Annotated in this window: 203 protein-coding genes and 2 pseudogenes (1 of these 205 cut by a window edge); 78 read left to right on the forward strand and 127 right to left on the reverse strand. The window is 67.5% G+C overall.

Features of this window, described 5'->3' with window-relative positions; genetic code table 11:
• The 13 genes from AB4120_RS09265 to AB4120_RS09325 form a co-directional block, all read right to left on the reverse strand.
• Positions 1-8, reverse strand: the beginning of a protein-coding gene (locus AB4120_RS09265; RefSeq protein WP_149138151.1) for a MarR family winged helix-turn-helix transcriptional regulator. The gene continues 538 nt to the left of window position 1, outside the view; 8 of the gene's 546 nt are visible here — the first part of the coding sequence; the start codon lies at positions 6-8; its stop codon lies off the left edge, out of view.
• A gap of 2 nt (positions 9-10) precedes the next feature.
• Complete coding sequence (locus AB4120_RS09270) at positions 11-496, reverse strand: DUF3237 domain-containing protein (protein WP_149138150.1); 486 nt, start codon at positions 494-496, stop codon at positions 11-13.
• Positions 493-1,629 (reverse strand): ABC transporter substrate-binding protein, encoded by a 1,137-nt coding sequence (locus AB4120_RS09275; protein WP_441642164.1) that lies wholly within the window; start codon positions 1,627-1,629, stop codon positions 493-495. Before AB4120_RS09275 ends, AB4120_RS09270 begins: the two co-directional genes overlap by 4 nt.
• Before the next feature lie 30 nt (positions 1,630-1,659).
• Positions 1,660-2,940 carry a flavin-dependent oxidoreductase gene (locus AB4120_RS09280; RefSeq protein WP_149138148.1) on the reverse strand — a complete coding sequence of 427 codons (1,281 nt, stop codon included), beginning with the start codon at positions 2,938-2,940 and terminating at the stop codon, positions 1,660-1,662.
• Positions 2,941-3,096: 156 nt separating this feature from the next.
• Positions 3,097-4,143 carry a DUF2955 domain-containing protein gene (locus tag AB4120_RS09285; protein WP_441642165.1) on the reverse strand — a complete coding sequence of 349 codons (1,047 nt, stop codon included), beginning with the start codon at positions 4,141-4,143 and terminating at the stop codon, positions 3,097-3,099.
• Between the two features lie 16 nt (positions 4,144-4,159).
• Positions 4,160-5,305, reverse strand: coding sequence for an HlyD family secretion protein (locus tag AB4120_RS09290; RefSeq protein WP_149138146.1), 1,146 nt, complete (start codon positions 5,303-5,305; stop codon positions 4,160-4,162).
• Positions 5,302-6,831, reverse strand: a complete 1,530-nt coding sequence (locus AB4120_RS09295; RefSeq protein WP_149138145.1) for an efflux transporter outer membrane subunit — start codon at positions 6,829-6,831, stop codon at positions 5,302-5,304. The genes AB4120_RS09290 and AB4120_RS09295 overlap by 4 nt, the downstream gene beginning before the upstream one ends.
• Before the next feature lie 17 nt (positions 6,832-6,848).
• A complete protein-coding gene (locus AB4120_RS09300) occupies positions 6,849-8,018 on the reverse strand; it encodes an AI-2E family transporter (protein ID WP_149138144.1) in 1,170 nt (389 codons plus the stop codon).
• A 178-nt stretch (positions 8,019-8,196) separates the two neighbouring features.
• The gene (locus tag AB4120_RS09305; protein ID WP_149138143.1) at positions 8,197-8,556 is read right to left on the reverse strand and encodes a hypothetical protein; all 360 of its coding nucleotides are present in this window, start codon (positions 8,554-8,556) and stop codon (positions 8,197-8,199) included.
• Positions 8,557-8,750: 194 nt separating this feature from the next.
• Complete coding sequence (pip, locus tag AB4120_RS09310) at positions 8,751-9,707, reverse strand: prolyl aminopeptidase (RefSeq protein WP_149138142.1); 957 nt, start codon at positions 9,705-9,707, stop codon at positions 8,751-8,753.
• An 86-nt stretch (positions 9,708-9,793) separates the two neighbouring features.
• The gene (locus tag AB4120_RS09315) at positions 9,794-10,492 is read right to left on the reverse strand and encodes a DUF2076 family protein (RefSeq protein WP_441642166.1); all 699 of its coding nucleotides are present in this window, start codon (positions 10,490-10,492) and stop codon (positions 9,794-9,796) included.
• Between the two features lie 102 nt (positions 10,493-10,594).
• Positions 10,595-11,002, reverse strand: a complete 408-nt coding sequence (locus AB4120_RS09320; RefSeq protein ID WP_149138141.1) for a VOC family protein — start codon at positions 11,000-11,002, stop codon at positions 10,595-10,597.
• 85 nt (positions 11,003-11,087) lie between these two features.
• The gene (locus AB4120_RS09325) at positions 11,088-13,520 is read right to left on the reverse strand and encodes a DUF3772 domain-containing protein (protein WP_149138140.1); all 2,433 of its coding nucleotides are present in this window, start codon (positions 13,518-13,520) and stop codon (positions 11,088-11,090) included.
• A gap of 280 nt (positions 13,521-13,800) precedes the next feature.
• Here AB4120_RS09325 and AB4120_RS09330 point away from each other — a divergent pair, with 280 nt between their 5' ends.
• Entirely contained in the window at positions 13,801-14,868 is a 1,068-nt protein-coding gene (locus tag AB4120_RS09330; RefSeq protein WP_149138139.1) for a zinc-binding metallopeptidase family protein, read from the forward strand.
• Here the strand turns inward: AB4120_RS09330 and AB4120_RS09335 are convergent.
• From AB4120_RS09335 to AB4120_RS09350, 4 genes are all read right to left on the reverse strand, one after another.
• Complete coding sequence (locus AB4120_RS09335; RefSeq protein ID WP_441642167.1) at positions 14,852-16,099, reverse strand: MFS transporter; 1,248 nt, start codon at positions 16,097-16,099, stop codon at positions 14,852-14,854. The two genes, AB4120_RS09330 and AB4120_RS09335, sit on opposite strands and share 17 nt — an antisense overlap.
• 142 nt (positions 16,100-16,241) lie before the next feature.
• Positions 16,242-17,336 carry a tRNA 2-selenouridine(34) synthase MnmH gene (gene mnmH / locus AB4120_RS09340; protein WP_149138137.1) on the reverse strand — a complete coding sequence of 365 codons (1,095 nt, stop codon included), beginning with the start codon at positions 17,334-17,336 and terminating at the stop codon, positions 16,242-16,244.
• Positions 17,333-18,394, reverse strand: coding sequence for a selenide, water dikinase SelD (selD, locus tag AB4120_RS09345; RefSeq protein WP_441642168.1), 1,062 nt, complete (start codon positions 18,392-18,394; stop codon positions 17,333-17,335). The genes mnmH and selD overlap by 4 nt, the downstream gene beginning before the upstream one ends.
• Before the next feature lie 67 nt (positions 18,395-18,461).
• Positions 18,462-19,694: a cytochrome P450 gene (locus AB4120_RS09350; protein WP_149138136.1), complete on the reverse strand. Its 1,233-nt coding sequence runs from the start codon at positions 19,692-19,694 to the stop codon at positions 18,462-18,464.
• A gap of 317 nt (positions 19,695-20,011) precedes the next feature.
• Here AB4120_RS09350 and AB4120_RS09355 point away from each other — a divergent pair, with 317 nt between their 5' ends.
• Positions 20,012-21,286 (forward strand): epoxide hydrolase family protein, encoded by a 1,275-nt coding sequence (locus AB4120_RS09355; protein WP_441642205.1) that lies wholly within the window; start codon positions 20,012-20,014, stop codon positions 21,284-21,286.
• An 87-nt stretch (positions 21,287-21,373) separates the two neighbouring features.
• Here the strand turns inward: AB4120_RS09355 and AB4120_RS09360 are convergent, their stop codons facing one another.
• From AB4120_RS09360 to AB4120_RS09390, 7 genes are all read right to left on the reverse strand, one after another.
• Positions 21,374-22,333, reverse strand: a complete 960-nt coding sequence (locus tag AB4120_RS09360; protein WP_149138135.1) for a quinone oxidoreductase family protein — start codon at positions 22,331-22,333, stop codon at positions 21,374-21,376.
• A gap of 52 nt (positions 22,334-22,385) precedes the next feature.
• Positions 22,386-22,952: a TetR/AcrR family transcriptional regulator gene (locus AB4120_RS09365; RefSeq protein ID WP_149138134.1), complete on the reverse strand. Its 567-nt coding sequence runs from the start codon at positions 22,950-22,952 to the stop codon at positions 22,386-22,388.
• A 96-nt stretch (positions 22,953-23,048) separates the two neighbouring features.
• Entirely contained in the window at positions 23,049-24,788 is a 1,740-nt protein-coding gene (locus AB4120_RS09370; RefSeq protein WP_149138133.1) for a bifunctional protein-serine/threonine kinase/phosphatase, read from the reverse strand.
• A 30-nt stretch (positions 24,789-24,818) separates the two neighbouring features.
• A complete protein-coding gene (locus AB4120_RS09375) occupies positions 24,819-25,631 on the reverse strand; it encodes a formate/nitrite transporter family protein (RefSeq protein ID WP_149138132.1) in 813 nt (270 codons plus the stop codon).
• Positions 25,632-25,928: 297 nt separating this feature from the next.
• On the reverse strand, positions 25,929-27,266 hold the full coding sequence (locus AB4120_RS09380; protein WP_441642169.1) for a nitrate- and nitrite sensing domain-containing protein: 1,338 nt from the start codon (positions 27,264-27,266) through the stop codon (positions 25,929-25,931).
• A 114-nt stretch (positions 27,267-27,380) separates the two neighbouring features.
• The gene (locus AB4120_RS09385) at positions 27,381-28,853 is read right to left on the reverse strand and encodes a YncE family protein (RefSeq protein WP_149138131.1); all 1,473 of its coding nucleotides are present in this window, start codon (positions 28,851-28,853) and stop codon (positions 27,381-27,383) included.
• 12 nt (positions 28,854-28,865) lie between these two features.
• Positions 28,866-29,378 (reverse strand): DUF305 domain-containing protein, encoded by a 513-nt coding sequence (locus AB4120_RS09390; RefSeq protein ID WP_441642170.1) that lies wholly within the window; start codon positions 29,376-29,378, stop codon positions 28,866-28,868.
• Between the two features lie 122 nt (positions 29,379-29,500).
• On the opposite strand from AB4120_RS09390, the gene AB4120_RS09395 reads away from it, so the two are divergent.
• Entirely contained in the window at positions 29,501-30,112 is a 612-nt protein-coding gene (locus AB4120_RS09395; protein WP_149139294.1) for a DUF2239 family protein, read from the forward strand.
• A 19-nt stretch (positions 30,113-30,131) separates the two neighbouring features.
• On the opposite strand, the gene AB4120_RS09400 is transcribed toward AB4120_RS09395, so the two are convergent.
• A complete protein-coding gene (locus tag AB4120_RS09400; protein WP_149138129.1) occupies positions 30,132-30,710 on the reverse strand; it encodes a DUF1294 domain-containing protein in 579 nt (192 codons plus the stop codon).
• A gap of 126 nt (positions 30,711-30,836) precedes the next feature.
• Here AB4120_RS09400 and AB4120_RS09405 point away from each other — a divergent pair, with 126 nt between their 5' ends.
• Positions 30,837-31,313 (forward strand): RidA family protein, encoded by a 477-nt coding sequence (locus AB4120_RS09405; RefSeq protein ID WP_149138128.1) that lies wholly within the window; start codon positions 30,837-30,839, stop codon positions 31,311-31,313.
• Here AB4120_RS09405 and AB4120_RS09410 read toward each other — a convergent pair.
• Both AB4120_RS09410 and AB4120_RS09415 read right to left on the reverse strand, forming a co-directional pair.
• Positions 31,294-32,544: an MFS transporter gene (locus AB4120_RS09410; RefSeq protein WP_149138127.1), complete on the reverse strand. Its 1,251-nt coding sequence runs from the start codon at positions 32,542-32,544 to the stop codon at positions 31,294-31,296. The genes AB4120_RS09405 and AB4120_RS09410 overlap by 20 nt on opposite strands.
• 35 nt (positions 32,545-32,579) lie before the next feature.
• Positions 32,580-33,593: an aldo/keto reductase gene (locus AB4120_RS09415; protein ID WP_441642171.1), complete on the reverse strand. Its 1,014-nt coding sequence runs from the start codon at positions 33,591-33,593 to the stop codon at positions 32,580-32,582.
• A gap of 106 nt (positions 33,594-33,699) precedes the next feature.
• On the opposite strand from AB4120_RS09415, the gene AB4120_RS09420 reads away from it, so the two are divergent.
• Entirely contained in the window at positions 33,700-34,596 is an 897-nt protein-coding gene (locus AB4120_RS09420; protein WP_149138126.1) for a LysR family transcriptional regulator, read from the forward strand.
• A gap of 62 nt (positions 34,597-34,658) precedes the next feature.
• Here the strand turns inward: AB4120_RS09420 and AB4120_RS09425 are convergent, their stop codons facing one another.
• Positions 34,659-35,663, reverse strand: coding sequence for a porin family protein (locus AB4120_RS09425; protein ID WP_149138125.1), 1,005 nt, complete (start codon positions 35,661-35,663; stop codon positions 34,659-34,661).
• A gap of 122 nt (positions 35,664-35,785) precedes the next feature.
• On the opposite strand from AB4120_RS09425, the gene AB4120_RS09430 reads away from it, so the two are divergent.
• Together AB4120_RS09430 and AB4120_RS09435 are read left to right on the forward strand one after the other, a co-directional pair.
• A complete protein-coding gene (locus AB4120_RS09430) occupies positions 35,786-36,478 on the forward strand; it encodes a dihydrofolate reductase family protein (protein WP_149138124.1) in 693 nt (230 codons plus the stop codon).
• A 9-nt stretch (positions 36,479-36,487) separates the two neighbouring features.
• Positions 36,488-36,967: a GNAT family N-acetyltransferase gene (locus tag AB4120_RS09435; RefSeq protein ID WP_149138123.1), complete on the forward strand. Its 480-nt coding sequence runs from the start codon at positions 36,488-36,490 to the stop codon at positions 36,965-36,967.
• Positions 36,968-37,107: 140 nt separating this feature from the next.
• Here AB4120_RS09435 and AB4120_RS09440 read toward each other — a convergent pair whose 3' ends face one another.
• On the reverse strand, positions 37,108-38,049 hold the full coding sequence (locus tag AB4120_RS09440; RefSeq protein ID WP_144196446.1) for a LysR family transcriptional regulator: 942 nt from the start codon (positions 38,047-38,049) through the stop codon (positions 37,108-37,110).
• Between the two features lie 111 nt (positions 38,050-38,160).
• Between AB4120_RS09440 and AB4120_RS09445 the strand changes: the two genes are divergently transcribed.
• The 3 genes from AB4120_RS09445 to AB4120_RS09455 all read left to right on the forward strand — a co-directional run bounded on the left by AB4120_RS09445 (position 38,161) and on the right by AB4120_RS09455 (position 41,589).
• On the forward strand, positions 38,161-39,990 hold the full coding sequence (locus AB4120_RS09445) for a gamma-glutamyltransferase family protein (protein ID WP_144196447.1): 1,830 nt from the start codon (positions 38,161-38,163) through the stop codon (positions 39,988-39,990).
• Between the two features lie 96 nt (positions 39,991-40,086).
• On the forward strand, positions 40,087-41,070 hold the full coding sequence (locus AB4120_RS09450) for a Bug family tripartite tricarboxylate transporter substrate binding protein (RefSeq protein WP_149138122.1): 984 nt from the start codon (positions 40,087-40,089) through the stop codon (positions 41,068-41,070).
• Positions 41,071-41,085: 15 nt separating this feature from the next.
• Positions 41,086-41,589: a GAF domain-containing protein gene (locus tag AB4120_RS09455; protein WP_149139293.1), complete on the forward strand. Its 504-nt coding sequence runs from the start codon at positions 41,086-41,088 to the stop codon at positions 41,587-41,589.
• Positions 41,590-41,640: 51 nt separating this feature from the next.
• On the opposite strand, the gene AB4120_RS09460 is transcribed toward AB4120_RS09455, so the two are convergent.
• The 8 genes from AB4120_RS09460 to AB4120_RS09495 all read right to left on the reverse strand — a co-directional run bounded on the left by AB4120_RS09460 (position 41,641) and on the right by AB4120_RS09495 (position 52,249).
• A complete protein-coding gene (locus tag AB4120_RS09460; RefSeq protein ID WP_149138121.1) occupies positions 41,641-42,363 on the reverse strand; it encodes an MgtC/SapB family protein in 723 nt (240 codons plus the stop codon).
• 45 nt (positions 42,364-42,408) lie between these two features.
• Positions 42,409-43,359 carry a pyridoxamine 5'-phosphate oxidase family protein gene (locus AB4120_RS09465; protein WP_441642172.1) on the reverse strand — a complete coding sequence of 317 codons (951 nt, stop codon included), beginning with the start codon at positions 43,357-43,359 and terminating at the stop codon, positions 42,409-42,411.
• Between the two features lie 37 nt (positions 43,360-43,396).
• Positions 43,397-44,008 (reverse strand): glutathione S-transferase family protein, encoded by a 612-nt coding sequence (locus tag AB4120_RS09470; protein ID WP_441642173.1) that lies wholly within the window; start codon positions 44,006-44,008, stop codon positions 43,397-43,399.
• A gap of 111 nt (positions 44,009-44,119) precedes the next feature.
• Positions 44,120-45,019 carry a LysR family transcriptional regulator gene (locus AB4120_RS09475; RefSeq protein ID WP_149138119.1) on the reverse strand — a complete coding sequence of 300 codons (900 nt, stop codon included), beginning with the start codon at positions 45,017-45,019 and terminating at the stop codon, positions 44,120-44,122.
• A 69-nt stretch (positions 45,020-45,088) separates the two neighbouring features.
• Positions 45,089-46,081: a Bug family tripartite tricarboxylate transporter substrate binding protein gene (locus AB4120_RS09480; protein ID WP_441642174.1), complete on the reverse strand. Its 993-nt coding sequence runs from the start codon at positions 46,079-46,081 to the stop codon at positions 45,089-45,091.
• A gap of 22 nt (positions 46,082-46,103) precedes the next feature.
• Positions 46,104-47,828: an AMP-binding protein gene (locus AB4120_RS09485; protein ID WP_149138118.1), complete on the reverse strand. Its 1,725-nt coding sequence runs from the start codon at positions 47,826-47,828 to the stop codon at positions 46,104-46,106.
• A gap of 55 nt (positions 47,829-47,883) precedes the next feature.
• Positions 47,884-51,201, reverse strand: a complete 3,318-nt coding sequence (locus AB4120_RS09490) for a carboxyl transferase domain-containing protein (protein ID WP_149138117.1) — start codon at positions 51,199-51,201, stop codon at positions 47,884-47,886.
• A 151-nt stretch (positions 51,202-51,352) separates the two neighbouring features.
• Positions 51,353-52,249: a LysR family transcriptional regulator gene (locus AB4120_RS09495; protein ID WP_149138116.1), complete on the reverse strand. Its 897-nt coding sequence runs from the start codon at positions 52,247-52,249 to the stop codon at positions 51,353-51,355.
• Between the two features lie 105 nt (positions 52,250-52,354).
• Between AB4120_RS09495 and AB4120_RS09500 the strand changes: the two genes are divergently transcribed.
• From AB4120_RS09500 to AB4120_RS09520, 5 genes are read left to right on the forward strand one after another with little or no spacing between them, the layout of a single operon-like run.
• Positions 52,355-53,554, forward strand: coding sequence for a CaiB/BaiF CoA transferase family protein (locus AB4120_RS09500; protein WP_149138115.1), 1,200 nt, complete (start codon positions 52,355-52,357; stop codon positions 53,552-53,554).
• Positions 53,555-53,592: 38 nt separating this feature from the next.
• Positions 53,593-54,054 carry a MaoC family dehydratase gene (locus tag AB4120_RS09505; RefSeq protein WP_092294680.1) on the forward strand — a complete coding sequence of 154 codons (462 nt, stop codon included), beginning with the start codon at positions 53,593-53,595 and terminating at the stop codon, positions 54,052-54,054.
• Between the two features lie 41 nt (positions 54,055-54,095).
• Positions 54,096-55,097 carry a Bug family tripartite tricarboxylate transporter substrate binding protein gene (locus AB4120_RS09510; RefSeq protein WP_149138114.1) on the forward strand — a complete coding sequence of 334 codons (1,002 nt, stop codon included), beginning with the start codon at positions 54,096-54,098 and terminating at the stop codon, positions 55,095-55,097.
• 15 nt (positions 55,098-55,112) lie between these two features.
• Entirely contained in the window at positions 55,113-56,273 is a 1,161-nt protein-coding gene (locus tag AB4120_RS09515; protein WP_441642175.1) for an acyl-CoA dehydrogenase family protein, read from the forward strand.
• 12 nt (positions 56,274-56,285) lie between these two features.
• Positions 56,286-57,263: an acyl-CoA dehydrogenase family protein gene (locus AB4120_RS09520; protein ID WP_149138112.1), complete on the forward strand. Its 978-nt coding sequence runs from the start codon at positions 56,286-56,288 to the stop codon at positions 57,261-57,263.
• 5 nt (positions 57,264-57,268) lie between these two features.
• Here the strand turns inward: AB4120_RS09520 and AB4120_RS09525 are convergent, their stop codons facing one another.
• Genes AB4120_RS09525 through AB4120_RS09555 form a run of 7 tightly spaced genes read right to left on the reverse strand, consistent with a single transcriptional unit; the run spans position 57,269 to position 63,124 of the window.
• Positions 57,269-57,880, reverse strand: a complete 612-nt coding sequence (locus AB4120_RS09525) for a glutathione S-transferase family protein (protein WP_262389850.1) — start codon at positions 57,878-57,880, stop codon at positions 57,269-57,271.
• A gap of 1 nt (position 57,881) precedes the next feature.
• Positions 57,882-58,859, reverse strand: coding sequence for a Bug family tripartite tricarboxylate transporter substrate binding protein (locus tag AB4120_RS09530; protein WP_262389849.1), 978 nt, complete (start codon positions 58,857-58,859; stop codon positions 57,882-57,884).
• A gap of 42 nt (positions 58,860-58,901) precedes the next feature.
• Positions 58,902-59,852 (reverse strand): SMP-30/gluconolactonase/LRE family protein, encoded by a 951-nt coding sequence (locus AB4120_RS09535; RefSeq protein WP_149138111.1) that lies wholly within the window; start codon positions 59,850-59,852, stop codon positions 58,902-58,904.
• Between the two features lie 13 nt (positions 59,853-59,865).
• Entirely contained in the window at positions 59,866-60,693 is an 828-nt protein-coding gene (locus AB4120_RS09540) for an amidohydrolase family protein (RefSeq protein ID WP_187645275.1), read from the reverse strand.
• Positions 60,694-60,700: 7 nt separating this feature from the next.
• Positions 60,701-61,699 carry a Bug family tripartite tricarboxylate transporter substrate binding protein gene (locus AB4120_RS09545; protein ID WP_149138109.1) on the reverse strand — a complete coding sequence of 333 codons (999 nt, stop codon included), beginning with the start codon at positions 61,697-61,699 and terminating at the stop codon, positions 60,701-60,703.
• A 41-nt stretch (positions 61,700-61,740) separates the two neighbouring features.
• Positions 61,741-62,553, reverse strand: a complete 813-nt coding sequence (locus AB4120_RS09550; protein WP_149138108.1) for an SDR family NAD(P)-dependent oxidoreductase — start codon at positions 62,551-62,553, stop codon at positions 61,741-61,743.
• Positions 62,554-62,569: 16 nt separating this feature from the next.
• The gene (locus tag AB4120_RS09555) at positions 62,570-63,124 is read right to left on the reverse strand and encodes a carboxymuconolactone decarboxylase family protein (RefSeq protein WP_149138107.1); all 555 of its coding nucleotides are present in this window, start codon (positions 63,122-63,124) and stop codon (positions 62,570-62,572) included.
• 154 nt (positions 63,125-63,278) lie between these two features.
• On the opposite strand from AB4120_RS09555, the gene AB4120_RS09560 reads away from it, so the two are divergent.
• Positions 63,279-64,169, forward strand: coding sequence for a LysR substrate-binding domain-containing protein (locus AB4120_RS09560; RefSeq protein WP_441642176.1), 891 nt, complete (start codon positions 63,279-63,281; stop codon positions 64,167-64,169).
• Positions 64,170-64,182: 13 nt separating this feature from the next.
• Here AB4120_RS09560 and AB4120_RS09565 read toward each other — a convergent pair whose 3' ends face one another.
• The 4 genes from AB4120_RS09565 to AB4120_RS09580 form a co-directional block, all read right to left on the reverse strand.
• Positions 64,183-64,977 (reverse strand): SDR family NAD(P)-dependent oxidoreductase, encoded by a 795-nt coding sequence (locus AB4120_RS09565; protein ID WP_144196464.1) that lies wholly within the window; start codon positions 64,975-64,977, stop codon positions 64,183-64,185.
• 139 nt (positions 64,978-65,116) lie between these two features.
• Entirely contained in the window at positions 65,117-65,248 is a 132-nt protein-coding gene (locus AB4120_RS09570; protein WP_144196465.1) for an MFS transporter small subunit, read from the reverse strand.
• A 21-nt stretch (positions 65,249-65,269) separates the two neighbouring features.
• The gene (locus AB4120_RS09575; RefSeq protein WP_441642177.1) at positions 65,270-66,697 is read right to left on the reverse strand and encodes an L-lactate MFS transporter; all 1,428 of its coding nucleotides are present in this window, start codon (positions 66,695-66,697) and stop codon (positions 65,270-65,272) included.
• A 539-nt stretch (positions 66,698-67,236) separates the two neighbouring features.
• Positions 67,237-69,225, reverse strand: coding sequence for a PhoX family protein (locus tag AB4120_RS09580; protein WP_149138105.1), 1,989 nt, complete (start codon positions 69,223-69,225; stop codon positions 67,237-67,239).
• Positions 69,226-69,590: 365 nt separating this feature from the next.
• On the opposite strand from AB4120_RS09580, the gene AB4120_RS09585 reads away from it, so the two are divergent.
• The 3 genes from AB4120_RS09585 (at position 69,591) to AB4120_RS09595 (ending at position 73,597) form a co-directional block, all read left to right on the forward strand.
• A complete protein-coding gene (locus AB4120_RS09585; RefSeq protein WP_149138104.1) occupies positions 69,591-71,456 on the forward strand; it encodes a PhoX family protein in 1,866 nt (621 codons plus the stop codon).
• Positions 71,457-71,657: 201 nt separating this feature from the next.
• Complete coding sequence (locus tag AB4120_RS09590) at positions 71,658-72,977, forward strand: NAD(P)/FAD-dependent oxidoreductase (protein ID WP_149138103.1); 1,320 nt, start codon at positions 71,658-71,660, stop codon at positions 72,975-72,977.
• A gap of 59 nt (positions 72,978-73,036) precedes the next feature.
• A complete protein-coding gene (locus tag AB4120_RS09595; protein ID WP_149138102.1) occupies positions 73,037-73,597 on the forward strand; it encodes a J domain-containing protein in 561 nt (186 codons plus the stop codon).
• An 11-nt stretch (positions 73,598-73,608) separates the two neighbouring features.
• On the opposite strand, the gene AB4120_RS09600 is transcribed toward AB4120_RS09595, so the two are convergent.
• From AB4120_RS09600 to AB4120_RS09620, 5 genes are all read right to left on the reverse strand, one after another.
• The gene (locus AB4120_RS09600) at positions 73,609-74,598 is read right to left on the reverse strand and encodes a Bug family tripartite tricarboxylate transporter substrate binding protein (RefSeq protein ID WP_149138101.1); all 990 of its coding nucleotides are present in this window, start codon (positions 74,596-74,598) and stop codon (positions 73,609-73,611) included.
• Positions 74,599-74,711: 113 nt separating this feature from the next.
• Positions 74,712-75,506 (reverse strand): SDR family oxidoreductase, encoded by a 795-nt coding sequence (locus AB4120_RS09605; protein ID WP_149138100.1) that lies wholly within the window; start codon positions 75,504-75,506, stop codon positions 74,712-74,714.
• A 9-nt stretch (positions 75,507-75,515) separates the two neighbouring features.
• Entirely contained in the window at positions 75,516-76,481 is a 966-nt protein-coding gene (locus AB4120_RS09610) for a Bug family tripartite tricarboxylate transporter substrate binding protein (RefSeq protein ID WP_149138099.1), read from the reverse strand.
• Between the two features lie 62 nt (positions 76,482-76,543).
• Complete coding sequence (locus tag AB4120_RS09615) at positions 76,544-77,488, reverse strand: hydroxymethylglutaryl-CoA lyase (RefSeq protein WP_441642178.1); 945 nt, start codon at positions 77,486-77,488, stop codon at positions 76,544-76,546.
• Complete coding sequence (locus tag AB4120_RS09620) at positions 77,485-78,684, reverse strand: CaiB/BaiF CoA transferase family protein (protein ID WP_149138097.1); 1,200 nt, start codon at positions 78,682-78,684, stop codon at positions 77,485-77,487. Before AB4120_RS09620 ends, AB4120_RS09615 begins: the two co-directional genes overlap by 4 nt.
• A 219-nt stretch (positions 78,685-78,903) precedes the next feature.
• On the opposite strand from AB4120_RS09620, the gene prpR reads away from it, so the two are divergent.
• Positions 78,904-80,853: a propionate catabolism operon regulatory protein PrpR gene (gene prpR, locus AB4120_RS09625; protein WP_149138096.1), complete on the forward strand. Its 1,950-nt coding sequence runs from the start codon at positions 78,904-78,906 to the stop codon at positions 80,851-80,853.
• Positions 80,854-80,961: 108 nt separating this feature from the next.
• The gene (locus tag AB4120_RS09630) at positions 80,962-81,477 is read left to right on the forward strand and encodes a metal-dependent hydrolase (protein ID WP_144196476.1); all 516 of its coding nucleotides are present in this window, start codon (positions 80,962-80,964) and stop codon (positions 81,475-81,477) included.
• Between the two features lie 17 nt (positions 81,478-81,494).
• Here the strand turns inward: AB4120_RS09630 and AB4120_RS09635 are convergent, their stop codons facing one another.
• Positions 81,495-81,842 carry a hypothetical protein gene (locus AB4120_RS09635; protein WP_441642179.1) on the reverse strand — a complete coding sequence of 116 codons (348 nt, stop codon included), beginning with the start codon at positions 81,840-81,842 and terminating at the stop codon, positions 81,495-81,497.
• Positions 81,843-82,104: 262 nt separating this feature from the next.
• Here AB4120_RS09635 and AB4120_RS09640 point away from each other — a divergent pair, with 262 nt between their 5' ends.
• The 7 genes from AB4120_RS09640 (at position 82,105) to AB4120_RS09670 (ending at position 90,853) form a co-directional block, all read left to right on the forward strand.
• The gene (locus tag AB4120_RS09640; protein WP_149138094.1) at positions 82,105-82,515 is read left to right on the forward strand and encodes an auxiliary protein of the heavy metal cation-transporting efflux system HmyCBA; all 411 of its coding nucleotides are present in this window, start codon (positions 82,105-82,107) and stop codon (positions 82,513-82,515) included.
• A 249-nt stretch (positions 82,516-82,764) separates the two neighbouring features.
• A complete protein-coding gene (locus AB4120_RS09645; protein WP_149138093.1) occupies positions 82,765-84,198 on the forward strand; it encodes a TolC family protein in 1,434 nt (477 codons plus the stop codon).
• Between the two features lie 2 nt (positions 84,199-84,200).
• Complete coding sequence (locus AB4120_RS09650; RefSeq protein ID WP_149138092.1) at positions 84,201-85,373, forward strand: efflux RND transporter periplasmic adaptor subunit; 1,173 nt, start codon at positions 84,201-84,203, stop codon at positions 85,371-85,373.
• Positions 85,374-85,379: 6 nt separating this feature from the next.
• Positions 85,380-88,496 (forward strand): efflux RND transporter permease subunit, encoded by a 3,117-nt coding sequence (locus AB4120_RS09655; RefSeq protein WP_441642180.1) that lies wholly within the window; start codon positions 85,380-85,382, stop codon positions 88,494-88,496.
• 96 nt (positions 88,497-88,592) lie between these two features.
• Positions 88,593-88,994, forward strand: coding sequence for a DUF2880 domain-containing protein (locus tag AB4120_RS09660; RefSeq protein ID WP_149138091.1), 402 nt, complete (start codon positions 88,593-88,595; stop codon positions 88,992-88,994).
• Between the two features lie 168 nt (positions 88,995-89,162).
• Positions 89,163-89,660, forward strand: a complete 498-nt coding sequence (locus AB4120_RS09665) for a DUF1579 domain-containing protein (protein ID WP_149138090.1) — start codon at positions 89,163-89,165, stop codon at positions 89,658-89,660.
• Positions 89,661-89,776: 116 nt separating this feature from the next.
• The gene (locus tag AB4120_RS09670; RefSeq protein ID WP_149138089.1) at positions 89,777-90,853 is read left to right on the forward strand and encodes a hypothetical protein; all 1,077 of its coding nucleotides are present in this window, start codon (positions 89,777-89,779) and stop codon (positions 90,851-90,853) included.
• Between the two features lie 9 nt (positions 90,854-90,862).
• Here AB4120_RS09670 and AB4120_RS09675 read toward each other — a convergent pair whose 3' ends face one another.
• A complete protein-coding gene (locus tag AB4120_RS09675) occupies positions 90,863-91,186 on the reverse strand; it encodes a hypothetical protein (protein ID WP_144196484.1) in 324 nt (107 codons plus the stop codon).
• A gap of 258 nt (positions 91,187-91,444) precedes the next feature.
• Between AB4120_RS09675 and imuA the strand changes: the two genes are divergently transcribed.
• The 4 genes from imuA (at position 91,445) to AB4120_RS09695 (ending at position 97,965) form a co-directional block, all read left to right on the forward strand.
• Positions 91,445-92,347 carry a translesion DNA synthesis-associated protein ImuA gene (gene imuA / locus AB4120_RS09680; RefSeq protein WP_441642181.1) on the forward strand — a complete coding sequence of 301 codons (903 nt, stop codon included), beginning with the start codon at positions 91,445-91,447 and terminating at the stop codon, positions 92,345-92,347.
• Positions 92,274-93,866 (forward strand): Y-family DNA polymerase, encoded by a 1,593-nt coding sequence (locus AB4120_RS09685; RefSeq protein WP_441642182.1) that lies wholly within the window; start codon positions 92,274-92,276, stop codon positions 93,864-93,866. The genes imuA and AB4120_RS09685 overlap by 74 nt, the downstream gene beginning before the upstream one ends.
• Positions 93,867-93,903: 37 nt before the next feature.
• Positions 93,904-97,404 carry an error-prone DNA polymerase gene (locus AB4120_RS09690; protein ID WP_441642183.1) on the forward strand — a complete coding sequence of 1,167 codons (3,501 nt, stop codon included), beginning with the start codon at positions 93,904-93,906 and terminating at the stop codon, positions 97,402-97,404.
• A gap of 135 nt (positions 97,405-97,539) precedes the next feature.
• Positions 97,540-97,965, forward strand: a complete 426-nt coding sequence (locus tag AB4120_RS09695) for a phasin family protein (RefSeq protein WP_144196488.1) — start codon at positions 97,540-97,542, stop codon at positions 97,963-97,965.
• A 42-nt stretch (positions 97,966-98,007) separates the two neighbouring features.
• Here the strand turns inward: AB4120_RS09695 and AB4120_RS09700 are convergent, their stop codons facing one another.
• Complete coding sequence (locus tag AB4120_RS09700) at positions 98,008-98,850, reverse strand: class II glutamine amidotransferase (protein WP_149138088.1); 843 nt, start codon at positions 98,848-98,850, stop codon at positions 98,008-98,010.
• Between the two features lie 287 nt (positions 98,851-99,137).
• On the opposite strand from AB4120_RS09700, the gene AB4120_RS09705 reads away from it, so the two are divergent.
• The 8 genes from AB4120_RS09705 to AB4120_RS09740 all read left to right on the forward strand — a co-directional run bounded on the left by AB4120_RS09705 (position 99,138) and on the right by AB4120_RS09740 (position 106,432).
• Positions 99,138-100,076 carry an intradiol ring-cleavage dioxygenase gene (locus AB4120_RS09705; RefSeq protein ID WP_149138087.1) on the forward strand — a complete coding sequence of 313 codons (939 nt, stop codon included), beginning with the start codon at positions 99,138-99,140 and terminating at the stop codon, positions 100,074-100,076.
• 32 nt (positions 100,077-100,108) lie between these two features.
• Positions 100,109-100,858 (forward strand): SDR family NAD(P)-dependent oxidoreductase, encoded by a 750-nt coding sequence (locus AB4120_RS09710; protein ID WP_149138086.1) that lies wholly within the window; start codon positions 100,109-100,111, stop codon positions 100,856-100,858.
• 32 nt (positions 100,859-100,890) lie between these two features.
• Positions 100,891-101,775, forward strand: coding sequence for a 3-keto-5-aminohexanoate cleavage protein (locus AB4120_RS09715; protein ID WP_149138085.1), 885 nt, complete (start codon positions 100,891-100,893; stop codon positions 101,773-101,775).
• A 36-nt stretch (positions 101,776-101,811) separates the two neighbouring features.
• Positions 101,812-102,789: a quinone oxidoreductase family protein gene (locus AB4120_RS09720; protein WP_149138084.1), complete on the forward strand. Its 978-nt coding sequence runs from the start codon at positions 101,812-101,814 to the stop codon at positions 102,787-102,789.
• Positions 102,786-103,136, forward strand: coding sequence for a cupin domain-containing protein (locus AB4120_RS09725; RefSeq protein ID WP_149138083.1), 351 nt, complete (start codon positions 102,786-102,788; stop codon positions 103,134-103,136). The genes AB4120_RS09720 and AB4120_RS09725 overlap by 4 nt, the downstream gene beginning before the upstream one ends.
• 109 nt (positions 103,137-103,245) lie before the next feature.
• Positions 103,246-104,310, forward strand: a complete 1,065-nt coding sequence (locus AB4120_RS09730) for a porin (RefSeq protein ID WP_392388553.1) — start codon at positions 103,246-103,248, stop codon at positions 104,308-104,310.
• Positions 104,311-104,347: 37 nt separating this feature from the next.
• Positions 104,348-105,331: a tripartite tricarboxylate transporter substrate binding protein gene (locus AB4120_RS09735; RefSeq protein WP_149138081.1), complete on the forward strand. Its 984-nt coding sequence runs from the start codon at positions 104,348-104,350 to the stop codon at positions 105,329-105,331.
• Positions 105,332-105,397: 66 nt separating this feature from the next.
• Positions 105,398-106,432, forward strand: coding sequence for a LacI family DNA-binding transcriptional regulator (locus AB4120_RS09740; RefSeq protein ID WP_149138080.1), 1,035 nt, complete (start codon positions 105,398-105,400; stop codon positions 106,430-106,432).
• Between the two features lie 13 nt (positions 106,433-106,445).
• Here the strand turns inward: AB4120_RS09740 and AB4120_RS09745 are convergent, their stop codons facing one another.
• Both AB4120_RS09745 and AB4120_RS09750 read right to left on the reverse strand, forming a co-directional pair.
• A complete protein-coding gene (locus AB4120_RS09745; RefSeq protein ID WP_149138079.1) occupies positions 106,446-107,531 on the reverse strand; it encodes a maleylacetate reductase in 1,086 nt (361 codons plus the stop codon).
• Between the two features lie 11 nt (positions 107,532-107,542).
• Entirely contained in the window at positions 107,543-108,484 is a 942-nt protein-coding gene (locus AB4120_RS09750; protein ID WP_392388552.1) for a tripartite tricarboxylate transporter substrate binding protein, read from the reverse strand.
• Between the two features lie 220 nt (positions 108,485-108,704).
• Here AB4120_RS09750 and AB4120_RS09755 point away from each other — a divergent pair, with 220 nt between their 5' ends.
• Complete coding sequence (locus AB4120_RS09755) at positions 108,705-109,694, forward strand: LysR family transcriptional regulator (protein ID WP_441642184.1); 990 nt, start codon at positions 108,705-108,707, stop codon at positions 109,692-109,694.
• Between the two features lie 4 nt (positions 109,695-109,698).
• Here AB4120_RS09755 and AB4120_RS09760 read toward each other — a convergent pair whose 3' ends face one another.
• The 3 genes from AB4120_RS09760 to AB4120_RS09770 form a co-directional block, all read right to left on the reverse strand.
• A complete protein-coding gene (locus AB4120_RS09760; RefSeq protein WP_149138078.1) occupies positions 109,699-110,181 on the reverse strand; it encodes a DUF4440 domain-containing protein in 483 nt (160 codons plus the stop codon).
• Positions 110,182-110,329: 148 nt separating this feature from the next.
• Positions 110,330-112,714: a cytochrome P450/oxidoreductase gene (locus tag AB4120_RS09765; protein ID WP_441642185.1), complete on the reverse strand. Its 2,385-nt coding sequence runs from the start codon at positions 112,712-112,714 to the stop codon at positions 110,330-110,332.
• Positions 112,715-112,724: 10 nt separating this feature from the next.
• Positions 112,725-113,726, reverse strand: a complete 1,002-nt coding sequence (locus tag AB4120_RS09770; protein WP_149138076.1) for a Bug family tripartite tricarboxylate transporter substrate binding protein — start codon at positions 113,724-113,726, stop codon at positions 112,725-112,727.
• Between the two features lie 102 nt (positions 113,727-113,828).
• On the opposite strand from AB4120_RS09770, the gene AB4120_RS09775 reads away from it, so the two are divergent.
• Positions 113,829-114,662, forward strand: coding sequence for an IclR family transcriptional regulator (locus AB4120_RS09775; RefSeq protein WP_149138075.1), 834 nt, complete (start codon positions 113,829-113,831; stop codon positions 114,660-114,662).
• Positions 114,663-114,683: 21 nt separating this feature from the next.
• On the opposite strand, the gene AB4120_RS09780 is transcribed toward AB4120_RS09775, so the two are convergent.
• From AB4120_RS09780 to hppD, 4 genes are all read right to left on the reverse strand, one after another.
• Positions 114,684-115,397 carry a glutathione S-transferase N-terminal domain-containing protein gene (locus AB4120_RS09780; RefSeq protein WP_149138074.1) on the reverse strand — a complete coding sequence of 238 codons (714 nt, stop codon included), beginning with the start codon at positions 115,395-115,397 and terminating at the stop codon, positions 114,684-114,686.
• A gap of 149 nt (positions 115,398-115,546) precedes the next feature.
• Complete coding sequence (locus AB4120_RS09785; RefSeq protein WP_149138073.1) at positions 115,547-116,743, reverse strand: amino acid aminotransferase; 1,197 nt, start codon at positions 116,741-116,743, stop codon at positions 115,547-115,549.
• Positions 116,744-116,778: 35 nt separating this feature from the next.
• Positions 116,779-118,167, reverse strand: a complete 1,389-nt coding sequence (locus AB4120_RS09790) for an amino acid permease (protein WP_149138072.1) — start codon at positions 118,165-118,167, stop codon at positions 116,779-116,781.
• 186 nt (positions 118,168-118,353) lie between these two features.
• On the reverse strand, positions 118,354-119,427 hold the full coding sequence (gene hppD, locus AB4120_RS09795) for a 4-hydroxyphenylpyruvate dioxygenase (RefSeq protein ID WP_149138071.1): 1,074 nt from the start codon (positions 119,425-119,427) through the stop codon (positions 118,354-118,356).
• A 194-nt stretch (positions 119,428-119,621) separates the two neighbouring features.
• On the opposite strand from hppD, the gene AB4120_RS09800 reads away from it, so the two are divergent.
• Positions 119,622-120,095 (forward strand): Lrp/AsnC family transcriptional regulator, encoded by a 474-nt coding sequence (locus AB4120_RS09800; protein WP_092294753.1) that lies wholly within the window; start codon positions 119,622-119,624, stop codon positions 120,093-120,095.
• Positions 120,096-120,104: 9 nt separating this feature from the next.
• Here AB4120_RS09800 and AB4120_RS09805 read toward each other — a convergent pair whose 3' ends face one another.
• From AB4120_RS09805 to AB4120_RS09815, 3 genes are all read right to left on the reverse strand, one after another.
• Positions 120,105-120,446, reverse strand: a complete 342-nt coding sequence (locus AB4120_RS09805; RefSeq protein WP_144196498.1) for a thioredoxin family protein — start codon at positions 120,444-120,446, stop codon at positions 120,105-120,107.
• A 75-nt stretch (positions 120,447-120,521) separates the two neighbouring features.
• The gene (locus tag AB4120_RS09810; RefSeq protein WP_441642186.1) at positions 120,522-122,936 is read right to left on the reverse strand and encodes an ATP-dependent DNA helicase; all 2,415 of its coding nucleotides are present in this window, start codon (positions 122,934-122,936) and stop codon (positions 120,522-120,524) included.
• A gap of 258 nt (positions 122,937-123,194) precedes the next feature.
• Complete coding sequence (locus AB4120_RS09815) at positions 123,195-124,598, reverse strand: lactonase family protein (protein WP_149138070.1); 1,404 nt, start codon at positions 124,596-124,598, stop codon at positions 123,195-123,197.
• Between the two features lie 648 nt (positions 124,599-125,246).
• Between AB4120_RS09815 and xth the strand changes: the two genes are divergently transcribed.
• Positions 125,247-126,134 (forward strand): exodeoxyribonuclease III, encoded by an 888-nt coding sequence (xth, locus tag AB4120_RS09820; protein ID WP_149138069.1) that lies wholly within the window; start codon positions 125,247-125,249, stop codon positions 126,132-126,134.
• A gap of 16 nt (positions 126,135-126,150) precedes the next feature.
• On the opposite strand, the gene AB4120_RS09825 is transcribed toward xth, so the two are convergent.
• The 4 genes from AB4120_RS09825 to AB4120_RS09840 all read right to left on the reverse strand — a co-directional run bounded on the left by AB4120_RS09825 (position 126,151) and on the right by AB4120_RS09840 (position 129,032).
• Complete coding sequence (locus AB4120_RS09825; RefSeq protein WP_149138068.1) at positions 126,151-126,753, reverse strand: TetR/AcrR family transcriptional regulator; 603 nt, start codon at positions 126,751-126,753, stop codon at positions 126,151-126,153.
• Positions 126,754-126,992: 239 nt separating this feature from the next.
• Positions 126,993-127,460 (reverse strand): copper resistance protein CopQ, encoded by a 468-nt coding sequence (locus tag AB4120_RS09830; RefSeq protein ID WP_149138067.1) that lies wholly within the window; start codon positions 127,458-127,460, stop codon positions 126,993-126,995.
• Between the two features lie 415 nt (positions 127,461-127,875).
• The gene (locus AB4120_RS09835; protein WP_441642187.1) at positions 127,876-128,571 is read right to left on the reverse strand and encodes a fumarylacetoacetate hydrolase family protein; all 696 of its coding nucleotides are present in this window, start codon (positions 128,569-128,571) and stop codon (positions 127,876-127,878) included.
• Positions 128,572-128,609: 38 nt separating this feature from the next.
• Positions 128,610-129,032: a VOC family protein gene (locus tag AB4120_RS09840; RefSeq protein WP_144196505.1), complete on the reverse strand. Its 423-nt coding sequence runs from the start codon at positions 129,030-129,032 to the stop codon at positions 128,610-128,612.
• 156 nt (positions 129,033-129,188) lie between these two features.
• Between AB4120_RS09840 and AB4120_RS09845 the strand changes: the two genes are divergently transcribed.
• Complete coding sequence (locus AB4120_RS09845) at positions 129,189-130,115, forward strand: LysR family transcriptional regulator (protein WP_149138065.1); 927 nt, start codon at positions 129,189-129,191, stop codon at positions 130,113-130,115.
• Here AB4120_RS09845 and AB4120_RS09850 read toward each other — a convergent pair.
• Both AB4120_RS09850 and AB4120_RS09855 read right to left on the reverse strand, forming a co-directional pair.
• A complete protein-coding gene (locus tag AB4120_RS09850; protein ID WP_149138064.1) occupies positions 130,084-131,388 on the reverse strand; it encodes an MFS transporter in 1,305 nt (434 codons plus the stop codon). The genes AB4120_RS09845 and AB4120_RS09850 overlap by 32 nt on opposite strands.
• A 45-nt stretch (positions 131,389-131,433) precedes the next feature.
• Positions 131,434-132,063 carry a TetR/AcrR family transcriptional regulator gene (locus AB4120_RS09855; RefSeq protein WP_441642188.1) on the reverse strand — a complete coding sequence of 210 codons (630 nt, stop codon included), beginning with the start codon at positions 132,061-132,063 and terminating at the stop codon, positions 131,434-131,436.
• A gap of 150 nt (positions 132,064-132,213) precedes the next feature.
• On the opposite strand from AB4120_RS09855, the gene AB4120_RS09860 reads away from it, so the two are divergent.
• Entirely contained in the window at positions 132,214-132,978 is a 765-nt protein-coding gene (locus AB4120_RS09860; RefSeq protein ID WP_144196509.1) for an SDR family NAD(P)-dependent oxidoreductase, read from the forward strand.
• Positions 132,979-133,162: 184 nt separating this feature from the next.
• A complete protein-coding gene (locus tag AB4120_RS09865) occupies positions 133,163-135,073 on the forward strand; it encodes a methyl-accepting chemotaxis protein (RefSeq protein ID WP_149139288.1) in 1,911 nt (636 codons plus the stop codon).
• Between the two features lie 10 nt (positions 135,074-135,083).
• Here AB4120_RS09865 and AB4120_RS09870 read toward each other — a convergent pair whose 3' ends face one another.
• The 10 genes from AB4120_RS09870 to AB4120_RS09915 all read right to left on the reverse strand — a co-directional run bounded on the left by AB4120_RS09870 (position 135,084) and on the right by AB4120_RS09915 (position 144,671).
• Complete coding sequence (locus tag AB4120_RS09870) at positions 135,084-135,668, reverse strand: M23 family metallopeptidase (RefSeq protein WP_149138063.1); 585 nt, start codon at positions 135,666-135,668, stop codon at positions 135,084-135,086.
• A gap of 30 nt (positions 135,669-135,698) precedes the next feature.
• On the reverse strand, positions 135,699-136,955 hold the full coding sequence (locus tag AB4120_RS09875) for a BON domain-containing protein (RefSeq protein ID WP_149138062.1): 1,257 nt from the start codon (positions 136,953-136,955) through the stop codon (positions 135,699-135,701).
• A gap of 177 nt (positions 136,956-137,132) precedes the next feature.
• The gene (locus tag AB4120_RS09880; RefSeq protein ID WP_149138061.1) at positions 137,133-137,546 is read right to left on the reverse strand and encodes a hypothetical protein; all 414 of its coding nucleotides are present in this window, start codon (positions 137,544-137,546) and stop codon (positions 137,133-137,135) included.
• Positions 137,547-137,776: 230 nt separating this feature from the next.
• Positions 137,777-138,175: a cupin domain-containing protein gene (locus AB4120_RS09885; protein WP_441642189.1), complete on the reverse strand. Its 399-nt coding sequence runs from the start codon at positions 138,173-138,175 to the stop codon at positions 137,777-137,779.
• 75 nt (positions 138,176-138,250) lie between these two features.
• The gene (locus AB4120_RS09890; protein ID WP_149138059.1) at positions 138,251-139,078 is read right to left on the reverse strand and encodes an AraC family transcriptional regulator; all 828 of its coding nucleotides are present in this window, start codon (positions 139,076-139,078) and stop codon (positions 138,251-138,253) included.
• The gene (locus AB4120_RS09895; protein ID WP_149138058.1) at positions 139,071-140,036 is read right to left on the reverse strand and encodes a patatin-like phospholipase family protein; all 966 of its coding nucleotides are present in this window, start codon (positions 140,034-140,036) and stop codon (positions 139,071-139,073) included. Before AB4120_RS09895 ends, AB4120_RS09890 begins: the two co-directional genes overlap by 8 nt.
• 311 nt (positions 140,037-140,347) lie before the next feature.
• Positions 140,348-140,815: a carboxymuconolactone decarboxylase family protein gene (locus AB4120_RS09900; RefSeq protein WP_149138057.1), complete on the reverse strand. Its 468-nt coding sequence runs from the start codon at positions 140,813-140,815 to the stop codon at positions 140,348-140,350.
• A gap of 153 nt (positions 140,816-140,968) precedes the next feature.
• Positions 140,969-142,246, reverse strand: coding sequence for an Nramp family divalent metal transporter (locus tag AB4120_RS09905; RefSeq protein ID WP_149138056.1), 1,278 nt, complete (start codon positions 142,244-142,246; stop codon positions 140,969-140,971).
• A gap of 164 nt (positions 142,247-142,410) precedes the next feature.
• Positions 142,411-142,983, reverse strand: coding sequence for a diguanylate cyclase (locus AB4120_RS09910; protein WP_149138055.1), 573 nt, complete (start codon positions 142,981-142,983; stop codon positions 142,411-142,413).
• 146 nt (positions 142,984-143,129) lie between these two features.
• The gene (locus AB4120_RS09915; RefSeq protein WP_149138054.1) at positions 143,130-144,671 is read right to left on the reverse strand and encodes an acetyl-CoA hydrolase/transferase family protein; all 1,542 of its coding nucleotides are present in this window, start codon (positions 144,669-144,671) and stop codon (positions 143,130-143,132) included.
• A 297-nt stretch (positions 144,672-144,968) separates the two neighbouring features.
• Between AB4120_RS09915 and AB4120_RS09920 the strand changes: the two genes are divergently transcribed.
• Entirely contained in the window at positions 144,969-146,750 is a 1,782-nt protein-coding gene (locus AB4120_RS09920; RefSeq protein WP_149138053.1) for an FAD-dependent oxidoreductase, read from the forward strand.
• Positions 146,751-146,792: 42 nt separating this feature from the next.
• Here the strand turns inward: AB4120_RS09920 and AB4120_RS09925 are convergent, their stop codons facing one another.
• Positions 146,793-147,770: a hypothetical protein gene (locus AB4120_RS09925; RefSeq protein WP_149138052.1), complete on the reverse strand. Its 978-nt coding sequence runs from the start codon at positions 147,768-147,770 to the stop codon at positions 146,793-146,795.
• Between the two features lie 451 nt (positions 147,771-148,221).
• Here AB4120_RS09925 and AB4120_RS09930 point away from each other — a divergent pair, with 451 nt between their 5' ends.
• From AB4120_RS09930 to AB4120_RS09940, 3 genes are all read left to right on the forward strand, one after another.
• The gene (locus AB4120_RS09930) at positions 148,222-148,521 is read left to right on the forward strand and encodes a hypothetical protein (protein ID WP_149138051.1); all 300 of its coding nucleotides are present in this window, start codon (positions 148,222-148,224) and stop codon (positions 148,519-148,521) included.
• A 195-nt stretch (positions 148,522-148,716) separates the two neighbouring features.
• Positions 148,717-149,793 carry an alpha/beta fold hydrolase gene (locus tag AB4120_RS09935; protein ID WP_149138050.1) on the forward strand — a complete coding sequence of 359 codons (1,077 nt, stop codon included), beginning with the start codon at positions 148,717-148,719 and terminating at the stop codon, positions 149,791-149,793.
• Between the two features lie 42 nt (positions 149,794-149,835).
• Positions 149,836-150,714, forward strand: a complete 879-nt coding sequence (locus tag AB4120_RS09940) for a class I SAM-dependent methyltransferase (protein ID WP_149138049.1) — start codon at positions 149,836-149,838, stop codon at positions 150,712-150,714.
• Between the two features lie 135 nt (positions 150,715-150,849).
• Here AB4120_RS09940 and AB4120_RS09945 read toward each other — a convergent pair whose 3' ends face one another.
• The 3 genes from AB4120_RS09945 to AB4120_RS09955 all read right to left on the reverse strand — a co-directional run bounded on the left by AB4120_RS09945 (position 150,850) and on the right by AB4120_RS09955 (position 152,238).
• The gene (locus AB4120_RS09945; RefSeq protein WP_149138048.1) at positions 150,850-151,260 is read right to left on the reverse strand and encodes a hypothetical protein; all 411 of its coding nucleotides are present in this window, start codon (positions 151,258-151,260) and stop codon (positions 150,850-150,852) included.
• Positions 151,220-151,753: a M35 family metallo-endopeptidase gene (locus AB4120_RS09950; RefSeq protein WP_187645273.1), complete on the reverse strand. Its 534-nt coding sequence runs from the start codon at positions 151,751-151,753 to the stop codon at positions 151,220-151,222. Before AB4120_RS09950 ends, AB4120_RS09945 begins: the two co-directional genes overlap by 41 nt.
• 86 nt (positions 151,754-151,839) lie before the next feature.
• Positions 151,840-152,238 (reverse strand): PAAR domain-containing protein, encoded by a 399-nt coding sequence (locus AB4120_RS09955; protein WP_187645272.1) that lies wholly within the window; start codon positions 152,236-152,238, stop codon positions 151,840-151,842.
• 208 nt (positions 152,239-152,446) lie between these two features.
• Here AB4120_RS09955 and AB4120_RS09960 point away from each other — a divergent pair, with 208 nt between their 5' ends.
• Complete coding sequence (locus AB4120_RS09960; protein ID WP_149138045.1) at positions 152,447-152,926, forward strand: nuclear transport factor 2 family protein; 480 nt, start codon at positions 152,447-152,449, stop codon at positions 152,924-152,926.
• A gap of 62 nt (positions 152,927-152,988) precedes the next feature.
• Here AB4120_RS09960 and AB4120_RS09965 read toward each other — a convergent pair.
• Together AB4120_RS09965 and AB4120_RS09970 are read right to left on the reverse strand one after the other, a co-directional pair.
• Positions 152,989-154,626 (reverse strand): annotated as a pseudogene (locus AB4120_RS09965) (dipeptidase); the annotation flags it as partial.
• A 109-nt stretch (positions 154,627-154,735) separates the two neighbouring features.
• The gene (locus AB4120_RS09970; protein ID WP_149138043.1) at positions 154,736-155,881 is read right to left on the reverse strand and encodes an FAD binding domain-containing protein; all 1,146 of its coding nucleotides are present in this window, start codon (positions 155,879-155,881) and stop codon (positions 154,736-154,738) included.
• A 215-nt stretch (positions 155,882-156,096) separates the two neighbouring features.
• On the opposite strand from AB4120_RS09970, the gene AB4120_RS09975 reads away from it, so the two are divergent.
• Complete coding sequence (locus AB4120_RS09975; RefSeq protein WP_392388539.1) at positions 156,097-156,681, forward strand: HlyD family secretion protein; 585 nt, start codon at positions 156,097-156,099, stop codon at positions 156,679-156,681.
• On the opposite strand, the gene AB4120_RS09980 is transcribed toward AB4120_RS09975, so the two are convergent.
• The 10 genes from AB4120_RS09980 to AB4120_RS10025 form a co-directional block, all read right to left on the reverse strand.
• Complete coding sequence (locus tag AB4120_RS09980; protein WP_149138041.1) at positions 156,673-158,190, reverse strand: MFS transporter; 1,518 nt, start codon at positions 158,188-158,190, stop codon at positions 156,673-156,675. The two genes, AB4120_RS09975 and AB4120_RS09980, sit on opposite strands and share 9 nt — an antisense overlap.
• A 255-nt stretch (positions 158,191-158,445) precedes the next feature.
• Positions 158,446-163,989 carry a trifunctional serine/threonine-protein kinase/ATP-binding protein/sensor histidine kinase gene (locus AB4120_RS09985; RefSeq protein ID WP_149138040.1) on the reverse strand — a complete coding sequence of 1,848 codons (5,544 nt, stop codon included), beginning with the start codon at positions 163,987-163,989 and terminating at the stop codon, positions 158,446-158,448.
• 78 nt (positions 163,990-164,067) lie between these two features.
• The gene (locus AB4120_RS09990; RefSeq protein WP_187645271.1) at positions 164,068-164,457 is read right to left on the reverse strand and encodes a response regulator transcription factor; all 390 of its coding nucleotides are present in this window, start codon (positions 164,455-164,457) and stop codon (positions 164,068-164,070) included.
• Positions 164,458-164,640: 183 nt separating this feature from the next.
• On the reverse strand, positions 164,641-165,759 hold the full coding sequence (locus tag AB4120_RS09995) for a porin (RefSeq protein ID WP_149138039.1): 1,119 nt from the start codon (positions 165,757-165,759) through the stop codon (positions 164,641-164,643).
• Positions 165,760-165,763: 4 nt separating this feature from the next.
• The gene (locus tag AB4120_RS10000) at positions 165,764-166,054 is read right to left on the reverse strand and encodes a XapX domain-containing protein (RefSeq protein ID WP_149138038.1); all 291 of its coding nucleotides are present in this window, start codon (positions 166,052-166,054) and stop codon (positions 165,764-165,766) included.
• Between the two features lie 24 nt (positions 166,055-166,078).
• Complete coding sequence (locus AB4120_RS10005) at positions 166,079-167,707, reverse strand: MFS transporter (RefSeq protein ID WP_149138037.1); 1,629 nt, start codon at positions 167,705-167,707, stop codon at positions 166,079-166,081.
• A gap of 4 nt (positions 167,708-167,711) precedes the next feature.
• A complete protein-coding gene (locus tag AB4120_RS10010) occupies positions 167,712-168,137 on the reverse strand; it encodes a DoxX family protein (RefSeq protein ID WP_441642190.1) in 426 nt (141 codons plus the stop codon).
• Between the two features lie 36 nt (positions 168,138-168,173).
• Positions 168,174-170,111, reverse strand: a complete 1,938-nt coding sequence (locus AB4120_RS10015) for an amidohydrolase (protein ID WP_149138035.1) — start codon at positions 170,109-170,111, stop codon at positions 168,174-168,176.
• A gap of 13 nt (positions 170,112-170,124) precedes the next feature.
• Positions 170,125-170,946: an alpha/beta fold hydrolase gene (locus tag AB4120_RS10020; RefSeq protein ID WP_149139286.1), complete on the reverse strand. Its 822-nt coding sequence runs from the start codon at positions 170,944-170,946 to the stop codon at positions 170,125-170,127.
• Positions 170,947-171,197: 251 nt separating this feature from the next.
• The gene (locus tag AB4120_RS10025; RefSeq protein WP_144196533.1) at positions 171,198-171,884 is read right to left on the reverse strand and encodes a hydrolase; all 687 of its coding nucleotides are present in this window, start codon (positions 171,882-171,884) and stop codon (positions 171,198-171,200) included.
• A 368-nt stretch (positions 171,885-172,252) separates the two neighbouring features.
• Between AB4120_RS10025 and AB4120_RS10030 the strand changes: the two genes are divergently transcribed.
• Positions 172,253-172,912 (forward strand): response regulator transcription factor, encoded by a 660-nt coding sequence (locus AB4120_RS10030; protein WP_149138034.1) that lies wholly within the window; start codon positions 172,253-172,255, stop codon positions 172,910-172,912.
• Positions 172,913-172,936: 24 nt separating this feature from the next.
• Here the strand turns inward: AB4120_RS10030 and AB4120_RS10035 are convergent, their stop codons facing one another.
• A complete protein-coding gene (locus AB4120_RS10035) occupies positions 172,937-173,122 on the reverse strand; it encodes a hypothetical protein (protein ID WP_149138033.1) in 186 nt (61 codons plus the stop codon).
• A complete protein-coding gene (locus AB4120_RS10040) occupies positions 173,088-173,630 on the reverse strand; it encodes a hypothetical protein (protein WP_149138032.1) in 543 nt (180 codons plus the stop codon). Before AB4120_RS10040 ends, AB4120_RS10035 begins: the two co-directional genes overlap by 35 nt.
• 288 nt (positions 173,631-173,918) lie before the next feature.
• Here AB4120_RS10040 and AB4120_RS10045 point away from each other — a divergent pair, with 288 nt between their 5' ends.
• The 4 genes from AB4120_RS10045 to AB4120_RS10060 all read left to right on the forward strand — a co-directional run bounded on the left by AB4120_RS10045 (position 173,919) and on the right by AB4120_RS10060 (position 177,785).
• Positions 173,919-174,650: a glutathione peroxidase gene (locus tag AB4120_RS10045; protein WP_149138031.1), complete on the forward strand. Its 732-nt coding sequence runs from the start codon at positions 173,919-173,921 to the stop codon at positions 174,648-174,650.
• A gap of 175 nt (positions 174,651-174,825) precedes the next feature.
• A complete protein-coding gene (locus AB4120_RS10050; RefSeq protein WP_149138030.1) occupies positions 174,826-176,232 on the forward strand; it encodes a dihydrolipoyl dehydrogenase in 1,407 nt (468 codons plus the stop codon).
• Positions 176,233-176,408: 176 nt separating this feature from the next.
• Complete coding sequence (locus tag AB4120_RS10055) at positions 176,409-177,239, forward strand: DUF2092 domain-containing protein (protein WP_149138029.1); 831 nt, start codon at positions 176,409-176,411, stop codon at positions 177,237-177,239.
• A gap of 12 nt (positions 177,240-177,251) precedes the next feature.
• Positions 177,252-177,785 carry a hypothetical protein gene (locus AB4120_RS10060; RefSeq protein ID WP_149138028.1) on the forward strand — a complete coding sequence of 178 codons (534 nt, stop codon included), beginning with the start codon at positions 177,252-177,254 and terminating at the stop codon, positions 177,783-177,785.
• Positions 177,786-177,845: 60 nt separating this feature from the next.
• Here AB4120_RS10060 and AB4120_RS10065 read toward each other — a convergent pair whose 3' ends face one another.
• Positions 177,846-178,676, reverse strand: coding sequence for a MipA/OmpV family protein (locus tag AB4120_RS10065; protein ID WP_262389845.1), 831 nt, complete (start codon positions 178,674-178,676; stop codon positions 177,846-177,848).
• Positions 178,677-178,787: 111 nt separating this feature from the next.
• On the opposite strand from AB4120_RS10065, the gene AB4120_RS10070 reads away from it, so the two are divergent.
• From AB4120_RS10070 to AB4120_RS10095, 6 genes are all read left to right on the forward strand, one after another.
• Positions 178,788-179,981, forward strand: coding sequence for a BamA/TamA family outer membrane protein (locus tag AB4120_RS10070; RefSeq protein WP_441642191.1), 1,194 nt, complete (start codon positions 178,788-178,790; stop codon positions 179,979-179,981).
• A gap of 84 nt (positions 179,982-180,065) precedes the next feature.
• Complete coding sequence (locus AB4120_RS10075) at positions 180,066-181,055, forward strand: Bug family tripartite tricarboxylate transporter substrate binding protein (RefSeq protein ID WP_149138027.1); 990 nt, start codon at positions 180,066-180,068, stop codon at positions 181,053-181,055.
• Between the two features lie 205 nt (positions 181,056-181,260).
• On the forward strand, positions 181,261-181,860 hold the full coding sequence (locus AB4120_RS10080; protein WP_149138026.1) for a tetratricopeptide repeat protein: 600 nt from the start codon (positions 181,261-181,263) through the stop codon (positions 181,858-181,860).
• 48 nt (positions 181,861-181,908) lie between these two features.
• Entirely contained in the window at positions 181,909-182,739 is an 831-nt protein-coding gene (locus AB4120_RS10085) for a hypothetical protein (protein WP_149138025.1), read from the forward strand.
• 265 nt (positions 182,740-183,004) lie between these two features.
• Entirely contained in the window at positions 183,005-184,003 is a 999-nt protein-coding gene (locus AB4120_RS10090) for a Bug family tripartite tricarboxylate transporter substrate binding protein (RefSeq protein WP_149138024.1), read from the forward strand.
• On the forward strand, positions 184,000-185,367 hold the full coding sequence (locus AB4120_RS10095) for an MmgE/PrpD family protein (RefSeq protein ID WP_441642192.1): 1,368 nt from the start codon (positions 184,000-184,002) through the stop codon (positions 185,365-185,367). Before AB4120_RS10090 ends, AB4120_RS10095 begins: the two co-directional genes overlap by 4 nt.
• A gap of 78 nt (positions 185,368-185,445) precedes the next feature.
• On the opposite strand, the gene purB is transcribed toward AB4120_RS10095, so the two are convergent.
• From purB to AB4120_RS10125, 6 genes are read right to left on the reverse strand one after another with little or no spacing between them, the layout of a single operon-like run.
• Positions 185,446-186,795: an adenylosuccinate lyase gene (gene purB, locus AB4120_RS10100; RefSeq protein WP_149138022.1), complete on the reverse strand. Its 1,350-nt coding sequence runs from the start codon at positions 186,793-186,795 to the stop codon at positions 185,446-185,448.
• Between the two features lie 50 nt (positions 186,796-186,845).
• Positions 186,846-187,193: a carboxymuconolactone decarboxylase family protein gene (locus AB4120_RS10105; protein WP_092295109.1), complete on the reverse strand. Its 348-nt coding sequence runs from the start codon at positions 187,191-187,193 to the stop codon at positions 186,846-186,848.
• A gap of 44 nt (positions 187,194-187,237) precedes the next feature.
• Positions 187,238-188,227, reverse strand: a complete 990-nt coding sequence (locus AB4120_RS10110; RefSeq protein WP_149138021.1) for a tripartite tricarboxylate transporter substrate binding protein — start codon at positions 188,225-188,227, stop codon at positions 187,238-187,240.
• 21 nt (positions 188,228-188,248) lie between these two features.
• The gene (locus AB4120_RS10115) at positions 188,249-188,983 is read right to left on the reverse strand and encodes an enoyl-CoA hydratase/isomerase family protein (protein ID WP_149138020.1); all 735 of its coding nucleotides are present in this window, start codon (positions 188,981-188,983) and stop codon (positions 188,249-188,251) included.
• Positions 188,980-189,567 (reverse strand): cysteine dioxygenase, encoded by a 588-nt coding sequence (locus tag AB4120_RS10120; RefSeq protein WP_149138019.1) that lies wholly within the window; start codon positions 189,565-189,567, stop codon positions 188,980-188,982. The genes AB4120_RS10115 and AB4120_RS10120 overlap by 4 nt, the downstream gene beginning before the upstream one ends.
• 5 nt (positions 189,568-189,572) lie before the next feature.
• Complete coding sequence (locus AB4120_RS10125; RefSeq protein WP_149138018.1) at positions 189,573-190,745, reverse strand: CaiB/BaiF CoA transferase family protein; 1,173 nt, start codon at positions 190,743-190,745, stop codon at positions 189,573-189,575.
• 137 nt (positions 190,746-190,882) lie between these two features.
• Between AB4120_RS10125 and AB4120_RS10130 the strand changes: the two genes are divergently transcribed.
• Entirely contained in the window at positions 190,883-191,674 is a 792-nt protein-coding gene (locus AB4120_RS10130) for an IclR family transcriptional regulator (RefSeq protein WP_187645269.1), read from the forward strand.
• 177 nt (positions 191,675-191,851) lie between these two features.
• Here the strand turns inward: AB4120_RS10130 and AB4120_RS10135 are convergent.
• Positions 191,852-192,157, reverse strand: a pseudogene (locus AB4120_RS10135) (DUF4148 domain-containing protein); the annotation flags it as partial.
• 226 nt (positions 192,158-192,383) lie between these two features.
• Between AB4120_RS10135 and AB4120_RS10140 the strand changes: the two are divergent.
• Positions 192,384-193,196 (forward strand): class I SAM-dependent methyltransferase, encoded by an 813-nt coding sequence (locus AB4120_RS10140; protein WP_149139284.1) that lies wholly within the window; start codon positions 192,384-192,386, stop codon positions 193,194-193,196.
• A gap of 16 nt (positions 193,197-193,212) precedes the next feature.
• Here the strand turns inward: AB4120_RS10140 and AB4120_RS10145 are convergent, their stop codons facing one another.
• Both AB4120_RS10145 and AB4120_RS10150 read right to left on the reverse strand, forming a co-directional pair.
• Positions 193,213-193,854 (reverse strand): DUF1109 domain-containing protein, encoded by a 642-nt coding sequence (locus AB4120_RS10145; RefSeq protein ID WP_149138015.1) that lies wholly within the window; start codon positions 193,852-193,854, stop codon positions 193,213-193,215.
• The gene (locus AB4120_RS10150; RefSeq protein WP_149138014.1) at positions 193,851-194,423 is read right to left on the reverse strand and encodes a sigma-70 family RNA polymerase sigma factor; all 573 of its coding nucleotides are present in this window, start codon (positions 194,421-194,423) and stop codon (positions 193,851-193,853) included. The genes AB4120_RS10145 and AB4120_RS10150 overlap by 4 nt, the downstream gene beginning before the upstream one ends.
• 249 nt (positions 194,424-194,672) lie before the next feature.
• Between AB4120_RS10150 and AB4120_RS10155 the strand changes: the two genes are divergently transcribed.
• The 3 genes from AB4120_RS10155 to AB4120_RS10165 all read left to right on the forward strand — a co-directional run bounded on the left by AB4120_RS10155 (position 194,673) and on the right by AB4120_RS10165 (position 196,471).
• Positions 194,673-194,945 (forward strand): pentapeptide MXKDX repeat protein, encoded by a 273-nt coding sequence (locus tag AB4120_RS10155; protein WP_441642193.1) that lies wholly within the window; start codon positions 194,673-194,675, stop codon positions 194,943-194,945.
• A gap of 76 nt (positions 194,946-195,021) precedes the next feature.
• A complete protein-coding gene (locus tag AB4120_RS10160) occupies positions 195,022-195,648 on the forward strand; it encodes a cytochrome b/b6 domain-containing protein (protein WP_149138012.1) in 627 nt (208 codons plus the stop codon).
• A 91-nt stretch (positions 195,649-195,739) separates the two neighbouring features.
• Positions 195,740-196,471, forward strand: coding sequence for a molybdopterin-dependent oxidoreductase (locus AB4120_RS10165; protein WP_262389885.1), 732 nt, complete (start codon positions 195,740-195,742; stop codon positions 196,469-196,471).
• Here AB4120_RS10165 and AB4120_RS10170 read toward each other — a convergent pair.
• Entirely contained in the window at positions 196,447-201,981 is a 5,535-nt protein-coding gene (locus AB4120_RS10170) for a trifunctional serine/threonine-protein kinase/ATP-binding protein/sensor histidine kinase (protein WP_441642194.1), read from the reverse strand. The two genes, AB4120_RS10165 and AB4120_RS10170, sit on opposite strands and share 25 nt — an antisense overlap.
• 372 nt (positions 201,982-202,353) lie before the next feature.
• Between AB4120_RS10170 and AB4120_RS10175 the strand changes: the two genes are divergently transcribed.
• Together AB4120_RS10175 and AB4120_RS10180 are read left to right on the forward strand one after the other, a co-directional pair.
• Positions 202,354-203,190: an enoyl-CoA hydratase/isomerase family protein gene (locus AB4120_RS10175; RefSeq protein ID WP_441642195.1), complete on the forward strand. Its 837-nt coding sequence runs from the start codon at positions 202,354-202,356 to the stop codon at positions 203,188-203,190.
• 30 nt (positions 203,191-203,220) lie between these two features.
• Positions 203,221-203,898 (forward strand): type 1 glutamine amidotransferase domain-containing protein, encoded by a 678-nt coding sequence (locus AB4120_RS10180; RefSeq protein ID WP_441642206.1) that lies wholly within the window; start codon positions 203,221-203,223, stop codon positions 203,896-203,898.
• Between the two features lie 44 nt (positions 203,899-203,942).
• On the opposite strand, the gene AB4120_RS10185 is transcribed toward AB4120_RS10180, so the two are convergent.
• Complete coding sequence (locus AB4120_RS10185) at positions 203,943-204,452, reverse strand: GAF domain-containing protein (RefSeq protein ID WP_441642196.1); 510 nt, start codon at positions 204,450-204,452, stop codon at positions 203,943-203,945.
• Positions 204,453-204,523: 71 nt separating this feature from the next.
• The gene (locus tag AB4120_RS10190; protein ID WP_149138011.1) at positions 204,524-204,775 is read right to left on the reverse strand and encodes a DUF2789 domain-containing protein; all 252 of its coding nucleotides are present in this window, start codon (positions 204,773-204,775) and stop codon (positions 204,524-204,526) included.
• 388 nt (positions 204,776-205,163) lie between these two features.
• Here AB4120_RS10190 and AB4120_RS10195 point away from each other — a divergent pair, with 388 nt between their 5' ends.
• Together AB4120_RS10195 and AB4120_RS10200 are read left to right on the forward strand one after the other, a co-directional pair.
• A complete protein-coding gene (locus tag AB4120_RS10195) occupies positions 205,164-206,594 on the forward strand; it encodes an SLC13 family permease (RefSeq protein WP_441642197.1) in 1,431 nt (476 codons plus the stop codon).
• A gap of 101 nt (positions 206,595-206,695) precedes the next feature.
• Positions 206,696-207,262 carry a TetR/AcrR family transcriptional regulator gene (locus AB4120_RS10200; protein ID WP_144196561.1) on the forward strand — a complete coding sequence of 189 codons (567 nt, stop codon included), beginning with the start codon at positions 206,696-206,698 and terminating at the stop codon, positions 207,260-207,262.
• 15 nt (positions 207,263-207,277) lie between these two features.
• On the opposite strand, the gene AB4120_RS10205 is transcribed toward AB4120_RS10200, so the two are convergent.
• The 5 genes from AB4120_RS10205 to catA all read right to left on the reverse strand — a co-directional run bounded on the left by AB4120_RS10205 (position 207,278) and on the right by catA (position 211,996).
• The gene (locus AB4120_RS10205) at positions 207,278-208,063 is read right to left on the reverse strand and encodes a 1,6-dihydroxycyclohexa-2,4-diene-1-carboxylate dehydrogenase (protein WP_149139283.1); all 786 of its coding nucleotides are present in this window, start codon (positions 208,061-208,063) and stop codon (positions 207,278-207,280) included.
• The gene (benC, locus tag AB4120_RS10210) at positions 208,063-209,082 is read right to left on the reverse strand and encodes a benzoate 1,2-dioxygenase electron transfer component BenC (protein ID WP_149138009.1); all 1,020 of its coding nucleotides are present in this window, start codon (positions 209,080-209,082) and stop codon (positions 208,063-208,065) included. The genes AB4120_RS10205 and benC overlap by 1 nt, the downstream gene beginning before the upstream one ends.
• A 24-nt stretch (positions 209,083-209,106) precedes the next feature.
• On the reverse strand, positions 209,107-209,601 hold the full coding sequence (benB, locus tag AB4120_RS10215; RefSeq protein ID WP_441642198.1) for a benzoate 1,2-dioxygenase small subunit: 495 nt from the start codon (positions 209,599-209,601) through the stop codon (positions 209,107-209,109).
• The gene (gene benA, locus AB4120_RS10220) at positions 209,598-210,989 is read right to left on the reverse strand and encodes a benzoate 1,2-dioxygenase large subunit (protein WP_441642199.1); all 1,392 of its coding nucleotides are present in this window, start codon (positions 210,987-210,989) and stop codon (positions 209,598-209,600) included. The genes benB and benA overlap by 4 nt, the downstream gene beginning before the upstream one ends.
• A gap of 83 nt (positions 210,990-211,072) precedes the next feature.
• Positions 211,073-211,996, reverse strand: coding sequence for a catechol 1,2-dioxygenase (catA, locus tag AB4120_RS10225; protein ID WP_149138008.1), 924 nt, complete (start codon positions 211,994-211,996; stop codon positions 211,073-211,075).
• Positions 211,997-212,158: 162 nt separating this feature from the next.
• On the opposite strand from catA, the gene AB4120_RS10230 reads away from it, so the two are divergent.
• Positions 212,159-213,079, forward strand: coding sequence for a LysR family transcriptional regulator (locus tag AB4120_RS10230; RefSeq protein WP_149139282.1), 921 nt, complete (start codon positions 212,159-212,161; stop codon positions 213,077-213,079).
• Between the two features lie 27 nt (positions 213,080-213,106).
• On the opposite strand, the gene AB4120_RS10235 is transcribed toward AB4120_RS10230, so the two are convergent.
• The gene (locus AB4120_RS10235; RefSeq protein WP_149138007.1) at positions 213,107-213,988 is read right to left on the reverse strand and encodes a LysR family transcriptional regulator; all 882 of its coding nucleotides are present in this window, start codon (positions 213,986-213,988) and stop codon (positions 213,107-213,109) included.
• 122 nt (positions 213,989-214,110) lie between these two features.
• Here AB4120_RS10235 and AB4120_RS10240 point away from each other — a divergent pair, with 122 nt between their 5' ends.
• Both AB4120_RS10240 and AB4120_RS10245 read left to right on the forward strand, forming a co-directional pair.
• Complete coding sequence (locus AB4120_RS10240; RefSeq protein ID WP_149138006.1) at positions 214,111-215,232, forward strand: muconate/chloromuconate family cycloisomerase; 1,122 nt, start codon at positions 214,111-214,113, stop codon at positions 215,230-215,232.
• A gap of 51 nt (positions 215,233-215,283) precedes the next feature.
• Positions 215,284-216,270 (forward strand): tripartite tricarboxylate transporter substrate binding protein, encoded by a 987-nt coding sequence (locus AB4120_RS10245; RefSeq protein ID WP_149138005.1) that lies wholly within the window; start codon positions 215,284-215,286, stop codon positions 216,268-216,270.
• A gap of 19 nt (positions 216,271-216,289) precedes the next feature.
• Here AB4120_RS10245 and AB4120_RS10250 read toward each other — a convergent pair whose 3' ends face one another.
• The 5 genes from AB4120_RS10250 to AB4120_RS10270 all read right to left on the reverse strand — a co-directional run bounded on the left by AB4120_RS10250 (position 216,290) and on the right by AB4120_RS10270 (position 219,556).
• A complete protein-coding gene (locus AB4120_RS10250; RefSeq protein ID WP_149138004.1) occupies positions 216,290-217,369 on the reverse strand; it encodes a calcium:proton antiporter in 1,080 nt (359 codons plus the stop codon).
• 117 nt (positions 217,370-217,486) lie between these two features.
• Entirely contained in the window at positions 217,487-217,648 is a 162-nt protein-coding gene (locus AB4120_RS10255; RefSeq protein WP_187645268.1) for a hypothetical protein, read from the reverse strand.
• Between the two features lie 135 nt (positions 217,649-217,783).
• On the reverse strand, positions 217,784-218,518 hold the full coding sequence (locus AB4120_RS10260) for an SOS response-associated peptidase family protein (protein ID WP_441642200.1): 735 nt from the start codon (positions 218,516-218,518) through the stop codon (positions 217,784-217,786).
• Between the two features lie 56 nt (positions 218,519-218,574).
• Positions 218,575-219,039, reverse strand: coding sequence for a MarR family winged helix-turn-helix transcriptional regulator (locus AB4120_RS10265; RefSeq protein ID WP_149138002.1), 465 nt, complete (start codon positions 219,037-219,039; stop codon positions 218,575-218,577).
• A 40-nt stretch (positions 219,040-219,079) separates the two neighbouring features.
• Positions 219,080-219,556, reverse strand: coding sequence for a DUF6130 family protein (locus AB4120_RS10270; protein ID WP_149138001.1), 477 nt, complete (start codon positions 219,554-219,556; stop codon positions 219,080-219,082).
• Between the two features lie 218 nt (positions 219,557-219,774).
• Between AB4120_RS10270 and AB4120_RS10275 the strand changes: the two genes are divergently transcribed.
• Entirely contained in the window at positions 219,775-220,746 is a 972-nt protein-coding gene (locus AB4120_RS10275) for an alpha/beta fold hydrolase (RefSeq protein ID WP_441642201.1), read from the forward strand.
• 83 nt (positions 220,747-220,829) lie between these two features.
• Here AB4120_RS10275 and AB4120_RS10280 read toward each other — a convergent pair whose 3' ends face one another.
• On the reverse strand, positions 220,830-221,273 hold the full coding sequence (locus AB4120_RS10280) for a carboxymuconolactone decarboxylase family protein (RefSeq protein WP_441642202.1): 444 nt from the start codon (positions 221,271-221,273) through the stop codon (positions 220,830-220,832).
• A 294-nt stretch (positions 221,274-221,567) separates the two neighbouring features.
• Between AB4120_RS10280 and AB4120_RS10285 the strand changes: the two genes are divergently transcribed.
• Positions 221,568-222,779, forward strand: a complete 1,212-nt coding sequence (locus AB4120_RS10285) for an NAD(P)/FAD-dependent oxidoreductase (protein WP_441642203.1) — start codon at positions 221,568-221,570, stop codon at positions 222,777-222,779.
• Positions 222,780-222,965: the final 186 nt, after the last annotated feature.

The following is a 222,965-nucleotide window of genomic DNA, read 5'->3' on the forward strand; positions in this document are numbered from 1 at the left end:
GCCGCCATCGTCAGCGCACGACGAAATAGCGCAGCACCACCCGGTCCGGGTAGCGCGCACCGGTGGCCACGAAGGTGTGGCGCATCAGCCAGAGGTAGGCGGGCGCGGCGGTCTCGAAGCGCGGTGCGGTGCGGAAATAGAGGCGGGACGGGTCCACCGTGCCGCCCGCGTTGAGCTGGGCGATATCGGCGTCCGTGCCGCTGCGCACGCCGGCGTTGACGGTGTAGATGCGCGCGCCGTCGTCGGTTTCCAGCACATAGCGCGCCTCGATGTCGGCGGTGGTCCAGCCGTTGCCGCCGCCGGGGCGGATCAGCTGGAAGTCCGCGCCGCCGGGCAGGATGCGGCCATTGAGCAACGGCCCGGACGCCGTGCCGGACAGGATCGGGATCACCCGGCGCTGGCCGAGCGGCCCCGCGCCGAGGTCCGTGGCCGGGGCCACGGCGATCTCGAAGTCCGCCACCAGTTCCAGCGCCGGCGTGGGCAGCGCAGCCATCATTTCAGCAGCTTCCAGTTGCCATTGTCGATGGTCAGCATCACCCGGCCGCGATTGTCGAAGCCGAAATGGTCCTGCGCCGTGTAGTTCAGCACGCCATGCGAGACCACGATGTCGCGCTCGCTCTCCAGGGCGTCGCGCAGGGCCTTGCGGAACTCGGGCGCGCCCGGCTTGGCGCGCTTGAGCGCCACCGGCACGATGCGCTGCAGCACCAGCCCCGCGTCATACGGATGGGCGCCGAACTGCGTGCGCGTCTCCGGGCCATATTGCTTCTCGTAGCGCGTGACGTAGTCGAGGCCCGGTTTGCGCGGTGCGCTGTCAGCCGGCAACTGCTCGGCCACGATCACCGGCCCCGCCGGCAGGATCGCCCCGTTCACCGCCTTGCCGCCGATGCGGATCAGGTCGCGCGTGGCCGCGCCGTGCGTGTGGTAGACCGGGCCGGTGTAGCCGCGCTCGCGCAGTGTGGTGTGTGGCAGCGCGGCGCCGGTGCCGGCGCCGGCAATCAGCATCGCATCGGGCTTGGCGGCCATCATCTTGAGCACCTGGGCGGTCACGCTGGTGTCGGAGCGCGCGTAGCGCTCGGTGGCCAGAATGCGGATGCCCTTCGCCGTTGCGGCGCTGGTGAACTCCTTGAGCCACGTTTCGCCGTAGGCGTCGGCAAAGCCGATGAAGGCGATGCTCTTGACGCCATTGGCCTGCGCCCGGGTGGCCACAGCGTCGGCCATCAGCTTCACCGGCTGGGCCAGCCGGTAGGTCCACGCGCCGCGCCCGGGCTTCAGTTCGATGGGCGAGAACGCGAGCTGCACGGTCTGGCTCTCGTCCGCGACTTCCGAGATGGCGATGGACGGCGCCACCGAGGAAGAGCCGAGGATGATGTCGACCTTGTCCTCAGTCACAAAGCGCCGCGCCACCTTGGTGCCTTGCGTGGGGTCCGAGGCATCGTCCATGAGGATGTAGCGGATCTTCTCGCCGCCGATGGTCTCGGGCAGGAACGGCATGGTGTTCTTCTGCGGAATGCCGAGCGAGGCGGACGGGCCGGTGGAGGAAATGCTGACGCCGACGGTGACCTCGGCATGGGCGAGCCCGGCGGCCAGCAGCAGGGCCGGCAGGGTGAGTCGAATGGATTGCGGCTTCATGTTGTCTCCCTATGGTCTTGTTATGAGATGTCAGGCGCGCGGGGCGTCGGCCTGGAGTTGCTGCTGGCCGAAGCCGGCCAGGTTTTTGTACCGCTGGGCAATGGCCTCCAGATCGGCGCGCGGAATCACCGCGTCGATCTGGGCAAAACCCTGCGGCGCGCGCTCCTCGGCCATCTGCATGACCTGCTCGGGGCCGTTCATCCGGTTGCGCAGCACGATGCCGGCGGTGCGCGGCAGCCGTTCCGCCTCGTACTCGCGCAGCGCGTAGTCCAGGTCGGCGTGGCCGAGCAGGCAGTCGGTCAGGTAGCGGGCATCGACAATCGCCTGCGCGCTGCCATTAGAGCCGATCGGGTACATCGGGTGCGCCGCATCGCCCAGCAGTGTCACGCGGCCGAAGGTCCAGCGCGGCAGGCAGTCCTTGTCCACCATCGGGAACTCGTAGATGGCCGGCGCGCCGTCGATCAGCGCGGGAATGTCGATCCAGTCCCAGCGCCAGTCGGCAAAGGCGTCGCGGAACACAGACTTGTCCACCTCGCGGTTCCAGTCGCTGCGCGGCGGCTCGTCGGGGTAGCTGTCCGGCACGCGCAGCTCGGCAATCCAGTTGATCAGCGAGCGGCCCTGGCGGTGCAGCGGTGCGGAGATCGGATAAGCCACGAACTTCTGGTCCTGATGGCCGGCCATGAACATCGAACGGCCGTCGAGGTAGGGCGCGGCCTCGGTGGTGGCGCGCCAGAGCAGGCGGCGGGAGAAGCGCGGCGCGTCGCCGGTGGGGTAGAAATGCCGGCGCACGGCCGAGTGGATGCCGTCTGCGCCTACCAGCACGTCAGCTTCGGCCTCGACGGTGGCGCCGTCGCTGCGGCGCCGCAGCACGAAGCGCGCAGGCTCGCCCGCCTTGCCGCCGCCCACCGAGGCGATGGATTCGATCGCATGGCCGGTATGAACGCGGTCCGCGCCCAGGCGCTGCACTGCCGTCTCGTACAGCAGCATCTGGAATTGCCCGCGATGCACCGAGAACTGCGGCCAGGCGTAGCCGGCGGCGATGCCGCGCGGCTCGTGCCAGATCTGCTGGCCAAACTTGTTGTAGTAGGAGAGGGTGGATGTCTCGATGGCGATCTCGGCCAGCGCGTCCTGGAGCCCCAGCGCGGCGAGTTCCCGCACCGCATGGGGCAGCAGGTTGATGCCGACCCCAAGCGGGCGGATCTGCTCGCTGGCTTCCCAGACTTCCACATCCATGCCGTGCCGATGGCAGAGCAGGGCGAGCGTCAGCCCACCAATGCCGCCGCCGGCGATGGCGATCTTCGGTGTATTCATGGTCTCCTCCGCGGCCTTCTGTCCGGCCTTCTGTCCGGCCTTGTGTCCGGCCTTGTGTCCAGGCGTGTTGCGCCGGCTGCCGTTATCTGCGATGCCGAAATTGTTATGGAGTATAACTAAATGGCTCGCGGGTCCGGGGGGCCAGATCGCCCGTGTTTACCCGGGTGGGGGCGGGGCGTTGGGGGGCGCCTCGGCCTGCGCCCAGCGGCTGCGTTTCAGCCAGTAGACCATCAGCCAGGCATAGAGCGTGATGCCGATGAACAGCGCCATCCGCACGGCGAAGGCCGCGTAGACATCCTTGCCGGCGGCGCTGTCCTGGATCGACTGGCCCAGCAGGATGATCAGCGTCACGAGGGTGTTCAGCCAGAACCCCGGCGCCAGCCGCGTGGGGCTGAGCCGGTAGAGCTTGCGCGCCAGCAGCAGCGCGAACAGCAACATCCACAGGAACAGCATCCACAGGTGCACGAACAGGCTCAGCGCGCACCAGAACAGGATGGCCAGCACGCCGCCGAGCAGCGTGGAGCCGAGCAGTTCGCGCCCCGCGTCGCGGGCGGTGGTGGTGCAGGTCTGCCGGCCCAGGCTGACCGCCTTCATCAGCACCGGGGTATAGCCGGCCGGGTCGGTCAGCGCCAGCAGGAACGCGGGCATCACCACCAGCGCGGCGCGCAGGGCGATCCAAGTGGCCTGCAGGTCCGGCAGCGCGGCCGGCGCCGGCGCCGGGGCGCCGGCGCTCTCCGGAAACAGCCAGTGGCAGAGCGCCAGCACCGCCACCGCCATCAGCATGCCCTTGGCCAGGGCGCTGACCACGTCCAGGGCCAGATTGAACTCGAACACGCCGGCGGCGGGAATCATGGTCAGGCCAACGGCGAGGAAGGTCGCCACGAGGTTGCTCCCGCCGCGCAGGCCATAGCGGAAGGTGACGAACAGCCCCAGCCCGACCAGCAGCACGCCGCTGAACGGCGCGTACTGCAACACGGGAATCAGCAGCAGGCCCACGCCGGTGGTCAGCATGACCAGCACGGTCAGCGCCGCGCCGGCCTGCCACGACAAGGGTTGGTTGACCACCGCCAGCAGGAAGGCGCACAGCACGGGCGCGAGCATCGGCACGGGCAGCGCCAGTCCGAAGCTGACCGCCATGCACAGGGCCGTGCCCACCGCCAGCCGGAGTGGCCGTTGCTGGCGGGGTGGGCGGGAGATGGGCATGGCGGCGCGTGGGCGATCAATAGACGTAGGACAGCCAGCTCATCACATACAGGAACGCACGGCCCAATGGATTGAGCGGATTGGCCTCCCTGGGGAACGCCATCACTTCGGCCTGGCCGCCGACGCGGATGCCGGTCAGCCCGCGCAGCTCGGCGGTGTCCAGTTCGATGACCACCGGGAAGCGCTGCGCCGGGCGCAGCCAGTCGCGGCTGTTCTGCACCGTGGGCAGGGCGCCGGGCGGGGCGGGCTGCCCGACGCTGATGCCATACCCGACGCTGCGCACGCGGCCATCGAAGATGCGCCCCGGCAGCGCGTCGAGCACCACCGCCACCGGCGTGCCGGGCTGCACGTGGCCGAGGTTGTTCTCGGTCATCTCGGCCGTGACCCAGATGTCGTGGATCGTGATCAGCGTCATCACCGGGTTGCCGGCCGCCGCGAACTGGCCGGTGTCGGTGCGCAGGTCCGTCACCAGCCCGGCGGACCGCGCGCGCACCTGGGTGTTGGACAGGTCGAGTTCGGCCTTTTCCACGGCGCCCGCCGCGCTGCGCAGCTTGGCGTTGTCTTCGGCGCTGCCGCCTTCCTGCTCGATTGCGCGTTGCACCTCGGCGCGGGACGCCGCCACCTTGCTGGTCGCCTGTTCCAGGTCGGCACGGGCGATTTCGAGCCGGCGCAGCGAGATGGTGCCGGCATCCTCCCGATACAGCCGCTCGAGCCGGTCGCTGTCCTGCCGCGCCTTGACCTCCAGCGCCTGCGCGGCGCGCAGCGAGGCGCGTGCCGATTCGATGCCGGCGGTGCTCGCGCCGATCTGCCGGCGCGTGGCCTCCAGATCCGCGCGGGCGCGGTCCACGGCAATCCGATATTGCCCCGGGTCCACCTCGAACAGCATGGCGCCGGCCTGCACGTCCTGGTTGTTGCGCACATGCACGCGCGTGACCCGGCCGGATACCTCGGAAGCCACCGGCACGACGAACGCCTGAATCCGCGCCTGCTGGGTATAGGGGGTGAGCCGGTCGGCAAGCAGGTACCAGACCAGGCTGATCACGATCAGCACCACGACCCAGCGGATGCCCTTGCGCGCCGGATCGGCGGGCGGCGGGGGCGGCGGCGTGGAAGAGGGGGGCGACTCCGGCTTGGCGGCGGCAGGCTGCATCGTGTCTGTCATGGGGCGGCACCGGAGGGTATACGGCGCGGTTCGTCGAGCAGCACGCCCCAGTCGGTGCGCTGCTGCATCTGGGTGCGCGTGGCGGCGTCCACGAGCATCTGGTCGGTGTGCCAGCCGCCGCCGAGCGCCTTGTACAGCGCGATCAGATTCGACACGGCGCTGCCGCGGTTGACCAGATAGGTGTCCTGCTGCGCCGACAGCGCGCGCTGCGCGTCCAGCACGCGCTGGAAGTCGGAATACCCCTCGCGGTACAGCGCATTGGCCAGCGTCAGCGAGCGCCGCGCCGAGATGGCTGCATCCCGCAGGATGACATCCCGCTCGAACGCCTTGATCAGCCCGCTCGCCGCGTCGTCGGCCTCGCGCGCGGCCTGTCGCACGCTCTCCTGATAGGCGACGATCAACTGCTGGAGCCGCGCGTCCTGCATGCGCACGTTGTTGCGGATGCGCCCGTAGTCGAACACGTTCCAGCGCAGGCTCGGGCCGCCGAGCAGCGTGAAGTTGTTGGGCGTGCCGCCGAGCGTGCTGGCGGACCAGCCGATGCTGCCGATCAGCGTCAGCGACGGATAGAGGTCCGCCAGCGCCACGCCGATCAGCGCGGACTGCGCGGCGATCTGCCATTCGGCGGCGCGCACGTCGGGCCGGCGCAGCAGCAGGTTGGCGGGCACGTCCTGCAGCACGGCGCGGTCGATCAGCGGCAGCTCGCCTTCGTGCGCGGCCAGCTCCGGCAGGTTCGGCAGTGTGCCCGGCGGGCGGCCGATCAGCACGGCCAGCGCGTTGCGCGTGCGCAGGATCTGGCCTTCGAACTCGGGGATGGTGCTCAGGGTGCCGAGGTACTGGGTGCGCGCCTGCTGCAGGTCCAGTTCGTCGGTCTGGCCGCTGCGGAACAGCCGCTCGGTGATCTCGAAGCTGCGATGCTGCAGCGCCGCGTTGTCGCGCGCGATGCGCAGGCGCGCTTCGGCCGTGCGCAGCGCGTAGTAGGTCTCGGCCATCTGCGCGTGCAGCAGGACCAGCACATCGTCACGATTGGCCTGCGCGGCGAAATAGGCGGCATCGGCGGACTCGATGGCCCGCGCGAAGCGCCCCCAGAAGTCGAGTTCCCAGCCGATATCGAAGTTGGCGCTGTACTGCCAGAAACGGCTGTTGGCGGGATTGCGGCCCCCAGACTGGCGCCGGTCCGTATAGAGCACGTCGGCGCCCACCTGCTGCACCTGCGGAAAGCGGCCGCTCTGGGCGATGCCGAGCTGGGCGCGCGCCTCCAGCACGCGCAGGCCGGCGATCTGGAGCCCGGCGTTGTGGGCGTCGGCCTCGGCCATCAGCCGCTCGAGCGCCGGGTCGGCAAAGACCTGCCACCACTCGCGGAGGTCAGGCTGCGCGCGCGCCTCCGTCACCGCGTCGATGGCCTCGCTGCGCCAGCTTGCGGTCCAGTCCTCGCGCTGCGGCGCCATATCGGGGCCCAGCCGGGCGCAGCCGTGCAGGCAGCAGAGGGCAAGCCACAACAGATGCCTGGTGCGGAGCGGGATGGGCATGGACGCGCATGTCCGCGTCAGGCCCGCGGGATCTCTACGGGGGCCACCGCGGTTGCGCCGGGTGCGCCGGGCAGGGGCTCGCCGGACACCACCTCGATGGCCACGGGCTCGCTGGCCAGGGGCGGTTCTTCCACCCACAGCCAGAACAGCCGATAGCCCACGGACAGCATCACGGGGCCGATGAACAGGCCGATGACGCCTCCGGTGACCATGCCACCCAGGGCGCCGATCAGCACCACGGGCATCGGCACATCCACGCCGCGCCCGAGCATCAGCGGCTTGAGCACGTTGTCGGCCAGCCCGGCAATGAACTCGTAGATCGCGAACGTAATGGTCGCCACGTTCGGCCCCTCCGTGTAGAGCACGTAGGCGATCACGGGCAGGGTGATCAGCGTGGCCGGCAGCTGCATGATGCCCAGGAGCAGTACCACCAGCGCCAGCACGCCGGCGCCCGGCACGCCCTTGAGCACGAAGCCGAGGCCGATCAGCAGCATCTGGATGAAGGCGATGCCCACCACGCCCTGCGCCACGGCGCGGATGGTGGCGGTGCACAGCGCGGCGATGCGCGGCCCGCGGTCAAGCCCGAAGATGCGCGAGGCGATCTGCTCCGAGCTGCGGTGGCCTTTCTCGCCATAGGCCATGATCACGCCGGCAATGATCAGCGCGAAGATGAACACCAGCATGGCCACACCCAGTCCGGCCAGCTTGCCCAGCAGCAGCAGGCTCATGTCGCGCAACTGGGGCAGGAACTTCTGTACCAGGCTGGACATGTCGGTGGCGGCCTGCATCCACACATCGTGCAGGCGCTGGCCGATCAGCGGCCAGCTGGCCACGAAGTCCGGCGGCTGCGGAATGCGCATGTCGCCGCCGCGCACGGCGTTCATGGCCTCCTCCGCCGACTGGAGCAGCGCGATCCCGAGCAGGTAGGCCGGCACCATGATCAACGCCAGCGAGAGCAGGACGATGAGCGTGGCCGCGCGGCCGCTGCGGTTGCCCATGCGGGCGCACAGCCGGACGTGCAAGGGGTAGATCGTGATGGCGAGGATGACCGACCACAGGACGAGGTCGAGGAAGGGGTAGAAGATCCGGAAGCAGAACACCGAGAGCACGGCGATCAGGCCGGCCCGGATCAGCACGTCTAGCATGCCGCGGGAGAGCATCCGTTCCGAGAGGGGCGTAGGCAGCATCGTTGGTCTCCTGACAGGCCGCCAAGTGCAGTCTAGACCAGCGATCTGGCAGGTACAACCAGCGCGTTCCCCGCCGCGAAAACAGTCATATCGATGCGCCAAAGTATTCATTGGCTTTTTTCGGCACTTTGGCGGGGCGCCGCGTGCCGGCCCCCTCCCGGAGGGCGGCGGCGCCGCGCTAGCAGACCGATCCCGGCACGGGTTTGCCCGAGCTGGTCAGGCCCTGGCAGGCCTCGCCGGCCGCGAGGCCGTTGTCGGTGCCGGGGGCCAGCTTGAGCTTGCCGGCCACGGTGCAGCACAGGCGCGGGGCCGTGGCGGCGGTGGGGGTGGGCATGGGAGTGGGTATGGGAGTGGCACGGGCGGCGGGCGGTTTGGGTGCGGGCTCGGCGGCCTCCTCGGCATCGGGGGAGACGCACTGCCCCATCTGGCAGATCCGCTCCCCTTTGCACTGCATGTCGTACTGGCATCCGGCGGCCGGGGCGGGCGATGCCCAGGCGAGTCCGATGGAGGCGATGAACAACAGGCTACGCAGCGTCATGACCGCTCCCGCATTCGATGAATCCGGGCTGCCGCTGCATGGTGCAGGGTGGTGCCAGCTAGCGCCCGTGAGTTCAGGATAGGTCGCTGCCGTGGGGGGCGAAAGCCTGCGCCGGGCGCGCGCGCGGGGCGTTTGTGAGCTAGCCAACACGGGCGTGCGGACACGCCCTTGCAGTCAGCGGAATCCGGCAGTCGTCACGGTTGCGCGGCGAACCGGTCGGTCGCGGCGATCAGCTGGTGCATGATGCCGGGCTCGGTCCAGGCATGCCCGGCACCCTCGACCAGATGGAACTCCGCCTCGGGCCACGCCGCGTGCAGCGCGAACGCGTAGCGCACCGGGCACGGCATGTCGTAGCGGCCATGCACGATCACCCCGGGGATGCCGGCCAGCCGATGCGCATCGCGCAGCAGCTGGCCGTCCTCGAACCAGCAGCGGTGCGTGAAGTAATGATTCTCGAGCCGGGCGAAGGCCAGCGCGAAATGCGCGTCGGCGTGCTTGGCGCTGTTGTCCGGGCTGGGCAGCAGCGTGATGGTTTCCCCTTCCCAGACGCTCCACGCCTGCGCGGCCTCCAGCTGCTTGGCCTCGTCGGCGCCGGTCAGCAGCTTGCGGTAGGCGGCCATCATGTTGCCGCGCTCGGCTTCCGGCACGGGCGCCTGGAAGCGCGCCCACTTGTCCGGGAACATCTCGGAAACCCCGTACTGGTAGTACCAGTCCAGCTCCGCCTGCGAGACCGTGTACACGCCGCGCAGCACCAGCGCGCTGGTCCGTTCGGGATGCGTCTCGGCATAGGCCAGCGCCAGCGAGGAACCCCACGAGCCGCCGAATACCAGCCAGCGCTCCACGCCGGCCAGCGCGCGCAGCCGTTCGATGTCGGCCACGAGGTGCCAGGTGGTATTGGCGTCCAGCCCGGCATGCGGGGTGGAGCGCCCGCAGCCGCGCTGGTCGAACAGCAGCACGTCGTAGCGCGCCGGGTCGAACAGGCGGCGATGGTCGGGCGAGATCCCGCCGCCGGGGCCGCCATGGAGGAACACGGCCGGCTTGGCGCCGGGCGTGCCCACACGTTCGTAGTACACCACGTGCCCGTCGCCCACATCGAGCATGCCGGTGGCGTAGGGTTCGATCGGGGGATAGAGCAGGCGCTGTTCGGACATGGGAGGGCTCGCGGAGGTGGGCGGTGGCGCCAGTGTAGCGCTGGTTGTCTCCCCTCGCCCTCTGGGAGAGGGGAGAGCGCCCCCGCTCAGACCTGCGACGAGTCGTCGTCCAGGAAGTCGTCCAGCCCGGCATCGAGGTAGCCGCTGTCCGCCGAGCCGCTGCTGGGGGCTTGCCCATCGTCGAAGTAGTTATTGACGATGGTTTCCGATGGCTGGCCCCCGAGGAAGCCGTTGCCGCTGTTGCCGCCGCTGTTGCCGCCAATGTTGCCGCCGCCACCGCCGCCGTTGAACAGGTGTTCGATTCCCTGGAACAGGAACGCGCCGCCGGCCACGCCGGCCGCCGTGGTGGCGATGCTGCCCAGCGCGCTGCCGAACCCGCCACTGAGGAAGCCGCCGCGCGCGGGCGGGGCCGGCTGCATCGGGGCTGCGGGGGCCGCGGGTGCTGCGGAGACCGGCTGGACCGGCGCCACGCCGCGCCCGACGCTGTTGCCCCACGCCACGTCGCCATCGGCAAAGCCGCGCGTGCCGTAGCCCTGGGCCGCCTGCGCCTGCTGGAGTTGCTGGAGTTGCTGGAGTTGTTGTTGCAGCCCGGCGATCTGCGCGCGGGCGTCGGCCAGCGCGTGGTCGAGCAGCATGGCGCGCTGTACCAGCAGGTAGGCGGCGTCGGGCTGCCGCGCCACGGCGTCGGCGATCATCGCGGCGGCCTGCGGGTCCTTGCCCTGCGCGCGGGCCTGCGTCAGCTGGGTCAGGAAGTTGTCGAGTGCCTGGGTATCTTGAGGGGTCATCGCGTCACCTTTGTTGTGGTGGGAGGGATGGCCCCACTGTAGGTACGGAAGCTTAAGACAGACTTAAAGGCCGATCAGGCCGCCCAGCTTAGGTCGCCGCCATCAGTCGGCCGGATAGCTGGCCACTTCCACCAGATTGCCGTCCGGGTCGCGGCAGTAGACCGAGGTGATCGGCCCGAGCGCGCCGGTGCGCTGCGCCGGCCCCGCCTCCACCGGCACCCTGTGGGCCAGGAAGTGGGCCATGACCTCGGCCGGCGGCATACGGGTGATGAAGCAGAGGTCGTCGCTGCCGGCGGTGGGGTGCACGCCGGTGAACCACGCCACGGTGTCTTCGCCCACCGGGCGCAGGTTGATCTTCTGTTGGCCGAACTTCACCGATACCCGCGTGCCCGTGCGCGACGCGAAATCCTCGCGCTGCATGCCGAGCACCTGCTCGTACCAGGCGGCGCTGGCTTCCACGTCTTTCACGTTGAGGACGAGATGGTCGAGGCGGTCGATGTGCAGCGTCATGTCGGTTCCTTGTCGAAGGGGTGAGGGGGAGGCGGCCCGATGGCGGCCTCCCGCACTCTACACCGTGTCCGACCCGGACCGGGGGCTAGGTGCCCAGCGCGGCGGAGGTGTTTTCCAGCCGCAGCGTCTGCGGCACCGACAGGGCGATATCGGCTGCGCGCAGCCGCTTGAGGATCTCGAACAGCAGGTCGCTCTTGGTGTTGGCGGCGATGCGCGGGCTGTTCACGTAGCCCGTCACGCTCAGCGTGATGCCGTTCGGCGCCAGCTGGCTGAACGTGACCGAGGGGGCGGGAATGTCGAGGATGGCCTCGTTCTCGCGGTAGGCCTCCAGCAGCAGGTCGCGCACCTCCTCCGGGTCGATGTTCAGCGGGAAGGTCAGCTGGAGCGTGGCCACCCCCTGCGTGCTGTTGCTCATGGTCACGTTGCGCAGGTTCTGGGAGATCAGCTGCGAGTTGGGCACGATCACCGTCGAGCGGTCGCCCAGCTGGATCTCGGTGGCGCGCACGTTGATGCGGCGGATGTCGCCCTCCACGCCGGCCAGGCTGACCATGTCGCCCACCTTCACCGGCCGCTCCGTCAGCAGGATCAGGCCCGAGACGAAGTTCTTCACGATCTCCTGCAGGCCGAAACCGATACCCACCGACAGCGCGCTGACGATCCAGGCCAGGTTCTCCCATTTCACGCCCAGCAGCGACAGCGTAAGCAGCACCAGCAGCACATAGCCGACGTTGCTGAACAGCGTGATCAACGACGCGCGCAGGCCTGGCTCGCCGCACACCTTGGGCAGCAGTTCCTGGTCCAGCCAGCGGCGCACGGCGCGCATCAGCCAGATCCCCACCGCGAGCGCGATCACCGCGTTCAGGATGCGGTCCGGCATGATGTTCAGGCTGCGCAGCTTCTCGCCGCCGAGCACGGTCAGCAGCGTATTGAGCAGGTCCGCCGGTGTGGTGCCAAAGCCACCTGTGAGCAGCGCCAGCACGGCCATCAGCAACAGCAGGCTGGCGCCAATGCCGGAGAGCACCGTCGATACCTGGTCCAGATGGCTGTCGTCCACCCCGAACAGCTGCTTGATCACGCGCCCGCTGCGGTGCGCTGACGAGAACATCGTCTCGCAGACATCGCGCGTGAGCTGGGTGAGCAGGTAGAGCGTGCACAGGACGATGTCGAACCAGACCAGCTCGTAGGTCAGGAAGCGGGCCACGCTGATATAGCCGATCAGCAGCGCCACCATCGACACGATGACCACCACCGTCACGGCGGCATGGATCAGCCCGGCCAGCGTGGCGCGCGCCTCGGGGCGCTCGCCGGCGGCGGCCAGCTCCGTGCGCACGCGGTTGGCGCGCAGCAGTGCGGCGCCGATGGTCAGCACCACCACCAGCGAGACCAGCCCCCGGCCCAGCAGCGTGACCTGCACGCTGGTATCGGCCAGGCGGCTCAGCAGTTCCAGCGTGCCCGCCAGCAGCAACAGGCCAGCCAGCACGGTCGGGAAGGGCTTCATGGCCAGCGCGACGGGGTCGGCCAGCGCCGGCAGGCGCCAGGACGGATGCTTTGTACAGAGCAGCGCCCGGCCCAGGCCGGCGATCAGCGCGCTGGTCATCATCAGCTTGCCCAGCTGGGCGATCAGTTCCTGGAATTCCGGCGTCAGTTCATAGCCGCGCGTGAAGGTGGAGAAGACGATCTGCGCCGCGAGGGCCGTCGTCAGCACCGTGGTCAGTGCCATGGCCAGCGCCAGCGCGCTGCGCCGCAGCCGGGTCTCGGGCAGTTGGGTCAGGCAGAACCACGCCGCGCCGCGCTCGAGCAGCCGGCGGCCCAGCGACCACACGGCCAGCGCGAACACCAGCCACAGCACCGTGCTTACGCGCTGCGCAGGCTGCCACGCCAGCGCCAGCAGCGGCACCACCTCGTCCCGCAGCGCACCCAACCGCTCGCGGTCTTCGGCGGTGCGCTGGATCAGCGGCGCCCAGAACTGCGGATTGAGGATGCTGTCCGAGCGCAGCGCAAGCTGGTCGCGCAACTGGCTGCGGTGCAGCTTGGCCACCTGATCCTTCAGGTTGGCGATATTTTCCTGGCTGTCGGCGGTCTGCTTGCGTTCCTCGTCCAGCTGCGCCTTGCGCGCGTTCAGTTCGGCGCGCTGCCGCGCCACGGCGGGGGCTTCCTTGGCGGTGCCCGCGTCAGGTGGCGGACCCAGCACATCGAGCTGGGCCTGCAGGGCGGCGCGCTGGGCGGTCAGCGTGGCGGTCAGCTTGTCCACATCGGCGGCCAACTGGCGCAGGGCGTCGTCCAGGCCGTCGAGCTTGGGGTTGTTCGAGCTGCCGGAGGCCTGCTGCTTGATCTCGTCCTGCGCAATCTGCAGGCGCTTCAGTTCGGCCATCGCCTCGACGTGGGTCAGGGTGACGGCTTCGGGCGCATCGGCGGCCGAAGCCGCTTCGGCGGCAAAGGCTGACGAGTACGAAAACGGGAGTAGCTGGATCAGAGCAACCAGCACAAGGCTGAGGGCGAGCCTGGGAAGTTTGCGCATGTCGGGGGCACGAAGGGGAGCAACAAGGGGAACAACAAGAAGTGACGGCCGCCCGGGGGGGGGGCGATGCACTTCCGCGAAGGTGGCGGCGCGGCGCGCCGACCGGTATGGAATGGCCCGTGGCCAGTCCGCGGCGCGTTGGCCACGGAAGCCCGGATTATACGCAAGCGGATGGATCACACGGCTTTTTCGGTCATCTTGCGCTGATCATGCCGCTCCGGCATGGCTCTTGCGATATGCTGACCCGAGGCCGGTCCGGACTGGCCAACACCCTCTGACCATGAAGACATTCCACTGCAATCGCTGCGGCAACCTCGTCTTTTTTGAAAACGTTACCTGCGAGCGCTGCAACGCCACGCTCGGCTTCCTGCCGGATATTTCCCAGATCGCCGCGTTCGAGGGCGATGACGACGCCGGCTGGCGCAGCCTGCAACCCGATACCGCCGGCACGCTCTACCGGCGCTGCCATAACTATCGCGTGGAGGCCGTCTGCAACTGGATGGTGCCGGCGGACAGCGAGGACACGCTGTGCCAGTCCTGCGTGCTGACCGATACCATCCCCAACCTGGACGTTCCGGACAACCGGCTCTACTGGTACCGGCTGGAGGTGGCCAAGCGGCGCCTGCTCTATACCCTGCTGGCCCTGAACCTGCCGATCGACTCGCGCGACGACGACCCCGACGGCGGCCTGCAGTTCGACTTCCTCCAGGACGCCGACGACCACAGCAGGGTGCTCACCGGCCACGACAACGGCCGCATCACGATCAACATCGCCGAGGCCGACGACGCCCACCGCGAGCTGACCCGCACCGCCATGCACGAGCCCTACCGCACGCTGCTGGGCCACTTCCGGCACGAGGTGGGGCACTACTACTTCACGCGGCTGGTGGATGGCACGCGCTGGGTGGAGCCGTTCCGCGCGCGCTTTGGCGACGAGCGGGTGGACTACAACACCGCCCTGCAGCAGTACTACGAGGGCAACCTGCCGCCAGACTGGCAGGACGCGTTCATCAGCGCCTACGCCACCATGCACCCGTGGGAGGACTGGGCCGAAACCTGGGCCCACTACCTCCATATCGTCGATACGCTCGATACCGCCGTGTCCTGCGGGCTGGTGCTGCGACCCGAGGGGGCGCAGGAGCCGACGCTGACCGATCAGACGCCGGTGGAGGATTCGTCCTTCCGCAGCCTGATGAACCGCTGGTTCCCGCTCACCTACGCGCTGAACAGCCTGAACCGGAGCCTGGGCGTGCCGGACAGCTACCCGTTCACGCTCTCCCCGCAGGTGGTGGCCAAGCTGGAGTTCGTCCACCGCGTGGTGGAAGACGCCGCTATGCAGCGGCCGTAACCTCGCGGCGCGGCGCGCTGCGCAGTGACCACCCGAAGACCAGCAGCCCGCCCAGCGCCAGCAGCAGGCCCACCCAGCCGGTGGAAGTCCAGCCGAGCCCGGCGGCAATTGTCACGCCCCCGAGCCAGGCGCCCAGCGCATTGGCCAGGTTGAAGGCGGAGTGGTTGAGCGCGGCGGCCAGGGTTTGTGCATCCCCCGCCACATCCATCAGCCGAATCTGCAAGGCTGGGCCCAGCGCGACGCCCGTGCCGATCAGCAGCACGTTGAGCGACGCGAGCCACGGATGCGGCGCGGTGAAGACAAAGGCCGCCAGCACCAGCGCGGACCAGACCAGCACGCCGCCGATGGTCGGCATCAGCGCCTTGTCCGCCAGCTTGGCACCGGCGAGGTTGCCGGCGACCATGCCCACGCCGAACAGCGCCAGCACCACCGGGATGCCGCTGGCCGGCAGATGGGCCACTTCGAGCATGGTCGGCTTGATATAGCTGAACACGGCGAACAGGCCGCCGAAGCCGATGGCGCCGATGCCGAGCGTCAGCCAGACCTGCTTGCGCGCCAGCGCGCCCAGCTCCCGCAACGGGCTGGCGTGGCGGTCCGCCGGCACGAAGGGCACCCAGGCCAGCACCAGCAGCACTGTCAGCACGCCAATGGCGCCCACGATCACGAAGGCCGCGCGCCAGCCGAGCCATGTACCGATGGCGGCGGCGATCGGCACCCCGACCAGCGTGGCGATGGTCAGCCCGAGCATGACCAGCCCCACGGCCTGGGCCCGTTTCTCGCGCGGGACCAGACCGGCGGCCACCAGCGCGGCCACGCCGAAGTAGGTGCCATGCGGGAAACCGGTCACCAGCCGCGCGACGATCATCGACGCATAGGACGGCGCCAGCGCGCTGGCAAAGTTGCCGGCGGCGAAGAACGTCATCAGCGCGATCAGCAGGTTGCGGCGCGGCCAGCGCGCGCCGAGCACGGCCAGCAGCGGCGCGCCGACCACCACGCCCAGCGCGTAGGCGCTGATCAGGTGGCCGGCTTCGGGAATCGAGATGGCCAGGTCGCGGGCGGCGTCGGGCAGCAGGCCCATGATGACGAATTCGCCGGTGCCGATGCCGAAGCTGCCCACGCCCAATGCCAGCAGCGCGCGGCGGTCGGCCGAGCGGTTGCGGGGGGTGGAGGCGTCGGAGGAGTCGGTGGGGAGGTCGGGTAGGGTGTCGAAGTTTCCGGAGGGCGCGGACATAAGGAGAGAGATCGCAAGCATTTATGGATCACCACGCACTGGCGGGCGGGATCTGTGTCCTGCCTCGGGGGCTGCCAGCGTGCTCCGGTGTGGCGTCAGGGCGCTATTGTGAAGGAAGTTCGCCCGGCTTGCTGGCGGTGGCTTATCCGCCCTGTCTTGTTCGCTTTGCCGCTTCTGTTGCCCATTCTGTTCCCCCTTCCGTCGCTGCGATCTCCCGTGCCAGGGCTGTAATCCCTTCCGGGGACAGGTCGTCCGCCGGGATCACGGAGCGCTGGTCCCAGGCAAAAAAATGCTTGCGCTGGGAGCGCGCGTAGGCGGGGTCGTAGTGCCGCGTCGCCAGTTCGGCGAAGAGCTGGGGCAGGTTGCCGGCGTGGGCCATGGCCTGCCAGGCGGTGATGGTGTCCTTGCCGTGCAGCGGCTTGAGGTGCGCGAGCTGGTCGGCCAGCCACTGCGGCCGCTCGCCGAGGTAGGCGTAGTCCCGCAGCAGGAAGTCCAGCCGCGCCGGCAGCGCCGCCTGGATCTCCACGCAGGGCGCGGCGCGCATGCGGGCGACCAGCGCCACCGGCAGGTTCAGCTGGCCGATCCGCGGGCCTTCGCCCTCTATATATAGAGGGCGGGAAAAATCCAGCCCTTCGACCCCCGCCGCGAGGGCGGTTTCGAAGGCGGTCTGCGAGGGCTGGGGGTGATCCGGCACGGCGCCGAGCAGCGATCCCTTGTGCCGCGCCAGCCCCTCCAGGTCCAGGGTTTGCTCGCCCTGCGCGGCCAGTGCGTGCAGCAGCCGCGTCTTGGCGCTGCCCGTGGCGCCGCACACCACCACCAGCGGCAGCAGCGGGGCCTGCACGGCGAGAGTGTCGATCACATGCCGGCGCCAGGACTTGTAGCCGCCGGCCAGTTGCTGGGCGTCCCAGCCGACCATGCGCAGCCAGGTGGTCATCGATCCGCTGCGCAGCCCGCCGCGCCAGCAATAGACCAGCGGCTTCCAGCCCGCCGGGCGGTCTGCGAAGGATTCGCGCAGATGGCGGGCGAGGTTGGCCGCCACCATCGCACCGCCCACCCGCCGCGCCTCGAAGGCGCCAGCCTGCTTGTAGAGCGTGCCGACGATGCGGCGCTCCTCGTTGTCCAGCACCGGGCAGTTCACGGCCCCTGGAATGTGATCGATGGCGAACTCTGCGGGCGAGCGGGCATCGATCAGCGTATCGAAGGCGTGCCGATCCTCCACGCGGACGACTGGCTTCATGCGCGCACCGCCAGGCCGGGTGTGCCGGCTTCCATGTGGCCGACTACAGCGGCCTCGCCGAAGCCCTGTTCCCGGAAGATGCGCAGGACGGCATCCACCGCCTGCGGCGCGCAACTGACCAGCAGTCCGCCGCTGGTCTGCGGGTCGGTCAGCAGGGACTGGGCGATGGCGGGCAGGCCGGCATCGAGCTGCACCTCGGCGCCATAGCCCTCCCAGTTCCGGCGCGAGGCCCCGGTGACATGGCCCTGCCCGGCCAGCGCGGCCACGCCGGGCAGCAGGGGCAGGGCGGACCAGTCCAGCACCGCGCGCAGGCCGGCGCCGCGCGCCAGCTCCAGCGTGTGGCCGGCGATGCCGAAGCCGGTCACGTCGGTCAGCGCATGCACGCCGTCCAGCGCCGCGAGGGCCATGCCGGGGGTGTTCAGGCGCGTGGTGGTGTCGATCAGCCGCGCGTAGCCGTCATCGGCAAGCTGGCCCTTCTTCAGCGCGGCGGACAGCACGCCCACGCCGAGCGGCTTGCCGAGCACGAGCACATCGCCGGCGCGGGCATCGCGGTTGCGGCGGATCTTCGACGGATGCGCCAGACCCATCACCACCAGCCCGTAGATCGGCTCGACCGAGTCGATGGTGTGCCCGCCCGCAATCGGGATACCGGCCGCGCGGCACACCGCCTGACCGCCTGCCATCACCTGGCCGATCACCTCGATCGGCAACTGGTTGACCGGCATCGCCACCAGCGCCAGCGCCATGATCGGCCGTCCGCCCATGGCGTAGACGTCGCTGATGGCATTGGTGGCGGCAATGCGGCCGAAGTCGAACGGGTTGTCGACAATCGGCATGAAGAAATCCGTGGTCGCGATCAGCGCTTGATCGTCGTTCAGCTGGTAGACCGCCGCGTCATCGGCGGTCTCGATGCCGACCAGCAACTCCGGCGGCATGGGCAGCCCGCCACTGCCGCGCAGGATTTCGGACAGCACCCCCGGCGCGATCTTGCAGCCGCATCCGCCCCCGTGGGAAAAGCTGGTCAGGCGGATGTCGGGGGGAGTATTTGGCGTGGTCATGATGGCTGGGGATAGGTGCGCAGGGAACACGCAAGGATACCCCAGCCCTGTGGGACCGCTCCCTCGCTTACCGCGCGCGAACCTTCAGCGTCTCCACGCCGCGCAGGTTGTTGCGGCGGTGCCAGGAGAGTTGATCCAGGTCAACCGGCTGCAAGGCCGGGAAGCGGCTGAGCACGCCCGTTATTGCCGATTCGAGTTCGAGCGTGGCCAGCCGGGTGCCGAGGCAGTAGTGAATCCCGCCGCCGAAGGCGAGCGACGGCACGGCGTCGCGGGAGAGGTCGAGGCGGTCTGGGTCGTTGTACACGGCTGGATCGCGGTTGGCGGCGCCAATCAGCATGAAGACGATGCTGCCGCGCGGGACAGTCACGTCTGCCACGGAGACCTCCTCGAACGCCGTGCGCACCACCATCTGCACCGCGCCGTCATAGCGCAGGCATTCGGCCACGGCTTGCGAGACCGCTGCGGTGTCGGACAACTGCGCCTTCATGCGCGCCAGCTCGGCGGGCGCCCGGAACAGCGCAATCATGCTGTTGCCGATCATGTTCGAGGTGGTTTCATGGCCGGCCACGAACAGCAGGATCACGTTCGAGATGATCTCGGCCTCGCTGAGGGTGGCGCCGTTGTCCTCCGCGCCGAGCAGGCTGGAGATCAGATCCTCGCCGGGATGCGCGCGCCGCTGCGCCACCACGCTCTGGAAATACGCCTCCAGCTGAAGCGCCGCCTCGTTCGCCGCCGCGAGCTGGGTGGCGTTGAGCGGTGCGAGATCGAGCGCGGAGGCCAGCCGGCTGGCGGCCGTGCCGAGTGCGACGCCGTCAGCGGCCGGGATATTCAGGAGCCGGCAGATGATCTCCACCGGCAGCGGCAAGGCGAAATCGGCGATCAGGTCGAATTCGGGGTTGTCGCCGAATTTGTCGCCGAGTTTGTCGCCGATGCGGTCGAGCAGCCCTTGCGTGGTGGCCTCGACGATCTCGCGCAGCCCCTCCACCTGCTTGCGGTTGAACGCCTGCATGAGCAGCGCGCGCAGCCGGGTATGCGCCGGCGGATTCATCATCAGGAAGGTGCGGCTCAGCGCCTGGAACACCGGGTCCTGCGTGGCGGCTTCGCCGTAGCGCGCCTGCACGCTCTGGAGGTAGGTCTTGCCCATGCGGCGGTCGCGCAGCAGGGCATCGATCACCGTGAACTGGCCGGTGACAAAGATGTTTGGCCCGAGCGGCAGCAGGGCGCCCGCGTTGCGGATCTGGTCGTACAGCGGGTATGGATTCTCGAAAAAGGCGGGGGAGGCGAATGATTCGAAGTTCATCACTTTTTTCTTGATCTTGAGGAGGAGGGACGAAGGAAAAACGGTGCCGATTTTCGGGTCTGTTATATCAGCCGGCCGGCTCGCCATCCATCTGACTCTGTATCGCAATGTATCTGGCCGCGTGAGGATACATGGCGAGCCAAAACCGTGCATTGGCGACACGTTGAGCCGCTACTTGGCCGCCACACTGCGTGGGTTCGTGCAAGCCCATGTCTTTGCATTGGGCGAATCAACCAGGAGATATCTTTATGACCCGTGCAGTGACCCCATCCGTTCGGCAATTCGCATTGGCCCGCCGGGCCATTTCTGGCGCGGCAATGCTCGCGGCCATTGGTTTTGCCGGCGCCATGCAACCCGTATTTGCCGCCGACCCGGCGCCGAAGGCGGCTGCCGCGCAGCGCGCGAGCACCGACGAGAGTATTCGACCGTTCAAGGTGCATGTGCCCCAGCGCCAGCTCGACGATTTGCGCAAGCGGATTGCCGCCACACGCTGGCCCGACAAGGAAACCGTCAGCGATGAATCCCAGGGCATCCAGACGGCACGGGTTCAGGAACTCGTCAAATATTGGGGATCCCAATATGACTGGCGCAAGGCCGAGAAAGAACTGAATGCGCTGCCCCAATTTGTCACGACGATCGACGGGGTGGATATTCATTTCATCCACGTCCGCTCGCGCCACCCCAATGCGTTGCCGGTCATCCTGACGCACGGCTGGCCGGGCTCGATTTTCGAGTTCACCAAGACCATTGGCCCGCTGACCGACCCGACGGACTATGGCGGCTCGCCGGATGACGCGTTCGATGTCGTGATTCCGTCGATTCCCGGCTATGGCTTTTCCGGCAAGCCCACCGAACTGGGCTGGGGGCCGGACCGCACCGCGCGCGCTTGGGATGTCTTGATGAGGCGGCTGGGTTATACGCACTATGTGTCACAGGGTGGCGACCATGGCTCGGTGATTTCCGACGCCCTTGCGCGGCAGGCACCGAAAGGCTTGCTGGCCATCCATCTGAATATGCCCGCCACCGTGCCGGGTCCGCTGATGAAGTCGATTCTCAGCGGCGATCCGGCGCCCTCGGAACTGACCGCCCCGGAGCGCGATGCCTACCAGTCGCTGAGCACATTCTTCGGCCGCAACGCCGCCTACGGCGCAATGATGGTGACGCGGCCGCAGACCATTGGCTACGCGCTCTCGGATTCTCCGCTGGGCCTGGCCGCCTGGACCTACGAGAAAATCGCGCAATGGAGCGACAGCGGCGGCGTGCCCGAGCGCGTGGTGTCCCGCGACGCCATCCTGAACGACATCACCCTGTATTGGCTGACCAATACGGGCGCGTCTTCCTCGCGTTTCTATTGGGAAAACAATAACAACAACTTCAGCGCCGATGCGCAGAAGACGCGCGAGATCAAGGTGCCGGTGGCGATCAGCGTATTTCCGCACGAGATTTACCGCGCGCCGGAAAGCTGGAGCAAGCAGGCCTACCCGTCGCTGATGTACTACCACCAGACCGCCAAGGGCGGGCATTTCGCCGCCTGGGAGCAGCCGCAACTGTTTGCCGAGGAACTCCGCGCGGCATTCAAATCCGTGCGCTAGCTCGTGGGCTAACCCGTGCGCTAACGCTTTCGCCGTCCTTCCCGTGGAAGCGATTTCCCGCCCGGCCGCAAGGCTGGGCGGGTTTTTTTACGGAATCAGCAGCAATTTTCCCGCCGAAGCCCGGCTCTCCATCTGGGCGAGGGCCGTTGCCGCCTCCGCCAGCGGATAAACCTGCCCGATACTCGGGTGCAATTTCCCCTCGATCATCCACTGGAACAGCCGGGCTGCCCGCGCGCGCAGCAATTCGGGCGTGCGCACGTGATGGGCGAATACCGCGTAGCCCAGCTTGATGCTCTTCGGCAGGCTCATGATGTCGAGCGTGCCGGGGCCGCCGAGCACCGGCCCGTACCAGCAGAACGTGCCGGCAACGCGGAGCGCATCGAGCGAACCCTGGAAGGTGGCCGGGCCGGAGCCGTCATAGACCACGTGCACGCCTTCGCCACCCGACAGCCGCACGGCCGCTTCGGCAAACGCCCCGGCGGTGTCCACGATGACATGGTCGGCGCCGGTCCGCCGGGCGATCTCCGCCTTGCTCTCCGACGAGACGCGGCCAATGACCATGCCGCCCCGCAGCTTGATGATCTGCGTCAACAGCAGGCCAACCCCGCCGGCGGCCGCGTGCACGAGCGCGATGTCGCCCGGTTGCACCGGATAGAACTCGGTGGCGAAGTGGCTGGCGGTGAGTCCCGCCATCATCACGGAGGCGGCTGCGCGATCGTCGATGGCGTCGGGCAGCGGCACCAGCGAGGTGGCCGGCATGACCACCATCTCGGCATAGCTGCCGGGGCCATAGGCCCAGGCCACGCGCTGGCCGGGCCGGAAGTCCGTGACGCCTTCGCCAACGGCCACGACCCGGCCGGCCCCTTCCACGCCCATCCCCTTCGGATAGGGCATCTCCAGCCAGAACTGGCCGCGCCGGACGCCAAGGTCCATGAAGTTCACGCCGGCGACGGCAACCTCGACCAGTACCTCGCCCTTGGCCGGATTGGGGGTGGGTACGTCGCCATAGGCGAGCCCATCGGGGTGATGCAGCAGTACAGCTTTCATGTCGTTACCTTCTTTATTGAACGATCGTTCCAAAATGGAGAAAAAAAACGGCTCACGCCAGCACCCGCAGCGCGAGGTTGCCCAGCGCCTGCAAATCGCCTGCGCTGGCCCCGCTACGGGCAGCGATCCGGATACCGGCAATGTTCGCGCTCACGAACCCGGCCACGTGTTTCGGATCGAGATCCGGGGCGATGTCGCCGTCGGCCTGGGCTTCCTGGATCCGGGCGGTCAGGGCATCCTCCAGCACGCGTGCGGACGCATGATGAATCTGCGTCAGGTCCGCGCGCCCGTGCCCGAACTCGCAGATCGAGCCAACGCCCAGGCACGGCGTGTGCGCGTCAGCCACCACGCGGGCGATCAGGCGCTGGATGCCATCGCGTGCCCTGGCCTGGCTGCGCAGCGTGGCGAGATGCGCCTGGACCTCCGTCTCGGCATAGCGCTGCACCGCCGCGCGGTAGAGGTCCCACTTGTCGTGGAAGGTGTCGTAGAGGCTCTGCCGGCCGATTTTCATCGCCTCCGTCAGCATGCCGGCCGATGTTCCCGCAAAGCCGTGTTCGCGGAACACGCCTATCGCGGCATCGAGCGCTTCGTCCTTGTTGAATGCTTTGGGTCGGGCCATGGAGGGAATGTAGTGATTCTGGAACGATTAGTCAAGAATCACGATGCTCGGTTACACCCCGGTTACAGCCCCCACTACACCCCCACTACACCCCCACTACATCCCCATCACCCGCAGCCCCAGCAGGACCACTACCGCCACCCCCAGAACCGCCGCCAGCGCTTGCCAGAACCGTAGCGGGTTGCGCTCCAGCAGCGGCGGCGTGGCGCGTTGCCAGAACGGGTCGCTGGGCGCCTGCAATGCCTGGACGAACTCGGAAAGGGCTTCGTGCCGCTTCAGGGCGTTCGGGTGCAGGGCGCGCCGCAGGGCGTGGTCGACCCAGGCCGGCAGCTCGGGGCGCTGCTCGCGCAGGCTGGTGTAGCGCAGGCGCCGGACGTCGGTGCGGTCGCGGATGCGGGTGACCTGCAGGCCGTAGGGCAGCTTGCCGGTCAGCATCTGGTAGGCCAGGGTGGCCAGCGAGAACAGGTCGGACGCCGCCGTGCCGTCATCCCCGACGAAGTACTCCGGCGCGGTGTATTGCAGCGTGCCGACCGGCATGGCCGAGTGGGGCGGGCGCGTGGCCTCGGCCAGCCCCGCCACGTGGACCGAGCCGAAATCGATGATCTTGACGGTGCCCGAGCGGTCGATCATGACGTTCTCGGGGCGGAGATCCTGGTGCAGCATCTCGCGCCGGTGGAACGCCTGCAGCCCCGTGGCCAGTTGGGCGATGATGCCGCGCACGGCGTCCAGGTCGGGCAGGGGATGATCGATCATCCATTGCGCGAGCGTCTGGCCTTCCAGGTACTCCATCGCCACGAAGAGGTGCTTGCGGGGCCGGTCCGCCGCGTGGGGCCGCAGCACGTGCTGGTTGTCGATGCGCCGCGCGACCCATTCCTCGAGCAGGAAGCCCTCCAGATGGGCCGGGTCGTCGCGTTGATCCACGGCGGGCGTTTTCAGCGCCACGGGTTGCCCGCTGTGGTCGTCCACCGCCAGATGTACGTGGCTGCGGGCGCTGCCGTGCAGGGCCCGGACGATGGTGTAGCCCTCGAACTGCATGCGGGGCGCCAGCGGCGGCGGCAGGGTCAGGTGCCCGGTCTGCGCCATCGCGTTGCGGGCGCCGGGTTCCGGCAGGGCGTCGACACGGGCCAGCAGCAGCGTCACGTTGTCCTGGCTGCCGCGCGCCAGGGCCAGCGCCGTGAGCGCCTGCGCGGCGCGGTCCAGATCGTCGCCACTGGCGGTCAGGGCCTGGTGGATATCGGCGGCTTCCAGGTATTCGTAGGCGCCGTCGGTGGCCAGCAGGTAGATCTCGCCGGGCTCCACGCCCCACGTGCGGTAGTCGATCTCGACAGACGGGCTCGCGCCCAGCGCCCGGCCCAGATAGGCCTCGGAGGCCGACACGCAGACCCGGTGATCGACGGTGAGCTGCTCCAGCGTATGCCGATGCAGCCGATAGACGCGCGCATCGCCCACATGCAGCAGGTGGGCCTCCCGCGCCTTGAAGATCAGCGCGCTGAACGTGCAGACGTAGCCACGATCGCGGTCGAAGCGGGCCTCGCTGTGCCGGCTCTGTGCATGGAGCCAGGAATTGACGGCGGCCAGCACGCACTGCGCCGCCCGCCGCACGGTCCAGGCTTCGGAGGTGCAGTAGTAGTCTTCGAGGAAGGTGCGGACGGCGGCAGCGCTGGCGATCTGACTGACCGCGCTGGTGCTGATGCCGTCCGCCAGCGCCAGCGCGACGCCCTTGGTCACGCGGTGGTGGCCGGCGGGGTGGGTCACGCCATGAAAGTCCTGGTTGACCGCCATCCGGCCCGCGTCGGAATGTTGGCCGACGCTGACCTGGAGCCCGCTTCCGGACATGGCGCAGTCGCCTCGATGCCGGGGTGGCGATCAGCCCAGCGCGCGCTTGCTGGCCGTCTTGTAGTGCGTGCTGTAGAGCGTGGCGCCCACGAAGGTCAGGCCGCCTACCAGGTTGCCCAGCACGGTGGGGATTTCATTCCAGATCAGGTAGTCCATGATGGTGAAGTTGCCGCCCAGCATCAGGCCCGACGGGAACAGGAACATGTTCACGATGGAGTGCTCGAAGCCCATGTAGAAGAACACGAGGATGGGCATCCACATGCCGATGACCTTGCCGGATACCGAGGTCGACATCATGGCGGCCACCACGCCCGTGGAGACCATCCAGTTGCACATCACGGCGCGGATGAACAGGGTCAGCATGCCGGCGGCGCCGTGCGCGGCGTAGCCCACGGTGCGGCCTTCGCCGATGTGGCCGATCTTCTGGCCAATGGCGTTGGGGGCTTCGGAGAAGCCGAAGGTGAAGATGATGGCCATGAACAGCGCCACGGTGATGGCGCCGGCGAAGTTGCCGCAGAACACCAGGCCCCAGTTGCGCATGACGCCGCCCCAGGTGGCGCCCGGGCGGCGGTCCAGCACGGCCAGCGGCGCGAGCGTGAAGACGCCGGTCAGCAGGTCGAAGCCCATCAGGTACAGCATGCAGAAGCCGACCGGGAACAGCAGTGCGCCCACCAGCGCGTTGCCGGTGTTGACGGTGACGGTCACCGCGAAGGCCGCCGCCAGCGCCAGGATGGCGCCGGCCATATAGGACCGGATCAGCGTGTCCCGCGTGGACATCAGCAGCTTGGACTCTCCGGCATCGACCATCTTGGTGACGAACTCGGTGGGGGCGAGATAGGCCATTGTGTATTTCCTCTCCGTTTGCTTCGTTTTACTTCGTTTGCTTCGTTTGGCTCGGGAAAGACAAACGGCGTCCGTCCGCCCGGCCTACGGCCGGCGCGTGACAGGACGCCGTTATCCTTGATGCGTTACAGGGGGGTGTACTTCCAGGCCGCCATCAGCCCGATGTCAGTGCTGACGCAGGTTCCATGCCCGCCGAGGGGTGGGGGCCGGGAACGGGCCGGGCAGGGCCAAGTGACGATCCTGGGGGCGTTGGTAGTGCATGGCCCGCCCGCTTTTGGTGCGCGTGGGTGGCCGGGTTCAATCCTGGTGCCGATCGTCGTCCTGCGGGGGCAGGGCGAGCCCGGTGAGGGACAGGGTGGCTTCGGCGATGTCCGCCAGCCGGCGATTGTTGTCCATCGACGCCTTCTGCAGGGCCCGGAAGGCGGCGTCCTCGCTGAGCCCCATACGGGCCATCAGCGCGTTCTTGGCGCGCTCGATCACCTTGCGCTCCTTGAGCGCGCGCCGGGCCGCATCGAGTTCCACTTCGGTCTGCGCCAGCCGTGCCGACTGCTGGCGCAGCAGGCGCTCCAGCGACGTGACCGTGGTGGCATGCACGTCGGAGGGGCCATTCGCGGCATCGGGCATGCCCGGCAGCACCGGCGCGGCGGCGGGCTGCTCGGCCACATCGAAAAAGCGCTCGACGGCATGGGTATGGGGCGGCGGGTTGTCCAGCAGCTGGCGCAGCAGCCCGGCGGAATCCTGGAGATCGGCCTGGGAGCGCTGGATCTGCGTCTCGCAGGCCTTGCGCAGGTCCTGCACCACCTGCATCTCCAGCGTCCACATGCCGGTGATGACCTCGCTGCACACTTCGAACCATTTCTCGCTGTCATCGTGAACCAGCGCCGCGCCCGGCGGCGTGGTCAGCAGCGTGCGGCGCATGCCGTCCTGCGCGGCAACCGCGGCGCTGGCCTGCCGTTGCCGCCATGCCGCGAGCAGCGTCGGATCGGCGAAGCGCTCGAACATCTGGAAGCTGCGCTGCTGGGCTTCCACCAACTGCTGCACGCGCTGCTGCGCAGTGCCGGCGCAGGTGCCGGAGGCGAACATCTGCGCCCCGACGGCCCGCTCCTGCCCGGCGGCTTCCTTGCCCTGCACGAGGTAGACGAAGGCCACCAGCGGCCGGGCGATGCCCGGATACATGGCCACATCGGCCAGATGGAAGATCAACTCCAGCAGCGCGGCAATCAGGCGGCTGAATGCCGCCACGGCGTCGTGCGCGGTGGTCTGGCATTGATCGATGGAGTGGCGCAGCGCCGGCAGCGTGGCCAGGTCGAGCTGCACCCAGGCCATCAACGACACCATCGACGCCGTGCCCGTCTGCCCTGTCTGCCCCGTCTGGCCCGCTTCCAGCTGGCTGGCAAAGCGCTCGTCCAGCCGGGACGCGATGTGGACCGCTTCGCCCATCGCCGTCTGGCGCTCCTGCGCCAGCCGTTGCCCACCCGAGGCCAGGAAGATGCTGCTGGCCCCCCGTTCACGCTGCAAGGCGTGGATCAGCTGGCCGATCAGGTCGGCCAGCTCCACGCGGCTTGCCATCAGGCGAACGGCCTCGATCTCGAGCTGCTTGGCCCGAAGGACGAGGGTTGAGGCGGAAAGGGGCATTGTGCTGGGAATGTGGGGCGCGGCCGGGATGGGTACTACGCATTTGCTGGGTAATACGCAAATGTCGTGCCATTTGTATCATCCGTGCCACGCGTTCCCTGCCCCTCTGCCCGCCTACAGTGCCTGCACCTGCACAGGCGCCCCGGGTTTGCCATTTTCCGACGGGGCGATCACGAGATAGCGGCGCGCGCCGGCCCCGGCATCGTCCCGCACCACCTGCCGGATCGGGCCAATCGCGTTGACGATGGCCGAGCCGGCCGGATTTGTCATGAAGGCGGCGAGCGGCTCCAGCGGGCCGCCGCCGTCCGCGCGGCTGGCGAGCGCCAGCACATAGGCATGCTTCGGTTGCAGCCCGGTGGCCGATGCCTGCAGGACCTGGAGCAGCCCCTGGTCGAACAGCGTGACGCTGGTCGGCGCATGGTCGGTGGCCACCGGCTTGCCGTTCACGACGCCATGCAGCTTCAGCTGCGTGGTCTGCCCGGCTACCCCCAGGGGCTGGAGCCCCTGCGTGCCGTCGCCTTCGGGCACGGCGTTCGGCACATAGGCGATGGCCTGCGGCGCCTGCCCGACCGGCACGTTGGCCACCACCTGGTTGGTGGCGGTGTCGATGGCGGTCAGCTGGTCGGCGTTCTCCAGCCCCACGTAGATCCGGGTGCCATCGCCCGAGGGCCAGATGCCGTGCGGCAGGCTCCCCACCGGAATCGTGGCCACCTGGGAGAAGTCGTCGGTCCGGAACACCTTGACCTGATTCAGCCCGCCCACCGTGATGTAGGCGAACTCGCCCGCCGCCGTGTGGGCGAAGTTGACGTGGTTGGTGATCGGGCCAGTCTCCAGCGTCTTGATCAGGCGGAAGGGCGGGCGGGCCTCGAACACCTGGGCCTTGCCGATGTCCTTGAGCGTGAACCAGACCTGCTTGCCGTCAGGCGTGGCGGCGATGTTCGGGCAGAACGGGCTCTCCTGCTTCACGCGTCCCACGATCTGGTGGTCGGCCACGCTGACCACTGCCGTCTCCGGGTTGAACGACGAGCAGATGTAGCCGTACTTGCCATCGGGCGAGAAGATCTGCATGCCCGGGCCGTCGGCCACGGTGATGCGGGTCTTTTCCTGGAACGTGGCGGCGTCGATCACGGCGATGTAGTTCTCACCGCGCACGGTGACCCAGACCTCCTTGCCGTCCGGCGTGTAGAACGCCTCGTGCGGAGACCGTCCCACATAGGTGACGTGCTTGACGGCATTGGTGGCGGTGTCGATGAACGACACCGAGTTCGACCCGATCGACACAATGGCCAGCGTGCGGTGATCCGGCGAGAAGCCCATCCCGTGCACCAGCACCTGGCCGCGATACAGCGGGCTGAAGTTGCCGGGCGCGGGGTCGCCCAGGCGGATGACGCCCAGCAGCCGGTTGTCCGCCGGGTCCGTCACGGAAACCGTATTCGAGAACTGCTCTGCGGCGTAGAGGCGGTCCCGGTGGCTGATGGGCACGTCTGGCGCCGCCGAAGACCCTGGCGCCTGACCGGCCAGGGCCGCGCCGGCCGCGCCGAGCAGCAGCATGAGGGAGAGGGTGTTCCTGAGGGCGTGTCTTGTCATGGTCGGGGCGATTTAGTGCGCGTGAGCGGAATGGCTGGGGGGAGTCGGTTGGGTCGCCGGTTGGGTCGCCGGTTGGGTCGTTGGTTGGACCGGATCGGGGCGGGTAGGCGCCGGCGTGGAAGGCGGGAGGGGCTGCCCCAGCGCCAGCCGCATCGCGGCAATCTCCTGCAACTGGTCGACGATGATTTCCTGTGCAATGCGCCGGAGCTGCTCGTTCTTGCCGTGGCGCAGTTCGGCCATGGCCATGTCGATGGCGCCCTGATGGTGGGGAATCATCATCGCGACGAAATCCTCGTCGACGTTGCCGCTGGGCTTGACCGCCATGTCGTCCATCATCTTCGTCATGGCGGCATCGCTCTCCGCCAGGAATGCGGCGCTGTCAGGGCCGGCGGGCGGCGCCGCGACGGCGGGCAGCGCAAGGGCGGCCAATAGCGGCAGGAGAAACCGGAGGGTGGGTCTTGGTGATCGTGGATGACTGGGCACGGGGCTCCTCGCGAAGGGCGGCGGCCTCACGCGAGGCCACATGCCCGGTAAACGCAGGACACCCGGCGGTTATTCCATGGCGGGGTGCAGCAAATTTATACCCGGGTAATATTGACTTTAATTTTATCCGGGTATAAATTGTGGCCATCACCAAGGGGCAAACCATGAACCCAACTGAAATCCTCCCATCCCATATCGCCTTCGAGGGCCATCGACGCCTCGCCTCCGGCCCGCTCGGCGTGGTCGCACTGGCGGTCAGGCGCGCAATGGAAGGGAAAGCCAGCGGCCCGGTGCTGGTCTTCGACAACGCCACCGGGGGCACCATCGACATCGACACACGCGGCAGCGATGCGGAGATCGTCGCCCGGTTCCAGCCGGAGGGCGGGGATGCCGCCGCCGATCAGGACGACACCCCGGACACGCCGCGCGGCAGGGGCCGCCCGAAACTCGGCGTCGTGGCGCGCGAGGTCACGCTGTTGCCGCGCCACTGGGACTGGCTCGCCCAGCAGCCAGGCGGGGCATCCGTGGCGCTGCGAAAGCTCGTGGAAGAGGCACGCCGCGCGAATGCGCATGGCGACAATCGCCGCGCGGCACGGGAGCGGGCGTATCACTTCATGTCGGCAATGGCCGGCGATCTTCCGGGTTTTGAGGAGGCGGCACGGGCGCTGTTTGCGGATGAGCGGGGGCGTTTGGGGGAATTGATCGCCGGATGGCCCGAGGACGTGCGCGGGCATGTGGTTTGGTTGGGGTTTGGGGAGGGTGCGGAGGGTAGATAGGCTGCCGCGGAGCTGTCACTCAATTGGCAATAATCGTCTTCCACAGCACCAGCGCGCCAATGTTCAGGGCGACGGTGCCCCAGAAGACAACCTGAAACGCCTGCTTCCGGTTTTTGTGCCGAAGGAGGTGCTGGGCGGCGAGCGCGCCGGGCCATCCGCCGCAGAGTGCAATCAGATGCAAATTGGCCTCAGGAATGCGCCACGCCTTTCGATTTGCCCGTGCCTTGTCGTCAGCGTACGCGAGGAAGGCGATGACGCTGGCCAGAACACTGACGATGCCGGCCTGCCGAGGGAGATCACCACGGAGCGCACCAACGACAATAATTGCCAGCGCCGCCAGACCGATGAGCGCCGGCAACCAGTTCGCCCCGCCGCCGCCGGACTTCGGTGCGCCGGCTATCGCGACGTTGAGCGCCTGCATCCGGCCATCCTTTCCCCTGGCGAGCTCGAAGCTCACGCGGTCACCGGGCTTCGGTTGTCCTGAGCGAGTCTGCAATGCGCTGACATGGAAGAACACGTCCTTGAGGTCCGCGTGAATGTCGATAAATCCATAGCCTTTATCGGCATGCCAGGATTTGATTCTTCCCGCTTTTTTCATGATCTTTGCGTTGGTTGTGCCGGAGGCGCCAAGTGTAAGCGCTGAGGGGGGACCAAGCGTCGTCTCAGACAAACGCAGCGCAATCGATTACGCTTTACCCTTTCGACAGCGTCGGTGAAGGTGCCTATGACAAGAGATGACAAGCTGCGGCAGATCGCGGCGGAATTCGGATTTGATCCGGACGAGGAAATCAAGATCGGTGGAAAGTACACGCCTGTTTTGGTTGATGGCAACGTAGCCTACATTGCTGGCCAAATCCCGCGAGTTGGAGAAACGGTGCGCTTCGTTGGCGTCGTGGGCGAATCCATTTCGCTCGACGAGGCGCGCCGTGCGGCAGGGACTTCGACGCTGCGTGCCCTGTCCCTCATCAAAAAAAGCTGCGGAACGCTCGACGCCATACAGGCGGTGCCGCGCATCACCGTATTTGTGCGAAGCGCGCCAGACTTCACGATGCAAAGCGAAGTGGCCGACGGCGCATCCGACGTCCTGTATTCGGTGCTTGGCGACGTCGGCATACACACTCGCTCGTCTGTTGGTGTACTGCAATTGCCAAAAGGCGCGTCGATAGAAGTGGATTTTATTTTTACGATACGGCCTGCGTAGTGGCGTCAATCGTGTGGTGAGATTGCTTGCGGGAAATCCGCAGGAACAACATCAGACCGGCCAGCGTCAGCGCAAAGCCGGCCCACACGGCTGACAGCAGCCCGTGGCCCTGCGCGATGGCCTGCCCGCCCGTCCACGCGCCAATGGCGTTGGCCACGTTGAGGGCCGCCAGGTTCATTGCGCCCATCAGCGTCGGCGCATCCGGAGCGGCCTGGGTGAGCCGGACCTGGATGGTCGGGATCGCCACCATCATCGTCGCGCCCACCGCAAACAGGCCCGCCATCAGGACACCGGCGTTCTGGCCGCCCATCGCCAGCAGCGCCATGGCGACCAGCGCGCTGCCGAAGCCGGCTGCCACGCCCTGCGTGGGATGACGGTCGGCCAGCCAGCCGCCGAGGACGTTGCCCGCCGTCATGCCGACGCCGAAGAGGGCCAGCGCAATCGGAATCCAGTGCTCGCCGAGCCGGGCGCCGTCGGTGACGAGAGGGCCAATAAAGGTGTAGACGGCGAAGATGCTGGCGACGCCCAGGGCGGCCACGGCCACCATCGCCCAGACGGCCGGGCGGTTCAGGGCCCGAAGCTCCTGCAGCACCGGCCCGCCGCGCAGCGCGCTGGAGCGCGGCACCCAGGCCCATAGCGCCGCCAGGGACAACAGGCCCAGTGCCGACACGGCCAGATAGGCATTGCGCCAGCCAAGGGTCTGGCCCATCAGCGTGGCCAGCGGCGACCCTACGATGGTGGCGACGGTCAGGCCCGTCATCACCAGCGCAAAGGCCCGCCCACCGTGACCCGGCCCGACGATGTAGGAGGCCACCACGGCGCCGGCGCCGAAGTAGGCCCCTTGCGGAATGCCGCTCAGGAAGCGCGCCAGCGTGAAGCTGACCAGACCGGTTGCCACCGACGACAGCACATTGCCCAGCACGAAGACCCCCATCAAGGCCAGCAACAGGTGCTTGCGGTTCAGCTTGGCGGCCAGGATCGTGACGGCGGGCCCGCCCAGCACCACGCCCAGGGCATAGGCCTCGATGGCGTGCGTGGCGGTGGTCAGGTCGAGTTCCAGGCCCGCGGCAAACTGCTGGAGCAGGCCCATGCTGGCGAATTCGGACGTACCGATCGAGAAGGTGCCGAGTGCCAGTGCCAGCAGCGTCAAGGTCCTGCGGCTGATCTGGCGGGCGTCGGTGCAGTGCGTCTTCGTCGAGTTGCACTGGGGTTCGTAGGCTTGGTTGTGCATGACGGTTCTCCTGGGCGGTGGTTCAAGACAGGGTTTCAGGCGCCATGCGGCAGCGGTGCATCCGGATGCACCAGTCCGGCCTGGCGCAGTTCGCGCCAGAAGTCGGCCGGCACCTGCGCCGCCAAAGCGGCGCGGTCTTCGCCGATGCGTTCCGGCCGGCTGGCGCCGGGGATCACGGCTGCCACGGCCGGATGAGCCAGCGAAAACTGCAGGCCCGCGGCCTTCATGGTCACGCCGTGGCGATCGGCGATTGCCTTGATCGCCTGCACCCGGTCCAGGATCGCCGGCGTCGCCGGGGCGTACTCGAAATTGGGGCCGCCGACCAGCGCGCCGGAGCTGTAGGGTCCGCCGACCACGATACCCAGCCCGCGGGCGGCCACCTGCGGCATCACCCGCTGCAGGGCCCGTGAATGGTCCAGCAGCGTGTAACGGCCGGCGAGCAGGAAGCCATCCGGCCGGGGGCCCTGCAGGTCGAGCAGCAGTTCGATGGGCTCGACCCGGTTCACGCCCAGTCCCCAGGCGCGGATCACGCCTTCGTCACGCAGCCGGTCCAGCGCCTTGAAGGCCCCCTTGCGTGCGGTCTCGAACACGCCGAGCCACTCGTCACCGTAGAAGTCCTGCGCAACGTCGTGCACCCACACGATGTCGAGCCGGTCGGTCTTCAGGCGCTGCAGGCTGTCCTCGATCGAGCGCAGCGTTGCGGACTCGGAGTAGTCGTTGACGATCCGATTGGCGCGGCCGTGCCGGAACACGTCGCCCTTCTCGCCCAGGTCACGGGCGGTGACGTCCTCCACCTCGTCCAGGACCAGGCGCCCGACCTTGGTGGCCAGCACGACGCTGTCGCGGTCTCGGCCGGCCAGCGCATCGCCCAGGCGCGCTTCCGCCAGGCCGGCGCCGTAGAACGGCGCGGTGTCGAAGAAGCGGATGCCGTCCTGCCAGGCGGCATCGACGGTCGCCTGCGCCTCGGCTTCGGGAATGGCGCGGAACATGTTGCCCAGCGGTGCGGTGCCGAAGCCCAGGTGGCCGGGGATGAGGTTCTTGAGGGACATGGTGATCTCCGTTCGGTGGTTTGATGAGCGAATAATGGGCGGCGGATAATCATTCATCCAATTTATTTTCTATAATCCAGTTTTATTGACGACGATATATGTACGGATGCGGTACGACCTGAACCTGTTGCCGATCTTCGTGGCGCTGATGGAGGAGCGCAGCGTGACCCGCGCCGCCGACCGCCTGGGCATGACGCAAGCGGCGCTTTCCAACGCGCTGTCGCGCCTGCGCATCGTGCTGCAGGACCCGCTGTTCATCCGTGAGCGCTATGGCATGCGGCCCACCGCGAAGGCCGAGCAACTCGCACCCGCGCTGACCCAGGCGCTGGCTGCGATGGACACGGTGGTGCTGGGGCAGCGGGACTTCGACCCGTCGCGCGCCGATGAGGTCGTCACGATTGCGCCGAACAGCTACGTGGAGTTTGTGCTGGTGCCCGCGCTGGTCGCCCGGCTGAGCGCGCTCGCGCCAGGCATCCGGCTGCGCACGCTGCCCTTCGGCACCGACCTCGCCGAGACTGGCGTGACCTCAGGCACCACCGCGCTGGTGCTGGGCCGGATCAGCGACGCGCCAGACAACCTCATCGTGCAACACATTGCGGACGATGGCCTGGCCTGCGTGGTGCGCGTCGATCATCCGACGATCGACAGCCGGATCACGAAGACACAATACGAGCGATTGAAGCACGTCAATGTGCTGCCCCCGGGCCGCCTGCGCGCCGGCCTCTTCCAGGCCCTGGACCGTCAGGGGCTCAAGCGTGAAGTGGTGGTGTCGGTCACGCACTTCGCGACCATCTCCGAGATTGTCGCGGCCACCGACTACTGCGCTACGCTCCCCCAACTAATTTGCCGACGCCTGGCCCACGACCCGCGCCTGAAAGTAGTGCCCGCGCCGGTCGACCTCGGAACCTTTCCGCTGCACATGGCATGGCACGTGCGCTATCGGCAGGACCCGGCGCACATCTGGCTGCGGACCCTGGTCGCCGAGGTGGCAAGTTCAATATGATGGTTGGGCTGGTCAGCCGCCGTCAGAAGCCGTCAGGAACAGTCAGAAACCATAAGAAGCCGTCAGAAGCGGTAGCCGAGCCCGGCGAGGAGCATGTCCGTATCGCGGTTGTATCCGGTCAGGGTGCGGTTCCATGACAGGCGTGCCAGCCAGTGATCGCCGAGCCGGTAGCTCGTGGACAGCGTCAACAGGCCGGCCCAACGGGACGGCGAGGGGTCCGCGCCGGGGCCGCTGACATGCAGGCTGGTCGCGTAGTAAGGCCCGGCACCGAAACCCAGCGTCAGCCGGTCTCCCAGGAAGGCCCCGGATACCCAGGCCTGCGATGCCACGCCCCGGCGCCGGACTGAGTTGGCGCTGCCTTCGTCGAGGTAGCTGACCGTCCCTTCCACGTAGCGCCAAAGCTGGCGCCGATATTCGAGCGCACCGCCAAAGACCATGTCCGAATCGAAGTCGTTGACGACGACGCCACCCAGCAGGACGTTCAGTTCGTTGGGCGTGGCGTCTTTGCCGCGGGAAGCCGATCCCACGACGGGCCCTGGCAGGTGGTCGCGGCCGAGCTGATAGCCCACGCCAAGGAGGAGCGTGTTGGACTGGAAGCCCGAGGTCTGCCACGTCCGGTTAAAGCGTACCTGCAACATCCAGGGGCCGCCGACGTACCAGGTGGCCGCCGCGCTGGCCAACACCCCGACGCCATGCTGGTTTTCGTAGCTGCCATCGGGCTGGTGGCTGGTGGTGTCGAAATAGAGATAAGGGCCGGCGCCCAGCGAGAGCGCCAGCCGCCTGTCCAGCGCGAGGTAGCGCCACCAGAGCTGGGCACTGTGGCCGTCGCGGTGATGGCCGGTGATATGGCCCTCGTTCAGGTAGGTATAGCTGGCGTACCAGTGCTCCGTCAGGTTTTGCTGATAGACGTAGGCATAGGCGTAGCTACGGTCGTCGTCGGCCTGGATTGGCGGGTTGGTGTAGAAGCCGCCGAGCAGCAGCACCTCCTGGCCATGTGCGGCAAGGGGTGCCAGCCACAGGAGTCCTGCGGCGAAGGGCGTCAACCAATGACAACGGGCGCTGGACATCGGTCTCTGCCTTGACGTGGTGCGAACTCGAATTATCCTAGCAGCGGAAAATGGGGAACCCTAAGAAAGTGGCGTATGCTACACCCTTGATTGCCTGTCAGGCGTTTACACGGAGGAAAACAATGGCACGCGTTCGCGTTGAGGGCTTCACTATCTCGCTCGACGGATTCGGAGCAGGTCCGGATCAGGACATCAACAATCCGCTCGGCGTTGGCGGGACGGATCTGCACCACTGGCTATTTCCAACACGCACCTTCCAGCAGACCTTGTTCGGCAAGGACGGCGGTACGGCCGGGGTGGACGACGATTTCGCTGCCCGTGGCTTTCAGAATGTCGGGGCGTGGATTCTTGGCCGGAACATGTTCGGACCCATTCGCGGGGACTGGCCGGACGCAAACTGGAAAGGCTGGTGGGGAGATAATCCGCCGTATCACGTGCCAGCCTTCGTCTTGACCCATCATCCTCGTCCTTCCATCGAGATGGAGGGCGGCACGACGTTCCACTTCGTAACCGGAGGCATTCACGAGGCGCTCCGCCGTGCCCGCGAGGCCGCTGGCGGATTGGACGTGCGGATCGGCGGTGGGGCGGACACAATCCGGCAGTATCTTCGCGAGGGCCTCATTGACGAACTGCACATTGCGATCGCGCCGGTCTTGCTCGGGCGGGGAGAATCGCTGTTCGGAGGGATCGACTTGCGGGCGCTGGGATACGCATGCGTTCAATCCGTAGCGTCGGAGAAGGCCACGCATGTCGTGCTACGGCGCCAAGGGCCCAAGGACGCCGCAACGGACGCGGGCTTGCCGCTGTCTTCCTGAGAGGATTCCGTGAACATTCGTCGGTTCGCACCAGGCGACGAAGCGGCATTGTTCCGCGTCTATTTCACCGCCATCCACCAGATCGCCGCCAGGGATTACTCCCCCGAGCAAATCGCGGCATGGGCGCCGGCGGACTTTGACATGGATTTATGGGCGGCGCGGGTTCAAAAAATCCGGCCCTTCGTCGTCGAGATCGACAATGAGATCGCCGGTTATGCCGACATTCAGCCCGACGGATATATCGATCATTTCTATGTATCGGGTTTCCATGCGCGGCGGGGAATAGGAAACCTGCTGATGGCGCGTATTCACGAGGAGGCCATGAGTCTAGGGGTGACGGCACTCACGTCAAACGTCAGCAAAACTGCCGAGCCTTTTTTCGCTCGTCACGGCTTTCATGTGGTCGAGCGAAACTTTCCAGTCTGTCGGGGTGTGACGCTGGAAAACGCCTTGATGCGGAAGATGCTTGGGTCTGCAGATTGGCGATAACCCAAAAAAAATCCCGCGACGAAGCCGTCGCGGGTGCGGGTACAAATGTCGAGGGGTCAATCACGACAGGCACATTGTCCATGAATGTATGAGACATTGTCGTCCCCACGCACGGAGGGCACGCACTCCAAGTTAAGTGATTATTTGGCCGCTTCTCTCAGTGCCTCCACCAGCGACGTCATCAGTTCGTTGTCTTCCAGCCCCCGCCGCCACATGATGCCGACGGGCGGCAAGTCCCAGCTCAGCGCAAAGGGCAGGGTGGCGGCGCCGCCCAGTTCCACCAGTTCGGCCGCCACCGAGCGCGGCACGATGGTGATGGCGTCCGGCTGGCGGCGCAGCAGGGTGGCCATCGGCTTGATCGAGTAGGTCTCCACCGTGGGCAGCGGCGGGGCCACGCCGGCCACCGCGAACATCGTATTAATCGTGCGGCGCACCGGCGTATGCGGGGGCGGCAGGATCCAGTCCCGTTCCGCCAGCCGCTTCCAGTCCAGTCCGGCACGGGAGAGCCGGGCGGCGGCGTCCGCCGGCACTACCAGAACCGGCTCCTCCCGGTACAGCGGCTGCTGGGCGATGTCCTCGCCGGCCAGGTAGAACGAGCGCGCGATCACGCAATCGAGTTCGTGCTGGCGCAGCGCGTTGACCAGTTCATCGGTGGTCCCTTCCCGCACCAGCATCGAGATACGCGGCGTGTGGCGCAGGCCGAAGTCCAGCGCGGCATCGAGCACGCCGCGCGCCACGTAGGGAATCACGCCGATCCGCAGCCGCCCGCGCAGGCCGGCTTCGATCACCGTCAGCTCGCGCCCCAGCGCCTCTGCATCGGCCAGCGCCGTGCGTGCATGGGCCAGCACGGCCACGCCGGTGGGTGTCGGCTCCAGGCCCTGGCGCGTGCGGGTGAACAGCGGGGTCAGGAAAATGTCCTCGATCTCGCGCAGCGCCTTGGTCACGGCCGGCTGGGAGAGATTGAGTTCGGCGGCCACGCGCGAGACGGAACGTTGGCGCTCGAGCGCCAGCAGCAGCGGCAGATGCCGCAGGCGCAGGCGCGAGACCACGTTATGAAGCAGCTTGTCGGACGAAATCGGCATGGTGGGTGAAGGAGCGATATAACCAAATGGTAATGCAACAATAATTTTTTCGCCGTTTGCAGTTATTCCGGACTCCTATACTCAAATGCATTCGATACCAGTCATTACGCCATGTTCACCACCCGTCCGGAAATCGTTGGCACCTTCGGCGTTGCCGCTTCCACCCACTGGCTTGCCACGCAGACCGCGATGGGCGTGCTCGAGCGCGGCGGCAATGCCTACGACGCAGCCGTCGCCGGCGGCTTCGTGCTCCAGGTGGTGGAACCGCACCTGAACGGCCCGGGCGGCGAAGTGCCGATCCTCTATTGGGATGAAAAGACACGCGCGATGCGGTCAGTCTGCGGCCAGGGCCCGGCGCCCGCGCTGGCGGACCCGGAGGCGCTGCGCGCCCAGGGCATGGAACTGATGCCCGGCATCGGCCTGATGCCCGCCACCGTGCCCGGCGCGTTCGGCGCGTGGCTGACCATGCTGCGCGACCACGGCACGTGGTCGCTGGCGGACGTGCTCGCGCCTGCCATCGGCTATGCGCGCGATGGCTTCCCGCTGGTGCCGCGCATCTCGCAGGCCATCCTGGCCGTGCAGGCGCTGTTCCGCGACGAATGGCACAGCTCTGCCGACACCTGGCTGCCCGACGGCAAGGTGCCGCGCCCCGGCGCGCTCCATCGGTTGCCGGTACTGGCCGATACCTATACGCGTATCGTCGAGACCGCCCAGTCCAGGAGCGACTCCCGCACGGGCCAGATCGACGCCGCCATGGATTGCTGGTACCGCGGCTTCGTGGCCGAGGCGATCGACGCCTACTGCCGCGACACCCCGGTGCGCGACACCACCGGCGAGAAGCACACCGGCCTGCTGCGTTACGACGACCTCGCCCAGTGGGCGCCCACGGTGGAGGCCCCGGTGACGCTGGACTTCGGCCGCTACACCGTGGCCAAGTGCGATATCTGGAGCCAGGGGCCGATGTTCCTGCAGCAGCTCGGCATGCTGCGCCACGCCGGGCTGGAGGCCCACGCGCCCACGTCCCCCGAATTCGTCCACAAGATTGCCGAGGCCGCCAAGCTGGCGATGGCCGACCGCACCGCCTGGTACGGCGACCCGCGCTTTACGGAAAGCCAGCTCTGCGCGCTGCTCGATCCGCACTACCTGGCCGCGCGCGCGGCGGGCATCGGCGAGCAGGCCGCGCTGACCATGACGGCGGGCACGCTGAACGGCCAGGCGCCGCGCATGCCGGACCTCGACGTGGCCACGCGCACGCTGGCCACCGCCGATGTGCGCTTCGGCGTGGGCGAGCCCACCTTCGCCGCGCTGCCGCCCGTGACCGAATGGGCCGAGCGCGAGCTGTTCGTGGGCGATACCTGCCATATCGACGTGATCGACCGCCACGGCAACATGGTGGCGGCCACGCCGTCCGGCGGCTGGCTGTCGTCGAGCCCGACGATTCCGTCGCTCGGCTTCGCGCTGAACACCCGCCTGCAGATGACCTGGCTCGAGCCGGGCCTGCCGAACACGCTGGCACCGGGCAAGCGCCCGTGCACCACGCTGTCGCCGTCGATGGCGCTGCGCGACGGCGAGCCGTACATGGTCTTCGGCACGCCCGGCGGCGACCAGCAGGACCAGTGGTCCCTGGCATTCTTCCTGCGTCATGCCGTGCATGGCATGAACCTCCAGGAGGCCATCGACGCGCCGGCCTGGCATATCGATCATTTCCCGGGTTCGTTCTGGCCGCGCCAGACCGTGCTCAACCGCATCAGCATCGAGTCGCGCTTTCCGGCGGCCACGCTGGAGGCGCTGCGCGCGCGCGGGCACGAGGTGCGCGTGGGCGACGACTGGTCCGAGGGCCGCATGTCGGCCTGCTCGCGCGAGCGCGATGCCCAGGGCCGGCTGGTGCTGCGCGCGGGCGCCAATGCGCGTGGGATGCAAGGCTATGCCGTGGGCCGCTGACGGGGCGGCAGGCATGGGGGGTATCGCGGTAGCGGTATCGCACAAACAGTCGGCCCGCACGGGGCGGTCCGCACGAAGACAGAGGGAGTTGCAGTCATGAGGTCCGTAGTCAAGAACCTGCTGCGCGGTGCCGCCGCGCTGGCATTGTCGTTCGCCGCCATCTCGGGGGCTGGCGCCGCCGATGCCTATCCGACCAAACCGATCACGCTGATCGTGCCCTGGGCCGCCGGCGGCTCCACGGACATCCTGGCGCGCGTGCTGTCCGAACACCTGACCAAGTCGCTCGGCCAGCCGGTCATCGTCGACAACCGCCCCGGCGCCTCGGGCAATATCGGCTCGGCCACGGTGGCGCGCGCCCAGCCGGACGGCTACACGCTGCTGATCGGTTCCATGAGCACCCACGCGATGAACCCCGCGCTGATGCCCAACATGCCGTTCAAGGGCGTGGAGGACTTCACCCCGCTGGGGCTGCTGGCCTACGTGACGAACACCATGGTGGTGCATCCGTCGGTGCCGGCGAAGAACGTCAAGGAGCTGATTGCCTACGCCAAGGCCAATCCGGGCAAGCTGGCCTATGCCAGCGCCGGCTCCGGCTCCACCAACCACCTGAGCGCGGTGCTGTTCGCCAAGATGGCCGGCGTGGACATGCTCCACGTACCGTACAAGGGCGGCGCCCCGGCCGTGGTGGACCTGGTGGCGGGCCAGACGCAACTGCTGTTCTCCGCCGGCACCCAGACGCTGCCGCACGTGAAGGCCGGCAAGCTGCGCCTGCTGGCGGTGACCGAAGCCAAGCGCTCGCCGCTGCTGCCGGACGTACCCACGGTGGGCGAGACCCTGCCCGGCTATGAGCTGTCCGTGTGGTACGGCGCCTTCGGCCCGAAGAACATGCCGGCCGAGCTGGTGACGCGCCTGAACAGCGAGATCAACCGGATCATGACGCTGCCCGAAGTGAAGGCCAAGATGGACAGCATCGGCGTGGAAACCACCACGTCCACGCCGCAGGCGTTCGGCAAGATCCTGCGCCGCGACGCTGACCGCTACGGCAAGCTGATCCGCGAGCTCGGCATCAAGGCGGAGTAAGGGTCGATGGTTGCGATGGTCAATCTAGCCAATCTGGCGCGGCTCAACACGCTGTGCGACCAGTTGCGCCACGCGGCGACACCGGTGGCCGTGCTGGATGCGGTGGGGCAGGCCACGCTGGACCTGCTCGGCCCCGGCCTGCTGACGATCAACACGTGGCAGGCCGAGACCGGCGAGATCGGGCGGCTGTGGTCGTCCGACCCGGCCGCCTACCCGGTGGGCGGCAAGAAGGTCAAGGGCGACACCGCGTGGACGCGCCAGTTGCTGGTGCGCGGCGAGGTCTTCGTCGGCGAGGGCGACGCGGCGCTGGCCGCCGTCTTCGACGACATCGCCGTGATCCGTGGGCTGGGCCTGAATGGCGTGGTCAACGTGCCGCTCTGCGAGGGTGGGCGGGTGATCGGCACCTTCAACTACCTGACCGCCGTGGAAAGCTGGACCGGCGACCAGATCACCGTGCTGCGGGTGCTCGGCCAGATGGTCCTGCCTGCGGTGGCGGCACTGGCCCCGGCCAGCCGCTGAGCCAGCCGCTGAGCCAGCCGCTGAGCCAGCCGAACCCCGGGGCCGGCACCGCTACTCGGTGGTGCTGGCGCTCCAGAAGGCCTGGCTGACCACGCTCGTCGCGCCCAGCCTGGCGACCATCGCGTCGAGCGCGTCGCCATCCACCGACGCAGCCGCCAGCACCGCTTCGATCTCCACATCCTGTTCGCCGAACGCCCGCACCTCCAGGTCGCGGGTGGGGTAGGCGGCCGCTTCCAGCGCTTCCTCCAGCAGCCGCATGGCGAGCTTCTGGTGCTCGCGCGCGGTAATCACGTGCACGGTGTGGGTGACTTCCACGGCGGGCGTGTCGATGGGTTGGCGGTTGATGCGGTCCACCACGGGCCGCAGCAGCGTGTTGGCGGCCAGCACGAACAGCGCGCCGATAGCCGCCTCCATGATCAGGTCCGCCCCGGCGCACGCGCCGACCGCCGCCGACCCCCACAGCGTGGCCGCCGTGTTCAGGCCACGCACATTGCCTTCCTCGCGCATGATCACGCCGGCGCCCAGGAAACCGATGCCGGACACCACGTAGGCCACCACGCGCACCGCCCCATCGTGGCCGGCAAGGTGGTTGGCCATATCCACGAAGATCGCCGCGCCCACGGCCACCAGCACGTTGGTGCGCAGCCCGGCCGTACGCTGGCGGTACTGCCGCTCGTAGCCGATCATGCCGCCGAGCACGAACGCGGCGGCGAGGCTGATCGCGGTATCGAGCAGCGATTGCGGATTGATGTTTTGCAGCGCTTCCAGGGACATGATCGCGGACTCCGGGGCCAGGCGTCGCGCGATTGTGTCACAGCGCTATGACCGGGGCAAAGCGTCCGGGGCGTGCCAGACCAGCGGCAGCGCCGCCTCGCGCCAGATCACGCGGTCCGGTATCACGCGCCAGAGGCGCTCGGCGCCCTCCCAACCCGGGTGTAGGGCGATCTCCGGGGTGTCGGTCAGCACCTCGGCCCGGCCCGAGAGCTGGAGCAGGTTGCCCGTGGCGTAGTCCACGAAGGCCAGCCCGGCGATCGGGTTGGCGGCCAGGTTCCCGAGCGTATTGAAGAAGCGGTTGCCCGAGAAGTCAGGAATCGTCAGCCCGCCGTCCGCATCGAGCCGCACGAAGCCGCGCGGCCCGCCCCGGTGCGACACATCCACCTGCCGGCTGCCATCGGCCAGATCCACGTAGGACGCCACGAAGAAGGTATCTGCGCCGGCGATCAGCGCGCGCGCCCGCTCGTCCAGGGCGGGCAGGACCTGCGGCGGCTGGTCGGCCGCGACGCCCGGCTCGCGCGTGAAATCGAAGGCGCGCTGCTGGATGTACTGCGGGCAGTTGCCGAAGCTCTGGCCCACGGCCAGCCGGAAGCCGTCCGGCCCGGTGCGCTCCACCCGGCCGTTCATGCGGTTGCGGCGCCGCGTCATGGGGTCGATGCCGAGCAGGCCGAGGGCGTTGCCGTCATCCATGCCGGCGTCGGCCGGGTCGGCGGGCTCGCGCGCCACCGCCACGTCCAGCACGCGGGGGGTCGGCGAGTGCAGGAAGCCGGGCGCCCCGGCGCGCAGCGTGGCCCAGACCCGCCCATCCGGCGCCACCGCGCCGAGCACGACCAGCGGCAGCTGGGCGAAGAAGTCGCGGTGCTGGTCATGCATGTAGTCCCGCACCACGCGCGGGCCGATCTCGGCCATGCGCGCCTGCACGCCGGCGCGCGCCTGGAGCAGGCGTTCGCCGGTGTGCCAGGGCAGATCGGGGAGGAGGGCGGCGTGGGGGGCCATGTTGGGCTCCGGTAGGGTGGATGGCAGGGGGCGGCAATCAGGCGGCGAGCCCGACGGGGGTCTTCTGGAACGGCACGAATCCGGGCAGCGCTTCCACGCGCGCCAGCCATTGCCGCACGTGGGCGTAGTCGGCCAAGTCCACAAAGCCTTCCGGCGCGCTGGCGGTGTAGCTGTACAGCGCCACGTCGGCAATCGTCGGCTGATCGGCGGCAATCCACTGGCGGCCGGCCAGCGCGCGGTCCATGCGGCCCAGCACCAGATGCGCCCGGGCAATGACCTGCTCGCTGTTCAGCGACGCGCCGAACACCGTAATCAGCCGTGCCGAGGCCGGCCCGGCCGCGAGGTCGCCCGCCGCCACGGACAGCCAGCGCTGCACGGCGGCGGCGCCGGCGGGGGCGTCGGGGAGCCAGTCAGTGCGGTCCAGCGTCTTGGCCAGATAGACCATGATCGCGTTGGAGTCCGGCAGCACGGTGTCGCCGTCCACCAGTACCGGCACCTGGCCGAACGGGTTCAGGGCCAGGAATTCGGGCGTCTTGTGCGCACCGGCGCGCAGGTCCACGTCGATGAGATCGACCGGCTGGCCGATCAGGCCGAGGAACAGCCGAACGCGGTGGGAGTGGCCGGAGAGGGGGTAGGCGTACAGTTTCATGTCGGATCCTGGTTGGGGATGCTTCCGACTATAGGTGCCTTCCAGCGCACGAAAAACCGCCGCCGCCAGAAGGCACTCTTGCGCCAACGCGAAGAATGCCGGGGACTACCCTTAGCGCAGGGACGGCGCGGCCCGCAGGGTGTCGATGGCGAGGTCCAGGAAGGCGCGCACCTTGTGCATCGCGTGGCGGCCCTCGCGATGGATCACGTTGATCGGCAGCGGCGCCGGCTCGAAGTCCGCCATCACGACCTGCAGGCGGCCGTCGCGCAGTTCATCGGCAATCTGGTATGACAGCACGCGCGCCAGCCCGAAGCCGTCCACGGCCGCCGCGATGGCGGAATCGTTGGTGGTGGTGGCCATGCGCGGGGAGAGCCGCGTGGGCGTGATCTCGCCGCCGGCCAGGAAGCGCCATTCCGGCAGGGTGGAGATGCCGGTGGTCTGGATCACGGTGTGCGCCGCCAGGTCCGCCGGCTTTGCCGGCACGCCTTGCCGCGCCAGGTAGGCGGGCGACGCGCAGACCACGCGCCGCACATGGCCGACCGCCACCGCCTGGAGCGAGGAGGCGGGCAGGTCGCCAATGCGGATGCCGACGTCGATGCCCTCGTCCACGAAATTGACGATGCGGTCGATAAACAGGCAGTTGACGTCCACCTCCGGGTAGCGCCGCAGGTACTCGACCACGATGGGCGTGACGAAGCGGCGCCCGAACAGCACCGACGCCGTGATCGACAACTGCCCGCGCGGCGCCAGGTGCGCGCCCGTGGTGGCCAGTTCGGCCTCGTCGATTTCGGCCAGGATGCGCCGGCAGTTCTCGTAGTAGGTGGCGCCGGTGTCCGTGGGACGCACCAGCCGCGTGGTGCGCGTGAGCAGCCGCACGCCCAGGTGGGCTTCGAGGTCGGTGACGATGCGGCTGACCACCGACAGCGAAATATCGAGCTTGCGCGCGGCCGCGGTGAAGCCACCGCTTTCCACCACGGTGACAAAGGTCTTCATGGCCTGCAATCGATCCACGCGTGCTCTCCCCGAAACGATCCGGGGAGTATATCGGGCGCCGCGCTACGACTCCACCTGGGTCGCCACCTACGACGCCACCTTGATCCCCGACTGGCTGACCAGCGCCTGCCACACCTGCTGGTCGCGCTTGAGCAGGGCGCCGAACTCCGGCGCCGTGGTGCCACGCGGCAGCATGCCGCTGTCGGCCAGCATCCTGGCGCCGGCCGGGGACTTGACGATGGTCGCGATCTCGGCGGACAGCCGCTGCACCAGCGGGGCGGGCGTTTTAGCCGGGGCGAGCATGCCGATCCAGCCGATCGACTCGAAGCCCGTGAAGCCGGCTTCGGTAAAGGTCGGCACGTTCGGCATGGACGGCACGCGCGCCGGCCCCAGCGTGGCGAGCACCTTGATCCGGCCGGCGTCGCCATAGGTCTTGGCCATTACCGTGGAGACAAAGCCGGCGGGCAGCTGCTTGGCGAGCAGGTCGGCGATGGCGGCGGTGTCGCCCTTGTACGCCGCGTGCACGATGTTGAGGTTGGCCTTGCGTTTGAGCAGCTCGCCGTACAGATGGCCGGTGGAGCCCACGCCGAGGCTGCCGTAGGCCGAGCCGGGATTCTGGCGCGCGTACTCGACGTACTCCGCCAGCGTCTTGGCCGGCGTGGCATCGCTGGCGACGAAGACCTGCGCGGCATCGGCCACCAGCGTCAGCGGCTCGAAATCGGTCATCGGGTTGTAGAGCGGCTGCGGCTGGATCAGCGGGCTCTGGATCAGCGCGGTGTTGGTGAACAGCAGCGTGCGCCCGTCCGGCGCCGCCGAGGCCACGGCGGCCGCGCCGATCATGCCGGCTGCGCCGGGGCGGTTGTCCACGATCACGCTGGTCTTCAGCGAGGCGCCGAGCTTGTCCGCGATAAAGCGCGTGATGGCGTCCGTGGAGCCGCCGGGCGGGTAGGGCAGCACGATCCGGATCGGGCCGGCAGGGGTGGCGGGGCCGGGCTGCTGCGCCCAGGCGGGGCGGCCGAGGGCCAGGCCGCCGAGCGTGGCGGCGGACAGTTTGAGCAGGGTGCGTCGCGGCGTGTTCATCGGGTGTCTCCTCTTGATCTTGTTAGTTCTGTTCGAGCTGCGCCTGCAATTCCACCTTGCGGACCTTGCCGGTGGCCGTCATCGGCAGCTCCGCCACCACGCGGATCTCCGGCACCTTGTAGCTCGCCATATGCTCCCGGCACCAGCTAAGGAGGTCGTCGCCGGAGACGGCGGCATGCTCGGGGCGCAGCCGGATGAAGGCCACCGGCACCTGTCCGCGCTCCGGGTCGGGGCGCGGCACCACGGCGGAGCCGAGCACGGCCGGATGCCGGCCCAGCAGCACTTCCAGCTCGGACGGAAACACGCTCATGCCGCGCACCTTGATCATCTCCTTGCGGCGGCCGAGGAAGTGGAGATAGCCGGCCTCGTCATAGGCGCCGATGTCGCCGGTATGGAACCAGCCGTTGCGGAACACCTCGGCGTTGGCCTCCGGGCGGCCCCAGTAGCCCTTGAACAGCGAGGGCGTGCTGACCACGATCTCGCCTTCCCCGCCCACCGGCAACACCGCGCCGGTCTCGAAATCGCAGATCTTGATGCGCGTGCCGGGCACGGGCAGGCCCACGAAGATCGGGCGGCCGTGCAGGTCCATGTCGTCGGTCTGCATGCCGGTGGTGAAGGTGTCGCTGGTGTGGGTCTCGGTCATGCCCCAGGCGCCTTCGGCCAGGATGCCGCCGGTCAGCGCCAGCCACTGGCGGCGCAGGTCTGGCGTGAGCTTGCGGATGAACGACGCCACGCGCGTGTGTTGCAGCGTGCGCAGGTCGTGCCGGGGGAGGTCCGGGTGCTGGAGCAATTCGACGATGCTGTCCACCACCATGAAGGTCCGGTTCACGTGGTAGCGCTCCACGGCGGCCATCACCGCCGCGGGGTCCCAGCGCGCCAGCAGCACCAGCGTGGCGCCGCTGAAGATCGGGTAGATCAGGCCGAGGTTCTCGCCGGCGATCCAGAACATCGGCAGGAAGTTCAGCATCACGTCCGGCGAGGGCTGGGCCGGGTCGCGGCCCGCCTGCCCGCTGGCCACCGCCAGCGAGGCGGCGGCGGTGTACAGCATGTCCCGCTGTGTATGCATGCAGCCTTTGGGCATGCCGGTGGTGCCGCCGGTGTAGTTGAGCGCCGCCAGGGCGTCCAGGTCCACCTGCGCGTCGCGCACGTTGCCCGTGCACAGGCGCACGGCGGTCATCAGGTCGATGGTGCCGGCGTGCTCGACGGGCGGCGCGCCCAGTCCGGCCGGCACGGGCAGCGTGGGTTGGGCCGGCAGGAACTCGCCCGGCGAGGTGCGGAACACCGTGGCCACGGGCGTCTGCGCCTTCACGGCCATCAGCATCGGCACCAGCGAATCGAGTGCGATGACGGTGGTGGCGCCGGCATCGTTCAGTTCGTAGGCCAGCTCGTGTTCCTTGAACAGCGGGTTGACCGGCACGTACACCGCGCCGATCTTGAGGATCGCGTAGAACACGATATGGAACTGCGGGCAGTTGCCGAGCAGCACGGCCACGCGCTCGCCCGGCCCGGCGCCGTGACCGCGCAGCAGCTCGGCGCAGCGTTCGCTGAGGTCGTCGAGTTCGGCATAGGTGAGCGTGGTGCCGTAGTAGACCAGCGCCGGGCGGTCTGGCTGCACGCGCGCCCAGGCGCGCAGGGTGTCACCCAGGCCGATCTCGCCGTGCGGGTAGTGCGGCGCGGTGGGCAGGCCCGCCGGCCAGATGCGGGCGTGGCGGGCGTCCAGGTCGGCAAAGAAGGCGGTCTCTTCCATCGTGTCTCCGGGGCGTTGGACGAACAAGCGCAGGGGAAAGGGGCTTCCCCGGGGGTTACCAGGCGTCTACGTAGCGGCGCGGCGGGGTGTCGCGCGGGGCGGGCTCCAGTCCCGCCAGCAGCCAGCGGCGTGTCTCGGCGGGATCGATCACGGCATCGATCTCCAGCCCGGCGGCGGCGTTGATCGCGTGGCCGCGCTCGTACATCTGCGCCACCAGTTGTTGGTAGAGCGCATCGCGTTCCGGTCCTACGGGCAGCGCTTCAAGCTCCTTGCGGAAGCCGAGCCGCACGGCGCCCTCCAGCCCCATGCCGCCAAACTCGCCCGTGGGCCACGAGATCGTGAAGGCCGGCGCGCGGAAGCCGCCAGCCGCCATCGCCATCGCGCCGAGTCCGTAGCCCTTGCGCAGCACCACGGCCATAAACGGCACGCGCAGCTTGGCGCCCAGCACGAACAGGCGCGACACGTGCCGCACCTGCGCGCGCGCCTCGATCTCGGGGCCGACCATGAAGCCGGGGGTATCGATCAGCGAGACAATCGGCAGCCCGTGGGTGTCGCACAGTTGCATGAAGCGCGCGGCCTTGTCGGCGGCGTCCACGTCGATGGCGCCGCCGAGGTGGCGCGGGTTGTTGGCGACAATGCCGACCGGGCGCCCCTCGATGCGCGCAAGCGCCGTATGCACGCCCGTGCCGTAGCCGGCGCGCAGCTCGAGCAGGCTGTCCACGTCCGCAATACCCTGCATGGCGGCCCGCGTGTCGTACACGCGCAGGCGGTTCTCCGGTACCACGCCGCGCAGCAGCAGCGGGTCCGGGGCCTGCCAGCCGTGCGTGCGGCCCTGGAACATCGACAGATAGTGTTTGGCGGCCTGCACGGCAGCGGCCTCGTCGTCGACGAGCAGGTCCACCACGCCGTTCTGGTACTGCACGGCAGCGGGGCCGATGTCCTCGGGGCGATACACGCCCAGCCCGCCGCCCTCGATCATCGCCGGACCCGCCATGCCGATGTTCGCATCGCGCGTGGCGACGATCACGTCGCAGCAGCCCAGCAGCGCGGCATTGCCGGCAAAGCAGCGGCCCGCCGCGATGCCGATGACCGGCACCTCGCCGCTCAGGCTGGCGAACGCCGCGAACGAGGGCTGGTAGAGCCCGGCCACGGTCGGGAAATCGACATCGCCGGGCCGGCCGCCGCCGCCTTCGGCAAAGATCACCGTGGGCAGCTTCTGATCGGCGGCGACTTGCAGGATCCGGTCGGTCTTGATGTGGTTGCGCTTGCCCTGCGTGCCGGCCAGCACGGTGGCGTCGTAGGCCAGCACCGCGCAGCGGGCCGCCTCGGGCGCGAAGCGGGCGCCGTTGACACGCCCCGTGCCGGTGATCAGGCCATCGGCCGGGGTGTTGGCGATCAGGTCCTCGGCGCTGCGCCGGCTGGCCTGCGCCGCCACCGCATAGGCGCCGTACTCGACGAAGCTGTCGGCATCGCACAGGTCCGCCACGTTCTCGCGCGCGGTGCGCTGGCCACGGGCGTGGCGCTTGGCCACGGCGTCAGGGCGGGCGGCGTCGGCGAGGAAGCCGTCGCGGTCGAACACGCGTTGCAGGTCTGGCCGCACCGCGCGCGGGTCGGCGCCTGCCGTGCGGTGCAGCGGCGCCCCGGTGGTTTCCATCGGCTCCAGCACCAGCAGGATCTGGTTCTCTGTGGTCTGCGCGCCGGCCCCAAGGCGCACGTCGATCACGCGGCCAGCGGCTTCGGCGACGATGGTGTGCTCCATTTTCATGGCGTCGAGGATGGCCACGGTCTGGCCGGGCTGGACGATGGCGTCCTCGTTGACGCGCATCTCGACCACGCGGCCGTTCATCGGCGCGCGGATGGCGATCAGCCCTTCGCCCGGCGCGGCTTCGCTGCCTGCGGCCAGTGTGCTGGCTGGTATGGCGGCTGGCTGGCCGCTGTTGGTATCGCGGGTGGCATCGCGGGTGGCTGCCGTGGCGGCAATGCGTTGGGCCTGTTCAAGCAGATCCGGCAGGATCGCCTCGAAATGACGCGTATGCACGTGCTGCGTGGCGAAGTCCTCGCGCGCGACCAGCGCCCGCAACAAGTCGATATTGGTCGGCACGCCATCGATGCGGAACTCGGCCAGCGCGCGGCGCAGACGCCGTACCGCGTCGTCGAAGCGCGGCGCGGCGGCGCTGACGATGAGCTTGGCCAGCAGCGAGTCATAGCCCGGCGGCGGGGCATAGCCGGCGTAGCCGTGGGTATCCACGCGCACGTCCGGGCCGCTGGGCGGATCGAAACGTTCGAGCCTGCCCTGCGCGGGCCGTGCGAGACCCTGGGCGTCGGTGGCCTCGGCGTTGATGCGCAGCTGGATGGCAAAGCCGCGCGGTGCCGGCGGCGCCTGTGGATCGAGCCCTGCCTCGCGCAGCGAGCGCCCCTGGGCAAGGGCAAGCTGCATCGCCACCAGATCCACGCCGGTGACCTGCTCGGTGATCGTGTGTTCCACCTGGAGGCGCGGGTTGGCTTCGATAAAGACGAAGCCGCGCGGCTCGCCGGCCTCCGTGGTCTCCACGAGGAACTCGAACGTCCCAAGGCTGCGGTAGCCCACCTCGCGCGCCATCACCGTGGCGGCATGGAGGATACGCTCGCGCAGGCCCGCCGTGAGCACCGGGCTCGGCGCGATCTCGACCAGCTTCTGGAAGCGCCGCTGCAGCGTGCAGTCGCGCTCGCCCAGCGCCACCACGTCGCGCCCATCGCCAACGATCTGTACTTCGATATGGCGCGCGCGTTCCACCAGCCGTTCCGCGTAGATCTGGTCCACGCCGAAGGCGCTGCGCGCCTCGGAGCGGCAGCGCGCGTAGGCTTCCGCGAGCCCCTGCGCCTCCCGCACGATGCGCATGCCGCGCCCGCCGCCGCCGCCCACGGCCTTCAGCACGATCCCGTTGCCGTGCTGGGCGTGGAAGAACGCGGTGATGGCATCGAGTGTGGCCCCGCCCGGCGTGGCCGGCATGACCGGCACGTCGCACTGCGCCGCCAGCGCCAGCGCGCGTCCCTTGTCGCCGAACAGCCCGAGCTGCTCGGGCGTCGGGCCGACGAAGAGGATGCCCGCATCCGCGCACGCCTGCGCAAAGTCGGCGCGCTCGCTCAGGAAGCCGTAGCCGGGGTGGATCGCGTCGGCGCCGGTGGCGCGCGCAGCGCCGAGCATCGCGTCGATATCGAGGTAGGCCGCCGGGCCGCTGCCTGGCAGCGCCACCGATTCGTCGGCCAGCATGTGGTGGCGGCACTGGGCGTCGTCGGCGGCATGGACGGCCACCGTGGCGATGCCACCATCCTGGGCCGCGCGCTGGACACGCAGCGCAATCTCGCCGCGATTTGCAATCAGAAGCTTCTTCACTGGCTGGATTCCCGAGGTTGACGACGTGGGATGCAAGCCAGACTGTAAGGGGCGGCGGCCACGGTCCACAACGTGAACCGGACACGCATGGCGCAAGTTTCATTACGGCCATGCACGGCCTGTATGACCGGTGCTGCGCTGCGGAACGGCCTCAGCCGTCCTGCATCATGCCGCGCGCCACGGTGGTGAAGTGCTGCACGTGGCGGTCATCGGCACCCTCGCGCGTGGCCAGCGCAATGCCGATGCGCGCGGTGGGCCGGGGGCTCGACAGCCGCAGGAAGCGCACGCGCCGATTGGTGTAGCGCGCCGTCACGCCGGGCACCAGCGCCACGCCAAGTCCGCTTTCCACCAGACTGACCATGGTCTGCACCTGCACCGCCTCCTGCGTCACGCGCGGCACAAAGCCGGCCTGCTGGCACAGCAGCATCGCCACGGCCTGCTGGTTGGGCACCTCGGCGCTGGGATGCATGATGAAGGGCTCGTCGGCCAGCGCCTTGAGCGCGATGGACTCCTGCGCGGCGAAGCGGCTGTCGGCCGGCACGGCGGCCACGAAGGTGTCTTCCTCCAGCGGCGTCAGCGTGAAGGGGCCGGCGCTCAGGATCGGGAAGCGTACGAGGCCAGCATCTACCTGGCCGCGTTCGAGCCGGTCCAGGATCGAGGCCGAGGTGGATTCATGCAGGATCAGCTCGATGCCGGGATGCGCTGCGCGGAAGGCCGGAATCAGGCGGGGCAGCAGTGCGTAGGTGGCGGAGCCGATGAAGCCGACGCGCAGCGCGCCGCGCTCGCCATGTGCGGCGGAGAGCGCAGCCGCGCGGGCCTGTTCGGCGTGGAACAGCGCGCGCCGGGCGTCCGCCAGCGCCGCCTCGCCGGCCTGGGTGAGGCGCACCCCGCGCGTGGTGCGCACGAACAGCGGCGTGCCCAGATCCGCCTCCAGCTTGCGGATGGAGATCGAGAGCGGCGGCTGCGCCATATGCAGGCGCTCGGCCGCCCGGTGGAAGTTGCCGGTCTCGGCGAGCACGACGAATTGCTGGAGTTGACGCAGGTCCATGGTGATATCCAATCGATATCGGTTCCTAAAAAACTAATATTAGACGGAAAGGTGCCGCCGGCGGTAACCTCGTTGCTCAAAGCCAAAAGATATAAGGAGACGCCCATGCTGCCGCTGTCTGGCATTCGCGTGGTAGACCTGTCCACGGTCGTGATGGGCCCGTACGCCAGCCAGTGGCTGGCCGACCTGGGCGCCGAGGTCATCAAGGTGGAGCCGCCCGAGGGGGATTCCACGCGTCGCACCGGCCCCGCTACCGAAGACGGCATGTCGGCCATCTTCCTGGGCGTGAACCGCAGCAAGAAGAGCGTGGTGCTGAACCTGAAGCTGCCGGCCGCGCAGGCCGCGCTGCACCGTTTGCTGGCCACGGCTGACGTGTTCATGCACAGCATGCGGCCGCAGAAGCTGGCCAAGCTCGACCTGGACCCCGCCAGCGTGATGGCGCGGCATCCGCAACTGATCTATGTGAGTTTGCTGGGCTTTGCGGAGGAGGGCCCCTATGGCGGGCGCCCCGCGTACGACGACATCATCCAGGGCCTGTCCGGCAATGCCGCGCTGATGGCCGCGCAGACCGGCACGGTGCGCTACTTCCCGACCATCGCGGCGGACAAGACCAGCGGACTGGTGGCGGCGCTGTCGATCTCGGCGGCGCTTACCGGGCGCGCGCGGCAGGGTGGCAAGGGGTCGATGGTGGAAGTGCCGATGTTCGAGTCGATGGTGGCCTTCAATATGGTTGAACATCTCTACGGCCAGCATTTCGAGCCGCCGCGCGGCACCGCCGGCTATCCGCGCGTGCTGGCGCCGCTGCGCCGGCCCTACCAGACCGCCGACGGTTACGTCTGCATGATGCCGTACACCGATGCACACTGGCGCGACTTCTTCCGCAGCGCGGGGCGTGACGACCTGGCCGCCGACGCGCGCTTCACTGACATCGCGGCGCGCACGCGCCATATCGAAACGCTCTACGAAATCACCGGCGAACTCGTGCGGGAGCGCTCCACGGACGACTGGCTCGAGATCTGCGAGGGCCTGCAGATTCCCGTGGCGCGCGTGAACGACCTCGACGAGCTGATCGATGATCCGCACCTGCAGGCCACCGGCTTCTTCGAGCAGGTCAGCGATCCGTCGATGGGCACGCTGCGCTTTCCAGGCGCGCCGGTGCGCTTCGACGGTGAACGCGCCCGTGCGGCGCTGCCGCCCCGGCTCGGCGAACACACGCGCGCCGTGCTCGGCGACGCGGGGCTGGACCCCAAGGACATCGACGCCCTGACGCGCGACGGCGCGGCGTTCGCGGCCAAGCCCCGCTGACACACCCCATACCAGACAAGATCCACAAGGAGACAAACATGACCCAAGCACAGCCCAAACGCCTCGGGCAGGGCTACTACTGGCAGGACATCGAGGTCGGGCAGGTTTTCGAGACCTTCCGCCGCACGGTGACGGAGACCGACCTGGTCAACTTCATCTCCACCACCGGCATGCTGGAGGCCATCTTTATCGAGGCCGGCTACGAGGGTGGTGCGATCCAGGGCCGCCCGGTGCCGGCCGCGCTGACCTACGCGCTGATCGAAGGCTTCATCCTGCAGACCATGATCCAGGGCACCGGGCTGGCGATGCTGGAGCTGACGCAGAAGATCCACGGCCCGGTGGTGGTGGGCGACACGATCCGCGCCACCGTGACTGTGACCGGCATCCGCCCGACGTCGAAGAGCGGCCGCGCGGTGGTGGATTCGAGCATCGAGGTCTTCAACCAGCGCAACGAGCTGGTGATGACCTATACCGCGCGCCGCCTGCTGGCAGGCAGGTAGCCCGCCGGCGGCGGCCCCATGCATTTACAGGAGGAGACAACATGCCAGTTCAGAGCAAAAATGCCAGGCATCACCGTACGCTGCGACGCCTCTGCGCCGTAGCCGCGCTGGTCTGCGCGCCGGCCATCATGCCGGCGCACGCGGCGGAATTTCCCGATCATCCGATCAAGCTCGTGGTGCCGTTCCCGCCGGGGGGGCCGACCGACCTCGTCTCGCGCGTGATTGCCAAGAAGATGTCGGAGGACCTCGGCCAGCAGGTGGTGGTGGACAACCGTCCCGGCGCCAACGGCAATATCGGCGGCGAGATGGTGGCCAAGGCGCCCGCCGACGGCTACACGGTGCTGTACAACACCTCGTCCATCGCGCTGAGCCCCGCGCTGTACAAGAAGCTGCCCTACGACGTGAAGCGTGACTTCGCGCCGGTGGCGATGACCGCCATGGTGCCGCTGGTGCTGGAGGTGAACGCGAAGGTGCCCGCGAACACCGTGGCCGAGTTCGTCAGCTGGCTCAAGGCCAACCCCGGCAAGATGACCTACGGGTCGGCCGGCAACGGCAACGTCACGCATCTGGCCGCCTTCCTGTTCCTGCAGGCCAACGGGCTGGACGCGGTACACGCACCCTACAAGGGCAGCGCGCCGGCCCTGACCGACCTCGCCGGCGGGCAGGTGCAGTTCATGACGGACACCATCAACTCGTCGCTGCCGTTCATCCGCGACAAGCGCATGAAGGCGCTGGCGGTGACCAGCCTCACGCGCAGCTCGCAGCTGCCTGACGTGCCGACCGTGGCCGAGACCGTGATGCCCGGCTTCGAAGTGGGCGCCTGGCAGGGGATGATGGTGCCGGCCAAGACGCCGCCCGAGATCGTCAAGAAGCTCAATGCCGCCACGCTGAAGGCGCTGGCCGCGCCCGAGGTACGCGCCAGCCTGGCCGCGCAGGGCGCCGAGCCGCGCGGGACCAGCCCGGAGGCCTACGGCAAGTACGTGGCCCAGGAGCTGGAACGCTGGCGCAAGGTCGTCAAGGATTCCGGCGTCACGCTGGATTGAAACAGGAGTCTCGATGTGAGTGCGCTGTTCACAACGTTTCAGCTCACGGCGCTGCCGCCACAGGCGGCGGCCTTCCGTGCCGAGGTCAAGGCCTTCCTCGCCGAACACCTGCCGGCGCTGCCGCCCGATGTGCGCGCGCGCTCCTGGATGGGGTTCGACGCCAGTTTCAGCCGGGCGCTGGCGCGGCGCGGCTGGGTGGGCATCACACTGCCTGCGGCCTACGGCGGCGCCGGGCTCGACGCCTTCTCGCGCTTCGTGCTCGTGGAGGAGTTGCTGGCCTGCGGCGCGCCGGTCTCCGCGCACTGGATCGCGGACCGGCAGAGCGGGCCGCTGATCCTGCGCTACGGCAACGACGCCCAGCGCGCCTTCTACCTGCCACGCATCCGCCGGGGCGAGGCGTTCTTCTGCATCGGCATGAGCGAGCCGAACGCCGGCTCCGACCTGGCCAGCGTCAGCACGCGCGCCGTGCCGCTGCCCGAAGGCGGCTGGCGGCTGAATGGCCGCAAGATCTGGACGACCAACGCCGACCGCTGCCAGTACATGCTGGCGCTGGTGCGCACCTCCGGCGAGGCGGGTGACCGCCAGAAGGGCCTGTCGCAGGTCATCGTCGATCTTGCCGCGCCGGGCGTGACGATCCGGCCGATCCACGACCTGGCTGGCGACGCGCATTTCTCGGAGGTGAGCTTCGACGACGTGACCCTGCCGCCCGATGCGCTGGTGGGGCAGGAGGGCGCGGGCTGGGAGCAGGTCAACGCGGAACTGGCGTTCGAGCGCAGCGGCCCGGAGCGGCTTTATTCGAGCGTGGTGCTGCTCGACGCATGGATGGCCGCGCTGCGCCGCCTGCCGTCGATGCGGCGCGACACGGTCACCGTTGGCAGGCTGGTCGGGCGCCTCGCCACGCTGCGCGCGATGTCGCTGGCGGTAACGGCGCGGCTCGCCGCCGGGGAAAGCCCGCTGGTGGAGGCCGCGCTGGTCAAGGATCTCGGCACCGAGCTGGAGCAGTCCGTGGGCGCGCTGGCAGAAGCGGCGCTCGGGGATGATCCGGAACTGGCCGCCGACACGGCGCTGTATCGCACGGCGGCCTACGTCAGCCAGATTTCTCCGACCTATTCGCTGCGGGGCGGTACCCGCGAGATCCTGCGCGGCATGATTGCGCGCGGCCTTGGCCTGCGCTGAAGGAGTTTCGAGATGGATAACGCTTATTCCGACGCGCTGACCGCCCTGCTGCGCGACCACTGCACGCCGGCGCATGTGCGCGCCGTGGAAGCCGGGCAGGGCGCGGCGCCGCTGTGGAGCGTGCTGCGCGACAGCGGCTTTGCGGACTGCCTGCTGCCCGAGGATGCCGGTGGCGCGGGGCTCTCGCTGGCGGAGGTCGCCCCGCTGTTCTTTACGATGGGTTGGCACGCGATGCCGCTGCCGCTGGCCCAGACGATGTTCGCGCGGGCGGTGCTGCATCAGGCCGGCATCGACATACCGGAGGGGCCGATTGCGCTGGCGACCTTTGACGCCGCGCCGCGCACCCATGCGCCGTGCGGGGCCGCCGCGGCGTGGTTCCTCGTGCAGGACGGCGGCCAGGGGGCGCTGGTTGCCCGCGCAGCCGCGGATCTGGCAGATACCGGCGTGCACGGCGACCTGACGGTCTCCATCGGCCGGTCCCCGTCCGCCACCTTTCCGCTGGCGCCGGGGCTGCTCCGTACGCTGGGCGCCTGCCTGCACGCCGCGCAGATGGCCGGCGCGATGGCCCGCGTGTTCGACATGACCTTGCAGTACGCCAACGACCGCGCGCAGTTTGGCCGGCCCATCGGCAAGTTCCAGGCGATCCAGCATCAAGTCAGTGTGATGGCCGAGCAGGTGGCGGCGGCGCGCGTGGCGGCGCAGATCGCGTGCGCGTCAGACAACGCCTGGCCGGACCGCATGCGCGCGGCGGTGGGCAAGCTCAATGCCTGCGAGGCGGTGACCCCGGTCACTGGCAGCGCCCATGCCGTGCACGGGGCGATGGGCGTCACCGAGGAATACGACCTGCAACTGTTCACGCGGCGCCTGCATGCGTGGCGGCTGGCCGATGGCTCGGAGCGCTACTGGGGCCGGGAGATTGGCGAAGCGGCCTGCGCAGCGGATGCCGGCACGGTCGATCTGATCCGGTCTTGGAGTACCGACGCGGCTTGACGTAGCTACGCCGACGGCATGGTCTCCCGCATCGACGGGCGCTGGTCGAACGTCGCGAACCACTGCGCCAGCGCCGGCGCCTGCGCGCGCCAGTCAAGCGCCTTAAAGCGGAAGTCGAGATAGCCCAGCGCGCAGCCGATGGCGACATGGCCGAGCGACACGGCTGATTCGCGCAAGATTGCCGCTTCGGCATCGAGCACCGATAACGTGGCCGCCAGCTTGGCGGCCCAGGCGTCGAGGATGGGCGCCGACTGCTGCGCCGCCGGCCGCAGCCGCTCGTTGCGCCACAGCACCAGCAGATCGGTCAGGCCATGGCCGATCCCGTGCCAGCGCAGCGCGCGCAAGCGGGCGGCGCGCTCGCCCGGCACCAGCGCGGAGCCAGCGGCGAGGTACTCGCAGATCAGTGTCGATTCCGACAGCACGCTGCCGTCCTCAAGCACCAGCGTCGGGATCTTGTTGAGCGGGTTCATGCGCATCACGTCCGCGTTGCAGCCTGTCATGGCCACCACCGCGTCCGTGCAGCGGATGCGGTCGGCGATGCCCAGTTCGTGCGCGGTCACCATCACGCGCCGCACGAACGGCGAGCGGGGCGACCAGTACAGCGTCATTGTGCCCATGTCATTCTCCGTGGATGTTGTGTTCCTTGACCACGCGGCCCCACTTGGCGGTGTCGTTGCGGATCAGCGTGGTGAACTCGGCGGCGCTGCCCGGGGCGGGCACCAGGCCGAGTTGTTCGAGGTTGGTGCGCACGCCGGGGTGGTCGAGCGTGCGGCGCAGGGCCTCGTTCACGCGCTTCACCACGTCAGGCGGCGTGCCGGCCGGCCCCATCATTCCGTACCAGTTGCTGGCCTCGACGTTGGGAATGCCCTGCTCGCCCAGCGTTGGCACATCGGGCAGGAAGCCGAGCCGCTTGGGCGCCGCCACGCCAATCGGCCGCAGCCGCTTGCTGGTGATGAACGGCATCAACCCGGACGCATCGCCAAAGAACGCATCCACCTGGCCGCCGAGCGTGTCCGTGATGGCCGGCGCGGCGCCCTTGTAGGCTACGTGAAGGAAGTTCACGCGCGTGGCCGCCTTGAACAGCTCGATGGTCATATGCGGCATGCTGCCGACGCCGGTGGAAGCCAGGCTCGGCGGCTTGGCCGCCTGCTGCGCCTGCTTGACGAACGCTGCGGCATTGGTGGCGGGCGCGTCGGGCTTGACGACCAGCACCTCGGGCGTGTTCACCACCAGCGAGATCGGCGTCAGGTCCTTCTGCGGGTTGTAGGGCAGGCTGGCGTACAGCGACGGGTTGATGACGATGGCCCCCGCGCTGGTCAGGAACAGCACCGAGCCGTCGGTGGGCGCCTTCGCCACGAAGCTCGCCGCAATGGCACCGTTGGCGCCGGGGCGGTTGTCGATGACAACGGTCTGCTTGAGTTCAAGCTCAAGCTGGCGCGAGATGGCGCGTGCCAGCGAATCGGCGGGGCCACCGGCCGGGAACGCGACAACCAGCCGCGTGATGGGCGCAGCGTGGGCGAGGGGTGTAATGGCAAGGGTGGCCAGCGTGGCCAGGGCCGCGAGCGCGAACGCCGGGGCAAGCATGCGGGTGCGCATGGGGGTCTCCTCCAGATTGACGGGGTATGGCGGCGCGGGGGTCTAGCCGCCCACGGCGCCTTGCGTGTTGACGTACAGCGAATAGATCGACGTGCAGGACGCCATGAACAGCCGGTTGCGATGCCGCCCGCCGAAGCAGAGGTTGGCGCAGCGCTCGGGCAGCGAGATATGGCCGATGGCCTCGCCTTGCGGCGAGAACACGCGCACGCCGTCCAGTTCAGGCGTGCCCATGCCCCAGCCGCACCAGAGGTTGCCGTCCACGTCCACGCGGAAGCCGTCCGGCGTGCCCGGCCCGGCATCGACCAGCACGCGCGACTCGCCGAGGCGGGAGCCGTCACTGCTCACCTGGAAGGCGCGGATGCGGCGCGGGCGGGCGCGCGATTCGATCACGTACAGCGTGGATTCGTCGGGCGAGAAGGCCAGGCCGTTCGGCCCGCTGATGTCGTCGGCCATCACGGCGGCGGTGCCGGTGGCGGGGTCGAAGCGGTAGACGCGCTCGGGCTGCTCGGCTGGGGCGCGCTCGCCCTGGTAGTAGCCGGCGATGCCAAAGGGCGGATCGGTGAACCAGATCGAGCCGTCGGACTTCACCACCACATCGTTGGGTGAATTGAGCGGCTTGCCGTCGAAGCTGTCCATCAGCACCGTGATGCGCCCGTCGTACTCGGTACGCGTGATGCGGCGGCCGCCGTGCTCGCAGGTGATCAGGCGGCCCTGGCGGTCACGCGTATTGCCGTTCGCATGGCCGGAGGGCGCGCGGAATACGCTCACCGCGCCGGTTTCCTCCTCCCACTTCATGATGCGGTTGTTCGGGATGTCGCTCCAGAGCAGGTAGCGGCCATCGCCGAACCAGACCGGGCCTTCGTTCCAGCGCCCGCCGGTGGCAATGCGCTCCACGGCGGCCAGCGCCAGGCGGTAATGCTCGAAGGCGGGCTGCAGGACCTGGACGGCGGGGTCCGGATAGCGGCCAATGGGCATGTGGTCGTTGTCGTGCATGGAGGTTCCTGTTTCAGGCATAGAGCCGGGCGGGGTTGTGGCGCAGCACGGCGTCGGCGGTGGCGGCGTCGCCGCACAGCGCGCGAATCCAGGCCAGCAACTGCGCCTCGTCGGGCCGGGGGTATTTGATGTTCGGGTGCGGCCAGTCGGTGCCCCAGATCGCGCGGTCCGGTGCGGTGTCCAGCAGCGCGCGCGCCACGCGCACGGCATCGAGATAGGGCGCGATGCCATCGGTGATGCGGTCCGGCCCCGAGAGCTTGATCCACAGGTGGGGCAGGGCGAGGTACTCCTGAAGCTGGGCGAAGCTGGCATAGGCCACGCCGTCGCGCGCCTGCACGCGCGCCATGTGGTCGATCACGAGCGGCACGTCCAGCGGGGCCAGCGCCGCGAGCGCGCCCAGCACATCGTCGATCTGGCCGTGCAGCAGCGCGTGCCAGCCATAGGGGCGAATTCGTTCGAGCACGGCACGCATCTGGCCCATGTCCGGCGCACCGCCGAGGTGGGACATCAGGCCTAGGCGGATGCCCCGCACGCCGCGCGCCGCCATGTCGGCAAGCTGCGCTTCGTCGATATCGGGATCGATGGTGGCGATGCCGCGATAGGCGCCGTCGGCTGTATCCAGCGCCGCGAGCAGCGCGCCGTGATCGTTGCCATAGCAGGCGCCTTGCACGATCACGCCATGGGCGATGCCCAGCGTGGCGTGGATCGCCCGGATCTCTGCGAACGGCGCTGGCGGCGGGGTGTAGATGGGGTTGGGCGGCAGCGGATGGGCATCGTAGGGGCCGAAGATATGGAAATGGCAGTCCCAGATGCCCGAGGTGCTGGCGGCAGTCGTTGGCATGGTGGTGTCAGTCGGAGCGTGCGCCGGTTTCCTTGACCACGCGGGTCCAGCGCGCATATTCGTTGCGGATCAGCGCGCCGTACTGCTCTGGCGTGCCGCCGGTGGCCTCGGCGCCTTGCGCATGCAGTGCGGCGAGGGTGTCGGGGTCTTTCAGTACGGCCGCCACTTCGCGGTTGATCCGGGTGACCACGGCTGCGGGCAGGCCGCGCGGCGCCACGATGCCCTGCCAGGTGCCGGAGTCGAAGCCCGGCGCGATGGTTTCGGACAGCGTGGGCACATCCGGCAGCACCGAGACGCGCCGCGCCGTGGTGGCCGCTATCGCGCGCAGCTTGCCGTCCTGGATGAACGGCAGCGCAGCATTGAGACTGCCGGACATCATGAAGTCCAGGCGGCCGGACAACAGGTCCGGCAGCGCGGCGGCATTGCCCTTGTAGGGGATATGGTTGAACTGCGTGCCCGTGCGCGCGGCAAACAGCACGCTGGTCAGGTGGTCGATGGTGCCGTTGCCCGACGAACCGAAGCTCATCTGCCCGGGCCGCGCCTTCAGTTGCGCGAGGAAGTCCTTGGGCGTGCGGATCGGCGAGGCGGCGTTGACGATCACCACCAGCGGCACCGTGGCCACGTACGCCACCGGCGTGAAGATCTCGCTCGGATTCAGCGCGGGCTTCTGGAACAGCGCCGGGGAGATGTCGATCGACGAGCTGTTGTAGAGCAGCGTGTAGCCGTCCGCGGCGGACTTGGCGACCTGCTCCGCCGCGATATTGCCGCCGGCGCCCGGCCGGTTCTCGACCACCACCTGCTGGCCCAGCCGTTCGCCGAGCTTGCGGGCGATCACGCGGGCGATGATGTCGGTGGGGCCGCCCGGCGAGAACGCCACGACCATGCGGATGGGCTTGTCGGGGTAGGTGTCGGCCTGGGCGGCGGCGGGAAGGCCGAGGCTGGCCACCAGAAAGGCGGCCAGCAGGATGCGTCGCCGGGAAGCGGCGGCACGCGGTGTCGATGCCATGAGCGGAGGTCTCCTCTGTTTTTTTATAGGTGGTGTTGCCGTCAGTCGCAGCGCACGCTCATCCCGCCATCGACAATGATCTCGGTGCCGGTGACGAAGCGCGCTTCGTCGGAGGCGAGGAACAGGGCCGCGTTGGCGGTGTCGCGCCCGTCGCCCATGAAGCCGAGCGGGATGCGGGCCTGGCGCTGGGCCAGCAGCGCGTCCACGTTGCCACCGGCGCGCTGGCCGGCCAGGCGGGCTTCGACCATCGGCGTATGCATCTGGCCCGGAATCACGGTATTCACGCGTACGCGCTTCGGGGCGTACTGCACCGCCACCACGCGCGAGAACTGGATCACGGCAGCCTTGGCCGAGGCGTAGGCCACCTGCGCGGCGCCAGTCCAGCGAATGCCGGAGGTGGATGCCGTGTTGACGATGGCGCCACCGCCCTGTGCCTCCATGTGCGGCAGCACGGCCTTGCAGGTCAGGAACACGCTCTTGAGGTTGAAGTCCATCTGGATGTCCCAGGTCTCCTCGCTCAGCTCCACGGGGCCACCCTTGGCCGAGCCGCCCACGTTGTTGACCAGCACGTCCACCCGGCCGAAGCGGGCGATGCAGGCATCGACCATGGCGGTGACTGCGGCGGCGTCGGTCACATCGCAGCAATGGGCTTCCACCTCGCCGTCGATGGCGCGCACGCGCTCGAGGGTTTCGGCCATGGCGTCGGCGCTCTTGTCCACGGCGAAGATGCGCGCACCTTCCTCGGCAAACCGCACGGCGACGGCGCGGCCATTGCCCCAGCCCGGGCCGACGCAGCCCGCGCCGGTCACGATGACGACTTTTCCTTCGAGCCTCTTGGGCGAATTGGATGACATGTTGCGGATTTCCTGTTCAGAGCGGATCGAGTTCGTTGGGCGTGCCTGCCGGCGGCACTACCTCGAACGCGTTGATGGTCATCGAGATCAGCGTGTAGTAGCCGGCGAGGCCGACGAGGTCCACCACCGCGTCCTGGCCGAGCACGTCGATGGCGTGCTTGTAGAGCGTGTCGGGAATGCGGCGGGTCTGGTCGAGGCTCTGCATCACGGCGTGGATCACGGCCTCGTCCTCGTTGGCGAAGGCCGGGGTGCGGCCGGTGCGGATGGCCTCGACCACCTCGGGCTGCACGCCGGCCTTCAGCGCCAGCGGCTTGTGGGCGTACCACTCGTACTCGGCGCGCCAGGCGCGGGCCATGCAGAGGATGGCCAGCTCGGACAGGCGCGGCGGCAGGGAGGAATCGTAGCGGCAGTACTGGCCCAGCGCCTGGGCGGTGGCGGCCAGCTGGGGGCGTTGCAGCCAGACCGCCAGAGGCCCGCGCACGCCGCCGCGCGGGCCGCCGGCAATGGTGTCGTGCACGGCGCGCTGGGCAGGGGTCATGGCGTCCAGCGCCGGGGTGGAAATGCGTGGCATGCGCCTGTCTCCGGAATCTTGGGGTTGTTGTCTTGGAATCCGGCCATTGTGCGAATGGCGTTTGGATGCGTCCAATATATTTTTGGGAACAGACTGATTCCAAAATAGAATGACTGGCGCTGCCGTCTGGCGGCGTACGCAAGGGGGCGGAAGCATGAAAGCGACGATGGAGATTCGGGACCTGCGCATGTTCATGGCGCTGGCGGAGGAACTGCATTTCGGCCGCGCGGCGGAACGGCTGCGCATCTCGCAGCCGCCGCTGACCAAGCACATCCAGCAGCTCGAGGAACAACTCGGCGTGATGCTGTTCGACCGCAACAAGCGCAGCGTGCGGCTGACGCCGGCCGGCGCGGCGCTGGTGCAGGAGGCGCGGCGCATCCTGAACCAGGCCGAGGTGGTCTTGCAGGTGGTGCGGCGCGCACAGCAGGGCGAGACCGGCACGCTGCGCATCGGCTTTGTGGCGGCGGTGGTCTACATCGGGATGGAGACGCTGTTCGCCCGGCTGCATCGCGAGCTGGCGGGCGTGGAGACGGTGTGGGAGGAGATGGGCTCGTCAGAGCAGGTGGAGGCGCTGCGCAAGGACCGCATCGACCTGGGTTTCGCGCAGGTGCCGATGGGGGTGGGCGAGATGGCGGCGCACCTTGTGGCCAGCGTGCCGCTGGCGGCGGCGCTGCCCGCCACCCACCGGCTGGCGGGCCGCGCGAAGATCGATGTGGCGGCGCTGGCCGACGAGCCGTTCATCGTGATTCCCCGGGAGAGCGCGCCGGGCTATTTCGACCTGACGGCGGCCACCTGCCTGGCCGGCGGCTTCAGCCCGAACTTCCGCCACTACGCCAAGCACCTGCTGTCCGTCATCAGCCTGGTGGCGCTGGGCCGGGGCGTGGCACTGGTGCCGCGCACGCTGGGCACGGCGGCGGTGCCCGGTGTGGTGCTCAAGCCGCTCACCGGGGCGCCGGCGCACGCGCAGTACTCGGCAATCTGGCATCCGGAGAACCCGTCGCCGGTGCTGGCGCGTGCGGTGGCGTTGCTGGGCGCGGGCGGCTGAGCCGGCTGGCTGTTCAGATGATCGTATCGACCACGCCGCCATCCACCCGCAGCGCCGCGCCGGTGGTGGCCGATGCCTGCTTCGAGCACGCATAGACGACCATATTGGCCACTTCCTCCACAGTGGCCGCGCGCTGGATCAGCGACGAACTGCGGTGCGCCTTGACGAAGTCAGCCGCCACTTCCTCGGCGCTCTTGCCGCTCTTGGCAATCTCGTCCTTGAGCATTGCCTCCACCCCTTCGGACAGCGTCGGTCCCGGCAGCACCGCATTGACCGTCACGCCGGTCCCCGCCAGCTGCTTGGCCAGCCCGCGCGAGACGGCCAGCTGGGCGGTCTTGGTGACCCCGTAGTGGATCATTTCCACCGGGATATTGATGCCGGATTCCGACGCGATGAACACGATCCGGCCCCATTTCCGGGCGGCCATGCCCTTGGCGTAGGCGCGCGAGAGCCGTACGCCGGTCAGCACGTTGACCTCGAAGAAGCGCGTCCACTCGCTGTCGGGGATGTCGAAGAAGTCCTGCGGCTGGAAGATGCCGAGGTTGTTCACGAGGATGTCGATGTCGGGATGGGTGCCGACCAGCTTGTCGCACACCGCCGCATCGACCAGGTCGCCGGCAAAGCCTACCGCCTGGGCGTCTGGCACGGCGGCTTTCAGCTTGGCCAGCGCCTGCTCCACGCTGGCGCTGCTGCGGCCGTTGACGATGACGCGTGCGCCGGCCTCGGCGAGCCCCTTGGCCGTGGCAAAGCCGATGCCGGCCGTGGAACCCGTGACGAGGGCGGTCTTGCCCGATAGATCGATCTTCATGGCGACTCCATTCAACTGGGTGGGGAGGGGGGAAAGGGGGGAAGGGGCCCCGCGCGGGGCAACCCGACAAGTGTAGGAGGAAATGAAAAGGGCCGCGTTGCCGCGGCCCTTCCGTCACTGCCTCACTGGCTGTCCGGTGTTACTGGAACAGCTTCAGCGCCTGGGTGATGGTGTTGGACACCCCCCAGACCAGCGGCACCAGCACGTAGAGCCAGAACACCGCCAGCAGACCGGTGTTGGTCGGTTGCGCGTCAAGAGATTGGTTTTCCATGGATGACTCCGTTCTAGATGCTTAGTGCGCGCCGCCCGCCACACCGGCCATGCCGGCCACTTCGGCGTCGCTCATGTGGTGCTTCTCGCTGACGCGCGAGACCAGCAGGTTGGCCAGGAAGCCGATGACCAGCAGGCCAGCCATGATGTGCAGCGTCATGGTGTACGCCGCGCCACCGGTTACGCCGTGCGCCACCTGGTATTCGCGGATGTAGTTCACCAGCACCGGGCCGGCGATGCCGGCGGCGGCCCAGGCGGTCAGCAGACGGCCATGGATGCCGCCCACGTAGGCCGTGCCGAACATGTCGGCCAGGTAGGCCGGGATGGTGGCGAAGCCGCCGCCGTACATCGACATGATCACGCAGTAGGCCAGCACGAACAGCGCGATGCTGCCGGCGCCACCCAGTTGCGGCACCAGCCAGTACAGCACGGCGCCCAGCGCGAAGAACACGAAGTAGGTGTTCTTGCGGCCGATCCAGTCCGACGACGAGGCCCAGAAGAAGCGGCCGCCCATGTTGAACAGCGACAGCAGGCCCACGAAGCCCGCGGCAGCGGCCGGGGTGACCGAGCCCTTGAAGCTTTCCTGGATCATCAGCGAGGCCTGGCCGAGCACGCCGATGCCGGCGGTCACGTTCAGGAACAGCACCAGCCACAGCAGGTAGAACTGGGGCGTCTTCAGTGCCTGGTCGATGTGCACGTGGTTACGCGTGATCATCTTGTTGGTGGTGACCGGCGGGGTCCAGCCGGCGGGCTTCCAGCCGGGCGGCGGGACGCGGATCGCCAGCGAGCCGATGGTCATCGAGATGAAGTAGCCCACGCCCATGACCAGGAAGGTCTGGGTCACGCCGACCGAGGTGGCGCTCTTGAAGGTATTCATCAGCGCCACGGACAGCGGCGCGGCGATCATCGCGCCGCCGCCGAAGCCCATGATGGCCATGCCGGTGGCCATGCCGCGGCGGTCCGGGAACCAGCGGATCAGCGTGGAGACCGGCGAGACATAGCCGAGGCCCAGCCCAATCCCCCCGAGCACGCCATAGCCGAGGTAGAGCAGCACGATCTGGTGCGTATAGACCCCGAGCGCCGAAATCAGGAAACCGCCGCCAAAGCAGCAGGCCGCCGTGAACATGGTCTTGCGCGGGCCCACGCGTTCCAGCCATTTGCCGGCGAAGGCGGCCGAAATGCCGAGGAAGAAAATGGCCAGCGAGAAAATCCAGCCCAGCGTGGTCAGTTTCCAGTCGTCAGGCGCGGATTCGGTAATACCGATTACCTTGGACAGGGGGGCATTGAATACCGAGAAAGCATAGGCCTGGCCAATGCAGAGGTGCACCGCCAGCGCGGCGGGCGGGACCATCCAACGGGAAAATCCCGGTTTGGCGTAGGTCGCTTCCTTGGAAAAGAACGGCGCTCGCCCGTAGGACGGGCTGCCACCATCGTTGATCACGCTGCTCATGTTGAACATTCTCCGGGACATGGGAATACCGGGTAGTTCGTCCCCACTGGCCTGGCGCGCCCGGCTGCTCTGGCGGCAGCGCGGTTGACCCCGTCACGCCCTGGACGAATTACCCCCAGACATATCGGCACCCCCGGGCTTTGAGAGGGTTTGTGGCCCCGGGGCGATCCGACAAGTTACTACGCGGTGGAAACGGGGGCGGCACACACCGGACGTGCGCGCGCCACGGACCTGGGTGGTCTGGCACCGAGGGCAAATGAAGACGTGCTGCGTCCCGTTTCGAAATGAATCATTTGGATTTCCAGATTGGGGCGTGCAATATATGTCGCGAATAACATATATCACCGTGGAAAATATTATTCGCCGAACCTTATCCGCCCTTATTCAGGACTTCAATAGGCTAAAGATGACATATTCCCGTTCCGCGTGAATTGCGGGCGTTGATCGGTAATGAGACTGGGTGGTGCCCGTTGGGCGTGGGATTTTTGCCACATGACCGGGCCACCCGGCAGTGCGGATGGCCCGGGTACTTCAGGACATCAACCCAGCTTGACGCTGGTGGCATCGGCGGTCAGGTAACCGACGGCGGAGCCGAACTTGTCCTTGTAGTTGGCGCGTACCAGCGGATCGAGCGTGGTCTTCACGCCGGCGGGCATGGTGCCGATGAATTCGCCCGCGTGCTGGAAGTTGCTCATGATGTAGGTCCAGCCATTGAGCTCGTCCACGGCATGCAGGCCCGTCGATTCGCCGCCAGCCGGTACCGACATCAGGCGGCTCAGCTTCTTCGTATCGATGTTGTACGCCCACAGGAAGTTGTTGGCGTGCTGGCCGCTGTCTTCGCCGATGAACAGCGTGCGCAGCTTTTCCGAGAACTTCAGGTTGTCCGGGTTGCCAATCGTTTCCGGATCCGCCGTGTTGCCCAGCGCGTCAGCGGCGATGTCCTTCCCGGCGATCAGCGCCTTGGTGTGCACCGGCACCCATTCGCTGGCGATGGCAGCACCGCTGGTGTCGGTCTGGCCGCCGGTCAGGTTGTGCTGCATCACCACGCCGGCCTTCAGCGCGGCCGGCACGCTGATGTTGCTGGCGGCGTTCCAGCCCTTGGCGTTGTTCAGCACCATCGAGTCCTGAACGTTCTGAAGGGCGGAATAGGCGATCTTGTCCTTGATGTTGACGGTGGTGCCTTCCATCTTGGTGAAGCCCATGCTGCCGCCGGCCAGGTAGGCGTAGCGGTGGGTTTCCAGGAACGCGGCCACGCGCTCCTTGCCCGGTACGACCTTGACCCACTGGGCGATGCCGTTCGCGAAGATCTTGGTGTAGCTGGTGTCCACCGGGTCTGCCCACTTCACGTCCATGATGTCCTGCGGACGGTGGGACTTGGCCATCGCTTCCACTTCGGCGCTGGTGGCGTGGCCAAGCTTGATCCAGGTCAGCGCGGCGCCGGCGGCGGCCGGATCGACCGAGAAGCCCGAACCCACCTTCGCCACGTACAGCGTACCGGCGGACAGATCCTTCTCCTTGTCCGCGATGAACATGAACATGGCGCTGTTGGTGGCGTCATCGCCCATCAGCACGGTGCGGTTGTCCGGCATCACCTGCACGAGTTCGTGCGAGATGCGGCCCAGGCAGTAGTGCTTCTTGATCGAGCCCGTGCCGTCCGCGTTCACCGTGACTTCCGGCAGGTGGCCGTACAGGTAGTGGTTCAGCGGAATGCTGGCGTTGCCGTACAGGCTGGTGGCGTACTTGGTGTACTGCGTGAGCAGGGCGGCGTCTGCGGTCCACGGATCCGGTTCGTACTCTTCGCTCGACAGGTGCGTGTTCCACGGCGACAGGCTCGCGCCGCAGGTGATCCACAGGCCGTTGGCGCTGGAGGTATCGACGTTGTGGTACTTGACCAGCGACAGCTTGCCGGTGGTCGGGTTCTGGTCGAGCGTGAGGACGGCGATCGGCGACGGCAGGCAGCCGTAGGTGGAGACGCCAGCCTGGTCGGCCGTGTTGTATTCGAACTGGACCACGGCGAACACGGTGTTGCCGGTCACGCCGGCCACCTTGGCACTGTCGATCTTCAGCAGCGAGGTGCCGTCCGGCGAATCGGAGAAGAACTGGCGTTCCTTGCCGGCCACCGAGCGGTCGATGATCGGCTGGTTGTTGATGTCGACGTAGCCGCCGGCCAGGATCTTGCCGCCGTTGCCGTCGGACACTTCGTCGCCGGTGATGAAGAACGGCTGGTAGGCCAGCTTGTAGGTCTGGCTGGTGCCGTCGCTCATGGTCACCTTGAGCGACGAGCCCACCGTGGTGGTGGCCATCGCGGCCGGGTTGGCCAGCGTCGGCGCGGCCATGCCCGTGAATTCGGCGGAGGCGAACGTCGCGGGGGTGGCGCCCGGCGTGGCGGGCGTGCCCGGCGTGGCAGCGTCGCTGTCACCGCCGCAACCGGCCAGCAGGGAAACGGAACCCATGCCCAGCGGCAGCATCGGCGCGCCGGCGAGGAGTTTCAGGGCCTTGCGGCGCGATGCATTGAGTTTGTCCAGCATTTTCTCGTCCTTTTTGTGTGGGTCGGCAACCGGATGGCAGGGCTCGCCATGTCGCCGCAGTGGGAACGACCTCTAATCGTTCAGGCCGGACGCCATCCTATGAACGGACTGTGACAAGGTGTTGAAAGCGCAACAACCATCACTTGGACCGCCGCTGGGCGCCGGCCGGGGCGTCGCAAAAATGCAAAAAAGGGCTGCGATCATCGCCGCTGAAATGTCTCTCAGCCTCATCTGTCGGACATGCATTGCCAAGCAGACATGATGTAACGAAACCGTCATTTGTGATCGCTAGTATCTGGGCCGGCAAGTCGCCTCCGGGACATCAGAAGCCCGGTGGTTTCCCATACAACTGGAGGTCTCTACTCATGTCGTACATCACAGATAAGTTCCGCGCCCCGCGCCGTGAAGCCCAGGGCTCGGTCACCGTTCCGGGCCAGACGCTGGAGGAAATCGTCGCCGCCAACCCCGAGCGCCGCAAGGTACTGCGTGGCGGTCTGGGCCTGTCGCTGCTGTCGGCCTTCGGCGGCGGCAGCCTGCTGGCGGCCTGTGGTGGCGATGATGATCCCGCTCCGACGCCGGCACCGGCCCCGGGACCCGGCGCGGCCCCCACGCCGACCCCGGTGCAGCCGCTGGACTACAGCATCAATTTCACGCCGGTGGCCGACAAGGTGACCGCCGACACCGTGACGCTGCCGACCAACTATTCGTATACCGTGCTGTTCTCGGCAGGCGACCCGGTGGAAGCGGGCTCGGTGGGCTACACGGGCGCGTTCCAGTCGTCGGCGGAAACCGAGCGCCAGGCCGGCGGCAACCACGACGGCATGCACTACTTCGAGATCCCGGGCACGGACCCGCTGAAGGGCGGCCTGCTGGTGATGAACCACGAGGCCATGGACAGCGCCATCCTGTTCTCGGGCTCGTACAACGCCGGCACCGCCACGCCTGAGCAGAAGCGGCTGGCGCTGTCGTCGGTTGGCGTGTCGGTGATCGAGGTCGAATTCGTCGCCAATACCTGGCAGGTCAAGAAGAACTCGACGTACAACAAGCGCTACACCGGCAACACGCTGTATCGCGTCTCGGGCCCGGCCGCCAGCGTGGTGGGCGGCACCGTGGTTGGCACGCTGAACAACTGCTCCAGCGGCCATACGCCGTGGGGCACCTACCTGACCTGCGAGGAAACCACCGACAACTACCTGGACCCGACGCAAGCTGACGAAGGCTACGGCTGGGTGGTGGAGATCGACCCCCTCCAGCAGATCTCTGGCATGCCCGTCAAGCGTACCGCCATGGGCCGCTTCGACCATGAGAACACCGCGTTCATGACCGATTCGAGCAATCGCGTGGCGTTCTACATGGGCGACGATGGCACGCCGGGCTGCATCTACAAGTTCATCCCCAGCGCCGCCTTCGACGCGACCAATCGCCTGAACAACGCCAGCCTGCTCGACAACGGCACGCTGTACGTGGCCAAGTTCAATGCCGACGGATCGGGCGACTGGATCGAGCTGACCCAGGGCAAGAACGGCCTCGTGGCGGGTGCCTCGGACCCGGGCAATTTCACGCAGTCGGTCGTGCCGCCGGCGCCGGTGGCCATCGACTTCAACACCCAGGCCGACGTGCTGATCAACACCAAGGCCGCCGCCCGCGTGGCCGGTGGCACGCTGATGGACCGTCCGGAGTGGATCACGGTGGGCCTGGACAAGACCGTCTACTGCACGCTGACCAACAACGGCGGCCGTCAGGTGACGGACGCGGCCAACCCGCGCGTGACCAACTCGCACGGCCACATCATCCGCTGGAAGGAAACCGGCGATTCGCCGCTGGCGGTCAAGTTCACGTGGGAAATCCTGCTGCTGGCCGGCGACCCGTCCATCGCGGCGGCGAACCTGAAGGGCAACATGGTGGGCGACACGTTCTCCAGCCCGGACGGCATCCGCGTGGACCCGAAGGGCCGCCTGTGGGTGCAGACCGATGCGGGCACGGGCACCAGCACCACCGACATCTTCGGCGCCAATTCGATGCACTACGTGGACCAGGTCACGCGCGAGGTGAAGCGCTTCCTGGTCGGCCCGCACGGCTGCGAAATCACCGGTCTCGCATACACGCCGGATCTGACGACGTTCTTCGTGAACATCCAGCATCCGAACGACAAATGGCCGAGCGCCAGCCTCCCGGCACGCTCATCCACGGTCGTCATCCGGCACAACCAAGGCAAGCCGATCGGCGCCTGATACAGGCGCGAAGGGCGGCATAGTGGGTGCCGCCTGATCGGCACATTGACACGCCGCGGTCCGCAGGGATCGCGGCGTTTTTTTTATCTTCCCTCGACTTTGGCGGAGACCAGCTGCGCAGCGCCGCCAACTCAGGGTCTGGGCCCCTTGCCGCGCCAACGCCTTACAATGCCGCTCGCGCCTCACGCGCAGATCGACGCCATGCCCCAGATTCGCAAACTTCCCGCCATCGACGGCCAGCTCGGCTGGTTCGAAACATCGCCTTCCCGTCACGCGGCCATCGGCCAGCGGCTGCACGGCCATCATCATTTCCATTACGCCGTGGTGGGCGCCGGCTTTACCGGCGTGGCGCTGGCACGGCGCCTGGCCGAGCTGCATCCGCAAGCGCGCATTGCGCTGGTGGATGCGCTCGAAGTGGGGCAGGGTGCATCGGGCCGGAACGCTGGCTTCATCATCGATGTGCCGCACAACGTGGATGGAGGCGAGGCGGACGCCGAATCGAACCGTAAGCTCCACACGCTGAACCTGTTCGCCATCGAGCGGCTGCGCAGCCTCAAGGATCGCCATGGCATCGATTGCGCATGGCAGGACGCCGGCAAGTACATGGCCGCCCATGAAGCGCGGCACATGGACGCGCTGGAACGCTTCGCGCAGGGACTGAAACGGGCCGGCTTCGACTACGAGTTGGTAGAAGGCGCCGCGCTCTCGCGGCGGCTGGGCACGGCGTACTACCAGGCCGCCATCTACACCCCCGGCAACGTGCTGGTGAATCCGGCATCGCTGGTGCGCGGTCTGGCGGCAAGCCTTCCTGAATCGGTCACGCTGTTCACCGGCAGTCCGGTGACGGCATGCCATGACGGCCCTCCGCATGTGCTGGAATTCGCCGGTGGCACCGTGCGGGCGGACAAGCTTGTGCTGACGGTGGGCAGCTTCAGCGAGACCTTCGGCAAGGTTCGCAACCGCCTGGCCACCGTCTTCACCTACGCCAGCCTGAGCGAGCCGCTGACGCCCGATGAGATGGGCCTGTTCGATGGTGTGGCGCCCTGGGGCACCACATCCGCGCATCCCGCCGGCACCACCGTCCGCTACACCCCGGATCGGCGGATCTTCGTGCGCAATACTTTTCACTACCGTCCCGCGCTGCTTGCGTCTGACGCCGACCTGCGCCAGGCCATGCACCAGCACCGGCTGTCATTTGAGGCGCGCTTCCCGGCACTGGCGACCAAGCCATTCGCACACACCTGGGGCGGCATGATCAGCGTGACGCGAAATCATCATTCGATCTTCCGGCAGGAAGCGGAGGGCGTCTACAGCGTGGTGGGCTGCAACGGTGTGGGTGTGGCCAAAGGCACTTACCTGGGCCATTACATGGCTGAGTTCATGGCCGGCATGCAAAGTCCCGCGCTCGACTTCATCCTCGCCAACAGCCAGCCCAACTGGATTCCGCCCGATCCTTTCAAGCGAATTGGGGTTGCCGTGCGGATGCGCAAGGAACTGGCGGGGGCCGGCGGCGAAATTTGATGCAGTGCGGCATGCTAGGATGGACACCTCCGTTTTTCGCCCCGCCCCGCCCCGCTCCCATGAATACGCTCTACGCGACGCTTGGCGTACAGTCCGATGCCACCCTCGACGAGATCAAGCTCGCTTATCGCCGCGCGGCGATGAAGTGGCATCCGGACCGCAACCCCGGTCGCGAAGCCGAGGCGCATGCGGCCTTCCAGCAGATTCGCGATGCCTATTCGATCCTGTCCGATGCCGAGCAGCGACAGGTCTACGACGACGTCTTCGAACGCGAAATGCGCCGCTGGGAAGCCGAGCAAGCGGCCGAGGAAGCCGAGGCGCGCGAGGCACAGGAAGCGGCCAGGCGTGCGGCGCAGGAGCACTACGAGAAGATGGTCGCCATCGCCATGCGCTTTGCCGACGATGGGCACACCCGCGATGTCCTGTTCGGCGTGCTGCTGGGCCGGGATTGCGAGGCGGACCTTGCCGGACGCATTGCCGACAGCGTCTGGGCGCTGCATGAGTCGCGCAGGGCGGGGGACAAAGCCGGGGCCGCCCCGTCACCGGGGGCCCCAGCGGAAGCGGAAAAACCCGTCAGTGCGTTCGAGACGTTCTGGCAAGGGATGTTCCGGTTCCGCTAGCCGCGCGCGTCTCACTCGACTTTGATGTTGGCGGTCTTGACGACCTCGCCGTACTTCTTCAGGTCCGCCTGGATCTGCTTGCCAAACGCCTCCGATGAATTGCCGACCGGATCGATGCCCAACGTAGCGAGCCGTTCGCGCGTCTCGGGCTGGTTGACCACGACATTCAACTCTCTCGACAGCCGGTCGACGATCTCCTTTGGCGTCTTGGCGGGGGCCAGCAATCCCACCCACGAGTCGCTGACCAGCCCTGGGGCGCCTGATTCCTCCAGCGTCGGCACATCCGGCAGCGTCGATACGCGGCTCGCACCGGAGACGGCAATCGCGGTGGCCTTGCCGGTTTTCACGTATTGCTGCGCGCCGGCCACGGCCGTGTACAGCACCGGCAGCGTGCCGCCCACCAGATCGCCCATCGCCTGGCCGCCGCCCTTGTAGGGGATGTGCGTCATCTTCAGGCCGGTGCGGGCCTTGAGCAGCTCGCCCGCCAGGTGCGGCGTGCTGCCGGTGCCGGCGCTGCCATATGACAACCCTTCGGGCCGGGTCTGCGAATACGCGACGAGTTCCTTCAGGTTCTTGGCCGGGACGGACGGGTGGGTAATCAGGATCAGCGCCGCATCGCCAATCTTTCCGACGGGCACGAAGTCCTTGACCGGGTCGAACGGCACCTTGGGAAAGACATGCGGATTGATGACGATGGTGCCGTCGAATCCGAGCAGCAGCGTGTAGCCATCGGGCGCCGACTGGGCCACCATCGCGCTGCCGATATTTCCCGAGGCACCGGGCTTGTTGTCGACCACGATCTGCTGGCCAAGGCGCTGGCCCAGCCTGTCCGCAATCACACGGGCGCTGGTATCCGAAACGCCGCCCGGCGCGAACGGCACGATCAGCCGGATCGGGCGCGACGGGTAGTCTTGCGCGAAGGCGCTGGTGCCGGAGATGGCCGGCGTGGCAACGGCGGCGGCAACGGCGCATAGCGCCTTGACGAGGGTACGGCGGTGCATAGGGTCTCCTCCTGCTGCAACTGTGAGTTCGGCGTTATTCGCCTGTTATCTGCAATCTGGTACTGCGGAACGACGGGTACGGCTTTGGTGCAATCAGACGACATCGGACGACATCAGACGACGATGGGCGTGGTGGCGCCGTCGATCGACAGGATTGCCCCCGAAATGTAGGACGCGCGTGCCGACGCGAAAAACAGCACGGCATCGGCGATCTCTTCGGGCGCGGCAAGCCGCCCGAGCCCGGTGCGTTCGTTGGCTTTGCCGAGGGCCTCGTCGACCGTTGTGCCAGCCAGCTTGGCTTCGGCTTCCAGGCCCTGTTGAAGCCGCTCGGTGCGCGTGGCTGACGGGTTGAGGGCGTTCACCCGCACCCCGAACCGGCCGTACGCGCTGGCCAGCCCCGCCGTTGCCAGCATCAGGGCGGCATTGGCGGCGCCGCCGGGCAAATGGGTCGGGCTCGCTACCTTGCCGCCCATGCCGACGACGTTGACGATGGCGCCGTGCCCGGCCTGGGCCATGCGCTTGATGACCGGGTCGATGACGTGCATGTAGCTGAAGTACTTCGCGTCCATCGCATCACGCCACGACTGGGGCGTCAGCTCCGCAGGCGGGGTGCGGCGCGCGCCACCGGCGGACGTGACCAGGATGTCGATGCCGCCCAGTGCGGTGGCTGCGGCGTCAACGGCGTGCGCGGCCTGCGCCGCGTCGCTCAGGTCGGCCGCAACCGTGAACGGATCGGCGCCCGGCGCATCGGCCACCAGTGCGGTCCGCGCGGCGGCGAGATTGGCCTCGCTACGTCCGATGATCGCCACCTTGGCACCTTCACGCAGGAACGCGCGGGCGCAGGCGAGGCCAATGCCGCGGCTGCCGCCGGTGATCAGTACGCGCTTTTCAGTCAGTTCAAGATCCATGGGGATTTCCTATTCGGGCTGGATGCCACCGCGTTTGGCCACGTCGGCCCATTTCCGCGTTTCCTTGTCGAGGAAGGCGCGAAACTCCGTCGGTGGGGTCAGGACGATGGTAGCCCCCTGGTCCTTCATCTGCTTGGCGAGCGCCGGGTCCTGCGTGACCTGCTGCAGGTCGTGATGGATCTGCTCCACGATGGCCGGCGACATGCCCGCCGGCCCGAACAGGCCATACCAGTTCAGCGATTCCACGCCATCGAGTCCGGCTTCCTTGAACGTCATCGCATCGGGGAAGAGCGACATGCGCTGATCCGCCGCCACGCCGATCACGCGCAGATTGCCGCTTTGCACGTGGGGCAATGCTGTCAGTACGCTGGTGAATCCGGCGCCCACATGGCCGCCGATGACATCGACCATGATCTGCGCGCCGCCCTTGTACGACACCGGAATGGTCTTGAGATTGCCCGCCTGGCGCAGCAGTTCGCCGGTCAGTCGCGTCTGGCCTTCCGAGTAGCCGATGCCAAGCGGCTGGCTACGGGCGGCAACGACGAGGTCGGTCAGCGACTTCGCAGGATTGGATTTGGATACGACCAGCACCATCGGCGAGATGGCGAGGCGCGTGATCGGGGAGAAGCCACGCACTGTGTCGTAAGGCAGGCTTTTCATCAGCACGGGATTGATCGCGTGCGAGCCCACCACCATCAGCAGCGTGTAGCCGTCCGGGGCGGACTTGTGAACGTGGCTGGAGCCGATCACGCCGTTGGCGCCGGGCCGGTTGTCCACCACCACCGACTGCCCCCAACGCTCGGACAGCTTCTGCGCGACCAGGCGACTGACGATATCGGTGCCGCCACCGGGCGCATAGGGCACCACCAGCGTGACGGTCTTTTCCGGCCACTTCGCAGCGGCATGGCCAGAAGCCAGTGCGGCGGTACAGGCCATGGCGCCCAGCACGCCTCGAATCCAGCGAATGTTCTTCATCGGGTGTCTCCTTCCTTTATGGGTCTTGTGTGACCGGATGCTCGGCGGCATCCGTGTCGGTCTCACGTGCAGCTTTTGCTGCGAGGGCTCTGCTGGCGCCGCAGCCATGCACTGGAGCGGCCGCCAAGGGGGCGATCCAGCAGCGATTCGGCGAATGCCACCGCATCGAGCAGTCCATCGAGCGAAATCCCGGTACGCAGGCCGCATTGCTCGGCCATCAGCACCAGGTCTTCGGTGGCCAGGTTGCCTGCGGCGCCCGGGGCAAACGGACAGCCGCCAATGCCGCCCACGCTGGCGTCGAAGCGGCGCACGCCGGCTTCCAGCGCGGCCCATGCGTTGGCGACGCCCAGGCCGCGCGTGTCATGCAGATGCACGGCCAGCGTGCCGGGGTCGAGTGCTTGGGCCAGCGCAGCCATGCGCGATTTGACGGCGGCGGGCGCTGCAGCGCCGATGGTGTCGGCGATCACGATTTCTTCCGCGCCGGCGTCCCGCATGCGGCAGGCCAGACGCAACACCGTATCGAGGTCGACCGGCCCTTCGAACGGGCAATCGAACGCAACCGCCACATAGGCACGCGTGCGCAGGCCGAGCTCGCGCGCCCGCACCAGCGTCTGTTCGCTGACATCGGTGGCGGCGTCCAGCCCCATATTGATGTTGCGCTGGTTCATCGTCTCGGTAGCGGAGAGCACCACCGCGATCTCGGTGGCCCCGGCGCCGTGCGCCCGTTCCAGCCCCTTGAGATTCGGCACCAGCGTGGAGAGCCGCAGGTCCGGGCACTGCGCCGAAGCGCGCTGGACCACGTCCGCCGCATCGGCCATCTGCGGCACGGCCTTCGGTGAGACGAAGCTGGTGGCTTCGATGCTGCGTACGCCGGCACGCGCCAGCAGGCGGATCAGTTCTACCTTGGCATCGGTGGAGATGGCGACGGCCTGGTTTTGCAGCCCGTCGCGCGGTGCAACGTCCGTGATGACGATGTCCGGCGTGGCATGGCGTGGTGCGTCGCTCATGCTACGGCCCCGGTATCGCGCAGCCGCGCAATCTGTGCGTCGTCATAGCCCAGCGTGTCACGCAGCACCGTGGCCGTGTGTTCGCCCAGCGCGGGCGGACAGGTATAGGCCGGCGTGGTCACTCCGGAAAGCTTCACCGGATTGCCGGGCATCCGCACGGTCTCGCCGGTCTTCAGTGGCACCTCGACAATCATGTCGCGCGCCTCCACCTGCGGCTCGCGCAAGGCGTGCGCGAAATCGTTGACGGGGCCGCACGGAATGCGAGCCTGCCGCAGACGGGCCAGCCAGTAGGCCGACGACTCGGCGCGCAGTTCGTTGGCGATGATGGCGTCGATCCGCGCCTTGTCGGCATAGCGGCCCGGCTGCTTCAGGTACTCGGGTGCGCGCAGTGCGGGATGATCGATCACGCTCAGGAAGCGTTCGAAGAACGCGTCGCCGATGCAGGCAATGATGATGTGGCCGTCGCGCGTCGGATAGGTGTTGTACGGCACGTGCACGAAATGGCTGTTACCGATACGTTCGGGCACCAGGCCGGACATCAGGTGCATCGTCGCCATGTAGTTCAGCAGCGAGATCTGCGCGTCCAGCATCGAGATGTCCACGTGCTGGCCCACCCCGGTCTGTTCGCGCGCCGCCAGCGCCGCGAGCACGCCGATGGCGCCGAATACACCGCCGCCCAGGTCACCCACGGGAATGCCGCTGCGTACCGGCGGGCCATCCGCCATGCCGGTGATGGACATGCCGCCACCCATGGCCTGCACCACCTGGTCGAACGCGGGCTGCTGCCGGTCCGGTCCGGTCTGGCCGAAGCCGGTGACGGAGCAGGTGATGATGCGCGGATTGACCTTGGAGAGCGATGCGTAATCGATACCCAGGCGCTCCGTCACGCCGGCGCTGAAATTGTCGAAGACAACGTCGGCATGGCGCACGAGATCCAGGAATACCGCCCGGCCGGCCTCGGATTTCAGGTCCACGCACACGCTTTCCTTGTTGCGGTTCAGCGTGAGGAAGTACGCCCCCATGCCGTCGCGGGCGTAGTCCTCGCTCTCCGCAAGCAGTTTGCGCGTGCCTTCTCCGGTGCCTGGGGGCTCCACCTTGATCGTGCGTGCGCCCAGGTCGGCCAGCAGCATGGTGCCGTACGGGCCCGAGAGCATATGGGTCAGGTCAAGTACGGTGATGTGTCCGAGCGCCTGCATTGCTTCCTCCGTGTTCGTATGAATGATTCAGTGCAATCGGTGTGCCAATGCATGCGAAAGTCGCTAAGTGACTGATTTTTAATAGAATGCGGAAAGAAGGGTGACGTGCCTCGCGTTTCATGAAACACTCTTGAGACATTTCATGAAACCGCCGTGAAACACGCGTGCAACGTACACGAGAGGCGCCGCAGCGCCTGGAGGCGGCCGACGAGGAGACCCATGCGCAGCACCTCCCCCGAGCGCGGCAGCCTGCCGCGTCTTTGCTTTATCAGCTACAAGCACCTGAGCCGCTTCGCCATGACGGTGCTGGACGAGTTCGCCGACCGCGCGACGATCGAGGTGGTCAATGGCTCGTTCGAGGCCGCACTGGACGCCGCGCACGATCGCCTGCGCGATGGGTCGGCCGACGTCTTCGTCAGCGCAGGGGCAAACGCCACGATCCTGCGCAACGCGCTCGATGCACCCGTGGCCACCATCAAGCTCAGTGGCTTCGACATCCTGGTGGCGCTCCTCCAGGCGCGGCATATCTCGAACCGGGTAGGCGTGGTGATGTACGGCGAATGCATTCCCGAGCTGGATGCCGTCCGCGAGTTGCTCAATATCGAGGTGGCGCAGTACGCGTACCGTACCCCTGACGAAGCGCGGCAGTGCTTCGAGCGGCTCGTGCGTGACGGCTATGCGGTGGTGGTGGGTTCCAGCATCGTCATGGAGCTGGCGGAGCAGTACGGCATCCAGGGGCGCCTGGCCTATTCGATCAATGCGGTGCGCCAGGGGATCGAGGATGCCATCGAACTGGCGCGCGTGGCCCGCCTGGAAGCGGGCCGGTATGACCAGCTCAACGGGGTGCTGCACAATCTGCAGGAAGCCGTGCTGGCCGTCGACCGCGACAATCGCGTGATTGCCGTCAACCCGCCGATGGAAATGCTGCTGGGCCGCGTCAAGGCGAGAATGATTGGCCAGCATCTGGAGGACATCGAGCCGGCGTTGTCGCTGCAAGCCACGCTGGCCAGCGGCATGCAGGAGCGGGGCAGCGTGTTTCGCTTCGCGCAGCGCGACTGGATCGCCAATCGCACCCCGATCCGCGAGCATGGCGATACGGTGGGTGCGGCTATTACGCTGTATGACGCGCGCAATATCCAGGATGCGGATGCCAGCCTGCGCAGCCAGCAGCGCCGGCATCCGCGCAATGCGCGCAACCGCTTCGACAACCTGATTGGCACCAGCCCGGCCTTCGAACGTGCCTGCGCAACGGCGCGGCGCTATGCCAGAACGGACCTCACGGTGCTGCTATCCGGCGAGAGCGGGGTGGGCAAGGAGCAGTTTGCACAGGCGATTCATAACGAGAGCAAGCGCGCCGCCAAGCCGTTCGTCGCCCTCAACTGTGCGGCCTTTCCGGAGGCGCTGCTGGAAAGCGAGCTGTTCGGCTACGACGAGGGCGCCTTCACCGGCTCACGCCGTGGGGGCAAGCGCGGGCTGTTCGAATCGGCCCATACCGGCACGCTGTTTCTTGACGAGATTGGCGACATGCCGGTCTCGCTGCAGACGCGGCTGCTGCGCGTGCTGCAGGAGCGCGAGATCCTGCGTCTGGGCGGTGCCATACCGATTCCGGTCGACGTGCGGATTATCGCGGCGACGCATCAGCCGCTGCCGCAGTTGATCGCATCCAGGCAGTTCCGTCAGGATCTCTACTACCGCATCAACACGCTGCAACTGGCGTTGCCACCGCTGCGCGAGCGCCGCGAGGACATCGCCTTGCTCGCCACGTTCCTGCTGCGGCGCTCGCTGGACCGGCTGGACTCGCGCCTCGACGCACCGGCCCTGGTCGCGCGCCTGCTGCCAAGGCTGCAGGCCCATGCCTGGCCGGGCAATATCCGTGAGCTGGAGAATATCTGCGAGCGGATGGCGGTGTTCTTCTCGCAATGGGAGGATCTGGCGCGCATTGCGTTCGACGAACTGCATCACGACTGCCCGGAACTGTTCGGGGCGGCCAGCATCATGGCGCCGCCACAACCGGAGCTTGCGTCGCCGCCATCGACCGCACCCCGTGCGCGCGTGCTGGAAGTGCTGGCCGAGTGTGGCGGCAATCGTCAGCAGGCGGCGCAGCGGCTGGGGGTGAGCCGCGCGACGTTGTGGCGTTGGGAGAAGGCGGCCACGGCACAGGTTTCATAGAGGCGCGCCCCGCCCCCCACGACGTGGTCGATCCAGCGCTGGTGTTTCTCGCGCACATCTGCCAAGATTGCGCCCCCTCATGGATCACCGGCGTACACGCGCAGTCACATGGCCTCAAGCAAAGCTCACCACGCCACCGGATGGGCGGCGGCCGTCATCGCTGCAGTGGTCATCGCGAAGGGCGGCGGCGAAGGGTGGGGATGGGCCAGCATTGTGGGGTTTGTGGCGGCGGTGCTGGGCAGCACCGCGCCAGACTGGATGGAAGTGGCATGGTGGTCGAGGTCGCGGCGCCTGTGGATTACCCATCGCACCTGGACGCATTGGGGCATCGCGTGGATTGGCCTGATGCTATGGGCCTACCACGCGCTGGGCACCCATCCCTGGGCTGCCCCCGCATTCGGCTTCGCCTGCGGTGGCGTCATGCACTTGCTGGCCGACTGGCCGAACCCGCTGGGCGTACCGTGGATCGCGGGGCGCCATTCGCTGAACTGGTGGAAGAGCGGGCGGTGCGACCTTCTCGTCGTTGCGGCTTCATGGCTGATTGCCCTGGCGGTATCCCATGAGTTCTGGCTGCAGGGCGGCCATCACCTCGCGCTCGTCCGGCATCTGCGGACGCACTTCTGAGCCGGTCAAGGCCAGCATCACGGCTTGCGCCCCCTGACCGCGCCGGCCTTCTGCTTCCACCCCGAAAACACCGTATCCAGGCACTCCAGGGACGTGCACGCATCGCGCTGCTTGCGGAAGGCCACAACCTCCGCGTCAGTAATCCTCTGCTCGCGCAGCAGCCGCTGCTGGTCCGCGAAGATCCGGCGGTAGCCCATGGAGAGCAGCGCGTGGTCGCAGATCAGGCGGTGGGCGGGCAGGGCGGTGGCGGCCAGGGCGGGGTCGCAGTCCAGGTCGATGCCTTCGGCATGGGCGGCCAGGGTGGCAGTGGCGAAGCTCAGGAAAACGGTCAGCCGGACCAGGGATCTACGGGAAATTCGGTGCATGTGACGATAGCGACGCGTGCGGGCGTCGGCGCGCTGCGGGTTTCAAAGCGGCGATCGTAGCACCGTCGCGGCGGATGGCCTCGCGCAGGGGGACGTCATTCCTAGGGGAACTACTACCCCACCTGACCTGTCAATTGTTGCGTTCGGTTACAATGCTGTACCGCAGCAACCCCGGCGCTGGTGCAGGTTCTGCCAGAACCCGGCGCCGTCCCGGTTTGTGCCCCAAACGTCCTAACGCCCCAACCCTCATCGCGCCCCCGTTTTGAGACGCTTCATCCTCTTTCTGCTGACTGCCCTGTGCCTGTCCGCGCTGTCCTTTACGGCAGCGGCGGGTGCACTCGCGTCCACGCCGAAGGTGGAGGCGGCCATGCCGGACTATGACGCGATGCTGGCCACCGGTGACGACCTCGCCCAGATCGTCCTGCCCGGCGATGCCGCGCTGGAGACCGAGGCGCTGTTCGACAACGCGCCGCCGCCGGGCTACTGCAATATCTGGTCGGCCGACCTGCTGGACCCGCTGGATCTGCTCGATGAAATCGAGGAATCCAGCGCGCTGTTCGATCTCCCCGACATGAAACTGGCCCAGTCGATCGACGACGTGGCGCCCATCCTGCCGGGACGCTCCGCGTCCCAACCGGACGGCCTGTTCCGGCCGCCCAATCTCCTCGCCTGATCTTCCGGGCCCCCTCGCGCGCTGTCTCTGACGCTGTCGTCTCTGTTGTCTCTGCCCCTATGGCGTTGAGCGACTACTCTTAACCAGCCGTGCGTCGTCCCGTCCATTGCCCCTGAGCGCCCCCAGGCGTCCGTGACCCGAGCCGTCACGGCGTGATGCCATGCAGGTCCTCCCGCGCCCGCCGCAGCCGAGGACGCGCCTGGCCATCGTGGTGGCGTCGGGCAGTTGTATCGCTCGATTGATTCCGACATGACTATCCATAAAACGCTGACCTGGGTCGCGTCGCTTTCGCTGGTAGCGGCGCCGGCAATGGCCGCGCAGCCTGTGCCTGGTGGCTCCGCCGCCGCGCCCAAGGTGGCGCAGCCCGCCACCACCAAGCCTGCCGCGCCGTCCGGCCCTGTGACGTTGCCGCGCGCCGCTTCACCGGCCACGATGGCCGCCGCCGACAGTTTCGACCTGCCGTACCTGCTCTCGCTGGCCCAGTCCACCAACAAGGGCGTAGAGGCCGCGCAGGCCAATGTCGATGCCGCTTCCGCCGCCATCAGCACCGCGCGGGCCTATCCGAATCCGCAGGTAGAAGTGATGTATGGACGACTTCACGGAAAGGAGGCCGGTGTCGCCAGCGGCAATGCGCCGTCCTACGCCTTCGTCCAGAAGTTCGACTATCCGCAGCAGCGCAGCCTGCGCCAGGAGATGGCCGGGCGCGGGCTGGAAGCGTCGCAGGCCGTGCGCCAGGCGTTCCGCAGCGACCTCTCCGCCCGCGTGAAAACCTCGTACTACCAGGTGCTGCGCCGCGAGACCGAGCTGGCCGCCGCGCAGGAAGACCTGGCCCTGATGCGCCAGATCCATTCCCGCGCCAAGGTGCGCGTGGACGTGGGCGAAGCGCCGCGCTACGAGTTGATCAAGGCCGAAACCGAACTGCTGGCTGCCCAGAAGACGCTCCAGACCACGGAGCTGCGCGTCGAGCAGGCCAAGACCGCGCTGCGCCAGCAGGTGGGCGGCGCGTTGCCGCCGAACTTCCGCCTGACCGGCACGCTGGGCAATGCCCCGGACGTGCCGAACCTGCCCGTGCTGCGTGACACCATGCAGGCCGGCAACGCCGAACTGGCCCAGCGCCGCATGGAACTGGAGCGCGCCCGGCTGGGCGTGGACTACCAGCGCTCGCTGCGCTGGCCGGAAGTGGCCGTGCGCGCCAGCACGGACCGCCAGCCCGACAACAACGTGTCGCAGATCGGCCTGGTAATGACGATTCCGCTGTGGGACCGCCGCAGCGGCCCGGTGGGCGAGGCGGCGGCGCAGGCCACGCAGGCCCGCACCGCGCTGGAGGCGCGCGAGTTCGAGCTCAACCAGGAGCTGGAAACCGCCTACCGCCAGTACGAGATCACCCAGGCGCAGGTCACGGCGCTGGAATCCGGCATCGTGCGCGAGGCCGAGTCCGCGCTGGGCGTGGCCGAGGCCGCCTACCGCTTCGGCGAGCGGGGCATTCTCGACTATCTGGACGCGCAGCGCGTGCTGCGCAACGCCCGCAGCGAACTGATCGCCGCGCAGTACGAACTCCAGGTTGCCGCCATCCAGATTGAAAAGCTCATGTCGACTGCCCCCGGCACCGCCGCCGGTGTCGCACCCGGTGCCTCCGGTGCGCCGTCGATGTCCGACTCCCCGAATCCGCCGACTCCGAACTGATCATGCGCTCCCATCATCCCTATCGTCCACGTGGCCTGCTTTCCCTGACCGCCGCCGCGGTCATGCTGATGGCCGTGGCCGGCTGCTCCGATAAACCCGAGCCGGCCGCCGAGGCGCCCAAGCTGCCGCCCGGCATCGTCAAGCCCGAAGAGAACCTCCAGAAAACGCTGAAGGTGGCCCCCGTGGCCACATCCCCGTTCAGCGAGATGCTGCGCGTGTCCGGCCGCATCGATTTCGACGAACAGCGCGTGTCCCGCATCGGCGCCAGCGTGACCGGCCGGGTGACCGACCTGTACGGCATCCTCGGCCAGGAGGTCAAGGCCGGCCAGGTGCTGGCCCGCCTGCACAGCAGCGAGCTGGGCGCCGCCCAGATGGCTTTCCTGAAGGCCGAGGCGCAGAGCGCGCTGCAGGCGCGCAATGCCGAGCGCGCGCGCCAGCTGTTTGCCGCCGATGTGATCGGCCGTGCCGAACTGCAACGCCGCGAGAGCGAATACGCGATTGCCGCCGCCGAAATGCGCGCCTATCGTGATCAGCTGCGCGTGCTCGGCATGTCCGTGGCCTCGATTGCCACGCTGGCCAAGAACGGCAGCATCGACTCGTACTCGCCGGTCTACTCCAGCATCCAGGGCACCGTGGTGGAGCGCAACGTGGCCCAGGGCCAGGTGGTGCAGCCCGCCGATGCGCTCTACACCGTGGCCGACCTGTCGCGGGTCTGGGTAGTCGCCGAGGTGCCCGAGCAGCAGGCCGCCCAGGTGGCCGAGGGCCAGAGCGTGGATATCGAGGTGCCGTCGGTGGCCACCGGCGCCGGCCGCATCACGGGCAAGCTGATCTACGTCGGCCGCACCGTGAACCCGCAGTCGCGCACCGTGCTGGTCCGCACGGAACTCGAGAACAAGGAAGGGCGCCTGAAGCCGGCCATGCTGGCCAGCATGCTGATTGCCGGCAAGCCGGTGGACCAGCTGGTAGTGCCGGAGTCCGCCGTGGTGCGCGATGGCAACGACGAGCAGGTCTACGTAGAGACCTCCCCGGGCCAGTACCGCATCACCAAGGTCAAGCTCGGCGCCGAGAGCGACGGCATGCGCGTGGTGCAGAGCGGCATCAAGCCGGGCGACCGCGTGGTCGTGGAGGGCGCGTTCCATCTGGACAATGAACGCAAGCGCCTGGAACAGGGGTAAGCGGCCATGATGACATCCCTGGTTGAAGCCGCTATCAAGCAGCGGCTGGTGGTGTGCGTGATTGCCGTGGTGCTGTTCTTCTTCGGCCTGCGCGCCGCCGGCAAGCTGTCGGTCGATGCGTTTCCGGACGTGACCAACGTCCAGGTGCAGATCGCCACCGAAGCCACCGGCCGCTCGCCCGAGGAAGTGGAGCGCTTTGTCACGGTGCCCATCGAAATGTCGATGACCGGCCTGCCCGGCCTCGAGGAAATGCGCTCGCTGAACAAGGCGGGCCTGTCGTTGATCACGCTGGTGTTCACGGAGAAGACCGACGTCTACTTCGCGCGCCAGCTGGTGATGGAGCGGCTGATCGAGGTGGGCGGGCGCATGCCGGCGGACGTGACGCCGGTGCTCGGCCCCGTTTCCACGGGCCTGGGCGAGGTCTACCAGTACACGCTGGACCGCGCCGACGATGGCAACCGCGAACTGACGCAGGAGGAGCTGTCCGAGCGCCGTATCGCCCAGGACTGGGTGGTGCGGCCGCTGCTACGCTCGATTCCCGGCGTGGCGGAAATCAACTCGCAGGGCGGCTACGTGCGGCAGTACCAGGCACTGGTCAACCCGGAGCGGATGCGCCACTACGGGGTCAACATCCAGCAGGTCTACCAGGCGCTGGCGCGCAACAACGCCAACTCGGGCGGCGGCGTGCTGCCGCACTATGCCGAGCAGTACCTGATTCGCGGCGTGGGCCTGGCCAAGGGCGTGGACGACATCGGCAGCATCGTGTTGAAGGAGGTCAACGGCACGCCGGTCTACCTGCGCGACGTGGCGCAGGTGACCATCGGCCACGAGGTGCGGCAGGGCGCGCTGGTCAAGAACGGCCAGACCGAGGCCGTGGGCGGCATCGTGATGATGATGCGCGGCGGCAACGCCAAGGAAGTGGTGAGCCGCGTGAAGGCCCGCGTGGCCGAGATCAACGAGCGCGGCATGCTGCCCGGCAAGCTGCAGATCGTGCCGTACTACGACCGTAGCGAACTGGTGGACGCCGCGCTGTGGACCGTGACCAAGGTGCTGCTGGAAGGCGTGGTGCTGGTGGTGATCGTGCTGTTCCTGTTCCTCGGGGACGTGCGCTCGTCGGTGATCGTGCTGGCCACGCTGGTGCTCACGCCACTGATGACCTTCATCGTGATGAACAAGGTGGGGCTGTCGGCCAACCTGATGTCGCTGGGGGGGCTGGCCATCGCCATCGGCCTGATGGTGGATGGGTCCGTGGTGGTGGTGGAGAACGCGTTCGAGCGGCTGGGCCATGCCGAGAAATCGGGGCTGACCCGGACCGAGATCCTCGTCAAGGCGGTGCAGGAGGTGGCCACGCCGGTGATTGTGGGGGTGGGCATCATCATCCTGGTGTTCCTGCCGCTGATGACGCTGTCCGGCATGGAAGGCAAGATGTTCGCGCCGCTGGCTTTCACCATCTCGATTGCGCTGGCGATCTCGCTGTTCCTGTCGCTGACGCTGTCGCCGGTGCTGTCCGCCTACCTGCTCAAGGGCGGTGCCGAGCATGACACGAAGATCATCGCGTTCATGAAGCGCAATTACCTGCGCCTGCTGCACTGGGCGCTGCAGAACAGCAAGACCACCGTGCTGTCGGCGGTGGGGCTGTTCGTTGCGACGATCCTGATCGTGCCGCTGCTGGGTACCTCGTTCATCCCCGAGATGAAGGAGGGCTCCATCGTGCCCGCCATCGACCGCGTGCCGAACATCTCGCTCGAGGAGTCGATCAAGCTCGAGAAGATGGCCAACAAGCTCGTGCTGGAGGTGCCGGGCGTGAAGTCCGTGGTGTCCGGCGTGGGCCGGGGCGAGAGCCCGGCCGACCCGCAGGGCCAGAACGAGTCCACGCCCATCGCCAGCCTGAAGCCGCGCGATGAGTGGCCGGACGGCTGGACCCAGGACGACATCGCCAACGCCATCCGCGAGAAGCTCAAGGCCATTCCAGGCGTGCAGATCGTGATGGCGCAGCCGATCTCGGACCGCGTGGACGAGATGGTCAGCGGCGTGCGTTCCGACGTGGCGGTGAAGATCTTCGGCGACGACCTCGACAAGCTGCGCGAGCTGGCCGGCGAGATCGCGCGGGTCGCGGGCGGCATCCAGGGCTCGCAGGACGTGCGCATCGAGCGGATCTCGGGCCAGCAATACCTGTCGATCGAGATCGACCGGCAGGCGATTGCGCGCTACGGGCTGAACGTGTCGGACATCCACGACATCATCGAGATTGCCATCGGCGGCAAGCGCGCCACGGACATCTTCGAGGGCGAGCGCCGCTTTGCGGCGGCGGTGCGCCTGCCCGAGGACTTCCGTGACAACGTGCAGGCCATTCGCCAGTTGCTGGTGCCGGCGCCGGACGGCGTGCAGGTGCCGCTGGAGTCCGTGGCCAAGATCGAGGTCAGCGACGGCCCCGCGCAGATCAGCCGGGAAATGGCCAAGCGCCGCGTGGTGGTGATGATCAACGTGAAGGATCGCGACCTGGGCGGCTTCGTGGCCGAACTCCAGAGCGCGGCCGAAAGCAAGGTCAAGCTGCCCGAGGGCTACTACTTCGAGTGGGGCGGCCAGTTCCAGAACATGGAGCGCGCCATGGGCCACCTGAAGATCATCGTGCCGATCACCATCGCCGCGATCTTCTTCCTGCTGTTCCTGCTGTTCAACTCGCTGCGCTTTGCCACGCTGATCATCACGGTACTGCCGTTCGCGTCGATCGGCGGGATCATCGGGCTGTTCGTCACGGGCGAGTACCTGTCCGTGCCGGCGTCCGTGGGCTTTATTGCGCTGTGGGGCATGGCGGTGCTGAACGGGGTGGTGCTGGTGTCGTACATCCGCACGCTGCGCGAGTCGGGTATGTCGCTGCGCAATGCGGTGGTGCGCGGCGCTACGCAGCGTTTCCGCCCGGTGATGATGACCGCGACCATCGCCATGCTGGGCCTGGTGCCGTTCCTGTTCTCGAGCGGGCCCGGTTCCGAGGTGCAGCGCCCGCTGGCGGTGGTGGTGATTGGCGGGCTGATCACCTCGACGCTGCTGACGCTGGTGATGGTGCCGGTGCTGTACCGCTGGTTCGACGACAGCAAGCCGGAGGCGCGCGACATGTCGGTGTGACGTTGGCCCTGACGTTGACCTGAACCGTCGCAGTACAATGACGGCCGGCCGGCGCGCCACGCGTGTCGGCCGTTTTTCGTTTTTCGGAGAGATCCCATGACTTTGCCGGTTTCACGGCAGGGGCGCCGCCTGCTGGTGGCGCTGGCTGCCGCCACGCTCCCGACGTTCGCCTTCGCTGCCGAGGCGGCCGATCCGGCTGATCGGCCTTCCGCGCAGGCGCCCGTCAATATCGAACTGGGCCAGCGCGGTGGACGCCCCGAGGCGCCCGAGGCGCCGGTGGCCTGCATGGAGGCCGTCAAGGCCAAGCTGCCGAACCCGGAGCGTTTCCGCTGGGTGCGCGGCACCACGCGGCGCGTGGCGGAGGACTTCTACAGCGTAGTCGGCAACGTCGAGTTCGTGAACCAGGCCGGCGAGGCGCGCAAGGGCGATGTCCAGTGCGATGTCATGCGCGCGCCCGGCAACCAGTTCATCGTGCCGAAGATACGGCTGCCCCAGTAGATACAAGGGTTTGCGAGCCGCCAGGATGACAATGCTGTCATCCTGGCGGCTTTTTCATTGGCGGGTCTTTACACGCACGAGACCATCTCCTAAGCTTTTGTGTACGCTGTACACAAGTGGTGCAGCGACATCATCGACAGATCCATGGATCAACAGGAGACCGTTGCAATGCAGACTGAAACGACCAACGAACACCGCTGGCTGCAGAAGCTGGTGGGCAAATGGATGGCCGAAGGCGAGGCAGTGATGGGGCCGGACACCCCGCCGCAGACGTGGAAGATTCCCGAGCAGGTAGGCGCCGTGGGCGACCTCTGGGTGCAGGGCCGCTCCGAAGGCGAGATGCCCGGCTGCGGGCACGCCGTCACCGTGATGACGCTGGGCTATGACCCCACGCGCAAGCACTTCGTGGGCACCTTCATCGGGTCGATGATGACCCACATGTGGATCTACGAGGGCGACCTCGAGGCCGATGGCCGTACGCTGACCCTGCGCGCCGATGGCCCGACCTTCACGCCGGAAGGCAAGCTGGTACCGGGCAAGACCTCGAAATTCCGCGACGTGATCGCCTTCCAGGACGACGACAACCGCACGCTGACCTCATTTATGCAGGGCGATGACGGCGAATGGATGCAGATCATGCAGGCGCGCTACCGCCGCGAGAAATAAGCACTGCCGCAATCCATGTACTCCTGAAGGGTGGCGTGGAACTATGGCCATGTCACGTGCCATGGCGCCTCCGTGACGACCCTCCCTTGGCCAATGCCAACTTCAGGAGTCCATCAATGGCTAATTCTCAGACCGACGTCTCCGACAAGGCAGGCGTGCCGGCAAGCATGGAGGCATGCAGGGCGGCGATCCATGCGGACCAGTACGTGACCCGGCAGCAATTCCTGGCGCTCAAGCAGCGTGTCGATGCCCTGACGCTGGAAGACAAGGACAAAGGCGCCAAGTACTTCCGTGCCAATAGCACCGGACCCGATAGCCAGGCCACTGGCCAGGAAGCCGTGGCGATCGGGCCGTCCGCCGTGGCCGGGGGCGCGGGCAGTGTCGTGATCGGCGAGGGTGCCTCGTATTCGGGTGCAGGCCGGGGCGTGGTGATCGGCTCCCTGGCCTATGTCGACACAGATCCGCCCGGCGACGGGTTGGTGGTGCTGGGCAGCGACGCCAACGCCTATGGCGAGAATGCGGTGGCGATTGGCGGCGGCGCCACTGCCACGTTTGCCAACAACATCGCCATCGGCGGCGGTGCCAATGCATCCTTGTCCGGCGCGTCCATTGCGGTGGGGGGCAAGTCTTACGCATCCGGCGAGGAATGCGTGGCCCTGGGGTACGGTGCGCGTGCCGAAGGGTCCTGGGGACTGGCGCTCGGTGGCGACGTGCAGGTGTCCGGCGACGGCTCGGTCGGCGTCGGGCAAAGTCTCCGCGTCACGAATCGCTTTGCAACGGCCGTCGGGGCGTCCGCCAAGGTGGAGCTCGACGGCGGCGTGGCGCTCGGCGCGTTCTCCATTTGCGATCGCGATCAGTTTGTGTCCGTCGGCAACAACGCGGCAGGCCGCTACATCGGCCACGTTCTGGCTGGCAGGCATGACGACGAGGTCGTGACGGTGGGGCAGCTGAAGGATGCGGGCCTGCTGGTGAACGGGGATGGCGGCCTGGACAACACGCTGGTGGCATTCAGCGACACAGGCAGGGGCAAGGTCGCGCTGCCGTCCACGCAGGTGACCGGGCTGCGTCAGGGTGAGATCAGTGCGCGCAGCACGGATGCCGTCACGGGTGCCCAGCTGTTCCGGGTGATCCGGCGGCTGGACGATCTCGAGGCCCGCCTCACGGCGCTGGAGCGGGCGGCGCGCCGGGCGTAGCGCTGGCCTTCAGACGCGGTCCAGCTCGTCGCTGTTCCACCAGGCGTCGAGCAGGGGCTGGAAGCGGTTGTCGGGCGCGGGCGGCACGCGCGTACTCTTGCGCGCGGGCGGCAGTTCGCGTCCCGTCAGCTGGTAATAGACTGCCGCGGGCAGGGTGCCCGGACCGTAGGGCACATGGTCGATCACGCTCATCTGCCGCGCGGCCTTCAACGCCCGGGTGGTCTCCTCGGCGGACAGGCCGCTGGCGTCAGCCAGCGCGTCGCGGCGCAGCGGACCCTCGCGCTGCAAACCGGCGATCAGCAGATGCACACATTGACGCGTATTCCGTTTCATAGGGGCGCATTTTTCCGCACCTGCACCGCGCTGCACAATCCGGATTGACATTTGTTTGCAATCCGTTGCGCGGTTTCATGGCAGTTGCCCTACTTTGGTGGGTGATGTGGGGCCCTTGGCGCCACTTTTCGGCGGAGGAGGCGGCGCGCGTTTCACTTCGGCCATGCCCCTCTTGCGCCGGCGCCGATACTGTATAAACATACAGTATCGTCAATCTTCCGATGGCGCACGCCCACCGCGTGTGCCGGATTCATCACCATGACTGCGCCCCCGCACATCCTGCCTGCCGAGGAGGATGGTGCGTCTCCACCACCTTCGCCGCCCGAGCCCGTGCCCGTGCCCGATCACCGGGCCTCGGTGGCCGAGCTCGAGCATCGCTACCCCGGCCTCTGGCGCGCCGGGCAACTGGGTCATGCCGGCCGGCTGCCCGTGTGCCCGAGCGGCTATGACGCGCTGGCGCAGGAGCTGCCCGGCGGGGGCTGGCCGGCGGGCGCGGTCACCGAGCTGCTGCTCGCCCACGATGGCGTGGGCGAACTGCGCCTGCTGATGCCGGCGCTGCGCACGCTGGCCGCGGCGGGGCGGCGCGTGGCGTTCGTCAATCCGCCTTATCTGCCGAATGCCGCCGGGCTGGCGGCGGGGCTGGCCGGCCTGCCCGCGCGCCAGCTGTACTGGGTGCGGCCGCCGGCCGCCACGCCGCCGGCCTCGCGCCGCACGGACATGCTCTGGGCGGCCGAGCAGATGCTGCGCAGCCAGGCGTTCGGCGCGGTGCTGGTGTGGCTCGGCACCGCGCGGCCCGAGGCGCTGCGCCGGCTCCAGGTGCTGGCCCAGGCCGGGGATACCGTGGTCTGGGTGCTGCGGCCGCTGCGCGTGCTCCAGGAATCGTCGCCGGCGGTGCTGCGGCTGGCGCTGTCGCCGTTGCCCGGCAACATGCTGTCGATTGCCTTCCACAAGCGCCGCGGCCCCGTGCGGGACGCGCCGCTGCAACTGTCGCTGGGCGGCATGGCGCACGTGCCTGCGCGTGTCATCCCCCCCGCCGCTCCTGTCATTCCCGTCACTCCCCCCGCGCCTTCCGTGGTGCCCCCTCATCATGCTGCCGACGTTCTGGATCGCGGTGCATCTGCCGCGCCTGCCGCTGGACGCGCTGCAACCGAGCTGGCCTGAGGCCGCCGGTGCGCCGCCCTCCGCCCCCGCCTCCGGCACGCTGCAACAGGCGCTACAGGCGCTGCCCGTGGCGGTGATGGCGCACGAGCGCGTGGTGCTGGCCAACGGGCCGGCCGTGGCCCTCGGTGTGGCGTACGGCATGCGGCGCGGCGGCGTGCAGGCGCTGTCGGCGGAGGTCGTGCAGCTGGAGCGCAATCTCCCGGCCGAAGCCGCGTTGATGACCGACGTGGCGCTGACGCTGCTCCACTTCACGCCGGCCGTGACGATCGATCCCGATGCCGAATCGGCCACCGTGATGCTCGACGTGACCGCCAGCCTGCGCCTGTTCGGCGGGCACCGGGCGCTGTGCCGCGCCATCCGCGCGCGGGTGCGGCAGCTCGGCACGTTCGCGCAACTGGGCTGCGGCACCACGGCGCAGGGCGCGGCCTGGCTCGCCCGGCAGCCGCTGCGCCGTACGCGGCGCGGCATCGTGCGGCCGGCGCGTCGCGCCATCCAGCCTGCCCGCATGACGCGTCTGCTCGATACCCTGCCCGTGGAGTGCCTGCAGACGCTGGCCGATCCGGGCTGGCTCGAGGGCGTGGGCTGTCGCACGCTGGGGCAGGTGCGGCGGCTGCCGCGCGCGGGACTATCGCGCCGCATCGGCACGGCACTGCTGGCGCGGCTCGACCAGGCTTACGATCAGGCGCCGGCCGGCTTTGCATGGTTCGAGGCGCCGCCCGCCTTCGCGCAGCGGATGGAACTGCCGGGGCGCATCGAGGCGGCCGAAGGGGTGCTGGCCGGTGCGCAGCGGCTGCTGCTGGCGCTGTCCGGCTGGCTGGCGGCGCAGCAGGCTGGCGTCACGCGCTGCGTGCTGGTGCTTGAACACGAACGCTACCGGCTGGGCGAGGACATGGACAGCACGCTGGTGCCGCTGGGGCTGGCGCAGCCCAGCCGTGATCCGGTGCATCTGTCGAAGCTGCTGCGCGAGAAGCTCGACAAGGTGCGCTTCCACGCGCCCGTGGGCGGCCTGGCGCTGCGTGTGGAGGCGATGGAAACCTGCCTGCCGCAGAGCGATTCGCTGTTCCCGGAGCCCGGCGCGGCGCCGGCCGAACTGGGCCGGCTGCTCGATACGCTGATGGCCCGCCTGGGCCGCGACAACGTATTGCAGCCGCGCCCGCTGGCCGACCATCGCCCCGAATGCGCCAACCAGTGGGGCCCGGTGGACGAGCCGCCGCCCCGCCCGCCCGCCACCGGCACGCTGCCGCCCGAGCGGCCGCTGTGGCTGCTGGAGGCGCCCCGGCCGCTGCGTGTGCAGCGGCACCGGCCGGTCTACGAAGGCCCGCTGGTCATGCTCACCCGCCCTGAGCGCATCGAAGCCGGCTGGTGGGACGGCGGGCTGGCCACGCGTGACTATTTCATCGCCGAACGGGCGGACGGGCTGCGTTGCTGGGTCTACCGCGAGCGCCCCGGCCATCCCACCCGCAGCGGGCAGGAAGAGGGCGGCGAATACCGCTGGTTCCTGCACGGGCTGTTTGCCTGAGTTCGCCTGAATTCGCCTGAATTTTCGAAGTCTCCCTATGCTGTCGTCGCTTCCCGGCCTCTCCTCGCTGCTGCCCTCGCTGCCCGATTATGCGGAGCTGCACTGCGTGTCGAACTTCACGTTCCTCACTGGCGCCTCGCATCCGCAGGAACTGATCGCGCGCGCGTTCCAGCTCGGCTACAGCGGGCTGGCGCTGACCGACGAGTGCTCGGTGGCCGGCACGGCGCGCGCGCATCACGCCATCAAGGTGCTGCGCGAGGAGATGTGGGAGGCCGTGGCGCGCAGCGCGCGCCGGCTGGCGGCGGGGCAGGCGGACGGGGAGTTCGACGAGGCCGAAGGGGTCCATGTCTTCACGCCCGACGGGATGGGCGCGATGGACGACATGGACGCCATGGACGACATGGATGGGATGGAGGGGGAAGGCGACCCCGACGCCTTGCCGCCGATCGGTGACCACCCGGACGACGACCCCGATGCCGCCGCGCACCGCCACCGCGTGCTGGAGGCGCGTGCCGCCGCCGCCGATGGGTTCAACGTGATCCTCGGCAGCCGCTTCACGCTGACCGCCTCCCCCGGGCAGCCCGCCGAGCCCGGCGGCATGCCGCCGCCGCGCCTGTTGCTGCTGGCGCAGAACCGCGAGGGCTTCGGCAATCTCTGCGAGTTCATCACGCTGGGCCGCACGCGGGCGGAGAAGGGCAGCTACCTGCTGTATCCCTCCGACCTCGCCAGCCCCGAGCCGGCGCAGGCGCACCTGCGCGGCATGCCCGATTGCCTCGCCATCCTGCTGCCCGACTACTGCGCGGACCCCGACGTGCTGCGCGCGCAGGTGCTGTGGTGCCGGGAGACCTTCGGCGCGCGCGTGTGGATCGCACTGGAACTGTTGCAGGGCCATGCCGAGGCGCTGCACCGTACCCGGCTCCAGGCCGTGTCGGCGGAAACTGGCGTGCCGCTGGTGGCGGCGGGCGCCGTGACCATGCACGTGCGCTCGCGCAAGCCGCTGGCCGATGTGTTGACCGCGATCCGGCTCGGCCAGCCGCTGCCCGCCTGCGGCATGGCGCTGGCGCCCAATGCCGAGGCGCACCTGCGCATGCGGCAGGTGGTGTCGCGGCTCTATCCGCGCGAGGCGCTGGCGCAGACGCTGAAGATCGCCGACCAGTGCCGGTTCTCGCTGGACACGCTGCGCTACGAATACCCCGAGGAACTGGTGCCCGAGGGCGAGACGCCGATCAGTTACCTGCGCGAGGAGGTGGAGCGGGGCAGGCGCGAGCGCTTTCCGCACGGCATGGAGCCCGAGTGGGAGGCGCAGCTTGAGGGCGAGCTCGAACTGATCGAGGAAAAACACTACGAGCCGTTCTTCCTGACCGTGCACGACATCGTGCGCTTCGCGCGCCAGCGCGGCATCCTGTGCCAGGGCCGGGGATCGGCCGCCAACTCGCTGGTCTGCTACTGCCTGCATATCACCGAGGTGAGCCCGGAGCAGGCCAACCTGCTGTTCGGCCGCTTCCTCTCGCGCGAGCGCGACGAGCCGCCCGACATCGACGTCGATTTCGAGCACCAGCGGCGCGAGGAAGTGATCCAGTACATCTACGAGAAGTACGGCCGGCATCGCGCCGCGCTGGCCGCGTCGCTGATCACCTACCGCTCGCGCAGCGCGCTGCGCGACGTGGGGCGCGCGCTCGGCATCGACCCGAGCGTGGTGGAGCAGGTGGTCAAGGGCCAGGCGTGGTGGGATGGCGGCACGGCGTTCCTGGAGCGCATCACGCGCTACGGCCTGGACCCCGACTCCCCGGCCGTGCGGCAATGGGCGAGCCTGACCGAGCAGCTGCGCGGCTTTCCGCGCCATCTGTCGCAGCACGTGGGCGGTTTCGTGATCGCGCGGCACAAGCTGTCGCGGCTGGTGCCGATCGAGAACGCGGCCATGGCGGACCGCAGCGTGATCCAGTGGGACAAGGACGACCTTGAATCGCTGGGGCTGCTCAAGGTGGATGTGCTCGCCCTCGGCATGCTCACCGCCATCCGGCGCGCGCTGGCGATGATCCCGAACCCCGAGCCCGAGCGGGCCGGGCTGCCGTGCCGCATGGAAGACCTGCCCGAGACCGACGACGAGACCTACGAGATGATCTGCCAGGCGGATACCGTGGGCGTGTTCCAGATCGAGTCGCGCGCGCAGCAGTCGATGCTGCCGCGCCTGCAGCCGCGCCAGTACTACGACCTCGTGGTGGAGGTGGCCATCGTGCGGCCGGGGCCTATCCAGGGCGGCATGGTGCACCCCTACCTGCAGCGGCGCGAGGCGTTGCGCCGCACCGGCAAGCTGCCGACCTACTTCAACGACGTGATCCGCCGCGTGCTGGGCCGCACGCTGGGCGTGCCGATCTTCCAGGAACAGGTGATGCAGCTGGCCATCGACGCAGCCGGCTTCACGCCGGGGCAGGCAGACCAGCTGCGCCGCTCGATGGCGGCGTGGCGGCGGCGCGGCGACCTCAAGAAGCACCAGGACGCGCTGGTGCGCGCGCTGACCTCGCGCGGCTATCCGGAATCCTTCGCGCTGGCCATCTGCAAGCAGATCGAGGGGTTTGGCGAGTACGGCTTCCCGGAGAGCCACGCGGCGAGCTTCGCGAAGCTGGTCTACGTGAGCGCGTGGCTCAAGTGCCATCACCCGGACGCCTTCCTGTGCGGCCTGCTGAACAGCCAGCCGATGGGCTTTTATTCGCCGTCGCAGCTGGTGCAGGACGCGCGCCGGCATGGCGTGGTGACGCAGCCCGTGGACGTGACCATCAGCGGCTGGGAGAGTGCGCTGGAGGCCCGGCGCCCCGGCCAGCGCTACCGCGACGTGCGGCTGGGCCTGGGCCGCGTGCGCGGCATGCGCGAGGACGCCGCGCTGCGCATCGAGGCGGCACGGGCCGAGCGGCCGTTCGACAGCGTGGAAGACCTGGCGCGGCGCGCGGGGCTGGACAAGCACGACATCGACGTCCTGGCCGCCGCCGACGCGCTGGTGTCGCTGGCCGGCCACCGGCGCCAGGCGCGCTGGCTGGCGCGCGGCGCGGCGGTGCAGTCCGTGCACCGCGACCTGCTGCACGAAGCGCCCCCGCCCGAAGCCGAACTGCTGCTGCCCGAGCCCAAGATCGGTGAAGACGTGGCCGCCGACTACGCCAGCCTGGGGCTCTCCCTGAAATGCCACCCGCTGACCCTGCTGCGCCGCCGCCTGACGGCGCTGAAGTTCCTCACCGCGCAGCAGCTATCGCGGCTGGGCAACGGCCGCCGCGTGCGCGCGTGCGGCATCGTTACGGTGCGCCAGCGCCCCTCGACGGCCAATGGCACCATCTTCACCTCCATCGAGGACGAAACCGGGCCGATCAACGTGATCATCTGGCCTGACCTGGTGGAGCGGCAGCGCAAGGAGGTGCTGGGGGCCAGGCTGCTCGGGGTGATCGGCACCTGGCAAAGACAGGGCGATGTCAGGCACCTGGTGGCGCAGGAACTGGTCGACCTGAGCCCGCTGCTGGGCAGGCTGATGGCGGAGAGCCGGGATTTTCATTGAGGGATGGAGGGCGAGCATCGTATCCGTCGCCCGTAGCACCTACACTTAGGCAACCGCGTGGCGATTGGCCGGCACGATCCGGCATGCCGCGCGGGCGGTTTTCGGCCTTCCCTACCCCCAACGAGGAGATGCGTCATGGCAACATCGCCCAATCCGTTTACCGATTTCACCAAGTTGCTCGAACAGTACAAGCTGCCCGGCGTCGACATGACGGCGGTGATCGAAGCGCGGCGCAAGGATATCGAGGCCATCACGGAGGCCAACAAGATTGCCTACGAAGGCATGCAGGCGCTCGTGCAGAAGCAGGCCGAGATCCTGAGCCAGAGCATGCAGGAGATTCAGGCTGCGGCCCAGAAGCTGGCCGCAGGCGGCGATCCCGCTGCGGCCATGGCCCGGCAGGGCGAATTCGTGCAGCAAGGCTTGCAGGCGGCGTTCAACAACATGCGCGAACTGGCGGAAATGGCGCAGAAATCGCAAGCCGAAGCGCTGGCCGTGATGACCCAGCGCGCGGAGCAGAACATCGAAGAGGCCAAGCGCCTGATGAAAATGCCCGGCAAGTAGGCGATGGGTGACGACGATCCCGGTCCGGCCGGCGGCGCCCCATCAGGCCCGCGCCGGCAGCCGGGGGGTAAACCGCTGGTGCTGGATCTCGCCACCCTTGCCCACCAGGATCGTGGCCTCGGGGATTTCCTCCCAGACGCCCTGCACGTCGATCAGGGGCTCGGATAGCACGAGAAAGGCGTCGTCGCCGGCGGCGATGATGCGCGGGTCCTCCGGATAGAGCGCCCGCAACTGCCGGAACGAGGTGCTGTGGAACAGCGAGCGCGACGCGCCTTCGCTGGAATAACGCACGGCCACGATCTGCTGGCCGTCCGTGACGCAGACGGTCATGTTCAGCGGATGTTCCACATCGTGGCGTTGCGCCACTTCCTCGATCAGGCCGGCCATCTGCTCCAGCGCGCCGCGCGGGTCGCGCTCCAGCCCGAACGTCAGCGCCAGGAAGAACATCACCTCGGAGTCGGTCGAGCCCTCGATCCAGCGGAACAGATGCGGCGCTACCGCCATCATCAGGTCGCGCCGCACCAGCGGAAAGTCGCGGATCAGCCCGTTGTGGACGAACAGCCAGCGGCCGAAGCGGAACGGGTGACAGTTGGTTTCCTGGGTGGGCGTGCCGGTGGCCGCGCGGATATGGGCGACGAACAGCGGCGCCCGCACCGCGCGGGCGGCCTCGCGCAGGTTGGTGTCGCTCCATGCCGGGTGCAGGCCGCGATAACGGAACGGCAGCTCCGAGTGCCGCCCGTACCAGCCCACACCGAAGCCGTCGCCGTTCGTCGTGGTGTGACCCAGCCGGGAGTTCAGGCTCTGGTCGATCAGGGAGTGCTCGGGCTGGAACAGCACAGCCTCGAGCGGGACGGAACGGCCGGAATAGGCCAGCCAGCGGCACATGGGGGCATCTCCTGGGTGGGGGCTCTCCCCTTCAGGATAGCAACTACACGCGTGTTGTGACGGATGCGACCGATGGTTGCCGTGCTGCCATGCAACAATCTGGGCGGCATCAGTGCCGGCATCGGCGTCCACAGGCTAGGGTTACCACGCATGGCTTGCGTATCCTATTGATTCACCTGGGTTTTTTCGGCTAAGTGATGTCGGGCTAACGCCAGCATCGCCATCTGTGGCTTGCCATCCGTCCGGAACCGCGCATAATGCAAACGTTTGCAAAAGACGGAGACAGTATGGAAACGCCACAGTCCAATCCAGCCCAGAAGCCTGTCAGCGCGCTGCGCCTGATCGATAACGAATGGTCCGTCACTGAGGTGGTCGCGCAAGCCATGGCACAGACGGAAAACCCCCGCCTGCGAACGGTGATGGCGGCGCTGGTAAAGCACCTGCATGACTTCCTGCGCGAGGTCCGCCCGACCGACGAGGAGTTCGAATTCGGGCTCGAGTTCATCGCTGCGCTTGGGCACGCCACACACGCCACGAACAACGAAGTCGTGCTCGCCGCCGATGTGCTGGGCTTGTCCACGCTGGTCACTACCATGAACAACGGGACGAAGGAAGGGCGCACGCCCGGCGCCTTGCTGGGGCCGTTCTATCGCGCCCATGCGCCGCACTACGCGTGCGGCGACTGCGTGGTACAGGATGACGCTCCGGGATTGCCGTTATTCGTCAGCGGCACGGTTCGCGCCACCGATGGCTCGCCGATAGCCGGTGCAGTCGTGGAGGTCTGGCAAGCGTCGCCGGTTGGCCTCTACGACAACCAGGACCCGAAGCAGCCCGACCGCAACCTGCGCGGGCAGTTCCACACCGACGCCGGCGGCGGCTATCACTTCCGCACGGTGCGACCCGCAGGCTATCCGGTGCCGACGGACGGCCCCGTAGGCAAGCTGCTGGCCGCGCAGAACCGGCATCCCTACCGTCCCGCGCATATTCATTTCATCGTGGCCGCACCGGGCTATCGCACGCTGGTGACGCAGGTGTTTGCCGACGATTCCGACATCCTCGAAACCGATGTCACGTTCGGCGTGCATCGGCAGCTCGTGGGCGCGTTCCGGCTGGTTGAAGCCGGCCGCAGCCCCTGGGGCGACCTGCCGGCCCCGTTCTACACGATGGCGTTCGATTTCGCGCTCGAACCGGGCGAGCAAACGTTCCCGAAGCCACCCATCGACTGACGATCCACGCCTCCCCAACTCACCACCAGACCATGACGACTTCATCTCTTTCCGGCAAGGTTGCCGTGATTATCGGCGGCACCGGCGGCATCGGCTTCGCGACGGGCAGGGCGTTGGCCGATATCGGCGCCAGTGTCGTGCTGACCGGTCGCGACACGGACCGCACGGCACACGCCGTGATGGAATTGCCCGCGGGCAACCATATGGCGGCATGCGCGGAAGTCGGCGACAGCGTCACGCTGCGTCGACTTGCCGACGACGTGCATCACCACTACGGCCGCGTAGACATCCTCGTCAATACGTCAGGCTTCACGCGGGCGATTCCGCATGGAGATCTGGACGCCCTCGACGATGCCTTGATCGACGAGATGTTCGCCATCAACTGGCGCGGCCAGTTCGCGGCGATTCGGGCGTTCGCGCCGCTGTTGCGCGCTAATGGCGACGGCCTGATCGTGAACGTGGGATCGATCGCGGGGCGCACCGGGCAAGGCAGCAACGTGGCGTACTGCGCCGTGAAGGCCGGCCTGGATGTCATGGCCATGTCGCTCGGGCGGGCGCTCGCGCCGGCCATCCGCGTGCTCAATGTCTCCCCGGGCGTCGTCGATACCGGCTTCGTGCCGGGCCGCGACAGCAGCTTCAACGACCGCGCGGCGAGCACCACGCCGCTGCGCCGTATCGGCCAGGCGCAGGACGTGGCGGACGCCATCGTCGCCTGTGCCACCGCGCTGCGTTTCGCAACGGGCACCACCATCGTCGTCGACGGCGGCCGCCAGCTCGGCTGATCTCCATTTCCCATCCCACACGCAACTGACTCATGCACGCACGCAAGACGATCATCACCTGCGCCGTGACCGGCAACATCGTCACGCCCGAACAGCATCCGGGGCTTCCCGTCACGCCCGCGCAGATTGCCGATGCCGCGCTCGAAGCGGCTGAAGCCGGCGCCGCGGCCGCCCACATCCATGTGCGAGACCCGGAAACGGGCCGGCCGTCGATGTCGCTCGACTACTATGCCGATGTCATCGACAGGATTCGGGCGAAGCATCGCAGCCTGATCATCAACCTGACCACGGGGCCCGGCGGCCGCTTCGTGCCCGATGAAAACGAGCCACGCGTGGCCGCCCCTGGCACGACGTTGCTGCATCCGCTCAAGCGGGTGGAACACATTACGGCGCTGCGTCCCGACGTCTGTTCGCTCGATCTGAACACGATGAACTCGGGCGGCGATGTTGTCATGAATACGCCGGCCAACGTGCGCAAGATGGCTGGCGTCATCCGCAGCGCCGGCGTGATGCCGGAGCTGGAGATCTTCGATTCCGGCGACCTGAACATGGCGCTCGATTTCATCCGCGAGGGCGTGCTGGACGGCCCCGGCTTGTGGACCTTCGTGCTGGGCGTGAAGTACGGTTTCGCACCGACCCCGGAAACCATCTTCTATGCCCGCAATATGCTGCCGCAGGGCGCACACTGGTCTGCATTCGGCATTGGCCGCGCCGAGTTCCCGATCGTCGCGCAGGCCTGGCTCGCGGGCGGCCATGTTCGGGTGGGACTCGAGGACAACCTCTATCTGGAGAAGGGCGTACTCGCCCCGAACAATGCCGCGCTGGTGGCCAAGGCGCGTGACATCGTCAAGTCGCTCGGCGGGGAGATTGCCTCTGCCTCGGAGGCCCGCAGCGCGCTTGGCCTGCGCGACGCCTGACATTTCCATTCACCGCACACCGCATTCGATATCACCATGAATACCATCCAGGTTCATCAGAAAGCTCCCAGCATCGACACGCTCGAACTCTCGCTGACCGGCATGCCGCGCCCCGAGGCCGGCCCGGACCAGTGCATCATCGAAGTCGCCAGCGCCGGGGTGAATCCCAGTGACGTGAAGGCAACGCTCGGCATGATGCCGCATGCCGTATGGCCGCGTACGCCGGGGCGCGACTACGCGGGCGTCGTGATCGACGGCCCCTCGCAGTGGATTGGCCGGCAGGTCTGGGGCAGCGGCGGCGAGCTTGGCATTCGTCGCGACGGCACGCATGGCAAGTACCTGCGCATCGGCGTGAATGCCGTGCGCGAGAAGCCAGCGACACTCTCCTTGCTGGAAGCCGGCGCCGTCGGCGTGCCGTTCATCACGGCGTACGAGGGCTTGCGCCGCGCCGGCATGCCGGGCACCGGCAGCACGGTACTCGTCTGCGGCGGCAATGGCAAGGTCGGTCAGGCGACGATCCAGATTGCGACGGCACTGGGTGCACGCGTGTTCGCCGTCGAGCGCGGCGCCGAGCCCTACCGCGGCCACGCCAGCGGAACGGTGCGCATGATCGATGCCAGCCGGGAAGCTGTCTCCGCCGTGGTGCGTGAGGAAACCAACGGGCATGGCGCGGACATTGTCTATAACACGGTGGGCAGCCCGTATTTCGAGCAGGCGAATCTGGCCATGGCGATTGGCGCCACGCAGATCTTCATCTCCACGATTGAAAAACCGGTGCCGTTCGACATCTTCGCGTTCTACCGTGGCCAGCACACCTATGTGGGTGTCGACACGCTGGCCCTGGACAGCGAAGCCTGCGCGAAGATCCTCGATGCGCTGGCGCCGATGTTCGCCTCCGGCGCGCTGAAGCCGTTCCCGGTGCTGCCGAACTACACATACGCGCTGTCCAACGCACGGGACGCCTATCGCGCCGTGCTCGAAGGCGCCACCGAGCGCGTGGTGCTGACGCCATGAATACGACCCGGTTTGCCCAGGCGCCGGCCTACTATCCGGCCAATCACGAAGGCATGCATTGCCTGCGTCTGCAAGGACATGAGGCGGGGCCTTCCGACGCGCTGTGGATGGGCGTGTCGATCATTCTGCCCGGCGGCCATACGTCGCTCGACGCCTCGCCGATGGAGAAGCACTACGTCGTGCTGGAGGGCGAGGTCTGCATCCGCACGCCGGAGGAGTCCGTGACGCTCGGGCCGTTCGATTCCGTTCGGCTGGCGCCCGGGGAGGCACGGCAGGTGAGCAATCCATCCAACCGGCCCGCGATGCTGCTGCTGGCAATGCCTTATCCGGCCACCGCCAACCGCTGATTTTTTGTTGCGCTATTGCAAACGTTTGCAGCCATCTAATTCATAACAACAGGAGGAGACCCAGATGCAGAGAGTTTTCAGGCGACGTCATGTGATTCCATTGGCGCTGATGTCCACCGTCATCGCCCGGGAAGCGATGGCGGAAGACAGCGTGACGATCTACGGCCGGCTTAACACGGCCATCGAGTACTCACGCGCCAGCACGGCCACGGACGGGACCAAGCTGGGCAGCACCGTGCGGCAGACCAACAATCGGTCGGTATTTGGCCTCCGGGGCGTGGAGCACCTGGGCGGCTCGCTCCAGGCCGTCTGGCAGATCGAGAGCAATGTCTCGCTGGACACCGGGCAGGGCCAGATCGCGGGGCGTAATTCGCGCGTTGGCCTGCAAGGTGACTATGGGCTGCTGTTCATGGGTCACTGGCAGACGCCCTATACCGAGTCGACAGCGGGCTACGATCCCTACTATCCGACCACGGCCGGCTACATGGCGCTGATCGGCAATGGCTCGACCTCGAGCTCCGACAACGTGCAGGACACGAGTTCGTTCGACCGGCGCCAGAAGAACATCATCCAGTACCGCTCGCCGCAGTTAGGCGGCGCCAGCCTCTGGCTCGGCTGGGGATTGCCGGAGGAGAAGACGACGGTGCCGCGCAATCCGGCGCTGTACTCCGCCGCGTTGGTCTACGAGCGCGGCCCGCTGGGCGCCACCGTTGCCTACGAGGTCCACTCCCACTACCAGGCGGCCGGACGCAATGACGATGCGCTGAAGGTCGCCCTGGCCTACCAGCTGTTCCCGGGTACGCGCCTGGCCGCGCTCTATGAACACCTGCACTACCGCACGGATACGGGCGATCTGCAGCGCAACGGGTACTACGCATCGTTGGTGCAGAAGCTGGGAACCGGCAGCGTGCGGGTGGGGGTGGCCTATGCCGCCAACGGCACGGGATCGTCCACGGACACCATCGGCTTCTTCCGTAGCGGCTCGGAGACCAATGCCATGCAGTTCACGGTGGGCTACGACTACCCGCTATCGAAGCGCACCGCGCTCTACGCCTACTACAGCCGCATCCATAACAAGAAAAACGCGATCTACGACTTCGCCATCAACGAGCTCGGTGTCAGCGCCGGTGCCGATCCGCAGACCTTTGCGCTCGGCATGCGGCACTTTTTCTGACGTCCGCGCCCGCCATTTGCACCGTGAGGAGACAACCATGAGACGACAGTTTTTCCGCCCCATCACCGCCTTTGGACTGATCGCGGCGCTTTGGCTGCCGCACGCGGCCATCGCGCAATCCCAGTATCCCGTGAAGCCGATCCGGCTGATCGTGCCGTTCTCGGCAGGCAGCGCCACCGATATCCTGGCACGCATCATCGGCGCCAAGATCGGGGAGGGCGGCCAATGGCAGGTGGTGGTGGACAACCGGCCCGGCGCCGGCGGTACCCTCGGCGCCACCACGGTTGCCAAGTCGCCGCCTGACGGCTACACGCTGATCCTGGTCTCCGTGGGCCATGCCATCAACGCCACGCTCTACCCGAAGCTGGGCTACGACACGCTCAGGGACTTCGCGCCGGTGTCGCTGGTTGCCTCCGTGCCCAACGTGCTGGTGGTCAATGCCGCCAGCCCGTACAAGACGATGCGTGACATTGTGGCCGCTGCCAAGGCCAAGCCCGGCACCCTGAACTTTGACTCCGCCGGCTCGGGCAGTTCCACGCACCTGACCGGCGAGATGTTCAAGATGCAGGCCGGCATCGACATCGTGCACATTCCCTACAAGGGCACCGGCGAAGCGCTGACCGACGTGATGGCGGGACGCGGAGACATGATGTTCGCGCCGACCGTATCGGCCATGCCGTTCGTCAAGCAAGGCAAGTTGCGCGCGCTGGCCGTGACCACCCCGGCACGCGCCAGTGCGTTGCCCGATGTGCCGACTGTGGCGGAAGCGGGGCTGCCGGGCTATGCGTTCGATTCGTGGTTCGGCGTGCTGGCGCCGGCAGGCACGCCGAAGGACGTCATTCAGGCGCTCAATACGGAGATAGGCAAGGCACTGGCGTCGCCCGATGTGCGCGAACGGCTGGCCGCGCAGGGTGCCGAGCCGCGCGGCAGCACACCGCAGGAGTTTGCCAGCTATATCCAGGCCGAAATTGGCAAGCTGGCGCCCGTGGTGAAACAGTCCGGCGTGCGGGCAGGGGAATAGCCGGCAAGGCGGCAGCAGGCGCTAGAATGGCGCATTTCCAACAGCCAAGGTGGCGTCTGCCTGCCCATGCCCGAGCGCAAACGCGTGACCATCAAGGACCTCGCCGCCGAGGTCGATGTCCACTATTCGACGGTGTCTCGCGTGATGAACCCCGCCACGCGCCATCTGGTGGCCGAAGAGGTGGCCACGCGAATCCTGAAGCTGGCCGAATTGCGCGGGTTCCGCCCGAACCGCATCGCCGCGGGGTTGCGCACGCAACGCTCGGGGCTGATCGGCGTGGTGCTGCCGGACATGGCGAATCCGGTGTTCCCGCCCATCCTGGCGGGAATCGAGGCCGTTCTCGGCCGGCACGGCTATGTGCCGATTGTCGTCAATGCCGGCGTGGAACGCGCGCGGCAACGCTTCGTGATCGACCAGCTGCTGGCCCGGCAGGTGGAAGGGCTGGTGCTAGCCACCGCCGAACGCGACGATCCCTTGCTCGACTACTGCTTCGAGCTTGGCATTCCGGTGGTCATGGTGAATCGTGGCGAGCACACCGGCCGGGCGTCCTGCGTGGTCAGCGACAGCCTGCTGGCGATGGCGCTGACCGTTGATCACCTGGTATCGCTTGGCCACCGCAGCATCGGTCACATCGCCGGTCCCGCAATTACCTCCACGGGTCAGTTGCGCCGGGAAGGCTTCATGCAGGCGGTCAAGCGCCATCGGTTGCGGCGCGACGCGTATGCAGTCGTCGAGGCCGAAAGTTATACCCGGGAGGCCGGCCGCAAGGCTTGCGCCCAGTTGTTCGAAACACTGCCGGGCCTGACCGCCATTGCCGCCGGCAATGATTTGGTGGCCATGGGTTGCTACGACTTTCTGCGCGAGCGCGGCTTGCGCTGTCCGGAGAACGTCTCCGTGGTTGGCCACAACGACATGCCCTTCGTCGATGCATTGACGCCGCCGCTGACAACCATCCGCATCCCGGTGCGTGACATGGGCGAGCAGGCGGCGGAACTGCTGCTGCGCAGGATTGACAAGCCGCAGACCGCCACCGTCGTCATCGAGTTGCGGCCGGAACTGGTGGTACGCGGCTCCACGGCTGGGCCGCCAGCGCGGGGTTAATCGTTCAGTTTCCCTAGGGAAGCGTCGGACGACGGCCCAGGAACGCATCGCGCAGCAGGGTGCGGATGCCAGACGCTTCCAATGGACGCGGATTCGGGTACTGATCCTGTCGTGCCAGTTCGCATGCCCGCTCCAGATCCTCTTCTTTCAGACCGATATCGCGCAACGCGGTAGGGGCGCCGAGCGAGGCGGCGAGGTCGAAGACCGCCGCCGGTGCATTGCCATCGGTGGCACCCAGCGCCCGGGCGATGGCTTCCATGGCGGCCGGCGCGGCAGCGGCGTTGTAGGCGAGCGCGTGCGGCAGCACAATCGTATGGACCTCCGCGTGCGGCAGATTGAAGGTGCCACCGAGTGTATGACACAGCTTGTGGTGCAACCCTGCCGTAACGCTGCCGAGCACGGCCCCGCACAGCCACGCCCCATAGAGCGCATCGCCGCGTGCGGCGAGCGTTTCGGCATCGTCCTCGCCACCCTCCCGGGCAATGACCGGCAACGCGCGACCCAGCGCGGCGATGCCTTCGCGCGACATCCAGTCGCTGACCGGGTTGCGATCGCCCGCATAGAGGCCCTCGGCCGCGTGGGCGATGGCATTGATGCCGCTGGTCACGCTGACCATGCGCGGCAGACGCAGGGACAACTCCGGATCGTAGATGACCGTGCGTGGCAGGACACGGGCATCGCGTCCGGTGCGCTTGAGGCCGGCGTCGGTGAGGCCGTAGATCGGCGTCGCTTCCGAGCCGGCGTAAGTGGTGGGCACAGCGATGACGGGCAGCGCGGACTCCAGCGCAATCGCCTTGCCGAGACCGATCGTCGACCCCCCGCCGATGGCCAGCGCGCAGTCGGCGCCGCGCTCCGCCGCCACGGTGCGCGCCTTGCGGGCCTGTTCCACGGGCACGTGCATGACGGCGCCATCGAAGATGCCCGCGCTGCGGTCGCCCAGCAACGCGCTGGCGCGCTCCGCGAGCGCACGTTGGCCGGGCGTGCAAAGCACGAGCACGCGCTTGACGCCGAGCGCATCGGCCTCATCGGCCAGTCGGGCCAGCGTGCCCGCGCCGAAGACCACGCGTTGCGGGCGGGACTGATAGACGAAAGGATTCATGACGGCGGCATCTATTCCAGGGTGATGTTACGGGCCTTGATCAGGCGGCCCCAGCGCGCGGATTCGTCCTGGACCAGCTTGTTGGTCTGGGCGGCGTTCCCTGCAACGATCTCGAAGCCGCCTGCGCTCAGCTGCTTCGCGATGGCAGGGTCGCGCAGGGTGGCGGTCACTGCCGCTGACAGCTTCTCCAGCACGGCCGGCGGGATCTTGGCCGGCGCAATCATGGCCACCCACGAGTACGCTTCGAAGCCCTTGTAGCGTTCCGCCACGGCGGGCACCTCGGGCAGACGGGCGTCGCGCTGCGGGGACGTTACCGCCAGCGCGCGCAGCTTGCCGGCCTGTACGTAGGGCAGGATTAGCGGCAGGCTGGCGATCATCGAGTCCACGTGGGCGCCCAGGAGGTCGTTGATCGCGGGTCCGCCACCCTTGTAGGGGGTGTGGATACCGCTGGTGCCAGCGGCTTCGAAAAACGCTTCCGCCACAAGCTGGTTCGAACTCCCGGCGCCTACCGATGCATACGAGACTTTCTTCGGCGTGCGCGTGGCACTGACGTAGTCCTGGAGGGTCTGGTAAGGCGAATTGGCCGGCACCACGAGCACCATCGGGGAACGAACCATGTACGACACGCCCGTCAGGTCGCGCTTCGCGACATAGGGCAGTTTGGGATAGATGTGGGATTCGGTGGCGAAGGAATCGAACACCATGCCGAGCGTGTAGCCATCGGCCGCGCTCCGGGCAATCTGGCCGGTACCGATGGTGCCGCCGGCGCCCGCGCGGTTGTCTACCACGACGGTTTGTGCCAGGCGGGTGTGCAGGCCATCCTGCACCTGCCGTGCCACCTTGTCGACGGTACCGCCCGCAGCGTAGGGCACGATGATCGTGACCGTCTTGGCCGGCCAGTCGTCGGCCATGACGTGCCCGGTCGCGCACATGAGGAGCGTGGCGGCCAGCATGCGGCGAGGGCGCCCGAGCATCGAGTGCAGGGCGGATGAGAGGTGACTTGTCTCCATTGCGGTGCCTTCCATTAGGGGTTCGACAATCCGGATGACGGAGGCAAGTCTTTGCGAGTTTCGCAAAGACTTGCCTCTCTGGTCTGGGATGTTGATACTATTCCTCACGGTCCGCCGTGGAAAGTCAATCCGGGCGCGTAATGCCTTTGCGGAGGGCGCACAGATGGAATTCATTCGTTTTGCTGAGAACCTGGCCGTCTTCGTCGATGTGGCACGCGAAGGGAGCTTCTCGGCCGTCGCGCGGCGGCGCGGGCAGGTGGCGTCGTCGGTGTCGCGCCAGATCGATGTGCTGGAGCGGGAAATGGGCGTGGCACTGTTCACGCGCTCTACGCGGGCGCTGGTCCGCACCGAGGCGGGCGATCTGCTCTACCAGCGGGCCGCGCGCATCCTCCAGGAACTCAATGAAACGCGCGACGCAGTGACGGCGCTGGAGCAGGGCGTCAGCGGCCGGCTGCGCGTGGCGTGCCTGCCGGCGTTTGCCCGGCGCCACGTGGTGCCCCATCTCGGCTCCCTCTACGCGCAGTATCCGGACCTGACCGTGGAGCTGGAGTTGACCGAGCGCGTGGTCGATCCGGTGCTCGAACGGTTCGACGTCGTGGTGCGCGTCGGGCAACAGGCTGACAGCAGCCTGATCGCCCAGCGCGTGGCAAGCCAGCGGTACGTGATCTGCGCCACGCCAGATTATCTGCGCGCGCACGGCAGACCCGTGCACGCCGACGAACTGTCGCACCACCGCCTGATCGACCGTGGCCACAGCACGAGCATGCGCGGCTGGCGCGAACTCCTGGAACCCCCCCACGCCGCGCAGGCGCTGTTCGCGGTGGAGTGCGACGATTGCGACGCGCGGCGGCTGTCGGTACTGCAGGGGCTGGGCATCGCCCTGATGCCGGACTGGTCGGTCGGCGAGGATATCGGCGCAGGGCGGCTGGAGGAATTGCTGCTGGATGGCCTCCGCCCGCAGGCCCAAGGCGGCATCTACTTGCTGCGCGCCCAGCCGCGCGCATCAGCCAAACTGCGGGCCTTCACCTCGCACCTGAACCAATGCATTGGCGACCCACCATCGTGGCAACTGGCGATGACGCGCGCCGACACCTGCGCGCCGGTTTTGGATGGGGCAGGGCGCAAGCCATTGGCATACGCCACGGTTAAATAAGCCCCTACATCTTCTCCGGCATGGCCGACGAGTGGTGGCTGGTGATCAGCCACTGGGTGCCGTCCCAGCGGTAGGTGTAGGTGTAGCGCGCCTTCACCGTGGCGCCGGTTCGGGCGAAGGTGAAGGTATAGAGCCCGGCATCCACGGCGGTGTTGCAGCCGAGTTCGATGGTGCGGAAGTCGATCTTGCCGGACGGGCCGCTCTGCAGGAACTGGGTGAAGTAGTCCTCTTTCTCGGCGGGTGTCATGCGCGGCTTGTTGGACACCGTGGCCAGCAGGATCGACCGTTCCGCGTAGTTGGCCACCACCTTGCGGGGATCGCCGGTCTGCAGGGAGCGGTTCCAGCGGTCGAACAAGGCCGAGATTTCCTGCTCGGAGGCCGCCTTGCAGCTCTCCGTGCGGGACGCCTGTGTGCTGCCGGGCGTACCCGGGCTCGTGGCGCAGCCGGCAAGCAGCAAGGCCAGCGCAGCAGTCTGATATCGCGCCATGACGATCTCCTCAGGCCGAATTCGAGACTTGAATACTAGGCGTGGGGGCGGCAGGCAAGCGTGACATGGGTAGTGCGTCTGTGCGACAGCGCACGGATGGCGGTGACGCCGGCCTTGTCCCTTGTCCCTTGTCCCTTGTCCCTTGGCGCTACAGCTCCAGCACCAGCTTCCCGCCCGCCACCGCCCGGGAGCAGCAGGCCATCATCCGGTTGTTCGCCTCGCGTTCGCCGCGCGTGAGCACCACGTCGCGGTGGTCCACCTGGCCCGCCAGCACGCGCACCTCGCAGGAGCCGCACAGGCCTTCCTCGCAATCGCTCTGCACGTCGATGTTGGCGCAGCGCAGCGCGGTGAGCAGGGTCTGGTGGGCGGGCACCTCCACGGTCAGGCCGGAATCCTTGAGTTCGACGGTGAACGGTTGTTCCCGCGACGGATCGAGCGTGCCGAGCGCCGAGACGAAGTGCTCCACGCGTAGCGCATCCTCCGGCCACGCAGCGCAGTGGTCTTCCAGCGCGGCGATCATGCGCGCCGGGCCGCAGGCGTAGATCTGCGTTTGCGGGTCGGGTGTGCCGAGCAGCGCGGCGAAGTCGGCGCGTTGGCCTTCGTCGCCCGCGTGGATGTGCAGCCGGTGGCCATGCAGCGCGGCCAGTTCCTCGCGCAGGGCCATGCTGGCGCGCGATCTGCCGCAGTAGTGGAACGTATAGTCGATGCCCAATTCGCGGGCCCGCCGCGCCATCGCGCTGACCGGCGTCACGCCAATGCCGCCGGCGATGAAGATCGCCTTGCGGCAGCCTTCGTCGAGCCGGAAATGGTTGCGCGGGCCACGAATGCGGAGCCGGTCGCCGGCGCGCAGCACGTCATGCACCCAGGCCGAGCCGCCCCGGCTGTCAGCCTCGCGCAGCACGGCGATCTCGAAGGCGCCTGCGTCGGCCGGATCGCCGCACAGCGAATACTGGCGCGAGATCCCGGTCTGGCCGCATTCCACGTCGATGTGGGCGCCCGGCGCCCAGCGCGGCAGCGCCTTGCCGTCGGGCGCCACCAGCCGCAGCCGCACCACGTTGTCCGCCTCGGGGTCGATGCGCTCCACCACCACGGTGCGGGCGATGGCGTGCCCGGTGGGCTCGCCAATCCGCACGGCGTCACGCCAGACCAGCACCGACGGATCGGTGCGCTCGGGATTGCGCGCCGGGTCCCATTCGACCCAGAGATGCTCCGGGCCCCGGAACGAGGTGTTCGGCACATAGGTGAACGACTGCTCGGCCAGCCGCAGATGGGGCAGCCGGCGCGTCAGTTCCTCCAGGAAGACCTGCATCTCCATGCGCGCGAGGTTCTTGCCCATGCACTGGTGCGAGCCGTAGCCGAAGGTCAGCTGGTCACTGGCATTGTCCCGGCGGATGTCGAACAGGTCCGCATCGGCGAAATGCCGTTCGTCATGATTGGCGGACGAGGTCACGATCAGCAGCTTGCTGCCGGCCGGCAGGGCGATGCCGCCGACCTGCGCATCCCGCGTGACCAGCCGCCGCCACGCTGCCACCGAGCCGTTGTGGCGCAGGCATTCCTCCACCGCGTTGGGGATCAGCGCGGGGTCCGCGCAGATCTCGCGCCAGGCATCGGGATGCTGGAGCAGCAGCTTGATCGCGTTGGCGGACGCATTGGCCGTGGTCTCGTGCGCCGCCACGATGCCCGCCATCATCATCGAATGGAGGTAGGAGTCGGTGACCACCTCGGGCAGCTCGCGCTGCTTGCGCAGGCCGTACTGCATCCAGCCGGGCGCGTCCGGGTTGTCGCGCATCTTGTCGAGGATCTTGCCGGCCAGCTGCCAGAAGTTGCCCACCGCGTGCGCCACGGCCACCTGTTCCTCGGGCTTGGGGCGGCCCCAGGTGTTCACCGTATGGGCGATCGAATACTGGCGCAGCCGGTCCATGTCCTCCTCGGGCACGCCGAGGAAGTGCAGCGCCACGGTCAGGGGCACTTCCCAGAGCATCTGGTCGACCAGGTCGGCGCGGCCGCTGTCGATGAATCGATCGACATATTCGCGCGTCAGCTGGCGCACCATCGGCTCATGGTGCGCCAGTTCGGCCGGCGTGAACGGCTCCATCAGCGCGCGGCGGCGCGGCATGTGGGCCGGCTCGTCCTCGTTGACCAGCGTACGGTTCATCGCATAGCCATAGGAGGCCAGCACCGCGTTGGCCTCGTCGCCCGTGGGCGTGATTTTCTCCAGGGCGATGGACGGGCTGAAGGTCAGGTTGTCGCGGAAGATCGCCTTGATGTCGTCATAGCGCGTGACCACCCAGTAGCCCAGTTTCGGGCTGTAGAACACCGGCTCCTGCTCGCGCGACCAGCGCACGTAGTCGGGCGGGTCCTGCTGGTAGCCGTCCTCGAACGGATCGAACGCGGCCGCGTGGGGGCTCACCGGGCAGCCGTTGGGCGCCCGCAGCGCGCTGTGGTCGATGGGACAACCGCCCGGACGGGCGGCGGCGGACGAGGAGGAGGACGAGGAGGACGAGGAGGAAGAAGGCGTGGCGGATGACGACATACAGCGAACCTCAGTTATCGAGCGTGATTTTCAGGTCGTGGATCAGCTTGGTCCAGCGCGCGATCTCGCTGCGCAGCAGGTCGCTGTATTGCGCGGGGGGGTTGCCAACCGGCTCCACGCCGAAATCGACCAGCTTCTTGTGGATGGCCGGCTCCTTGATGGCCGCCACCACCTGCTTGTTCAGCGTGGCGATCACCTCGGGCGGCGTGGCCGCCGGCACCACCATGCCGACCAGCGCCGCGGCTTCCACGTTCCGGTAGCCGAGTTCGGCGAAGGTCGGCACGTCCGGCAGCTGCGGCAGGCGCGTGGCGTTGGCCACGGCCAGCGGGCGCACCTTGCCGCCCTTGATGAAGCCGGCGCCGGCGGCGTAGTCGACCATCATCGCGGGAATCTGGCCCGCCGCCACGTCGGACAGCGCGGGCGCCGCGCCGCGATAGGGGGCGTGGGTCATGTTGAGTTGCGCCTCCACCTTGAGCAGTTCCATGGCCAGGTGGTGCGGGCTGCCCGCACCGGCAGACCCATAGTTCACGCCGCCCGGCGCAGCCTTCACCTGGGCGATGAACTCCTGCGCGGTCTTGGCGGTAGTGCCCGGCCCAACCACCAGGATCATCGGAAAGCGGCCCAGCAGCGTCACCGGTGCGAGATCCTTGGCCGGGTTGTACGAGAGCGTCTTGTAGAGCGCGGGGTTGAAGACCAGCGTGCCGTTGTCGGCCGAGAGCACCGTGTAGCCATCGGCCGCCGCGCGCGCCGTCTCCGATGCGCCAATCGCCGTGTTGCCGCCCGGCTTGTTGTCCACCACCACGGGCTGGCCGACCTTGGCGGAGAGCCCCTGCCCGATGGTGCGGGCGAGGAAGTCCGAGCCGCCGCCGGCCGGGTAGGGCACGATCCAGCGGATTGGCTTGCTGGGGTAGGCGTCGGCGGCGTGGGCCGAAGCGGCGGCGAAGGAAAAGGCAAGGGAAAAGACGAAGGGAAGGGATGCCGCGATGAGGCCGGCAGCGCGATGGCGGGGCATGGGTGCTTGTCTCCTTGGTATTTGGCCGGATAGTATTCGGCCTTGTTTTGCGTAAATCATATACGCAATGCGTAATCGTTGAATGGGGGTTAACCCAACGCCATGCCAGCCATACCCGACATTCCCGGCACGCCCGAGCCCGAAGCCCGCCCCGAGGAACGGCGCCAGCGCCGGCAGCGCGTACAGGCCGCCGAGACCGGCATGGCTGTGCTCAAGGGGCTGGCGCGCCTGGGCGGCCGCGCCAGCCTGACGGCCATCGCAGCGCATATCGACGAAAGCCCGGCCAAGGTGCATCGCTATCTGGCGAGCCTGATCGAGGAAGGGCTGGTGGCGCAGGAGAGCGGCACGCAGCAGTACCACCTGGGGCTGGAGGCGCTCCAGATCGGGCTGGCCGCAATGCGGCAGGCAGACCCGATCCGGCTGGCCGAGGCGTCGCTGATCCGGTTGCGCGAGCGGCTGGAGATCACCTGCTTTATCGCCGTGATGGGCAACAAGGGGCCAACCATCGTCCGCTTCGAGGAACCGGGCCTGCCGGTAACCGTGAACGTGCGCGTGGGATCGGTGATGCCGCTGCTGTGGTCGGCCACGGGCCGGGTGTTCCTGGGGTTGCTGGTCGACCAGCGCGTGCAGGCGCTGGCGGAGGCGGAATTGCAGGCGGCCACGCCGGAGCAGCGCGCGTTGCTCGACACCCTGGACCCGCTCGGCCCGCTGCGCGCGGCGGTGCGGACCGATGGCTGCGCGGCCGTGCGAGACACCAATCTGAAGGGAATCAGCGCCGTGGCGGCGCCGGTGCGGGACTACACGGGGCGGGTCTGTGCAGTGCTGACCGCGCTGGGCGCCACGGGCGGCTTCGACCCATCGATCGATGGGCCGATTGGCCGTGCGGTGCGTGAGGAAGCGGCGGCGGTGAGCACCCTGCTGGGCTTCGCCGCCTGATTCCGGCCCCCGGGGAGGGGCTTACTCGGGACGCTTGGGGATATTCACCGCGCGCTGCACGGCGGGGCGGGCCAGGAAGACGTCGAGCACGCGGCGCACTTCGGTGAAGTCATCGAACCCGACCAGGCTGCCGGCCTCATAGAAACCCACCAGATTGCGCACCCACGGGAAGGTGGTCATGTCGGCAATCGTGTAGTCATCGCCCATGATCCACTGCCGGCCCTTGAGCCGCTCGTCGAGTACGCCCAGCAGCCGGCGCGACTCCGCCACGTAGCGGTCACGCGGGCGCTTGTCCTCGTACTCCTTGCCGGCGAACTTGTGGAAGAAGCCGATCTGGCCAAACATCGGCCCGATGCCGCCCATCTGGAACATGACCCACTGAATCGTCTCGTAGCGGGCCGCCGGGTCCGTGGACATGAACTTGCCGGTCTTCTCGGCGAGATAGATCAGGATCGCGCCCGACTCGAACAGCGCCAGCGGCTTGCCGCCCGGCCCATTCGGATCAAGGATCGCCGGGATCTTGTTGTTCGGGTTCAGCGACAGGAACTCGGGCGTCATCTGGTCATCCTTGTCGAAGCGCACCAGGTGCGGCTCGTAGGGCAGGCCCAGTTCCTCCAGCATCAACGAAACCTTGATGCCGTTGGGGGTATTCAGCGAATACAACTGCAGGCGCTCGGGATGCTGCGCCGGCCATTTGCGGGTGATCGGGAAGGCGGACAAATCTGCTGCGGCCATGCAGGGGCTCCTGTGGGAATCTGGAATGATCCGCGATGGTAAACCGGATGGCGGAATGCTGCCGGGGCGACTGCCGCCCGCGCCCAGAAAACAAAACAGGCCGCAAAAGCGGCCCGTTCTGTTACGCATACATCACAAGCGAGAAGGCTTCACCCCTTCAACACTTCCCCGATCGCACTTGCCACCACGCCCACGTTGCGTTCGTTCAGCCCGGCCACGCACATGCGGCCCGAGCGGAGGATGTACACGCCGTGCTCGGCCTTCAGGCGTTCGACCTGATCGGCTGACAGCCCGGTGTACGTGAACATGCCGCGCTGGGTGATGTAGCGCGAGAGCGCCTCGCCGCTGACGTGGTCGCGCAGTTTGTCGTGGATGGCCTGGCGCATGTGGGCGATGCGCTTGCACATGGCCGCCAGTTCCTGCTCCCAGCTGGCGCGCAGGGCGGGCGTGGTCAGCACGCGGGCCACCACGCGGGCGCCGTGGGTGGGCGGGTTGCTGTAGTTGGCGCGCACGGCGCCGGTCAGCTGGCCCAGCACGCGGCTGGCTTCGTCGGCGCTCTGGCAGATCACGCTCAGGCCGCCGCAGCGCTCGCCGTACAGCGAGAAGTTCTTCGAGAACGAGTTGGCCACCAGCGCCGGCACGTTCTGGCGGGCCAGTTCGCGCACGGCGAAGGCGTCGTCGTCGAGCCCGGCGCCAAAGCCCTGGTAGGCCATATCGACGAACGGCAGCAGCTTGCGCGCCTTGAGCACCGCGATGACCTGGCGCCATTGGTCCTGGTTCAGGTCCACACCGGTCGGGTTGTGGCAGCAGGCGTGCAGCAGCACGATGCCACCTTGCGGAATGGCTTCGATGGCCGCCAGCATGGCGTCGAACTGCAGGCCGCCCGTGGCGGGGTCGTAGTACGGGTACGAATTCACCTGGAAGCCGGCGCGCTCGAAGACCACGCGGTGGTTCTCCCAGCTCGGGTCGCTGATCCACATCTGCGCGGTGGGGAAGTAGCGCTTCAGGAAGTCGGCACCCACGCGCAGCGCGCCGGAGCCGCCCAGCGTCTGCAGCGTGGCGATGCGGCCTTCGGCGCGGGCGGCGCAGTCTTCGCCAAACACCAACGCCTGCACGGCCTGGCGGTAGCCGGGAATGCCAGCCATCGGCAGGTAGGGGCGCGGGCCCATGTCCGCGAGCAGCGCGGCTTCGGCTTCGGCCACGGCCTGCATCACCGGCAGGCGGCCTTCGCCGTCGAAATAGATGCCGATGCTCAGGTTGACCTTGTTGGTACGCGGGTCCTGCTGGAAGTCCTCGTTGAGCGAGAGGATCGGGTCGCCCGGAAAGGCTTCGATATGTTCGAACATGGGAAGGCTCTGGCTGTGTTTCAGGAGGCGGTGACTCATTGCGCCTGCACGCTCGGGGCGCGCAGCGCGGCGGCGGCGTTCTTTTGCCGGAGGCGATAGCTTACGCCAAGTACGCCAAGCCATACGGGAATCAGGTACACGGAGATCCGCAGGCCGGGTGTCAGATACATCACATAGAGGATGCCTGCCAGGAACGCGAGGGTCAGGTAGTTGGTCAGCGGATAGCCCAGGCTCTGGAAGCGCGTGGTCTGGCCGGCCAGGCGCTTGTCGCGGCGGAACTTCAGGTGAATCAGGCTGATCATGGCCCAGTTGATGATCAGGGCCGACACCACCAGGCCCATCAGCAGCTCGAAGGCTTCGCCCGGCATGAAGTAGTTGATCAGCACGCAGGCGCCGGTGGCCAGCGCGGACACGCCCAGCGCGGCCAGCGGAATGCCACGGCGGTTCACCTTCATCAGCGCCTTGGGCGCGTTGCCCTGCTGCGCCAGCCCCAGCAGCATGCGGCTGTTGCAGTAGACGCCGCTGTTGTAGACGGACAGCGCCGCTGTCAGCACCACCAGGTTCAGCACATGGGCCACCGCCGCGCTATCCAGCGCGTGGAAGATCAGCACGAACGGGCTGCCGCCGGTGACCACCTTCTCCCACGGATACAGCGACAGCAGCACCGCCAGCGCGCCGACGTAGAAGATCAGGATGCGGTAGATCACCTGGTTGGTGGCCTTGGGAATGCTCTTCTCGGGGTTGTCCGCCTCGGCGGCGGTAATGCCCACCAGCTCCAGGCCGCCGAACGAGAACATGATCACGGCCATCGCCATCACCAGGCCGCCCAGACCGTTCGGGAAGAAACCGCCGTGCTGCCACAGGTTGGCCACGGAGGCCTCCGGGCCCGCGCCGCCGGACATCAGCAGGTAGCCGCCAAAGCCAATCATGCCGACGATGGCCGCCACCTTGATGATGGAGAACCAGAACTCCATCTCGCCGAACGACTTCACGCTGGACAGGTTGATCACGTTGATCAGCACGAAGAACGCCAGCGCGGAGATCCACGTGGGCAGCTCCGGCCACCAGTACTGCACGTAGATGCCCACGGCCGACAGCTCGGCCATGCTCACCAGGATGTAGAGCACCCAGTAGTTCCAGCCTGACATGAACCCGGCAAAGTGCCCGCAGTATTTATTGGCGAAGTAGCTGAAGGAGCCGGCGACGGGCTCGTCCACCACCATCTCGCCTAGCTGGCGCATGATGAAAAACGCGACGATGCCGGCCAGCGCGTAGCCGAGCAGTACGGAGGGGCCGGCCATCTTGATGGTCTGGGCGATGCCCAGGAACAGCCCGGTGCCGATGGCGCCGCCAAGCGCAATCAGCTGGATGTGACGATTCTTCAGGCCACGCTGTAGCGTGCCGTCCTGTTGGGGGGCGTGCATGGAGTTTGTGTCCTCTACCTATCTGGCCATCCTCGTGGAATGGCGATCACGTCTCTTGTGAGCGGACGCTATGAAAATGCCGCCGGCGCGGGTAGCTCCGGCGGCGGGGAGGGTCCGGCGTCCCGGGAGGACGCCGGACCCGGTGAATCGGGAAAACTGGGAAACGGGAAAACAGCGGGGGGAGGGTCAGACCTTGAGCGTGCCGCGCTCGATCTGGTCGCGTTCGAGCGATTCGAACAGCGCCTTGAAGTTGCCTTCGCCGAAGCCTTCGTCGCCGGAACGCTGGATGTATTCGAAGAACACCGGGCCCAGCGCGGCCTTCGAGAAGATCTGGAGCAGCAGGCGGGGCTTGCCGCCCTCGGTGGTGCCGTCCAGCAGGATGCCGCGCGCCTTGAGCTGGTCCACCGGCTGGCCGTGGCCCGGCAGGCGCTTGGCCAGCGCGTCGTAGTAATAGTCGTTCGGCGCCGTCATCAGCTCCACGCCGGCCAGTTGCAGGTTGTCGATGACCTCGATCAGGTTGTCCGTCAGGAAGGCGATGTGCTGGATGCCCTCGCCATTGAACGCCATCAGGAATTCCTCGATCTGGCCGCTGCCCTTGGACGACTCCTCGTTCAGCGGGATGCGGATCTTGCCGTCCGGCGCCGTCATCGCCTTCGAGGTCAGGCCGGTGTACTCGCCCTGGATGTCGAAGTAGCGGATTTCGCGGAAGTTGAACAGGCGTTCGTAGAAGTTCGCCCAGTAGGCCATGCGGCCACGGTAGACGTTGTGCGTCAGGTGATCGATCAGGCGCAGGCCGTGGCCCACCGGGCGGCGGTCCACGCCTTCCAGGAATTCGAAGTCGATGTCATAGATCGACTTGCCGTCCTCGAAGCGATCGATCAGGTACAGCGGCGCGCCACCGATGCCCTTGATGGCCGGCAGGCGCAGCTCCATCGGGCCCGTGGCGATCTCGATCGGCTGGGCGCCCAGCATCAGCGCGCGGTTGTACGCCTTGTGCGAGTCCTTCACGCGGAAGGCCATGCCGCAGGCGCTCGGGCCGTGCTCGGCGGCGAAATAGGCGGCCTCGCTGTGCGGCTCGTTGTTGATGATGAAATTGATGTCGCCCTGGCGATACAGCAGCACATCCTTGGAGCGGTGGCGGGCCACCAGCGAGAAGCCCATCTTTTCGAACAGGGGTTCCAGAACGTTCGGCGTCGGCGAGGCGAATTCGACGAACTCGAAGCCCATCAGCTGCATCGGGTTTTCAAAGAGATCGGCCATGGTGTGCTCTACAAGGAAGTGGGGGCAAGGGAGTCCAGCGAGGGGCTGGAAATCGTATTTCAGCGGCTTTCAAAGCCGTCCGAACTGGAATCGAGTGTATAACCCGCGCCAGTAAATAGGATTTCGTTCGGGACGCAGGGAAACCCTGAAATATGAGATAAGCTTTCGCGAAATAGCGCTTTGAGGAAACGGAAATGCAGAATACCGAGCTAGACCGCACGGATCGCCGCTTGCTGGGGGTGCTGCAGGAGAACGGACGGGCCAGCAATCTGGAGCTGGCGGAGGCCATCAGCCTGTCTCCGGCGCAGACGCTGCGGCGTCACCGCCGCCTGGAGGAGAACGGCATCATCAAGCGCTACGAGGCGCGGCTGGACAGCACCGCGCTGGGCTTCGGCGTCACCGCCTTTATCCATGTGACGATGGAGCGCGGCCATATCCGCGACCTGTCCAAGTTCAAGGGGCTGGTGGCGGAACTCGCCCAGATCCAGGAGTGCTTCTCCGTCACCGGCGATATCGACTACGTGCTGAAGGTGGTGGCCAAGGATCTGAAGTCGCTGTCGGACTTCCTGCTGGACACGCTGATGCGCATTCCCGGCGTGAGCGGGGTCAAGTCCAGCGTCTGCCTGGACGAGATCAAGTGCACCAGCGCGATGCCGCTGGAGGCTTGATTCGTGTGATTAGTGCGTCACTGACGCGCCGTCGATTTGCGCCATCGCCTCGGCAATCGCCTGCGCGTCGTCGGGGCGCACCAGCCGGGCCACTTCCTGGCCATCGCGCAGGAACACCAGCGTCGGCCACAGCTTCACGCGGAACGAGCGGCCAAGTGGCCGGCCGCTGCCGTCCTCCACCTTGATATGCCGGATGGCCGGATGCTTGCCGAACGCGGTCTCGATCAGCGGCTGGGCGCGCATGCAGAAGCCGCACCACGGTGCCCCGAACTCCAGCAGCGTGGCGCCCTGCAGCGCGTCGATCTCCGCGCGGGTGGGCTCGGTGGCGGCAAAGGCCTTGGTCATGCTCATTCTTGGATCTCCGTCGTGGCTTACCCCCTTCGGGGCAAGTAAGGGCAAGCGAGAACCGCGCCAGAAGCGCTGCCGTCATTCTGCCAGCGGGAGCGCCGGCGCGTGCGGCGTGCCGATACCGGTTTTTGCCATCGGCGCGACAGATTTACGTGCCGGGGTATCGATTTCCCACCACGCGGGCAGCAGCGCCTGCACCTCGGGCCGCCCGAAGCGGTCATCGATCAGCCACACCACGCCCCGGTCTTCGCGCGTGCGGATGACCCGCCCCGCCGCCTGCACCACCTTGCGCAGCCCCGGATACAGGTAGGCATAGGCGTAGCCGTCCCCAAACGCGGCTGCCATGCGCTCGCGCAACTGCTCGTTCACATCATTCACCTGCGGCAGCCCCAGCGTGGCCACGAAGGCGCCGATCAGGCGGTCGCCGGGCAGGTCTACGCCTTCCGAGAACACCCCGCCCAGCACCGCGAAGCCGATACCGCGCCCGCCCGGCGCGAACTGGCCGAGGAACGCGGCCTGCCCCGCCTCGTCCATGCCGCGCGCCTGGGCCCAGGTGGGGAGGTCCGGATGCTGCGCGGCCAGCAGATCGGCGGCCTGGCGCAGGTAGTCGTGGCTGCTGAAGAAGGCGAGGTAGTTGCCGGGCCGCTGCGCGTACTGGTCGGCCATCAACTGGACGATGGCCGGTAGCGAGCGCCGGCGCTGGGTGTAGCGCGTGGAGATATGGCGGGCGATGTGCACGTCGAGCTGGTCCGCGTGGAACGGCGAGGGCACCTCCACCCAGACCGCGCTGGCGGGCAGGCCGAGCATGTCGGTGTAGTAGTCCGCCGGCTGGAGCGTGGCCGAGAACAGCGTGGTGGCGTGCGCACCGGCAAAGCGCGGGCGCAGGAACGGCGCCGGCAGCAGGTTGCGCACGCAAAGCTGGGCCTGCACGCCGCCGCGCGGGCCGGGCGTGCGCGTGACCTCGAACAGGGAGTGCTGACCGCCATGGTCGGGCAACTGTTCGGCCAGGCGCAGGAAGTGCAGGGCGTCGAAGTAGAAACGCTCCAGCGTGGCGTCTTGCTGGCGGGGATGGGCGCTCAGGTGTTCGAGGATCGCGCCGCAGAGCTGGGTCAGCGCCTCCACCAGCGCGGCGGGCGCGGTCGCGTGGGTTTCGAAGGGCGCACGGCTTGACGACTCCCCCCGCGCCAGCGCCTGCCATGCCCGGTGGAGGCGGTTCACCGGCCGCGAGAGTACCTTGGGCGCGGTCAGCCGCACGCCCCGGAAGGCCACGGGGTCCAGCGTGGCCGTGTACATGGCGCGGCCGCGCTCCACCAGATTGTGGGCCTCGTCCACCAGCACGCTGGCGCGCCAGCCGTTCAGCACGGTCAGCGCGTACAGCATGGCACTGCGGTCGAAGTAGTAGTTGTAGTCGGCCACTACCAGATCGCTCCAGCGGATCATCTCCTGCGCAAGATAGTAGGGGCAGACGTTGTGCTGGCGGGCGATTCCGCGCATGGCGTCCCGGTCGAGCAGCGGCACGGCGGCGGCGGCTTCCCGGGCGGCGGGCAAGCGGTCGTAGAAGCCTTGCGCAAGCGGGCAGGATTCGCCGTGGCAGGCCAGTTCGGGGTGTTCGCACGCCTTGTCGCGGGCGGTCAGCTCCAGCACGCGCAGGGGCAATGGGTCGCAACCCCGGTCGCCTTCCCCCCGAAGCTGTGCCGCGGCCTGCAAGGCCACCGCGCGGCCTGTGGTGCGTGCGGAGAGGAAGAACAGCTTGTCCAGGCGCTGCCCCGGCATCGACTTCAACGCCGGAAACACCGTGCCGATCGACTTGCCGATGCCCGTGGGCGCCTGCGCCAGCAGCGTGCGCGCCGCCACATTGGCCTTGTAGACCGACTCCGCCAGCACGCGCTGGCCGGGCCGGAAATCGCCATGCGGGAAGGTCAGCGCCACCAGCCCGGCATCGCGCGCCTGACGGTGGGCGATCTCGCGCTCGGCCCATTGCAGGAAGCGCCGGCAACTGGCTTCGAAGAAGGCGCGCAGCGCGGCGGCGTCGTGGCGTTCCTGCTCCACGCGTTCGCGCTGGCTCAGGATGTCGAAATAGACCACGGCGATGTCGATCCCGGCCAGCCCGCGCGCCTGGCACAGCAGCCAGCCGTAGACCTTGGCCTGCGCCCAGTGCAGTGCCCGGTGGTTGGCGGGCACCTCTACCCCTTCGCCGCGCACCGTCTTGATTTCCTCGAGGCGGTTGGCGGCGGGGTCGTAGCCATCGGCGCGGCCCCGCACGTGCAGTCCTTCGAACATGCCGGAGAGGGATACCTCCGCTTCATAGCCCGGCCCGCGCCGGCTCGTGACCACGCCGTGGCCCGCTACGCCTTCCTGTGCGGTGGGCGACGGCGTGAAGCGCAGGTCGAGATCGCCCGCCTTGGCCGTGAACTCGCACAGCGCCCGCACGGCAACCGTGTAGCGCGGTAGCGCAGGCGATTCGGGGATTTCCGGGATGGATGTGGCGGACAAGGCGCGGCAGGCGAGGGCGACAAAATAACTGTATAAATATACAGTCTTTGCGGCGAAAGGAAAGCACGCGACGCTGTCAACGCCTAACGGAGCCATCCCCCAAAGGCTGCGCGGGCGCTCGGATGTGACGGGGTTGCACCCGCAGATACCCATTGGCCGCCGCCATGACACATGGGAAAGCACCCCAAAGGTTGTATCGGTGTCGAAGCTTTGGGGTGTATTTCAGGTATATCTGGCTATTTTCAATGGCGCACACATTCAGTGCGTGGCGGCATAAGTTGTCGCCATTGACCAAGGCGCGAAGTTGGCAGCGACGGTCCCTGTAGCCATCGCAGCGAGCGAGCCATCCACTCCGATCGTGTACTGCGAAACACTGTTGCCGCCGCTGTTCACCACATAGACGAACTTGCCGGTCGGATCGATCGACACCGAAATGGGCACGGTTCCGGATGCGACGGTCGCTGTCGCCATTGCCGTGAGCGAACCGTCCGTCCCGATTGTGTACTGGGAAACATTGTCACCGCCGCTGTTCGCCACGTAGACATACTTGCCGGTCGGATCGATCAACACTGAAATCGGCCCGAATCCAGAAGCGACGGTGGGTGTAGCCATCGGCGTGAGCGAGCCATCGGCTCCGATTGTGTACTGCGAAACGCTTGCGCTGCCGTTGTTCGCTACATAGGCATACTTGCCGGTCGGATCTACCATTACTGACTCTGGATTGGCGCCCGTGGCGACGACCGGTGTAGCCATCGGCGTGAGCGAACCATCGGCTCCGATTGTGTACTGCGACACACTGCTGCCACCGTTGTTCGTCACATAGGCATACTTCCCCGTCCGATCGATCGTCATCGAAAAGGGAGAGGATCCCGTAACGACAGTCGACATAGCCATCGGCGTAAGGGAACCATTCGCCCCGATCGTGTACTGCGAAACGTCATTGCCGCTGGAATTCACCACATAGACATACTTGCCGGTCGGATCCACGGCCCCCGCCCCGGGCCAAAGCCCCGCAGCAACAGACGCTGTGGCCATTGGCGTGAGCGAACCATCCGCTCCGATCGTGTACTGCGAAACGGTATCGTCGAGGCTGTTCGCAATATAGGCATACTTGCCCGTCGGATCAACCAGGACTGCCTGCGAACCGAAAAATCCCGTGCCGACGCTGGCCGTAGCCATCGGCGCGAGGGAGCCATTATTTTCGATTGAATACTGCGAAACGTCATTGCTGTTTCGATTCACCACATAGGCATAAGCGATGCGTTTGCATGCAACGCTAACTGTCGCAACATCGGCTGCCGACACGGTGCCGGCAGCACCGGTCACCGTGCAGTTCTGTCCCATCGGTTGTGCCCCGACAGTCACGCTGTAGGCACTGCCGGACACGAGCTTCGCAGGAAATGCAAAACTTCCTTCGGCCGTGACAGTTAGCGCGTCTCGGCCATTGGTCAATTGCAGTTGGGTGCCGCTGACCAAGCCGGAAACAGTACCGCCAACCTGATAAGTGGTAGTGCCACTGGAAGGAATGTTTGCGTCAGGGACGCTTGAGTCAGGCACGCTTGAACTGCTGCCATCACCACAGGCAGTAATGGCAGCGGCGATAAAGAAACCGCCAACCGTTATTTTTGCTGCAACCCAGAACCGATTTCTACCGTACGTCATTTTCTTGTTCCGTTAAGTAAATTCTTCAACTCATTTGAGTTCGGTCCGCATCGAAACTCTCATTGCGGCTGGACGATTCCTCGCGTAGATTAACTGCCGGAGCATTTGCGCACGTCTGTCTTGAATGCGTGCGTGCTTGCGGAGGCTTGCAGTATAACCGTCAAGACACGGATCATTTTAATGTGGTACGCGTTTCTTAATCTGCAATACAAAATACGTGACACCAAGTCGTTTCCCGTTAACGGCATGGAATTCGATTTTATTGAGTAACTCGAAGCCCCCCGGTCGGGTCGAGGCCGATAACATGAGCCAGTCGACCAACCTCGGAAGCCAAAAGAATCTCTACGCGCGTGCACGGCAACACGGGGGGCCATGGCCCCGTATGCAGTTGTTACAATCCCGGGCAAGATACCCGGCCTGGGAAACAGTGTTGCTGCCAGGGTTGACCACATAGGCATACGCACGCGTCAGCGTTGGCCACGGGCCGGGTTCCGTCATCGTGGATCCGTCTGGCAAGCCACCCTCGTAGCCGGCAGCACAGATCTCCTCGAACAGCCGGATGAAAGGAAAGCACGCGACGCTAGCGAAACTTGCCGAATCTTGCTGAAACTTGCCGATGGTGTTGCCAGCCTCGCACAGGAAGAGCCGATGTCCAGTTTCAAGATCGCCACCTTCAATATCAATGGCATCCGCACCCGCCTGCCGGCGCTGCTGGACTGGCTGGCGCGCGAGGCGCCCGACGTGGCCTGCCTCCAGGAACTCAAGACCATCGACGCGGCGTTTCCGATCGACGAGATCCGCGCCGCCGGCTACGGCGCCATCTGGCACGGGCAGAAGTCGTGGAACGGTGTGGCCATCCTCGCCAAGGGCACGGACCCGATCGAGGCGCGCCGTGGCCTGCCCGGCGACGACGCCGATACGCACAGCCGGTACCTCGAAGCCGCCGTCAACGGCGTGCTGGTGGCCTGCCTCTATCTGCCGAACGGCAACCCGCAGCCGGGGCCTAAGTTCGACTACAAGCTGGCATGGTTCGAGCGCCTGATCCGTCACGTGCAGGGTTTGGTTGATAGCGGCCACCCGGTGGTGCTGGCCGGTGACTTCAACGTGGTGCCGACCGACGAGGACATCTACAACCCGCGTTCATGGCTCAAGGACGCCCTGCTGCAACCGGAGAGCCGGGAATGCTATCGCCGGTTGCTGGCGCAGGGTTGGACCGACGCGCTGCGCACGCGCTACCCGGACGCGCGCATCTACACGTTCTGGGACTACTTCCGCCAGCACTGGCAGACCAATTCGGGGCTGCGCATCGATCATCTGCTGCTGAATGCCGAACTGGCGCCGCGCCTGGTCGATGCGGGCGTGGACAAATGGGTGCGGGGGGAGGAGCGGGCGAGCGACCACGCGCCGGCGTGGATCGAACTGGATCTGGGGCAGGGCGCGGCGAAGAAGGCCGCAGCCAAGAAGACCCCGGCCAAGAAGGCCCCCGCCAAAACGACAAAGGCGCCCGCCGCAAAGCGACGGGCGCCACGCGCCTGATTCCGGAGGGTGGACGTTACACCGTCGCCGCCTCTTCAGCCTTGGTCGGCACCCGGTCCGCCACGGCGCCCAGCAGCATGTCCGCCGCTGCATCCAGCCGGTCGCTCGACCCCGACATGCGCGCCGTGATCATCCCGTTCTGGATCGCGCCATACAGCACCTTGGCGAAGGCCGGCGGCGGCACCGGGTAGGGCTGGCCGCGCTGGACTTCGGCGCGGCGCAACAACTCGGCAATCCACGCCTCGTTCATGCGGAAGTGATCCTGCAACAGCGCGCCAATCGCCGGCGGCAGCATCATCACCTCGGCGGACAGCATGCCGACCAGACAGACCTGCCCGTTGCCCATGCCGCCACGCAGCGGCTCGATATAGCGCCGGGCCTGCTCGGCCAGCGGCAATGTGGTGTCGATGGCCCCGATCCGTGCCGTGGCGCTCTCGCGGTACAAGCGCACCACCTCCAGCACCAGGTCGTCCTTCGACGGAAAGTAGTAATGAATGCTCGACGTCTTGACGCCAACCAGCTCCGCCAGATCGCGGTAGCTGAAACCGTTGTAGCCCCGGCGCCGAATCAGCACTGACGCGTGTTCCAGCAATTGCTCGCGTACGGGTTGCGTTTTCATGGCGACTGTCTCTTTGTGAGAGACCCTCCGGTTCATGCCGCTGCAGATCAGATCAGATCAGATCAGATCGACAGCGACTGCGCGACGACAGAAAGCAGTGATCCGCTGGCAATGCAGAGCACTACCCATCCGCCCAGGATCAGGGCGCTGTCACGCAAACTCATGATCAAACTCCTTGTTCGATGAAGGCCGTGCGCCCGGTATCGTTACCGGGCGCGCGGCGCTGCACTACCGTGCGATCAGGCCAGCGCGCCGTCGGTGTACACGTCGATGGTGCGCGACGGCTCGCTCGAGACACCGGTGCGGTCCAGGCCGGCCACGATGCGGGCGCCGTCCGTGTACGGGTCGAACTTGCCGGCACGGGCGCCGTCGGTGAAGGTATCCACCGTGCGGGCCGGGCTGGCCGAAACGCCCTTGATGTCCAGGCCGGCCACGGTGCGGGCACCGTCGGTGTACGGGTCGGTCTTGCCGACGCGGGCGCCGTCGGTGAACGGGCTGCGTTGGTCATTCACGCGGGCACCGTCGACAAACGGGCTGCGGGGTTCGTTCACGGCACGGGCGCCATCGGTGAAGGGGCTGCGCTGGTCGTTGACGCGATAGCTGTAGCCGTAGACTTCGCCGGTGCTGTTGCCCGGGGCGGCCTGGGCGGCGCCAGTCACGAAAGCGGCGGCGAGGGCGGCGGCGGAGAGGATGGTCTTGGCGTTCATGGTGGTGCTCCTTGTCTTTGGTTGACCGGGCGATCTCGTTAGGTGGTGGATCGCGGGGCCGATGTCTTGCTGCGTTGTGACAGGCTTTTCTGCTTTGCTATCTACTGGTAGGTAGAGGGGCGGGGCTAAAAAAAAGACCGTCGTCCGGTACTCATTCACAACATGTACTGCGTGGACTTGAACTGCATCGCGGGGCTGGTTTCTGTTTGCCGGGTGGTGCAGCGCCGTCCATGAGCAGAATATTATCTACTACTAGATAGATAAGCAAGGACTTTTTAAAGAAATTTCGATTGCGGAATGGCCGGGCTCCCGCAGCGTCACACGTGTTTACCTAGTACATCGCTGATTTATAAAGAAAAACGGCATCGATCCCCGTGTGGATCGACGCCGTCTGGCGACCTTGCGAGCCCTCGGATCAGCGCTTGCCGACCGTAAAAGCGATCTCGCCGAGGCCGTCCACGCCACCGGTGACTACGTCGCCCGGGTTCAGCGCACCCACGCCAGCGGGCGTACCGGTGAAGATCACGTCACCTGGGGCCAGCGTCATGCTTTCCGAGATATAGGCGATCACATCGGCCACGGGCCAGATCAGTTCGTCGAGTTCGCCCTGCTGGCGGGGCTCGCCGTTGACCTTGAGCCAGATCGCGCCCTTGGCCGGATGGCCCACCGCGGACACCGGATGCAATGGGCCGCAGGGGCCAGAAGCGTCGAACGCCTTCGACCAGTCCCACGGGCGGCTCATCTTCTTGGCCACGTCCTGCAGGTCGCGGCGCGTGAGGTCGACGCCGACCGCATAGCCCCACACCAGATCCAGCGCCTGCGCAGGGGTGACGTTGGCGCCGCCCTTGCCAATGGCCACCACGAGTTCGATCTCATGGTGCAGGTTCTCGGTCAGCGGCGGATAGGCCACGGTGCCTTCAGCCGGCACCACGGCATCCGCCGGCTTGGTGAAGAAGAACGGCGGCTCGCGGTCCGGGTCCTTGCCCATCTCGCGGGCGTGCGCGGCGTAGTTGCGGCCGACGCAGAACACGCGACGGATCGGGAAGCGGGCCTGGCTGCCGGCCACGGCTACGCTGGCCTGCGGGGCCGGCTGGATAACGAATTCGGTCATGTCTCGCTCTTCTCTTATGGATCTTGGTTTGGTGGGGATTACTTGGCGAATACCTGGCTCAGGTCGCCGAAGGCCTTGAATTCCAGCGCGTTGCCCGACGGGTCCAGGAAGAACATGGTGGCCTGCTCGCCCACCTGGCCCTTGAAGCGCACGTGCGGCTCGATCACGAACTTGGTCTTGGCGGCGCGCAGCTTGTCGGCCAGCGCTTCCCACTTGTCCATCGGCAGGATGGCGCCGAAGTGGCGCACCGGCACATCGTCGCCATCCACCGCGCTGGTGGCGCGATGGCCGCATTCGTCCGGCGAGAGATGCGCCACCACCTGATGGCCGTAGAAGTCGAAATCAACCCAGGCGTCGGAGCTGCGGCCTTCCGGGCAGCCCAGCAGGTCGCCATAGAACTGGCGTGCAGCGGCAAGGTCGTGCACCGGGAAGGCAAGGTGGAACAGGGGCATGGCGCTCATGGCAATCCTTTCGTGGGCAGGGATGTTTTGACGTGTCGTTGATTGTAATCAGCAGAACTCGTAATATGAAACGAATGATTTCTGGTCTGAGTATCAGAGATTTCGATATATCCCTGCTTGCGCATCTGCTCCCGTCCCGCCTCTGCCCCTGCTCCCGTGATCCGCTACTTCCGCACCTTCCTGATGGCCGCCGAGACGGCTTCCTTTTCCGCCGCCGGGGCGCGGCTTGGCCTGACGCAGTCGGCGGTGAGCACGCAGATCCGCCGGCTGGAGGAGGATCTCGGCTACGCGCTGTTCGACCGCTCGGGCAAGTCCGTCACACTGAGCGAGGAGGGGCGGCAGCTGCTGCCAGACGCCACGCGCTTCGTGGCGCTCTATGAGTCGATGAAGGGCAGCGCCCAGGCGCGGCCGGACACGGCGCCGCTTGATCTGGGCGCCGTCTCCACGGTGCAGTCGACGCTGCTGCCCAAGGCCATGCAGCGTTTCCGCATCGCCTACCCGGACACCCACGTCAACATCGTGCCGGGCATGTCCACGCAGTTGCTGACCCAGGTGGACGCGCGCGAGCTGGACATCGCCGTGCTGGTGAAGCCTCGGCTGGGCATTCCGCCCGAACTGAAATGGGTGCCGCTGCTGCACGAACGCTTTGTGGCGATTGCGCCGGCGGGCGCCCCGGCGGACCTGAAGACGCTGCTCGCCACCGTGCCGTTCATCCGCTACAACCGGCATTCCACGGGCGGGCAACTGGTGGACCGCTACCTCAAGCGGCACCGGCTGTGGGTGCGCGAAGGCATGGAGCTGGACGAGCCGGCCGTGATCCTGCAGATGGTGGGCGAGGGGCTCGGCTGCGCGATCATCCCTGCCGATCTGGTGCCGTTGCGGCAGACGCCGAACATCGAGGAAGTGCCGATGCCCGGCCCGCCGCTGTTCCGCGAGATCGGCGTGCTGGTGCGCCAGTCGGCGCTCAAGCGCGCCCCGGCGGCGGCGCTGATCGAGGCCTTTGTGGCCGTCGCGCCGCCTACCGGGGCTGGCGAGCCTGGCGAGTCTGGCGTTACGCCTGCGCTGCCGCCTGAGGCGGCGTAGCGGCCGGCGCCTTGCGGCGCACCGCCAGCGCCATCAGCGCGGCGACCAGGCAGGCCGCGCCGGCCACGTACAGCGCCGGCGAATAGGTCAGCAGCAGCGTGCGCGAGAGCCCCGCGCCGAACGCCGCCGTGGCCGCGCCGATCTGGTGGGCGGCGAAGATCCAGCCGAACACCATCGCCGCGCGCTCGCGGCCAAACGTGGTGGCGGCCAGCTTCACCGTCGGCGGCACCGTGGCAATCCAGTCCAGGCCGTAGAACATCGCGAAGATGGACAGGCCGTAGAGCGTGAATTCCGAATGCGGCAGCCAGAACAGCGAGAGGCCGCGCAGCGCGTAGTACCAGAACAGCAGCTTGCGGCTGTCGTACCGGTCCGAAAGCCAGCCAGACAGGATCGTGCCGACGAAGTCGAACGCGCCCATCATCGCCAGCGCGGAGGCGGCCGGCACCGCCGACATGCCGAAGTCCGCGCACAGGGCGATGAAGTGGGTCTGGATCAGGCCGTTGGTGGACAGCCCGCAGATAAAGAAGGTGCCGGCCAGCAGCCAGAAGGTTTGCGTGCGCGCGGCGTCGCGCAGCACGATGAAGGGGCCGCGCAGCGTGAGCGGTGCGGGCGGGCCGGACGGCGCCGGCGCGGTGCCGGGCAGTTCGCCGAACGCGGGCAGGCCAACGTCGCCGGGCCGGTTGCGCATCAGCGCGAAGACCAGCAGCGCCAGCGCGGCGCAGGCCACCAGCACCGGTATCACCGCCGTGCGCCATCCCATGTGCTCGATCAGCCATGCGGCAACCGGCAGGAAGGCGAGCTGGCCGGTGGCCGAACTCGCCGTGAGGATACCCACCACCAGCCCGCGCCGCGCAGTGAACCAGCGATTGGCCACCACGGCGGCCAGTACCAGCGCGGTCATGCCGGAGCCGACGCCAAGCATCAGCCCCCAGGCGACGAACAACTGCCACAACTCCGTGGCCACCGTGGCCAGCGCCATGCCGCCCGCGATCAGCGCAAGCGCCGCACAGACCACATTCCTTACGCCGAAGCGTTCCATCAGGATGGCCGAGAACGGCGCCATCAGGCCAAACAGCGCGAAGCGGAAGGCGAGGATCGATGAGATCTGATCGGTGTTCCAGCCCATCTCCTGCGTCAACGGTTTCAGGAACGCGCCGGGCAGGCCGAGCGCGGCGGAAGTGGTCAGCATCACGCAGAAGGTGATGGCGGCAACGATCCACGCGTAGTGGATGCCGCGCCGGTCCAGCCGGCGGGAAAGGGCTTGCGCAAACATGGGGGCTTTGTGAGTGGGGTGTGGAGAAAAGGTGTCCGCGTCGCCTCAGCCGGCGGGGGACGGTTCGGGGGCAGACTCGACGGCGTCCGCGCCCAGCAGCCACGCACGCGTGGCATCGAGGATTGCCTCGGAGAGCGGGTCGCCAGCCGTGGCGCGGGCCAGCATCAGCGCGCCGGCCATGGCCGACACCTCCACCAGCGCCTGCCGGCGGGCTTCGGCTTCGGGCAGGCCGGCCGGGGCGGTCGAGAGCCATTTGTCGATCAGCGCCGAGAGCCCTTCGCGGTACACCGGGCGCACGGGTTTGTCGGCGTCTTCGCGCGCCACATCGGCCGCCAGCGCGGAGGCAGCGCAGCCTTCGGCGGCGTGGTCGCGGTGCGCGGGGGTGAGATAGGCCGCTACCAGCGCGCGCCGCGCGGCCTGGTGGTCGCCGCCGGCGCCAGCGATGCGCCGGTCCCAGCGCTGGTCGCCTTCCTCGAAGGCGCGCCGGCAGGCCACCGCCACGAGGTCGTCCTTCGACGCGAAATGGCCGTAGAAGCCACCGTGGGTCAGCCCGGCATTTGCCATGATTTCTGCCACACTGACTGCATGCGGCCCCCGTTCGCGGATCAGCTTTGCCGATGCGGCTTCGATGGCCGCCTTGTGTTGGCTGGCCACTGCTCGTGATGCGCGCGCCATTTGACGCCTCCCTCTGGAAACCTGACTGAAACTTGCCTTGACCGCAGTTTAGATGACGTCCATACTTTATTCAATAGATGCTGATCATCATTTAAAAAGGCCAGCATGGTTGTTGTCATGTCGTCCCATCGATCCAAGGAGATTCCTGCTATGTCCAAACTGTTCGACCTGTCCGGCCGCGTCGCGGTGATTACCGGTTCCACCAAAGGCATGGGGCTGGAGATGGCCCGCGCGCTGGGCCAGCAAGGCGCCCGCGTGGTGGTCTCGGGCCGCGATAGCGCGGTGTCCGAGCGCGTGGCGGCCACATTGAAGGCCGAAGGCATCGATGCCACCGGCATCGCCTGCGATATCGCCGACCTCGTCAGCGTGCGCGCCTTCGCCGACAAGGTGCTCGCCACCTTCGGCCGCGTGGATGCCCTCCTGCTCAACGCCGCCGCCAGCGGCGTGGTCGGCCCGATGCTGGAGCAGGGTGAGAAAGAGTTCGATGACGTGATGGCCGGCAACGTGCGCGGCAACTTTGTGCTGGTGAATGCACTCGCGCCGCAGATGATCGAGCGCCGCGATGGCTCGATCGTCTTCATGTCGAGCATTGCCGGCCGCCGCGGCTCGGCCTTCCTGCCGCTGTACAGCGTCTCCAAGGGCGCGATCGATGCCGTGATGCGCAACTTCGCGCTGACGCTGGCGCCGCACAACATCAACGTGAACAGCATCAACCCGGGCCCGGTGCGCACCGATTTTTCGCGCGACGCGCTGTGGGGCGACCCCGAACGCGAGAAGGCCCTGAGCGGCGCCATCCCGATGCGGCGCATTGCCGAAGCCAGCGACGTAGCCGGCCTGGCCGTGCTGCTCGCCTCGCCGGCGGGCCGCTACATCACGGGTCAGGTGATCGGGCTGGACGGCGGCGCCACGGCCTGATTTTTCGCCCCGCCGCCGTGCTTCGCGCACCGTGTGCGTGCGGCGGCGGCACCGTGTTTGTGCAGTGCGAAAAATAGCGGGGAAAGTGGCTTTATTCCTTCGAATCGAGACCGATACAGCGTGAAATCAGTTCTCGATAACAAGGAGCACCGTGGCCGCTTTCCTCACCCCCGCAATGCACCTGATGGCGCGTCTCACGATTACGCGCAAGCTGGCGCTGCTGACCATCCTGTTCCTGATTCCGCTCTGCGGCGCGCTGGTTGCCGTGCTGAACCAGTCGGTGCAGTCGATCCGTGCGACGCAGGATGAATTGCGCGGCCTGACGCTGGTTGGCCGCGCGCTCGACTTCATGCGCGAGACGCAAGTGCGCCGGGGCGCCGCCAACGGGCTGCTGCTTGGCAATGCCACCTTCCGGCCGACCTTCGACGCCGCCAACGGCAAGGCCGATGGGCATCTCAGCGCACTTCGCGCCGAGGTGGCAAGCGTGACGGCGTTCGACGTGAAGCCGGACGCGGCCAGGCTCGACGAAGCCTGGGCGCAGATCCGCAAGCTCGGGCTGGAAACCCCCGCCGCGCCGCTGTTCGAGCGCCACACCGCGCTGGTCAAGCAGACGCGGCTGTTTATTGGCGATGTGGCCGATCGCTCCTCGCTGGCGCTCGACCCGGACGCCGGCTCCTATTACCTGATCAACCTGATGGTCGGCCCGATGCCGAAGCTGGCCGAGCTGAGCGCGCTGGCGCGTGGCCGGGGCGCAGGCATCATCGCGCAGGGCGGCTATTCCGATGCGGCCCAGCAGGCCGACCTTGCCGCGCTGGCCGAGCAGATCCAGGACGGGCTGGAAGCCGTGCGGCGCGACATCGCCCGTGCCGAGCACGGTGCGCCGGCCTTCAAGGCCCGCATGGAAGCCGCCACCGCCAGGCTGGCCGCGATGGACAACTTCTATCGCACGCTGAAGGTGAGCATGCTGGGCTCCAGCGGCATCACGATCGATGCCAAGTCGTATTTCTCCGAAGGTACGGCGGCGATCGAGGCGGTGTCGGCCCTCAATCAGGAGTTCGCCGCGCTGACGGGCGAGATGCTCGCCCAACGCGTGGCCGCCGAGCAGCGCCAGCTGGTGCTGCTGGCCGTCATCGCGCTGGTCACCGTGGGCGGCGCGCTCTACCTGTTTGCCGGCTTCAGCCAGGGCATGCGCAGGGACGTGAACGACGTGGCGACGCTGGTGGCGCGCATCAACGCCGGCGATCTCACCGTGCGCATCGACGCCCACGGCCGGGACGAGCTGAGCAACGTAAAAAGGCACCTGATGTCGATGGTGGAAACGTGGCGCGGCATCATCGGCGAAACCAAGGACGGCGCGCAGAACGTGCTGGTGGCGGCGGGGCAGATCGCGCAGGGCAATGCCGATTTGTCCCAGCGCACGGAGGAGCAGGCGTCGTCGCTGGAGCAGACCGCCGCGAGCATGGAGGAGCTGACCGCCATCGTCCAGCAGAACGCGGGCAACGCCAACGAGGCCAGCGCGCTGGCGGCGGAGGCCTCGGCGATTGCGGTGGCGGGCGGAGAATCGGTGTCGCGCGTGCGCGAGACCATGGGCGAGATCGAGGCCGATTCGAAGCGGATTGTCGAGATCATCGCCGTGATCGACAGCATCGCCTTCCAGACCAATATCCTGGCGCTGAACGCCGCTGTCGAGGCGGCGCGTGCGGGGGAACTGGGCCGGGGCTTCGCGGTGGTGGCCAGCGAGGTGCGCACGCTGGCCCAGCGCGCCGGCCATTCGGCCAAGGAGATCCGCGCGCTGATCTCGCAGTCGACCAGCCGGGTGACGGCGGGCACGGCGCTGGCCGGGGAGGCCGCCGCGACCATGGAGAACATCGTCACGGCCGTGCAGCGCGTGACGACGATGATGGACGAGATCAGCCGCGCCTCCCACGAGCAGAGCGGCGGCATCACGCAGGTGAACCAGGCGGTGACGCAGATGGATCAGGTCACGCAGCAGAACGCCGCGCTGGTCGAGGAAGCCGCCGCAGCGGCCGAGGCCTTGCAGGAACAGGCGCTGCGCATGGAGCAGAGCGTCAGCGTGTTCCGGCTGGCGGCTTGAACTAGGAAGATTACGGGGACGTCGGCGCGCGCAGCAGGGGGTAGGGGTTGATCGCCCCGGTCCCGGTGTACACGCCGTAGTGCAGGTGCGGCGGCGTACCGCGCGCGTTGCCGGTATTGCCGACGTAGCCGAGCACCGCGCCGGGCGCCACCCGGTTGCCGATGCTTACATCGGCATAGTCGTCCAGATGGGCGTAGTAATGCATCTGGCGACCCGGCCCGAGCACCCAGACCACCTTCCCGCCCAGGCTGTTGGTGCCCACGCGCGAGATGACGCCCTCCGTGGCGGCCAGCACCGGGGTGCCGCGCGCGGCAAAGATGTCGATGCCTTCGTGCTTGCGCCCGCCGGAGCGTGCCCCGTGCCAGGTGTCCCGCAGCCCGCGCTGGGCCACCCCCTGCACCGGCATCGCCAGTGCGGTGGGCGCCGGCATCGACGCCAGCTGCACCGCGTAGAGCGCACTATCTATATAGGGTTTGACGTAGGGCCAGCCCAGCGCGCCCGCCAGCAGCAGCGCGGCCAGCCACAGCCAGCCGGCGTAGGACCGGGGCTGGGGTTGGCGTTGCTGCGGGGGCTGGTCGGCCGGGTGCGTCACCATGGGCGGCGGCTCCGGCCGGTGGCGATGGCATTACCAGCCGTTGGAGCCGGCGCTGGTCCCTTCGCCGGCACGCGCTTCGCGCTTCTCGACGCGGATATTGTTCTCGACTTCGGTAACGCCGAAAGTATTGTCGGCGATGTCCTCGATGGCATATTTCTGGCTCCGCTGGTGGACGGTGCCGGATAGCGTGACCTTGCCCTTGTCCACGTCGACGCTGACTTCGCCCACATCCACGCCGCTGGTAAAGGTCAGCCGTTCGCAGATCTGGTCGCGGATGCGCTCGTCGGTGCGGGTGTAGCCGCGCGGCACGTTGCGCTTGTCGATGTCATGGTCATCGTGGCCGAAGAAGTTGCTGACGGCCTCGCCGATCCGGTGGCCGAGATTGTAGAGCGCGCCGTGCTCCTCGCCTTGATCGCGGTCATCGTCCTCGTCTGCCCTGCGCCGTGGCGAGCGGTAGCCGAGTTCCTCGTCATAGCCGCTGGTGCCAAGGTAATTGCGCCCGTATGACTGGGCGGGCGGCTGGCGGCCGGCGTAGTCACCGGACGGGCGGGATTCCCCCCACTCGTCGCGCGGTTCGGTCCAGTAGCGCGTGTCGCTGCGCAGGTCGTTGAAATAGGCGTCATGGCCCGACCCGCCGGCCTGCCAGGGTTCGCGCTGCTGGGCGCGGCGCAGCCATTGCTGGTCGGCGCTGCCAAAGCCCTGCTCGCCGCGTTCGCCCTGATGACCTTGTTGCTGGCGTTGACCCTGACCCTGACCCTGTTCCCATCCGCGCTCGCCGCCGTAGCCGCGTGCCTCTTGATAGCCCTGATAGCCTTGATAACCCTGGTAGCCCTGCGGGCCGCCGTAGTCCTCGAAGTCCCCATAATCGCCAAACTCGCTGGCCTGGCGGCGGCTGCGGTACGCCTGTTCGCGGCGCCGGGCGTCGTCTTCGGGTGAGTCGCTGCTGGCATAGCCGCCGTTGAGCCCGTAGCGCAGGTTGCTGCCCTGCCATTGGCCGCTGTCGCGGTAGGCGCCGGCATAGCCGCTGCGGGGCGGGCTGCCGTCGCTGGTTTGTCCCGGGGTCAGGCGCTGGCGGCGGCGGGCTTCGTCCCATTCGTTACTGGCGTTGCTGGCGTTACTGGCGTTACTGGCGGATTCGGGCTGCCAGTCCTGGTCGCGCGCACGCAGCCCTCGGTTGTCGCTCCATGAATCGTCGCTCCATGGATCGTAAGCGTCGTCGTCGCGGACATTTTCAACGGCCCGCCAGGTCTGCCCCCGGCGATAACGCTCGGTGTAGTGGTCGCCCATTGCTGATCTCCTGAAGTTGCGGGTGTGCCATCACTGGCAATCCAGAAGCGCGGCAAGATTCGTACCGCGCCGGCCGGGCCTTGTCAGGGCTGGGCTGGCGGGATTTGATGTGGGCGGCGCCCATGCAAGCCTTGCGCGGGCGCGTGTAAAGACTGCTCGGCCGGCATCGCGCACGGGTTAATGGGCCGTCACACGGCGCAGCGAGCCCGGCGGATGCGCCAGCACGGCGCCCGGGCTCATTGGCGCGGAGGGCGTGGCCGGCGCGGCGGGTGCGGGGTCGGTGCGCTCGGCACGGGGTGCGCGCACCGGGGCGATGCCTTCGACGGCCCCCAGCGCCTGGCCGTTCTCGTAACCGGTGGACACCGCTTCGAGATAGCCGGGCGAGAACTTCTGCTCGGGCGTGACGGCCGTGGCCGGGGCCAACGCAGGCTGCGCGTACACCGCCGTGTGGGCGCAGAGCGCCAGCACGCGGAGCAGCAGGATGCCGCCACGCATGCGGTAAAGCACGGCGGGGGGCGTGCGGGGCGTGAGAGGGCGGGGCTGATAGAGGGGCGCGGCGTCCGCAGGGCGCAACGGTGGCGGGATCTTCATGATGGTTCTCCAAAGGAGCTTGCGCTCCGGCTGAAAGGGGACTCAGAACGAGCATCGCGGCGCCGCGCTCGTCCTTCCTTTTCGCAGAGAACATGCCACCATCATTTCGGCCCCGGGCGGGCAGGCCGGGCCACTTTCACGCGGAAAACAGGGGGGTGCTGGCCAACACGTGGTGAGGAACGGTTGGCCCCGGGCCAACATCGGGCCCACATCACGCCAGCATCCCTCGGTCAGATCCAGACGTCGTTTTGGGCAGTGCGCTCGCCCACGGCTTCGCCCGTATTGCGCACGCCGCGCGGCTCGATCAGCAGCATGCGCACCTCGCCATCGGCAAACGGCTTGTGCTCGATGCCACGCGGCACGACGTACATCTCGCCGGCGCGCAGGTCCACGTGGCCGTCGCGGAAGTCAATGCGCAGGTGGCCGTCCAGCACGATGAAGGTCTCGTCGGTCTCGGCGTGGCTGTGCCAGACGAAGTCCCCCGCAATGCGGACGATCTTGAACTGGTAGTCATTCATCTCCGCAATCACGCGCGGCTGCCAGTGGTCCGAGAACAGGGCGAGCTTCTCGGCGAAGTTGATGGCGCGGTAGGGAGTGGGGGAGGGGATGGGGATGGGAGTGGGGGACATGGGGCGCTCCGTCGAATGGGATGAAGGCCCGAGTCTGCGCCGCCGGCAGGCGGGCCGTCTTGTACGATCGTGCAGCTACGGCGTGCGCCCCAGCGTGCGCAGCCAGCGCGCCGGCGTGATGCCGAAGGTGCGCGCGAAATGCCGTGTCATGTGGGCCTGATCGGTGAAACCGGCCCACGCGGCGGCGTCGGCCAGCGTTTGGCCAGCCACGATCAGCCGGCGGGCCATGTCGAGCCGGCGCATGGTCAGGTAGCGGTATGGGCTGGTACCGAACAGCGCACGGAAATCGCGCGACAGGCGCCAGCGGTCACGGCCGGTGGCGGCTTCGAGTTCGTCCAGCGTCACGACGCGCGCCACGTTGTCGATCAGAAAGGTCCGGGCCATCTCGGCGGCGCGGTAGTCCAGCGCCTGCCGGCGCCCCGGCGCGGGTCCGCGGGCAACAGCGGCCAGCGCGTGAGCCACGTCGTAGATGGCGTCGTCTTCCTCGAGCGGGTCGATCGGGCGGTCCATCGCGCGCAGCAGCGTCTCGGTGGCGGTGAATAGCCGGGGGTCGTCCGAGCGGCCGCCCGGGATGAACGGCAACGGCTGGCCGCCCAGCGCGCGCTGCACGTGCGCGGGCTCCACGTAGATCATCCGGTACTGGAAGCCGGCCTGGGTGCCGGCCTGGCCGTCGTGCGGCTCGTCGGGGTGCAGGACGATGGTGCCGCCCGGCAGGCTGTTGCAGACGCCGCGCCGGTAGGAAAAGCGCTGCACGCCGGCCAGCGTGCGGCCAATCGCGTAGGTGTCGTGGCGATGCATGTCGTAGCCGTGGCCGCCGATAAACGCCTCGATGCGCTCCATGCGCTGGGCGGACGCATCGCGCCGCATCCAGTCACGCCGGCCCGGCAGCACGCCGTCACCCATGCGTGTGGCCGGAGTGGCTGTGCGAGTGGCCGGGAGCGGCGTGCGTGTGGATGTGGTCCGCCTCCGGTGGCGGCGAAAGGTCGGCGCTGCAGCTGGGCGACGACTCGTCGTGGCTGTGGGGCTCCAGCGCGCCCGGCACGCGGCGGCTCTTCAGGCCATCGGCACGCAGCCAGGCCACGGTGGCCTCGGCGGCGCGGTCGATCAGCTCGCCGCAGCGCGTGTAGTCATAGGGCGAGACATCGAGCGGGCACAGCGGCGGCACCACGGCAATATGCGCGTGGTCGGCCCAGCGTTCCAGGTCATGCACGAGTTGCCGCGCCACCAGCAGGGACAGCGCATTGAGCGCATGCTCCACGGCGCCACGCGGCGGGCGGCGCTCGGCGCAGGCGAAGCCGGCCGGCAGCACCACGATGCGCGTGGCGCCCAGCCGCACGGCCGTGGAGACGGGCGTGTTGTTGGCCACGCCGCCATCGATCAGCGCCCGGCCTTCCACGTGCACCGGCGGAAACACGCCCGGAATGGCCGCGCTGGCCAGCACCGCATCGACGATATTGCCCGAGGACAGCACCACTTCGTCGCCGCTATGCATGTCGGTGGCCACTACATAGAGTGGCAGGCTGGCATGTTCAAGCCGCGATTCGCCGAAGTGGCGTGAAAGTAACTTTTGGAGGCCGAACGATTCCACCAGATGCCCGCGCCGTCCGCCCAGCATGCCGAGCATGCTGCGCCAGGACCAGGGCAGCACCTCGGCCCGGCGAATGCCGCGCCAGAGGCTCTCCAGCTTGGCCGTGCCTTCCTCGTGCGGATGGCAGGCGAAATACGCGCCGTTGATGGCGCCGGCCGATGCGCCGATCACCATGTCCGGCGCCATGCCCCACTTCACCAGTTCCCGCAACATGCCGACCTCGATGGCACCGAGGCTGCCTCCACCGGCAAAGACGAATGCTGTTTTTTCCATAGCTGGGCCCGCGGGGAGCCATCCTCCCGGGATTCTCGATCTGTTCGTGGCGACAGCATAGGCCACTTCCGGGCGGGAGCGAAAGAGTCTATTTGTGTCGGGTCTGCGTGGACTTATTGTGCAATTAACCGCAAGGACTTTGGCGCGACTTCAGAGATGGGCTGGCAGGGGATGGGGTCGAAGCACGATGCGAAAAACGCACGCGGAACGCGGCGCGCGAACGCCAGATACGAAAAGGCGCCGACAGCGATATCCCGCTGTCGGCGCCCTGCGGTAGTCCAACCTGGCGCGCTAGCCCAGCAACGTCCCGATCAGAAGCCGGGAGCCGGCGTTTCCGGAATCTGGTTGCGCAGGCTCAGGTTCATCACGTTCCAGCCCCGGATGGCGGCGATGGTATAGGACAGCTCGGCGATTTCCTGCTCGCTGAACTGTTCGCGCAGGGCCGGCCAGGCGGCGTCGGTCAGGTCCTGGTGGGGCAGCGCGTTGACGGCCTCGGCCCAGCCCAGCGCGGCGCGCTCGCGGGCGTTGAAGAACGAGGCGGGCGCCTCACGCCAGCCGGCGATGGCGTTCACGTGGCGCGGGTCCAGGCCCTGCTTGATCAGGTCGCGCCAGTGCATGTCCACGCAGACGCCGCACTGGTTGATCTGCGAGACGCGCAGCTGCACGATTTCCACCAGACGCGGGCCCAGCGAGCTTTGCTTGACCGAACCCGACAGCGCGATCATGGCCTTCAGGTTGGCCGGGGCGAGCTGGAAGAAGTTAATACGCGATGCACTCATGATGGTTCCTCACGGTAGTTCAAGGGAGTTGGCGTGCGCCCTTTGCGCCTGCCTTTCCCTGTAAGACGTACCGCGACCCCGGCTTGTGACAGCTTTCCCAAAAAATTTCATAAAAATCCGATCGAACCCGATCGAACCCGATTTTCCGAACCCTCAGTTCATCCATTCCCGGAAGGTGAGGAAGAGCATGGCCGCGTTCATGGCGATGATGATGCCCACCGTCAGCGACGCCAGGATCACCACGCTGCGCGGGTTGGCGTAGGCGCCCATGCGGGCGCGGCTGCTGGTGAAGCGCACCAGCGGAATCGCCGCGAACGGCAGTTGCAGGCTCAGCACCACCTGGCTGGCGATCAGCAGTTGCGCCACGCCTTTGTCGGCATACAGCCATGCCACGATCAGCGCCGGCACAATGGCCACGCCGCGCGTGAGCAGCCGCCGCGCCCACGGCGCCAGCCGCGTGCGGATAAAGCCCTCCATGATGACCTGCCCGGCCAGGGTGGCCGTCACCGCCGAGCTTTGGCCCGAGGCCAGCAGGGCCACGGCGAAGATCACGCTGGCCCAGGCGGCGCCGGTCAGCGGTGAGAGCAGGTGGAAGGCCTGCTGGATCTCGGCCACCTCCGCGTGGCCGCTGCGGTGGAACACGCCGGCCGCCGTGACCAGGATCGCACTATTAATAAAGAAGGCGATGGCGAGGGCCACCAGCGTGTCGACGGCGGTGTAGCGCAGCGCCCGTTGCAGCGCCGGCGGGCTGTCCTCCACGGCGCGCGTCTTGACCGCCGCCGAGTGGAGGTAGAGGTTGTGCGGCATCACCGTGGCGCCGATGATGCCCGTGGCGATGACCACCGCGTTGGCATCGGTGAGCGAACGCGGCGAGGGCAGCAGCCCCCAGCCCACCTCCGACCAGGACGGCTCGGCGATGATCAGCATCGCCACGAAGCACAGCAGCACCAGCGTGATCATGCTGATGACAAAGGCTTCCAGCCGCCGGAAGCCGCGCTGTTGCAGGACCAGCACCAGCAGCACGTCCAGCACGGTTAGCGCCACGCCGGCCAGCAGCGGGATGTTGAACAGCAGGTTGAGGGCAATGGCGGTGCCGATGACTTCGGCCAGATCGGTGGCGCAGATCGCCAGTTCGGCCAGGATCCATTGCGACCAGGCCGACCAGCGCGAGGCGCCGTGCCGGCACGCCTGCGCCAGATCCATGCCGGTGACCAGCCCGAGCCGGCTGGCCAGCACCTGGAGCAGCATCGCCATGAGGCTGGACATCGCCACGACCCAGAGCAGGGTGTAGCCGTAGGCGGACCCGCCCGCGAGGTCGGTGGCCCAGTTGCCGGGGTCCATATAGCCCACGGCCACGAGGTAGGCGGGGCCAAGGAAGCGGACGAACTCCCGCCACCTGGCGGTGGGCGGGCTAGGGATGACGGCCGACACGTGCCCATCCTACGAGGTGATGACCGCGCATGGCGCTCCCGTTCAAGTTGTGTGTGGCTCGGATGTCTCGCACTACCAAGGCAGCCAATTTAGCCGAATTCGTCAATCGCTGCGCTGAGGGCACATGATCGGTACGGTCATCGGGGCGCCGGTATGGTCCGGGTCTAGGAGTGCTGCGCCACGGGCTTGGCGCGCGCCGCCTGGGCGCGCAGACACCGGAGCAGTTCCTCTGCGTAGGGCAGCACCACGAACAGGCCGAGCGCGGCGAACAGGCTGATCAGGTAGGACGGCGGCAGGGGGTCGCGTTTCGGGGCGAGGGCGAGGCGCGGCGGCTCGGTACCGGCGCCGAACAGCGCCTGGAATTGGTCCCAGTGGGCTGCGGCCAGCATGGCCACGGCCGTGACCGGCAGCATCTCCAGCAGGCTGTGCATGTGCTGCTCGTTCGGTGGCACCGTGCGCCGGCTCACCGCGTAGCGCACGTCGATCCAGGCGGTAACCGCGTGGATCACCACGCCCGCGATCATGATGGCGAACAGCAGCGCATTCACCTCAAAGAACAGCACCAGCAGAACCGGGATGCCCACCTGGACCATCATCAGGCTGTGCAGGACCGATTCCCACACGCCCGCGTTGGTTTCGATGCGCTGGCGCCGGTGAAACCACCAGTCGCCCAGGCCCGCGAGGATCCAGAGCGGGATCAGGCCGTACATCAGGATCAGGCGAACCGGTTCTTGCATGGCGTCTCCAGCGGTGGCGGGAACTCACGCCACCTTCCGAAGCACGCTGCAAGTGCCGTTCCATGCCGAAAAGAGCCCGTTTGGGGGCCGTGGGAGGCAGCCGGCAGCCGGGCGGGATGTAAAAACCGCCCGGGGGTGCAGAAACGTCAGGCCGCCAGCGGCGTGGCTTCGATTGGCGCGATGGCCGCCGCCCGGGGCGCCGGCAGCATCGTGCCGTGCTCGCGGTAGTTCAGATGCCACGCAAACGCCTCTTCCAGCAGGTGCGGGGTCTGGCCGCCGCGTGCCTGGGCCCGGCGGAAGTAGTCGAGCAGGCCGTCGCGGTAGGCCGGGTCGGCGCAGTTGCGGATCACCTGGAGCGCCCGCTCGCGCGGTGCCAGCCCGCGCAGGTCGGCCAGGCCGTGCTCGGTGACGAGGATGTCCACATCGTGCTCGCTGTTATCCACGTGGGAGACCATCGGCACGATGCTGGAAATCCGCCCGTCCTTGGCCACGGACTTGGTCACGAAGACCGACAGGTAGGCATTGCGCGCGAAGTCCCCCGAGCCGCCGATGCCGTTCATCATGTGCGTGCCGCCCACGTGGGTGGAGTTGACGTTTCCGTAAATGTCGCACTCGAGCGCGGTGTTGATGGTGATCAACCCCAGCCGGCGCAGCACTTCGGGATGGTTGCTGATTTCCTGCGGCCGCAGTACCAGACGGGATTTGTAGCGCTCGATCTCGTCCAGCACACGGCGGTAGACCGGCCCGGACAGCGTCATCGACGATGCCGAGGCGAAGCGCAGCTTGCCGGCGTCGATCAGCGAGATGGTGCTGTCCTGCAAGACCTCCGAGTACATCGTCAGGTCATGAAATGGCGAATCTACGAGCCCGTGCAGCACGGCGTTCGCAATCGTGCCAATGCCGGCCTGCAAAGGCTGGAGCGAGGGCGAGAGCCGCCCGGCGCGCACCTCGCGCTCGAACAGCGCATTGAGATGCCCGGCGATCAGGCGCGTCTCGCCGTCTGGCGGCAGCGCGTTGGACGGGCTGTCGTCGCGCGCGGTGAGCACGATGGCCGCAATACGCGACGGATCGACGGGGATATAGGGCAGGCCGATGCGCTGCTCGACGGCAATCAGCGGAATCGGCTGGCGGTAGGGGCGCTGCACTGGGAAGGCGATGTCGTGCAGCCCTTCCAGCGCGGCCGGCATATTGGTGTTGATCTCGACGATGACCTGCTTGGCCATCATCGCGAAACTCGCCGAATTACCAACCGAGGTGGTCGGCACGATGCCGCCGGTCTCGGTGATGGCAGCGGCCTCGATCACGGCGATGTCCACCGGGGCAAGCTGGCCGCTGCGCAGCTGCTCCACGGTCTCGCCCAGATGCTGGTCGATGAACATCACCTCGCCGTCGTTGATCTTGCGGCGCAGGGTGGCGTCTGACTGGAACGGCAGGCGGCGCGCCAGCACATTGCTTTCGGCCAGGATCTTGTCGATGTCGTTGCCGAGCGAGGCGCCCGTGATCAGCGTGATCTGGAGCGGGTCGGTGGCGGCGCGGCGCGCCAGGGCGAAAGGTACGGCCTTGCAGTCGCCGGCGCGGGTGAAGCCGCTCATGCCGACCGTCATGCCGTCCTGGATCAGCGCGGCGGCCGCGTCGGCCGACATGATCCGGTCCTGCAGGGCGGCCAGGCGAATGCGATCACGGTACATCTTGTCTCCTTGCTTGTAGGCTTCTGAAGCCTGTCGGGGGCTTTTTTGGGGGCGTTGTCGGAGCCAGTGTAGCGAGCGCTGAGTATTCTCACCATGATTTAAATCGCTAGAAACAAGTCGATTTTTTCATGGATGGTGCTCGTCGTGCAAAGCGCCGCGCGCCGGGCAAATCGGCAAGCAACGGTGGGCATCGCTCCCTAAAATCTTCAGGTGTGTTTCGTGGCCACGCCGGCTACTATCTCAGTCGAGTACGCAGTCGAGTCCTGTCCTACCTGGACCTAGAGAGAGGGGAGTCGCATGGAGATGAAGCAGGCCGTTTCGGAGCCCGAAGCCAGTCCGGACCCGGTTGCCGATCAAGTCGCAAACCAGGCCGCGCACGAGCCGGTGGTGGGGCTGGAGGCGCCGTTCTCGGTGCTCGAGTCCCGCAAGCACCAGATGTTTCCGACCCTGACGCCGGCCGAGATCGACCGTGTGCGGCGGTTTGGCACGGTGGCGTCGTTCAAGGCCGGCGAAACGCTGTTCTGCATCGGCGACCCCGCCCCGGGCATGCATCTGATCCTGACCGGCAGGCTCCAGATCATCCAGCGCGACGGGCTCGGCAACCGTTTCCCGATTACCGACGAGGGCCCGGGCCAGTTCCTGGCCGAGGTGGGCCAGCTCTCCGGCAAGCCGGCGCTGGTGGATGCGGTGGCGCTGGAGGATTCCACCGCGCTGGTGGTGCCGCCCGAACGGCTGCGCGCGCTGCTGGTGGCCGAGGCGGATCTGGGCGAGCGCATCATGCGCGCGCTGATCCTGCGCCGGGTGGGGCTGATCGAGCGCGGCGGCGGCCCGGTGCTGGTCGGCAAGGGCACCCAGCCGCTGCTGCTGGCGCTGCAGGCTTTCCTGCGCCGCAACGGCTATCCGCACAAGGTGGTCGATATCGATACCGACCCCGACGCCATGGCGCTGCTCGATGTCAGCAACGCGCCCGCGAGCGATTTCCCGATGGTGATCTGCCCCGACGGCGGCATACTGCGCGCGCCGGACGAGGGCCAGCTCGCCTCATGCCTCGGTTTGGTGCCTGAATTCACGCCGGACCATGTCTATGACGTGGTGGTGGTCGGCGCCGGCCCGGCGGGGCTGGCGACGGCGGTCTATGCCGCGTCCGAAGGGCTGTCCGTGGCCGTGATCGACTGCCGCTCCCCGGGCGGGCAGGCCGGCGCGAGCGCGCGGATCGAGAACTACCTGGGCTTTCCCACCGGCATCTCGGGCCAGGCGCTGGCCGGGCGCGCCTTCGTCCAGGCGCTCAAGTTCGGCGCCCACGTGGCCATTCCGCTGGAGGTGAGCGCGCTCCATTGCGGCGAGAACCCGATCCGGATCGAGCTGACCGATGGCCGGATGGTGCCCACGCGCACCGTGGTCATTGCCAGCGGCGCCCAGTACCGGCGCGCGGAGATCGAATCGCTGGACCAGTACGAGGGCCGGGGCGTCTACTACTGGGCGTCGCCGGTGGAAGCCAAGCTCTGCAAGGACGAGCACGCGATGCTGGTGGGCGGTGGCAACTCGGCGGGGCAGGCGGCGGTGTACCTGGCCTCCCACGCGGCGGAGGTGCATATGCTGGTGCGCGGCGAGGGGCTCGAGGCCACCATGTCGCGCTACCTGATCGACCGCCTGAAGGGCCTGCCGAACGTATTCCTGCACACGCACGCGCAGATCACGGCGATGGAGGGCGATGGCTGGCTTTCCACGGTGCGCTACAAGGAGCGCTCCTGTGGCCCGGACTGCATCACCCGGCCGATGCGCCACGTGTTCCTGTTCATCGGCGCCGCGCCGAACACGGAATGGCTGCGGTCCTGCAACGTCACCACGGACCCCAAGGGTTTCGTGCTGACCGGCTATGAAGCCCACCAGTCCTGCACCGAGCGCGCCGACTACACGCTGGAGACCAGCGTGCCGGGCGTGTTCGCAATCGGGGATGTGCGCTCGGGCTCGACCAAGCGCGTGGCCGCCGCGGTAGGCGAGGGCGCTGCGGTCGTGGCGCAGATCCATCGCTACCTGGCGGGCATGCAGGCCGGCCAGACCGTGCAGGCGGTGGCCTAGGCGGCGCGTGCCGCACCCCGGCCACCTGCCATCAGGCCACGATCAGGCCGCCATCGCCGGAATTGGCACGCCGGCGGCTGGCATCGCGTACATCAGCGGTGCCATGGCGGCCTCGATGCGCGCCATCTGCTCGGCATCGACCATCCCGCCCAGCAGCTTGCTGAAGCGCGGTTCCAGCATCCCGGAGACGATATAGGTCCAGCGGTACGCCTTGAGCACCACGGCTTCCACCTCGGCGGCGCGCGGGGCGTCTGGCGTGCCACGGATCACGCGCATGACGTAGTGCGCGTCGGCGGTGGCCTGGGCCTGCAGGACCTGGTCCACGGCGCCCACCAGCGCGATCAGGTCGTCGATGGCAGCGTCACGCGTGGTGGGGCACATGCGGGCGTCCTCGCGCAACCATTCCAGTTCGTCGAGGTTGGCGTGCTGGGACTCCTCGCGCCAGTGGTACAGGAACACGTCCTTGTACAGGTCGGACAGGTCCGGCGACGTGCCGATGCTGCCGCGATAGTGCGCCTGTGACAGCAGCTCGATATGGCAGGTCAGCGCCAGCACCGCCCAGGTGCACTTGGAGAGCACGAAGGCGGCCACCTCATTGGCATCCGCCGTGAAGGTGTAGCCGGCCGGCATGCCCTGCGCGGCCAGTTGCTCGATGCGGCGGAACAGCTCCTGGTGCTTCAGTTCCTCGTCGGTGAAGCGCACCAGCGCCTCCAGCGCGACCTGGTCGCCAAAGCTGTGGGTGTGCGTCAGCTCCAGCACCTTGGCCGAGACAAAGCGCTCCACCAGCCCGAACATGTTGGCATAGGTGCGGCCCTGCACCTGGCTCACGAAGCGGCGTTCGGCCGCGCTGAGGAACGGCAGCTCGTCGGCCAGGGACAGCCCGTCGGGCAGGAACTTGTGGGAGAGATCGAAGGTGCGGTCGCGGATGACGTCACGGTCGATGTCCCAGCGGATGCGCTTGGAAGCGGCGATACAGCGGGCGTAGCGTGCGGTGTCGGCGGACAGGGATACGGCTTGCATTGCAAAACTCCTCTGGAATGAACGGCGTCCATGCAGAAGATGCCTTGCAGGACGTAGCCGGATCATTCCAGCGGCGCGCGCCGCCGACATGAGGCGGTGGTCCCGGGTTTGGCGGGCTTCGAGGGTTTTGGAGTGGGGCGGCTGTCCTGCTCGGGGGCTTGCCCGCTCCCCGGCGATCTCCTCCGGCTGTTCTGCCTGAGCGTGTGCGCAAGCGCGCCAGCGCCTCCAGCGCCCCCGGTAATTACCCGTGCCCGGGACCCTTGTCCCACGGAATCCCCCCGCATAGACCCTGAAGAATCCCTCAAACCGGGACACTCGCCTCATGTTCCCCCGCACCCTGCTGCCCACAATCGGCCCCTCGAACAAGGAGCGGTGCGGCTCAGGCGATCCCCCCACCGGTCCTTCATCCTGAGCCGTGATCGCCTTCCTGTAGTTGTAGTTGGAGTTTGCGATGTACACGAATCTTGCCAAGACCCTCTTGACCGCTTCCTCGCTGGCCATCGGCCTGTGCAACCTGGCTTACGCCGGGCTGGGGGGCGATCGTTCCGATCCTTCGATTTCCACCACAGCCTCGGCGCAGGCCAGCATGTCCGCCTGCAAGGGCGGCAAGTTCGATCCGTACCAGGACGGCCTGCGCATCGGCAAGCCGGATTCCTACACCGATGGCGCCCGGATGGATCAGCGCGACCCGTACACCGATGGCGCGCGGCTGGGCGCTACCGGTGGTGGATGTCTGCTGCGCATCGCCTGACCGCGGAAAATGCGCCGGGCACGGTATGCACCACGTCTGGCTTTCCGCACTTTGCGGGGCCAGCTGGCCGTGGTTTTGCCTGCACGCTGGGGATCGTTGACTAAGATTAGTCAATCGCCCGTTCCAAGCGGACGAGGTGAGCTATCGCCCCGGCGCTCCGCACCGGCCGTACCCTGTCCCGCGCGCGATCCCACCATGCCGATGCTGAAGCAGCAGATACGCCTTTGCACCAGCCGTGACCGGGTGCGACTGGCGTATGCCATCACGGGCAGCGGACCGCCGCTCGTGAAGGCCGCAAACTGGATGAGCCACCTCGAATTCGATGTGGGGAGTCCGGTCTGGAGCCACATGCTGTGCGCGCTGTCGGAGAACCACACGCTCGTGCGCTACGACGAACGTGGCTGTGGCCTCTCTGACCGCCACGTGGAGGACCTTTCCTTCGAGGCGTGGCTGCGTGATCTCGAAACCATCGTGGACGCCACCGGCGTCGATCATTTCCCCTTGCTGGGCATCTCCCAGGGCGCGTCGATCGCCGTGGCGTACGCCGTGGCGCATCCCGAGCGGGTGAGCCACCTCGTGCTGCACGGCGGCTACGCCCGGGGGCGCCTCAAGCGCAACCTGGGGGCCGAGATGCGCGAGGAAGCCGAGCTGATGGCGCGGCTGGCGGAACTGGGCTGGGGGCAGGAGAACCCGGCCTTCCGCCAGTTCTTCACCACGCAGTTCATCCCGGGCGGCACGGCGGAGCAGCACCGCTGGTTCAACGAGCTGGAGCGCGTGTCCACGTCGCCCGGCAACGCGGCGCGCTTCATGCGCATCTTCAACGACATCGACGTGGTGGAACTGCTGCCGCTGGTGACCTGCCCCACGCTGGTGCTCCACGCCGTACGCGATGCGCGCGTGCCGTTCGACGAAGGCCGGCTGATCGCCAGCATGATCCCGAACGCGCGCTTCGTGCCATTGGAGAGCGGCAACCACCTGCTGCTGGAGACGGAGCCGGCGTGGGACCGCTGGCTCGAGGAAGTACGCGCCTTCCTGCCCGCGCCGGTGCCGGTGGACGACCCGGCGTTCCACACCCTGACCCGGCGCGAGCGCGACATCGTCGTGCTGATCGCGCAGGGGCGCGACAACGCACAGATCGCCGCCTACCTTGGGCTGTGCGAGAAAACCGTGCGCAACCACATCACGAGCATCTTCTCGAAGCTCGAGGTGGAAAACCGCTCGCAGGCCATCGTGCTCGCGCGTGAGGCCGGCTTCAACCGGTCGCGCGCCTGAGCCGGCGGACCTGCCGGGCGATCCAATCAGGAGACCCCCATCATGACGACTACCCCCGACGCTGCCGCGTCTTCGGCCAATTCGCCGGCCAATTCGCCGGCCACTTCGCCGGCCACTTCGCCCGACCTTGCCGCCCTGAAGGGCCGCCAGCAGGTGGCCTGGGCCAGTGGCGACTATGCCGTGATCGGCACCACGCTCCAGATCGTGGGCGAGCAGCTGGCCGAAGCCTGCGACCTGCGCTGCGACGAGCGCGTGCTCGACGTGGCCGCCGGCAACGGCAACGCCACGCTGGCGGCGGCGCGCCGTGGCTGCATCGTGACCTCCACCGACTACGTCGGCGCGCTGCTGGAGCGCGGCGCCGAGCGCGCCCGCGCCGAGCGGCTCGACGTGACCTTCCAGCAGGCCGATGCCGAGGCGCTGCCCTTTGAGGATGCGAGCTTCGACGCCGTGCTCTCCACCTTCGGCGTGATGTTCGCCCCGGACCAGCCCAAGTGCGCTGCCGAGATGGCGCGCGTGACCCGGCCCGGCGGCCGCATCGGGTTGGCGAACTGGACCCCGCAGGGCTTCGTCGGGCAGATGTTCAAGACGCTGGGCGCCTATGTGCCGCCGCCGGCGGGCGTGTCGCCGCCGTCGAAATGGGGCGTGGAGGAGCACCTGAAGGCGCTGTTCGCGCCGCATGGGGTGGATGTCCACGTCACGCCGCGCCAGTTCAACTTCCGCTATCGCTCGGCGGCGCACTTCATCGACGTCTTCCGCACCTGGTACGGCCCCGTGCACAAGGCGTTCGCCGCGCTGCCGGCGGACAAGGCCAGCGCGCTCGAGGCGGACCTCACCACGCTGATCAACAGCCTGAACCGTGCCGGCAAGGATTCGATGGTGGTACCGAGCGAGTACCTGGAGGTGGTGGCGACGAAGCGGTAGGTGGGGAAGCGGTCTGCCAAGGATGGCGGCGGCGCGGCCGCCGCAGCAAAAAAAGCGCCACCGGTGCGGATGCGGCGGTGGCGCTTTCTGCTGCCGGTACGCTTCGCTTGCCATATCGATTTTTTGCGTCTTCCGTCACCCTTTGCAGCATTCATGAGGGCAGGCGGGTAGAAACTCTATCGCGATGGTTGAAGACGTTGCGCTGCTATATGAACCGATATTCTCCGTGCGATAGACACTCGTGCCTCCCCACACGATACCCGCAGGATCCTCGCCCATGTTGATAAGAAAATCCTTTACCCATGCCGCGCGACGTTTGACGATATCTTCGTTGTCACCTTCTTTTTCGATATATCCAACCAGCAATAACATTGCATGATTGGGATAATCTCGCTGCAATGTCGATACCCACGCTCCAAGGCTGCCAGCCTCGGCGCCGCTTAACCGATCCATCGCCGCTGGGAAGCGTACATTGAATTGTTTGCCCGGCGAGCAAGCTATCGCGCTACCGAATAAAAGCGCCGAAGCTGTCAGGAATAGGGCCATGAACGACGATATACCCCGCAACGTTGTCCGCATTCCTGATGCAGCCCTCGTTCTTTTCTCGTGCAATGGCAATAGCGTTCCACAATTTGTAGTAATCATCTTCGGTGTCCATGGTGTCGTGAAAATGGGAGACCTCGTGAGCGATGGTCAGCAGTTGTGAATCGCTTCGGTCGGAGAATTCAGGCAGTTCGCAGAACTTCAACGCGATGGCTGTCGTATGAGTCGAGACGTCGGGCTTGCACACTGCAGCGACGACGCCGCGTGTCTCGGCATTGGGGCGGGATACACATCCGACGAAGTCAAGCGCGCTAGCGGAGTGGCGCACGAAGTTGATTGGACGCAGGTTTTTGAAGACCGCCAGCATACGCATCAAGCCGGTAGTCAGCGTTTCGCGCATTCGGTTATCGGCAACGCCAAACCAGGTTTCCACGTCACCCCGAGCGTGATTATCCCAACGGTGAAGTTCCGCCAATCGCATCTCGGTGCGCGTCACACCAGCGCAGCGCATAGCCTTAGCGTCAGTTGGCCGAAGGCTTGGTTACTCATATTTGGACAGATGAGCTTCGGATTGTCCGCCAATTATCTTCTTGTATCGGTCCCGTCAGTCTTGTAACGAACTTCATCCGCCCATTGCGAGCGCACGGGAGATGGGGCCGCTGCCGCGTCCTTTCGTCGATTCACCTGCGTCGGCATCGTGAATTGCGAAGCAAATACCCGTGGATTTTCCTTGCATTGGCAGAATACCCTCGCGCCTTCCACCAGCACGGCTTTCCCCATGTCTGTCCAATGCGGATCGCAGTCGTTATAGACCGGCCCACCGACCTTGCACGCAGGACAGGTCGCGAAATCGCCCTCTACAGCGATGCGCTTGCCCATGTTTGTGGAATTGCTGGATGCCGTGAGAATGCCTTCGGTACCGGTGCGGTCCCCTTCGCCAAGCAGGTAGCGCTCGTCCACACCGTCAACACCTGAACGCATGGTCCTTCTCCATTCGTGAAAAGAACGAAGAGGGTGGCGCAGCCGCCGCTGGCGGGTCCATAGGCGTTCCGCGAATTTGTGTACCAGACTGCCCCAGAGAACCGATATGGCTATGCAGAATCTCCTTGACATACAGATCTGTCTACTCCACGATAGTAGACAGATCTGTCTCATTCTGGTGCCAGCCACCCATCCTCAAGGAGCTTCGATGTCGACCCAACCCGAATCCCGTCCGCCGTTTCCGCCCTTTACTCGTGAGAGCGCCACCCAGAAGGTCCGTGCGGCCGAGGATGGCTGGAATAGTCGCGACCCTGCGCGTGTGGCGCTGGCCTATACCGCCGACAGCCAATGGCGCAATCGGGCGGAGTTTGTCACGGGCCGGGCCGACATCGAGGCCTTCCTGTCGCGCAAGTGGCAGAAGGAACTGGATTACCGGCTGATCAAGGAACTGTGGGCGCACGATGGCAACCGCATTGCGGTGCGCTTTGCGTACGAATGGCATGACGACTCGGGCAACTGGTACCGGTCGTATGGGAATGAAAACTGGGAATTCGACGATAACGGGCTGATGCAGCGGCGTTTTGCCTGCATCAACGACGCGCCGATCCGCGAGGCGGACCGCAAGTTCTTCTGGCCGCTGGGCCGCCGCCCGGATGACCACCCCAGCCTGAGCGACCTGGGGCTGTAAGCGTGTAAGCGTGTAAAAGCCGGCATGCGGGGCGGGGGCCCTGCAGCCCCCGCCCCGCATGCCGGCATGGCCGGGCCAAAGTTGATCGCGTTCGGCATCAGCTTGGCCGTGGTGCTGCCGGCCGTAGGCACCGGCTTGGCCTCAAGCCCCGTGGTGTCGCCGTAGATATTCAGCAGTGTGGAGAGCCATGCGCCTTTGGGATCACGCGCCATCCAGTTGCCCTGGTCGTGCTGGATCTCCACCGCAGTCTGCGTGGCGCTGGCCCAGGTGTTGATCCTGGTCGCCACCCGGGCGCGCAGTTCGTCCGGCGTGGCGCCGCGCGGCATGCGTACGTTGGCGGTGACTTCGAGCTTGCCGTTGCGCTCGCGGATCAGCGTGGGCGACATCGTCAGCGGACCCATGAAGTCGTCCCGATAGCCCACTTCCATCTTCTCGCCCAGATAGCCGGTGCCGTACAGGTCGCCCAGGTAGCGGATAGCGCGCGCGTACTGGTTATCCGCGAACGGCACGCCGGCACCCTGCAGGAACAGCGCCAGGCGCGGCACCGGGTTCACGCCTTCCTCGGGGCGGGAGCCATGGGCCGACGAGCCGGTCACCTTGACGTCCACGCCGCCGGCACCCGGCGTCACGTCGATCGAGAACTTGCCTTGCGCGGCGTGCTGGGCGATGAACGGCTCGCGCGCTTTCTCCAGCGCGGCGGCCACGGCGGCCGGATCGCCGCCCGTGATGCGTGCCGTGGCGGTCTGCGGAATCGCGTTGGCGGAGGCCGCGCCGGCCATCGCCACGATGGCGGGTGCCTTGCCGTCCGTTGGCTGGTCCGCGAAGCGCACCGTCAGCGCGCCCGAACCCTTCTCGGCCACCACCGCCGGGTACTTGCTGTCCAGCACGATGTTGTACGCCGGCAGCGTGGTGTGCGCCTGGTAGTACTTCATGCCGTCGCCGCCGGTTTCCTCGGTGGTTTCGATCATCAGCCGGATGGTGCGGGCCAGCGGTACGCCACTCTCGCGCACGGTCTTCATCGCGTACAGCGCCGCCGCGATGGAACCCTTGTCGTCGATGGTGCCGCGCCCGTACAGGTAGTCGCCCACGCGGGTCACCTTGAACGGGTCGAGCCTCGTGCCGTCGTCGAGCACCCATTCGTCGGCCACCACGGGCACCACGTCGGCATGCGTGAGGATGCCGAAGGTGTCCGTGCCGGTGCCGGGCAGGGTCACCTCGAACACGCGGTTGTCCACGTTGCGGTAGGTCAGGCCGAAGTCCCGCGCCATGCGCTCCACCACCTTGCCGAACGCGATGATGGCCGGGTTCTCGTGCTGCGGCACCTTCTCGTCGCGCACGGTGCGGATCGCCACCATCTCGGTGATGCTGTCCAGCACGGCGGTCTGGTTGTGGAGCCGGTTATAGACGCCGAGCAGCCGGCCGATATTGACGAGATCGTCGCCCTTGAGCGGCTTCTTCGCCCGGTAGGCCCGCACGGCCGGCGCCAGCTTCGGCTCGGCCTTCACGGCGGCGGCGAGGAAGGCGTTGAAGCTGGCCAGCGGCTTGGCCGACTGGCTGGCCACCAGGCGATCGAGCGCGGGTTTGGCCAGCGTCTCGGCCAGCGCCGCGCCGGGGAGGGAAATGGCGAGCAGCGGGGCGAGCAGGGCGGCCAGCAAGGCACCCCGCAGGGGGGAGGTCGGCACGGCAGGCAGGCGGTTCATCGATGTCTCTCGTAGCGGTCTTGTGATGGATGCGCATGATAGCAGCGCCTCCATCGTCACCGATGGCCTGGATCGCCCCGCATGGGCCGCGCGCCGGCCCCGCCAGGGCTCAGGCGGCGTCGTGCCGGCCCATGATGCGGGTGCCGAGTGCCATGCCCCAGCGCACCAGTTGCGCGCCGGCCGGCAGCTGGGTGCGCTCCCATTGGGACAGCGCGGCGTCGATGCCACCGCGGTTGGCGTACAGTGCGCGGCCCAGTGCCACCGCATTGCCGGCCGCCTTGCCCGCGCCAGCGCCGGTATGGGGTCGTGCGACGAAGGCCGCGTCTCCGGTCAGCACCACGCGGCCAAACACCATGCGCGGCGCCTCGTAGTCGTGAATCAGCTGCAGGAAGGGGTCGGGCGTGCCGGTGACCAGCGTGGCAAGGTCCGGCGCGAGGTCGCGCCGCGCGGCGTGACGCAGGCCATCGATCTCGCCGTCGCGCATGACGCCCGGGGGGAGCGAATGGAGGTGCTGATGCCCCACGCGATCCCGCAGCGCCGCGTCACGCGCCGGGCCGCCCGGCAATGGTCGATACCAGACCCAGTTCTGCCGGCGCTGGCCCGGCGCGGTCTCGCCGTTCTCGCCGGGAATCAGGTAGGTCAGCAACTGGTGACCGTGCCCTTCCTCGAAGGCGAAGGTGTTGTGCAGGAGCTGGCGCGTGGCGTCCGGCAGGGCGGACTCGGGCAGCACGCCGCGCCAGGCCGCGTAGCCGGCGTAGGCCGGCGCGGCGCCGGGCAGCAGTTGCGCGCGCACGGTGGAGAGCGGCCCGTCCGCCGCCACAAGCAGGTCGGCGGTTTCCGTGCGGCCGGAGGCGAAGCAGGCGGTCACGCGTGCGCCATGCTGCCGCAGCGCCAGGAAGGTCTCGCCCGCATGCACGGCGCGGGGGCCGAGCGCCTGCCGCATGTGACCGTACAGCCCGTTCCAGGCGATCTGCGTCTGCGGCATGTAGACGCGGCGCACGTCGCCACTGCGCGTGACGAAGATGCGGCCGCCCGATGGCACGCCGAAGTCCTCGGGCAACGGCGCGCCGGCAAAGGCGAGCGCGTCGGCCACATCGGGCTGCAGGACGAGGCCGCCGCCCCGGCTGTCGAGCGCCTGGGGCGAGCGTTCGAATACATCCACGTGCCAGCCGATGGCGCGCAGGCAGAGCGCCGTGAACAGGCCGCCGAGAGAGCCGCCGATGATCACGGCGCGAGGGGTGGAGGTGGGATGCATGGTCGTCAGGGAGGTGGAGGCGTCTTCGCATCGTAGGTTCGGGCCCGGGTGCCGCCAATCGGCCACAGGTTTGCTGCGCGTGACACGAAGGTATAGGCGCCCGCCCTCGCGGCGTTCCAATCGACAAAAAACCGGCGGACGCGCCATCCCTGCGGCATCGGCGTGCCAACAATTCGCTCCAAGGGATGTCCTGCCCTCGTCCTCAAGGAGTTGTCATGAGTATCCGGTCGCATGCATCATCGGGACGGCCGCTTGCCGCCGCGTGGGCCGTCGCCTGCGCGATGGCCGGCCTTGCCGCCGTTGTCGGGCACTGGTGGATCGAGGGGCGCCATTTCGAAACCACCGATGACGCCCACGTGGCCGGCAGGATTGCCGATGTCACGCCGCGCGCTGCCGGCGCGGTGGTGGCGATCGGCGCCCTCGACCCGCGGCGCGCGCCACCGGACGCAGTGTGGGTCGATGCACGGTTCATGAAGAGCCAGCTCGCGCGGCTGCGCACCGGCCAGCCGGTGACGCTGTACGCAGACGCGTATGGCGCGCGGGTGCGCTACCACGGCACGGTGGCGGGGTTCTCCGCACGCAGCGGTGCGGCGCTCTCGCCGCTGCCCGCCCGCAGTGCCATCTGCCGGTGGATCAAGCCGCCGCAGCGGTTGCCGGTGCACATCGCCCTGAACCGGGCCGAACTCGCCGCCCATCCGCTGCCTGTGGGGTTGTCGATGCACGTGACGGTAGACGTGCGCACGCGGGGCGCGCCGGACCCGATGGGGCTGATGGAACCGAGCCAGCGCCCGCTAGCGTAGCCAGCGCTGCCAGACGGCGACGGCGGCGATACCCAGGCAGACGACGGCGACCACCGCCAGCATGTTGGCCGATGCCACCAGCACCGCCTGCTGGTCGATCAGTTGCGACAGCGCGGCCAGCGCGGCGGCATCGGGCGGGGTGGCCAGCCCGTAGGGCGTGACGCGGGTGATGAGGTGCGTCCGCGCCACGGCCTCGCCCGCCTGGAGCCACTGGCCAGCCAGCCCGGTGCCGGCCATCAGCGCCACCTGCCGGAGGATGTTCTTGAACTGGTAGGCGTGCGAGAAGTCCTCGAGCGGGGTGTCCATGAAGGTGAGCTTGGCCACGAGGATCAGTGTGAACGGCAACGCCACGCTTTGCAGCAGCAGCACGGGCAGGATGGCCGACACCGGGAGTCCGTCCATCAGGCGGGTGCCCAGCAGCCATGCCGCCGCCGCCGTCATGGCGTAGCCGAGCGCGAGGTAGCGCCGCGCGCCGGGCAGGCGCGCCCCCAACAGCACGAACGCAACGCCGGCCACCAGTCCGCCGAGCGCCGACAGGGTCAGGACCATGCCGGTGGTTTCGAACGTGAAGCCGAGGCCGAGCTGCATCACGTTGGAGACCGTAAAGCTCCAGAGTCCGCTCAGGCAGGCAAAGATCGAGTAATAGGCCAGCCCGGTGAAGTAGCGGCGGCCGTTCAGGCGGCGCGGGCTGAGCCAGGCGTCCGGCGCGCGGCGCAGCCGGATGAACGCGAGCACGACGATGACCAGACCGGCCAGCGGCGCGGTCGCCACGCGCAGCGAGTCGCCGGTGGCATAGAGCCGCAGCGAGGCCAGGCCATGTACCAGCACGAGCGCGCCGGCGCCAATCAGCAAGACGGTGAGCCAGTCCATGCTGGCTACGTCGTCGAGGTCCGGTGTGCGTGGCGGACGGGCGCGGTGCGGGTAGACGCAGAACACGAACAGGGCCGTCAGCGCGGCCAGCAGCGCCTGCACGAGGAAGATCATGCGCCAGCCGGTGTCGAGCATCAGCGTGGCGGTCAGCCAGGGCGCCAGCGCCGGCAGGCCAATCGTGCCGATAACGAAGCCGATCAGCAGGCGCGGGCGCTCCGCCGGCGTGGCGATCAGCTGGATCAGCACGCGGGATGCCGAGAACAATCCGCCGGCGCCCAGCCCCTGCACCGCCAACGCCGCGGACAGCTCCGCGACATTGGACGACGCGGCGCACAGCAGGCACCCGACGAAGGCGATGGCGAGGCCGAGCAGCGTGTACCCGCGATAGCTGAGATCGTCGGCAATGCGCCGGGTCAGCAGGTTGGCGACGATGGCCGCCCCGGCATAAGCGGTGAGGCACCAGAGGAAGTCATCGGGCGTGGCGTAGATGCCGGCGCGGATGTGGAGTGTCCCGGTGGCGAGCATCGACGTGGCGACAAAGTCCACGCCCGTTGCGCAGCCCAGCGCCAGGCCCAGCCACTGCACACGCGCCCGGGACAGCTCGGGCAGCGCCTGCAGCGGTGCGGCGTCAGCCGGCATGCGGGTCGAGGCGCGTGGCCAGAGGCCTGGCGCGCAGCGTGAAGGGAAGGGCGATTCGGGACATGCATTGCTCCGGGGTCAGGCCGGCATCCGGCAGGTCTCCAGCTTAGGCGTGTCGCGCCGCCGGCACACTCGTCCCCGCGCATGGCCGCCCCCGTGCCACGGTCGCAAACAACTATCCCTGCGTATAGGGTCCAGCGTTTCGGGTCTAGCGTATAGGGGTGCGTTCGGGGGACGCCCGGGGCGCGTGCTTCCTCACCCGCCCAGCGGCCAACACAGCGGCAGCGTGAACGAGAATTCGGTGCCGTGCGGCGCGCGCGGCGTGGCCCGGAGCCGGCCCCTGTGTGACTCGACGATGGAGCGGCAGATCGCCAGCCCCATGCCCATGCCGTTCTCCTTGGTCGTGTAGAACGGCTCGAACACATGGTCGATGTCGCCGTCGCCGAGGCCCGCGCCGGTGTCCGCCACGCTGATTTCCAGCATGTCGTCACCGGCGATGCGCGTGCCCATGCTCAGCACGCGGGCGCGGTTGGTGACGTCGCCCATCGCCTCCACGGCGTTGACCACAAGGTTCAGCAGCACCTGCTGCAACTGCACGCCGTCGCCAAAGACGCGGAAGGCATCGGCATGCAGCGCCAGTTGCACGGAGACCTGCCGGCGCTCGATCTCGCTGCGCGAAATGGCGAGGATATGGCGGATGGCCTCGTGCATGTCCACCTCGCCCAGGACCGGCGCGGCGTTGCGCGTGAGCCCCTGCAGGCTGCGGATCATGTCCCCGGCGCGCTGCCCCTCGCTGGCAATGGCATGGAGGCCCTCGCGTGCGTACTCGATCTCGGGCTTGCTGCGCGCTAGCCAGCGCAGGCTGGCGCCCGCGTTCGAGACGATCGACATCAACGGCTGGTTGATCTCGTGGGCGATGGAGGCCGTGAGCTGGCCCACCGTGGTGGCACGCGCCACGCGCGCGAGGTCGGCCTGGGCGTTGCGCAGTGCGTCGTCGGCGCCGCGGCGCGTGGTCACGTCCGTGACGGTGCCGACGTACTCCAGCGTCTCTCCGTCCGTCACCAGCGGCTTGCCGATGCCTTCTACGTAACGGATCGCGCCGTCGCTGCGCACAATGCGGTACTCGAGGTGGATCGGCGCCTGGTTCGCCACCGACTGGTTGATGGTGTGCAGTGCACTCGCGCGGTCGTCGGGATGCATCCGCGCGCCGAAGTCCTCCAGCGCGAAGTGCGCGCGCGCCATATCCAGCTCGAAGATCCGGCGCATCTCGTCGGAGCACGAGATGGCCTGCTGGCGCAGGTCCCAGCGCCAGCTGCCCGTATGGCTGACGCTTTCGCCCATGGTCAGCGAGGCCTGGCTCGCGCGGAGGGCGCGTTCCACCTGCTGCCGGCGGTCATTCTCGGCCAGCAGGTCTTCGTAGAGCCGTGCGGTGCGCAGCGAAATGGCGGCCTGCGAAGCGATCAGTTCGAGCACCTCGGTCTGCTCGGGCGTGAAGCCGTTGCCCAGCAGGCGGTTCTCGAGATACAGCACGCCGATCAGCGTGTTGTGGCGCGACATCGGGATGCAGATCGCCGCACACTGCGCGTGGGCCGCAAAGTACGGGTCGAGTCCGAACGGGTTGGCGCCGATTGCCGGGCCCACCATCGCTGGCTGGCCGGTGCGGATCACGGTGTGGAACATCGACATCGGCAGGTCATCGGCGGCAGGGGCGGCCTGCGCCAACTGCACGCGGATACCGGTGGGCGAGGTCTGGGCGCGCGCCTCGATGACCGGCGCCTTGCCCTGGAGGCGGATCAGCAGCCCGCGCTGCGCGGCGGCGTATTCGAGCGTGATGGTCATCAGCGTGTCCACCAGCTTGTCGAGGCGAATCTCGTCGGTCAGCGCGCGCGAGGCGCGGATCACGCTTTCTACGTCGCGGATACGCTTGCCGTTGGCGAGCACATAGGCTGGCCCCCGCGCCGCGTCGAACAGTTCGGGGTAGGTGACGACCATGTGGCGGGCCTTGCCGGTCGCGCCCCATTGCCGATAGCGGTCATGCGCCGCGCGCAGGTGACCCCGCGCGGCAGTGGTCAGGCCGGCCGCCATGCAGTAGTGGCCGGCGCGTTCGTGGGCCAGCGCGGCGATGTGCACGAAGCCATGCGCGGTGGCGTGGGCGATGGCCTGCTCGTAGCGCCTCATCGCGCCGAGCCCGTCACCGTCGAGCCGCGCCAGTTCCGCTTCCACGAGCAGCGCCTTGTCGGTAAAGGTGAGCGGATTGGCGTCCGCCCAGCGGCGCAGTCTGCGGGCGTCCGCTTCGAGCGTGGCGCGGCCTGTCGCGTCCGGCGTGCCGGCAGCCAGGGTCAGCGCGCGATAGAGGTGGAAGTCGACCTGATGGATATGGCCCGGCGCGGACCACGCAAGCGCGCCGGCCGTCTCCAGGCTCGCGGCGGCTTCGGCGTGCCTGCCAGCCAGATACTGCAGCGCGGCGCGATAGAGCCAGTACCAGAATTCCAGCGTGGACATGCGCTCCCGCGCCGGCGTGCGGGCGAGGTCGTGGCCGTCGAGCACGGTGGGGGCGGCGGCGTCGGGTGGGAATGCCGCTTCGCGCAGCCCGTCGACAAAACGCTGTTGCAGCAGCAGGATGGCCTCCACGTCGTGGAAGCCGGTCTGCCGCACGAAGTCTAGTCCACCGGCGATTTCGGCGGAAACCTCGTCCAGGGTGTCGCCGCGTGCGAGCCGGTTGGCCACCAGATGGCAGCAGACGAAGCAGGCCGTGGTCATGTCGCCGTTGGCGACGCCGGCCGCGAAGCCCGCCCGGGCGCAGTCGGTCGAGTAGCCCAGCGGCTGCGTCCACACGCTGAGCTGGTCGAGCGGCAGCAGCGTGCGGGCTTCATAGGCGGCGTAGCCATGCCGCGTGACCAGTTCCCGCGCCATCGCGCCGTAGCGGAAGCCGTCCTCGTAGGCCGCGTAGCGATGGCAGACCAGCACACCGAGCCAGCCCAGCGCGGCGGTGGAGGGGCCGCTGATGCCGTGCGCGAGCGTCAGCCAGATCATCTCGCACAGCTCCAGGAAAACCAGGTGCTCGTCGACGAAACTGGCGGGCACCGAGAGCGCGGCCAGCAGCGCCATGGCCGCCTTGACATCGGGGTCCGACATCTGGGGAAGGTGCGCCAGCGCCTTGAGTCCATCGGCGTCCAGCCGGGCCTCGATGGCGCGGTAGGCGGCGTCGGCATCCGCGGCCGAGGGGTGCGCGGACAGCGAGATGCCGAACATGCGCAGCCCCCGGATGGCCGTTTCCACCGCCAGCGCGTTCTCCGAGCGCCGGGTGTGGAGTTCGGTCTTGAGCCGGTAGACCTCGGCAAGTTGGCGCGGGGGCGCGTCTGTCTCGAGCAGGGTTTCGGCCAGCTTCAGCGCCTCAGGCAGCCGGCCTTGCTGGAGCAGGCACGCGCAGCGCTCGCGCAGCAACGCAAAGTCCACCTCCCCGGCACCGGCATGCCCCTGCACGCGCGCGGTGCGCACGAACGCCAGGCCGGCGGTGACGGCGTCCAGCGCGGCCGGATAGGCGATGGCGCGCCGCGCGCGCGCGGCGGCGGCGAGGCACAGGCGGGCGGACTGGACGGCTTCGTCGGGGTCGGTGATCAGCTCCACCACCTGCGCCAGCAGCTCGGTGGCGCGGAACACGGTATCGTCGCGCAGGGCGCCTTCCGTGGCGTCTGGGGCGTCCCGCAGCAGCCGGCCCACGCGCAGGTGCACGCGGTCGCGCTCCTCGGGCGTCAGCAGCGCGTGCGCGGCTTCCTGCACGCGGTCGTGCGAAAACACGTAGCAGGGCTCCTGCAGGCCGATGGCGTCGGCAGCGCGCGCCGGCGCCAGCAGGGCGTGCAGTGCGCGCTCCTCCACCTCGAACGCGGCACAGACCAGCGCCACCTCCGACTGCCGGCCCAGGCACGCCATGCCGCCAAGCAGCTGGCGCGTGCGCGGCGGCAGCCGCTCCAGGCGCTGGAGCACCATATCGGCGACGTTGTCCGTGTAGGCGTGCCGTGCGATGTGCTGGAAATCGTACTGCCAGCTGCCGTCGTCGGGCGAGTAGGTGACAAGCCGGTCATCGACCATGGTCTTGATGAACTGGCCGACGAAGAATGGGTTGCCGAGGGTCTTCGCGTGGACCAGCCCCGGCAGCGGCTGCAGGTCGCGCCGGCGGGCGCGCAGCGTTTCGGCCAGCAGCGTGCCCACGGCCTCCACGTCCAGCGGCTGCAGCGCGAGGTGGCGGTCCTGGGGTCTGCCTTCCGGGCGAGCCAGCGCATCGTCCAGCGTTCGCGTGCTGCCCACGATCAGCAGCGGCAGCGGCGTGGTGCAGTCCAGCAGGCGCGCAAGCAGTTGGCGGGACGAGGGATCGAGCCACTGTAAGTCCTCGATCACCAATACCAGCGGGCGCTCGGGCAGCCCGAAGGTGCCGACGAGATTGCGCATCGCCAGATCGAAATGCACCGCGGTATCGGCGCTGCCTCCGCTTGCCGGGGCGGGCAGCGGGCCGGTCAGCGCCGCGAGCGCGGGCGCGATGCTCACGGCGGTGCGCGCATACGGGCCCAGGCCGTGGCTGACGCGCGCCTGCCAGTGGCGCACGCGGTCTTCGGGCTGGCCGAGGATATCGATGACCAGCCCGTGGAAGGCCTCCGCGATGGCGGCGTAAGGGGCCTCGTGCCGGAACTGGTCGGCCTTGCCCACGGCGCAGCAGACCTGCTGCTGGCGCAGGGGATCGACAAAGGCCCGCATCAGGGCAGATTTGCCGATGCCGGACGGCCCCCTCACCGTCACCAGTGCGTGCTGCCCTGTGAGGGCCACGCGCGCGTAGGCTTCGGCGAGTTCGCCCAGCTCGGCGTCGCGGGCAAGGAGCCGCTCCGGCAACTCGAGTTCGGCGGGCTGGTCGCGGCGGCCCAGTTCGAAGACGTCGATCCGGCCGAGTGTGCTCCACGCGGCCCGGCAGCGCCGGATATCCGCCTCCAGCCCCGCTGCGGACTGGTAGCGTCGGCTGGGGCGCTTGTCGAGCAGCTTCATGATCAGCAGCGACAGCGCTTCCGGCACGCCGGCGGCCACCCGGTGCGGCGGCACCGGTTCGCTGGCCACGTGGGCGTGGATCCACTCGTTGGCATCGGCCGGATCGCGCGCGGCGAACGGCAGCTGGCCGGTGGCCAGGCGGTACAGCACCACGCCGAGGGAATACAGGTCGCTGCGCGCGTCCAGCCCATTGCGGGTGCGGCCGGTGTGCTCGGGTGACATATAGGCCAGGCTCTCGCCACCGGCCAGCGTGTGCGGCGGCAGGGCGTCGGCGATGTCCCACTGCTGTGCGGTGGCCAGGCCGAAGCGCGTGAGACGGCACCGGCCTTCCGCGTCGGCGAAGAGGGCCGACGGCATGATCGCCTTGTGGATCAGCCCGGCCTCATGCGCGGCGCGCAGCGCCTGGCTGGCGCTTTCGGCCAGGGGGAGCAGCCGGGTGACCGGCAGGGGCGCGGGCGGCAGGCTCGCCAGCGGCGCCGCGTCTGTGTCGTCGTACACCAATGCCACGCCGCCCCGGTGCTGCACGCAGGCGCGCGGCATCATCGCCCAATCCGGGCGCAGCATGGCGGCGAGGCTGAATTCATTGTGGAGCCGGCGTGCCGCCTCGCCCTCGGTCAGCACCGACGCCGCGTGCGCCACCAGCAGGGTGCGGCCGTCCTCGACATGATGGCCGCGTGAGAGCGCGACGATGCCGTTGTGGCAGAGCGGCGTGAGGGCGAACTCGTCCAGCGATGCAAGGGTGGCCGGGCTTGTGTCGTAGGGCGTCATCGTGAGGCATCTATTGCCGGCCGCCGCACCGGTGAGCCGGTGCGGATAGTGGGGCGGGGGTGGGGGCGTTGCGCCGCGCTAGGTGCCTGGGTCTTCCGGGGCGGGCGCCAGCGCGCGCTCGATGCACGCAATGATAGCCGTGTCGAGGAAAGGCTTGTGCAGGAAGCAAGCCGCGCCGGCGGACATGGCGCGGGCCTCGTGGCCCGCCTGCGCGAAGGCGGTCATGAAGATCACGGGCATGTGCAGGCCGCGTGCGCGCAGGGCCTCGCACAGTGCGAATCCGTTCATCACGGGCATCTGTATGTCGGTTACCACGCAGGAAACCGTATCGAGGGTGGCCGATTGCAGCAATTCCTCGCCGCTGGCGTACAACGCCACGGCGAGGTCGAACGAGCGCACGAGCCGTCCCAGGGCGTGTCGGACCGACGCGTCGTCATCGACGATGGCGATCACCGGGGTGGCAGTCACACGGGGTTCCTTGAGTAGTCCAGAGCGATGACGGGGCCGCTTCGGGCCCCCACCGCTTGCTCACAGGATACTGCCAGGCGGGCGCGGCCCATATCATACGGTGGTATTGTCAGCGCCCGTCCCACACGGCGGCCGTGCCGCGCGGCGCCGGCCGCGTGATACCTAGGTATGGCTTGCGGCGGGTCAGAAGTAGTGGCGCATGCCCAGGGCAAAGGTCTGCGGGTCGGCCCCCGCGCTGACGCCAAGCTCGTTGATGGCGAAGTCGTAGACGGCGTTGGGGTGGTTGTTGATGCGGCTGTACCACGCGAACAGGGCCGTGCGCTTGGAGAGTGGATAGTCGTAGCCCACCGTCACCTGCGTGGCGCCGGTACCCGAGCCGCTGCGGAAGAAGCCGATAGTGTCCGTGGACGAGCCCGTGCCATTGGCGGCATAGGCGAAGCCGATCCGCACGCTGCCGGGACCGAGCTGCTGCACCAGCGAGGCGTAATAGCCGTTGCGCTGGAGGTCGCCGGTATCCGTGCGGTAGTGCAGGTGCTCGTAGATGGCGGAGACGCGCGTGCCGGCGAACAGCTGGTAGGCCAGGCCGACCTTGATGGCGTCGTCGTTGCGGCCGGCGGCCTGGTAGTGCTGGTGCACCTCGTAGGCCACGGTGGCGTTGAGCGGGCCGCGCTCGTAGACCGCCGCCGCCGAGTACAGCGCCGGATTGCGCGCCACGGCGGTCTTCTCCTCCGGCAGCCCCCAGCCCAGCCAGACGCTCACGCCGCCGAACTGCGGCGAGCGATATTGCACGATGTTCTTCTGGCGCCGATCGAACGAACTGGTGTCCTGCACGTTGTCCGACGAGGACGTGGAGCCGTTGCCGATCAGCGCCATGTAGCCGGCGGTGGTCGGGTAGTACGGGTCGTAGGCCGCCGTCGACTCGGTATAGGGCGTTTGCCAGTGCCCCATGAACAGCAGGCCGTAGTCGCCCTGGAGGCCGATGCGCGAGTTGCGGCTGGCGATCTGGCCCTGGCCGGTATCGAGCGACAGGTTGCTCTCGATCTGCCACAGCGCCTTGAGGCTGCCGCCAAGACCTTCCTCGCCGCGCAGGCCGAACACGGAGCGGTAGTTGGTCTGCCGCACCACGCTGCCCAGGGCAGTGCCGTCGGTGGCCGTGCTGGCGCGGCTATATTCGATGGCCGTATTGAGGCGGCCGTAGAGGGTCACGGTACTCTGCGCGGCGGCCGGTCCGCCGGCCAGGCACAGCCCGAACCCCAACCCCAGCGCGGCGACGCGCGCTGATACAAGACGTCGGTACGGCATGGGGTCAGCGCTGGCTCTCGTTCGATTTGACGGCCTCGCCGCCCTGGTTGGCGGCGGTCAGCGTGCTGGGCGGTGCCCCGGTGATCTTCGGCACACATTCGCTATGAAACCACGCGGCGGTGACCGGCTCGCCGGCCAGCATGCGCTTGATCGGCGGCACGACCTGTTCGCCGATCAGCATGCCTAGCAGGCCGATCAGCGCCACCACGGGCGGCGCGGGGGAGCGCACCTGCATCAGTGCATAGATGATGCCGACGAGGATGCCGGCGCCGAGGGAGACGAGATAGAGCTTCATGTGGGTCCCGATGTAGAGGAAAGGTCAGGCAGCCGGCTTGCCGGGAGGCAGGCCAACGCCCAGCAGGTGGCGCACGCGTGGCGGAGTGGCGCCGGTGTGGTAGCGCGTGACGTCGCGCTGGAGGTCGGCATCGGCGTGGTGCACGCGCTCGTGCTGGCGCAGGTGTTCCGCCCAGGATTCGACCAGGAACCACTCGGTCAGCAGTTCGGGGTCGGCCGGGTCTTCCATCACGCCCCAGTTGAACGCGCCGTCGCGCAGGCGCTCGTCGGACAGCTTGTGCACGGCGCGCAGGAAGGCGTCGCGGTCGGCGGCGGTGACGCAGTATTCAATCAGGATCATCACCGGGCCACGGTCCTGGGCGATCTCGCCCGCCATCTCCGGCTGGGGCCAGTGCCGCGCCGGGACGAGGTCTTCCTCACCCTGCGGCAGGCGCACGCGGTGCAGGAGCAGCGCGGCCACCACCAGCCCTGCCGCCGCAATCAGCAGCGCGCGCGGCGTGCCGGTCTCTTGCGCCACGAAGCCCCACAGCAGGCTGCCGCCGGCCATCGCACCGTTGAACACCATCTGGTAGACCGCCAGCGCACGGCCGCGCACCCAGTTCGGCAGAATCGCCTGCGCCACGCCGCCGAGCGTGGTCAGCGCCGAAATCCATGCCGCGCCGAGCAGCAACAGCAGCGGCAGGGCGATCCAGACGGGCGGCGCCACGGACAGCACTGCCATGACGCCCGCCGTGACGAGGGCGGAGAGCAGCACCATGCCATCGGCATCGAGCCGGCGTTGCAGCCGGGGCATGATCAGCGCACCGAGGATGGCGCCGGCGCCCACGCCGCCCAGCAGCACGCCGTAGAGGCTGGCGCCGCCGTGCAGCAGTTGCTTGGCGACCAGCGGCAACAGCGCCCAGATGCTGCTGCCGAACGCGAAGTGGACGGCGGCGCGGGCCAGCACCACGTGGAGCTGGCTGTGGGCGCGCGTGAAGCGCAGGCCGGCGCGGAAGGCGCCGAAGAAATGTTCGCGCAGCGGGTCGGTGGCGCGCTCGGGGCGCTTCCACCAGAGCAGCGCGGCAATCACGAACAGGTAGCTGAGCAGGTCCAGCCCGTAGGTGGTGGCTGCGCCGAACGCGGCCAGCAGCAGGCCGCCGGCGGCGGGGCCGATGGCGCGTGCGATGTTCACGCCGAGCGCGTTGAGCGCCACGGCGCGCTTCAGCTCCTGCATCGGCACCAGTTCCGGCACGATGGACTGCCATGTCGGCCCCATCATGGCCGCGCCGATGCCGCCGGCAAAGGCCATGGCGATCAGGATCTCGATGGTCAGCGCCTGGTTCCAGGCCAGCAGCATCAGCGTGCCGCTGACCGCCGCCATGCCGAACTGGATGACGATCAGGAAGCGGCGCCGGTCCAGGATGTCGGACAGCACGCCGGCCGGAATGGCCAGCAGGAACACCGGCAGCGTGGCGGCAGCCTGGATCGTGGCGACGGCAGCGGGGGATGAAGACAGGTCCGTGGCCAGCCACGCGCTGGCCACGTCGCGCATGAAGCTGCCGATGTTGCCGAGAATGGTGGCCGCCCACAGCACGGCGAACGTGCTCTGGGCGAGCGGGGCAAAGGTGCCGCCCGCTGGGCTGGCGGCGGCAGGGGAGGAGTGGGAATCGGCCATGGAATCAGTGCTTGCGGAGGTCTTCCCACGCCACGAGCACGAAGGCCCCGGCCAGGCCCAGATGCTCGAAGAAGGCGTTGGCGAGCATGAAACGGGCCTCGGGCGGCGCGCTCCAGAAGCGGTTGGCCATGAAGGTGGCGGCGACCGTGAACACCGCCAGCGCCAGCGCGCCAAGCCAGCGCCAGCGGCCGAGCAGGATCAGCGCGGCAGCGCCCAACTCCAGCACGATCGTGGCGACGGCCATTGGCACGGCCGGCGTGAGGCCGAAGTGCTCCATCTCCGCCACTGCGCCGGGAAAGTCGAACAGCTTGACGAGCCCGCCCTGGATATAGGCGCCGCAGAGCAGCAGCAGCGCCAGCCAGCGCACCCAGCGCGGCAGGACGCCCGAGCCGGCCGTGGCCGATCGCATCGAGGAAGTGGTATCAGCCATGGCCGGTCTCCGGTCAGCAATCAAGGAACAGGGGCATCAGAACGCCCAGCAGGAACAGCCCAGCGCGCCCCAGAACGAGCTTTCGTCAGCCGTCGGCACGCTCGACGTCCACGCCTTGGCGTGTGCGTGGCCGTGCACGCCGCAGGAGCTGGCGCAGCCGCAGGCGGTGGCCAGTGCGAGGGCCTTGGCCTGCGGGCGGGGCTGGTACTGGCTGCCGTGGCGGGCCGGCGACCAGTCCGGCATGGCCGGCGGAATCTCGGGCGAGAGCTTGTTGAACTCGCTGTCGCCGTAGACCACCTTGCCGCCCAGGATCGTCATCACCGAGGTGATGTCCTGGATGTCGTCGCCCGGCACGCTGAAGTAATCCTGCGACAGCACGGCCAGGTCGGCCAGCTGGCCCGCCTTGATCTGGCCCTTCTTGCCGACTTCCGACGAGAACCACGTGTTGGCCTCGGTCCAGAGGCGCAGCGCGGTTTCGCGGTCGAGCAGGTTGGCTTGCGGGTACATCGCCATGCCGCCCACGGTCTTGCCCGTGGTCAGCCAGTACAGCGACACCCATGGGTTGTAGGACGCCACGCGCGTGGCATCGGTGCCCGCGCCCACCTTGACGCCTTTCTCCAGCATCCGCTTGATCGGCGGCGTGGCCTCGGCAGCCTTGGCGCCGTAGCGCTCGACGAAGTACTCGCCCTGGTAGGCCATGCGGTGCTGCACGGCGATGCCGCCGCCCAGGGCCGCGATGCGGTCGATATTGCGGTCGGTGATGGTCTCGGCGTGGTCGAAGAACCAGTTCAGGCCATCGAACGGGATGTCCTTGGCCACCTTCTCGTAGACGTCCAGCGCGCGCGTGATGGTCTCGTTGTAGGTGGCGTGCAGGCGCCACGGCCAGCGCTTCTCGGCCAGCAGGCGGATCACGGGCTCGAGGTCGCCTTCCATCGACGGGGGCATGTCGGGCCGTTCCACGCGGAAGTCCTCGAAGTCCGCCGCGGTGTAGACCAGCATCTCGCCGGCGCCGTTGTGGCGGTAGAGGTCATCGCCCTGGCCCGGCTTGACGGTCGAGGTCCAGGTCTTGAAATCGCTCAGCTCTTCCTTGGGCTTCTGCGTGAACAGGTTGTAGGCCAGCCGCACGGTGAGCTGGCCTTCCTTGTGCAGTTCCTCGATGATGTTGTAGTCATCGGGGTAGTTCTGGTAGCCGCCGCCGGCGTCGATCACGCCGGTCACGCCGAGCCGGTTCACTTCGCGCATGAAGTGGCGCGTGGAGTTCTTCTGGTACTCGGGCGGCAGCTTCGGGCCCTTGGCCAGCGTGGCGTAGAGGATGGTGGCATTGGGCTTGGCCAGCAGCAGGCCGGTAGGATTGCCGGCCTTGTCGCGAATGATCTCGCCGCCCGGGGGATTCGGCGTGTCCTTGTTGTAGCCCACCGCGCGCAGCGCCGCGCCGTTGAGGATGGCGCGGTCGTACAGGTGGAGGATGAAGACCGGGGTGTCCGGCGCCGCGGCGTTCAGTTCCTCGATGGTGGGCAGGCGCTTTTCGACGAACTGGTGCTCGGTGAAGCCGCCCACCACGCGCACCCACTGCGGGGCCGGCGTGCGGGCCACCTGGTCCTTGAGCATGCGCATGGCGTCTGCCAGCGAGCGCACGCCGTCCCAGCGCAGTTCCATGTTGTAGTTCAGGCCGCCCCGGATGATGTGCATGTGGCTGTCGATCAGCCCGGGAATGGCCCGCCGGCCGTTCAGGTCGACGATCTTCGTCTGCGTGCCGGCCAGTTTCATGATGTCCTGGCGCGTGCCCACGCCGATGAAGCGGCCATTCTGGATGGCGACGGCATCGGCCTGGGGGTTGGCGCGGTCGAGCGTGGCGAACTTGCCGTTGACCAGGATGAGGTCTGGCGTGGCGGATGTCATGGCGAAGAGCTCCGAAGAAGCCGCCGCACCGAGTGCGGCAGCCGAGGCAATGAAATGCCGGCGGGTAACTGACATGGTGCGGCTGGGATCAGGTGTTCAGGAAGGCGAGCAGATCGGCATTGATCTGGTCGGCGTGGGTCACGCACATGCCGTGCGGCGCGCCGGGGTAGACTTTCAGCGTGGCGTTCTTCACGATCTTGGCGGACAGCTTGCCGGCGTTGTCGATCGGCACGATCTGGTCGTCGTCACCGTGCATGACGAGGGTCGGCACGTCGATCTTCTTCAGGTCGTTGGTGTAGTCGACTTCCGAGAATTCCTTGATGCACGCGTATTGGCCCAGGATGCCGCCGGCCATGCCCTGCGCCCAGAAGGCGTCGATGGTGCCTTGCGAGACCTTGGCGCCCGGACGGTTGAAGCCGAAGAACGGCACGGCCAGGTCCTTGTAGAACTGGGAGCGGTTGTCGGTCACGCCCTTGCGGATGCCATCGAAGACTTCCATCGGCAGGCCGTTGGGATTGTTGGCGGTCTTGACCATGATAGGCGGCACGGCGCCGATCAGCACGGCCTTGGCGACGCGCCTGGTGCCGTGGCGGCCGATATAGTGCGTGACTTCGCCGCCACCGGTGGAGTGGCCGACCAGCGTGGCGCCCTTGATGTCGAGTGCGTCGAGCAGCGCGGCGAGGTCGTCGGCGTAGGTGTCCATGTTGTTGCCCTGCGACGGCTGGCCCGAGCGGCCATGGCCGCGACGGTCATGGGCGATCACGCGGAAGCCCTTCTGCACCAGGAACAGCATCTGCGCGTCCCAGGCGTCCGCGTTGAGCGGCCAGCCGTGCGAGAACACGACCGGGCGACCCGAGCCCCAGTCCTTGTAGAAAATCTGCGTGCCGTCCTTGGTGGTGATGGTGCTCATGGTGTTGCCTCCTGCGGGGTGATGGGTAGCGCCGGCCTGCGGCTTGCCGGCAGCATTGGCCTGGGTGGTGGCGGACAGCGCGGCGACGGCGGCCACACCGACGGTGCCGGCGCCCGAGACCAGCAGTTTGCGACGCGAGGAATTGAGCGCTTCGATTTGTTCTTGGGGTTGCATGTTCGGTCTGGCGAGGAATGTGAAGAGTGCGGCGGGTGATCGCCCCGCTCCCGCAGGCGGCAGCGGGGCGGCAGACATCAGCGCGCGGCCACCGGCGCCACGGACTCGTGCGGCGTGGCGGTGCGCTGGGCGGCCTTGTGGACCATGGTGTAGGCGTAGTCCACACCCATGCCGTAGGCGCCCGAGTGTTCCTTGACCAGCTTCATCACCGCGTCATAGGTGTCGCGGTGGGCCCAGTCGCGCTGCCACTCCAGCAGCACCTGCTGCCAGGTCACCGGCACCACGCCGGCCTGCACCATGCGCTGCATGGCGTAGTCATGGGCTTCCTTCGAGGTGCCGCCCGAGGCATCGGCGACCATGTAGATCTCGTAGTCGCCTTCCAGCATGGCGCACAGCGCGAAGGTGGTGTTGCAGACTTCGGTCCAGAGGCCGGCCACGACCACCTTCTTGCGGCCGTTGGCGGCCAGGGCGTCGCGTACCTTCTGGTCGTCCCAGGAGTTCATCGACGTGCGCTCCAGCGTCTTCTGGTTCGGGAACACGTCCAGCACCTCCGGGTACGTGAAGCCCGAGAACGACTCGCTTTCCACCGTGGTGATGGTGGTCGGCACATTGAAGATCCTGGCGGCCTTGGCCAGGCCCACGACGTTGTTCTTCAGCGCCTGGCGGTCCATCGACTGGACGCCGAAGGCCATCTGCGGCTGGTGGTCGATGATGATGAGCTGGCTGTTTTGCGGGGTCAGGACTTCGAGCTTCGGATTGGACATGATGGTGCTCCAGGAAAACATTGGCGGGTGATGGGGGCATACTTGGGTAGCAGCCCGTCGAGAGGCTAAGCGCCCGCCCCGCCGGCGGCTACTGTTCGATCGTATTAGTTACTCGCACGATCGGGTGGCTAGCTGTCGGCGCGTGCCGGCATGGCGCCCGCCACGCGTGGCCAGTCGTGTGTCCGGATGACATGGTGGCGGCTGTGCCGCGTCTGGCCAACTAACCCGATGGTATGAATGGCGTGTGCGCACGGACTGTGTTGAAATGCGCGCTGCCGCGTCCGCTGCGGCCGCCGGGGCATTTCGTTGTCCTCGATATAATCCGCAACAGACACCCGGGAACCCTCCCGCGGACAGGGAGAGAAGACGTGACATCGAAAAGCCTGGAGCCCGCTGACGACAGCACGCGCGACGACGCACTGGTGCTGATCGTCGACGATGACGCGATGCTGCGCAGCGGTCTGGGCAACCTGTTCCGCTCGGTGGGCATGCGGGTGGCGCTGTTCGCTTCGGCCGCCGAATTGCTCGACTACGCCATGCCGGACGTGCCGAGCTGCCTGGTGCTCGATGTACGGCTGCGCGGGCCGAGCGGGCTCGACCTCCAGACCCGGCTGGCCCAGATGGGCATCAACATCCCCATCATCTTCATGACCGGCTACGGCGACATTGCGATGACCGTGGCGGCGATGAAGGCCGGCGCCGAGGACTTCATGGCCAAGCCGATCCGCGACCAGGACCTGCTCGACGCGGTGTCCGCCGCGCTCGACAAAGACCGGATTCGGCGCCTGGGGCTGCGGCAGGTGGAAACGCTGCGTGCCAACTACGAGGCGCTGACGCCGCGCGAGACGGAGGTCATGACGCTGGCCGTGTCCGGGCTGCTCAACAAGCAGATCGCGAGCGAGATCGGTATCAGCGAGGTAACGGTCAAGATTCATCGCGGTCAGGCCATGCGCAAGATGCGTGCGCGTACGTTCGCCGATCTCGTCCTGATGGCGCAGCAACTCGGCATCTGCAGGCAGCGCCTCTGAAAGACAACCTCTGAAGGGGGGCGGCTAGCCCGGCCCGTGCGCGGCCGGATGTGGCTGCATGCGCAAGGTTGCCCGGAACAGCGGGCGCGGGGTCACCGTGAACGTGGACGCCGCCGTGGCTTGGGCCACCCGGGTCAGGATGCCGGCCATCAGGCGCTTCTGCTGCGCGAGCGCCTCAGGCCGAACATGGTTCGTGACGTGCAAAGCCATAGATTCCTTCCTTCTCCCCTGTCCTGCCTGGTTCGGGCCGCGTCACGCAGCGGAATCGCGCGCTGCCGCCGGCGCGCGCGAACTGTCGGATCACGCGCTCGCACAGGAAATCCATCTTGCGGGTCTGCGACACGCACACGTACTGCTGCACCGCCGGGTGGGCGTCCACATGGTGGCGCATCGCCCACAGCAGGGCCTCCGAGAACTGCCAGACCATGTGCGGGCAGGGCAGGCGCCAGAAGTCCGGCAGGAACATCGTGCCGTGGTCGGCCTCGACGCGCACCACCGTGACGAACCGGGTCACCTCGCCCGCTGAGGGGTCGGCCATGTCCTCGGGCACCTCCGCGAAGAACATCACATAGCGCAGGTCGGCAAAGCCGATGCCGACGACCTCCAGGCCATCCTCCACGCGTATCGTTTCCGTCACGTGAATGTCGCCGCGGCCGCCTTGCGGCTGCTGCGGGGGAAACACGCGCGTGACCAGTCCGGGGCAAATGTAGTCGTACATCGGGCAACGAAAAAAGCATCACAAAAGACGGCATACCCCGCCTTTTTCAAGCCCGGATGCTAACCGCCGTGCTGCACGGCGGGCTGCTTCTTTACAACATTTCACGGCGCCCGGCAGCTTTGGAAATCCCGTGCGATAGCGAAAAGCAATCGGAAAATGTCGATTGATAATAGATTGTCTCAATCGTCGAGGTAGAAACGATGAATTGTACAAATCACATGACGGTGTTCAGAATCCATCCCATCGCTACGACATGTGGCGCCAACCCAACCCAGAGGAGTCTTACCGATGCTGCAATCCCGCGAAGGCCAACGCGTTCCCCAGGTCACCTTCCGTGTGCGTGAGAACAATGAATGGAAGAACGTGACCACGGCCGAACTCTTCGACGGCAAGACCGTCGTGGTCTTCTCGCTGCCGGGCGCCTTCACGCCGACCTGCTCGTCGACCCATCTGCCGCGCTATAACGAACTGGCGCCGGTGTTCGCCAAGCAGGGCGTGGACGCCATCCTGTGCGTGTCCGTGAACGATACCTTCGTGATGAACGAGTGGTCCAAGGACCAGGAGTCCCAGAACATCACCATGATTCCCGACGGCAACGGTGAGTTCACCGACGGCATGGGCATGCTGGTGGACAAGGCCGACCTGGGCTTCGGCAAGCGCAGCTGGCGCTATTCGATGCTGGTCAAGGACGGCGTGGTGACCAAGATGTTCATCGAGCCGGAAGAGCCGGGCGACCCGTTCAAGGTCTCGGACGCCGACACGATGCTGAACCACATCGCCCCGAACGCGAAGAGCCCCGACCAGGTCGTGGTGTTCTCGAAGATCGGCTGCTCGCACTGTGCCAAGGCCAAGCAACTGCTGTCGGACAACGGTTTCGAGTACATCGACGTGCCGCTGGAAAACAAGGTGCGTGGCAAGGTGCTGGGCGCGGTGTCCGGCAACATGACCGCCCCGCAGGTGTTCATCAACGGCAAGCTGATCGGCGGCGCCGAAGCGCTCGAGCAGTACCTGTCGCGCTAAGCGATCCCTCCCACGTCCTCCCCTGGCCCGGCTTCCCGCCGGTGTCCAGGGGGACATTTCCCGAAGCAAGACAGTCGTCGGATCCGATGACATCGGGCGCCCAGCCTGGCGCCGGTGTCATGCCGTCCGCTGATTGAGAAAAGCCAGCAACCCGCTCATTACCAGGAATCGCATCATGAAGACGACCATCCAGACCGACGTAGCCGTGATTGGCGCTGGCACCGCCGGCCTCGCTGCCTACCGGGCCGCCATCGCGGCTGGCAAGCGCGCCGTGATCATCGAGGGCGGTGCCTATGGCACCACCTGCGCCCGCGTGGGATGCATGCCGTCGAAGCTGCTGATCGCCGCCGCCGAGGCCGCCCACGAAGCGCGCCACACCAGCGCGTTCGGCGTGCATGTGGATGGCCCGGTGCGCGTCGATGGCCGCGAGGTCATGGCCCGTGTCCGTAGCGAGCGCGACCGCTTCGTCGGCTTTGTGGTGCGCGGCACGGAGACCATTCCGGCGGCGGATCGCCTGATCGGCCATGCGCGCTTCATCGACAACACGGTGCTGGAGATCGACGACCACACCACGGTGCGCGCCAGCCGCGTGGTGATTGCCACGGGTTCGCGTCCGGCCGTGCCGCCGTCGTTCCAGGTGTTTGGCGACCGGCTGATCGTCAATGACGATGTGTTCGCCTGGGACGACCTGCCCGCCAGCGTGGCGGTGTTCGGCCCCGGCGTGATCGGGCTCGAACTGGGCCAGGCGCTGTCCCGGCTGGGTGTGCGGGTGCGCGTGTTTGGCGTGGGTGGCGCGGTCGGCCCGTTCACCGATCCGGCGATCCGCGCCTATGCCGCGCAGGCGTTCAACCAGGAATTCTCGTTGCAGCCCGACGCCCGCGTGACCGACATGCGCCGTGAGGGCGACGAAGCGGTGATTACGTTCGAGGACACCGATGGCCAGCGCGTGACCGAGCGCTTCGCCTACGTGCTGGCGGCCACCGGACGTCGCCCGAATGTCGATAACCTGGCGATCGAGAACGCCGGGCTGGCGCTCGACGCACGCGGCGTGCCGGTCTTCGACCCGCTCACGCTCCAGTGCGGCTTCGCGCCGGTGTTCATTGCCGGCGACGCCAACAACGTGCTGCCGCTGCTGCACGAGGCCGCCGACGAAGGCAAGGTCGCCGGCGACAACGCCGCGCGCTGGCCCGACGTGCGCCCGCTGGCACGCCGCGCCATGCTGGCCGTGGTGTTCTCCGATCCGCAGCTGGCCATCGTCGGCAACAGCTACGCGAGCCTGGAGCCGGGCAGCTTCGTCACGGGCGAGGTCAGCTTCGAGGATCAGGGCCGCAGCCGAGTGATGCTGAAGAACAAGGGCCTGATGCACGTCTATGCGGACATCGCCACGGGCCGCTTCCTTGGCGCCGAATGGATGGGCCCGCGTGCCGAGAACATCGCCCACCTGCTGGCGTGGTCCTACCAGCAAGGCCTGACCATCGCCCAGATGCTGGCCATGCCGTTCTACCACCCGGTGGTGGAAGAGGGCTTGCGCACCGCGCTGCGCGACGTGGAAGCCAAGCTGGCAGATGTGGCGAATAAGTGATGAGTAAGTAGCAGCAGGGCTGACCAGGGGTCTGGTTGGGAGGGCCGGCAGCGGTGACGCTGTCGGCCTTTTGTCGATTATCGATTGTTGTTAATTCGATTAAAGAAAAATTGACTTCCGTAAGACCGCGAAGTGGAGAAGGATCAGGCACGAAACCAGATTTCAGGGAGCCTGCCATGAGACGCATTGCGGTATCGAGCGTGCTTGCCGTTTCGCTCTGGGGCTGTAGCCACGCGCCATCGACGCCTCCGGCGGCACCTCCGGCAACCAGCGCTTCCCAACCGAGCGCCGCGCCGCCCCCGGCCCCGGCTGCGTCTTCGTCCGCGCCGCCGGCGGCCAATGCCGTGGACCCGGCTGCGGTGCAGGCGCTGCAGAACATGGGCAAGTACCTCCAGACGCTGCGCACGTTCGAGGCGCAGGTCGACCTTTCCGGCGAACGCGTGCTCCAGGATGGCCAGAAGCTGCTCCACATGGCCACGGCCAAGGTGGACGTGCAACGCCCCAACATGCTGCGCGCCGAAATGCGCAGCGCACGGTCTGCGCGCGACCTGATCTACGACGGCAAGACGGTGGTGCTCTACCTGCCCGAGCAGAAGTACTACTCGAAGGCACCGTTCACCGACAACCTGGATGAGCTGGGGAACCGGCTGCAGGAGCGGTACGGCATCGAACTGCCGGTGGCGGACCTGTTCCTCTGGGGCACGCCCCAGGCACCGCTCGGGAATATGACCTCCGCGATGAATGCCGGCCAGGACGTCGTGGATGGCGAGGTCTGTGACCACTATGCCTTCCGCCAGGGCGATGTCGACTGGCAGATCTGGATCGCCACCGGCGCGCGGCCTCTGCCGCGCAAGCTGGTGATCACCAATCGTGCCGATGAGGCACGCCCGCAATCGGTCTCGCTGATCCGGTGGCGCGTCAATCCGGGCTTCAATGCATCCCGCTTCACGTTCACGCCGCCCAAGAATGCCACCGAGGCGAAGTTCGTTCCGCTGAAGTCTCAGTAAAGGAGCTGCATCATGCACCACGCTATTGGGAAGGGCTTCTTGCTGTCGATGGCCGTGATCTTCCTCGCCGCAGCCACGGCGTGGGCCCCTGTGGCGGACGCGCGTCCCGCAGGCGGAGGCGCGCACGCGGGCGGCAATCGTGCCGCGGCGGCGCCGGCGCGGGGCGGTGGCGGTGGCGGCGGCGCGCAACACGTCAACAACCAGAATGTGGATGCGCGCGCCAACAACGTGCGCAGCAACAGTGTCAACAGCGTCAATACCAACCGCAACGTGAACGTCAATTCGAACCGCAACGTGAACGTGAACGTGGAGGGCGGCGGCGGGTGCTGCCACAACGGCTGGGACAATGACTATCACCCCGTGGCGACGGCTGCCGCGGTAACTGCCACGGTGGCCGTGACCTCCGCTGTGATCGGCTCCATGGTTCGCACCGTGCCGCCCGGCTGTGCGCCGGTCAATTACGGCGGCATGGTGTACCAGCAGTGCGGCACCACCTGGTATCAGCCGCAGGGCTCGCAATACGTAGTGGTGAATCCACCTTACTGACGGGCATGGGACGAGGGCCAGCGAGTGGTGGCCTTCCTGTTTCCCAAGTCAGCAGGGCGCCTAGCGCCAGGCGTAGGCGATGCCAGCGCCGTAGGTCACCTGGTTGCGTGTGCCGCGCTGCGTGACGATGGGGCTGTCGGCGGCGCTGCCGGCGATGCGCTGGTAATAGACCATGGCGCCCGCATGCCAGTGCTTGTCGATCCGATAGATCGCCCCGAGCCAGCCCGTGCCCTGTTGCAGGCCGCCGCCGGGCGTGTAGACGGGCAGGCCGCTGGCGGCGCTGTCTTCGGCAGTGACGCCGAAGTAGGTCCGGTTGAAGCTGCCGCTTACCCACGTCAGGCCCATGCCGAGCCCGAGCATCATTCGGGTGTGCACGGGCACCCAGAAGGTACCCGTGGCCGACACACGGGCCCCGCCATACACGATGCCCGCGTTGGTCAGCACATTGATCCCGCCGCGCAGGCGGTACGGAATGCCCCCGCTATGGATGTACTCGTAGCTGATGAAGCCGCCGGCTTCCACGGTAGTGTCGATCTCGTGGATCCTGGCGACAACGGCATCGTCGACATTGTTCCGCCCCAGGCGGAGCGAGACGGCCGGGCCGTACTGGAAGCCGGTCAGGCTGCCGAAGTTGAACTGGGCGTAGGGGCCATACCATTCCAGCAGCCGGCCGCTTTCCGAGGTGTAGCGCAGGCCCGGCAGCACGCCGATCATGCGTTCGTTGCCGCCCGCGTACTGGGTGGTGGAGCCCACGCCAAGGCCAAACATGTTCGGGATCGTGCTGGGCAGGTCGAAGGGAGAGGCCATCGCCGTGGAGGCGGCGCCGGCCAGCAGCACGCCAAGGAACCGGCTCGGCGCAGGCTTCCGGCGGTAGGGCGGTCGCGCGCTCATCGTAAGAGTCTCCTTGCGGCGAACCCGCGCAGGCACGCGGGACTGGCCATCTGCGGATTGTGCAAGCGCCCGGCCGGCAAGAGAAGTCAGTCTTTTCGGGCGGCCCGTTAAATGAAATCGACGCTTCCCCGCCGCTGGTGTGTGTCGATGTGCGTGTCGATTGGCCTGGCAGGCGCCGCCACGCCGGGATGGGCGGACGAGCCGGTGGAAGCCGTGGAGGGCGCGGCGAGCGCGGAGGAAAAGCAGGACTGGATCGACAGGATACTCACCAAGCTCGGCGCATCGGACGCCGTGGACGTGAGCCAGGGCATCGACTGGGGCGTGCTGCCGGGGCCGTTCTACAACCCGGAGATGGGTTTTGGCATCGGCGCGGCGGCGATTGGCCTCTATAAGCCGGCCAACGCCGCGCAGGAGACGCAGCTGTCCACGCTGTCGATTCGCGGCTTCGGCACCGTCAAGGGCGCCTACGGCATCTCGATCGAGAACAACACGTTCTTTGCCGACGACAGCTACCGCTTTCTCATCGAGGCGGATCTCATCAACATGCCCACTGCCTACTGGGGCATCGGCTACGGCAGCGCCATCGACAGTGCCAACAAGGAGGCGTACACGCGCAAGGAGGTGGTGCTCCAGCCGAAGATCATGATGCGGGTGCGCCCCAACGTCTACGTGGGGGCGGGATGGAGCCTGCAGTACGACGACGCCACGAAGCTGGAGCGCGGCGCCGACAGCAAGCTGGCGACCGACCCCCACGGCCCCCGCGTGCTCAGTTCCGGGATTAGTGCGCATTTCTCGTACGACACGCGGGACTTCATCCCGAACCCCTACCGGGGTGAATCGCTGCTGGCCAACGTCACCGTCTACCGCCGCGAACTCGGCAGCGATACGGATATGGAGAACGTGGAACTCATGTTCAACAAGTACTTCCGCATGCGCGAGCGCGATGTGCTGGCCTTCGACGCCTACGCCAACATGAACTGGGGCGATGTGCAGTGGGACATGATGGCGACCCTCGGCAACAACAAGCGGATGCGCGGCTACTTCTCGGGTCAGTTCCGGGACAAGGTCATGGCCGGGGTGCAGGCCGAGTACCGCTGGCACATCGCCGGGCGGCAGGGCATGGTCTTCTGGCTCGGCACCGGGGCGGTCAGCCCCAATGTGGGGGCGCTGTTCCGGGGGCACTGGCTGCCGAACGGCGGCATCGGCTACCGCTTCGAGTTCAAGCCCCGGGTCAACGTTCGCTTCGATGCCGGGGTGGGGCGCAATACGAAGGGCGTGTATTTCCAGATCAACGAGGCGTTTTGACCTTCACAAAATTGTCACACTAACGTCACAATAGTGCTTCGGTCCGCCGCCGTGTAGAGCGGGGCCGCCTCCGGAGAGAAGACGATGACGTTGTTCGCAGCCCGCCGTGCCCGGCAAGCCCTGGCCGTACTGGCCCTTACCCCGCTGGCCCTTGCGGCCGGCGTTGCCCACGCTGCCTGGCCAGACAAGCCGATCCGGATGGTGGTGGGCTTTCCGCCTGGCGGTCCGGTGGACACGCATGCGCGCATCCTGTCCGAGAAGCTCCAGCCCTTGCTGGGCCAGTCCGTGGTGCTGGACTACAAGGCTGGCGCGGCCGGCAATATCGGTTCGGACAGCGTGGCCAAGGCGGCGCCGGACGGCTATACGCTGCTGATCGCCAATACAGGCCAGATGGCGATCAACAATTCGCTGTATCCCAAGTTGCCTTACGGCATGCCGAAGGACTTCACGCCTGTGGCGCGCACCGCGTTGATCCCGCTGGTCATGGTGATCAACAACAACGTACCGGCGCGGAACCTCAAGGAGTTCATCGCCTATGCCAAGGCGAACCCGGGCAAGCTCAACTTCGCTTCGGGCGGTAACGGCGGTATCTCGCACCTGATGCCGGAGATGTTCAAGCAGGCATCGGGCACGTTCATCGTTCACATCCCGTACAAGGGCAGTGCGCCGGCCCTGACGGATGTCATGGGTGGGCAGGCCCAGATGATGGCCGACTCGATTCCGCTCTTTACCCAGCACATCAAGGCGGGCAAGGTCCGCGCGCTGGCGGTGACCTCCGGCAAGCGCTCGCCGGCATTGCCGGACGTGCCGACGATGGAGGAGTCCGGCCTGAAGGGCTTCGAGGTGGTGGGCTTCTATGGCGTGCTGGCGCCGGCGGGCACGCCGAAGGAGATCGTCGACAAGCTCTCGGGCGCGCTGCGCACCGTGCTGGCGGACCCGGATACCAAGGCCAAGCTGGAAGCGCAGGGCGCCGAGCCGGCGTGGCAATCGCCGGAAGCGTTCGCGGCGACCATCGTCAAAGAGCAACAGCGGTGGGGCCAGACGGTGAAGGTATCGGGCGCGAAGATCGACTGATCCGGGCGGCGGGAGGCCCTGCCTCCTGTCTTTTATTGGGGTTTACCCTTGTAAGAACGTGTCCGTGGCGCAACAAAAGCAGTGATTCGCATTACGATGTGTTGCAATCCCCACATACAATGCCGTTACAATCTACACGTTTACTTACAAAGCTAAGTATTCGAGGCATTGCAAAAAAAATAAATATGTTCGGGGTGGGGTTGCCATGCGTGTTTCCGTTTCTTTGGTGTTCGTGACAGTTTTGGGCTTGGCGGGATGCGCCGGGCAGACTGCGGAAGGGCAGTTGTCCCGCTCGCCAACGGTGCGCGTGTGCAACGGCAATGCCTGCGCCGAGCAAGACCGACGCCTGACCACATTCCAGGGCGCGCCCGTCGATACCGAGGCCGAGCGCCGCATGCAGGCCCTGACCGAAGTGGCGGAGCGCAATCCCAACGCGGCTTATGACCTGGGCCTGCGCCTGCTGCGCGGCGACGGCGTGGAGCGCAACAGCTATCAAGCCCTCGAATGGATGCGCAAGGCCGGCGACAACGGTCACGTGCAGGCCCAGCTGGCGCTTGGCCGAATCTATCTGATGGGCTTTGAGGAAATGGGCTCGGACCCGGCGGAAGCCGAGGCCTGGCTGACCCGTGCTGCCTCCAAGGGCAGCAAGGAAGCCAAGGACCTGATCCCGCAAGCTCAAGCCGCCAAGAAGGACGAACAGAGTCTGTACCAGGTACGCGAGGCGTATCGCAAGTCTTGGTACGCGTGGTACAGCAGCTACCCGTATTACTGGGTCTGGGGCCCTTCCGGCTGGTATCTGCGCTAAGCCCGTCCCCTCCTCCTCTTTCCATCACTTCCAACAACAGGCGATTTCATGCCCAAGAAGACTTCTTTGCGCTTGGCCGCACTGGCCGCGTCCCTGGTTCTGACTGGCTGTGCCGTGCCGGGCGCTGGCGGTAGCATCTCCACTGGCACGGCACCGACGGCCGCCACCGGTGCCGCGGGCGGCGCAAGCAGCGTGAATGCCAATCCGTCGCTGGAGCGCTGCGACGCGCCCCTGGGCACGCTCGCCGTGGATGATGGCCGTGGCAAGGAATGGTACGCAAGCTTTGGCGCCACCACCAAGATCACGACTATCGAGCCGCTGATCCGCCTGGCCGTGCAGCAGTCGAACTGCTTCGTGATTACGTCTGTCGGCAACAATCGCACCGAGAGCAAGCTGTCGTCGATCACCGACAAGCAGCGCAATTCGGGCGAGTTCCGGGCTGGTTCGAAGCAACAGAAGGGCCAGCGCGTGGCCGCCGACTTCTACATGGAGCCGGCCATCATCATCGATAACGACGCCACGGGCCAGCTGGCTGCCGGTGTGGGTAGCCTGTTTGGCGCCGCCGGTGCACTGGTTGGCGGTGCCATGCAAAGCAAGGCATCGGTCGTGACGCTGACGATGTTCGACATCCGCTCGGGCGTGCAGCTGTCCATCTCCGAAGGCAACGCCACGGCCACCAACTTTGGTGCCGCCATGGGCGCCTTTGGCGGCGGTGCGGCCGGCGGGCTTGGCGGCTTCTCCCGCACGCCCGAAGGCAAGGCCACGGTTGCAGCGTTCATGGACGCCTACAACAACATGGTGGTCTCGCTGCGCAACTACAAGGCGCAGGAAGTGAAGGGCGGACTGGGACGCGGCGGCCGCCTCAAGGTCGGCTCGTAATCGTCTTGGCAGTGCCCCCGGCCACCGCGCAACGCGGTGGCTGATCAGGCGGGAGACGGGCACTAGCCCGTCAATCCCCGCCGCCTGTGCCGTCTTTGCCGCCTGTGCCGCCTTTGCGCAAGGCGACACGAATCCCCCCTCCCGTCCGTTCCCATGCCGTGTCGTTCCGAATCGTGGAACATCCATGCGCTTTGCAGGGGCTCGTCCAGAATCCTTGCAGGCCTGTCGTTAGCGACAGCCGGCATAACGACTGGAGGAGACGACGATGACTTTGCACATGGGGAGCGCGGCCACACGCGCATGGCGTTGCGTGCATTGGCTGCTGTGCATGATGGTATGCATCGCTGCCACGGCTGCGCATGCGGAGTATCCGGATCGCCCGATCAAGCTCGTGGTGGGATTCCCACCGGGCGGCGGGGGCGACCTGTATGGCCGGCTGATTGCGGATCAGCTCTCGCGCAAGCTTGGCCAGCCCGTGGTGGTCGAGAACAAGGGTGGCGCCGGCGGTATGATGGCCGCCGAGCAGGTGGCGCGCAGCAAGCCTGACGGCTACACGCTGCTGATGGGCATGAGCAGCAATATGTCGCTGGCGGCGGCGCTGCGGGGCAGCGAGTTGCCCTACAAGGTGCCCGAGGACTTCGTCGCCATCGGCATGCTGGTGCAGGCGCCGCATGGCCTGTTCGCCGCCGCCGATCGCTACAAGAGCGCCTCCGCCGCGTTCGCCGAGGCCAAGGCGCGCCAGCTCAGCTACGGGTCATCCGGCCCCGGCAGCGTGGGCTATGTGACCATGGAGATGGTCAAGGCAAAGGCGGGCGTCGAGATCGCGCCGATTCCCTACCGGGGCTCCGGCCCCGCCATCACGGACCTGCTGGGCGGGCATACCGATCTGTTCTTCGCCACCGCGCCGCCGATCATGGGGCAGGTCAAGTCGGGCAAGCTCAAGCTGCTGGCCTTGACGGGCGAGCAGCGCACCCCAGCCTTCCCCGATGTGCCGACGTTCCGCGAGCTGGGCATCGATGTGACCGTGACGCAGTGGTATGGCCTGGTGGCGCCGGCCGGAACGCCGGACGCGATCGTGCAGCGCCTGTCCAAGGCCGTGTCGGCAGGGCTGCGCAATGCCGATCTGCAGCGCGTGGTGCGGCAGGATGGCGCCCGGGAGGTCGACATGCCCACCGCCAGGTTCCGCCAGTACATCGTTGATGACATCGCCCGCTACCGTGCCGGCATCAGCGACAAGCTGCTGAAGACGATGGAGGTGAAATGAACGCGCCGCATTCCTTGCCCCCCGTCGGCCTGCCGCAAGGGCTGACGCGGGAACTGGTGGCGCACAGCCTGTCCATGGCTTCGGGCGGGCTGCGGACCGACGTGGCGCGCATCGCACGTCACAGCCTGCTCGACTGGTTCGCCGTGGCGCATGCCGCGTGGCAGCAGGCGCCCGTCCAGATCCTGCTGGCCGAAGTGCGCGAAGAGGGCGCCACGCCCTGCGCCACCTTGCTCGACGGCTCGCGGGCCAGCGCGGTGCAGGCCGCGTTGGTAAACGGCACGGCGTCACATGTGCTGGATTTCGACGATGCACACTTGCAGTCCCGCGTGCATCCGTCCGTGCCGCTGTGGCCGGCGATTCTCGCGCAGGCCGAAGGGGGCCGGCATCATGGCATCGCCGCGCTGGCCGCCTTTGCCGCAGGCGTCGAGTTGCAGAGCCGCATGGCGTCGTGCATGGGCGAAGACCACTACCGCCTAGGCTGGCACAACACCGCCACGCTCGGCACGCTGGGTGCCACGGTGGCCGTGGCGTCACTGCTTGGACTCGATGTTGACCGCACCGCGCATGCGCTGGGCATCGCCGCCACGCAGGCGGGCGGGATGCGCGCGCTGTTCGGTACGATGTGCAAGCCTTTGCACGCCGGGCAGGCTGCCGCGATTGGCCTGCGTGCCGCCCGGCTGGCGGCGCGCGGCTTCCAGGCGGTGCCTGACATCCTCGAGCGCGAGCGGGGCTTCGCGGCGCTGTACGCAAGCGCGTGGGAACCCGACGCAATCTGGCGCGATGCCACCACCTCACGCGTGCACGGCATCGTCTACAAGTACCACGCGTCCTGCTATGGCACGCAGGCACCGATCGAGGCCTGCCTGCAACTGCGCCAGCAGCACGGCGTTGCCGCCGCCGAGATCGCGTCGGTGGAGATCGCCATCGAGCCGCAATACCTGGACGTATGCTGCGTCGCCAATCCCACCACGCCCGCGGAGGCCAAATTCAGCATCGCACACATGGCCGCGCTGGCCCTGTCAGGCCGCAGCACCGTTGCGGCGGAAAGCTTCACCGCTGCGATCGACGACTCCGCGCTGGCCGCACTGCGCCGACGCATCCGCGTGCACGGCGACGCAGCCATGCCGCGCGCGAATGCCCGGGCGACGGTGACGCTGGAGAATGGCCTTGTGCATGACTGCCATAGCGATGCCAGCCGTCCTGAGACCGACCTGGGCCGCCAGGAAGGGCGCATCGCCAGCAAGGCCCGCACGCTGCTGGTGCCGGGGCTGGGCACCGAGCGCACGGAAGCGTTGATTGCCACGGTCCTGTCCTGCGAGACCCTTGCCGACGCCGCCGACTGCTTCATTCCGCTGCGCCAGTAGGTCTCGCCCACAAACCGTCGCAATGAAAAGCGGGTGCCGGAAAGATCCCGGCACCCGCTTCTTGTTTGCAGACGCGTGTCAGCGCTCCTGCCGTCCCACCACGCGATCCACGAAGACGCCCGCCATGCCGGTATAGCCATGCGGGTCGAGCATCCTGTCGATCGTCTGCGCGTCGATGCCCGCTGCTACCTTCGCGTTCGCCAGCAGCGCCTCGCGGAAGTCGCCGCCGCGCTCGAACACGTCCATGCACACCTCGTAGACGATCTCGTGTGCCTCCTGGCGCCCCAGGCGCTCGCTGAGGCCCATCATGACGGCCTCGGACATCAGCAGGCCGCGCTGGATGAACAGGTTCTTCTCCATGTTGGCGGGGCGCACGGTCAGGTTGGCACACACATAGCCGAGCTTCAGCGCGGCCGCATCGCTCATGCAGCACAGGCGAGAGATGAACTCGCGTTCCGTCTGCAGCACGATCTTGTCGCGCTCGTGCTCGGCCATGATCGACTCCAGCGCCATCGGCGCCGTATTGCGCACCAGGCGGGCCAGGGCCACCACGGTTTCACAGGTCGGCGGATTGCGCTTGTGCGGCATGGTGCTGCTACCCACCTTGCCCATCGCGAACGGTTCCTCCAGCTCGGCCGTCTCCGTCTTCTGCAGGCTGTACACCTCATGGGCGATCTTGCCGATGGTGCCGGTGCAGATTGCCAGCACGCAGGCCAGTTCGGCGATGTTGTCGCGCGAGACATGCCAGTGGATGCGCGGGCAGCCCAGACCCAGCTCCTCGAACAGCGCCTCCTGCACCGCGATGCCCTTGTCGCCCAGTGCCGCCAGCGTGCCGACCGCGCCGGAGAACTGCCCCACCAGCACGCGCTGCTTCATGGCGGCGAAGCGCTCCTGGTTCCGGCGCACCTCCTCGACCCATACGGCGGCCTTGAAGCCGAACGTGATCGGCAGCGCCTGCTGGCCATGGCTGCGTGCCACCATGGTCAGGTCGCGGTGCGTCTGTGCCAGCTTGACGAGATGGCCCTCCAGCTCCGCGTAGCGGGTGCCGATGACCTCCAGCGCATCGCGCACCTGAAGGATGGTGCCGGTGTCGATGATGTCCTGCGTGGTGGCGCCCCAGTGGATGTACTCGGCGGCGTCGCCGCTGCACACCTTCTTCATGGCGCGCAGCAGCGGCACGATCGGGTGGCTGGTGCGGTCCATCTCGCGCTTCAGGTCGGGCAGGTCGATCAGTTCGACCCGCGCCTTCGCGCAGATTTCGTCGGCGGCGCGCTGGGGAATGATCCCCAGGCGCGCCTGCACCTTGGCCAGCGCGGCTTCCACGTCGAGCCACCGCTGCACCGTTGCTTCATCGCTGAAGATCTCGCGCATCTGCGCGGTACTGAACTGGTCCCGGAACAGGGCGCTGTCGATGACGTATGCGGCCATGTTTGTCTCCTCCTTGTCGGTGCGCGGTGCGCGGTGCGCGGTTCGCCGGATCAGGCGGCTTCCTTGAGCTGGCTGACGGCCTCCATCGCGCGCAGCGAATACACATAGGCCGCGCCCGCATTGAGTGCGATGGCGGTGCCGAGGGCATCGCTGATCTCCGCCTCCGTGGCACCGGCCTTCACCGCCGCCGCGGCGTGGGACGAGATGCAGCCGTCGCAGCGCGTGGTCACGGCCACGGCCAGCGCGATCAGCTCGCGCGTCTTGGCGTCGAGCGCGCCATTCGACCCCTGCGCCGCGGCCAGATTCCGATAGGCTTCCAGCATCTTCGGGTTGGAATTGCCGAGGCGGTTGTAAGAACGCTTCAGCGTGTTGAGCAGATCGGGCCAGTTCATGAACATCGACATGCGGAATCTCCTTGGTGATGTGAGGGGAAATCGGGGGGTTACTGAACCTTCACGTTGCCGGCTTTCACGACCTTGTGCCAGCGGGCAATGTCATCGGCCAGGAAGCGCTTGAAATAGTCGGGCGACTCCGACATGGTCTCCGCACCCTCGCTCCGCATGCGTTCGCGGAACGCCGGATCGGATACGGCCTTGTTGATCGCCGCATTGAGCCGGTTGATGATCGGGGCCGGTGTGCCGGCCGGGGCCAGTACCCCGTACCACGCGGCCATGGTCATGTGCGGCATGCCCGCCTCGACCATGGTGGGCACGTCGGGCATCAACGGCGAGCGGCTGGCGCTGGTGATGGCCAGCACGCGCATGCGGTTATTGGATTTCACCGCCATGACGGACGGGATATTGATAAAGGTGTACTGCACCTCGCCGCTCAGGATGGCGACGATTGACGGCGCCGAACCCTTGTACGGCACGTGGCTGGCCTTGATGCCGGTCTCCTGCCGGAACAGCTCGCCGCCAAGATGCTGGGAACTGCCGGCGCCCGACGAGGAGAAGTTCACGCCATCGGCATCCTTCTTCTTCGCGTAGGCCACGAACTCGCTGACCGAACTCACGCCCAGCGAGGCGGGCACCACCATCAGGTTAGGACTCTGCCCGAAGACGGCAACCGGCGCGAAGCTCTTGATCGGATCGTAGTCGAGCTTGTTGTACAGGCTGATGTTGACCGCCAGCGCGCTGGAACTGAGGAACAGGGTGTAGCCGTCCGCCGGCTGCCGGGCCACATAGCTGGCCGCGATATTCTGGCCCGCGCCCGGCTTGTTCTCGACGACGACGGGCTGCCCCAGCGCGATACCGATCTGCTGGCCGATCAGGCGCGCCATGATGTCCGTGCCGCCACCCGGGGCGTAACCCACCACAAGATGGATCGGTTTGGACGGATAGGGCCCCTCGCCCTGCGCCTGTGCACCCGTGGCGGCCATCCCCGCCATGGCGAGGGTCACGGCCGCCGCAATACGCTGGATATTCCCGTTCATCGTTTGTCTCCTCTGTCTTTGTTATTGTGCCTGCCGGGCCTCGGCCTGTCGGTTCACATAGGCCGTGAGCCGTTGCTGCAAGCCGGCGCAAGCGGCCGAACGCACGAGTGCGGCAAGGTCGCGCGCGTCGTCGAGTTCGGCATTGCCATCGATGGCGCCGGCGAGCGGGTCATCCGCCACGTTTGCGACCGGAGCCGTGAACGTGGCCGGGGCCGCTTCCACGCGTGCCGTGGCAAGGCCGGTGGAAAGCGCTTCGGCATCGTCGATTAGGCACGCGCGCTCGATCCAGTCCCGCGCGCGATTCGTGCCGACGCGTGCAGCCAAGCGCCGGCTGCCGAGCACCAGCCCGAAGCCGCGCCAGCCTGGAAAGGCGAAGCTGGCTCCGGCTACTGCGACGCGCGTCGCGCAGGCTGCGAACAGGTCGGCGCCTGCGCCGACGGTGCGGCCATGCGCCACGGCAATCGTGGGGTACGGGGCGCGTGCCACGCGCTGAAGCAGCAGCTCTATCCGCGTGAAGCGCGCCAGCAGGCTGTCATCGGTTTCGTTCGCCAGCCCGGAGAGATCGAAGCCGGTGCAGAAATGGCGTCCCGCACCTTCGATCACAAGACAGGCCGGCGGGCGAGCGGCGCAGACGTCCAGCGCTGCATCCAGCGCATCGAGCAGTTCGCGGGACAAGGCGTTGCCCTGCTGTGGCCGGTTCAGGGTCAGCCGGCATACGTCATCGTCCCGGTGGAGCCGCAACGGCGCCTCGTTCATGCGGACGCCTTTTCCACGTTGGCGTAACCGGAGACAAAGGTCTTCATGGCGCCGGTGGCGGCATCGAACACATGCCGGGACTGCTTGCCGATATCCGTGCCGTACACATGGATGCTGATCGACACCTGGTCTTCATAGGCATTGCGCACCACGTGGATGTCGCCGATTGCAGGGGAGACGAAGGCCACGTCGCCCGGCTCCAGCCGCTCGGCCTCGCCGGTCTCGACCATGCCCGCCGCGCCCTGCGCGAAAGCCTGCCCCACTTCGGCACCGCGCAGCATGCCGATGGCGCCCCAGGTGCAGTGGTCATGGATCGGCGTCTTCTGGCCCGGCCCCCACACGAAGCTCACCACGCTGTAGCGGTCCTGCGGGTCACTGTGCAGCAGGTACTGGCGGTAGTACTCGGGATGCGGCACGGCGAACTGCGGGTCCAGCCAGTTGTCATGCGCCACCAGATCGCCCAGCGCCTGCCCGACTTGTTCGAGGGTGGCCGCTTCGGGATGGCTGGTGTCCGCGACGATGGCGTCCATCCGGGCGATGAAGCGCCGCAGGGCCTGGGTGTCTGCTGTGGATGTGTTCTGCATGGTGTTTATCCCTGTTTGTCTTGCGGGTTGCCGATCGTGCGGCGGACTTCCTCCGAATGCTCGCCCAGTGCGGGCGGTGCGCTGCGTACCGGCACCGCATGGCCGTCGATGCGAATCGGCGAGGAGAACGTGCGCGTCTGGGTGCCGCCCGGGAGCTCGATATCGCGAATCCAGCGCATGTGGTCTACCTGCGGATCTTCCAGCGCGCGGGCGTAGTCGTTGATGCGCGAGTGCGGCACGCCGGCGCTGCGGAAGACATCGATCCAGTGGTCGACGCCTTGCTGCACGAAGACCTCTTCCAGCAGTGCCTTCAGCTCCGCCTGATGGCGGGCGCGCAGCGTGGGAGACAGGAAGCGCGGGTCGTCGGCAAGCGGTTCCATCCGCACCGCACGCAGCACGTCGCGCCACAGGCCATCGTTGCCGGCGGCGATGGCGAAGTAGCCATCGGCGGCGCGATAGGCCTGGTAAGGCGCATTGCGCGGATGTGCCGAGCCGAGCTTGACCGGGCTGCGGCCCGTGCCGAAGTACTCGCTGGTTTGCAGTGCACCAATCGCCAGCGTGCAGCCGAACATCGGCACGTCCAGATGCGCACCGCGCCCGCGCGCCCGGGCCTGGAGCAGGGCGCTGGCGATCGTGAATGCGCCGTACAGGCCCGAAGCGAAATCGGACACCGGCACGCCGCATTTGACCGGGGCATCGGAGTCGCCAGTGACGCTCATCACGCCAGCGGCCGCCTGAATCGTCAGGTCGAAGCCGCCCTCGGCGGCGCGCGGGCCGGACTGACCGAAGGCGGAGATCGAGCAGTAGACGAGTTCGGGGCGCAGCGCGCTCAGCCGCGCGTAACCCAGCCCGAGCCGATCCATCACGCCGGGCCGGTTGTTTTCGATAATCACGTCGGCCTTGGCGCACAGCGCGAGCGCCACCTCGAGATCGGCGGGAAGCTTGAGGTCCAGGACCACGGAGCGCTTGTTCCGGTTCAGTGACGCGAAGTTCTCGCTGAAGCCGGCGCTAATCGGCGGCCAGGTCCGCAGCGCATCGCCGCCGGGCGGTTCAATCTTGATCACATCGGCGCCCATATCGGCCAGCAACATGGCGCAAAATGGGCCGGCGGCCACGGAGCAGAACTCCAGCACGCGGATGCCGCGCAGCGGCAGGTCTTCGGTTTGGACGTCGGTCATGGATGGGTGTCGTGGGTCGTCATGGCTGGGGTGCATGACGTCAGGACCGAGTCTAGAACCGTTCCTCATTCCGGCACGGGTGTTCTACACTTTGGAACAGTTGCCCGGGCTGCGCCGGGCGTCAGATGCTCGGTGCCATGAACAACACGCTGATTAAGGGTCTTCACCTACTCGACATCATGGCGCGCCATGGAAAGCCGATTGGCGTGAGCGAGCTCGCCCAGATGGCGAGCATGCCCAAGAGCGGCGCGCACCGGCTGCTACAGGCGCTGGTGGACGAGCACTATGTGGTGCGGGTACCGCCGTCGAGCTACACGGTATCGATCAAGCTATGGGAGTTGGGGTCGGCGGCGCTCTGGAGCTTTGACCTGCGCCGTCACGCGGACACGCTGATGGAAGCTCTCATGCAATCCACCGGAGAATCGGTCCACCTGTCCGTGCTGGACGGCCGGGAGGTCGTCTATGTGCACAAGGTGGAGTGTCCGAACCCGATTCGCGCCTACAGCCAGATTGGCGGCCGCTCGCAGGCGCATTGCGTGGCCACCGGCAAGGCTATGCTGGCTTTCAGGAATCCGCAGTGGCTGGCCGAGATCGCCAATGACCTCAGCGCCGCCACTCCCCGCACGATCACGGAGCCTGACGCCTTCCTTCACGAGATGCAGCAGGTCCGTCGCTTGGGGTACGCCATCAATCGGGGCGAATGGCGCCCGGGCGTGAACGGACTGGCCGCGCCCATTTTCGATGGATCGGGCGCGGTCATTGCGGCGGTTGGTATTTCCGGACCGGACACACGGCTGCGGCCCACGCGTTTGCGCGATTTGGCCGCAGCCGTGTGCGAGGCAGCCGAGCAACTATCGACAGGGCTCGGCGAATTCGGCCCGCATGCCTCGCTGCTGCGCGTGACCAACCACTGGGGCGGCCTGCGCTAGGGCCTGGACATGCCTGCATCGTCAAGCGCCATCGAAGAACGCATTGCGGGGCCGGTCAATGCGCGGGATTGCCGATGCGGCGGCCATCGTGACCATCGGCTTCTGTACCGGCGTGGGCGAAGCGGTGGTTGTGCCGGCTGCTACGCGTGCCTCGGCGGCCTGGAGTTTGGCGGGATACGTGCTGCCGACGCGGAACGGGTCGTATCCGGCCTTCTCCACGTGCAGAAGATCCTGCCGAACCTCGGCGCGGGTTTCCGGCTGGATGGCCGGCGTGCCTTGCTGCGCAGCCACCTTGGCTTCCGCTGCCTGGATATCGGCGGGATAGTGGTCGCTGTTGCCGAACGGGTTGTAGCCGGCCTTCTCTACACGGATGAGGTCCGCGCGCACTTCCGCGCGGGTAACCGGGCCCGGGGTGCTTTGCGCAAAGGCCAGCGCGGGCAGGGCGACAAGGGCCAGGCTGGTGAGTCGTACGAGTGTTTTCATGATGTGCTCCTTGCGAACGAACGGGTGAATCCGGATGGACCCACGACGCCTCTCAGCGTCTGATGCCAGCATGCGCGTGTACGGCCGGCAAGATTTTCGGGTTCGCATGGATTTCTTGCGCGATCACGATGCGGGAAACTGGCGGGCGGTTGCAGCGCAGCGCGATCCACTTCGGGCGCGCGGAGGCACCGGCAAGCGCACGATCAAGCGCTTTCAAGGGGGAATCATGACGGATTGCGATCAAGTGTTTGCGGGCACGATCCCGAGGTTCTACGACACGTTCATGGTTCCGTTGATCTTCGAGGTCTATGCCGCCGACCTGGCGGCGCTGGTTGCAGCCGGCTCGCCCGGCGCGGTGCTGGAGACGGCAGCCGGCAGCGGCGTGGTCACGCGGGCGCTTGCGCCCAAGCTGGGCGCCGGCGCGCGCTATGTAGTGACCGACCTCAACCAGCCCATGCTCGACTATGCCGCCAGCCGGCAAGGGCCCGACAGCCGTATCGAATGGAAGCAGGCGGACGCGCTCAACCTTCCGTTCGAGGCGGCGTCATTCGATGTTGTCTATTGCCAGTTCGGCGCGATGTTCTTTCCCGACCGGGTCGCCGGCTATGCCGAGGCGCGTCGCGTGCTGAGGCCGGGCGGGCGCTTCATCTTCAGTGTCTGGGATCGGATCGAAGAGAATCTCTTCGCCAATGACGTTACCGATGCCGCTGCCGCGGTGTTCCCGCAAGACCCGCCGAGATTCCTCGCGCGTACGCCGCATGGCTATCACGATGTTGCGCAGATCCGGGAAGAGGTGACCCGCGCCGGGTTCGCCAGCGTCCAGATCGAGACCCACGAGAAGATTAGCCGTGCGAACTCGGCGCGCGACGTCGCCATCGCCTATTGCCTCGGCACGCCGCTACGGAACGAGATAGAGGCGCGGGACGCCAGCCTGCTGCAACACGTTACGGACCGGGCGGCCGAGGCAATTGCCAGCCGCCATGGCGACGGTCCCGTGGCCGGGAAGATCCAGGCCCACGTAATCGTGGCGGCAGGCTAGCTGTCGCCCGGCAAGGTCACCACCGAAGCAGGCGGGGCCCGAGCAGCGCGCCAATTGCGGTCGGCACCAGCATGCCCAGCACGTACCACACTGCCCAGAACGCGACGCCCATCTCCGGGCAATGCAGGCAGTAGGCGAGCGTAGCCACCGCACCGGACAACAAGCCGCCAATGGCACCGGTCAGGGCCAGCCGTGTCGGGGCCAAGCCGCGCAATGCCCAGAAGACGGCGATGAAAACCGGCACCGACAGCATCGTGATGTTGAGCGGGCAGACCCGCCACGTCTGCCCCAGGATGGCCGCCGCGCGCTCTCCGATGGGTGTCTGCGCAACCGCATGGATCGCGCCCAGCCAGACGGCGCCAAACGGCGCCGCGATGCCCAGCCAGCGCAAACCAGTGGTCATCCCGGGGCGGGCCAGCCGGGCCGCCATCCACAGCGCGCCCAGCAGGAGCGAGAGCGGTAGCGCCACCTTCGCCCAGAACAGGGGCGTGGCGGCGACTTCGGCCAGGTCCGCACGGACGTGCAGCAGGGTGGCCACCAGCAAGGTCGCCAGCGCCGCTCCGACCGCCACGGCGATGCCAAAACGGCGGCTGAGCGCGTGCCGGTCCACCGGCGCGGCGCCCGTGGCAAGCATGGAAATCAGGTCGTCCGTTTTCATTTCGTTCCTCGAATCTTCGCCGCGAGCGCCTTCAGCCCGCGGTGCACGCCCACTTTGACCGCCGATTCGGATAACCCGGTCATCCGCGCGGTTTCGCTGACAGACAGTCCCTCCAGCTTGACGTGCACGATCGGCAGGCGTTGCCGGTCGGGCAGCTGGTCGAGCAGAAGGTTCAGATCCCGCCTGGCCTGGGCCGATTCCAGGTCCGGCGCCGCCAGGATGTCCTGCGCGGCATCCAGCGGCATGCTCAGTGCGTCGTGCCGCGCATGGGCGCGAAAGTGGTCGGCAAGCTTGTAGCGGGCGATGGCGTGTACCCAGGCCGTCAGCGGCTGGCCCGGCAGGTAGGTGTGCCGGGCGTTGTGCACCGCCAGCAGGACTTCCTGGGTCAGGTCCTCGACATCGCCAGCCTGCTGCGGAAGCCGGAGACGGAAATAGCCGCGCAATAGCGCCGCCAGCTCGGTCAGGAACCGCGCGTAGGCGGCCTGATCCCCCGCCAGCCCGTCGGCAAAAAGATCGCGCAGGCGCGCCTCCCGCCGCTGCAGCGCTTCCTGTCCTGTAGTTCGCTCCATCGATCGCGTTGGTTACACCGGCCACGTTAGTTTGCGCGAATTCTACGCCGCGCCGGCGGTCATGTGGTGCGCAGCGCACCGTCGCCGTACGGGAAATTTTTTCGATGGCTGTAACCGGAAGCGCCGCCGGGGCGAATTTCCCTTCAGACGCACACATGCTGTGTGGATCTACCGCCAGCCGTCCCGGCGTGGCGCGATGTTTCCTATGCCGGGTGTTCCCGGTCCATGTCCAAACTATGAGGTGTCAAGATGAAGAAGATCGCAATCGCCGTGGTTTCCGCTGCCGTCCTGATGAGCGGCACGGCAGCCTTCGCGCAGGCCAGCGGATCGATGGCCAGGGATTCGATGTCGAAAGACAGCATGGCGAAGGACGGCATGCACAAGGATGCCATGTCGAAGGACAGCATGGGCAAGGACGCGATGTCGAAGGACAGCATGTCCAAGGACAAGATGAGCAAGTCGAAGTCGGGGGACAAGATGGGCAAGGCTGGCGACGGCATGTCCGGCGGCATGAGCAAGTGACGCTGGGCGAGTGAGCGCGACCGTGCGCCGCAGGCGGGATCTCGTCCCGCGCGGCGCACGGGTTCTGGAGGCCGAAATGGAAACCACACATGTCGCGATGCCGCGCCGCGCTGCGCCGCGCGTGATCCAGCCCGTCTGGGTGCGGATATCGCACTGGCTGAATGCACTGGCCGCGGTGGTGATGATGTTGTCGGGCTGGCGCATCTACAACGCTTCGCCGGTCTTCGCCGGCTTCAGCTTTCCGGCCGACATCACCCTCGGAGGCTGGCTGGGCGGCGCGCTGCAATGGCATTTTGCGGCGATGTGGCTGCTGTTCTTCAACGGGCTGTTCTATCTGGCCATGAATGTCGGCACGGGTCGCCTCGCGAGGAAGTTCTTTCCGCTGGCGCCGCGCGCCGTGCTTCACGATCTGGCCGCCGCGCTGCGCGGCCATCTCTCGCATGCCGACCTCAGTCAGTACAACGCCGTGCAGAAACTGGCGTACCTGTTCGTGATCGCGGTCCTTGTCGTGCTGGTGCTGTCCGGCATCGCGATCTGGAAGCCCGTGCAGTTCCCACTGCTGCGCGAGCTGATGGGCGGCTATGACTTCGCGCGCGTGGTGCATTTCTGCGCCATGGCGCTGCTTGCCGCTTTCATTCTCGTGCATCTGGTGATGGTAGCGCTGGTGCCGCGCAGCCTGCTGACGATGATTCGCGGACGCTGACGCGGACGCCACTACGGCGGTGCCATCACGATACTGGAGCTGAACCGTGAACCCGAAACCTCCCCGGCGCCTGGCTGTCGATCGCTAGTCGCTGATCATCGATGTGCGCCGGGAACTCGATGCGCCCGCCCGGCGCCTGTTCGGCAAGCGCATTCTCACGCTGGGGGGGCTGGCCATGCTCACAGGGTGCAGTCTGCGCGACGAGGCCTCGGTCGAGACCTTCCTGAGCCGTGTCTCCCGCATGAATGACAAGGTGCAGGCGTGGCTGTTCGATCCGAACCGGCTCGCACCCACCTACACCGCCGCGGAGATGACGCGCCCATTTCCGTTCAACGCGTTCTATGGCATCGACGAAGTGACCGTGGTGAACGGCGACGACTTCCGGCTCAAGGTGGGCGGGCTGGTGCAGGACAAGCGGAGCTGGACGCTGGATGCCCTCTACGCCCTGCCTCACGCGGAGCAGATCACCCGGCATATCTGCGTGGAAGGCTGGAGCGCCGTCGGTCGCTGGGGCGGTACGCCGTTCGCCGGCTTTCTCCAGCGGATTGGCGCCGATACCACGGCGAAGTACGTGGGATTCAAGTGCGCCGACGACTACTACGAAAGCATCGACATGGCCACCGCGCTGCATCCGCAGACCTTGTTGACCTTTACCTACGATGGCGAGCGCCTGCCGCCCAGGTACGGCTTCCCCATGAAGCTCCGCATGCCAACCAAGCTGGGCTACAAGAACCCCAAGCACATCATGGAGCTGTTCGTGACCAACACCTACCCGGGCGGGTATTGGGTGGATCAGGGCTACAACTGGTTCGGCGGATCCTGAAGGCTGGGCGTTCGCGACGCTCCAGACTGCACGGGCACCGTGAACTGGATAAGGGCGCCGCGCGGTGCGTGCTCGCTGGCCCATAGCCGGCCGCCATGCGCGTCGATGATCGATTGGCAGATGGACAACCCCATGCCCAGGCCCGAGGGCTTGGTGGTATAGAAGGGCGCAAATATGCCGGCAGGGTCCAGGCTGCCGAAGCCCGGGCCGGAATCCCGCACGGTAACGAGGACACAGTCTTCGGCCGTATGGCTCGTGGCGATCAGCAGATGCCGTTCGGCCTCGCTGACGCCAAGCATGGCCTCGATCGCATTGACGATCAGGTTGAGCAGCACCTGTTGCAACGCCACGCGCTCGCCCTCGATGGCGGGCAGGTCGCGCGCAAGCTGCATCTCCACCCGGGCGTGGCTCTTCCTCGCTTCGCCGCCGGTGAGCGCGACCACCTCGCGGATGGCGGCGTTGATGTCTACCCGTTCCTTGCCGGGCGGCGCCTTCCTGATCATTTGCCGAATCCGGCCCAGCACATCGGCCGCGCGATTGGCATCCTTGACGATGCGCTCCAGCGCGAGCCGGACTTCGTCGAGATTGGGGCGCGGCAGGTTGAGCCAGCGCGTCGCGGCCTGGGCGTTGGTCACTGTCGCGGCAATCGGTTGATTCACTTCATGCGCGATGGAGGCTGCGAGCTGCCCCATGGTGGCCACGCGGTTGGCGTGCGCCAGTTCCGTCTGCACCTCGCGATAGCGCCGTTCGCTCTCGCGCACCCTGTCTTCGGCCTGCTTCTGCTCGGTCAGGTCCAGCACGAAGGCGACGCCATCCCGCCCGCCGGGTTCGAACGTCGCCAGGCCGACGATGACCGGTACCCGGCTGCCGTCCTTGCAGAGGTATTCCGTCTCCAGCGGCGGCACGCGCCCCGTCTGGATCAGCGTTGCTGCGGCTCGATCGATGTCCTGCTGCATGTCCGGCGGCGTCAGGTCCCGCCAGCGGACGTGGCCCGAGACCAGATCCGTCCGCTCGTATCCCACCATGCGAAGAAACGCGTCGTTGGCTTCCAGGATCTCTCCATCGGCGCGCCAGACGGCGATGCCGATGATATTGGCCTCCACCAGCCGCCGGATCCTGGCCTCGCGCTCGGCAACGTCGCGATACAGGCGCGCGTTCTCCAGCGAGATCGCGGCCTGGGAGGCCACCAGCCGCAACACCGCGATGCGCGACGGACTGAATACCCGTGCCGCCAGATTGTTCTCGAGGTAGAGCGCGCCCGTGAGCTTGGCCTGGGTCATCAGCGGCACGCAGAGGATGGAGCGGGCGCGATGCTGACGGATGTAAGGGTCGGCGGCATGGGGCGGTTCGGCCGCAGCGTCGTCCAGAAAGAGGGGCTCCCGCGTGCGCATCACGTGGTTGAGCACGGACGCCGGCAGGATCGCCGCGCTGACCGGCACATTGTGCGGATGCAGGCGGGTTGCGTCGCTGGTGGCTTCCGCGGCAATCCGCTGTGCGCTGCCGTCTGACAGGATCAACAGGCCGCGTTCCGCCCCGGCTTGTTCGATGGCGGTGCGCAGGATCATGTCGATCAGCTTTTCCAGCACGATCTCGCCCGAGGCGGCCTGCGTCACCTTGATCACGGTGGCGAGATCCAGCTGGTCGACCGGGGTGGCCATCGTGTTCGTCGCGCCGGGCGTGGCCGCCTCCGAACGCAGATGCGGATGCTGCGCCTCGAGCTGGCGGGCCTTCCCATTCGCCCCCCAGCGCAGGTAGCCGTAGTGGGCGTCCCGCAGATACGCCCGCGCGATCTTCTCAAAGCCGCGCGTCGCGTAGAAACGGGCCGCGAGTTCGTTCGCCAGGGCTTCGATGTTGAGGAAGCCGTCGTCGCGCGCGGTGCGGATGGCCTCCTCGTAGCGGTGTTCCGCATCGATGTCGCGGCCCTCGACGCGGGCGATCTCCGCGGCCACGAGCGCGGCGTGGCAGGCGAAGTTCTGGGGGCAGAGATCCGCCCAGACCCGCAGTTCACGATGATGGTCGGCCAGGATGTCCAGATGCGGCGGTCGGTCGCCGGCCGGGAGCGTGCCGCAGAGGTCAGCCCGGGCCAGCGCGCCGTAGAGGTAGTACTCGGCTTCCTCGAGGAACGCGTGCGAGCTCCAGAGCCGCGCCTTGGCATGGGCGGCGGCCTCCATCGCCGCTGCGTAGTCGCCGGCGAGATAGCGCGCCTGGAGTTTCCGGATCCAGTACCAGCAGGCGAAGACCGGAGACGCTGTCGATAAGCCCTGTTCGATGCGGCTTTCGTTGAAGTGTTCGCCATCGAGGCAGCCGAAGGTCGGGGTCATGCCGCGCAGCATGTGGATCAGCGCCAACTGGGTCTCGCTGAAGCCGATGGCAATGCCGAAGCGCACCTGCCTGGCATACGCCAGGCCGCGTTCGGCTTCGCTCTGTAGCGCGGGCAGGGGCTCACCGGCAAAAAGCAGGTCCGACAGCAGGTTGTTGCGCGTGAATGCGCCGGACGGAATATCGCCGACGCGGTTCGCCGCGTCGAACGCACGCTGAAGTTGCTCGCCGCACGTGCGCACCGGTTGCGACCAGCGTGCAACAAACACGGAGAACGACAGGTAGGTGCGTGCTTCGTAGCGCTTGAGGCCGCGTCGCTCGACGAGCTGGCAGCCGAGTTCCCCGAACCGGAATCCCGCCTGATAGTCTCCGAAAATCCGCCCGGTAACCCTGGCGAAGTTGGTATAGGCCACGCACGAGGCATCGGTGTTGCCGTGCTCAAGGCTGAGGCTGATCGCCTTGCAGATCGTCAGCCAGGCCAGGTTGCCATCCTTGCGGGCCGTATGCAGGGCGGGCGAGGAAAGCTTGGCCAGCGCCTGGATCGTGGCGAGGGCGACCGGGTCTTCCATCGGCGGAAGATCGATCAGGGTCTCGATCGGCCGGTCCCCGAGCAGCGACCAGATGCGCGCGTATTCGTGACGTACCGCGACCTCATCCGGCTGGGGCGACCATTCGATGCCCACCTGACGGAGCAGGGCGAGGCAATCCGCGACCGCGCGGTCGCCCTGGCCGAGAATCAGGTACAGATCCATCTGCCAGCAGGCGATCTCCAGACGTTCGACCAAGTTCACGGCGCGCTCGGCCAATGTCATGAAGCGCGTTTCGGCGGCGGTCAGCTGGCCGATCAGGAATTCACACTGGGCCCGGTTCGACTCCAGCGCAAACATCAGGTCATAGTGGTGTTGCCAGCCGTCGTCCTGCAGCAGGCCGGCGCCGGCGCCGAGATACGCCACTGCGGAGGCATACGCGGTGGACGCCTTGGCGCGCTGGCCTGCAAGCAGGTTGAATTCGGCCAGCTGCTCGCGTTCGGCGCACGCCGTGATCAGTGCGGCGCCGCGATTGAGGTGGCCGACGATTTCGAAGATCGCCTCGTCGCGTTGCGCCGGCGGCGTGCGGGCGGCCAGCAGCCGGCCGATCCGCAAATGTGCCTCGCTGCGCAGGGCCTCGGGTATCAGCGTGTAGGCGGCTTCATGCACGCGGTCGTGCACAAACGCATAGGTGGTTTCCTGCCGGATCACCAGTTCCTGGCGAATCGCCTCCCACAGTACTGTGTGGATCTGCACCTCGGGCATGCCGAGCACCGCCGCAAGCGTCGTTATCTCGGCAGCGTTGCCGAGGCAGGATAGCTGCTGCAGCGCCTGCTGCGTCGGCGCCGGCAGCTTGGCCAGCTTGCCGACCAACAGGGCCACGACGTTGTCGGTGTAGCCCTTGGCGTGGATGCGCGCCGGGTCCCAGCGCCATTGCTGCGTGGCGTGGTCCGGGGTGAGCAGGTCTTCGTCGACCAGCGCGTGCAGGAACCGGATCACGAAGAACGGATTGCCGGCGGTCTTTTCATGCACCAGTTGTGCCAGGGGCTCGATCCGTGCCGGCTCGCCATGCAGCGCCTCCGCGAGCAACTGACTGATATGCGCGCTGGCAAGGGGCGCCAGCTGGATGTCATCGACCCGCGCGCCCGCGTTGCGGATGGCCTGCAGCTTGCCCGTCAGCGGATGGGCGGCACTAACCTCGTTGTCGCGATACGCACCCACCAGCAGCAGGTAGCGCAGGTCCGCGTGCGTCAGCAGGTCTTCGATCAGGTCCAGTGTGGCTGCGTCCAGCCATTGCAGATCGTCCAGAAACAACGCGAGCGGGTGTTCCGGGCGGGCGAATGCGCCGATAAACGCGCGGAATACCAGCAGGAAGCGGCGTTGCGCCTGCTGCGGCTCAAGCTCGGGTACCGGAGGCGGCTCGCCGATGATGAGCTTCAGCTCGGGAATGAGATCGGTCATCAGCCCCGCATTCGGCCCGAGCGCTGCCAGCAGGGCGCTGCGCCAGCGCTCCAGCTCCGCGTCGGACTTGCCGAGCAGCATCCGCACCAGGCCCTGGAAGGCCTGCACCAGCGTGGCGTACGGAATATCGCGCTTGTACTGGTCGAACTTGCCAGACGCGAACAGCGCGCGCGGCGGCACCAGCGCCCGGTGCAACTCGTTGACGACGGAGGATTTGCCGATGCCGGAGTAGCCGGACACCAGCACCAGTTCTGGCGTGCCGGTGCCGACCACCCGGTTGAACGCGTCGATCAGGGTGCGCACTTCGTGCTCGCGCCCGTACAGCTTCTCGGGAATCAGCAGGCGGTCGTGCGTGCCGTGCGCGTCGAGCGGGAAGTCCTCGATGCGGCGCTGGCGCTCCCAGTCTTCCAGGCAGCGGCGCAGGTCGTACTCCAGCCCGACGGCGGTCTGGTAGCGCTCCTCGGCCGTCTTGGCGAGCAGCTTCATGACGATGCGAGAAATCGTCGCCGGTACGGTTTCCTGCCGCGCGCGCGGCGACACCGGCATCTTGGCGATGTGGCAGTGTATCCACTCCATCGGGTCCGTGGCGGTGAACGGCAGCGCGCCGGTCAGCATCTGGTAGAGCGTGACGCCGAACGCGTAGAGGTCGCTGCGCGAATCGATCGACCGGTTCATCCGCCCGGTCTGCTCGGGTGCCATGTAGGCCAGCGTGCCGGCGATGGTCTCGGGCGGCTTGGGCGCCTGGCGCTCGCGCGGCAGGCGCGAGGCCAGGCCGAAGCCGGTGAGCCGTGCCTGCCCGTCGGCGCAGTTCACGACGATATGGGTCGGCTTCAGGTCCTTGTGAAGCAGCCCGCGCTGGTGGAGCCCGCACAGCGCGTTGGCGATGCGCACCGCGTGGCGCAGGAATGCCCCGATCTCCATTGGCGCGCCGAGCAGGCGCGAGAGCGGCTCGCCATCCGGATCCTCGAGCACCAGCACAGTCTGGCCGGCCTCTCGCACCAGTTCCAGCGGCCGGATTGCCCAGGCGCTGTCCAGTTCGTCCTTCAGGCGATATTCGTGGCCAAGGCGGTCCAGGCTGGCCGGCGATGGTTGTTCCGCAGCGGGCCGCGCCAGCAGGAAATCGCCGCCGGTCTCGTCCGGGCGCCGTCCTCGATAGAAGACACGCTCGCCGTCGTCCCACAAGATCTGCAGTCCGTTACCCATCACCCCGAAGCATCATGTAGCGCATTCCTGCGGACGCAGGTATCGCGTGAAGATACGCCGACGCCGCTGCGGCGCCATTGGGGAATAGTATGATCAGGTGATGTATTGGGCATATTTGCGATCCGACAGCACACCCCTTCGGTCCTTCAGTCTGTGGCATACCTGCCCGACCCAGCGCACTGGCTTTGCACCTGAAGGGTGCGTTGGTGGATCCGCTGGCATACCGAAAATCGCTTCCTATAATCATCTGGCTCTTCACGCGCGAGAGCCGCCAAGGGGTGGCGCTACGACAGGTGCGAGCGCCACCCGGCATCCTGCCTGGCCCGTACCGGGAATGGCTTCGAGGATCAGGCATCGACTCAGGGTGCAACGATGACGCAGCAATTCCACATCACGCGCGTAACGCCGGCCTACTGGCGTGTCACGGTCGACCATCCGCCATTCAATATCTATGGTCCGGAATCCATGCCGCAGCTGAACCAGGTCATGACCGAGCTCGAAAGCGCTGCGGACCTGAAGGTGGTGGTGTTCGATAGTGCCGTGCCGGGCTTCTTCCTGACCCACTACGATTTCGTGCCGCCGCTCGAGGTCACCACCAGCATGGCGCCCGGGCCGACCGGCATGCCACCGTTGCCCGACATGCTGGTCCGCCTGAGCCGGGCCCCGGTGGTGTCCATCGCGTCGATCCGCGGGCGTGCCACGGGCGTGGGCAGCGAACTGGCGCTGGCCTGTGACATGCGGTTTGCCAGCCGGGAGAAGGCGGTGCTCTCGCAGTTCGAGATCGGCGCGGGTTTTGTGCCCGGAGGCGGGCCCATGGCGCGCCTGCCACGGCTGATGGGGCGGGGGCGGGCGCTGGAGGTGCTGCTCAGTGGCGCCGATATCGACGGCGCGCTGGCCGAGCAATACGGCTACGTGAATCGCGCGCTGCCAGATGCCGAACTGGATGCCTTCGTCGATGGACTGGCGCGGCGCATAGCGTCGTTCGACAAGACCTCCATCTCCGAAATCAAGCATCTGGTCGATGTGGCCAGCCTGCCGCCGGATGAGGACATCGCAGCGGAGTGGGATCGATTCATCGCCTCCGTCCAGCGGCCCGCCGCCCAGCGGAATATCGGCCGGCTCATGGAGCTGGGGCTGCAGGAAGCGCCCGATGTCGAAATTCATCTCGCCCGATACACCGGCCAGGTGAACCAGCCGGCCGACAGGTAGACCCCCACTTTCGCTAAACGGAGAAACATGATGAAGATCCTGATGGTCCTGACCTCGCATGACCAACTCGGCAATACCGGCCGCAAGACGGGTTTCTGGCTTGAAGAGCTGGCCGCACCGTATTACGCCTTCAAGGATGCGGGCGCTGAAATCGTCCTGGCCTCGCCCAAGGGTGGCCAGCCGCCACTGGACCCCAAGAGCAACGAGCCGGATTTCCAGACGGAACTCACGCATCGGTTCGAAGCCGACGCTGCCGCCAAGGCGCAGCTTGCCGCCACCGTGCGGCTGGATTCCGTCTCGCAGGCGGACTTCGATACGGTGTTCTATCCGGGCGGCCATGGCCCGATGTGGGATCTGGCCGAAGACAAGCACTCGATCGCGCTGATCGAGTCGTTCATTGCCGCCGGCAAGCCCGTGGCACTGGTCTGCCATGCGCCGGGCGTGCTGCGGCATGTGGTGACGCCGGACGGCAAGCCGCTGGTGCAGGGCAAGAAGGTCACGGGCTTCACCAACACCGAGGAAGCCGCCGTGGGGCTGACGCAGGTGGTGCCGTTCCTGGTGGAGGACGAACTGAAAGCCAAGGGCGGCCTCTATTCCAGGGGGGATGACTGGGCACCCTACGTGGTCGAGGATGGTCTGCTCATCACGGGCCAGAACCCGGCGTCCTCGGCGGCAGGGGCGGCGGCCTTGTTGAAGCGGCTGGCGTAAGGTAACGCCCGCCGCCAGGGCGCGCCGTTGATGTGATCGGGTGTTCAGCCCTCGATACGGCGCGCCCAGGCGAGCTCGACGAACAGCGCGCACAGCGCTTCCATGCCCGCCTGGTCCGCTTCGTCGAAGCGGGCTTCGCGGGGGCTGTCGACGTCCCACACGCCAATCAGCGTGCCATCGGGTGCGACCAGCGGCACCACGATTTCCGAGCGCGAGGCCGCATCGCAGGCAATATGACCGGGGAAGGCGTGGACATCGCGCACCAGCTGCGTGGCGCGCGTCTGCGCCGCCGTGCCGCAGACACCGCGCCCGATGGCGATGCGTACGCAGGCCGGCTTGCCCTGGAAGGGGCCCACCACCAGTTCGGTGCCATCGTAGAAATAGAAACCGGCCCAGTTCAGGTCGGCCAGCGAGTGGTAGACCAGTGCCGAGAAATTCGCGGCATTGGCGATCAGGTCGCGCTCATCGGCAAGAAGCCCGCGCGCCATGTCCACCAGCGTGGCGTACTGGTCGGACTTCGGGGCGGCGCAGAGATCGTCGGAAAGCTGGAACATCGTGAGGGGGCCGGAGGTGTTGCGGAAGGGCCGATGATATACCGGCCGCCGGCCGCCTTCAGGCGCTCGACTCAAGCCCCCGGGACCGGCGCCCCCCGCAATGCCAGATTCAACTGGTCCACCATCTCCGCCCAGTCCGCGTCTTCCATGTACTCGTCGCGCAGCAGCGTCGCCTGGGCGGGCGTCCAGAACGGTGCCTCCCAGAGTTCGAGGTCCTCGGCGAGCGGGGAATGCGAGGTGATGAAGGCGCGGATATCGGCCTCTTCGGCGGGCAGGCCGAGCTGTGCGAACAGGTCGGAGAAATGGTGGAAGGACAGGTCCATCGCGTGCTCCTGAAGGTTGGCCGGCAGGGGATTGGCCGATTGATTCTCTCTCGCCAGCGGGGGGGCCGCAATCCTCCCGGCGCCTACACGCGCTTTGTGATGCGGGGATCTCCCCGAGCGCTGTTCCGGTTAGCGTAAGGATTGGACCAGTACCTTAATTGATGCCTGCCGCCCGGCGCCGTATTGTGGGATCACAACCAGATCAGCGGCGCGCCGGGCGGAAGTGTTCCGGACGCGACCCCATCCACCCGGAGACAACTCGTGACCGCCAGCCCCCGCCAGCGTTTGCCTTAGCGGCGAATCCCCCCGGCAGTCCTGCCGATGCCATTTCCATGCCTTTCCCACCAAGCGGGGTGCGCCGATGCGTGCCTGCCGCGATGGAGCCGCTATGTCGCAACATTTGATTGCCATCTCAGTCCTGGGACTGATGTTCGTCGTCGCCACGGTCCTGCCGGTCAACATGGGGGCGCTCGCTTTCGTCGGCGCGTTCCTGGTGGGCACCTGGGTGGCCGCCATGCCGGCCAAGGCCATCCTCGCCGGCTTTCCGGCCGACCTGTTCCTGACGCTGGTCGGCATTACCTACCTGTTCGCCGTGGCGCAGAACAACGGCACCATCGACTGGCTGGTGCGGCTGGCGGTGCGCGCCGTGGGCGGCCGGATCGCGGCGATTCCGTGGATCATGTTCCTGATCGCGGCCTTGCTGACCTCGGTTGGCGCAGTCAGCCCGGCCGCGGTGGCGATCATCGCGCCGATTGCGCTGGGTTTTGCCGCGCGCTATGGCATCAACCCGCTGCTGATGGGGCTGATGGTGATCCATGGCGCGCAGGGTGGCGGCTTCTCGCCGATCAGCATCTATGGCGGCATCACCAACAAGATCGTGCAGAAGGCCGGGCTGCCGCTGAGCGAGATGGCGACGGCCTTCGCCAGCTTCGGCGTCAATCTTGCCGTGGCGGCGGGGCTGTTCGTGGCCTTTGGCGGCCTGCGGCTGATGCGCCAGTCGGCAACATCGACCCAGCCCGCGGCAGCACCGCAGGCGGCCGGCGGCACGCTGGCCATGCCGCATCCCTTCGGCGCCTACACGGTGGCGGCACAGGGCGCGCAGATCTATGGCGATGCCGAGGCCGAGGCGGGCACGGAGGAGCACAAGACCATGACGCGCGACCGGGGATCGATGCTGGAGGGTGGCAACGATGCCGCCGGCAGCGCGGCCAGCAGCCCCGAGACCCCGGCCGGCTTCTACCAGTACCTGACGGTGGCCGGCCTGGTGGCGCTGGCCGTGCTGACGCTCTATTTCAAGCTCGATATCGGCTTCGTCTCGCTGACCATCGCGCTGGCGCTCACGCTGATTGCCCCGGAGTTGCAGAAGCGGGCGCTGGGCCAGGTCTCCTGGCCCGAGATCATGCTGATCGTCGGCGTCAGCACCTTCGTTGGCGTGATGGACAAGATGGGCACGATCGACTTCGTCGGCTACAGCGTGGCGAACCTGACCTCGCCGCTGATGGCTGCGCTGCTGCTGTGCTTCGTGGGCGCCGTGGTATCGGCGTTCGCGTCCTCCACGGCCGTGCTGGGGTCGCTGATCCCGCTCGCGGTGCCGTTCCTGCAGCAGGGCTCCGATGTGAGCGCCATCGGCTTTATCGCCGCGATGGCCGTGTCGTCGACCATCGTCGATGTGAGCCCGTTCTCGACCAACGGCGCGCTGGTGCTCGCCAACGCCCAGGGCGTGGACCGGCAGGCCTTCTTCCGCAAGCTGATGGTCTACGGCGCGCTGGTCACGATCATTGCGCCGGTGGTGCTGTGGTTCGCCTTCGTGGTGCTGTGAGTGGCGTAAGGGGTTTGGGTAATCGGCAGGTTGTAGACAGGTCTGTCTTCTATAATGGTGGCCATCCGCACCTGACTTCCGCACCTGACCTCCGCACCGCCATGGCCACTCCCTCCGCCCGCGACCGCATTCTCGACACCGCCGCGCGGCTGTTCTACCGCGACGGCTATCGTGCCACCGGCATCGACAAGATCATTGCCGAGTCCGGCGTGGCGAAAATGTCGTTATATCGGCACTTTGCGTCGAAGAACGACCTGATCTCGGCCTTCCTGGCCCGCCGGCATGACAACTGGATGGCGTGGTTCGAGGCCGCCGTGCGGCGCCGGCTGAAGGAACGGCCGAACCTCGATGTGCTGGCCGATGCCCTGGCGGAGTGGTTCCAGTCGGACGACTACCGGGGCTGCGCCTTCATCAACGTGGTGGCCGAGGCGGGCGGTGGCGCCGGGGATGACCCCCGGCTGGCCGGGCACGCGGTGGAACACAAGAAATCGCTCGCCGAATTCGTGGCGAACGTGGCCCGCGAACTGAGGCTGCGTGACCCCGAGGCCGTGGCGGAGGAAGCCATGGTTTGCATCGAGGGGATGATCGTGCGCTACCAGATGGTGCCGGACGTGGCGTCGATCGACGCCGGCCGCCGGCTGCTGGCGCGGCTGCACGCCGCCGGGTAGGGCCGGGGCCGGCAACTACCCCAGATCCCCACCGCCCACCGGCACGACGGTGCCTGTCATATAGGACGATTCTTCCGAGGCCAGGAACAGGATCACCGCCACCTGTTCATCGATGGTGCCGTAGCGCTGCATCAGGCTCGACGTCCGGGTCTGGTCGACAATCGCCTGATACCACGCCGCTTCCTGAGCAGACTGCGGCGCCGCGTTGCGCGGGATCTTGCGCGGCGGCGCCTCGGTGCCGCCCGTTGCCACGGCGTTCACGCGGATGCCGTCCGCCGCATGCTCGAAGGCGAGGCTGGCCGTCAGCGCGTTCACGCCGCCCTTGGCCGCCGCGTAGGGCACCCGGTGGATGCTGCGCGTGGCAATCGACGAGACATTGACGATCACGCCCGCCTGCCGCGCCACCATGTCCGGCAGCACCGCGCGGCAACCCCACAGCGTGGGAAACAGTGACCGCCGGATCTCGGCCTCGATCTCGTCTTCAGCATAGTGTTCATACGGTTTCGCCCAGATGGTGCCGCCCACGTTGTTGATCAGGATATCGACCGGGCCGAACGCCGCCCGGGTGGCCGCCACCATGGCTTGCGCGCCGGCATAGCGCTCCAGGTCGGCCAGCACCGCGCGCGCGGTGCCGCCCTGGGCGGCGATCTCCGCCACCACCTCCTCCACCAGCGGGGCGCGGTCCGCCAGCATCACCCGGGCGCCCTCCGCGGCGGCGGCCAGCGCCACGCCCCGGCCGATGCCCTGCGCGGCGCCGGTGACCAGCATGGTCCTGCCTGCGAATCGTTGCGCGCGCCGCATCATGCCTCCACGCTGGCCGAGAACTTCTCGTAGTGGAAGCCCGCCGGTTCGATGCCGGCGTCCTTGAGCCAGCCGCGTACGGCGTCCACCATCGCCACGGGCCCGCACAGGTAGATGTCCACGTCGCCGCCGTTGAGCCAGGCCGGGTCCACGTGGGCGGTGACGTAGCCCTTGCGCGGGTGGTTGCTGGCGTCGTGGGCCACGCAGGTGCGGTAGGTGAAGCCGTCGATGCGCGCGGCGGCGGCGTCGAGCTGGTCGGTGGCCACGAGGTCGATGTCGTGGGTCACGCCATAGACCATGCGTACCGGCTGTGGGCTGCCAGTCCCGGCCAGTACGTCGAGCATCGACAGGAACGGTGCGATGCCGGTGCCGCCGGCCAGGAACAGCACGGGCCGCGTGACCGGGCGCAGGTAGAAGCTGCCGAACGGGCCCGAGAACGCCATGCGCTGGCCGCTGCTGGCCTCGCGGGACAGGTAGCCGCTCATGCGGCCCTCCGGCACGTTGCGCACCACGAAGGCTGCACGCGCCGCCCCGGGCGCCGAACTGAACGAGTAGGCGCGCGTGGCGCCGCTGCCGGGAATCTCGACATTGACGTACTGGCCCGGCAGGAAGCTCAGCGCCGCCGGGTCGTCCAGGTCGATGGCGAAGCCGATGGTGGAGTCGGAGAGGGGCGCCACGTTGGCAATCGCCCCCTCGAAGCGCGCCACGCCGGTCTTGCACGCCGCCGAAGATGCCGCCACGCGGATCACGCAGTCGCCGCGCGGCCGGGTCTGGCAGGCCAGCACGTAGCCCTGGGCGGCTTCCTCGGGCGTCAGGGCGTCCTCGATATAGCTGGATGCCGGCAGGTCGTAGGCGCCGGATTCGCACAGGCCCCGGCATGTGCCGCAGGCGCCGTCGCGGCAGTCGAGCGGGATGTTGATCTGCTGGCGATAGGCGGCGTCAGACAGCGTTTCCTGTTCGCCGCAGCGGATGAAGCGCGTCACGCCATCCTCGAACTGCAGGGCAATTGTGTGTTCCATGGCCTGGGCTCCCGGAATGGTGATTCAGATGTGGTAGATGTCGATGACCTGGTGGATGTAGTCGTTCTTGAGCACGACGTACTTGTCCTGCACCCGGGGGGCATCGCCTGAGAAGTCGATCACGTAGCGCGACATGCCGAAGTAGCTGAAATCGGTCTGGTAGCGGTGGGCCAGCGTGTGCCAGTTGAAGCGCACGGTGGCCTTGGCGCCGTCCACGTGTTCGATCTCGATATTGCTGAGGTTATGGCTGGTACGCGTGTCCGGAATCGTCGCGCTCGATCGCTCGGTCTTGATGCGGAACACGCGGTCCTCCAGCCCCTGCCGGTCCGGGTAGTAAATCAACGAGATTTCCCGCTGTGGATCGGTGATCAGCTGGCCGTCGTCGTCCCAGCACGGCATCCAGAAGCGCGCCTCGGGGTGGTAGCAGGCCAGCCAGTCGTCCCACTGCTCGTCGTCCAGCAGGCGGCTCTCGCGGTAAAGGAAGGCCGTCACGGCGGCAAGGTCGATGGCGGTGCTCATGCGGGGTCTCCCTGCGCCGTGGCGCGCTGCATGGTCTCCAGCCAGTAGCGGTGCTGCACCGTGTACAGGCCCTCATCCTCGGTGCGCAGGCCGCTCATCACCGGGTTCAGGCCGATGCGCCGGGCTGCCTCGTCGGGGCCGTCGATCCAGTGCGTCGCGCCCCGGCACATGTCGTTCCACGGCAGCGCCTGGCCCGCGTAGCCCTGCTGGCAGGCGCGGAACTCCTCCAGGTCGTCCGGCGTGGCCATGCCGCTTACGTTGAAGAAGTCCTCGTACTGGCGGATGCGGCGCGCGCGGGCTTCGTCGGACTCGCCCTTGGGGGCGATGCAGTAGATCGTCACCTCGGTCTTGTCCACCGAGAGCGGGCGCAGCAGCCGGATCTGGGAGCCGAACTGGTCCATCAGGTAGACGTTGGGGTACAGGCACAGGTTGCGCGAGTTGGCGATCATCCAGTCGGCCGTCTCGGGGCCGCAGCGCGCGGCGAATTCATCCCGGCGCGCGAAGTTGGGGCGGTCCTCCGGATTGGCCCAGCGCGACCACAGCAGCATGTGGCCATGGTCGAAGGCGTAGAAGCCGCCGCCCTGGCGGCCCCACTTGCCGGCATCCATCGCCCGGATGTTGTCCTCGCGTTCGGTCTGCTGCTTGCGGTGGCTGGTGGTGGCCGCGTAGTTCCAGTGCACGGCGGAAACGTGGTAGCCGTCCGCCCCGTTCTCGGCCTGGAGCTTCCAGTTGCCGGCGAAGGTGTAGGTGGACGCGCCGCGCAGCACCTCCAACCCCTCGGGAGACTGGTCGGCAATCATGTCGATGATGCGGGCGGCGTCGCCCAGGAACTCGGCCAGCGGCAGCACATCGTCATTGAGGCTGCCGAACAGGAAGCCCCGGTAGTTCTCGAAGCGCGCCACCTTCTTCAGGTCGTGGGAGCCGGCCTTGTTGAAGCACTCCGGGTAGCCGGCGTCCTCGGGGTCCTTCACCTTGAGCAGCTTGCCGCTGTTGTTGAAGGTCCAGCCATGAAACGGGCAGGTGTAGGTGGCCTTGTTGCCGCGCTTGTGCCGGCACAGCATGGCGCCGCGATGGCTGCACGCGTTGATGAACGCGTTCAGCTCGCCCTGGCGGTTGCGCGCGATCACCACGGGCTGGCGCCCGATATGCGTGGTGTAGTAGTCATTGTTGTTGGGGATCTGGCTCTCGTGGGCCAGGTAGATCCAGTTGCCCTCGAAGATGTGTTTCATCTCGAGTTCGAACAGCGCCTCGTCGGTGAACGCGCGGCGGTGCAGCCGGTAGTCGCCCGTGACCTTGTCCTCGACCAGGAATTCATCGAGGTTGGGGCGGGTGTCCGGGTGCTGGGGGCGAGCGGGGGCCGCCCCGGTATCCAGATGGATCGGGATCATGGTGTCTCCTGTGCGGCGCTGTGCGGCGTCTCGCGCCGCGATCAAGCAGGGGTCAGGCTGGGATCAGGCTGGGATCAGGCTGGTCAGGCAGCGGCGCGCTGGCGGTCCACTTCGGCGGCGGGCGCGTCGGGCAGGTCGCCCAGCAGCCGGAAGTCGAAGTCGATCGAGGCGAACGGCTGGTCCACGCCGTGCTGGTCCAGTTGCGCGGCATTGGAAATGCGCTGCACGGCGGGTACCAGGCCGTCGCGGCTGGCGAAGGCGAAGTCGTCCCAGAGGTATGCGTCGCCGTCGATGTTGATCTGCGTGGTCAGCTTGCGGTGGCCCGGCGCCGAGACGAAGAAGTGGATGTGCGCGGGCCGGCGGCCGTGGCGCGCCAGCCGGTCCAGCAGCCGCTGCGTGGTGCCCTGCGGCGGGCAGCCGTAGCCCATCGGCACGTTGCTGCGGAACTGGTAGCGGCCGTTGGCGTCGGTGACGATGGTGCGGCGCAGGTTGAAGGCGGACTGGGTGGTGTCGAAGAAGGAGTAGTTGCCCATCAGGTTGGCGTGCCAGACCTCGACGCGCGCGCCAGGCAGCGGCTTGCCGTCGGTGCCGTAGACCGTGCCCTGCATGAACAGGACCTCGCCCTTGCCGTCCTCGCTGCCGTCGTCGAGCCGCGCGAACCCCGTGGATTCCGGCGCGCCGGCCACGTAGAGCGGGCCTTCGATGGTGCGCGGCGTGCCGCCGGTGAGGCCGGCGCGGGCCTCGGCCTCGTCGGCGCGGATGTCCAGGAAGCGCTCCAGGCCCAGCCCGGCCGCGAGCAGGCCGAGTTCGTGCGTGGCGCCGGCCTCGGCGAAGTACTCGATGCCCTTCCACACTTCGCTCGGGCTCAGGTCGAGGTCCTCGATGGCCTGGAACAGGTCCGTCGTCAGGCGCACCACCACCTGCTGCACGCGCGGGTCCGGCGTGCCTTGGGTGGCGGTCTCGACCAGGAACTGCCTGACCAGTGCTGCGATCTCGGGGTGCGTCATTGTCTCGCTCCTAATGTCTCTTCCGTGGTTTCGAACGATCGGTCGGATAATGCCTTTGGGGTATCAAGGCTTGCCGCCCAACGTGGTAAGGAGCATAGTTGACGGGGATTTTGACCGTCCAAGACTGATTGAGTATCCGGACGATACCCCTGAGGTATGAATTTGGAATTGAGACATTTGCGGTACTTCGTGGCCGTGGCCGAGGAGCGCAACTTCACCCGGGCCGCAGAGCGGCTCCACATCGCCCAGCCGCCGCTCTCGCGGTCGATCCAGCAACTGGAGGAAGCGCTTGGCGTGCTTTTGTTCGAGCGCAACGCGCGGCCGCTGCGCCTGACCGACACCGGGCGCTTCTTCTACACCCACGCGCTGCAACTGCTGGCGCAGACCGCCGAGCTGGAGGCCATGACGCGCCGCGTGGGCAAGATCGAGCGGACCATGTCGATTGGCTTCGTCGGCTCGACGCTGTACGGCATGCTGCCGCGCATCATCCGCCGCTTTCGGACCGAGCACAGCGACATTGAGCTGACGCTGCACGAGATGTCGACCATGGACCAGATTCGCGCGCTCAAGGAAGGGCGGATCGACGTGGGCTTCGGCCGCATTCGCCAGGACGACCCCGGGGTGCGCCGCGTGGTGCTGCGCGAGGAGCGGATGATCGTGGCCCTGCCGCAGGGGCATCCGCTGTCACTGGGGCGCGAGGTGCTGTCGCTGCACGACCTGATCGGGCAAACGCTGATCATCTTCCCGAAGGCGCCGCGCCCCAGTTTTGCCGACCAGGTGCTCGAAGCCTTCCACGACCGCGCGCTGCGCCCGGGGCGTATTCAGGAGGTGCGCGAGTTGCAGATCGCGCTGGGGCTGGTGGCGGCGGGAGAGGGGGTGTCCGTGGTGCCGAGCAGCGTCCACGGCCTCAAGCGCGACGACGTCACCTACCTCGAACTGGATGACCCGAAGCTGGTCTCGCCCATCATCATGAGCATGCGCATCGCCGACGAATCACCCGACCTGCGCGCGATGCTGGAGATGATCTACGGGCTCTACGAGGAAGCCGGGATGGAATACCTGCCGCCGGCACAGGATGTTTAAGTGCTGCATGGGCCGCTTTAACGCGTGTCAGTCGCCGCTCTGCCGCATTACCCACTCCACCGCCCGCAGCAGGTACGGCGACACGTCGCCGGCGCGGTAGCTCATGATCACGGGCGAGACGAAGCCGGCAGCGTCCACCGGCACGTAGCGCACATCGTCCCGATGCAGCCGCTGCACGGACGACGGCACCAGCGTGATGCCGATGCCCGCCGCCACCAGCCCCAGCGCCGTCTGCAACTCGTTGGCTTCCTGCACGACGTGGGGTTGCAGCCCCTGCGCACGGAACAGCGACAGCACGTGGTCCGCGTAGCTGGGGCGGGGGCGGGCCGGGTAGAGGATCAGCGGATGGCGGGCCAGCGCGTCTGCCGTCAGCGGCGTGGTCGGCACGGCGGTGCTGGCGGGCAGCGCCGCCACAAGCGCCTCCGCCCTGACCACGCGCTGCGCGATGGCCGGATCGTTGAGCGCCAGCCGGCCGAAGCCGAGGTCGATGCGGCCGGACTTGAGCGCCTCCAGCTGCTGCACCGTAATCATCTCGGTCAGGCCCACCTCGATCTGGCTGGCGTCGTCGCGCAGCACGCGGATCAGTTCGGGCAGCACGCCGTAGAGCACCGAAGGCACGAAGCCGATGCCGAACCAGCGCTTCTCGTTACGGCCGATGCGCCGCGTACCCTCCAGTGTTTCTTCCAGCCGCTGGGTCAGCTGGAGCGACTGTTCGAGCAGGAAGCGGCCGGCCTCGGTCAGCTTGAGGCCACGGCCCACGCGATCGAACAGCGCCACGCCCACCTCTTCCTCGAACTGGCGGATCTGGCGCGACAGCGGCGGCTGGGCCATGTGCAGCAGGGATGCCGCCCGCGTCACATTAAGTTCCTGGGCAACGGTCTGGAAATAACGCAGGTGCCGGAGTTCCATGGCGCCTCCTTGGTCGGGTCGATGCATACCCATAGGGTATTGATCGAGACATCATCGGTCTTGGACGCCAGTAAAGTCAAGGCGTATGCTCGATTGCAACTGATACCAAGCATCGAGAAAGTATGACTACGACGATTACCGGCATCGAGGCCATCCTGGTCGATCTCCCGACCATTCGGGCCCACCAACTGGCCATGGCGACCATGCAGCAGCAGACGCTGGTGATCGTGCGGCTGCGCTGCAGCGACGGCGTGGAAGGCATCGGCGAGGCCACCACCATTGGCGGGCTGTCCTATGGCGACGAAAGCCCCGAAGGCATCAAGCTGACCATCGACACCTACCTCGCCCCGGCGCTGATCGGCCAGGACGCCACCAACGTCCATGCGGCGATGGCACGGCTGAACAAGGTGGCGCGCGGCAACCGCTTCGCCAAGAGCGCGCTGGAAACCGCGCTGCTCGATGGGCAGGGCAAGCGCCTGAACGTGCCGCTGGCCACGCTGCTCGGCGGTGCCGTACGTAACACGCTGCCGGTGCTCTGGACGCTGGCCAGCGGCGACACCGCGCGCGACATCGAGGAAGCCGAGCGCCTGCTGGCCGAGCGCCGCCACAACACGTTCAAGCTCAAGATCGGCCGCCGCGCCGTGCGCGACGACGTGGCGCACGTCTCCGCCATCAAGCGCGCGCTGGGCGACCGCGCCCGCGTGACCGTCGACGTGAACCAGGCGTGGAACGAGGCGGACGCGGCCACCGGCATCGCCATGCTGGAGGCGGCCGGCATCGACCTGATCGAGCAACCCACGCCGCGCGAGCACCGCACGGCGCTGGCGCGGCTGGCGGCACGCTTCGTGGTGCCGATCATGGCTGACGAGGCCGTGACCGGCCCGGAAGACGCGATGGAACTGGCACGGCTGGGCGCCGCCGACGTGTTCGCGCTCAAGATTGCCAAGTCCGGCGGCATCTTCGGCATGCTGCGCACGGCGGCCGTGGGCGACGCGGCCGGCATCGCGCTCTATGGCGGCACGATGCTGGAAGGCAGCGTCGGCACCATCGCCGCCGCGCATGGCTTCTGCACGCTGCCACAGCTCGCCTGGGGCACCGAATTGTTCGGCCCGCTGCTGCTCAAGGACGACATCGTGGCCGAGCGGCCCACCTACCGGGACTTCGCGCTGCACCTGCCCACCGGCCCCGGCCTTGGGCTGGCGCTGGACGAGGACAAGCTCGCGCACTATCGTCGGGCCGCCTGAGCGGCGGCCGAAGCCCCGCCTGATCGACATACACAAAAAGGAATGGAGACTATGAAATCTATTTACCGGTCATCGCTGTCGGCCCCGCTGTCGGCCCTCCTGGCCGCCGCCGCGCTGGTGGCGGGCACCGCCCACGCCGCCTATCCCGACCACCCCATCCGCTGGATCGTGCCGTTCCCGGCCGGCGGCGCAATGGACAACATCGCCCGCACGCTGGGCGAGGATATGTCGAAGACGCTCGGCCAGGCCGTGGTGGTGGAAAACCGCCCCGGCGCAGGCGGCAATATCGGCGCGGAACTGGTGGCGCGCGCACCGGCCGATGGCTACACGCTGTTGATCGTGGCCAACGGCATGGCGGTCAATCCGGCGCTGTACGGCAAGCTCGGCTACGACCCGATCAAGGATTTCGCGCCGGTCTCGCTGCTGGCCGTGGTGCCGAACGTGCTGGTTGCCAACAAGGCGAAGACGCCGGCCAAGACCGTGGCGGAGGTGATCGCCAGCGCCAAGGCGCGGCCGGGCAAGTACACCTACGCGTCGGCTGGCAACGGCACGTCGATCCATCTGGCTGGCGAGCTGTTCACGTCGATGGCGCAGGTGGACCTGCTCCATATCCCGTACAAGGGGTCGGGCCCGGCCATGACCGACCTGCTCGGCGGGCAGGTGGATTACATGTTCGACAGCATCACTTCGGCTAAGCCCCAGATCGACAGCGGCAAGCTGACGCCCATCGCCGTCACCACCGCCAAGCGCTCCTCGGCGCTGCCCAACGTGCCGACGCTGGCCGAGGCGGGGCTGCCGGGCTACGAGCTGTCGCCGTGGTTCGCCGCCTTCGTGCCGGCCAGGACGCCCCAGCCGGTCATCGACGCGCTGAACAAGGCCATGCTGGAGGCGCTGAAGAAGCCCGCCGTGCAGCAGCGGCTGGCGGGCATCGGCGCGGAGCCGATCGGCAGCACGCCGGCAGCGCTGCGCGACCATCTGGCGAAGGAAACCACCAAGTGGAGTGCCCTGATCAAGGAAAAGGGCATTCGCGCCGATTGAGGACTGCGGCGCGCGCCCGTCAGGGCACGATGGTGAGGAACAGGTAGGCGGCGAAGATCACAAGGTGCACCACGCCCTGCAGGATCGTGGTGCGGCCGGAGCCGAGCGTCAGCGATGCGACGATCATCGTCAGGAACAGCAGCACCATCTCCTTGGGGCCCAGCCCCAGCTCGAGCGGGCGGCCCAGGCCGATGAAGACCACCGCCACGGTGGGAATGGTCAGGCCGATACTGGCCAGCGCCGAACCCAGCGCCAGGTTCATGCTGGTCTGGAGGCGGTCCAGCCGCGCGGCGCGCAGCGCGGCGAGCCCCTCGGGCAGCAGCACCAGCGCCGCGATCACCACGCCCACCACGGCGGGCGGCAGGCCCGCGGCGGCCACCGCCGCCTCCACGGACGGCGACAGCATCTTCGCCAGCCCCACCACGGCCACCAGGCACACCACCAGCAGCACGCCACTGGCGGCGGCCACGCGCCCCGGCGGCGGTGCGGCGTGCTCGTTCTCGTCGCTGCTCTCCACCAGGAAGTAGTCGCGATGGCGCACCGTCTGCACGAACACGAAGCTGCCGTACAGCACGAGCGACATCAGCCCCGAGAACGCCAGTTGCGACGAGGTCAGCATCGGCCCCGGCGTGGAACTGGTGAAATTGGGCAGCACCATGGTCAGCACCAGCAGCGCCACCAGCACGGCCATCGCCGCCTTGGCGCCGGGCGCCTGGAATTCCTGCTCCCGGTGGTGCAGGCCGCCCACGAACAGGCACATGCCGACGATGCCGTTGCAGATGATCATCACGGCGGCGAACACGGTGTCACGGGCCAGCCCGGCCTTCTCCGGCCCGGCCGACAGCATGACCGAGACGATCAGCGCCACCTCGATCACCGTCACCGCAATCGCCAGCACCAGCGTGCCGAACGGCTCGCCCACCTTGTGGGCCACCACCTCGGCGTGGTGCACCGCGGAAAATACGGCGCCGGCCAGCGCGGCGGCCATGATCGCCACAAGCCAGCCCTGGCCCGGCAGCATCAGCCCGAGGCCGAATGCGGCCCACGCGGCCAGCGGCGACCAGATGGTCCATGCGGGCAGTTTGTTCGATGTAGCCATCCTGGTTCCTTTTTCTTCTGCTGCCGCGCGACAGGCGACTGACCGGGCATTGTGCAGCAGAAGGCCGTCCGGCGATAGGTTCCCGGCGGCGCGGGGAAGTTCCGGAGGGCGGCGGATTCAGTCCGGCATCAGCGGCCGGGTGGTGGGCTCCGCGCGCGCGAGGCGGTCGGCATCGGCATCGCGCAGGCCGGGATGATGACGCGAGATCCAGCGCGCCGCGACGATCAGGGCGATGAGGAAAGCGAGAACGTACCCGACGAAAGAGACGGCGACATACATGGTCTGACCCCTATAGGAACGGCTCTTTTGGCCGGTGCAGGTCAGTATGGGCAACAAGCGCAGCGCCCGACACCCTCTGTCGGAGGGGCGTTCCGGTCACCCAATTGGGGGCTGCGCCGCGCCTGGGCGCCTGAGTCAGAACAACGATCCGGGCTCGGGCGCGGGCGGCTCGGGTGCCGACTCGGGAGCCGATTCGGGAGCTGATTCGGGAGCCGCTTTTCCAGCCGCGGGGGGCATCGGCGCGGGCGCCCCCGCCATGCGCCCGGCCGGGTAGAGCCGCAGGAACGTCCGGGCGACTTCCGGATCGCGGCAGCGCAGCCAGTCATCCCAATCGGCCTTCGGCACGATTACCACCGAACGCTTCTCGGTGCCGGGCCGGTGCATGCGCGACAGCAGCGGGTGGGCATCGGCATTGACGGTGAGCATGGTGAAAGACAGCGTGTCGTCCGGCCACGCGCGCCAGAGGCCGGCGATGCCGAAGCCCGGTTCGTCCGGCAGCCAGAGCTTCCAGCGCACGGGTTTGCCGGGCCGCTCGGGCGTGCCGGCCTCGGGATAGGCGTATTCGTAAAACGCGCTGGCCGGAATCAGGGCCAGCTGGCCGGCCTTCCAGAATCTGGCGAAGGACTTGAGCGTGCCCACGGTCTCCGTACGCGCATTCGCGGTCGGGAAATAGCGGGTGCCGGCGGGGATCTGGCGCTTCGGCACCATGCTGAACGAGGCCAACGCGCAGGCGCGCCCGGCATCGGTGGCGGTGACGATGGGCGCGAGGGTGTCCGGCCACGCCTCGTCCGCCCACAGCCGGGCCGGCGGCTCGACGCCGAAGATGTCACGCAGGACTTGCCGCTGGATGGGGGCGTAGTTGACGCACATCGATCGCTCCTGGGAGGGGGGAGAGGCGTGCGGACGTGCTGGCGGCCGCCGCAGTCCTACGCCCCCCGCTTCGGCAGCTTCGCCGCAATGCCCATGATGGCCGCCACGCCGTCGTCTCCCATCATGGCCGTGGCGGCCGCTTGCGCCTGCGCCCACGCGGGCGCGGCCGCTTTCAGCACCGATTTGCCGGCGCGGGTCACGGAGAGCGGCCGCGATCGGCCATCGGCGGCCTCCGCCACGTCTTCCGCGATCCACCCTTCCGCGAGCAGCGGCTGCAGGTTGCGCGTCAGCGTGGAACGGTCGTGATGATTGCGCCGTCCGAGATCGGCGCGGCTGATCGGGCCGAGTTCGTGCACGAGCACCAGCAGCGTGAACTGCGTGGCGTTGATGCCGAACGGGCGCAACGCCTGATCGTAGGCAGCGGTCAGGACGCGCGAGATCTGCCGGGCGCGGGTCATCACGCAGTGCCGGAAAATCTCGGTGCCCGGGTTGCCGGGCGCAGAACGCTTTTCGGGTCGCATGTTTCACGGGAAGCGATGAAGTACTGCCAGCGTACCGTACTCAGTGCCGATGTGCTGGCGGCGCGGCCATGGCGGCCGAAGACCGCGTATCGGGGACCGTCACGGTCACCACTTCCGTCGCCAGGATCCTGTGCGTGGGATCGGCCAGTTCGAGCCGCACCCTGTGCGGCCCCGGCGGCAGCCCCACCACGATGATGGGATCCTCGCTGGTGTGCGCCCAGGTGGCCGGGCCCTCGTCAATGGTTACATGCAGATGGCCGACCCGTGGCGAAACCTGGGTGGCCGCTTTGCCGAACACCGGGATCACCCGGAAGTTCTCGGTGCGGAACTGGACGATCACGACGCCCCGCGCGAGCGGCTCCGGCAATGCCGGGTAAGCCACAACCCGGGGCGCCGGCTCCGCTTCGAGCGGCAGGACGGCCGGTGGACGGCTGGTGTCCGGAGCCGTTTGTGCGGTGGCCGTCATCTGCACTACCGCGAGCGCTGCGGCGGCGAATACGTGGGTAAGAGCTCTCATGTCTGACTCCTAAGATTTGGGAACAACCCGAGGGCGCCGATGATGCCTTGAAGGAATAGTAAGTGGGCGGCTGTTTTGTACGCGTATGTATCTGCACGGCGCAGGGATACACGGCCATACCGTTTGCCCGTCTCACGACAACAGACTGGATACATCCCATCACTCTAATGCTGCATATGCAACAGATTGCCGGCCCGGCCGGCGCAGGAGGAAACGAGATGAAAGCGAAATCAGCAACCCGTCGCTCGGCGCTGTCGGTGGCCACTGCAATCAGTGTCTCCACGGCGCTGATGGGCGGCGCAGGAACCGCAGGCGCGGCGGCCAGCGAGCCCATTGCAGAAGTGAGTCATGTGGATGTCGATGCCGGGTTGCGTTTGCGGCGGATGGTGGTCCGGCCGGCGGTACCGCGAGGTACCGTGCTGTTCCTGCATGGTTTTCCGGAAACCATGCTCGCCTGGAAAGAGATTTCCAGGACGCTCGGCCAGGAATACGAAGTCCACGCGTTTGACTGGCCGGGCTATGGCGGTTCTTCACGCCCGCCTGTCGAGCGCTTCGCCTACGCGCCGCGCGACTACGCCACGGTACTGAAGCGCTACATCGACACAGCAGGCATCGACAGCAGCCGCCTGGTGATCTACGCCACCGACATCGCGGCGTTGCCGGCGTTGCTGGCGGCCATCGACCGGCCAGGTATCGCCCGGACCATCATCGTCGGAGACTTCGCACCGTTCAACCGGCCGCAGTACATGCAGGAACGCCTGCAGGCGCTAAAGGAGCCTGCATCGGCCGAAGCTGTGCGTGGGGCCTTCAATGCCTCGCGCGACGAGATCCTGCAAAACGCGTTCACGCGCGGATTGCCGGAGGCGGCGCGCTATGCGCTGGATGCGGAGTACCAGGCCGATCTTGCACATGGCTGGCAGAATGGGGCGCTGACGTCGGCCGACGCGTTCGCTCATTACTACGCGCACTTCACGCGGGATCAGAATGCGTTCGAGGCGCTGCTGCCGGGCCTGAAGACCCCGGTGCGCGTTGTGTGGGGCGAACAGGACATCTACATCAGCAAGGAAATGGGCGTCGAGTTCGCGCGCAGGACCGGAGCGCCATTGCACCTGCTGCCCGCCACGGGCCATTACCCGCACCTGCAGCGTCCGCACGACACGGTCGACGAGGTCCGCGCGGCGTTTCGTTGAGTGACCCGGCATGGCCAGTGTCGCCACCACGGGCCGCCGCCCTCCACACGTGGCGAACACGCCTCTGAGGGGCTGTATGGCCGTTACACCACTCCCTCCGGCGCTCGCCGGAAGCTGATGGCAAGCCGGTTGAAGGTGTTCATGAGGCCGATTGCGATGGTCAGGTCGGCGAGCTCTTTCTCCTCGAAGACGGCAGCGGCGGCCTGGAAGGCGTCGTCGGGCACATGGGTGTCGGCAACGCGCGTCACCGATTCGGCCCAGGCCAGCGCGGCCTTTTCGCGGTCGGAGAACAGGTTGCCGGCCTCGTGCCAGACCTGGATCAGCGCTAGCTTCTGCACGTCCACGCCCCGGCGCGTGAGGTCGCGTGTGTGCATGTCCAGGCAGTAAGCGCAGCCGTTGATCTGGCTGATGCGCAGGTAGGTCAGTTCCACCAGCGCGGGGTCAAGCCCGGACTGGGTGATGTAGCCGTAGACACTGCCGAGCGCCTTGACGCCGGCAGGGGAGGTTTTGGTGTAGTCGATGCGCATGTTCGGTCCTTACTGCCAGGATTGGAGGTGAGTTCGGTGTCGGTGGCGTCGGCCACGAAGAGGAGCGACTCCGATCCGTACTGCGACTAGAATAGTCGTAGATAAAGATAGTCAATTCTCGGTCTCCCCGCAAGCAGCGGATGGATTGGCGTCACTCCCATCCAAGAAATTTCTTGCGCGCATTAACTGCGACTAATAGAATCGTAGTTATGCCGCGTCGGAGGATGCGGCCTGGAGATGGAAGCGGCGCCGCCGCTGGTCAGGGTAGTACAGATCAATTCAGGAGCAGTAGAGATGTCCCACCGCATTCTTGTCATTGGCGCCGGTTTTGCCGGCATGTGGAGCGCCCTTGCTGCGGCCCGTCTGCTCGACGAGGCCGCGCGCACCGATGTGGAAATCGTGCTGGTCGCGCCGGAGCCGGCGCTGCACGTGCGTCCCCGGCTCTACGAGCAGAACCCGCTGAAGATGAAGGCGCCGCTGTTGGAGATCTTCGCCGCCACCGGTGTGCGGTTCGTACAGGGCATCGTGGAGCGCATCGACGTGGCGGCCCGTGAAGTGGAGGTGAAGGGGGTGGGCGCCGATACCTCGCACCAGACGCTCGGCTATGACCGCCTGGTGCTGGCCGCCGGCAGCAGGCTGTTTCGCCCGACGATCGACGGACTCGAAGCGCATGCCTTCAACGTCGACCAGGTGGCCGATGCCGCGCGGCTGGAAGCGCATCTGCACGGGCTGGCCGGTCAACCCGACAGCGTGGCGCGCAATACCGTGGTGATTGCGGGCGCTGGCTTCACCGGCATCGAGACGGCGGCCGAGATACCGGCGCGGCTGCGCGAGGTGCTCGGTGCCGATACCGCAGTGCGCGTCGTCCTGGTGGAGCGCAATGGCGAGATCGGTCCGGACCTGGGCCAGGGGCCGCGCCCGGTGATTACCGAGGCGCTGACCGCACTCGGCGTGACGTGGAAGCTGGGCTCCGGTGTGGCGTCGGTGGATGCGGACGGCGTCACTCTGGAGAGCGGCGAGCGCATCGACGCGCAGACCGTGATCTGGACCGCAGGCGCCCGCGCGAGCGCGCTGACTGACCAGATCCCCGCGCAGCGCGACAACTTCGGCCGGCTGCATGTCGACCGCAACTTGAAGGTCGATGGTGTGGCGCATGTCTACGCCACCGGCGATGTGGCCCGTGCCGCGACCGATGACGAGGGTAACGTCACGATGATGTCGTGCCAGCACGCGATGAACCTGGGGCGGTCCGCCGGGCACAACGTGGCAGCCGACCTGCTGGGCCAGCCGCCGATCCCATACAGCCAGCCGAAGTACGTGACCTGTCTGGATCTGGGGCCGTGGGGGGCGGTCTACACCGAGGGCTGGGACCGCCAGGTGAAGCTGTCGGGTGCCGAGGCCAAGGCGCTGAAGACAAAGATCAACACGGAATGGATTTACCCGCCGAGCGCGAACCGGGCCGAGGCACTGGCGTCGGCTGACCCGCGCCGCATCGTCGTGGCCTGATCGGGGCGGGAGGAAAGAAGAAGGGCGATCCGCCGGGATGAACTGCACCCCAAAAGTTGGACACCCGTTCAACCTTTGGGGTGTTTTTCATGGCGAAGTACAACGAGGCGTTCAAGCGCCAGGTGGTTCAGGAATATTTGTCCGGGGGAGTTGGGACTGGGACACTGAGCCGGAAGCACGGAATAG

This window comes from Cupriavidus sp. 2KB_3, assembly GCF_052115685.1.
Taxonomy (GTDB): Bacteria; Pseudomonadota; Gammaproteobacteria; order Burkholderiales; family Burkholderiaceae; genus Cupriavidus; species Cupriavidus campinensis.

What these genes read in the sequence shown, in the direction of transcription:
- AB4120_RS09445 (WP_144196447.1), top strand. Translation starts at nt 38,161, where the DNA reads ATGTTCACCACCCGTCCGGAAATCGTTGGCACCTTCGGCGTTGCCGCT.
- AB4120_RS09425 (WP_149138125.1), bottom strand. Translation starts at nt 35,663, where the DNA reads ATGTCCAGCGCCCGTTGTCATTGGTTGACGCCCTTCGCCGCAGGACTC.
- AB4120_RS10250 (WP_149138004.1), bottom strand. Translation starts at nt 217,369, where the DNA reads ATGGCTACATCGAACAAACTGCCCGCATGGACCATCTGGTCGCCGCTG.
- AB4120_RS10270 (WP_149138001.1), bottom strand. Translation starts at nt 219,556, where the DNA reads ATGAGAGCTCTTACCCACGTATTCGCCGCCGCAGCGCTCGCGGTAGTG.
- AB4120_RS10085 (WP_149138025.1), top strand. Translation starts at nt 181,909, where the DNA reads ATGCCCAAGAAGACTTCTTTGCGCTTGGCCGCACTGGCCGCGTCCCTG.
- AB4120_RS09535 (WP_149138111.1), bottom strand. Translation starts at nt 59,852, where the DNA reads ATGCACGACAACGACCACATGCCCATTGGCCGCTATCCGGACCCCGCC.
- AB4120_RS09830 (WP_149138067.1), bottom strand. Translation starts at nt 127,460, where the DNA reads ATGAACGCCAAGACCATCCTCTCCGCCGCCGCCCTCGCCGCCGCTTTC.
- AB4120_RS09620 (WP_149138097.1), bottom strand. Translation starts at nt 78,684, where the DNA reads ATGCAGGCGCTCGGACACATCACCGTACTTGACCTGACCCATATGCTC.
- AB4120_RS09660 (WP_149138091.1), top strand. Translation starts at nt 88,593, where the DNA reads ATGACTTTGCCGGTTTCACGGCAGGGGCGCCGCCTGCTGGTGGCGCTG.
- AB4120_RS09790 (WP_149138072.1), bottom strand. Translation starts at nt 118,167, where the DNA reads ATGCACGCCCCCCAACAGGACGGCACGCTACAGCGTGGCCTGAAGAAT.
- AB4120_RS09565 (WP_144196464.1), bottom strand. Translation starts at nt 64,977, where the DNA reads ATGAAGATCGATCTATCGGGCAAGACCGCCCTCGTCACGGGTTCCACG.
- AB4120_RS09970 (WP_149138043.1), bottom strand. Translation starts at nt 155,881, where the DNA reads ATGCATCCCACCTCCACCCCTCGCGCCGTGATCATCGGCGGCTCTCTC.
- AB4120_RS09955 (WP_187645272.1), bottom strand. Translation starts at nt 152,238, where the DNA reads ATGCGTTCAGGTGTTGACGGTGTGGACGAGCGCTACCTGCTTGGCGAA.
- AB4120_RS09315 (WP_441642166.1), bottom strand. Translation starts at nt 10,492, where the DNA reads ATGACCCCTCAAGATACCCAGGCACTCGACAACTTCCTGACCCAGCTG.
- AB4120_RS09975 (WP_392388539.1), top strand. Translation starts at nt 156,097, where the DNA reads ATGAGTATCCGGTCGCATGCATCATCGGGACGGCCGCTTGCCGCCGCG.
- AB4120_RS09685 (WP_441642182.1), top strand. Translation starts at nt 92,274, where the DNA reads ATGCTGCCGACGTTCTGGATCGCGGTGCATCTGCCGCGCCTGCCGCTG.
- AB4120_RS09460 (WP_149138121.1), bottom strand. Translation starts at nt 42,363, where the DNA reads ATGTCCCTGGAAGCGCTGCAAAACATCAATCCGCAATCGCTGCTCGAT.
- AB4120_RS09405 (WP_149138128.1), top strand. Translation starts at nt 30,837, where the DNA reads ATGACAAGAGATGACAAGCTGCGGCAGATCGCGGCGGAATTCGGATTT.
- AB4120_RS09615 (WP_441642178.1), bottom strand. Translation starts at nt 77,488, where the DNA reads ATGAGCGACGCACCACGCCATGCCACGCCGGACATCGTCATCACGGAC.
- AB4120_RS10175 (WP_441642195.1), top strand. Translation starts at nt 202,354, where the DNA reads ATGACGCAGCAATTCCACATCACGCGCGTAACGCCGGCCTACTGGCGT.
- AB4120_RS09485 (WP_149138118.1), bottom strand. Translation starts at nt 47,828, where the DNA reads ATGGAAGAGACCGCCTTCTTTGCCGACCTGGACGCCCGCCACGCCCGC.
- AB4120_RS10010 (WP_441642190.1), bottom strand. Translation starts at nt 168,137, where the DNA reads ATGGCTGATACCACTTCCTCGATGCGATCGGCCACGGCCGGCTCGGGC.
- AB4120_RS09630 (WP_144196476.1), top strand. Translation starts at nt 80,962, where the DNA reads ATGGCCTCAAGCAAAGCTCACCACGCCACCGGATGGGCGGCGGCCGTC.
- AB4120_RS09800 (WP_092294753.1), top strand. Translation starts at nt 119,622, where the DNA reads ATGCAGAATACCGAGCTAGACCGCACGGATCGCCGCTTGCTGGGGGTG.
- AB4120_RS09400 (WP_149138129.1), bottom strand. Translation starts at nt 30,710, where the DNA reads ATGAAAAAAGCGGGAAGAATCAAATCCTGGCATGCCGATAAAGGCTAT.
- AB4120_RS09890 (WP_149138059.1), bottom strand. Translation starts at nt 139,078, where the DNA reads ATGGGTGACGGCGTGCTGCCGGGCCGGCGTGACTGGATGCGGCGCGAT.
- AB4120_RS09415 (WP_441642171.1), bottom strand. Translation starts at nt 33,593, where the DNA reads ATGTCCCTCAAGAACCTCATCCCCGGCCACCTGGGCTTCGGCACCGCA.
- AB4120_RS09925 (WP_149138052.1), bottom strand. Translation starts at nt 147,770, where the DNA reads ATGCAAGCCGTATCCCTGTCCGCCGACACCGCACGCTACGCCCGCTGT.
- AB4120_RS09780 (WP_149138074.1), bottom strand. Translation starts at nt 115,397, where the DNA reads ATGGCCGCAGCAGATTTGTCCGCCTTCCCGATCACCCGCAAATGGCCG.
- AB4120_RS09980 (WP_149138041.1), bottom strand. Translation starts at nt 158,190, where the DNA reads ATGCCGGCTGACGCCGCACCGCTGCAGGCGCTGCCCGAGCTGTCCCGG.
- AB4120_RS10280 (WP_441642202.1), bottom strand. Translation starts at nt 221,273, where the DNA reads ATGCGCATCGACTACACCAAAACCTCCCCTGCCGGCGTCAAGGCGCTC.
- AB4120_RS09370 (WP_149138133.1), bottom strand. Translation starts at nt 24,788, where the DNA reads ATGTCCGGAAGCGGGCTCCAGGTCAGCGTCGGCCAACATTCCGACGCG.
- AB4120_RS10050 (WP_149138030.1), top strand. Translation starts at nt 174,826, where the DNA reads ATGAAGACGACCATCCAGACCGACGTAGCCGTGATTGGCGCTGGCACC.
- AB4120_RS09710 (WP_149138086.1), top strand. Translation starts at nt 100,109, where the DNA reads ATGACGACTTCATCTCTTTCCGGCAAGGTTGCCGTGATTATCGGCGGC.
- benC (WP_149138009.1), bottom strand. Translation starts at nt 209,082, where the DNA reads ATGGAACACACAATTGCCCTGCAGTTCGAGGATGGCGTGACGCGCTTC.
- AB4120_RS10060 (WP_149138028.1), top strand. Translation starts at nt 177,252, where the DNA reads ATGCACCACGCTATTGGGAAGGGCTTCTTGCTGTCGATGGCCGTGATC.
- AB4120_RS09430 (WP_149138124.1), top strand. Translation starts at nt 35,786, where the DNA reads ATGGCACGCGTTCGCGTTGAGGGCTTCACTATCTCGCTCGACGGATTC.
- AB4120_RS09510 (WP_149138114.1), top strand. Translation starts at nt 54,096, where the DNA reads ATGCCAGTTCAGAGCAAAAATGCCAGGCATCACCGTACGCTGCGACGC.
- AB4120_RS09380 (WP_441642169.1), bottom strand. Translation starts at nt 27,266, where the DNA reads ATGCCCCTTTCCGCCTCAACCCTCGTCCTTCGGGCCAAGCAGCTCGAG.
- AB4120_RS10195 (WP_441642197.1), top strand. Translation starts at nt 205,164, where the DNA reads ATGTCGCAACATTTGATTGCCATCTCAGTCCTGGGACTGATGTTCGTC.
- purB (WP_149138022.1), bottom strand. Translation starts at nt 186,795, where the DNA reads ATGGCCGCATACGTCATCGACAGCGCCCTGTTCCGGGACCAGTTCAGT.
- AB4120_RS10080 (WP_149138026.1), top strand. Translation starts at nt 181,261, where the DNA reads ATGCGTGTTTCCGTTTCTTTGGTGTTCGTGACAGTTTTGGGCTTGGCG.
- AB4120_RS09920 (WP_149138053.1), top strand. Translation starts at nt 144,969, where the DNA reads ATGGAGATGAAGCAGGCCGTTTCGGAGCCCGAAGCCAGTCCGGACCCG.
- hppD (WP_149138071.1), bottom strand. Translation starts at nt 119,427, where the DNA reads ATGGCCGATCTCTTTGAAAACCCGATGCAGCTGATGGGCTTCGAGTTC.
- AB4120_RS09945 (WP_149138048.1), bottom strand. Translation starts at nt 151,260, where the DNA reads ATGGCCCTATTCCTGACAGCTTCGGCGCTTTTATTCGGTAGCGCGATA.
- AB4120_RS09480 (WP_441642174.1), bottom strand. Translation starts at nt 46,081, where the DNA reads ATGAACACGCCGCGACGCACCCTGCTCAAACTGTCCGCCGCCACGCTC.
- AB4120_RS10070 (WP_441642191.1), top strand. Translation starts at nt 178,788, where the DNA reads ATGAAATCGACGCTTCCCCGCCGCTGGTGTGTGTCGATGTGCGTGTCG.
- AB4120_RS10065 (WP_262389845.1), bottom strand. Translation starts at nt 178,676, where the DNA reads ATGAGCGCGCGACCGCCCTACCGCCGGAAGCCTGCGCCGAGCCGGTTC.
- AB4120_RS09570 (WP_144196465.1), bottom strand. Translation starts at nt 65,248, where the DNA reads ATGGAAAACCAATCTCTTGACGCGCAACCGACCAACACCGGTCTGCTG.
- AB4120_RS09850 (WP_149138064.1), bottom strand. Translation starts at nt 131,388, where the DNA reads ATGTTTGCGCAAGCCCTTTCCCGCCGGCTGGACCGGCGCGGCATCCAC.
- AB4120_RS09275 (WP_441642164.1), bottom strand. Translation starts at nt 1,629, where the DNA reads ATGAAGCCGCAATCCATTCGACTCACCCTGCCGGCCCTGCTGCTGGCC.
- AB4120_RS09320 (WP_149138141.1), bottom strand. Translation starts at nt 11,002, where the DNA reads ATGACGCTGCACATCGACCGCCTCGACCATCTCGTCCTCAACGTGAAA.
- AB4120_RS09465 (WP_441642172.1), bottom strand. Translation starts at nt 43,359, where the DNA reads ATGGCCCCCCACGCCGCCCTCCTCCCCGATCTGCCCTGGCACACCGGC.
- AB4120_RS09270 (WP_149138150.1), bottom strand. Translation starts at nt 496, where the DNA reads ATGATGGCTGCGCTGCCCACGCCGGCGCTGGAACTGGTGGCGGACTTC.
- AB4120_RS10140 (WP_149139284.1), top strand. Translation starts at nt 192,384, where the DNA reads ATGACGGATTGCGATCAAGTGTTTGCGGGCACGATCCCGAGGTTCTAC.
- AB4120_RS09590 (WP_149138103.1), top strand. Translation starts at nt 71,658, where the DNA reads ATGCCCCAGATTCGCAAACTTCCCGCCATCGACGGCCAGCTCGGCTGG.
- mnmH (WP_149138137.1), bottom strand. Translation starts at nt 17,336, where the DNA reads ATGAAGCCAGTCGTCCGCGTGGAGGATCGGCACGCCTTCGATACGCTG.
- AB4120_RS09860 (WP_144196509.1), top strand. Translation starts at nt 132,214, where the DNA reads ATGTCCAAACTGTTCGACCTGTCCGGCCGCGTCGCGGTGATTACCGGT.
- AB4120_RS09505 (WP_092294680.1), top strand. Translation starts at nt 53,593, where the DNA reads ATGACCCAAGCACAGCCCAAACGCCTCGGGCAGGGCTACTACTGGCAG.
- AB4120_RS10265 (WP_149138002.1), bottom strand. Translation starts at nt 219,039, where the DNA reads ATGCGACCCGAAAAGCGTTCTGCGCCCGGCAACCCGGGCACCGAGATT.
- AB4120_RS09875 (WP_149138062.1), bottom strand. Translation starts at nt 136,955, where the DNA reads ATGGGCGACCACTACACCGAGCGTTATCGCCGGGGGCAGACCTGGCGG.
- AB4120_RS09295 (WP_149138145.1), bottom strand. Translation starts at nt 6,831, where the DNA reads ATGCCCATCCCGCTCCGCACCAGGCATCTGTTGTGGCTTGCCCTCTGC.
- AB4120_RS09395 (WP_149139294.1), top strand. Translation starts at nt 29,501, where the DNA reads ATGAACCCAACTGAAATCCTCCCATCCCATATCGCCTTCGAGGGCCAT.
- AB4120_RS09720 (WP_149138084.1), top strand. Translation starts at nt 101,812, where the DNA reads ATGAATACCATCCAGGTTCATCAGAAAGCTCCCAGCATCGACACGCTC.
- AB4120_RS09605 (WP_149138100.1), bottom strand. Translation starts at nt 75,506, where the DNA reads ATGGATCTTGAACTGACTGAAAAGCGCGTACTGATCACCGGCGGCAGC.
- AB4120_RS09585 (WP_149138104.1), top strand. Translation starts at nt 69,591, where the DNA reads ATGTCGTACATCACAGATAAGTTCCGCGCCCCGCGCCGTGAAGCCCAG.
- xth (WP_149138069.1), top strand. Translation starts at nt 125,247, where the DNA reads ATGTCCAGTTTCAAGATCGCCACCTTCAATATCAATGGCATCCGCACC.
- AB4120_RS10180 (WP_441642206.1), top strand. Translation starts at nt 203,221, where the DNA reads ATGAAGATCCTGATGGTCCTGACCTCGCATGACCAACTCGGCAATACC.
- AB4120_RS09670 (WP_149138089.1), top strand. Translation starts at nt 89,777, where the DNA reads ATGGCTAATTCTCAGACCGACGTCTCCGACAAGGCAGGCGTGCCGGCA.
- AB4120_RS09785 (WP_149138073.1), bottom strand. Translation starts at nt 116,743, where the DNA reads ATGTTCGAACATATCGAAGCCTTTCCGGGCGACCCGATCCTCTCGCTC.
- AB4120_RS09750 (WP_392388552.1), bottom strand. Translation starts at nt 108,484, where the DNA reads ATGCTGGCCGCCACGCTCCTCATGTGCGCGACCGGGCACGTCATGGCC.
- AB4120_RS10015 (WP_149138035.1), bottom strand. Translation starts at nt 170,111, where the DNA reads ATGTCAGTTACCCGCCGGCATTTCATTGCCTCGGCTGCCGCACTCGGT.
- AB4120_RS09545 (WP_149138109.1), bottom strand. Translation starts at nt 61,699, where the DNA reads ATGGCATCGACACCGCGTGCCGCCGCTTCCCGGCGACGCATCCTGCTG.
- AB4120_RS10160 (WP_149138012.1), top strand. Translation starts at nt 195,022, where the DNA reads ATGGAAACCACACATGTCGCGATGCCGCGCCGCGCTGCGCCGCGCGTG.
- AB4120_RS10145 (WP_149138015.1), bottom strand. Translation starts at nt 193,854, where the DNA reads ATGAAAACGGACGACCTGATTTCCATGCTTGCCACGGGCGCCGCGCCG.
- AB4120_RS10260 (WP_441642200.1), bottom strand. Translation starts at nt 218,518, where the DNA reads ATGTGCGTCAACTACGCCCCCATCCAGCGGCAAGTCCTGCGTGACATC.
- AB4120_RS09365 (WP_149138134.1), bottom strand. Translation starts at nt 22,952, where the DNA reads ATGGCCCGACCCAAAGCATTCAACAAGGACGAAGCGCTCGATGCCGCG.
- AB4120_RS10005 (WP_149138037.1), bottom strand. Translation starts at nt 167,707, where the DNA reads ATGGCCGATTCCCACTCCTCCCCTGCCGCCGCCAGCCCAGCGGGCGGC.
- AB4120_RS09285 (WP_441642165.1), bottom strand. Translation starts at nt 4,143, where the DNA reads ATGCCCATCTCCCGCCCACCCCGCCAGCAACGGCCACTCCGGCTGGCG.
- AB4120_RS09440 (WP_144196446.1), bottom strand. Translation starts at nt 38,049, where the DNA reads ATGCCGATTTCGTCCGACAAGCTGCTTCATAACGTGGTCTCGCGCCTG.
- AB4120_RS10245 (WP_149138005.1), top strand. Translation starts at nt 215,284, where the DNA reads ATGAAATCTATTTACCGGTCATCGCTGTCGGCCCCGCTGTCGGCCCTC.
- AB4120_RS09805 (WP_144196498.1), bottom strand. Translation starts at nt 120,446, where the DNA reads ATGAGCATGACCAAGGCCTTTGCCGCCACCGAGCCCACCCGCGCGGAG.
- AB4120_RS10125 (WP_149138018.1), bottom strand. Translation starts at nt 190,745, where the DNA reads ATGACCGACGTCCAAACCGAAGACCTGCCGCTGCGCGGCATCCGCGTG.
- catA (WP_149138008.1), bottom strand. Translation starts at nt 211,996, where the DNA reads ATGACGCACCCCGAGATCGCAGCACTGGTCAGGCAGTTCCTGGTCGAG.
- AB4120_RS09915 (WP_149138054.1), bottom strand. Translation starts at nt 144,671, where the DNA reads ATGTACCGTGATCGCATTCGCCTGGCCGCCCTGCAGGACCGGATCATG.
- imuA (WP_441642181.1), top strand. Translation starts at nt 91,445, where the DNA reads ATGACTGCGCCCCCGCACATCCTGCCTGCCGAGGAGGATGGTGCGTCT.
- AB4120_RS09815 (WP_149138070.1), bottom strand. Translation starts at nt 124,598, where the DNA reads ATGACGTACGGTAGAAATCGGTTCTGGGTTGCAGCAAAAATAACGGTT.
- AB4120_RS09375 (WP_149138132.1), bottom strand. Translation starts at nt 25,631, where the DNA reads ATGGCCTATCTCGCCCCCACCGAGTTCGTCACCAAGATGGTCGATGCC.
- AB4120_RS09885 (WP_441642189.1), bottom strand. Translation starts at nt 138,175, where the DNA reads ATGTCCCCCACTCCCATCCCCATCCCCTCCCCCACTCCCTACCGCGCC.
- AB4120_RS09770 (WP_149138076.1), bottom strand. Translation starts at nt 113,726, where the DNA reads ATGCCCCGCCATCGCGCTGCCGGCCTCATCGCGGCATCCCTTCCCTTC.
- AB4120_RS10155 (WP_441642193.1), top strand. Translation starts at nt 194,673, where the DNA reads ATGAAGAAGATCGCAATCGCCGTGGTTTCCGCTGCCGTCCTGATGAGC.
- AB4120_RS10130 (WP_187645269.1), top strand. Translation starts at nt 190,883, where the DNA reads ATGAACAACACGCTGATTAAGGGTCTTCACCTACTCGACATCATGGCG.
- AB4120_RS09575 (WP_441642177.1), bottom strand. Translation starts at nt 66,697, where the DNA reads ATGAGCAGCGTGATCAACGATGGTGGCAGCCCGTCCTACGGGCGAGCG.
- AB4120_RS09865 (WP_149139288.1), top strand. Translation starts at nt 133,163, where the DNA reads ATGGCGCGTCTCACGATTACGCGCAAGCTGGCGCTGCTGACCATCCTG.
- AB4120_RS09700 (WP_149138088.1), bottom strand. Translation starts at nt 98,850, where the DNA reads ATGTGCCGCTGGCTGGCCTATTCCGGCCGTTCCGTCCCGCTCGAGGCT.
- AB4120_RS10185 (WP_441642196.1), bottom strand. Translation starts at nt 204,452, where the DNA reads ATGTTCCAGCTTTCCGACGATCTCTGCGCCGCCCCGAAGTCCGACCAG.
- AB4120_RS09355 (WP_441642205.1), top strand. Translation starts at nt 20,012, where the DNA reads ATGCTCGCGGCCATTGGTTTTGCCGGCGCCATGCAACCCGTATTTGCC.
- AB4120_RS09755 (WP_441642184.1), top strand. Translation starts at nt 108,705, where the DNA reads ATGGAATTCATTCGTTTTGCTGAGAACCTGGCCGTCTTCGTCGATGTG.
- AB4120_RS10205 (WP_149139283.1), bottom strand. Translation starts at nt 208,063, where the DNA reads ATGCGGCGCGCGCAACGATTCGCAGGCAGGACCATGCTGGTCACCGGC.
- AB4120_RS09985 (WP_149138040.1), bottom strand. Translation starts at nt 163,989, where the DNA reads ATGACGCCCTACGACACAAGCCCGGCCACCCTTGCATCGCTGGACGAG.
- AB4120_RS09705 (WP_149138087.1), top strand. Translation starts at nt 99,138, where the DNA reads ATGGAAACGCCACAGTCCAATCCAGCCCAGAAGCCTGTCAGCGCGCTG.
- AB4120_RS09650 (WP_149138092.1), top strand. Translation starts at nt 84,201, where the DNA reads ATGCGCTCCCATCATCCCTATCGTCCACGTGGCCTGCTTTCCCTGACC.
- AB4120_RS09410 (WP_149138127.1), bottom strand. Translation starts at nt 32,544, where the DNA reads ATGCACAACCAAGCCTACGAACCCCAGTGCAACTCGACGAAGACGCAC.
- AB4120_RS10190 (WP_149138011.1), bottom strand. Translation starts at nt 204,775, where the DNA reads ATGGACCTGTCCTTCCACCATTTCTCCGACCTGTTCGCACAGCTCGGC.
- pip (WP_149138142.1), bottom strand. Translation starts at nt 9,707, where the DNA reads ATGTCCGAACAGCGCCTGCTCTATCCCCCGATCGAACCCTACGCCACC.
- AB4120_RS09600 (WP_149138101.1), bottom strand. Translation starts at nt 74,598, where the DNA reads ATGCACCGCCGTACCCTCGTCAAGGCGCTATGCGCCGTTGCCGCCGCC.
- AB4120_RS09470 (WP_441642173.1), bottom strand. Translation starts at nt 44,008, where the DNA reads ATGAAACTGTACGCCTACCCCCTCTCCGGCCACTCCCACCGCGTTCGG.
- AB4120_RS09940 (WP_149138049.1), top strand. Translation starts at nt 149,836, where the DNA reads ATGACGACTACCCCCGACGCTGCCGCGTCTTCGGCCAATTCGCCGGCC.
- AB4120_RS09360 (WP_149138135.1), bottom strand. Translation starts at nt 22,333, where the DNA reads ATGAAAGCTGTACTGCTGCATCACCCCGATGGGCTCGCCTATGGCGAC.
- AB4120_RS09695 (WP_144196488.1), top strand. Translation starts at nt 97,540, where the DNA reads ATGGCAACATCGCCCAATCCGTTTACCGATTTCACCAAGTTGCTCGAA.
- AB4120_RS10090 (WP_149138024.1), top strand. Translation starts at nt 183,005, where the DNA reads ATGACTTTGCACATGGGGAGCGCGGCCACACGCGCATGGCGTTGCGTG.
- AB4120_RS09690 (WP_441642183.1), top strand. Translation starts at nt 93,904, where the DNA reads ATGCTGTCGTCGCTTCCCGGCCTCTCCTCGCTGCTGCCCTCGCTGCCC.
- AB4120_RS09390 (WP_441642170.1), bottom strand. Translation starts at nt 29,378, where the DNA reads ATGTGGCCTCGCGTGAGGCCGCCGCCCTTCGCGAGGAGCCCCGTGCCC.
- AB4120_RS10115 (WP_149138020.1), bottom strand. Translation starts at nt 188,983, where the DNA reads ATGAACGAGGCGCCGTTGCGGCTCCACCGGGACGATGACGTATGCCGG.
- AB4120_RS09300 (WP_149138144.1), bottom strand. Translation starts at nt 8,018, where the DNA reads ATGCTGCCTACGCCCCTCTCGGAACGGATGCTCTCCCGCGGCATGCTA.
- AB4120_RS10025 (WP_144196533.1), bottom strand. Translation starts at nt 171,884, where the DNA reads ATGTCCAATCCGAAGCTCGAAGTCCTGACCCCGCAAAACAGCCAGCTC.
- AB4120_RS09835 (WP_441642187.1), bottom strand. Translation starts at nt 128,571, where the DNA reads ATGACCGAATTCGTTATCCAGCCGGCCCCGCAGGCCAGCGTAGCCGTG.
- AB4120_RS10035 (WP_149138033.1), bottom strand. Translation starts at nt 173,122, where the DNA reads ATGGCTTTGCACGTCACGAACCATGTTCGGCCTGAGGCGCTCGCGCAG.
- AB4120_RS09555 (WP_149138107.1), bottom strand. Translation starts at nt 63,124, where the DNA reads ATGCCACGCATTTCCACCCCGGCGCTGGACGCCATGACCCCTGCCCAG.
- AB4120_RS09870 (WP_149138063.1), bottom strand. Translation starts at nt 135,668, where the DNA reads ATGGTGACGCACCCGGCCGACCAGCCCCCGCAGCAACGCCAACCCCAG.
- AB4120_RS09335 (WP_441642167.1), bottom strand. Translation starts at nt 16,099, where the DNA reads ATGTCCGCGCCCTCCGGAAACTTCGACACCCTACCCGACCTCCCCACC.
- AB4120_RS09350 (WP_149138136.1), bottom strand. Translation starts at nt 19,694, where the DNA reads ATGAACTTCGAATCATTCGCCTCCCCCGCCTTTTTCGAGAATCCATAC.
- AB4120_RS09645 (WP_149138093.1), top strand. Translation starts at nt 82,765, where the DNA reads ATGACTATCCATAAAACGCTGACCTGGGTCGCGTCGCTTTCGCTGGTA.
- AB4120_RS09880 (WP_149138061.1), bottom strand. Translation starts at nt 137,546, where the DNA reads ATGAAGATCCCGCCACCGTTGCGCCCTGCGGACGCCGCGCCCCTCTAT.
- AB4120_RS09960 (WP_149138045.1), top strand. Translation starts at nt 152,447, where the DNA reads ATGTCGACCCAACCCGAATCCCGTCCGCCGTTTCCGCCCTTTACTCGT.
- AB4120_RS10055 (WP_149138029.1), top strand. Translation starts at nt 176,409, where the DNA reads ATGAGACGCATTGCGGTATCGAGCGTGCTTGCCGTTTCGCTCTGGGGC.
- AB4120_RS09455 (WP_149139293.1), top strand. Translation starts at nt 41,086, where the DNA reads ATGGTCAATCTAGCCAATCTGGCGCGGCTCAACACGCTGTGCGACCAG.
- AB4120_RS10020 (WP_149139286.1), bottom strand. Translation starts at nt 170,946, where the DNA reads ATGAGCACCATCACCACCAAGGACGGCACGCAGATTTTCTACAAGGAC.
- AB4120_RS09580 (WP_149138105.1), bottom strand. Translation starts at nt 69,225, where the DNA reads ATGCTGGACAAACTCAATGCATCGCGCCGCAAGGCCCTGAAACTCCTC.
- benB (WP_441642198.1), bottom strand. Translation starts at nt 209,601, where the DNA reads ATGAGCACCGCCATCGACCTTGCCGCCGTGACGGCCTTCCTTTACCGC.
- AB4120_RS09290 (WP_149138146.1), bottom strand. Translation starts at nt 5,305, where the DNA reads ATGACAGACACGATGCAGCCTGCCGCCGCCAAGCCGGAGTCGCCCCCC.
- AB4120_RS09735 (WP_149138081.1), top strand. Translation starts at nt 104,348, where the DNA reads ATGAGACGACAGTTTTTCCGCCCCATCACCGCCTTTGGACTGATCGCG.
- AB4120_RS09665 (WP_149138090.1), top strand. Translation starts at nt 89,163, where the DNA reads ATGCAGACTGAAACGACCAACGAACACCGCTGGCTGCAGAAGCTGGTG.
- AB4120_RS09655 (WP_441642180.1), top strand. Translation starts at nt 85,380, where the DNA reads ATGATGACATCCCTGGTTGAAGCCGCTATCAAGCAGCGGCTGGTGGTG.
- AB4120_RS09530 (WP_262389849.1), bottom strand. Translation starts at nt 58,859, where the DNA reads ATGCGCACCCGCATGCTTGCCCCGGCGTTCGCGCTCGCGGCCCTGGCC.
- AB4120_RS09675 (WP_144196484.1), bottom strand. Translation starts at nt 91,186, where the DNA reads ATGAAACGGAATACGCGTCAATGTGTGCATCTGCTGATCGCCGGTTTG.
- AB4120_RS10105 (WP_092295109.1), bottom strand. Translation starts at nt 187,193, where the DNA reads ATGTTCATGAACTGGCCCGATCTGCTCAACACGCTGAAGCGTTCTTAC.
- AB4120_RS09840 (WP_144196505.1), bottom strand. Translation starts at nt 129,032, where the DNA reads ATGAGCGCCATGCCCCTGTTCCACCTTGCCTTCCCGGTGCACGACCTT.
- AB4120_RS09305 (WP_149138143.1), bottom strand. Translation starts at nt 8,556, where the DNA reads ATGACGCTGCGTAGCCTGTTGTTCATCGCCTCCATCGGACTCGCCTGG.
- AB4120_RS09765 (WP_441642185.1), bottom strand. Translation starts at nt 112,714, where the DNA reads ATGTCGTCATCCGCCACGCCTTCTTCCTCCTCGTCCTCCTCGTCCTCC.
- prpR (WP_149138096.1), top strand. Translation starts at nt 78,904, where the DNA reads ATGCGCAGCACCTCCCCCGAGCGCGGCAGCCTGCCGCGTCTTTGCTTT.
- AB4120_RS09495 (WP_149138116.1), bottom strand. Translation starts at nt 52,249, where the DNA reads ATGGACCTGCGTCAACTCCAGCAATTCGTCGTGCTCGCCGAGACCGGC.
- selD (WP_441642168.1), bottom strand. Translation starts at nt 18,394, where the DNA reads ATGACCACGCCAAATACTCCCCCCGACATCCGCCTGACCAGCTTTTCC.
- AB4120_RS10095 (WP_441642192.1), top strand. Translation starts at nt 184,000, where the DNA reads ATGAACGCGCCGCATTCCTTGCCCCCCGTCGGCCTGCCGCAAGGGCTG.
- AB4120_RS10075 (WP_149138027.1), top strand. Translation starts at nt 180,066, where the DNA reads ATGACGTTGTTCGCAGCCCGCCGTGCCCGGCAAGCCCTGGCCGTACTG.
- AB4120_RS09895 (WP_149138058.1), bottom strand. Translation starts at nt 140,036, where the DNA reads ATGGAAAAAACAGCATTCGTCTTTGCCGGTGGAGGCAGCCTCGGTGCC.
- AB4120_RS09610 (WP_149138099.1), bottom strand. Translation starts at nt 76,481, where the DNA reads ATGAAGAACATTCGCTGGATTCGAGGCGTGCTGGGCGCCATGGCCTGT.
- AB4120_RS09855 (WP_441642188.1), bottom strand. Translation starts at nt 132,063, where the DNA reads ATGGCGCGCGCATCACGAGCAGTGGCCAGCCAACACAAGGCGGCCATC.
- AB4120_RS09330 (WP_149138139.1), top strand. Translation starts at nt 13,801, where the DNA reads ATGAAGACATTCCACTGCAATCGCTGCGGCAACCTCGTCTTTTTTGAA.
- AB4120_RS10045 (WP_149138031.1), top strand. Translation starts at nt 173,919, where the DNA reads ATGCTGCAATCCCGCGAAGGCCAACGCGTTCCCCAGGTCACCTTCCGT.
- AB4120_RS09525 (WP_262389850.1), bottom strand. Translation starts at nt 57,880, where the DNA reads ATGGGCACAATGACGCTGTACTGGTCGCCCCGCTCGCCGTTCGTGCGG.
- AB4120_RS09825 (WP_149138068.1), bottom strand. Translation starts at nt 126,753, where the DNA reads ATGAAAACGCAACCCGTACGCGAGCAATTGCTGGAACACGCGTCAGTG.
- AB4120_RS09420 (WP_149138126.1), top strand. Translation starts at nt 33,700, where the DNA reads ATGCGGTACGACCTGAACCTGTTGCCGATCTTCGTGGCGCTGATGGAG.
- AB4120_RS09730 (WP_392388553.1), top strand. Translation starts at nt 103,246, where the DNA reads ATGTCCACCGTCATCGCCCGGGAAGCGATGGCGGAAGACAGCGTGACG.
- AB4120_RS10235 (WP_149138007.1), bottom strand. Translation starts at nt 213,988, where the DNA reads ATGGAACTCCGGCACCTGCGTTATTTCCAGACCGTTGCCCAGGAACTT.
- AB4120_RS09450 (WP_149138122.1), top strand. Translation starts at nt 40,087, where the DNA reads ATGAGGTCCGTAGTCAAGAACCTGCTGCGCGGTGCCGCCGCGCTGGCA.
- AB4120_RS09900 (WP_149138057.1), bottom strand. Translation starts at nt 140,815, where the DNA reads ATGAGTGCATCGCGTATTAACTTCTTCCAGCTCGCCCCGGCCAACCTG.
- AB4120_RS10040 (WP_149138032.1), bottom strand. Translation starts at nt 173,630, where the DNA reads ATGTACGACTACATTTGCCCCGGACTGGTCACGCGCGTGTTTCCCCCG.
- AB4120_RS09745 (WP_149138079.1), bottom strand. Translation starts at nt 107,531, where the DNA reads ATGAATCCTTTCGTCTATCAGTCCCGCCCGCAACGCGTGGTCTTCGGC.
- AB4120_RS09560 (WP_441642176.1), top strand. Translation starts at nt 63,279, where the DNA reads ATGAAAGCGACGATGGAGATTCGGGACCTGCGCATGTTCATGGCGCTG.
- AB4120_RS09775 (WP_149138075.1), top strand. Translation starts at nt 113,829, where the DNA reads ATGCCAGCCATACCCGACATTCCCGGCACGCCCGAGCCCGAAGCCCGC.
- AB4120_RS09280 (WP_149138148.1), bottom strand. Translation starts at nt 2,940, where the DNA reads ATGAATACACCGAAGATCGCCATCGCCGGCGGCGGCATTGGTGGGCTG.
- AB4120_RS09740 (WP_149138080.1), top strand. Translation starts at nt 105,398, where the DNA reads ATGCCCGAGCGCAAACGCGTGACCATCAAGGACCTCGCCGCCGAGGTC.
- AB4120_RS10285 (WP_441642203.1), top strand. Translation starts at nt 221,568, where the DNA reads ATGTCCCACCGCATTCTTGTCATTGGCGCCGGTTTTGCCGGCATGTGG.
- AB4120_RS10240 (WP_149138006.1), top strand. Translation starts at nt 214,111, where the DNA reads ATGACTACGACGATTACCGGCATCGAGGCCATCCTGGTCGATCTCCCG.
- AB4120_RS10150 (WP_149138014.1), bottom strand. Translation starts at nt 194,423, where the DNA reads ATGGAGCGAACTACAGGACAGGAAGCGCTGCAGCGGCGGGAGGCGCGC.
- AB4120_RS09635 (WP_441642179.1), bottom strand. Translation starts at nt 81,842, where the DNA reads ATGCACCGAATTTCCCGTAGATCCCTGGTCCGGCTGACCGTTTTCCTG.
- AB4120_RS09550 (WP_149138108.1), bottom strand. Translation starts at nt 62,553, where the DNA reads ATGTCATCCAATTCGCCCAAGAGGCTCGAAGGAAAAGTCGTCATCGTG.
- AB4120_RS09760 (WP_149138078.1), bottom strand. Translation starts at nt 110,181, where the DNA reads ATGGCGCGATATCAGACTGCTGCGCTGGCCTTGCTGCTTGCCGGCTGC.
- AB4120_RS09910 (WP_149138055.1), bottom strand. Translation starts at nt 142,983, where the DNA reads ATGCAAGAACCGGTTCGCCTGATCCTGATGTACGGCCTGATCCCGCTC.
- AB4120_RS09935 (WP_149138050.1), top strand. Translation starts at nt 148,717, where the DNA reads ATGCCGATGCTGAAGCAGCAGATACGCCTTTGCACCAGCCGTGACCGG.
- AB4120_RS09725 (WP_149138083.1), top strand. Translation starts at nt 102,786, where the DNA reads ATGAATACGACCCGGTTTGCCCAGGCGCCGGCCTACTATCCGGCCAAT.
- AB4120_RS09520 (WP_149138112.1), top strand. Translation starts at nt 56,286, where the DNA reads ATGGATAACGCTTATTCCGACGCGCTGACCGCCCTGCTGCGCGACCAC.
- AB4120_RS10170 (WP_441642194.1), bottom strand. Translation starts at nt 201,981, where the DNA reads ATGGGTAACGGACTGCAGATCTTGTGGGACGACGGCGAGCGTGTCTTC.
- AB4120_RS09385 (WP_149138131.1), bottom strand. Translation starts at nt 28,853, where the DNA reads ATGACAAGACACGCCCTCAGGAACACCCTCTCCCTCATGCTGCTGCTC.
- AB4120_RS10000 (WP_149138038.1), bottom strand. Translation starts at nt 166,054, where the DNA reads ATGAAGCTCTATCTCGTCTCCCTCGGCGCCGGCATCCTCGTCGGCATC.
- AB4120_RS09930 (WP_149138051.1), top strand. Translation starts at nt 148,222, where the DNA reads ATGTACACGAATCTTGCCAAGACCCTCTTGACCGCTTCCTCGCTGGCC.
- AB4120_RS09995 (WP_149138039.1), bottom strand. Translation starts at nt 165,759, where the DNA reads ATGCCGTACCGACGTCTTGTATCAGCGCGCGTCGCCGCGCTGGGGTTG.
- AB4120_RS09325 (WP_149138140.1), bottom strand. Translation starts at nt 13,520, where the DNA reads ATGCGCAAACTTCCCAGGCTCGCCCTCAGCCTTGTGCTGGTTGCTCTG.
- AB4120_RS10275 (WP_441642201.1), top strand. Translation starts at nt 219,775, where the DNA reads ATGAAAGCGAAATCAGCAACCCGTCGCTCGGCGCTGTCGGTGGCCACT.
- benA (WP_441642199.1), bottom strand. Translation starts at nt 210,989, where the DNA reads ATGATCCCGATCCATCTGGATACCGGGGCGGCCCCCGCTCGCCCCCAG.
- AB4120_RS10120 (WP_149138019.1), bottom strand. Translation starts at nt 189,567, where the DNA reads ATGCAGAACACATCCACAGCAGACACCCAGGCCCTGCGGCGCTTCATC.
- AB4120_RS10110 (WP_149138021.1), bottom strand. Translation starts at nt 188,227, where the DNA reads ATGAACGGGAATATCCAGCGTATTGCGGCGGCCGTGACCCTCGCCATG.
- AB4120_RS10200 (WP_144196561.1), top strand. Translation starts at nt 206,696, where the DNA reads ATGGCCACTCCCTCCGCCCGCGACCGCATTCTCGACACCGCCGCGCGG.
- AB4120_RS09715 (WP_149138085.1), top strand. Translation starts at nt 100,891, where the DNA reads ATGCACGCACGCAAGACGATCATCACCTGCGCCGTGACCGGCAACATC.
- AB4120_RS09540 (WP_187645275.1), bottom strand. Translation starts at nt 60,693, where the DNA reads ATGCCAACGACTGCCGCCAGCACCTCGGGCATCTGGGACTGCCATTTC.
- AB4120_RS09595 (WP_149138102.1), top strand. Translation starts at nt 73,037, where the DNA reads ATGAATACGCTCTACGCGACGCTTGGCGTACAGTCCGATGCCACCCTC.
- AB4120_RS10255 (WP_187645268.1), bottom strand. Translation starts at nt 217,648, where the DNA reads ATGTATGTCGCCGTCTCTTTCGTCGGGTACGTTCTCGCTTTCCTCATC.
- AB4120_RS09500 (WP_149138115.1), top strand. Translation starts at nt 52,355, where the DNA reads ATGCTGCCGCTGTCTGGCATTCGCGTGGTAGACCTGTCCACGGTCGTG.